General features: G+C 38.7%; 183 protein-coding genes and 3 tRNA genes (1 of these 186 cut by a window edge). 143 read left to right on the top strand and 43 right to left on the bottom strand.

The features are described from left to right. The 4 genes from SK086_RS09885 to pafA form a co-directional block, all read left to right on the top strand. Positions 1 to 3414: T9SS type B sorting domain-containing protein (locus SK086_RS09885; protein ID WP_324691332.1), on the top strand; the 3414-nt coding region annotated here is incomplete at its 5' end. A 26-nt stretch (positions 3415 to 3440) separates the two neighbouring features. Continuing rightward, positions 3441 to 4388, top strand: a complete 948-nt coding sequence (locus SK086_RS09890) for a PorP/SprF family type IX secretion system membrane protein (RefSeq protein ID WP_324691335.1) — start codon at positions 3441 to 3443, stop codon at positions 4386 to 4388. Positions 4389 to 4398: 10 nt separating this feature from the next. After that, positions 4399 to 6282 carry an OmpA family protein gene (locus SK086_RS09895; protein ID WP_324691337.1) on the top strand — a complete coding sequence of 628 codons (1884 nt, stop codon included), beginning with the start codon at positions 4399 to 4401 and terminating at the stop codon, positions 6280 to 6282. 391 nt (positions 6283 to 6673) lie between these two features. Then, on the top strand, positions 6674 to 8284 hold the full coding sequence (gene pafA / locus SK086_RS09900) for an alkaline phosphatase PafA (RefSeq protein ID WP_324691340.1): 1611 nt from the start codon (positions 6674 to 6676) through the stop codon (positions 8282 to 8284). Positions 8285 to 8329: 45 nt separating this feature from the next. On the opposite strand, the gene lysA is transcribed toward pafA, so the two are convergent. Then, positions 8330 to 9535, bottom strand: a complete 1206-nt coding sequence (gene lysA, locus SK086_RS09905; protein ID WP_290876496.1) for a diaminopimelate decarboxylase — start codon at positions 9533 to 9535, stop codon at positions 8330 to 8332. Between the two features lie 335 nt (positions 9536 to 9870). On the opposite strand from lysA, the gene sucC reads away from it, so the two are divergent. The 14 genes from sucC to ctlX all read left to right on the top strand — a co-directional run bounded on the left by sucC (position 9871) and on the right by ctlX (position 30004). Continuing rightward, complete coding sequence (gene sucC, locus SK086_RS09910; RefSeq protein WP_290877433.1) at positions 9871 to 11064, top strand: ADP-forming succinate--CoA ligase subunit beta; 1194 nt, start codon at positions 9871 to 9873, stop codon at positions 11062 to 11064. Between the two features lie 149 nt (positions 11065 to 11213). After that, complete coding sequence (locus SK086_RS09915; RefSeq protein ID WP_324691344.1) at positions 11214 to 13175, top strand: tetratricopeptide repeat-containing sensor histidine kinase; 1962 nt, start codon at positions 11214 to 11216, stop codon at positions 13173 to 13175. Then, on the top strand, positions 13172 to 13930 hold the full coding sequence (locus SK086_RS09920; RefSeq protein ID WP_290877430.1) for a LytR/AlgR family response regulator transcription factor: 759 nt from the start codon (positions 13172 to 13174) through the stop codon (positions 13928 to 13930). The genes SK086_RS09915 and SK086_RS09920 overlap by 4 nt, the downstream gene beginning before the upstream one ends. A 109-nt stretch (positions 13931 to 14039) precedes the next feature. Further along, complete coding sequence (locus SK086_RS09925) at positions 14040 to 16625, top strand: DUF7619 domain-containing protein (protein ID WP_324691349.1); 2586 nt, start codon at positions 14040 to 14042, stop codon at positions 16623 to 16625. A gap of 182 nt (positions 16626 to 16807) precedes the next feature. Continuing rightward, complete coding sequence (locus SK086_RS09930) at positions 16808 to 18091, top strand: citrate synthase (protein ID WP_290877530.1); 1284 nt, start codon at positions 16808 to 16810, stop codon at positions 18089 to 18091. Positions 18092 to 18150: 59 nt separating this feature from the next. Next, positions 18151 to 19248 (top strand): acyltransferase family protein, encoded by a 1098-nt coding sequence (locus tag SK086_RS09935; protein ID WP_324691352.1) that lies wholly within the window; start codon positions 18151 to 18153, stop codon positions 19246 to 19248. A 256-nt stretch (positions 19249 to 19504) separates the two neighbouring features. Then, a complete protein-coding gene (locus SK086_RS09940; RefSeq protein ID WP_324691353.1) occupies positions 19505 to 20578 on the top strand; it encodes a DegT/DnrJ/EryC1/StrS family aminotransferase in 1074 nt (357 codons plus the stop codon). Continuing rightward, complete coding sequence (locus SK086_RS09945; RefSeq protein WP_324691356.1) at positions 20575 to 21228, top strand: acetyltransferase; 654 nt, start codon at positions 20575 to 20577, stop codon at positions 21226 to 21228. Before SK086_RS09940 ends, SK086_RS09945 begins: the two co-directional genes overlap by 4 nt. 2 nt (positions 21229 to 21230) lie before the next feature. After that, positions 21231 to 22157, top strand: coding sequence for a glycosyltransferase family 2 protein (locus SK086_RS09950; protein WP_324691358.1), 927 nt, complete (start codon positions 21231 to 21233; stop codon positions 22155 to 22157). Continuing rightward, positions 22141 to 23415: a hypothetical protein gene (locus SK086_RS09955; RefSeq protein WP_324691361.1), complete on the top strand. Its 1275-nt coding sequence runs from the start codon at positions 22141 to 22143 to the stop codon at positions 23413 to 23415. Before SK086_RS09950 ends, SK086_RS09955 begins: the two co-directional genes overlap by 17 nt. A 342-nt stretch (positions 23416 to 23757) precedes the next feature. Continuing rightward, the gene (locus tag SK086_RS09960; protein ID WP_324691364.1) at positions 23758 to 26034 is read left to right on the top strand and encodes a beta strand repeat-containing protein; all 2277 of its coding nucleotides are present in this window, start codon (positions 23758 to 23760) and stop codon (positions 26032 to 26034) included. A 2-nt stretch (positions 26035 to 26036) separates the two neighbouring features. Further along, entirely contained in the window at positions 26037 to 28004 is a 1968-nt protein-coding gene (locus tag SK086_RS09965; protein WP_324691367.1) for a T9SS type A sorting domain-containing protein, read from the top strand. A gap of 80 nt (positions 28005 to 28084) precedes the next feature. Further along, positions 28085 to 28999 carry a dimethylarginine dimethylaminohydrolase family protein gene (locus SK086_RS09970; protein ID WP_324691370.1) on the top strand — a complete coding sequence of 305 codons (915 nt, stop codon included), beginning with the start codon at positions 28085 to 28087 and terminating at the stop codon, positions 28997 to 28999. Between the two features lie 69 nt (positions 29000 to 29068). Further along, positions 29069 to 30004 (top strand): citrulline utilization hydrolase CtlX, encoded by a 936-nt coding sequence (ctlX, locus tag SK086_RS09975; RefSeq protein WP_324691372.1) that lies wholly within the window; start codon positions 29069 to 29071, stop codon positions 30002 to 30004. A gap of 77 nt (positions 30005 to 30081) precedes the next feature. Here ctlX and SK086_RS09980 read toward each other — a convergent pair whose 3' ends face one another. Then, on the bottom strand, positions 30082 to 30696 hold the full coding sequence (locus tag SK086_RS09980; RefSeq protein ID WP_324691374.1) for a chromophore lyase CpcT/CpeT: 615 nt from the start codon (positions 30694 to 30696) through the stop codon (positions 30082 to 30084). A 10-nt stretch (positions 30697 to 30706) separates the two neighbouring features. Beyond that, positions 30707 to 31342, bottom strand: coding sequence for a MarC family NAAT transporter (locus tag SK086_RS09985; RefSeq protein WP_290875115.1), 636 nt, complete (start codon positions 31340 to 31342; stop codon positions 30707 to 30709). Positions 31343 to 31427: 85 nt separating this feature from the next. Between SK086_RS09985 and SK086_RS09990 the strand changes: the two genes are divergently transcribed. Further along, positions 31428 to 31793 carry a CoA-binding protein gene (locus SK086_RS09990; RefSeq protein WP_324691378.1) on the top strand — a complete coding sequence of 122 codons (366 nt, stop codon included), beginning with the start codon at positions 31428 to 31430 and terminating at the stop codon, positions 31791 to 31793. A gap of 240 nt (positions 31794 to 32033) precedes the next feature. Here the strand turns inward: SK086_RS09990 and SK086_RS09995 are convergent, their stop codons facing one another. After that, the gene (locus SK086_RS09995; RefSeq protein WP_324691380.1) at positions 32034 to 33530 is read right to left on the bottom strand and encodes a sodium:solute symporter; all 1497 of its coding nucleotides are present in this window, start codon (positions 33528 to 33530) and stop codon (positions 32034 to 32036) included. Between the two features lie 177 nt (positions 33531 to 33707). Here SK086_RS09995 and recR point away from each other — a divergent pair, with 177 nt between their 5' ends. The 7 genes from recR to rfbB all read left to right on the top strand — a co-directional run bounded on the left by recR (position 33708) and on the right by rfbB (position 42540). Next, positions 33708 to 34328 (top strand): recombination mediator RecR, encoded by a 621-nt coding sequence (gene recR / locus SK086_RS10000; protein ID WP_324691383.1) that lies wholly within the window; start codon positions 33708 to 33710, stop codon positions 34326 to 34328. A 76-nt stretch (positions 34329 to 34404) separates the two neighbouring features. Further along, entirely contained in the window at positions 34405 to 35199 is a 795-nt protein-coding gene (locus SK086_RS10005; RefSeq protein WP_324691386.1) for a polysaccharide biosynthesis/export family protein, read from the top strand. A gap of 11 nt (positions 35200 to 35210) precedes the next feature. Beyond that, positions 35211 to 37673, top strand: coding sequence for a polysaccharide biosynthesis tyrosine autokinase (locus SK086_RS10010; RefSeq protein WP_324691388.1), 2463 nt, complete (start codon positions 35211 to 35213; stop codon positions 37671 to 37673). A gap of 3 nt (positions 37674 to 37676) precedes the next feature. Continuing rightward, complete coding sequence (locus SK086_RS10015) at positions 37677 to 38663, top strand: SDR family oxidoreductase (protein ID WP_324691390.1); 987 nt, start codon at positions 37677 to 37679, stop codon at positions 38661 to 38663. Positions 38664 to 38676: 13 nt separating this feature from the next. Then, the gene (locus SK086_RS10020; RefSeq protein ID WP_324691393.1) at positions 38677 to 40068 is read left to right on the top strand and encodes a UDP-glucose 6-dehydrogenase; all 1392 of its coding nucleotides are present in this window, start codon (positions 38677 to 38679) and stop codon (positions 40066 to 40068) included. 54 nt (positions 40069 to 40122) lie between these two features. After that, a complete protein-coding gene (locus tag SK086_RS10025; RefSeq protein ID WP_324691396.1) occupies positions 40123 to 41400 on the top strand; it encodes a nucleotide sugar dehydrogenase in 1278 nt (425 codons plus the stop codon). A 93-nt stretch (positions 41401 to 41493) separates the two neighbouring features. Then, positions 41494 to 42540: a dTDP-glucose 4,6-dehydratase gene (rfbB, locus tag SK086_RS10030; protein ID WP_324691399.1), complete on the top strand. Its 1047-nt coding sequence runs from the start codon at positions 41494 to 41496 to the stop codon at positions 42538 to 42540. Between the two features lie 27 nt (positions 42541 to 42567). Here rfbB and SK086_RS10035 read toward each other — a convergent pair whose 3' ends face one another. Next, the gene (locus SK086_RS10035; protein ID WP_324691402.1) at positions 42568 to 43320 is read right to left on the bottom strand and encodes a hypothetical protein; all 753 of its coding nucleotides are present in this window, start codon (positions 43318 to 43320) and stop codon (positions 42568 to 42570) included. Between the two features lie 343 nt (positions 43321 to 43663). Between SK086_RS10035 and SK086_RS10040 the strand changes: the two genes are divergently transcribed. The 41 genes from SK086_RS10040 to SK086_RS10240 all read left to right on the top strand — a co-directional run bounded on the left by SK086_RS10040 (position 43664) and on the right by SK086_RS10240 (position 115410). Then, positions 43664 to 46990, top strand: coding sequence for a T9SS type A sorting domain-containing protein (locus SK086_RS10040; protein WP_324691404.1), 3327 nt, complete (start codon positions 43664 to 43666; stop codon positions 46988 to 46990). A 379-nt stretch (positions 46991 to 47369) separates the two neighbouring features. After that, positions 47370 to 52214 (top strand): T9SS type A sorting domain-containing protein, encoded by a 4845-nt coding sequence (locus SK086_RS10045; RefSeq protein WP_324691406.1) that lies wholly within the window; start codon positions 47370 to 47372, stop codon positions 52212 to 52214. A 480-nt stretch (positions 52215 to 52694) separates the two neighbouring features. Then, positions 52695 to 58595: a fibronectin type III domain-containing protein gene (locus SK086_RS10050; RefSeq protein ID WP_324691409.1), complete on the top strand. Its 5901-nt coding sequence runs from the start codon at positions 52695 to 52697 to the stop codon at positions 58593 to 58595. A 766-nt stretch (positions 58596 to 59361) separates the two neighbouring features. Beyond that, complete coding sequence (locus SK086_RS10055; protein WP_324691412.1) at positions 59362 to 75084, top strand: beta strand repeat-containing protein; 15723 nt, start codon at positions 59362 to 59364, stop codon at positions 75082 to 75084. Positions 75085 to 75100: 16 nt separating this feature from the next. Further along, positions 75101 to 77755 (top strand): T9SS type A sorting domain-containing protein, encoded by a 2655-nt coding sequence (locus SK086_RS10060; RefSeq protein ID WP_324691415.1) that lies wholly within the window; start codon positions 75101 to 75103, stop codon positions 77753 to 77755. Between the two features lie 502 nt (positions 77756 to 78257). Beyond that, positions 78258 to 79271 carry a UDP-N-acetylglucosamine 4,6-dehydratase (inverting) gene (gene pseB / locus SK086_RS10065; protein WP_324691417.1) on the top strand — a complete coding sequence of 338 codons (1014 nt, stop codon included), beginning with the start codon at positions 78258 to 78260 and terminating at the stop codon, positions 79269 to 79271. Further along, positions 79268 to 80452, top strand: a complete 1185-nt coding sequence (pseC, locus tag SK086_RS10070) for a UDP-4-amino-4,6-dideoxy-N-acetyl-beta-L-altrosamine transaminase (protein WP_324691420.1) — start codon at positions 79268 to 79270, stop codon at positions 80450 to 80452. Before pseB ends, pseC begins: the two co-directional genes overlap by 4 nt. Then, positions 80452 to 81255 carry a hypothetical protein gene (locus tag SK086_RS10075; RefSeq protein ID WP_295333307.1) on the top strand — a complete coding sequence of 268 codons (804 nt, stop codon included), beginning with the start codon at positions 80452 to 80454 and terminating at the stop codon, positions 81253 to 81255. Before pseC ends, SK086_RS10075 begins: the two co-directional genes overlap by 1 nt. A gap of 8 nt (positions 81256 to 81263) precedes the next feature. After that, positions 81264 to 82127 carry an aldo/keto reductase gene (locus tag SK086_RS10080; RefSeq protein WP_295333305.1) on the top strand — a complete coding sequence of 288 codons (864 nt, stop codon included), beginning with the start codon at positions 81264 to 81266 and terminating at the stop codon, positions 82125 to 82127. Then, the gene (locus SK086_RS10085; protein ID WP_324691428.1) at positions 82121 to 82891 is read left to right on the top strand and encodes a glycosyltransferase family protein; all 771 of its coding nucleotides are present in this window, start codon (positions 82121 to 82123) and stop codon (positions 82889 to 82891) included. Before SK086_RS10080 ends, SK086_RS10085 begins: the two co-directional genes overlap by 7 nt. Continuing rightward, positions 82884 to 84197 carry an aminotransferase class III-fold pyridoxal phosphate-dependent enzyme gene (locus SK086_RS10090; protein ID WP_324691430.1) on the top strand — a complete coding sequence of 438 codons (1314 nt, stop codon included), beginning with the start codon at positions 82884 to 82886 and terminating at the stop codon, positions 84195 to 84197. Before SK086_RS10085 ends, SK086_RS10090 begins: the two co-directional genes overlap by 8 nt. A gap of 4 nt (positions 84198 to 84201) precedes the next feature. Beyond that, positions 84202 to 85194, top strand: coding sequence for a GNAT family N-acetyltransferase (locus tag SK086_RS10095; RefSeq protein WP_324691434.1), 993 nt, complete (start codon positions 84202 to 84204; stop codon positions 85192 to 85194). Next, the gene (gene pseI, locus SK086_RS10100; RefSeq protein ID WP_324691437.1) at positions 85191 to 86249 is read left to right on the top strand and encodes a pseudaminic acid synthase; all 1059 of its coding nucleotides are present in this window, start codon (positions 85191 to 85193) and stop codon (positions 86247 to 86249) included. Before SK086_RS10095 ends, pseI begins: the two co-directional genes overlap by 4 nt. After that, positions 86236 to 87264, top strand: a complete 1029-nt coding sequence (locus SK086_RS10105; RefSeq protein ID WP_324691439.1) for a polysialyltransferase family glycosyltransferase — start codon at positions 86236 to 86238, stop codon at positions 87262 to 87264. The genes pseI and SK086_RS10105 overlap by 14 nt, the downstream gene beginning before the upstream one ends. Beyond that, a complete protein-coding gene (locus tag SK086_RS10110; protein WP_324691441.1) occupies positions 87265 to 88557 on the top strand; it encodes a lipopolysaccharide biosynthesis protein in 1293 nt (430 codons plus the stop codon). 13 nt (positions 88558 to 88570) lie between these two features. Next, complete coding sequence (locus SK086_RS10115) at positions 88571 to 89806, top strand: EpsG family protein (protein WP_324691442.1); 1236 nt, start codon at positions 88571 to 88573, stop codon at positions 89804 to 89806. Between the two features lie 18 nt (positions 89807 to 89824). Then, positions 89825 to 90943 (top strand): hypothetical protein, encoded by a 1119-nt coding sequence (locus SK086_RS10120; RefSeq protein WP_324691443.1) that lies wholly within the window; start codon positions 89825 to 89827, stop codon positions 90941 to 90943. After that, positions 90940 to 92094 carry a CapA family protein gene (locus SK086_RS10125; protein WP_324691444.1) on the top strand — a complete coding sequence of 385 codons (1155 nt, stop codon included), beginning with the start codon at positions 90940 to 90942 and terminating at the stop codon, positions 92092 to 92094. The genes SK086_RS10120 and SK086_RS10125 overlap by 4 nt, the downstream gene beginning before the upstream one ends. 3 nt (positions 92095 to 92097) lie before the next feature. Further along, positions 92098 to 93129, top strand: a complete 1032-nt coding sequence (locus tag SK086_RS10130) for an ATP-grasp domain-containing protein (protein ID WP_324691445.1) — start codon at positions 92098 to 92100, stop codon at positions 93127 to 93129. Next, entirely contained in the window at positions 93126 to 94193 is a 1068-nt protein-coding gene (locus SK086_RS10135; RefSeq protein ID WP_324691446.1) for a glycosyltransferase, read from the top strand. The genes SK086_RS10130 and SK086_RS10135 overlap by 4 nt, the downstream gene beginning before the upstream one ends. 121 nt (positions 94194 to 94314) lie before the next feature. Beyond that, on the top strand, positions 94315 to 95160 hold the full coding sequence (locus tag SK086_RS10140; protein WP_324691448.1) for a hypothetical protein: 846 nt from the start codon (positions 94315 to 94317) through the stop codon (positions 95158 to 95160). A gap of 6 nt (positions 95161 to 95166) precedes the next feature. Then, positions 95167 to 96474: a nucleotide sugar dehydrogenase gene (locus SK086_RS10145; RefSeq protein ID WP_324691450.1), complete on the top strand. Its 1308-nt coding sequence runs from the start codon at positions 95167 to 95169 to the stop codon at positions 96472 to 96474. Positions 96475 to 96507: 33 nt separating this feature from the next. Continuing rightward, positions 96508 to 97626: a polysaccharide (de)acetylase gene (locus SK086_RS10150; RefSeq protein WP_324691452.1), complete on the top strand. Its 1119-nt coding sequence runs from the start codon at positions 96508 to 96510 to the stop codon at positions 97624 to 97626. After that, positions 97623 to 98762: a glycosyltransferase family 4 protein gene (locus tag SK086_RS10155; RefSeq protein ID WP_324691453.1), complete on the top strand. Its 1140-nt coding sequence runs from the start codon at positions 97623 to 97625 to the stop codon at positions 98760 to 98762. The genes SK086_RS10150 and SK086_RS10155 overlap by 4 nt, the downstream gene beginning before the upstream one ends. A 6-nt stretch (positions 98763 to 98768) precedes the next feature. Next, positions 98769 to 99074, top strand: a complete 306-nt coding sequence (locus SK086_RS10160; RefSeq protein ID WP_324691454.1) for a hypothetical protein — start codon at positions 98769 to 98771, stop codon at positions 99072 to 99074. Positions 99075 to 99150: 76 nt separating this feature from the next. Further along, on the top strand, positions 99151 to 100488 hold the full coding sequence (locus SK086_RS10165; protein ID WP_324691456.1) for an MBOAT family O-acyltransferase: 1338 nt from the start codon (positions 99151 to 99153) through the stop codon (positions 100486 to 100488). Positions 100489 to 100520: 32 nt separating this feature from the next. Next, positions 100521 to 101411, top strand: a complete 891-nt coding sequence (locus SK086_RS10170; protein ID WP_324691458.1) for a hypothetical protein — start codon at positions 100521 to 100523, stop codon at positions 101409 to 101411. Between the two features lie 109 nt (positions 101412 to 101520). After that, complete coding sequence (locus SK086_RS10175) at positions 101521 to 101748, top strand: acyl carrier protein (RefSeq protein WP_324691459.1); 228 nt, start codon at positions 101521 to 101523, stop codon at positions 101746 to 101748. Between the two features lie 30 nt (positions 101749 to 101778). Further along, on the top strand, positions 101779 to 102522 hold the full coding sequence (locus tag SK086_RS10180; protein WP_324691461.1) for an SDR family NAD(P)-dependent oxidoreductase: 744 nt from the start codon (positions 101779 to 101781) through the stop codon (positions 102520 to 102522). Positions 102523 to 102525: 3 nt separating this feature from the next. Next, positions 102526 to 103158 (top strand): NeuD/PglB/VioB family sugar acetyltransferase, encoded by a 633-nt coding sequence (locus SK086_RS10185; protein ID WP_324691464.1) that lies wholly within the window; start codon positions 102526 to 102528, stop codon positions 103156 to 103158. A 2-nt stretch (positions 103159 to 103160) separates the two neighbouring features. Continuing rightward, positions 103161 to 104144, top strand: a complete 984-nt coding sequence (locus SK086_RS10190; RefSeq protein ID WP_324691465.1) for a 3-oxoacyl-ACP synthase III family protein — start codon at positions 103161 to 103163, stop codon at positions 104142 to 104144. 1 nt (position 104145) lies between these two features. Continuing rightward, the gene (locus SK086_RS10195) at positions 104146 to 105219 is read left to right on the top strand and encodes a 3-oxoacyl-ACP synthase III family protein (RefSeq protein WP_324691467.1); all 1074 of its coding nucleotides are present in this window, start codon (positions 104146 to 104148) and stop codon (positions 105217 to 105219) included. 94 nt (positions 105220 to 105313) lie between these two features. Then, a complete protein-coding gene (locus tag SK086_RS10200) occupies positions 105314 to 105553 on the top strand; it encodes an acyl carrier protein (RefSeq protein ID WP_324691469.1) in 240 nt (79 codons plus the stop codon). A gap of 10 nt (positions 105554 to 105563) precedes the next feature. Further along, a complete protein-coding gene (locus tag SK086_RS10205) occupies positions 105564 to 106316 on the top strand; it encodes an SDR family NAD(P)-dependent oxidoreductase (protein WP_324691472.1) in 753 nt (250 codons plus the stop codon). Positions 106317 to 106327: 11 nt separating this feature from the next. Then, on the top strand, positions 106328 to 107719 hold the full coding sequence (locus SK086_RS10210) for an AMP-binding protein (RefSeq protein ID WP_324691474.1): 1392 nt from the start codon (positions 106328 to 106330) through the stop codon (positions 107717 to 107719). Positions 107720 to 107748: 29 nt separating this feature from the next. After that, a complete protein-coding gene (locus SK086_RS10215; RefSeq protein WP_324691476.1) occupies positions 107749 to 108369 on the top strand; it encodes an MBL fold metallo-hydrolase in 621 nt (206 codons plus the stop codon). A gap of 39 nt (positions 108370 to 108408) precedes the next feature. After that, positions 108409 to 109020 carry a sugar transferase gene (locus SK086_RS10220; protein ID WP_324691477.1) on the top strand — a complete coding sequence of 204 codons (612 nt, stop codon included), beginning with the start codon at positions 108409 to 108411 and terminating at the stop codon, positions 109018 to 109020. Between the two features lie 10 nt (positions 109021 to 109030). Continuing rightward, complete coding sequence (locus SK086_RS10225; protein ID WP_324691478.1) at positions 109031 to 110167, top strand: DegT/DnrJ/EryC1/StrS family aminotransferase; 1137 nt, start codon at positions 109031 to 109033, stop codon at positions 110165 to 110167. A gap of 40 nt (positions 110168 to 110207) precedes the next feature. Further along, on the top strand, positions 110208 to 112169 hold the full coding sequence (locus tag SK086_RS10230) for a polysaccharide biosynthesis protein (protein ID WP_324691480.1): 1962 nt from the start codon (positions 110208 to 110210) through the stop codon (positions 112167 to 112169). 53 nt (positions 112170 to 112222) lie between these two features. Then, entirely contained in the window at positions 112223 to 112993 is a 771-nt protein-coding gene (locus SK086_RS10235) for a polysaccharide biosynthesis/export family protein (RefSeq protein ID WP_324691481.1), read from the top strand. Between the two features lie 5 nt (positions 112994 to 112998). Beyond that, the gene (locus tag SK086_RS10240; protein ID WP_324691482.1) at positions 112999 to 115410 is read left to right on the top strand and encodes a GumC family protein; all 2412 of its coding nucleotides are present in this window, start codon (positions 112999 to 113001) and stop codon (positions 115408 to 115410) included. Here SK086_RS10240 and SK086_RS10245 read toward each other — a convergent pair. Next, complete coding sequence (locus SK086_RS10245) at positions 115396 to 116130, bottom strand: tyrosine-protein phosphatase (RefSeq protein ID WP_324691483.1); 735 nt, start codon at positions 116128 to 116130, stop codon at positions 115396 to 115398. The genes SK086_RS10240 and SK086_RS10245 overlap by 15 nt on opposite strands. A gap of 155 nt (positions 116131 to 116285) precedes the next feature. Here SK086_RS10245 and SK086_RS10250 point away from each other — a divergent pair, with 155 nt between their 5' ends. The 24 genes from SK086_RS10250 (at position 116286) to SK086_RS10365 (ending at position 141263) form a co-directional block, all read left to right on the top strand. After that, a complete protein-coding gene (locus tag SK086_RS10250; protein WP_324691484.1) occupies positions 116286 to 117143 on the top strand; it encodes an ABC transporter permease in 858 nt (285 codons plus the stop codon). Next, positions 117143 to 118402, top strand: coding sequence for an ABC transporter ATP-binding protein (locus SK086_RS10255; RefSeq protein WP_324691486.1), 1260 nt, complete (start codon positions 117143 to 117145; stop codon positions 118400 to 118402). The genes SK086_RS10250 and SK086_RS10255 overlap by 1 nt, the downstream gene beginning before the upstream one ends. Positions 118403 to 118405: 3 nt before the next feature. Next, a complete protein-coding gene (locus SK086_RS10260; protein WP_324691488.1) occupies positions 118406 to 119125 on the top strand; it encodes a hypothetical protein in 720 nt (239 codons plus the stop codon). Between the two features lie 3 nt (positions 119126 to 119128). Next, on the top strand, positions 119129 to 120088 hold the full coding sequence (locus SK086_RS10265; RefSeq protein WP_324691489.1) for a glycosyltransferase family 2 protein: 960 nt from the start codon (positions 119129 to 119131) through the stop codon (positions 120086 to 120088). 1 nt (position 120089) lies between these two features. Next, positions 120090 to 121016, top strand: a complete 927-nt coding sequence (locus SK086_RS10270; RefSeq protein ID WP_324691491.1) for a glycosyltransferase family 2 protein — start codon at positions 120090 to 120092, stop codon at positions 121014 to 121016. Continuing rightward, positions 121016 to 122251, top strand: coding sequence for a glycosyltransferase family protein (locus SK086_RS10275; protein ID WP_324691492.1), 1236 nt, complete (start codon positions 121016 to 121018; stop codon positions 122249 to 122251). Before SK086_RS10270 ends, SK086_RS10275 begins: the two co-directional genes overlap by 1 nt. Next, a complete protein-coding gene (locus tag SK086_RS10280; RefSeq protein WP_324691495.1) occupies positions 122251 to 123153 on the top strand; it encodes a glycosyltransferase family 2 protein in 903 nt (300 codons plus the stop codon). The genes SK086_RS10275 and SK086_RS10280 overlap by 1 nt, the downstream gene beginning before the upstream one ends. A 31-nt stretch (positions 123154 to 123184) precedes the next feature. After that, positions 123185 to 124192, top strand: coding sequence for an N-acetylneuraminate synthase family protein (locus SK086_RS10285; RefSeq protein ID WP_324691497.1), 1008 nt, complete (start codon positions 123185 to 123187; stop codon positions 124190 to 124192). After that, the gene (gene neuC / locus SK086_RS10290; protein ID WP_324691499.1) at positions 124189 to 125349 is read left to right on the top strand and encodes a UDP-N-acetylglucosamine 2-epimerase; all 1161 of its coding nucleotides are present in this window, start codon (positions 124189 to 124191) and stop codon (positions 125347 to 125349) included. Before SK086_RS10285 ends, neuC begins: the two co-directional genes overlap by 4 nt. Before the next feature lie 4 nt (positions 125350 to 125353). After that, positions 125354 to 125983, top strand: coding sequence for a class I SAM-dependent methyltransferase (locus tag SK086_RS10295; protein WP_324691501.1), 630 nt, complete (start codon positions 125354 to 125356; stop codon positions 125981 to 125983). A 1-nt stretch (position 125984) separates the two neighbouring features. After that, positions 125985 to 126680: an acylneuraminate cytidylyltransferase family protein gene (locus SK086_RS10300; RefSeq protein WP_324691503.1), complete on the top strand. Its 696-nt coding sequence runs from the start codon at positions 125985 to 125987 to the stop codon at positions 126678 to 126680. Further along, complete coding sequence (locus SK086_RS10305) at positions 126613 to 127548, top strand: FkbM family methyltransferase (protein ID WP_324691505.1); 936 nt, start codon at positions 126613 to 126615, stop codon at positions 127546 to 127548. Before SK086_RS10300 ends, SK086_RS10305 begins: the two co-directional genes overlap by 68 nt. 86 nt (positions 127549 to 127634) lie before the next feature. After that, a complete protein-coding gene (locus SK086_RS10310; protein WP_324691507.1) occupies positions 127635 to 128558 on the top strand; it encodes a polysaccharide deacetylase family protein in 924 nt (307 codons plus the stop codon). Next, positions 128558 to 129400: a GNAT family N-acetyltransferase gene (locus tag SK086_RS10315; protein ID WP_324691509.1), complete on the top strand. Its 843-nt coding sequence runs from the start codon at positions 128558 to 128560 to the stop codon at positions 129398 to 129400. The genes SK086_RS10310 and SK086_RS10315 overlap by 1 nt, the downstream gene beginning before the upstream one ends. Next, on the top strand, positions 129400 to 130809 hold the full coding sequence (locus SK086_RS10320) for a glycosyltransferase family protein (RefSeq protein WP_324691510.1): 1410 nt from the start codon (positions 129400 to 129402) through the stop codon (positions 130807 to 130809). Before SK086_RS10315 ends, SK086_RS10320 begins: the two co-directional genes overlap by 1 nt. Continuing rightward, entirely contained in the window at positions 130803 to 131354 is a 552-nt protein-coding gene (locus SK086_RS10325) for a serine O-acetyltransferase (protein WP_324691511.1), read from the top strand. Before SK086_RS10320 ends, SK086_RS10325 begins: the two co-directional genes overlap by 7 nt. Positions 131355 to 131367: 13 nt before the next feature. Beyond that, entirely contained in the window at positions 131368 to 132519 is a 1152-nt protein-coding gene (locus tag SK086_RS10330) for a glycosyltransferase family 4 protein (RefSeq protein WP_324691513.1), read from the top strand. 230 nt (positions 132520 to 132749) lie between these two features. Further along, complete coding sequence (locus SK086_RS10335) at positions 132750 to 134294, top strand: glycosyltransferase family 2 protein (protein WP_324691515.1); 1545 nt, start codon at positions 132750 to 132752, stop codon at positions 134292 to 134294. Position 134295: 1 nt separating this feature from the next. Further along, positions 134296 to 135297, top strand: coding sequence for a glycosyltransferase family 2 protein (locus SK086_RS10340; protein ID WP_324691516.1), 1002 nt, complete (start codon positions 134296 to 134298; stop codon positions 135295 to 135297). Between the two features lie 5 nt (positions 135298 to 135302). Further along, a complete protein-coding gene (locus SK086_RS10345; protein WP_324691518.1) occupies positions 135303 to 136421 on the top strand; it encodes a glycosyltransferase in 1119 nt (372 codons plus the stop codon). Beyond that, positions 136418 to 137491 carry a glycosyltransferase gene (locus tag SK086_RS10350; protein ID WP_324691520.1) on the top strand — a complete coding sequence of 358 codons (1074 nt, stop codon included), beginning with the start codon at positions 136418 to 136420 and terminating at the stop codon, positions 137489 to 137491. The genes SK086_RS10345 and SK086_RS10350 overlap by 4 nt, the downstream gene beginning before the upstream one ends. Before the next feature lies 1 nt (position 137492). After that, positions 137493 to 138836 carry an O-antigen ligase family protein gene (locus tag SK086_RS10355; RefSeq protein WP_324691521.1) on the top strand — a complete coding sequence of 448 codons (1344 nt, stop codon included), beginning with the start codon at positions 137493 to 137495 and terminating at the stop codon, positions 138834 to 138836. Beyond that, on the top strand, positions 138811 to 139821 hold the full coding sequence (locus tag SK086_RS10360; protein WP_324691523.1) for a glycosyltransferase family 4 protein: 1011 nt from the start codon (positions 138811 to 138813) through the stop codon (positions 139819 to 139821). Before SK086_RS10355 ends, SK086_RS10360 begins: the two co-directional genes overlap by 26 nt. Before the next feature lie 47 nt (positions 139822 to 139868). Then, on the top strand, positions 139869 to 141263 hold the full coding sequence (locus SK086_RS10365) for an exopolysaccharide biosynthesis polyprenyl glycosylphosphotransferase (protein ID WP_324691527.1): 1395 nt from the start codon (positions 139869 to 139871) through the stop codon (positions 141261 to 141263). Here the strand turns inward: SK086_RS10365 and SK086_RS10370 are convergent. Continuing rightward, positions 141243 to 142364, bottom strand: coding sequence for a lipoprotein N-acyltransferase Lnb domain-containing protein (locus tag SK086_RS10370; protein ID WP_324691529.1), 1122 nt, complete (start codon positions 142362 to 142364; stop codon positions 141243 to 141245). The genes SK086_RS10365 and SK086_RS10370 overlap by 21 nt on opposite strands. 6 nt (positions 142365 to 142370) lie before the next feature. Continuing rightward, positions 142371 to 143438, bottom strand: a complete 1068-nt coding sequence (locus tag SK086_RS10375) for a putative type IX sorting system protein PorV2 (protein WP_456151911.1) — start codon at positions 143436 to 143438, stop codon at positions 142371 to 142373. A gap of 109 nt (positions 143439 to 143547) precedes the next feature. Here SK086_RS10375 and SK086_RS10380 point away from each other — a divergent pair, with 109 nt between their 5' ends. Continuing rightward, the gene (locus SK086_RS10380; protein WP_324691532.1) at positions 143548 to 144309 is read left to right on the top strand and encodes a CDP-alcohol phosphatidyltransferase family protein; all 762 of its coding nucleotides are present in this window, start codon (positions 143548 to 143550) and stop codon (positions 144307 to 144309) included. 9 nt (positions 144310 to 144318) lie between these two features. Here SK086_RS10380 and SK086_RS10385 read toward each other — a convergent pair whose 3' ends face one another. From SK086_RS10385 to SK086_RS10405, 5 genes are all read right to left on the bottom strand, one after another. After that, positions 144319 to 144546: a hypothetical protein gene (locus SK086_RS10385; RefSeq protein WP_324691534.1), complete on the bottom strand. Its 228-nt coding sequence runs from the start codon at positions 144544 to 144546 to the stop codon at positions 144319 to 144321. Positions 144547 to 144563: 17 nt separating this feature from the next. After that, positions 144564 to 145304 carry an LPS export ABC transporter ATP-binding protein gene (lptB, locus tag SK086_RS10390; protein WP_324691536.1) on the bottom strand — a complete coding sequence of 247 codons (741 nt, stop codon included), beginning with the start codon at positions 145302 to 145304 and terminating at the stop codon, positions 144564 to 144566. A 124-nt stretch (positions 145305 to 145428) separates the two neighbouring features. After that, on the bottom strand, positions 145429 to 145779 hold the full coding sequence (locus SK086_RS10395; RefSeq protein WP_290876648.1) for a carboxymuconolactone decarboxylase family protein: 351 nt from the start codon (positions 145777 to 145779) through the stop codon (positions 145429 to 145431). Continuing rightward, a complete protein-coding gene (gene tatC / locus SK086_RS10400) occupies positions 145772 to 146593 on the bottom strand; it encodes a twin-arginine translocase subunit TatC (protein WP_290876647.1) in 822 nt (273 codons plus the stop codon). The genes SK086_RS10395 and tatC overlap by 8 nt, the downstream gene beginning before the upstream one ends. Then, positions 146593 to 147558 (bottom strand): KpsF/GutQ family sugar-phosphate isomerase, encoded by a 966-nt coding sequence (locus tag SK086_RS10405; RefSeq protein WP_324691537.1) that lies wholly within the window; start codon positions 147556 to 147558, stop codon positions 146593 to 146595. Before SK086_RS10405 ends, tatC begins: the two co-directional genes overlap by 1 nt. Before the next feature lie 86 nt (positions 147559 to 147644). Here SK086_RS10405 and recQ point away from each other — a divergent pair, with 86 nt between their 5' ends. Further along, a complete protein-coding gene (gene recQ / locus SK086_RS10410) occupies positions 147645 to 149840 on the top strand; it encodes a DNA helicase RecQ (RefSeq protein WP_324691538.1) in 2196 nt (731 codons plus the stop codon). A 27-nt stretch (positions 149841 to 149867) separates the two neighbouring features. Here the strand turns inward: recQ and SK086_RS10415 are convergent, their stop codons facing one another. Further along, a complete protein-coding gene (locus tag SK086_RS10415; RefSeq protein WP_324691540.1) occupies positions 149868 to 150107 on the bottom strand; it encodes a hypothetical protein in 240 nt (79 codons plus the stop codon). A 58-nt stretch (positions 150108 to 150165) separates the two neighbouring features. On the opposite strand from SK086_RS10415, the gene SK086_RS10420 reads away from it, so the two are divergent. The 6 genes from SK086_RS10420 (at position 150166) to SK086_RS10445 (ending at position 158009) form a co-directional block, all read left to right on the top strand. Next, positions 150166 to 151218, top strand: coding sequence for a DUF2891 domain-containing protein (locus SK086_RS10420; RefSeq protein WP_290876643.1), 1053 nt, complete (start codon positions 150166 to 150168; stop codon positions 151216 to 151218). 33 nt (positions 151219 to 151251) lie between these two features. Beyond that, positions 151252 to 152814, top strand: coding sequence for an NAD(P)/FAD-dependent oxidoreductase (locus tag SK086_RS10425; protein WP_324691543.1), 1563 nt, complete (start codon positions 151252 to 151254; stop codon positions 152812 to 152814). Between the two features lie 83 nt (positions 152815 to 152897). Further along, on the top strand, positions 152898 to 154220 hold the full coding sequence (locus SK086_RS10430) for a hypothetical protein (protein ID WP_324691545.1): 1323 nt from the start codon (positions 152898 to 152900) through the stop codon (positions 154218 to 154220). A 74-nt stretch (positions 154221 to 154294) separates the two neighbouring features. Then, on the top strand, positions 154295 to 154819 hold the full coding sequence (locus SK086_RS10435; RefSeq protein WP_290874726.1) for a sigma-70 family RNA polymerase sigma factor: 525 nt from the start codon (positions 154295 to 154297) through the stop codon (positions 154817 to 154819). An 8-nt stretch (positions 154820 to 154827) separates the two neighbouring features. After that, positions 154828 to 155730 (top strand): FecR family protein, encoded by a 903-nt coding sequence (locus SK086_RS10440; RefSeq protein ID WP_324691547.1) that lies wholly within the window; start codon positions 154828 to 154830, stop codon positions 155728 to 155730. After that, positions 155727 to 158009 (top strand): TonB-dependent receptor plug domain-containing protein, encoded by a 2283-nt coding sequence (locus SK086_RS10445; protein ID WP_324691549.1) that lies wholly within the window; start codon positions 155727 to 155729, stop codon positions 158007 to 158009. The genes SK086_RS10440 and SK086_RS10445 overlap by 4 nt, the downstream gene beginning before the upstream one ends. A gap of 75 nt (positions 158010 to 158084) precedes the next feature. Here SK086_RS10445 and SK086_RS10450 read toward each other — a convergent pair whose 3' ends face one another. Continuing rightward, on the bottom strand, positions 158085 to 159176 hold the full coding sequence (locus tag SK086_RS10450) for a bifunctional methionine sulfoxide reductase B/A protein (protein ID WP_407652325.1): 1092 nt from the start codon (positions 159174 to 159176) through the stop codon (positions 158085 to 158087). Positions 159177 to 159337: 161 nt separating this feature from the next. Here SK086_RS10450 and idi point away from each other — a divergent pair, with 161 nt between their 5' ends. The 13 genes from idi (at position 159338) to SK086_RS10515 (ending at position 168378) form a co-directional block, all read left to right on the top strand. Continuing rightward, positions 159338 to 159865 carry an isopentenyl-diphosphate Delta-isomerase gene (gene idi, locus SK086_RS10455; RefSeq protein ID WP_290874717.1) on the top strand — a complete coding sequence of 176 codons (528 nt, stop codon included), beginning with the start codon at positions 159338 to 159340 and terminating at the stop codon, positions 159863 to 159865. Positions 159866 to 159939: 74 nt separating this feature from the next. Further along, the gene (locus SK086_RS10460; protein WP_324691552.1) at positions 159940 to 160347 is read left to right on the top strand and encodes a 6-pyruvoyl trahydropterin synthase family protein; all 408 of its coding nucleotides are present in this window, start codon (positions 159940 to 159942) and stop codon (positions 160345 to 160347) included. A gap of 2 nt (positions 160348 to 160349) precedes the next feature. Next, positions 160350 to 160799 (top strand): peroxiredoxin, encoded by a 450-nt coding sequence (locus SK086_RS10465; protein ID WP_324691553.1) that lies wholly within the window; start codon positions 160350 to 160352, stop codon positions 160797 to 160799. Positions 160800 to 160819: 20 nt separating this feature from the next. After that, on the top strand, positions 160820 to 161782 hold the full coding sequence (locus SK086_RS10470) for a type I phosphomannose isomerase catalytic subunit (protein ID WP_290874732.1): 963 nt from the start codon (positions 160820 to 160822) through the stop codon (positions 161780 to 161782). A gap of 54 nt (positions 161783 to 161836) precedes the next feature. Next, entirely contained in the window at positions 161837 to 162103 is a 267-nt protein-coding gene (locus SK086_RS10475) for a hypothetical protein (RefSeq protein WP_290874707.1), read from the top strand. Positions 162104 to 162171: 68 nt separating this feature from the next. Further along, positions 162172 to 162245: transfer RNA gene (locus SK086_RS10480), tRNA-Thr, on the top strand. A 106-nt stretch (positions 162246 to 162351) separates the two neighbouring features. After that, a complete protein-coding gene (locus SK086_RS10485; RefSeq protein ID WP_324691555.1) occupies positions 162352 to 163272 on the top strand; it encodes an EamA family transporter in 921 nt (306 codons plus the stop codon). A 103-nt stretch (positions 163273 to 163375) separates the two neighbouring features. Beyond that, a complete protein-coding gene (locus tag SK086_RS10490) occupies positions 163376 to 163978 on the top strand; it encodes an alpha-ketoglutarate-dependent dioxygenase AlkB family protein (protein WP_324691557.1) in 603 nt (200 codons plus the stop codon). Positions 163979 to 164014: 36 nt separating this feature from the next. Continuing rightward, entirely contained in the window at positions 164015 to 164845 is an 831-nt protein-coding gene (locus SK086_RS10495; RefSeq protein ID WP_324691558.1) for a sterol desaturase family protein, read from the top strand. Positions 164846 to 164941: 96 nt separating this feature from the next. Beyond that, positions 164942 to 165217 carry a TIGR03643 family protein gene (locus SK086_RS10500; protein WP_290874695.1) on the top strand — a complete coding sequence of 92 codons (276 nt, stop codon included), beginning with the start codon at positions 164942 to 164944 and terminating at the stop codon, positions 165215 to 165217. A gap of 54 nt (positions 165218 to 165271) precedes the next feature. Further along, the gene (locus SK086_RS10505) at positions 165272 to 165553 is read left to right on the top strand and encodes a TIGR03643 family protein (RefSeq protein ID WP_290874691.1); all 282 of its coding nucleotides are present in this window, start codon (positions 165272 to 165274) and stop codon (positions 165551 to 165553) included. A 94-nt stretch (positions 165554 to 165647) separates the two neighbouring features. Continuing rightward, the gene (locus SK086_RS10510; RefSeq protein WP_324691559.1) at positions 165648 to 167513 is read left to right on the top strand and encodes a M61 family metallopeptidase; all 1866 of its coding nucleotides are present in this window, start codon (positions 165648 to 165650) and stop codon (positions 167511 to 167513) included. A 151-nt stretch (positions 167514 to 167664) separates the two neighbouring features. Beyond that, a complete protein-coding gene (locus tag SK086_RS10515; protein ID WP_324691560.1) occupies positions 167665 to 168378 on the top strand; it encodes a DUF4369 domain-containing protein in 714 nt (237 codons plus the stop codon). Between the two features lie 2 nt (positions 168379 to 168380). Here SK086_RS10515 and SK086_RS10520 read toward each other — a convergent pair whose 3' ends face one another. Then, positions 168381 to 172403, bottom strand: coding sequence for a DUF7948 domain-containing protein (locus SK086_RS10520; protein ID WP_324691561.1), 4023 nt, complete (start codon positions 172401 to 172403; stop codon positions 168381 to 168383). 132 nt (positions 172404 to 172535) lie between these two features. Here SK086_RS10520 and SK086_RS10525 point away from each other — a divergent pair, with 132 nt between their 5' ends. The 6 genes from SK086_RS10525 (at position 172536) to SK086_RS10550 (ending at position 177920) form a co-directional block, all read left to right on the top strand. After that, on the top strand, positions 172536 to 174713 hold the full coding sequence (locus SK086_RS10525) for a B12-binding domain-containing radical SAM protein (protein ID WP_324691564.1): 2178 nt from the start codon (positions 172536 to 172538) through the stop codon (positions 174711 to 174713). Positions 174714 to 174885: 172 nt separating this feature from the next. Then, the gene (locus SK086_RS10530) at positions 174886 to 175281 is read left to right on the top strand and encodes an OB-fold protein (protein ID WP_290874678.1); all 396 of its coding nucleotides are present in this window, start codon (positions 174886 to 174888) and stop codon (positions 175279 to 175281) included. Between the two features lie 6 nt (positions 175282 to 175287). Next, positions 175288 to 176157, top strand: a complete 870-nt coding sequence (locus SK086_RS10535; RefSeq protein WP_324691565.1) for a DUF5777 family beta-barrel protein — start codon at positions 175288 to 175290, stop codon at positions 176155 to 176157. 2 nt (positions 176158 to 176159) lie between these two features. Beyond that, positions 176160 to 176501 carry a c-type cytochrome gene (locus tag SK086_RS10540; RefSeq protein ID WP_324691567.1) on the top strand — a complete coding sequence of 114 codons (342 nt, stop codon included), beginning with the start codon at positions 176160 to 176162 and terminating at the stop codon, positions 176499 to 176501. 11 nt (positions 176502 to 176512) lie between these two features. After that, complete coding sequence (locus SK086_RS10545) at positions 176513 to 177046, top strand: YceI family protein (protein ID WP_324691568.1); 534 nt, start codon at positions 176513 to 176515, stop codon at positions 177044 to 177046. 10 nt (positions 177047 to 177056) lie between these two features. Next, entirely contained in the window at positions 177057 to 177920 is an 864-nt protein-coding gene (locus SK086_RS10550) for a T9SS type A sorting domain-containing protein (RefSeq protein ID WP_290874666.1), read from the top strand. Positions 177921 to 177966: 46 nt separating this feature from the next. On the opposite strand, the gene SK086_RS10555 is transcribed toward SK086_RS10550, so the two are convergent. Continuing rightward, positions 177967 to 179016 (bottom strand): FAD:protein FMN transferase, encoded by a 1050-nt coding sequence (locus SK086_RS10555; protein ID WP_324691571.1) that lies wholly within the window; start codon positions 179014 to 179016, stop codon positions 177967 to 177969. A gap of 147 nt (positions 179017 to 179163) precedes the next feature. Between SK086_RS10555 and SK086_RS10560 the strand changes: the two genes are divergently transcribed. After that, the gene (locus SK086_RS10560; RefSeq protein ID WP_324691573.1) at positions 179164 to 181269 is read left to right on the top strand and encodes an ATP-binding protein; all 2106 of its coding nucleotides are present in this window, start codon (positions 179164 to 179166) and stop codon (positions 181267 to 181269) included. After that, complete coding sequence (locus tag SK086_RS10565) at positions 181266 to 182138, top strand: hypothetical protein (RefSeq protein ID WP_324691575.1); 873 nt, start codon at positions 181266 to 181268, stop codon at positions 182136 to 182138. The genes SK086_RS10560 and SK086_RS10565 overlap by 4 nt, the downstream gene beginning before the upstream one ends. On the opposite strand, the gene rimO is transcribed toward SK086_RS10565, so the two are convergent. The 3 genes from rimO to SK086_RS10580 all read right to left on the bottom strand — a co-directional run bounded on the left by rimO (position 182135) and on the right by SK086_RS10580 (position 186027). Beyond that, positions 182135 to 183436: a 30S ribosomal protein S12 methylthiotransferase RimO gene (rimO, locus tag SK086_RS10570; protein ID WP_324691577.1), complete on the bottom strand. Its 1302-nt coding sequence runs from the start codon at positions 183434 to 183436 to the stop codon at positions 182135 to 182137. The genes SK086_RS10565 and rimO overlap by 4 nt on opposite strands. A gap of 119 nt (positions 183437 to 183555) precedes the next feature. Further along, positions 183556 to 185067, bottom strand: coding sequence for an OmpP1/FadL family transporter (locus tag SK086_RS10575; RefSeq protein WP_324691578.1), 1512 nt, complete (start codon positions 185065 to 185067; stop codon positions 183556 to 183558). A gap of 66 nt (positions 185068 to 185133) precedes the next feature. After that, positions 185134 to 186027, bottom strand: a complete 894-nt coding sequence (locus tag SK086_RS10580) for a hypothetical protein (RefSeq protein ID WP_324691579.1) — start codon at positions 186025 to 186027, stop codon at positions 185134 to 185136. 100 nt (positions 186028 to 186127) lie between these two features. Between SK086_RS10580 and proS the strand changes: the two genes are divergently transcribed. The 4 genes from proS (at position 186128) to rpsT (ending at position 188260) form a co-directional block, all read left to right on the top strand. Further along, positions 186128 to 187606 (top strand): proline--tRNA ligase, encoded by a 1479-nt coding sequence (gene proS, locus SK086_RS10585; RefSeq protein ID WP_324691580.1) that lies wholly within the window; start codon positions 186128 to 186130, stop codon positions 187604 to 187606. A gap of 82 nt (positions 187607 to 187688) precedes the next feature. After that, a tRNA-Glu gene (locus SK086_RS10590) sits at positions 187689 to 187760 on the top strand. 22 nt (positions 187761 to 187782) lie between these two features. Continuing rightward, positions 187783 to 187854 (top strand) — tRNA-Glu (locus SK086_RS10595). 154 nt (positions 187855 to 188008) lie between these two features. Next, positions 188009 to 188260: a 30S ribosomal protein S20 gene (gene rpsT / locus SK086_RS10600; protein ID WP_290876256.1), complete on the top strand. Its 252-nt coding sequence runs from the start codon at positions 188009 to 188011 to the stop codon at positions 188258 to 188260. A 46-nt stretch (positions 188261 to 188306) separates the two neighbouring features. On the opposite strand, the gene SK086_RS10605 is transcribed toward rpsT, so the two are convergent. Together SK086_RS10605 and SK086_RS10610 are read right to left on the bottom strand one after the other, a co-directional pair. Next, positions 188307 to 188717 (bottom strand): response regulator, encoded by a 411-nt coding sequence (locus SK086_RS10605; protein WP_324691582.1) that lies wholly within the window; start codon positions 188715 to 188717, stop codon positions 188307 to 188309. A 9-nt stretch (positions 188718 to 188726) separates the two neighbouring features. Beyond that, a complete protein-coding gene (locus SK086_RS10610) occupies positions 188727 to 190442 on the bottom strand; it encodes a PAS domain-containing sensor histidine kinase (protein ID WP_324691583.1) in 1716 nt (571 codons plus the stop codon). A 162-nt stretch (positions 190443 to 190604) separates the two neighbouring features. Between SK086_RS10610 and typA the strand changes: the two genes are divergently transcribed. Further along, entirely contained in the window at positions 190605 to 192401 is a 1797-nt protein-coding gene (typA, locus tag SK086_RS10615) for a translational GTPase TypA (RefSeq protein ID WP_290875470.1), read from the top strand. 226 nt (positions 192402 to 192627) lie between these two features. On the opposite strand, the gene SK086_RS10620 is transcribed toward typA, so the two are convergent. From SK086_RS10620 to SK086_RS10665, 10 genes are all read right to left on the bottom strand, one after another. Next, positions 192628 to 193545, bottom strand: coding sequence for an alpha/beta hydrolase (locus SK086_RS10620; protein ID WP_324691584.1), 918 nt, complete (start codon positions 193543 to 193545; stop codon positions 192628 to 192630). Positions 193546 to 193548: 3 nt separating this feature from the next. Continuing rightward, positions 193549 to 198645, bottom strand: a complete 5097-nt coding sequence (locus SK086_RS10625; protein WP_324691585.1) for a T9SS type B sorting domain-containing protein — start codon at positions 198643 to 198645, stop codon at positions 193549 to 193551. Positions 198646 to 198772: 127 nt separating this feature from the next. Then, complete coding sequence (locus tag SK086_RS10630) at positions 198773 to 199606, bottom strand: ABC transporter permease (RefSeq protein ID WP_290875476.1); 834 nt, start codon at positions 199604 to 199606, stop codon at positions 198773 to 198775. 10 nt (positions 199607 to 199616) lie between these two features. After that, a complete protein-coding gene (locus tag SK086_RS10635; protein WP_290875478.1) occupies positions 199617 to 200510 on the bottom strand; it encodes an ABC transporter ATP-binding protein in 894 nt (297 codons plus the stop codon). Positions 200511 to 200557: 47 nt separating this feature from the next. Further along, the gene (locus SK086_RS10640; RefSeq protein WP_290875481.1) at positions 200558 to 200824 is read right to left on the bottom strand and encodes a hypothetical protein; all 267 of its coding nucleotides are present in this window, start codon (positions 200822 to 200824) and stop codon (positions 200558 to 200560) included. 156 nt (positions 200825 to 200980) lie between these two features. Beyond that, positions 200981 to 202822, bottom strand: a complete 1842-nt coding sequence (locus tag SK086_RS10645; protein ID WP_290875483.1) for a hypothetical protein — start codon at positions 202820 to 202822, stop codon at positions 200981 to 200983. A 101-nt stretch (positions 202823 to 202923) separates the two neighbouring features. After that, positions 202924 to 203982, bottom strand: a complete 1059-nt coding sequence (locus tag SK086_RS10650) for a nucleoid-associated protein (protein WP_290875485.1) — start codon at positions 203980 to 203982, stop codon at positions 202924 to 202926. Positions 203983 to 204033: 51 nt separating this feature from the next. Further along, the gene (locus SK086_RS10655; protein WP_324691587.1) at positions 204034 to 204384 is read right to left on the bottom strand and encodes a four helix bundle protein; all 351 of its coding nucleotides are present in this window, start codon (positions 204382 to 204384) and stop codon (positions 204034 to 204036) included. Positions 204385 to 204454: 70 nt separating this feature from the next. Next, positions 204455 to 204991, bottom strand: coding sequence for an IS1096 element passenger TnpR family protein (locus tag SK086_RS10660; RefSeq protein WP_324691588.1), 537 nt, complete (start codon positions 204989 to 204991; stop codon positions 204455 to 204457). A 119-nt stretch (positions 204992 to 205110) separates the two neighbouring features. Further along, complete coding sequence (locus SK086_RS10665; protein WP_324691589.1) at positions 205111 to 205506, bottom strand: hypothetical protein; 396 nt, start codon at positions 205504 to 205506, stop codon at positions 205111 to 205113. A 168-nt stretch (positions 205507 to 205674) separates the two neighbouring features. Here SK086_RS10665 and SK086_RS10670 point away from each other — a divergent pair, with 168 nt between their 5' ends. The 7 genes from SK086_RS10670 to SK086_RS10700 all read left to right on the top strand — a co-directional run bounded on the left by SK086_RS10670 (position 205675) and on the right by SK086_RS10700 (position 211879). Further along, entirely contained in the window at positions 205675 to 207828 is a 2154-nt protein-coding gene (locus SK086_RS10670; RefSeq protein WP_324691590.1) for a TonB-dependent receptor, read from the top strand. Positions 207829 to 208047: 219 nt separating this feature from the next. Continuing rightward, positions 208048 to 208668 (top strand): tetratricopeptide repeat protein, encoded by a 621-nt coding sequence (locus SK086_RS10675; RefSeq protein WP_324691591.1) that lies wholly within the window; start codon positions 208048 to 208050, stop codon positions 208666 to 208668. Between the two features lie 89 nt (positions 208669 to 208757). Next, positions 208758 to 210095 carry a 2TM domain-containing protein gene (locus tag SK086_RS10680; protein ID WP_324691592.1) on the top strand — a complete coding sequence of 446 codons (1338 nt, stop codon included), beginning with the start codon at positions 208758 to 208760 and terminating at the stop codon, positions 210093 to 210095. Next, a complete protein-coding gene (locus SK086_RS10685; protein WP_324691593.1) occupies positions 210086 to 210412 on the top strand; it encodes a 2TM domain-containing protein in 327 nt (108 codons plus the stop codon). Before SK086_RS10680 ends, SK086_RS10685 begins: the two co-directional genes overlap by 10 nt. A 2-nt stretch (positions 210413 to 210414) precedes the next feature. Next, entirely contained in the window at positions 210415 to 210714 is a 300-nt protein-coding gene (locus tag SK086_RS10690) for a 2TM domain-containing protein (RefSeq protein WP_324691594.1), read from the top strand. A gap of 2 nt (positions 210715 to 210716) precedes the next feature. Then, positions 210717 to 211025, top strand: coding sequence for a 2TM domain-containing protein (locus SK086_RS10695; protein WP_324691595.1), 309 nt, complete (start codon positions 210717 to 210719; stop codon positions 211023 to 211025). 98 nt (positions 211026 to 211123) lie between these two features. Continuing rightward, positions 211124 to 211879, top strand: coding sequence for a LytR/AlgR family response regulator transcription factor (locus SK086_RS10700; protein ID WP_324691596.1), 756 nt, complete (start codon positions 211124 to 211126; stop codon positions 211877 to 211879). Positions 211880 to 211886: 7 nt separating this feature from the next. On the opposite strand, the gene SK086_RS10705 is transcribed toward SK086_RS10700, so the two are convergent. Then, positions 211887 to 212747, bottom strand: coding sequence for an OmpA family protein (locus tag SK086_RS10705; RefSeq protein ID WP_324691597.1), 861 nt, complete (start codon positions 212745 to 212747; stop codon positions 211887 to 211889). 127 nt (positions 212748 to 212874) lie between these two features. Here SK086_RS10705 and SK086_RS10710 point away from each other — a divergent pair, with 127 nt between their 5' ends. Continuing rightward, positions 212875 to 213378 (top strand): TlpA family protein disulfide reductase, encoded by a 504-nt coding sequence (locus tag SK086_RS10710; RefSeq protein WP_324691598.1) that lies wholly within the window; start codon positions 212875 to 212877, stop codon positions 213376 to 213378. A 10-nt stretch (positions 213379 to 213388) separates the two neighbouring features. Next, on the top strand, positions 213389 to 213994 hold the full coding sequence (locus SK086_RS10715; RefSeq protein WP_324691599.1) for a thioredoxin family protein: 606 nt from the start codon (positions 213389 to 213391) through the stop codon (positions 213992 to 213994). A 31-nt stretch (positions 213995 to 214025) separates the two neighbouring features. Here SK086_RS10715 and SK086_RS10720 read toward each other — a convergent pair whose 3' ends face one another. From SK086_RS10720 to SK086_RS10750, 7 genes are all read right to left on the bottom strand, one after another. Continuing rightward, a complete protein-coding gene (locus SK086_RS10720) occupies positions 214026 to 214796 on the bottom strand; it encodes a CDP-alcohol phosphatidyltransferase family protein (RefSeq protein WP_324691600.1) in 771 nt (256 codons plus the stop codon). A 48-nt stretch (positions 214797 to 214844) separates the two neighbouring features. Continuing rightward, positions 214845 to 215864 (bottom strand): COX15/CtaA family protein, encoded by a 1020-nt coding sequence (locus tag SK086_RS10725; protein WP_324691601.1) that lies wholly within the window; start codon positions 215862 to 215864, stop codon positions 214845 to 214847. A gap of 129 nt (positions 215865 to 215993) precedes the next feature. Then, entirely contained in the window at positions 215994 to 217412 is a 1419-nt protein-coding gene (locus SK086_RS10730) for a CCA tRNA nucleotidyltransferase (RefSeq protein ID WP_324691602.1), read from the bottom strand. A gap of 96 nt (positions 217413 to 217508) precedes the next feature. After that, complete coding sequence (locus SK086_RS10735; RefSeq protein WP_324691604.1) at positions 217509 to 218078, bottom strand: L-threonylcarbamoyladenylate synthase; 570 nt, start codon at positions 218076 to 218078, stop codon at positions 217509 to 217511. Beyond that, on the bottom strand, positions 218078 to 219121 hold the full coding sequence (locus SK086_RS10740; RefSeq protein WP_324691605.1) for a CDP-glycerol glycerophosphotransferase family protein: 1044 nt from the start codon (positions 219119 to 219121) through the stop codon (positions 218078 to 218080). Before SK086_RS10740 ends, SK086_RS10735 begins: the two co-directional genes overlap by 1 nt. Then, positions 219121 to 219807 (bottom strand): phosphocholine cytidylyltransferase family protein, encoded by a 687-nt coding sequence (locus SK086_RS10745; RefSeq protein ID WP_324691606.1) that lies wholly within the window; start codon positions 219805 to 219807, stop codon positions 219121 to 219123. Before SK086_RS10745 ends, SK086_RS10740 begins: the two co-directional genes overlap by 1 nt. A gap of 3 nt (positions 219808 to 219810) precedes the next feature. Then, entirely contained in the window at positions 219811 to 220659 is an 849-nt protein-coding gene (locus SK086_RS10750; RefSeq protein ID WP_324691607.1) for a glycosyltransferase, read from the bottom strand. Positions 220660 to 220798: 139 nt separating this feature from the next. On the opposite strand from SK086_RS10750, the gene SK086_RS10755 reads away from it, so the two are divergent. From SK086_RS10755 to SK086_RS10765, 3 genes are read left to right on the top strand one after another with little or no spacing between them, the layout of a single operon-like run. Further along, positions 220799 to 221617 (top strand): glycosyltransferase family 2 protein, encoded by an 819-nt coding sequence (locus SK086_RS10755; protein WP_324691609.1) that lies wholly within the window; start codon positions 220799 to 220801, stop codon positions 221615 to 221617. A 26-nt stretch (positions 221618 to 221643) separates the two neighbouring features. Beyond that, complete coding sequence (locus tag SK086_RS10760) at positions 221644 to 222462, top strand: glycosyltransferase family 2 protein (protein WP_324691611.1); 819 nt, start codon at positions 221644 to 221646, stop codon at positions 222460 to 222462. A 3-nt stretch (positions 222463 to 222465) separates the two neighbouring features. Continuing rightward, entirely contained in the window at positions 222466 to 223416 is a 951-nt protein-coding gene (locus SK086_RS10765; RefSeq protein ID WP_324691612.1) for an NAD-dependent epimerase/dehydratase family protein, read from the top strand. Here SK086_RS10765 and SK086_RS10770 read toward each other — a convergent pair. Together SK086_RS10770 and SK086_RS10775 are read right to left on the bottom strand one after the other, a co-directional pair. After that, positions 223400 to 224449, bottom strand: coding sequence for a glycosyltransferase family 9 protein (locus SK086_RS10770; RefSeq protein WP_324691613.1), 1050 nt, complete (start codon positions 224447 to 224449; stop codon positions 223400 to 223402). The two genes, SK086_RS10765 and SK086_RS10770, sit on opposite strands and share 17 nt — an antisense overlap. Before the next feature lie 67 nt (positions 224450 to 224516). Continuing rightward, positions 224517 to 225332 carry a 2,3,4,5-tetrahydropyridine-2,6-dicarboxylate N-succinyltransferase gene (locus SK086_RS10775; RefSeq protein WP_324691614.1) on the bottom strand — a complete coding sequence of 272 codons (816 nt, stop codon included), beginning with the start codon at positions 225330 to 225332 and terminating at the stop codon, positions 224517 to 224519. 173 nt (positions 225333 to 225505) lie between these two features. Between SK086_RS10775 and SK086_RS10780 the strand changes: the two genes are divergently transcribed. From SK086_RS10780 to SK086_RS10805, 6 genes are all read left to right on the top strand, one after another. Beyond that, complete coding sequence (locus tag SK086_RS10780; protein WP_324691615.1) at positions 225506 to 226414, top strand: copper resistance protein NlpE N-terminal domain-containing protein; 909 nt, start codon at positions 225506 to 225508, stop codon at positions 226412 to 226414. A gap of 6 nt (positions 226415 to 226420) precedes the next feature. Further along, on the top strand, positions 226421 to 226837 hold the full coding sequence (gene ruvX, locus SK086_RS10785; RefSeq protein WP_290875524.1) for a Holliday junction resolvase RuvX: 417 nt from the start codon (positions 226421 to 226423) through the stop codon (positions 226835 to 226837). 83 nt (positions 226838 to 226920) lie between these two features. Further along, a complete protein-coding gene (gene def / locus SK086_RS10790; RefSeq protein WP_290875522.1) occupies positions 226921 to 227508 on the top strand; it encodes a peptide deformylase in 588 nt (195 codons plus the stop codon). Positions 227509 to 227622: 114 nt separating this feature from the next. Further along, a complete protein-coding gene (locus SK086_RS10795; protein ID WP_324691616.1) occupies positions 227623 to 228114 on the top strand; it encodes a DUF5606 family protein in 492 nt (163 codons plus the stop codon). A 180-nt stretch (positions 228115 to 228294) separates the two neighbouring features. Beyond that, complete coding sequence (gene mazG, locus SK086_RS10800; protein ID WP_324691618.1) at positions 228295 to 229068, top strand: nucleoside triphosphate pyrophosphohydrolase; 774 nt, start codon at positions 228295 to 228297, stop codon at positions 229066 to 229068. Between the two features lie 94 nt (positions 229069 to 229162). Beyond that, positions 229163 to 230608 (top strand): APC family permease, encoded by a 1446-nt coding sequence (locus SK086_RS10805; RefSeq protein WP_324691619.1) that lies wholly within the window; start codon positions 229163 to 229165, stop codon positions 230606 to 230608. Positions 230609 to 230645: 37 nt separating this feature from the next. On the opposite strand, the gene SK086_RS10810 is transcribed toward SK086_RS10805, so the two are convergent. Next, a protein-coding gene (locus SK086_RS10810; protein ID WP_324691621.1) for a peptidylprolyl isomerase crosses the window boundary here: on the bottom strand, positions 230646 to 230686 show its 3' end. The gene runs 1207 nt beyond the window's last position; only the last 41 of its 1248 coding nucleotides appear in the window; its start codon lies off the right edge, out of view; its stop codon occupies positions 230646 to 230648.

Below are 230686 nucleotides of genomic sequence, written 5' to 3' on the forward strand. Positions count from 1 at the left end.
CTGACCATAGTTCAACCGCCAATTCCCGGTAACAATGCATCCGTTACACTTTGTGTTTTGAGTCCGTCAGTTAATTTATTTACGTTGTTAGGTCCAACAGCCCAAACAGGCGGAACATGGTCACCAGCTTTAACTAGTGGGACAGGAGTGTTTAATCCTGCGGTTGATCCTTCAGGGACTTATACTTATACATTAAATGGTACAGCACCATGTACTAATGTTAGTGCCAATGTACAAGTTGTTGTTAATCCGGTGCCGGATGCAGGAAATAATGGCGTTTTAGCTATTTGTTCAAACCAAAGTCCGGTAGATTTATTCGCCTCACTAACCGGGACACCGCAATCGGGTGGAACATGGTCGCCACCATTAAATAGCGGAACGGGAATATTTAATCCGGCTGTTGATTTATCCGGAGTTTATACTTATACCGTTAGTGGTGTTTCACCTTGTGTTGATGATACAGCTACGGTTTCGGTAACAGTTACTCAAGGTCCGGAAGCCGGAACAGACAATACAATAACACTTTGTGTTGACAGTCCTTCTCAGGATTTAGCATTGTTGTTGGGGGTTAACTCTCAACCTGGCGGTGTTTGGTCGCCTGCTTTGACCAGTGGAACCGGTGTATTTAATCCGGCTGTTGATGCGGCAGGAGCTTACACTTATACATTGTCGGGAACGCAACCTTGTGATAACGATAGCGCCATCATAACTGTTATCGTTAATCCTATTCCTAATGCAGGAGATAATAGTAGTATTGCTTTCTGTGAAAACAATCCTCCTCAAGATTTGTTTACTTTACTTGGTGCAAATGCTCAGTCAGGCGGAACTTGGTCACCGGCATTAGCCAGTGGCACAGGAGTTTTCAATCCGGCTGTTGATTTGGCAGGTACTTACATTTATACAGTAGGCGGAGGTTTATGTAGTAGTGATACAGCAACGGTGTCAGTTTCTGTAAGTCAAGCGCCTAATTCTGGTGGAGTAGGGCAAGTACTGAATGTTTGTGAAAGTACCACAGCTATTGATTTAGCAACCGGATTAGACGGTACCCAAGACACTGGCGTTTGGAATGACGATGATACTACAGGAGCGCTCACAGGAGCCATTTTCAATCCTACTATTGTTGGTGTTGGAACTTATCATTTTACTTATACAGTAACTGGAAATGCTCCTTGTGCTAATGCTTTTTCAACGGTAACGGTAATTGTGCATCCGTCACCAATCGCAGGAACTGATGGTGTATTGACAGTTTGTTCAACAGATGGTTCTCAAGATTTATTTGGATTGTTAGGTTCAACAGCCCAAACCGGAGGGACGTGGTCGCCTGTATTAGCCAGTGGGACAGGAGTGTTTAATCCGGCTGTTGATACACAAGGCGTTTATACTTATACAGTTTCTACTGCTTTTTGTGCATCGGTTTCTGCAAACATAAATGTTACCGTGAATCCAGCTGCCAATTCCGGAGGTGTGGGGCAAACAATAACAACTTGTGTCAACATAACGTCATTAGACTTAACAACGGGCTTAGATGGGACTCAAGGTACAGGAACTTGGACTGACAACAACAGTACAGGTGCTTTAACCGGTAATGTGTTTAATCCATCTACAGCAGGAGTTGGAACCTATACTTTTACCTATACAGTAATAGGTACAGCACCATGTTCTAATGCAGCGTCTACTGTAACTGTTGTCGTAAATTCGGTGCCGAATGCCGGTGCATTTAGCGGAGCAGTGACACTGTGTTCAAGTGTCGGTGTTTTAGATTTAGCCTCTTTACTAAATGGAGAAGATACCGGTGGTGTTTGGACAGATGCTACATCGCAAACTGTCATATCACCAATATCCATTGTGAGTTTTGCTGCCGGAACTTATTCTTACACGTATACGGTGACTAACACTTGTTCTACAGATACTGAAAACGTACAGTTTACGATTTTACCTAATCCGCAAATGGCCAGTTTCAATATTTCGACTTCACCTGCTTGTTTAGGGTCTGATGTAGTGGTGAATTTGAATGGAATGACAGATGGAACTTATACTTTAACCTATGACTTAATCGGTGCAAATACTGCTGCAGGTCAAACCGCTACTGTAACCATAACCGGTGGTGTAGGAAGTTTTACTATTCCGGCGTCTCTGTTGCCTAATATCGGAACTACAGTTGCCAATTTCACGACCATTTTAAATACAGCGACCAACTGTTCTATAACCTTGATAGGAGTAGCGACTCAAATACTGGTTCGACCTTTGGCCGACATTGATACCACAAACTTGAGTTCAACAGCAGTTTGTTATGGCACCGATGTAGTAGTTGCTATTTCCGGAGCTACTAACTTACCGGACGGAGTATATCAGTTCAATTATTCTATTCCGGGGACCAATCCGACTTCTAACAACTCGGGCAATGTTACCATAACCGGTGGGGCAGGACAGTTTACTGTTCCGGCAACTATTTTTGGTTCAGCCGGAAATTACACCATGACTATTTTCGGAATAATTGCCACTGCCGGTTGTACCAACACTACTGAGAGTGCTTCAGTATCTTTAGTAATTAATGCGTTGCCAAGTTTGCAAAATGCAACAGTTACGGTACAAGATACTTGTGCCAATTTTGACAGTTTGGTTACCATTTCAGGAGCCAGCAACTTAGCTGATGGTGATTATACTTTAACCTATCAACTTTCAGGGGCTAATACAGCTACGACGACGATTACCGTCACTATTAGTGGTGGTAACGGTAGTTTCAGTATACCAGCATCGGAATTGGTAAATAACGGAACAACTACGTTAACAATCGACCAACTCGATTCGGTAACCACTACTTGCGGTGTCACCGGAACTATTATTCCTCCAATTGATTTCAATGTTACGCAGTTGGGTACACCGCAACTCATCCAAGATGGTAATCTTTTCTGTGAAGATGACAGTCCAACCATTGCCAATCTATCAGGTAATTTAGTTGGATTCCCAACGGTAATTTGGTACAATGCACCAACGGGAGGAACGGCTTATAGTGCTACTGATTTATTAGTTCATGCTACTACTTACTATGCGGCTTTAACCACAGCAAGTGGTTGTGAAGGAGCAGTTCGATTGGAAGTTACGGTTGATTTGACCGTATGCGACGACATCCTGATTCCGGATGGTTATTCGCCTAACAACGATGGTATCAATGATACTTTTGAAATTGAAAACTTGGCGACCATCTATCCGAATTTCAAATTAGAAGTCTACAACAGATATGGTAACCTGATTTACACCGGAAACAGAAATACGCCAAATTGGGACGGAACCACTACAGTTAGCGGTTTGAACTTAGGCAATAACATATTGCCAAACGGGGTTTATTTCTATATACTCTATTTTAATGACGGTGTTCGAAAACCGGTTCAAGGAAGAGTTTATCTAAACAGATAATGAAGATGCGTACAACTAAACTATATATGATTCGATACTGCTTTGTAAGCTTGCTTTTGGCATTGTGCTCTTCCAAAATGGCAGCCCAGCAAGATCCGCAATTCACCCATTACATGTACAATATGAGTGTCATCAATCCGGCTTATGCTACCGAAGATAAAGACATCATCAAAATGGGAGGCATCTATCGTGCCCAATGGGTTGGTATTGAAGGCGCGCCCACTACCCAGTCTTTTTTCGTGCACAAACCGGTTTCTAAAAAAGTAGAATTAGGCTTGTCTGTCGTACACGATGAAATTGGCAATGTAGTGAACGAGAGTAACATCTTTGCCGATATCGCTTATGTCTTGTCTTTGTCGGAAAGCACTCGATTGTCTTTCGGGGTGAAAGCAGGTGTAACGCTATTCAGTACTAATTTCAACGGATTCCAATACACTGATCCACTTCCGGATCCGGCTTTTCAGAACAACTTGAGCCAAACCTTTCCTAACATTGGTGCCGGAACATATTTGTTTGGGGATAACTACTATTTAGGCTTTTCAACGCCCAATTTATTAACTACCAAACACCTCGAAAATACTAACGGTATCACAACTAGCGGCGTGGAAGCGGTTCACTATTTCTTAACCGGGGGTTATGTCTTTACTTTTAACGGTAACGACAATTTTAAAGTGAAGCCGGCTTTTATGGCCAAAGGAGTCGCTGGAGCACCGCTTTCGGTTGATTTAACCACCAACGTACTAATTAACAACAAGTTTGAAGCCGGTATTGGCTATCGCTTAGATGATTCGGTAAGCGGATTAGCCAGTTTTTATGTAACGCCAACGCTTAGAATTGGTTATTCTTACGATTATACGCTTACTAATTTGAGAAACTTCAATAATGGTTCACATGAGGTTTTTGTGTTGTTTGATCTCGATTTAGGTCGAATGTCATCCGGAAAAGGATATGATAAATCACCAAGATTCTTCTAAAACGGATACTATGAAAAAAGTCATTTACCTATTATTTATTTTTTGCAGTATCACCACTCTTTTTGCCCAAAAGAAAGTCAGTGCCAAACAAGCCCATGCCTTGTTCAATCGCAAAGCGTATATCAAGGCTGCTGCTGCCTACGAACAATTACCGCAATCCCGTGAAGTGTTGCAAAACTTGGGAGATTGCTATTATTACAACTTTCAAATGGACAACGCAGTTCGAGCCTACGGGCAGTTGTTTTTTACTTTTAAAGACAGCGTAAAGAAAGACGTTTATTTCCGTTATGCCAACGCACTTAAAGGTGCCAAAGATTTTGATAAAGGCGACGCCATCATGTCGGAGTATCTCGGCTATGAGCAAAATACGCCTAAGTTCATGAAGAATGCTACTCGAAATATTCCCGACAGTTACAAACTCGAAATGATGTCGAAGAACAAAACCAACGGCGATTTCGGTATTGCTTTCTACGGCGAAAAAGTGACTTTTGCGTCACTTCGAAATGCCGAAGGCGACCAATCTTACAATTGGAACGATCGGCCTTATCTGGATTTGTTTATGGCGACTGTAAACGATAAAGGCCAATTGGTGCAAATAGAACCTTTTCCGGAAAGCATCAATACCAAAAAGCACGAAAGCAATGCTACATTCAGTGCCGATGGCAAAATCATGTACTTCAATCGCACCGGAGAAAAACAGGTCGAAGTCAACAACGAAAAAGTAGCCACTGTAAAAATTTACAAAGCCGAATTTGTTGACGGTAAATGGACTAATGTTAAAATGTGCTCATTCTCCAGCGATGAATATTCGGTACAACATCCTTTCTTAACCAAAGACGGCAAAAAATTATACTTCGCCAGCGATATGAAAGGTACCATTGGTTCGATGGATCTTTTTGTAGTCGATGTTTTAGAAGATGGCACTTACAGTCAGCCTCGAAATTTAGGCGAAACCATCAACACCATTCACCGTGAACAATTCCCTTTTGTAACCGAAGACGGAACGCTGTACTTTGCTTCCGATGGCCATCAGGGTAATGGGAATCTTGATATTTTTATGAGCTATAAACTCTCGGAAACAGAATTCGACAAACCACTCAATCTCGGGTCTACCATCAATAGTGAGATGGACGACTTCAATTATATCCTTGATGAAGTCAACAACAAAGGTTATTTTGCTTCTAACCGAACCGGAGACGACAATTTGTACACCTTTATTCGTGAAGATAACAAACTGCAATATTTGGTTGAAGGTGAAGTGCGCGATTTGAAATCACTGGAACTTTTACCGGGCGCAACGGTAAAATTGTTCAATGACAAAGGCGAGTTGTTGGAAGAAGTTGTAGTAGGGAAAGACGGCGATTTTACCTTTAACACCGAGCCAAATAAGAAATACAAAATCATGGCTTTCAAGGATTTTTATATTCCTGCCGAAGCCGAGTTTGATACCAGTCAGAAAGGTAAAGTTTATCTCGATTTACAAATGAAAGTCGAGTCCTATTACGACGCCGAAGACATCATCAACAAAAAAGATGACGGTACGGTATTGATTGAACTCGAAAATATTTACTTCGATTTAGACAAATGGAATATCAAGCCGCAAGCTGCACAAGTTTTGGATGTGTTGGTTGGCTTGTTGAAAAAATACCCATACATGGAAATTCAAATCGGTTCACATACCGATTCCAGAGCTTCGGAAATATACAACCTAAGATTATCCAACCGAAGAGCTGCATCTGCCTTAGAATATTTGGTGCAAAACGGTATTGAAAGACGTCGCTTGAAATCGGTAGGTTACGGCGAAAGCAAGCCGCTGATCATTTGTCCGAAAAACGATTGTACCGAAGCCGAACACGCCACCAATCGTAGGTGTACATTTATGATTCTGAAATAAAGTTAGTTGTTTTAATGTTGTTTTTAAAATTGGGAATTTGCCAAATGCACGCTTTAACGAGTGTGCATTTGTTTTTTTCAGGCTTCCTTCTATACAAACTTTATTAATCTTTAGACTCTAAAATTATTGTAGCAATATTTTTGTAACAATTTATTTTGCTACATTTTTTTTGCTACAACTTTTTCACGCAAAGTTTTTTAGGGATTTTTTTAAAATTCTGTAACTTAATTCAAGAAAAGTTCAATTTATATTGGAGTAAAAACAGAAAACAGGAGTGACGGTCAAACCAAAAGTTCTAGTGATGGACAACGCTGAGTTATAACTTTAGATTAACACTAATAGTGGTTAGGATTGGGATGTAATTCCTATTTTTGTCATTCAATTTTATATCATGAAGAAAGTACTTTCACTCCTTTTTGTTGTTGTCGTTACCCATTTGTATGCCCAGCAAAAACCCAAATTAGTGGTCGGTATTGTTATCGATCAAATGAAAACCGAATACCTCTATCGTTTTCAAAACGACTTCTCTGAAAATGGTTTCAAGCGATTAATGAAAGACGGTTATACCTTCTACAATATGCATTACAACTATATGCCAACTTATACTGCGCCCGGTCATGCTTCCATTTACACGGGTACAACACCGGCTTTGCATGGTATAGTGAGCAACGAATGGTTCCATCGTACCTTAAAAAAAGAGGTTTATTGTACCGATGACGACAGTGTTTCTACTTTAGTTCCCGGGACTGAAAAAGAAGGCAAGATGTCGCCTAAAAACCTACAAGCCACTACGATTACCGACGAATTAAAATTGGCTACCAACTTCAAAGGCAAAGTCATCGGGATGAGTATCAAAGATCGTGGTGCCATTCTTCCGGCCGGCCATTTTGCCGATTGGGCATTTTGGTATACCAAAACCGGTGAATTTATTTCGAGTTCTTTCTACGGAAAAACGCTGCCGAATTGGGTAACCGAATTCAACCAAGAAAAACAATATTTACCATACATCAATAGCGGTTGGAATTTGCTGAAGTCAGTTGAAACTTACAACGAAAGTTTGGCAGACAACAACAATTACGAAGGCAAACTCTACAAAAAGCTACCGGTTTTTCCCTATAATTTAAAAGAAATGTACGATAGCAACGATGCCGGTGTGTTGCGCGTAACGCCTTTTGGGAATGATGTGTTGGCCAATTTGGCCAAGCGCGCCATCGAGAAAGAAGCATTAGGTCAAGATGAGATTACGGATTTTTTAGCGGTGAGTTTTTCTTCTACCGATTATATCGGTCATACTTTCGGACCGCGTTCTATAGAAATTCAGGATACCTATTTGCGCTTGGATTTGACTATAGCCGATTTTTTGAATTATTTGGATAAAACGGTTGGGAAAGGCAACTACTTGGTTTTCCTCACTGCCGATCATGCTTGTGCCGAAAATTCCACCCATTTAAAAGAACACAAATACCAAGTAGACAATATTAGTTATAAAGAGGTTACTAAAGATTTAATTGCGTTTTCCGAGCAAACTTTCGGTGTGAATTTGTTGTTGAAATACGATAGCTATAATGTGCATTTCGACAAAGACATCATCAAAAGCAAAGGTTTAGATTTGGCCAAAGTGAAGCAAAGCTTTAAAGATTTCCTTTATACCAAAAACTATGTAAAGCGCGTGTACACCGAAGAAGAGATCTTGACTTCAGGTGCCAATGACATGCTATTAAGTTTTGTATTTAAAGGATACGATCCAACGCAAAACGGCGATTTGTATTTTGTATACAAACCCGGCTATGTAGAATATTCTGCAACCGGTGCAACACATGGTTCTCCGTATGCTTATGATACCAATGTGCCTTTAATTTTTTACGGCTGGAATATCAAAAGCGGCGAATCTTACAACAAAAAAGTAATCACCCAAATTGCGCCAACCTTGTCTAAAAAACTCAAAATAACCTTGCCTAATGCCACGGAAAGTGAAGTGCTGGAGGAAGTGTTAGGGAAATAAAAGAACAAAAAATAAAAACCCCGAATTAATATTCGGGGTTTTCTTTTATACTTCAACCATAATTTGGTTTTGCAATAAATCTTCAAAAGTTTCTCTTTGTCGGATCAGATGACCTTTGCCGTTTTTCCACAACACTTCGGCCGGTTTGAAACGCGAGTTGTAGTTGGAAGCCATCGAGAAACAGTAAGCGCCCGCATTTCTGAAACACAAAGTGTCACCTTCGTGAATTTCAGCTATGCGACGGTTACTGGCAAACGTATCGGTCTCACAAATATAACCAACCACGGTATAAAAACGTTCTTTGCCTTTTGGATTGGAAATGTTTTCTATGCTGTGTTGCGACCCGTAAAACATCGGGCGGATTAAATGGTTGAATCCGCTGTCTATTCCGGCAAAAACTGTCGATGTGGTTTGTTTGATTACATTCACAGTCGCCAAAAAGTAACCGGCTTCGCTTACCAAAAACTTGCCCGGTTCAAAGGCTAGAGTGAGTTCACGACCGTATTCTTTTTCAAAGGCCAAAAAGCGTTTGGTTAATTTTTTACCTAATTCTTCGATATCGGTTTCGATATCGCCTTTTTTGTAAGGTACTTTAAATCCGGAACCGAAATCTAAGAAGTCTAATTGTTGGAATTGTTTCGCGGCATCGAACAAAATTTCAGCGGCGTACAAAAACACTTCAATGTCCAAAATATCAGAACCGGTGTGCATGTGAATCCCGTTGATGTGCATCTTAGTGTTTTCTACAATGCGCAAAATATGTGGAATTTGGTAAATGGAAATCCCGAATTTACTATCGATGTGTCCCACCGAAATATTCTCATTGCCGCCGGCCATAACGTGCGGATTGATGCGGATGCAAACCGGAACAGTTGGGTATTTGGTGCCGAAATGTTCTAAAACCGATAAGTTATCAATATTAATTTGAACGCCTAGTTTTGCTACGGCTTCTATTTCTTCAAAAGAAACACCATTAGGGGTAAAGATGATTTTGTCAGGTGTAAAACCGGCATGCAGTCCTAACTGTACTTCTTGTAAGGAAACGGTGTCCAATCCCGAACCCAAGTTCTTCAAAAGTTTCAAAACAGAAATATTAGACAAGGCCTTCATAGCATAGTTGATGCGAAGCTTCTCCACCTTGGCAAAAGCATTCGTCAAACGTTTGTACTGAAATTCGATTTTTTCAGCGTCATACACATACAAAGGATTCCCGAATTCTTGGGAAAGGGCTACTAAATCTGTTGTTTGTATCATAGAATTTTAAATTTGTGCAAAACTAAGTCGCATGACGCGCAAATCCAAAGAAAAACGCCACGTTAACAACTCTTTAAGTCATTTGACGGTCAGATTTTAATCGTATTACCTCGGAATATCAAATCGTTTAAGTTGAATAAAGTGGGATGAATGTATTGGAAAACGATACTATAGCAGGATTAGTTAAAACTTGTACTAAAGTAGAATTGTTTTTTTGCGAATTAAATGTACTAAATTGATATACATTTCTTTTTGGTTTGAGACTAATTAATTACTTTTGTCACACATTTGCCGAATTCATTTTCGGCATTGCAACACAAAAAATCTTCATTATGAACATTCACGAATATCAAGGAAAAGAAATTTTAGCCAGTTACGGAGTAAGAGTACAACGCGGCATTGTGGCTAACAGCCCGGTTGAAGCGGTAGCAGCTGCTAAACAGTTAACGGCAGAAACCGGAACAGGATGGCACGTTGTTAAAGCGCAAATCCATGCCGGAGGAAGAGGAAAAGGCGGCGGCGTAAAGTTGGCCAAAAACTTGCAACAAGTGGAGGAGTTATCTGAGCAAATCATCGGGATGATGTTGAAAACACCTCAAACACCACCGGAAGGGAAAAAAGTACACAAAGTATTAATTGCTGAAGATGTTTACTATCCGGGAGAAAGTGAAACTCAAGAGTTCTACATGTCGGTTTTATTGAACAGAGCCAAAGGAAGAAACATGATTATGTATTCAACCGAAGGCGGAATGGATATTGAAGAAGTAGCCGAGCATACGCCACACTTAATCTTTACTGAAGAAATAGATCCTGCTGTAGGATTGCAAGGTTTCCAAGCCAGAAGAATTGCTTTCAATTTAGGGCTTTCCGGAAATGCGTTCAAAGAAATGGTGAAGTTCGTTGAGTCTTTGTACAACGCTTACATTGGTTCAGATGCTTCTATGTTTGAAATCAATCCGGTTTTAAAAACATCCGATAACAAAATTATGGCCGTTGATGCCAAAGTAAATATTGATGACAACGCTTTATACAGACAACCAAAATACGCTGACATGCGCGACATTCGTGAGGAAAATCCAATCGAAGTAGAAGCCAAAGAAGTTGGGTTGAACTACGTTGACCTTGACGGAACAGTTGGTTGTATGGTAAATGGTGCCGGATTGGCAATGGCTACTATGGACTTAATCAAATACGCAGGATTCGAACCGGCTAACTTCTTAGACGTTGGAGGAACTGCTGATGCGAAACGTGTGGAAACGGCTTTCCGTATCATTTTGAAAGATCCGAACGTAAAAGCTATTTTAATCAACATTTTTGGTGGTATCGTTCGTTGTGACCGTGTAGCTCAAGGTGTTGTTGATGCTTACAAAAATATGGGAGATGCGATTAAAGTGCCGATTATTGTTCGTTTACAAGGAACCAATGCAGAAATTGCTAAAGAATTAATCGACAATTCAGGAATGCCAATCTTATCTGCGGTACAATTCCAAGAAGCAGCCGACCAAGTTAAAGCCGCTTTATCATAATATTGTTTTAAACCAATATAGAGAATCCCGAGTTTTGGCTCGGGATTTTTTTTTGTCAAATTCTCAACTAAAGTTGGTAAATACTCATTTGCTGTTTTTCCCTCCGAATGGAAATCTTACATTTGTTATATAGCATTGACTTTATTATCATGAGAAAACTTTACCCTTTCATATTGGCTTTTTGGTGTACAGCCTATTTTTCGGTTGAAGCCCAAAATACCAAAGCTGACAGCTTGATAACAGTGCTTGGCAAAACCAAAAATGACATCGACAAAGCCCAGTTGCTCAATGCTATAGCCGATGCTTATAAGACTTCTGATCCCAAATCGATGAAGGTTTATGCCCAAAAAGCTTTCGATTTGGCTCAGAAAACAGACTACCAATTGGCCAAAGGGAATGCGTTGTTGAATTTAGGAAACGCTACTATTATCTTAGGTGACTATCCCAAAGCATTACGCTATTTTACCGATGCGCAGCATGTATTTGAAAATGCCGCTGCAGCTACTGATAAAGAGCAGCAAAAAGGTTTAGCCAAATCGTTGGGTAGTATTGGAATTGTCTTTTCGGAACAGAGCAATTATGCCAAAGCATTGCAGTATTATCTCAAATCGGTTACCATTTACGAGCAACTTCGCGACGAAGAAAAATGCGCCAAACTATACAATAATATCGGTATCGTTTATAAATCATTAGCCTCCGATTTTAAAGCCTTGGCCTATTTTGTCAAAGCACAAAAAATACAAGAGCAATTAGCCGATCCGAATATAGGCATTACGTACACCAACATTGCCAATACCTATTTAAAGCAAAACAATCCGGAGAAAGCTTTTGAATACTACACCAAAGCCAAATCGGCTTTAGACCAACACCCGAATCCACGTGCTTTGGGCGAATGGTTCAACAATGTCGGTTTGTATTTCAAATCGACCCAACAACCCGAAAAAGCTGTAGCGCACTGGAATAATGCCATTCAAACTTTTGAGAATATAGAAGATAAATTCGGGGTAGGCGATACGTATTTGTTGTTGGGACAATTGTATTTGGAACAAAACAAAGTGCAACAAGCTATTGCTTTTGCCGAAAAAGCTTCGGCGCTGGCTAAATCGATTAAAGTATTGGAGCAACAGGTGATTGCTGAAAAATTGTTGAGTGACATTTATGCTAAACAAAACAATTCGGTTCAAGCCTTGTTGCACTTTAAAGCGTACAGCATCGCTAAAGACAGTTTGACCAATGAAGAAAACATCCGCCGAACGGTAGAAGAAGAAATGGCATTCGATTTTGAAAAACGCGAAGCCATCCATCAAAAAGAAATTGAAAAGCGCGATTTATTGTTGCAGGAAGAATCCAAACGCAATGTACTGCAACTGATATTTGCGGCGGTTTTCGGCTTGTTGCTTTTCGGTATTGCGTTTCTGATTTACAACAGAATTCAGTTGAAAAAGAATTTAACGTTGCAAAAAGAATTGGCCGAGTACGAACAAAAAGCCTTGCATTTGCAAATGAATCCGCATTTTGTGTTCAATTGTTTGGGATCGATATCGAGTTTTATCGTGCAAAACGGTACCGATTCGGCCATCAAATACTTGTCGAAATTCTCCAAATTAATGCGGTTGACCTTAGAGTATTCAAAAGAATCTCTGATTCCCATCGACAAAGAAATTGAGAGTTTGCAAAACTATTTGGAACTTGAGCAATTGCGGTTCAATAATAAGTTTACCTTTTCCATTTTCAAAAGTGATGCGATTGAAGACGATATGGCTATACCGCCGTTATTGTTACAACCTTTTGTGGAAAATGCCATTATTCACGGTGTCATTCCCAAAAAGGAAATAGGCAGTATTGCGGTTCGCTTTGTGTTGGAAAAAGACAGCTTGTTTTGTACCGTAGAAGACAATGGTATAGGGTTCAGCGAGTCAAAATCGCAAAAACAACATTCGGTAGTAGCGCACAAATCGATGGCGTTGGATATTACCAAGAAGCGTTTGGAAATGATAGAATCGACAACCAAACAGAAAACAGAGTTCACCATAGAAGAAGTTAAAAACAACAACGGAGAAACACAAGGCACTAAAGTGACTTTGCATTTGCCCATTCAATATATCAAATGATTACAGCCTTATTAATAGACGATGATAGCAATTTGAGAAACGGTATGAAAAGCTTGTTAGCTCGATATGCGCCTGAAATCCGCATTATAGGAGAAGCCGATAGTGTTGAATCCGGCGTGAAAATCGTATTGCAAAATCAGCCGCAAGTAGTATTTCTCGACATTCATTTGGGCGACGGTTCCGGTTTTGATTTGCTGGAGGAAGTCAACCAACGCGGCAAACTCAATTCGCAAATCGTATTCATTACAGCGCACGAGCAATATGCCATTAAAGCATTTCGATTCAGTGCTTTGGATTTTTTGCTCAAACCCGTTGATCCGGAAGAATTGCAAAAAGTCATCGAAAAGCTACAGCAAGTCATTGACAAAAACGACAGCGTAGCGCACATTGATTTGTTGTTGGAGAACATTCGTAAGAAAGTCGATAATTTCAAGCGAATTGCTTTGTCGAATTCCGATGGGATTCATTTGTTTGAAGTGAGCGATATTATCCGTTGCGAAAGCGAAGACAATTACACCAAGTTTTACATCAAAAACAGCAAACCGATATTGATTTCCAAAACGTTGAAAGAATACGAAGAATTGTTAACCGAGCATGGATTTGAGCGGATTCACCAAAGTCATTTGATCAATTTGGCGTATTTGAAATCGTATATCAAAAAAGACGGCGGTTATGTAATCATGGCAGACAATGCGAATTTGCCGATTTCACAGCGAAAAAAGGAACGATTGCAGGAATTGCTGAAGACGTTGTAGCAAATTCTAATTCAAACTCAGTCGTTACTCATTTAACAAACAGTAACCAAAAACGAAGCGTACTTTTATAAAGTCAAACCAAAAAACAATCATAACGAATCTCTATATTATGAAAAAACTATACTTTTTATTGATTTTAATTTCAGGATTAGCCAGTGCGCAGATTATTAATTTTCCGGATGCGAATTTTAAAGCGAAGTTGTTAATGGCTAGTCCTGACAATCAAATAGCATATAGCACTAATGTCAATGGACATATAAAAATCGATTCAAATAATGATGGGGAAATACAAGTTAGCGAAGCCGCTCAAGTGACATATTTAGATGTACAGTTCTCTAACATAAATAGTGTTGTTGGAATTGAATTCTTTACTAATTTAATTCAATTTTACTGTACTAATAATAATTTAAGTACTATTGATGTGAGTAGTCTAGTGAATTTGAATTATCTCTACCTTAAAGAAAATAATTTAACCCAAATAGATGTTAGTGCTTTAGTGAATTTAAAAACGTTAGATTGCGAAGGCAATAATTTAACCTCTTTGGATATAAGTAGTTTAACCAACCTTGAAAATTTGTTTGTTAATTACAATCAGCTTACTACTATTACGTTCAATGCTTCCGGTGTTTTTAAAAAAATACACTGTATAGGTAATGTTTTGACTAGTCTTGATTTGAGTATGTTTCCCACTTTAATCGAAATTCATTGTAGTAATAATTTATTGACTAGTCTTAATGTTGCTAATTTGGTAAACCTTAAGACGTTATTTTGTGGTTACAATCAATTGACCTCTATTGATGTGAGTGATTTGATTGCGCTAACCTCTCTTCAATGTTTCAATAACCTGCTCACTTCTCTTGATTTGACGGGACTTACGTCTGTTCTTTATTTTGGGTGTCAAAACAATTTACTAACTACAATAGATTTCAGCTCTCTTAATTCTGTGAGAAATATTTCTTTGGGTAATGAAGGTTTTGGGACGGTTGATTTCAGTACATTGAACAATCCGGACTTAGTTGTTGGATTTGATTTTTGGGGAGGTAATCAAACCGTTTTAGATTTGAGTGTATTGCCTAATTTGTTAAAGACTAGTTATTATTACACTAGTTTGATAAATGTTGATATTTCGCAGAATCAATATGTTAATGAAGTTTTCTTTTCAAACAATTTTGATTTGACTTATGTAAATATGAAAAACGGAAATTTAAATTCCTCTTTTTTTTCTGCTTGCCCTTCGATGGAATTTGTTTGTACAGATGATGTTGAAACGGTTAATGTTCAAAATCAGTTAAATAATTATGGTTTGGCATCAGTAGTTTGTAATTCTTATTGTACTTTTGTACCTGGTGGCAATCACAATACCATCTCAGGAACTTTAACCTTAGATAGTAACAATAACGGTTGTGATGCAGCGGATGGGTTTAATCCTAATATCCGATTGAACATAGTGGATGGTCTTTCTTCGGGTTCAACATTTACTAATGCTGACGGACAATACACTTTTTATACATTGGCGGGTAATTTTACAGTAAGTCCGAATATCGAAAATCCGTCTTGGTTTACTATTTCTCCCAATAATGCTAATTTTAATTTTGCTAATACGAATAATAATAGTGCAACACAAAATTTCTGTATTACACCTAACGGTATTCATCCTGATTTGGAAATTGTTGTTGCTCCTGTAATTCCGTCGCGTCCAGGTTTTGAGGCAGTTTACAAAATTGTTTATCGCAACAAAGGAAACCAAACCTTGTCACAAGCTTACGGGATTAACTTTTTCTATAATGACAACCTGATGGATTTGGTGTCCACCAGTATAGTGCCAACTTCTTTAGTTAGCGGAGGCATTTCTTGGGATTATGCCAACTTACAGCCTTTTGAAAGTCGGGAAATTTTAGTGGCTTTCAATATTAATGCCCCTACAGCAGCCAATCCGGTGAATATTAATGATGTATTGACATTTACAGCTTCCATCTTGCCGCAGGCAGGCGATGAGAATACTAGTGATAATTTGTATGTGTATAATGAAGTCGTGGTTGGTTCTTATGATCCGAATGATATTACGTGTTTGGAAGGTGATGTTGTTTCGCCGGCAGAAATAGGGGATTACCTGCATTACATGATTCGTTTTGAAAATACCGGAACAGCGGAAGCGGAAAACATAGTGGTTCGAACTGAAGTCAATCCGGCAGATTTTGATATCAATTCTTTGCAACTTTTAAATACTTCTCATCCTGTAAACGCTAAAATTACAGGCAATGTAGTGGAGTTTATTTTTCAGAATATTTTATTAGAATCAGGCGGTCACGGAAACGTATTACTAAAGGTAAAATCGAAAGATACTTTACAACAAGGCGATAACGTTAACAAAAGAGCCAACATTTATTTTGATTACAATTATCCGGTAGCTACTAACGAGGCCGAAACTATTTTCCAAGCCTTGAGTAATCCCGATTTTGAACAAGACCAATCAATCTCGGTTTATCCTAACCCAACAAAAGACAAAGTCAATGTTTCGGGCGATTTTACTTTGCAAACGGTGCAATTGTATGATGTACAAGGCAGATTATTGCAAATCCAATTGGCCAATGACAATCAAACCATTATAGATATCTCAGTGCACAGTAACGGTGTGTATTTTATAAAAGTAACCTCGGACAAGGGAATTAAAGTTGGGAAAATAGTTAAAGAATAAGTTCGGGTTTTATAATTGTGGTAAAGGCATACAGTTTTGTATGCCTTTTTTTTTGTATATCATTTTTGCAAAATTTATCAAATAATTAACGAAAACGTTGCCGTAATTCTTTTTTATTTCGTTTGTATTTCCCTAATTTTGTTAAAATATTAATTTATCAGACCTAATTCCCATATTATATCATGTCTAAAACAGCTATATTAGAACTTGATGGCCAAAAATATGAGTTTCCTGTAATCGTAGGAAGTGAAAATGAAGCCGCCATCGACATTGAAAAACTACGTGCCTTAACCGGTGCTATCACCTTAGATCCGGGGTATAAAAATTCAGGATCATGTCAGAGTGAAATTACTTTTTTGGATGGAGAGGAAGGCATTCTTCGTTACCGTGGTTATGCTATTGAAGACCTAGCTGAAAAAGGCAATTTCTTGGAAGTTTCTTATTTAGTTATCTTTGGTGAGTTGCCTACAAAAGCCCAATTAGAGCAGTTTGAAAACGACATCAGAAAATATACTTTGGTCAACGAAGAGATGAAAAACATCATCGACGGTTTCCCTAAAACAGCTCATCCTATGGGCGTTTTATCTTCGTTAACCAGCGCCTTGACCGCTTTTAACCCAAAAGTAGTTAATGTAGAAAACGAAAAAGAAATGTATGAAGCCGTATGCAAAACCATGGGTAAATTCTTGGTGATTGCTACTTGGACATATCGTAAAATGATGGGTTATCCGTTAAACTACTACGATAACACTAAAGGCTATGTTGAAAACTTCATGCGTTTGATGTTTGAATTGCCAACCGGACCTTACCAAATCAATCCGGTAGTCATTGATGCTTTAGACAAACTATTCATCCTTCATGCCGATCACGAGCAAAACTGCTCTACGTCAACTGTAAGAATTGTGGGTTCGTCTCATGCCGGTTTGTTTGCTTCTATCTCTGCGGGAGTTTCAGCTCTTTGGGGTCCATTACACGGAGGTGCCAACCAAGCGGTGTTAGAAATGTTGGAAGCTATTCAAAAAGATGGTGGCGATGCCGATAAATATTTAGCCAAAGCTAAAGATAAAGATGATCCGTTCCGCTTAATGGGCTTCGGTCACCGTGTGTACAAGAACTTCGACCCAAGAGCTAAAATCATTAAAAAAGCAGCCGATGAGGTATTGAATACTTTAGGGGTGAATGATCCTATTCTTGACATCGCCAAAAAATTGGAAGCTGCTGCTTTAGTAGATGATTATTTTGTATCCAGAAAATTATATCCTAACGTAGATTTCTATTCCGGTATTATTTACCGTGCCTTAGGTATTCCAACCGAAATGTTTACGGTTATGTTCGCCATCGGACGTTTACCGGGTTGGATTGCCCAATGGAAAGAAATGCGTATCAACAAAGAACCTATCGGAAGACCAAGACAAGTATACACCGGTTATCCGTTAAGAGATTTTGTTCCAATGGATAAAAGATAACAAGATTTTGCATACTTTTAAAACTTCCCGAGAGGGAAGTTTTTTTTTAATCTTAATTCATGGATGTAACCCAAAACAAAAGACTACAACAGCTTGATTTTTTAAGAGGTATTGCCATTTTATTGGTTTTGCTGCGACACAAAAAATTATTTTCATTCACCGTAACTATGGGTTGGATAGGTGTAGATTTGTTTTTTGTGTTAAGCGGTTTTTTGGTGTCCGGACTTTTATTTAAAGAGTATCTGAGATTCGGGAACATCAAGCCCGGATTGTTTCTGATTCGTCGCGGATACAAAATTTATCCGATTTATTACCTTACTTATTTTATATATGTCATTCCCTTTCTAATTAAAGGCAATTTGGAATTAGACAGGGTTGTAGCCGATTTGTTTTTCTTTCAAAACTATTACAACGGTTGGGGCTACACTTATGCGGCCAGTTGGTCTCTTGCCGTTGAAGAGCATTTTTATTTTGGATTAGCCCTACTTTTGTGGATTCTTGTTACCAGTAAGTATAAGGATAAATTAATGGCTAATTTAGCTGCTGTTTTGATAGGTTTGATGTTGCTGGTGTTAGCTGTCAGAGTAGTGACTGTTTGGTCTAATGATGCATCAAGTGTTCACAATATAACCTCTTCGCATTTGAGAATAGATTCTCTATTAATGGGCGTTTTGGTGTCTTATTTTTATTATTTCAAGTTGGACAAACTTAAGTCAATATTCTTTCAGAATACTCGTCTTTTATTTTGTCTATCCTTTTGCTTGCTCTCATTTACGCCATTCATTAAAATTGAACATTCGCTTTTTATTCAAACGTTAGGGTTTGTATTCCTTTATATAGCGTTTGCTATCATTTTAGTTTTTTTTTTATTGAAAGAAGGAATAGTATCACAGCTGAATGCTACTTTTACCAAACCAGTTGTAAATTTGGTTTCTAAGATAGGCTACTGTTCCTATTCCATTTATGTAATACATACAGCTGTAAATTATATTTTCAGAACGGGAATAACTATTTATCTTGGGATAAATGTTCATCCGATAATTATTTTTTTTAGTACTTCAATAGTAAGTGTAATTTTAGGAATAATGATGACGAACACTATTGAGGCTTATTTTTTGAAATTAAGGGATAAGCGATTTCCATCGAGAAGGGAATAATTTTTTTTGATTTGTCTGGTATCGCATTCCTCAATAGTCTTTTTCCAAGAGCTATTGGTTATTGTTAATCCCAAAGACCTGGTTACTATTGAAGGGATTGAATAAGTCTGCTTTCAATTCCTCTAAAGTCAAAGTCAAAAGGTTTCTCTTTTTTCATTTTAACATCAGTAAAGGATAAAAGAAGTATTTCGCCTTTTTTCTTTTGAATTTTTACACAATATATTCGTTTATTTGTGAAGCTTTTAGTGAAACCAACATGATCAACGTTACCAAAACCTTTTTTCCGCCCATCGAAGAATACCAAGCTCAACTGCAAAGGGTTTGGCAAAACGAATGGCTTACCAATCGCGGTGCCTTGGTTTTGGAGTTGGAAGAAAAACTAAAAGCCTATCTTCAAGTCAATTCGATTTTAATAACCAACAACGGAACCATTCCGTTGCAAATTGCTTTGAAATTGTTGGGGAAAGGCGGCGAAATCATTACCACGCCGTTCAGTTATGTGGCTACGACAGCTTCCATACTTTGGGAAAATTGTACGCCGATTTTTGTCGACATTCATCCCGACTTTTTAACGATAGATGAGACGCAAATTGAAGCTGCCATTACACCTAAAACTTCAGCCATTTTGGCGACTCACGTTTTTGGTAATCCTTGTAATATTGAATTGATTGAGCGCATAGCTCACCAACACGGATTGAAAGTTATTTATGATGCCGCGCATTGTTTTGGTGTTTCTTACCAAGGCCAATCGGTTTTTGAATACGGCGATGTGAGCACTTGTAGTTTTCACGCAACCAAATTGTTTCATACCGGAGAAGGCGGTGCTGTTTTTTGTAACGACGAAAAATTAATGCACCAAATCTATTACAGTCATAATTTCGGTCACGACGGTCCGATGGCTTTCCATGGGTTAGGGATTAACGGAAAGATATCGGAATTGCAAGCTGCAATGGGTTTGGCTGTTTTACCGCATTTGGAGCGCATTATTGCGGCTCGTAAAGAAGTGGTCGGTTTTTATCTGAATACATTGAATTTCGAAGTCTTGACCACCATGAAGTTGCGCGAAAATACCCATTGGAATTACAGTTATTTTCCGGTGATTTTTGAAACCGAAGCCCAACTCTTGCGCGTGCAAAAGGCTTTAAACGATCACGAAATTTTCCCACGTCGTTATTTCTATCCTTCGCTCAATAAAGTGGGTTATATCAAAGATACCGCTATGCCGATTTCCGAAAGCATCGCCCAAACTATTTTATGTTTGCCGTTATCACACGCTTTGGAGCCGGATGATGTAGCGCAGATTGTCAACTTAATTAATGCTAACTTATGATTGTCATTGGAGCCAAAGGTTTTGCCAAAGAAGTTTTGGAGGTTTTGCAGCAATGCAACCAAACCGAAAACTTGGCGTTTTATGACGATGTAAATGAAATAGGGGAAAAGCTATACGAAACATTCCCGATTTTGAAAAATGAAGCACAAGTAACGCAATTTTTTAAAGCATACGGCAATCAATTTACCATTGGTATAGGCAATTCGTTGTTGCGCTACAAACTTTACAAAAAGTTCACTAATTTGGGAGGCGAGATGATTTCTATGATCAGTCCGCTAGCCCAAATCAGTAGTTATGAAGTAACTATTGGTGCCGGAAGCAATATATTAATGAATGCGGTTTTTTCGAATAGTGTTACCATTGGCAAAGGTTGTTTGGTTTATTACAACGCCATGATAACGCATGATTGTGTGGTGGGTGATTTTGTAGAAATTTCTCCGGGAGCCACTTTACTCGGGCGATCTACTGTAGGTTCATTTTCCAGGATAGGTGCTAATGCTACCATCTTACCCGATGTTAAGATTGGAAAGAATGTAACTATCGGAGCCGGTGCTGTAGTTACTAAAGATATACCGGATAATTCCATAGCTTATGGAATTCCTGCAATAGTGATGAAAACTGTCGAACCTTTTAATGAAAATATGCAATGAAGTTGTCTTTTGTAATACCGGTTTTTCGCAACGAAGGTTCTATTACACCAACTTATGAAAAGATTACCGGGTTGATGCACAAACTGTCACTCGATTACGAGTTTGTTTTTGTAAATGATGGTTCCGATGATAATTCCATGCAAGAGTTGACCGCTTTACACGAAAACGACTCAAAAGTTAAAGTCCTTTCGTTTTCTCGAAACTTTGGTCAAGTACCTGCTATTATTGCGGGGATGAAAGAAGTGACCGGAGCCGCCGCAGTAAGTATGTCGGCCGATTTACAAGAGCCTATCGAGTTAATCGAAAATATGATTTCCAAATGGCAATCCGGCAACGAAATTGTCATTGGGCATCGGGTAGACCGTGAAGATAGTTTTATCGCCAACAAAGCTTCTGCCGTATTTTACAGTTTGATGAAATATGTCAACCCAAAAATGCCTAAAGGTGGTTTTGACTTTTTATTGATAGACCAAAAAGCCATAGCTGTTTTCAACCAGATTGACGAGAGAAATCGCTTTTTCCAAGGTGATATTTTGTGGTTGGGCTTTAGTGTGGCTTTTATACCATATAGTCGTTTAAAAAGAACCATTGGGAAATCGCAATGGACTTTATCTAAGAAACTCAAGTATTTTATCGATGGCTTGTTAAATACTTCATACATTCCCATCCGATTGATGTCGCTTTTAGGGATTATCATTTCTTTCTTTGGTTTTCTGTATGCCATTGTTATTGCTTACAATCGCTTCATCAACAATACACCTTTTGAAGGTTGGGCGCCCATTATGATTTTAATTCTGATTATTGGCGGTTTGATTATGTTGATGTTGGGTATCATAGGCGAATATGTATGGCGAACCTATGACGAAACCAGAAAACGACCGCTTTACATTATTAAAGACAAATTGGCCAAGGATGAAACGACTAATTGATTTTACCATAAAAAATCCGGTATTGATTACCGCATTGCTGTGTGTAGTATTTTATTTTCTGCCGTTCAAGCCCAAGCCTTTCGGTGATGGGCAGTTCCATACCGGAACCCAACAATTAATTGAATTTATAGCCAACGGTTTTCAGGGTAATATCAATATCGACAAAGGCTTTTTGACCCTTTTTTGTTATTTGATTCCTTACGCTATTGTTTATGCTTTTCACGATGACCGCTTGTTTTTTTTGAGTGGCGTTATCTTCAGTTGTATTTTTGTTTGTTTGTCGGTTTTCTATTTGTTCAAAGCATTTACCATTTTACATTTTACCGATAAAGCTAAACTTTACGTCATAGTGCTTATGTCGCTTTTTCCGATACATATTTATTATGCTATGGGCATTATCGGTGAAGCGTTCGGTTTTTTCGCGTCTAGTATGCTGATTTACTTTTGGGCTAAGCATTATGCCGGTGTAGCTCAAAAAGCGGATTATTTTCGTTTGGCTTTGAGTTTGGTTTTATTATATGGTATTAAACCGAATATGTTGCCTTTTGTTTTTGTCATGACACTCTACGTTTTGATACTTAAACTACCCAAAGCGAGCAAGGTATATTTTGCTATGGGTATGGCTTTGGTACCGATATTTATATTAGTAGAACGCAGTTTGGACAATTCCAATTTCGAGTTCAAAAACAGGGTTTTTCGACAACAGCTTCTTTGGTCACGCTATGAATTACGTGATGAGCCGTTGAATTGGATGCCGCAACATGGGCAAGACAAATTTGCTTCTAATGACTATCTCAATAATTTAAAGAAAAGAAGAGAACTCGATTCCATTTGTACAGCTAATAAATACGACAAAACGGCTTATTATGTACAATGGGTTAAAAACGATATATTGACTAATCCGGGTTTAACCTTGCGCCAATATTCGCTCAAGTTTTTCCAAGCCCAAAGTTTTATCATCTCGCCCTTAATGAAGTCTGACAACAGCAAAACGATAAAATACGGGATGCACATTTATATCAATCTGATTAATTACATTTTAGTCATCGTAGGTCTTTTGGCCATGGTTATTTTACTGCGAAGAAAAGAATACCAATTGTTCCTTCCGTTTTTATTTTTCTGGGGTTGGGGATTGTTGTATGTCTTTGTTTTTCATTCAGAACAGCGTTATATGTTCCCGCTCAGACCGGTTTTACTATTTTTATTGGCTTATTGGATTTCGACTCGAAATCACTCACAAAGGCAAGCTTTACTTTAACCTGAATTCATCCATCATTATACTTCTGTATTAGCATCCTTACAAAGGATGCTTTTTTGCTTTTTGTAGCGTATAAGAATATTATTTCTTTTTCATATTTATTGATTTACAGTTGTTTATTGTTTTAATTTAAAAAAGTAAGAAAAATAAATGTATAAAATATAAAAAAGTGTATTTCATCGAATAAATATGTTTTTTATGGATTTTTTCAAAACATAACTACTATATTTGAATGTGTTAAAGAAAGCAAATTTTAAGATGATTTCTTTGACCAAGCCCAGCCAGAAAAATCATGAACAAATGAGTGTCAATTAATTTTCTAATGCCCCAAATCTTTTTGTTATGAAAATGAAAAATTACTTCTTTTACACAGCACTACTTGTTTTAGGAACCATTGCTCGAGGTAATGGTCAAGTTGATAATACTTTTTCAGGTGATAATGCCGGTGGTAATAATACCGGTAGTTTTAACACTGCTTTCGGTAAGAATGCTTTGTCGGACAACTCAAGCAATAGTAATAGTGCTTTTGGTAATGATGTATTGAAAATTTCTCAAGGCGGATTCAATTGCGCTTACGGAAACGAAGCAATGCGATTTAATACTACCGGAACTTTAAATGGTGCTTACGGTACTCGTAGTTTGTTCAGGAATACTACAGGTTCTGCCAACATTGCGGTTGGTCACAGGGCTTTAGAGGCTAACACTACCGGAAACAACAATACTGCCGTTGGGTATTCTTCTTTACTATTTAATGTGGGAGATGATAATATTGCCATCGGAGCATTGACACCAAGAAATTTGTTAACCGGAAACGCTAATATCTTCATTGGAACGGAAACCGCTATCAACTTAAAAAACGGAAATTTTAACGTGTTTTTGGGTAGAGTGCGTCTGAATAATGCTTTTTCTTCAGACAGATTAGCCGGATTCAATACAGATAAAACTATTATCCTTGCCGACGGTAACGGTAATCAGCGTTTGTTTATTCATAGCAACGGAAATACCGGATTGGGATTGGGAAATAACATTATTCCTGCCAACAGATTAGATGTAAATGGAGGTGTAGTCATCGGAAGAAATTTTGTACCAAGATACAATACCTTAGATACCAATCCAATCATAGCACCTTTAAACGGAATGTTGGTTGAAGGAAGTGTCGGAATCGGAACTTCGGCTCCGGGCAATAAAGTCGAAATCAAACACGGCAGAAACGGATTCTCAGGGTTGCGTTTTACCAATTTAACCAGCAACTTCAATCCTACATCTTCTTTAGTGACTAACAAGTTTTTAACAGTAAACGAAAATGGAGATGTGGTTTTACAAAACTTACCTGGTGCTACAGGAAGCAATGTAATGTCTTCCAGTGCTAATATTATGACTACTAATGTTAATAATATTCTGGCTTCAGCACCTATCGTTAATTCAATTTCTAACACTATTAATACAAGTAACCAGTTGATTACAACGGTAAACGGAGTAGCCAGTGCTCCGGTAAATTTACCGCCACGTGTTACTCAAACTTTATCACAATCAGGAAATGTAATTACCCTTTCTAACGGCGGCGGTTCATTCACCTTGCCTACCTTTACCGATACAGATACTGATGCACAGTCATTAGCTTTAAGCGGTAACGTTTTGTCTATTTCAAACGGGAATAGTGTTACTTTGCCAACTTTCACCGATACGGATACCGACGCGCAATCATTGGCCTTGAGCGGAAATGTATTGTCAATCTCCAATGGAAACAGTGTGACTTTACCGGCTCAATCGCCGCAAACCTTATCACAATCCGGAAATGTAGTGACACTTTCTAACGGTGGCGGTTCTTTCACATTGCCTAGCTTAACAGATACTGATGCACAATCATTAACCTTGACAGGAAATGTATTGTCAATCTCTAACGGAAACAGTGTTACTTTACCACCGCATACGCCTCAAACCTTATCACAATCAGGAAATACCATCACGTTGTCTAACGGCGGAGGCTCTTTCAACTTGCCAACCACTAGTGTAGTAGCCGGAACCAATGTAACGGTAACCGGAACCGGAACTACAGCTAATCCTTTTACTGTAAGTGCCAACGATACCAGTCTTTACGCTAACAACGGAATCATCAATCAAGCGACAACCGTAAGCGGAAACAGAGTAGTAGATATGAACAACAGCAATATCTGGTTCAGCACTGCGAACAGTACTTCAAATGGTAAAATGTATTTAGGGTCAACTGCGGTTTATCCGAATGCTACAGGAAATTACCGATTGTTTGTTGAAGGTGGTATCTTAACTGAAAAAGTAAAAGTGGCTTTAAGAAGCTCAGCCAATTGGGCGGATTATGTGTTTGCTAACGACTATAAGCTTATGCCGTTAAACGAAGTGGAAGCCTTTGTAAAAACCAACAAACATTTGCCGGGAATTGACTCTGCGGAGCAATTAGCCAAAGACGGAATAGATGTAGCGCAAATGCAATCCAAACAAATGGAGAAAATTGAAGAACTTACTTTATACATCATCGACCAAGATAAAAAAATAGCCGAGCAAGCCAAAGCCTTAGAGAAAAACTCGAAAGAATTAGAAGCTTTGAAATTGCAAATTCAAGCCTTGATTGATAAAACGAAATAGTTATGGTTAAGATCTGTAAAATAGCGTTTATCAGTGTCTTGCTGCTGTGTTCGGGGAAGGCTTCTGCCCAGCTCGATCAGTATCTGGCTGATGAAAATCGAAGAATCGAAGAATCGAATCAAATCGAAAAAGAAATCGTGAGTTTCATCAATGACAACTTTAAAAACTATCGTTTGTCTAAAGAAATCACCAACGAAGTGATCCAACACTTGCGTGAAGAAGAGGAATTCTCAGACGAGGAATTGCAAAGAGCAATAGCCAATGCCAAAATTTACGAACTGAGAAAGTTGTTTTTTGTTCAAAATCCGGATAAAAAAGAATTTTACATCGCCAAAAAACCATCACCAACCATCATGCAAACTTGTGTGAACGGCGACTTCGAAAACAACACTGCCGGTTATACTTTTTGGTCTGATGCGTATCCGCAACCGGATTCGGGCGAAGCTTTCTTTCTCTCTTGTGCCACACCAACCACTCCAACAGCTTCCAATATGGTTACGCCAACGACCAACAACTTCGGCTCTACGATTACTTTAATCGACAGCGGAAGTCCGGGTTACCAAATGTTCGATCCAACTTTGGCCGGATTAGGGGTTAATGTGCCAACCTTAAACGGAAATGGTGTTTCTAAATGTATCAAGTTGAATAATGCCGGCGGATTTGGTTCTTCGGATATCACCACCATGTCGCGTACTTTCACGTCTATTGATCAGCCTACCATCGATTTCAATTTTTCATTGATAATGGACAACAAACCGGCTCACGGTCAACCTATTCAGCCGTTTTTCAGAGTCAGAGTTTACGACCAAAATAACAATATAGTGGATGAGATTTGTATCATTGCTAATCCCGACAACTGTTTGTTTAACCGATTAATCGTAAACAATAACCGTCGCGTTTTATATACCGGTTGGATTTGTGCCCGTTTGAATGTAGGTGAAATTCTAAACCAACCCGGAAGAATTGAATTCACCATCAGCGACTGTCAACCTTCTGCGCATTTCGGAACGGTTTATATTGATAATATTTGTGGTCTGACTTGTGCTGTGCCGCAATTGGGAGCCTTAAATACCAACCCGACAGAAATAAACTGTCCGGATATGAGCGGTACTACACCAATTGAAGTTTGCGGAACTTACCAACCACCGGTTAATGCCACTTTAAACACTATGTCGCTTAACATCATGCAAAACGGCGTAGTAGTATCAACTATTGCTGCTCCATCGCAACTTACGTCAAGCACGTTTTGTTTTACTGTGCCGCCAAGTCAATTCGGCGTAGCGCCAAGCGGTGATTTTGAGTTTGAAGTAAATGCCACTTTTAACGTAGTTTGTCCGGCCGGAACTTTTGTATACGATATCTCAGACAGTTCCGCTAATGTTGGACCTGATGTAACATTCAATAACTGTTGTCAGCCCACATTAACCTTAGTTTCGCCTGCCGATGACCACAACAATTTAGCGACTCCGGCAGTGAAAGAAAGAGAGCGCTCCGATTGGATTAAAGCGGCCAATATTGTTTCGGTAGGGGATAATGTTACCGGTAACGGTGTAGTGTATCATGCAACCAACTATGTAGAACTCAATCCGGGTTTTGAAGCGGTTTCGGGTTCGCAATTCGCAGCTTATCCTGAAGGTTGTACCGATAATTTTGTGTACAAACAGGCTGAGGTAAAAGAAGCTAAAACCATAGTTTCGGCTTATGATACTAATGTGAATTTAGTCAAATTGGCCTACGGTTTTGCTATAATTCCGAATCCGTCCAGCAGCACCATCGAAATTGTGATGAAAGACGCTCAATTTAATAAAGTCAATATTACTTCCATAGATGGTAAAGTAGTCTTAGATCGTCCTATCGAACTCACCGACAAAACCCGTTTGGATGTCAGTGGTTATGCCAATGGTGTGTACATTATCAACATTACCTCTGAAGACGGTCGAATCCACACCGAGAAACTCATCAAGAATTAGTAAATTGTCCAAATACTTTTAAACAAAGCTTCTCCTAACCGAGAAGCTTTGTTATATTTGTCCATTACCAAAACTAATTTATGTTAGCCTTAAATGTAAAAAATGAAACTTCCCGACTCAGGGCAGTGGTGCTGGGTTCGGCCGAAAATAACGGTCCGACGCCTTCCGCCGAAGAAGCTTATGATCCAAAATCCTTAGAGCATATCTTGGCAGGGACTTATCCCGTAGAAGCTGATATGGTGAAAGAAATGGAAGCGTTTAACCAAGTGTTTCAAAAATATGATGTGCAGGTTTTTCGACCGAAAATGATTGAAAACTACAACCAAATCTTTACAAGAGATATCGGTTTTGTAATCGACGACGTGTTCATCAAAGCCAATATTTTGCCCGACAGAGAACGAGAACTCGATGCCATCCAATACGTTATCGACCAAATCGATCCGAAAAAAGTGGTTCGTCCACCTGAAGAAGTCCATATAGAAGGCGGAGATGTAATGTTGTGGAACGATTATATCTTTATAGGAACGTACAAAGGTTCCGACTACAAAGACTACATTACGGCCCGAACCAATATGCAGGGCGTGAATTACATCAAAGCATTATTTCCACATAAAAAAGTCAAAGAATTTGATTTGGTGAAATCAAAACTCGAAGCCCGAGATAATGCCTTGCACTTAGATTGTTGCTTCCAACCGGTTGGCAAAAACAAAGGTATCATCTACAAAAGTGGTTTCCGTGAGGAATCAGATTATGTTTTCTTGGTGAAATTATTCGGTAAAGAGAACTTATTCCATATCACTCGCGACGAAATGTACCACATGAATTCCAATGTGTTTTCTATCGATGAAAACGTAGTGGTTTCGGAACGCAACTTTACCCGACTCAACCAATGGCTGCGTAAAAACGATTTTATAGTAGAAGAAATTCCATACGCCGAAATTGCCAAACAAGAAGGTTTATTAAGATGCTCAACTTTACCGTTGATTAGAGATTAAAAATAGGTTTCAAGTTTTAAGTTGACCAACCCGAAACTCGAAACTTTGAAACTTTAAAACAAAACAAAAATGAAACAAACAACCAACGCCATACTCATGATTCGCCCGGTGGCGTTTCGTATGAACGAACAAACAGCGGTAAATAATTATTACCAAAAAGTACTCGATGGTTTATTGCCGGAAACCGTAAACGCTAAAGCCCAAGCCGAATTTGATGCTTTTGTGGCCAAATTGCGAAAAGCCGGTATACAGGTTATTGTAGTAGAAGACACTGTAGAACCCAATACACCCGACAGTATTTTCCCGAACAACTGGATTTCCTTTCACGAAAACGGCGATGTAGTCTTGTATCCGATGTTTGCCGAAAACCGCCGTGCCGAACGCCGAGAAGATATTTTGGACATCTTGGAAGATGAAGGTTTTGTGATTAACGAAATTATGGACTATACGTCGGCCGAAGAAGACAATGTGTTCCTCGAAGGTACCGGAAGTTTGTTGTTAGACCGCGAAAACGGAAAAGCCTACTGTGCGCTTTCGCCTCGTGCTGATGAAGAATTGATGATTGAATTTTGCGAAGATTTCGAATTCACACCCGTAATTTTTGAAGCCTTTCAAACCGTAAACGGCGAGCGAAAGCAAATTTATCACACCAATGTTATGCTGACTTTAGGCGATACTTTCGCGGTAATTTGTGCCGACTGTATCGACGACAAAAAAGAACGCAAAATGGTGTTAGACAGCCTGCGAGGTGACGATAAAGAAGTTGTTTTAATTACCGAAGAGCAAGTCAATAATTTTGCCGGAAATATGTTAGAAGTCAAAGGTAAAGATGATAAAAGGTATTTGGTAATGAGCGAGTCGGCCTATAAAAGCCTAACCAAAAAACAATTGGCCCAATTGGAAGCCCATGTAGAAATCATCCATTCCAGTTTAGATACTATCGAAGCTTGTGGCGGCGGTAGCGCGCGTTGTATGATGGCTGAAATTTTCCTGCCGAAAAACTAAGCTAACCTTAAAAACAGCAAATCCCAAATTCCGTTTAACAATTGCGGAATTTGGGATTTTTTTTGAGAGGTAATCCCCTATATTTTAATGAATTCGTAACCACCTTTGGTAGCGCCCCAAACTTGTTTCCCGTCTTTGTCAAAACCTTGATCCCAAGAATGAATTGTGTTTTCGGTAACGGTAACTTTAGAATTGGCCCAACTGGCACCGCGCAGTTCACTCGGACAGGTTTTATCACCGGTAGCACCTTCAAAACGATTTTTTCCGGTGCGCTTTAAAACTACTTCACAACCCGATTTTAATTCGATGTCAGCTTCGGTCAATTGGTCATATACTTCCGGAGTCGCCCATTTGCCAATCCATGCTTTTTCGTCTTTCAAGGTATAAATTTCACTGATAAATTCGTTGCCCCTTTGCGATACTTTGTAAATCCTAACCCGATAAGGTTTGTCTTGCTTGTCGAAAATGGCTTGTTCAACAAACAAATAATTCCCTTTAGATTTCCATATCGGAGTCATTCTTAATGATATGTTGTAATAATCCTTATCTGCCAATGCTTGTTTTTCCGAAGAATAATGGCCTTGCATAATGCTGACCAATTCTTTCAATTCCGTGCTATCGGACTGGTTTTGGCTGGTTTTACAACCCACAGTAAGCAAAACCGCTACAAGTAATACAATGGTTTTTTTCATGGTAATAAAATTATATTCCTCTAATGATACTCAAAACCGCACTGATAATGTATTGAATACCAATGGCTACGGTTAAAAAGCCTACGATTCGGGAAATTGCTACAATGCCCGAAGCACCAAGGTATTTGGCCAAATAATGAGCGCTTCTCAAAATCAAAAAAATCAACAATGATACGATAACAATCGAGAAGACTGAAGACAAAATTTCAGGCGTAGAATGATGGTCTTGGTTAAAAGCAATCAACAACGAAATCGAGCCCGGACCGGCCAACATCGGCATAGCCAATGGTGTCAACGAAATGGAGCTTCGGTGTTGCAAATCTTCTTCCACTTCTTTGCTGATACCTTTTCGTTTTTTCGGATTGGCATTAAGCAAACCAAATCCGGAGCTGGCAATCAAAATCCCGCCGGCAATGCGCAAGGCCGAAATGGTAATGCCGAAGAAACGCAACACGTATTCTCCCACAAAAAAGGAAATCAATAAAATAATACAAACGTTAACAGCGGTCATCAGCGACACTCGAGAGCGTTCGGCTTTCTCATAATCTTGGGTCAAACCCACAAAAAACGGAATAACGCCTATCGGGTTCAATACCGAAAATAAAGCACCCAACAACACAAAAAAAGTATTCAAAAAAATTTCCATGACTATAATGTTTGTATCGCCACAAAGATAGATAAAGAATCAAAGTGCGTGTTAATTTAAAAACATTATTCCTTAAATTTACCCAATGAAAAACAAGAAAACACTGGTGCTTGGTGCCAGTACCAATCCGGAGCGCTACGCTTATAAAGCCATTGAAAAACTGACTGAAAAAGGACATGCTGTTCTGGCCATCGGACAAAAAACCGGTGAAGTGGCCGGTGTAAAAATCCACACTAAAACTATTCCTTTGAAGAATATCGATACCGTAACGTTGTACCTCAATCCGTTACGCCAGCGTGACTATTACAACTACATCATCGAGACTAAACCCAAGCGCGTCATCTTCAATCCCGGAACAGAGAATCCCGAGTTTTACCAATTGCTACAAAGTAACGGTATTAAAATAGAAGTAGCTTGTACATTGGTTTTGTTGGCTACCAATCAGTATTAGTAAATGTCATTCCGAGCGTAGTCGAGGGATAGTAACGCTATGATTGAAACGAATAGGAGAAGCGGCACGAGTGAAATGAATTGGCGAAGCAATGGTTCGGGCTCCTTTGTAATCCGTATTCCTGCTTTCCGTTGCAATCTTTTTTGTTAAACGATTTGTCATTTCGACGTAGGAGAAATCTCAACAAAAAAGGATTTCCCCCGAAGCTTCGGGACAATCAGGGCTAAATAGATTTCCATTTTAGTATCGGGTATTTTCCGTCGCCGGTTTGCTAATCAGCCACAATCCGATAAATGTAATCAAACCATTCACGATAATCAGCTCGTTATCCAACACATAATTGCCCAGCAATTCTGCTGAGTATTTGCTGATAAAGAAACAAATGGCCGGTGCTGCTATACAAACTATCGGCACTAATTTGTCGTGTACCGTTTTGGTTTTAACAAACAAGCCAAAGGCATACAAGCCTAACAACGGACCATAAGTATAAGACGCAATTTTAAAAATCATTTTCACCACCGAGGCATCGTTCACTGCATTAAAGAAAACAATCACCAAAAACATCAAAAACGAAAAGCCCAAATGCACCAAATGACGCGTTCTAACCACATTGGATTTGTTTTGGTTTTCGGCTTTGTCCATACCTAAAAAGTCCACACAAAACGAAGTCGTTAAAGCCGTTAAGGCGCTGTCGGTTGTGGCAAAAGTTGCTGCAGTCAAGCCCAGCAAAAAAACTACCGCCGGTACTATCGTTAAATGATGGAAAGCAATTTCAGGGAACAATAAATCGGTGCGCGCCACACCATCAACCATCGGAACCGCAATACCGTTTTTCTCGGCATACAAGTACAACAAGGCACCAACGCTCAAAAAGAAAATATTAATCAGCACAAAAATACCGGTGAAAGTAAACATGTTTTTTTGGGCTTCGCCTATGTTTTTACAGCTGAGGTTTTTCTGCATTAAATCCTGGTCCAAACCAACCATCGCAATTGTGACAAAGATGCCGCCAAGTACTTGTTTCCAGAAATAATTGCCTTTCAAATAATCTTCGAAAAAGAAAATTTTAGAATAGTTGCTTTCTTTTACGGTTTCAAAAGCTTGCAGCAGCGATAAATCTAAACTTTGACAAATAAAAATAATCGTCAAAAACACCGATGACACTAAGAAAAACGTTTGTAGCGTATCGGTAATGATAATCGTTTTTAATCCGCCGCGGTAGGTGTATGCGAAGATTAACCCTAAAGAAATCAGTACAGTAAGCGCAAACGGCACGTCAAAGGCATCAAAGACGTAGCGTTGCAAGACAATCACTACCAAATACAATCGGAAAGCCGAACCAATAGTGCGACTGATTAAAAAGATAGAAGCTGCGGTTTTATAACTCACAGTGCCTAAGCGCTGTTCGATATAGCCGTAAATCGAAGTCAGGTTCATGCGGTAATACAAAGGCAGCAAAACCTTGGCAATGATTAAAAAACCAATGGCATTGCCCAGCACAAATTGAAAGTATTTGAACTGCAAATCGGGATTGCCAACTTCACCCGGAACCGAGATAAAAGTCACCCCGGACAGTGCGGTGCCAATCATACCGAAAGCCACTAAATACCATTTGGAGTTTTTATTAGCTTTGAAAAAAGTATCGTTGTCGGCACTTTTTTTACTAACTAAATTAGAAACCAAAAGCAGTATTCCGAAGTAGATGATAATGATAATCAATATAGTGGTTGGTGTCATAAGTTTGGTTTTACAGTGAGCCAAAATACAAAATTAATGTAACAATTGGTTAATGGAATACTACAGCAATGTTAATAATTCAAAGCCAAAAAGTTACATTGATTCATCACTCTATTAATTCATTCGCTACATTGAATTATCGCTACATTAATTCATTAAAATAACTACTTTTGTCACATGGAATTTTCGTCAAAACTTTTAGAAAGAGCCGTCAACGAAATGGCGCAATTGCCCGGAATAGGGAAGCGTACTGCTTTACGGTTGGTATTGCATTTGCTGAAACAACCGACAGAGCAAACCCAGTTTCTGACACAAGCCTTAACGGCTATGCGTGAGGAAATTAAGCTTTGTAAATCGTGTCACAACATCTCAGATTTGGAAGTCTGCGAAATTTGCAGTAATCCTTCCCGAAACCACAAAATCATCTGTGTTGTTGAAGATGTTCGCGACGTAATGGCCATCGAAAATACCAACCAATTCAAAGGAATTTATCACGTTTTGGGTGGCAAGATTTCCCCAATTGACGGTATTGGCCCCAGTCAGTTAACTATCAGTTCGTTAGTGGAAAAAGTCAGATCCGGTCAAGTTGAGGAGTTGATCTTTGCTTTAAGTTCAACTATGGAAGGCGATACCACCAATTTTTACATCTTCAAACAAGTCAAAGATTTTGAGGTAAGAATCTCTGCTATTGCCCGTGGAATAGCCGTTGGCGACGAGTTAGAGTACGCCGATGAAGTTACCTTGGGACGCAGCATTTTACATAGGATTCCGTTCGAAAATTCGCTAAAAAATATATAGCAAAATAAAATAGGCTACATTTTTTGTATTTAGATTTGAAAAACTATCTTTGTTTGCAATTTTTTTTATCAAGGTAATGAACAGAATCACCCTATATATTCTCTTATTATTCAGTTTCTTTTTTACTTCTTGTATCCCTTCTAAAGACTTAATTTATCTGCAGGAAAAAAATAAAAGTACTGCCAGTCAGCCGGTTGAACCGGTTGCATTTAAACCTTACAGGTTACAAATCAACGACATCTTAAACATTAAAATTAAGGCGATTGATCCCGAACTGGTAGAGATTTTTAATGCATCGGCACAATCGCAATCAGCTGCCGCAGGAAACGAGTTGAGTAACTATTTTAATGGCTATTCGGTAGATGACCATGGAAACATAAGACTGCCGATTTTAGGGGAAGTGAATGTTTTAGGTCGAACCACAGAAGAAGTCACTGCTATTATTGAAGGGCGATTGTTGAAAGAATATTTCAATAAACAAGCCGGAGTTTTTGCAGTCGTGAAGTTAGCCGGATTTCGTTATACCATTAATGGAGAAGTGAATACTCCGGGTACTAAAGTGTTGTATCAGGACCGTGTAAATTTGATGGAAGCCGTTGCCAATGCAGGTGATATCACAATTACAGGTGATCGTAAACATGTAAAAGTCATCAGAAGAACCACCACCGGTAACGAAACATTTTCAGTAGATTTAACCGATAACAATGCTTTTAATTCTCCTGCGTTTAACTTACAGCCTAATGATTATATTTTAGTCAATCCGGTAAAACAAAAAACTTGGGGTACCGGTAAGACAGGTATTGAATCTTTATCTACAATCATCACTGTTTTATCATTGGCTACCACGACTTTCTTATTACTTAAAAATTAAATGCTTAATACATGCTGGATATAAAGGATTTTTCTTTTTTCGAAAAACAAAATAGCTTTGATTTTAAGAGTTTTCTAATCAAGATTGTAAGTTATTGGAAATGGTTTTTGGTTTCTTTTGTTATCACTTTCTCTATTGCGCATCAGGTTAACATTAGAAAACAAAAAATATATGGAATAGGAACTACTATTGCTGTTAAAGAAGAAAACAATCCTTTTTTTACCTCCACTACCAGTTTAGTTTTTAATTGGGGCGGTACTTCTGATAAGGTTCAAATGATTTCTACTACTTTAAAGTCGAGATCCCATAACGAATTAGTGGTTGATGAGTTGCAATTTTACACGGATTATTTGGTTAAAACCGACTATTATTTAAAGGATGTTTATGGTCAAGTGCCGTTCAAAATAACTGTTGACAAAACAAAAGGGCAATTGCTTGAGCAATTTATTAAGGTAAAGTTGATTTCATCGGATACTTATCAAGTTGCTGTTTCATTTCCCTCGAATACTGCTAACCTGATAAATTATTCCGAGAATTCTATTGCTAATGTTCCAATTTTTGAAACCGAAGTGGTTAAAAAATTTAGGGTAGGGCAAGAAGTTAATCTTCCTTTTTTAAATTGGAAATTAGTTTTGACCAAGTCGCCCAAGGATTATATAGGTAAAGAAATTTTGATAAGGTTTAATGGTTTCGATGAAACGGTTAATACCTATAAAGGATTAGAGGTGGAAATAGATTCAAGGGCGGGTTCTATCATTCGTTTAGGCATGCAAGGCACTAACAAAGAACGAATGGTAGATTATCTTAATGCCACAGTGCTAAAGTTGATTGAAAAGCAATTGGAGCAAAAAAATAAGTTTGCAGACAATACCATTGCCTTTATTGATAAGACCTTGATGCGAATGGAGGGAGAACTCAAGGATTCCGGCGAGGATTTGAAAGATTTTAGTCGTAACAACAATATCCTTGATATAGAGGATAAAGGAGCCAATTTTAAAGAGTTATTGACCAGTAACGATATCAAAAAGGAAGAGGTTGAACGCAAGTTAGCCTACTTGTACTCTTTGAAAAATTATTTGAACGGTAGTGTTGATTTTTCAAAATTACCTGCGCCAACAGTAGCTGGTATCGAAGACCCTAACATTGTGAGTAACGTGGCTAAGTTAATAGCTTTGTCTATTGATAGGTCGAATATGGTTTATTCGGCCAAGGGAAATATTTTTTATGAGCGTATCGATAATGAAATCCAGTCGGTAAAAAAGGTTTTACTTGAAAATGCGAATTCCTTAAAGAATGCTTTACAGTATGATCTAAAACAGGTAGACTTGAAAATTGGACAGTTGGAAAGCGAGGTTAAAAAGCTTCCCGAAACCAATCAAGTCTATTTGAACATATCCCGTAAATATGATTTGAATAATAATATATACAACGCCTATTTGCAAAAACGAAGTGAAGCTTCCATAGTAAAGGCAGCCAATTTGTCTGATATTCAGTTTATTGATCCGGCCAAAGATGTCGGCGGCGGATTGTTAGGGCCAAAAACAGCGGTCAACTATGTGTTGGCGTTTTTTATCGGTTTTTTTATACCTTTGGTTATAGTGTTCTTTATCTTCTTCATCAGTAACTCAATTCAAAATATTGATGATATTTCGTCAATTACTCAAATTCCGATAATAGGTATAGTAGGAGTAAAGCATACTGAATCTAATTTGTCTGTTTTTGAGCGACCGAAATCGGCACTGTCGGAGTCATTCCGTGCGATTCGTTCATCGTTACAGTTTTTATACAAAAAGCAAAGTTCGGAAGGCGCCAAAACGCTAATGTTGACTTCCTCTGTGAGTGGTGAAGGAAAAACTTTCTGCTCTTTAAATATTGCCACAGTTTTTGCATTGAGTGAGAAGAAAACAATCATCTTGGGACTTGATTTGCGTAAACCTAAAATTTTTGACGATTTTAATATTTACAACGATGTTGGGGTCGTAAATTATCTCATAGGTCAGAAAACATTAGAGGAAGTAATTCAAAAAACACATATTCCGTATTTAGATGTTGTCACTTCCGGACCAATTCCGCCAAATCCCTCCGAGTTGATTTTAGGTGAAACGATGAAAGAGATGATTGAAACCTTAAAAAAAGAGTATGACTATATTATACTTGATACACCTCCGGTAGGTTTGGTCTCTGATGCCTTGGAATTAGCGCAATACAGCGATGTTACGCTATACATTGTAAGACAAAATTTCACTAAGAAAGAAATGTTGACCTTGCTGAACAACCGAACCAAGCGAGGGGAATTAAACAACATCAGTATCGTTTTTAACGGTTACGAAAATAAAGCCAAATATGGTACCGGATATGGTTACGGATATGGTTATGGCTATGGTTATGGCTATGGTTATTCTAATGGCTATCATGAAGATGACGAGCCTAGAGGATTTTTAGCCAAGTTGAAATATAAATTATTCAAGAAATAAAATATGAGTGCAGTATCTAAATCGGTTTTGATTACCGGAGGTGCCGGTTTTATCGGTTCTAATCTTTGTGAGTACTTTTTGCAAAAAGGGTATCGCGTGACCTGTTTGGATAATTTTGCTACGGGACATCGCTATAATATTGCCCCTTTTTTGAGTAATGATAATTTTACTTTGCTGGAAGGAGATATCAGAGATTTAGCGACTTGCAATAAAGCAGTTGCCGGAGTTGATTACGTATTACACCAAGCCGCTCTAGGTTCGGTGCCGCGTTCTATTAATGATCCTATTACCAGCAATGAGGTAAATGTAAGTGGCTTTTTGAATATGTTGGTTGCTTCAAGAGATGCCGGTGTGAAACGCTTTGTGTATGCTGCCAGCTCTTCCACCTATGGGGATTCGGAAAGTTTGCCTAAAGTAGAAGAGACTATTGGGAAACCGCTTTCGCCTTACGCCATCACCAAATATGTTAACGAGTTATACGCTGATATTTTTGCTAAAACTTATGGTTTGGAAACTATTGGCTTGCGATATTTTAATGTTTTCGGAAGAAGACAAGATCCTAACGGTGCTTATGCTGCGGTAATTCCGAAGTTTGTATTGCAATTGGTGAAGCATGAAAGCCCAATTATCAATGGCGATGGCAATTACTCTCGAGATTTCACTTATATCGATAACGTGATTCAAATGAATGAATTGGCGATGACAACGGAAAATACTGAGGCCTTGAACACGGTGTACAATACCGCTTTCGGCGACAGAACGACTTTAAATGATATGGTGCATTATTTAAAAGAATACTTATCGGAATTTGATCCGACCATTGCTGATGTTGCTGTGGTTCACGGGCCAAACCGACTAGGCGATATACCGCACTCTTTGGCCAGTATTGATAAAGCCCGAAAATTACTGAATTACCAACCCGAGTTTTCCTTTCAACAAGGCTTAAAAGCTGCTGTTGCTTGGTATTGGGAAAATTTAAAAAAAGAATAAATTACAGTTGAGAATGAAAATAACTAACATTTGTTGTATTGGAGCCGGATACGTGGGAGGTCCGACTATGGCTGTTATAGCCGAAAAATGTCCGCATATTAAAGTGACCGTAGTGGATTTAAATGAAGCCAGAATTGCGGCTTGGAATGATGACGATATCAATAATATTCCGATATACGAACCGGGACTGAATGAAATTGTGGGGAAAGCCAGAGGTAAGAATCTTTTCTTTTCAACCAACGTTGATAAAGCCATAGATGAAGCGGAGTTAATTTTTATTTCCGTGAATACACCAACCAAAACATATGGTACCGGAAAAGGTATGGCAGCTGATTTAAAACATATAGAATTGTGTGCTCGTCAAATTGCAAAGGTGGCTAAAAACGATAAAATCATCGTAGAAAAATCAACCTTGCCGGTGCGTACAGCCGAAGCTTTGAAAAGCATTTTAGACAATACCGGTAATGGTGTTAAATTTCAAATTCTATCTAATCCTGAATTCTTAGCCGAAGGAACTGCAGTACAGGATTTGTTGAGCCCGGATCGAGTTTTAATAGGAGGTGAAACTACTCCTGAAGGACAAAATGCCATAGAAGCTTTAGTAGATGTTTATGCGAATTGGGTGCCGAGAGAGCGCATTTTAAAAACCAATGTATGGTCGTCTGAGTTGTCAAAACTTACGGCTAATGCCTTTTTAGCACAGCGTGTTTCTTCTATCAATGCCATTTCTGAATTGTGTGAAAAAACAGAGGCTAACGTAAACGAAGTGGCCAAAGCCATCGGAATGGACAGCCGTATCGGTTCGAAATTCCTAAAAGCGTCTGTTGGTTTCGGAGGATCATGTTTCCAAAAAGACATTCTCAATTTGGTTTATATTTCCAAAGCTTTCGGCTTGAACGAAGTGGCCGATTATTGGGAACAAGTCATTATTATGAATGACCATCAAAAAAGACGTTTCTCTAAAAATATAGTGCAAACACTTTACAATACCGTTTCGGGTAAAAAGATTACTTTCTTGGGTTGGGCTTTCAAAAAAGATACCAATGATACTCGTGAATCGGCCGCAATTTATGTTGCCGACGATTTGATTAATGAGCAAGCGCGTATAGCCCTTTTTGATCCTAAAGTAGAACAAAAACAAGTGTTGTCCGATTTGAATTATTTGGATACCCGTCAACCGGAAGAAAATGCCAACAGTATTACGACTTTCCAAAATCCGTATGAAGCTTGTGCCGATGCGCATGCCATTGCGATTTTAACCGAATGGGATGAGTTTAAAACCTACGATTGGCAAAAAATTTACGACAGCATGTTGAAACCGGCTTTTGTATTTGACGGCAGAAATTTGTTGGATGCTGAAAAAATGAGAGCCATCGGTTTTGTATATCAATCTATAGGTTCTTAAGTCAGTGTCTTTGTCACCATCATAATAGCGTTAAATCAGTTAATTTTTTTTTTCATGAATACCAAAATTGCAGTTATAGGATTAGGATATGTTGGGTTACCATTGGCCAGACTATTTGCTACCAAATATCCGGTTGTGGGGTTTGATATTAATCAAAATCGCATCACCGAATTGAATTCGGGGATGGATGCCACATTGGAAGTAACTGAAGACTTGCTCAAACAAGTCCTAGTCACACAACCTTCTGACGCTAATGGACTGTACTGCAGTTGCGCTTTAGAGGATATTCGAAATAGTAACATCTATATTGTTACAGTACCGACTCCGGTAGACAAAAACAACCGACCTGATTTAACCCCTTTGTACAAATCGAGCGAAACCGTTGGCAAAGTATTGAAAAAGGGAGATATCGTTATTTATGAATCAACCGTTTATCCCGGTGTAACTGAGGAAGAATGTATCCCGGTGTTGGAACGCGTGAGCGGTTTAAAATTCAACATTGACTTTTTTGCAGGCTATTCTCCGGAGCGTATTAATCCGGGCGATAAAGAACATACTGTTGAAAAGATCCTGAAAGTAACTTCGGGTTCTACACCTGAAATCGGTCAGAGAGTCAACGAACTATACCAATCGGTAATTACCGCCGGAACGCATTTGGCGCCTTCCATCAAGGTGGCCGAAGCGGCTAAAGTGATTGAGAATTCCCAACGAGATATTAATATTGCTTTTGTTAACGAATTGGCTAAGATTTTTAATTTATTGGAAATTGATACACATGCCGTTTTGGAAGCCGCGGGAACCAAATGGAACTTTTTGCCTTTCAAACCCGGATTGGTAGGCGGACATTGTATAGGGGTTGATCCTTATTATTTAGCGCAAAAAGCCCAAGAAAAGGGCTATCATCCGGAGATTATTTTGGCCGGAAGAAGACTTAACGACAGTATGGGTGAGTATGTAGCTTCGCAAGTGGTGAAGTTGATGATCAAAAAAGGCATCACCATCAACCAAGCCAAATTGCTGATGATGGGTATCACGTTTAAAGAAAATTGTCCGGATGTTCGCAATACCAAAATTGTCGATGTGGTTCACGCCTTGGAAGATTACGGTATAGCAGTAACCATATTTGACCCTTGGGCCAAACCGGAAGAAGTAAAACACGAATACGGATTAACAACAGTTAATGCGTTACCTGACAGTGCTTTTGATGCCATTGTTTTGGGCGTAGCGCACAAAGAATTTGCTGACATCGACTTTACCTTACTTAAAACAGCCAACAGTGTTATTTTTGATGTGAAAGGTGTTTTGAAAGCCACTGCTGATGCCCGACTTTAGGCTGTTGTAAAGTTTTAGGAAAGGCTTTGCTATAGCGGCTTTGCCATACCAACTTCGAGCTTAGGCTCATTATGTCCTTTTAATTTGATTAGCATGAAAAAGATTTTAATTACAGGTGGTGCAGGATTTATCGGTTCTCATGTGGTGAGACGATTTGTGCAAAACTACCCTGACTATCATATTTATAATTTAGACGCCTTGACTTATGCCGGTAATTTGGAAAATATTACCGATATTGAGCAATGCGATAATTATACTTTTATCAAAGGAGATATAGTGGATGCTGAATTTATCCAAAGTCTATTCCAACAACACCAATTTGACGGCGTCATTCATTTGGCGGCTGAATCGCATGTAGATCGATCTATTACTGATCCGTTGGCTTTTGTAAGAACCAATGTTATCGGAACGATGAACTTGTTGAACGCGGCCAAAACCATCTGGAAAGACAATGCCGATGGCAAGCGATTTTACCACGTAAGTACCGATGAGGTTTACGGTACTTTAGGCGCTACCGGTTTGTTTACCGAAACAACACCTTACGACCCGAATTCTCCTTACTCGGCTTCAAAAGCGAGTTCCGACCATTTTGTTCGCGCTTACGGAGAAACCTATGGTTTGCCTTACGTGATTACCAACTGTTCTAACAATTACGGTCCTAATCATTTTCCGGAAAAATTGATTCCGCTTTTTATTAACAATATCATCAATAACAAACCTTTGCCGGTGTACGGTGACGGTAAATACACCCGTGACTGGCTTTTTGTAAAAGACCATGCGGTGGCCATTGATTTGGTTTTTCACCAAGGTAAAAATCACGAAACCTATAATATTGGCGGTTTTAACGAATGGCAAAATATCGACCTTGTGAAGTTGCTGTGCGCCAAAATGGATGAGAAATTAGGCAGAACTCCGGGAACTTCCGCACAATTGATTACTTACGTTAAAGATCGTCCGGGTCACGATTTACGTTATGCCATAGACGCCACCAAAATCAATAGAGAATTGGGTTGGCAACCATCGGTGACTTTTGAAGAAGGTTTATCCCAAACCATAGATTGGTATCTGGCCAATGAAGACTGGCTGAAAAATGTCACTTCCGGAGCTTATACTAAGTATTATGAACAGCAGTATTCCTAAACGTACATTATTGGTTGCGGTACCTTGTTAAACAACACCAATAATCGTGGTTGTGTTGTAGCTTCTTTTAAGCTCTTTTGTTTTTCCTCTGATTTTTGAAGAAAAACCAATAAACAAATAGGTTAATTGCAAATGATGGCCTGCCGGTTTTTTAGTTTCCAGCTTTATTTGGTTTACGTTATCTTCTTTTAAAATGATAATCTCTTCGCTGTATTCGGTAGTGAACAGGTTGTTTGTGTAGTCCCAATGTGCTCTGCCAATGGCCAAATGCAGTTGGTTTGCCGCTTCCGGCCAATCGATGTTGGTTAAAGGGTTAAAGTTTTCAATGGTGAAAGTTGCAGTGCTATCATTCCAATTCCATTTTGTTTTTAGTACTTTGTGCAACGGTCGGAGACTGTTGCCTTCAAAACCGATGGGGTAGGTTTTAGCTTCATTGGATTGGATGCCGTTTTCAAAAGTTCTTTCTCCGTGTGGGTTGACTTTATCTTCAGCAATGATTTCGAACATTAGCTTGTTGGCGCGACCTGCAAAGCTGCCGTCTTTCGCTCGGTTGAAAAAAGGATAAGCCATAGCGCGAAACGTTTTGGCTTTGTCAATAGCCCTGCTGAATTCTCGACTGTGTTTCTTTACTTTGTCGAATACAGGGTTACTTTGAAATGTTTCTTTGCTCACTCCGGTTTTGCCTTTTTCACGCACCCGATTTTGACCTTGTTGGTCTATGTAAAAAGTTAAATCGTCTAAGGAGCCAACAATTTTAAACGGTGCAATTACTTTTGCCATGGCTTTTATGTTAAAAATTTACTTACAAATATAGCTTTTTTCTAATAGGTTTTACTGTTCTCGATTCCGGATATTGGTTTTGTTGGCTGTGGAATTGGTATTGTTGAGATAAGAATTTTAGCGGCTTATTTTTTTTGAAATCGCATTTTGTTAACTTAAAATCAATAATTTATTAACACGAAAACGTTTTCGTTTGCTAATTGGCGTTTTGGCTTTTGACAAGCCGACTATTATTTTATAGTTTTAACTTCCCAAATTTCACCTTTTACATTAAACTGCTACCGGCTTTTACAGTTGGGGTTATGGTATTGTTTTTTTACAGTAATTAATTAAAAAATTATTTATGAAAAGAATTTTACTTTTTTTACTTGTTTTAGTCGGACTAACCTCCTCAGCTCAAACTTACCAAACATGGAGGTCAGAGGCTACCGACAACAGTTGGCAAACCAATGGCAACTGGTGGAATTTTCCCAATGGAAGTGCGATTGTATTCGGACAGCAAGAATGGGATAATAATCACTTCACATCACAGCAGTCAAATGCTGATGTGAACACTTGGCGATTTTTATTCAAAGCCGGTGCCAATCAGGCCCACACTTTTTCAGGGAACAAGATTCGCTTTTTTGATTTTGGAGGTCAAAATCCTACTATTACGAATATCTCAACGGCCACACACACTATTGGTAATAACATAGAGGGTGACGGCGATGTAGCAGATCCTTTGGAGATTTATGCCTATGACGGTAATTTGAATTTTACGGGAGCCATCAATAACATGGGATCTTGGTTGGATTTTTACGGTAATGCCGGTAGAAATGTAAGTTTGTCAGGTTCTATTTCAGGTAGTGCCGGATTGGCTGTTAAAAACAATATTACGGTAACCTTATCCGGTCCGGCCAATAGTTACACCGGTGTTACCACGGTAGAAGCGGGTACGTTGGTGGTTCAAAAAGGTGGGCACTCTGCTAGTATTACTACCGGTGCAATAGCTTTTACTTTTGCCAGTCCGAATCAAGCTGCCGGGGTGTATGATTTTTTACCCGGACAATTAGGTGGTAGTACTGCACGTACTTTAACCAGTAATTTGGCTGCCGGAAAAACCATTAGCTTTAATTATGCTACAGGCGATGTTACCATATGTGATACTTTAACTATTACTGCTGCTTCGATAGCTTCTAACAATATTGTTAATCCTTCTTTTGCCAAGTCGGGTGATGTTATATCTTTGAGTTTTACTACTTCTGAGGCTGCTTCTGTTACCCCAACCGTAACCATTAATGGTACGAATGCCAGTGTTACAGGAAGTGGTACTTCATGGGTTGCTACCCTTTCGGCTACCGGTTTATCAAATGGGTTGGTAACCTTTTTAATCTCATATCAGAATGCTTTGGGTTGTACCGGTAGCAGAAATACCGTTACTAACAGTTCTTCGGTAACTGTAGATACTGTTGTTCCTACTTTTAACTCGGTTACGATCTCTTCTAACAATGTTAACAACTCTGCTACTGCTGTAGTTGGAGATGTTGTTACTTTAAGTTTTACTACTTCCGAAGTTTTGTCGGCCGCGCCTACTGTTACTCTAAACGGTGTTTCGGCGAGTGTAACGGGTAGTGGAACCACTTGGTCGGCTACTACTACGATTACCAATTGTTCCGGTGCTTCAGTTCCTTTTTCCATAGCGGTAAGCGACAGGGCCGGAAATTCCGCCAGCAGAACTACTACCACTAATTCGTCACAAGTTGTTGTTAGTGGTGTAACCACTAACGGTAGTGTAACCACTTCTATTTGTCAAGGCGATACTTATGTTTGGCCTGCTAACGGACAAACCTACACTACGGCACAAACCGGTTTAACTCATACGGTAGGGTGCAACACTGCTACATTGAATTTAACGGTAACACCAACTGTTACCCCGGGTGTATCATTAACGAGCAGCGATGCTGATAATACCTTTGCTTATGGTACAGGTGTTACCTTTGCCGCTTCGGCATCAAACTTAAGTGGTGGTACTGCTACTTATACTTTTACCGTTAACGGTCAAACAGTACAAAGTGGTTCATCGAATACTTACACCAGCAGTACATTGGCTAACGGGAATCAAGTACGCGCGAGCATCAGTATCTCAGGTGGTAGCTGTTTAACGGCTACTACTGCTAACAGTAATGTAATTACCAATACGGTAACAGGTGCTTATTTGACCAATATTACTAACTTCTGTGGATTGACTATGCCTGCTATTGATTCTAGAATCAAGTGTTCGGTACCAAGTGGAGTAGTAGGTACTTTGGGTTACCGATTCAGAGTAACTAATTTGACTACTAATGCTACTGCTACAGTGGATAGCAATATTGCTAATTTCAATTTAACGATGACCAACATTTATGCGTTTGGTACTTCGTTCAGCGTTCAAGCAGCTGCAGTTGTAAACGGTGTTTTACAACCATACAGTACACCTTGTACTATAACCACTCCAAGTTTACCAACCAACCAATTGGTGGCTACTTCTTGTGGACAGACTTTAGATGCTTTGAATACACGTATTTTTGCCTCTACAGTTGTGGGTGCTCAAAATTACCGATGGAGAGTAGCTTTGAGTACAGCTCCAACTACTTACTATGTGTTGACTACCAATTCTTCGAGTTTCCGTTTGACCAATGTGCCTAACTTACCGGTGTCCTTTGGGGCAACTTACTTGGTGGCAGTACAGTCTGATATTTTGGTTAACGGTATCGCTACTACTACAGCTTATGGAAATGTTTGTTCGGTTAGTACACCAACGGTAAGTTCTGTTAGTATTTCAGCCAATCAGTGTGGTCAAACTTTGGCCGGTATCACCGATAGAATTTTCATCAATTCTGTTCCGAATGCGGTTAATTACACTTACCGTGTTAGAAAAGTTGGTACACCTACCAACTATACTTTGACTACCACCGCTACAAGCTTCCGTTTGACTAGTTTTGCGGGCTTGTCGTTAACTTTCGACTCACAGTATGCAGTGGCAGTTGCAGCTACTATAGTGATTGATGGTGTTACTTTTGAAGGTTCTTTTGGTCCGGAGTGTACTATCAGCACACCTGCTTATCCAACAGTTGGTTTACAAGAGTCTCAGTGTAGTAATGGTGATCCTGAAAATCCGGGAGCTTACCAAGTTACATCTGCCTCTGAGTTGATTTATTGTGAGTTTGTATCGGGAGCCAGTTACCAATTTATCTTGCAAAAATTGGTTGATGGCACGCCACAAGGTACACCGATTACTTTAGATCGTTTGGGTAACTTCTTTAACTTGAACATGATTCATGGATTAGAGCCGGGTACTGAGTACTTGGTGTCTGTTAAGTTGTTCTACTATGGCGAAGGGCCACAAGGGAAAGACTGTGTGATTAAAACACCAAATGCTACAGCTCCTGCCCGAGTTGCGGCTAAAGAGTTTGCAGCCACAGCTTATCCTAACCCGTTTGAGAACAACTTCTTGATCAATTTGACTACTTCGAGCCAAGCGCCTGTAAGCTTAAAAGTTTACGATATGTTGGGCAGATTGATGACTACTTACGAAAGTAAAGCCAATGACTTGAATACGTTAGCTATTGGGGATCAATACCCAAGCGGTGTTTACAACGTAGTGCTTACTCAAGGCGACGAAGTGAGAACTTTGAGAGTAGTGAAACGATAGGTTTTATTTGTTAATTACGAATTACGAATTGTTAATTACGAATTAGGATTTACGAGTTCGTATAGTTTAGATAATAATCCCTGTCTCTGCAAAGAGGCGGGGATTTTTTTGTTTTGCTCCGATTTGACAGTTTTGCCTTGGCAGTGTTTGGCGGTATTGTTTCTTTAGTGTTAATAACGCATAAATCTCTTGGTTTGAGAATGTTAATTTTTTCTTAAATTTCCTATTGTATTTTCTTTAAAAGAAGATTTTGCTCGACGAACTACATTATAATATCGACCAAAGCAATGTTGTGGTAGGGTTAACGTTTAGTTAATATTTTTTTCTTTTGAAAGCGCCATTTATTAGGTAGTTTTGTAACAGTTATTAAACTTTTTATATGAAAACTACATTACTTACAAAGAAGCCTTCGTGGCTTAAATTTTTAAGTTTGGCTTGTTTACTGCTGGTTTTGCCGGTAGTGAGTTTTGGACAAGTTACGATGACTACTACAGGTAGTTATTCGCAGGACTTTAACACTTTGCCAAGTACAGGAACACCTACTTGGGCTAACAATTCTACACTTGCTAATTGGTACGCTGCAGGATTTACAACTTTTTCAGTTGGAACGGGATCGGCTAATTCGGGAGCGCTTTATAGCTTTGGAGTTGCCGGTGTCAATGCTTTGTCAGACAGAGCTTTGGGAGGTGTAGGGTCCGGATCTGCAAATCCTGCTTATGGTGTAGTGTTGCGCAATACTTCTGGTGGTACTATAACCGATATCAAAGTAACTTACACCGGAGAGCAATGGAGAAATGGTGGTGTAACAGCGACTCAACCATTGTCGTTTTATTATGCAGTGAGTGCTTCTGCTATTACCTCTGTTACTGCCGGAGCTTCAGGATATACGGCGGTACCGGCATTGAATTTTACCAGTAAAGTAGGGACTACAACAGCTGCTGCTTTGGATGGTAATGCAGCAGCCAATAGGACTGTTATAAGTAATGTATCTATTCCTAGTTTGTCTTTGCCTAATAACAGTTACATTATTTTAAAGTGGGATGATATTAATGATTCCGGAAATGACCATGGTTTGGGTATAGATGATGTTACTATCTCATGGACAGTAACGCCAAGTGTTGTAGCTCCAACTGTAACCAATACTGCAGCTGCCGATATTACCACTAACTCGGCTACTTTAGCCGGAAATGTTACGGCTACCGGTGGTGCTGCGATTACTGCTACCGGTTCGGTTTATGCTTTAACCAGTGTAGATAATACACCTACTATAGGAGAGGCTAATGTGACTAACTTGGCTACTTCAACTCCGGGTTCCGGAACCGGAACTTTTTCCAATGCAACCGGTACCGGTTTAGCGGTTAATACCCAGTACAGTTATAACGCTTATGCTACTAATAGTATAGGTACTTCTTATGGTACAGTGGCTACTTTTTATACTTTAGCCGTTACGCCTGATGCTCCGGTGGTTGGTTCGCCAACTACTTCGAGTTTGACTGTTATTTTGGATACTAGTGATGCAAACCCTTCGGGTACGGAATATGCCATACAAGAAGCCGGTGGTGCATATGTGCAAGCCAATGGCTCTTTAGGGGTTTCCCCGGTTTGGCGAAATGAAACCGCTTGGGGAACTATTACGGTAACCGGTTTGTCTTCGGCTACTCAATACACTTTCCAGGTTAAAGCGCGAAACGGCAATGCTGTTGAAACTTTATTCGGAGCTTCTGCTTCCGCTACTACTAATGCTAACAGTTCACCTACAATTGAGGCAGATACTTTAACCGATTTTGGTGCTTTGTGTTTAAACACCAGTGCAACCAATAGTTTTGGATTTATCGGTTATAACTTAACCACTGCCGATGTTACTGTGGGTCCTTTGGCAGGCTATACTTTTTCAACCAGTTTGAACGGTACTTACACCGCTTCTTTGAGTTTTACTCCGGATGTTAACGGTGAGATGGCTGAGACGGTTTACGTTAAATTTACGCCAACCGCTGTTGGCAGTTACAATGGTTTAATTACTATTACCGGTGGTGGTGTTTCGACTGCGGTAAATGTGTCGGCCAGCGGTTCCGGGATTAATACTCCTGTAACAGCGATTACCGGTGCCAGCGCTTCAGTTACGGCTACAACTGCTGTTTTGAACGGTTCGTTTACAGCCGGATGTTCTACGGTTACAGCCTCGGGAATTGAATACAGTGTGAATAATGATTTTAGTGCCTCTGCTACGGTTGCTTTTGGGGGTACGGTTTCCTCTTTATCACCTAATACCACTTACTATTTCAGAGCTTTTGCCACTGATGCTACCGGTACGGTAAATGGTAACAGTGCTAACTTTACTACAGCAAACCTTTCAGGTGCGGATGCTACAGCGGCTACTAATGTTGGTACAGGCGCTTTCACAGCGAATTGGGTTGCCGTTCCGGGGGCTACCGGTTACCGATTGGATGTGGGAACTTCATCAGATTTCTCAGGTCCCGTAACAGTTTTGGCTAACTGGTCATTCCCTAACAATCCGGATGATAATGTTGTAGATGTTGCTGAATCAGGGAATGCGAACAAAACTTTGACTACTCAAGGTGGGGTTAGTGGAACTATTGCTTATGCTCCTGTTCAATCGAGTACTACCAGTGCTGCCTCTGTAAGTGGTTGGGATGGTGGTAACAATACTAAGTTTTGGCAAATTGATATTGCTACATTGGGTTACAGCAATTTAAAACTATCTTCGGCTCAACGTTCTTCTAATACAGGGCCAAAAGATTTTAAAGTACAATATAAAATAGGTTCCGGTAGCTGGACTGATGTGCCGGGTGCCACTGTTACAGTAGCCAATAACTGGACTACAGGTGCGTTAAGTGATGTTGCTTTGCCTGCGGCTTGTAACAATCAAGCATCTGTTCTTATCCGTTGGATTATGACTTCCAATTTACAGGTTAGTACAGGAAACGTTGCTTCAACAGGAACCAGCGGTATTGATAATATTTTGGTTAATGGACAGGCAGAAGCTTTTGTATCCGGCTATCAAAATTTAAGTGTAGGTAATGTTACTTCTTACCCTGTTTCCGGTTTGACCTCTAATACTACTTACTATTACAGAGTTCGTGCTACCAGTGCTAACAGTACTTCGGCCAATTCTGATGTTATCAGTGTAACTACTGAGGCTATATTGGCTACGTTCGATGCTGTTACTCAAGCTGCTTTTGATTGTAATGCTACTTCTTTTGCGCTTAGCGGGTTAACTCCGGGAGCGAATACTATTTATTATACTTTAAATGGTACACCAAGTTCGACTTTTGTTTTTGCGGATAGCAATGGAGAGGCTACTTTAGATTTGCCTTTAACCAATGTTAATAACGGACAAACTTTAGCCATCACTGCTGTTGAATTGTTCAATACGCCTGCTTCTAATGTAACTGTAGCGCCAAGCGCAAGCAGTTCCATTGCTGTTGTTGTAACACCAACTGTTACCCCGGGTGTATCATTAACGAGCAGCGATGCTGATAATACCTTTGCGTATGGTACGGGTGTTACCTTTACCGCTTCGGCATCAAACTTAAGTGGTGGTACTGCTACTTATACTTTTACCGTTAACGGTCAAACAGTACAAAGTGGTTCATCGAATACTTACACCAGTAGTACATTGGCTAACGGGAATCAAGTACGTGTTAGCATCAGTATTGCAGGCGGAAGCTGTTTGACTGCTACTACCGCTAACAGTAATGTAATTACCAATACGGTAACAGGCGCTTATTTGACCAATATTACTAACTTCTGTGGATTGACTATGCCTGCTATTGATTCAAGAATCAAGTGTTCGGTGCCAAGTGGTGTAGTAGGTACTTTAGGTTACCGATTCAGAGTAACTAATTTGACTACTAATGCTACGGCTACAGTGGATAGCAATATTGCTAATTTCAATTTAACGATGACCAACATTTATGCGTTTGGTACTTCGTTCAGCGTTCAAGCAGCTGCAGTTGTAAACGGTGTTTTACAACCATACAGTACACCTTGTACTATAACCACTCCAAGTTTACCAACCAACCAATTGGTGGCTACTTCTTGTGGACAGACTTTAGATGCTTTGAATACACGTATTTTTGCCTCTACAGTTGTGGGTGCTCAAAATTACCGATGGAGAGTAGCTTTGAGTACAGCTCCAACTACTTACTATGTGTTGACTACCAATTCTTCGAGTTTCCGTTTGACCAATGTGCCTAACTTACCGGTGTCCTTTGGGGCAACTTACTTGGTGGCAGTACAGTCTGATATTTTGGTTAACGGTATCGCTACTACTACAGCTTATGGAAATGTTTGTTCGGTTAGTACACCAACGGTAAGTTCTGTTAGTATCTCAGCCAATCAGTGTGGTCAAACTTTATTTAACATCACCGATAGAATATTTATCAACTCAGTTCCGAATGCGGTTAATTACACTTACCGTGTTAGAAAAGTTGGTACACCTACCAACTATACTTTGACTACCACCGCCACAAGCTTCCGTTTGACTAGTTTTGCGGGCTTGTCGTTAACTTTTGACTCACAGTATGCAGTGGCAGTTGCAGCTACTATAGTGATTGACGGAGTTACCTTTGAAGGTTCTTTTGGTCCGGAGTGTACTATCAGTACACCTGCTTATCCAACTGTTGGATTACAAGAGTCTCAATGTAGTAATGGTGATCCAGAAAATCCGGGAGCTTACCAAGTTACTTCTGCTTCTGAGTTGATTTATTGTGAGTTTGTATCGGGAGCTACTTACCAGTTTATCTTGCAAAAATTGGTTAACGGTACACCACAAGGAACACCGGTTACTTTGGATCGTTTGGGTAACTTCTTTAACTTGAACATGATTCATGGATTAGAGCCGGGTACTGAGTACTTGGTGTCTGTTAAATTGTTCTACTATGGTGAAGGGCCACAAGGTAAAGACTGTGTGATTAAAACACCAAATGCTACAGCTCCTGCTCGAGTAGCGGCTAAAGAATTTGCAGCGACAGCTTATCCTAACCCGTTTGAGAACAACTTCTTGATCAATTTGACCACTTCGAGCCAAGCGCCTGTAAGCTTAAAAGTTTACGATATGTTGGGCAGATTGATGACTACTTACGAAAGTAAAGCCAATGACTTGAGTACGTTAGCAATCGGGGATCAATACCCAAGCGGTGTTTACAACGTAGTGCTTACTCAAGGCGACGAAGTGAGAACTTTGAGAGTAATGAAACGATAGGTTTTATTTGTTAATTACGAATTACGAATTGTTAATTACGAATTAGGAATTACGAATTCGTATAGTTTAGATAATAATCCCTGTCTCTGCAAAGAGGCGGGGATTTTTTGTGTAGTATGGCAGTCTAGGGAAGGTGATTGTACTTTTTAGATTTGGGTGGTGTAGGGGTGTTTTTTTTACAACTTTCTTTTGATTTTTTGGTAAGTAAGATTTTTCTAAAGCTTTTAACGTGTTTTATTAAATTATTAATTTAAGTTTAACTTTATTATTAAAAAAAGTGTATTTTTATTGCCCAAATTGCGTTCATTTAGGCGATTAGAAAAACTGTTTTACTGCTCTATCACTGCTGTTAGTGAGTGTGGTGTTACAGTCTTCTTTTTTTAGCCTTAACGTTTTGTCGAATTAAAAGATTTTGTGGCTGGCCGAGCGTAATGTTTTGACAGTCTCTTTTTATATCTGTTTATTATTAGTTATACTATTATGAAGAAAAAACTACAAATTTTTGCCCTGAATTTGTTTTTCTGTTTACCAGCCCCATCGTTTCGTTGGGCATTTGCTTTAGTAGCGTTGTTGGGTTTGAGTGGGATAAATCCTGTCCAAGCACAGTGTATAGGTCCTTACCAAGAGTATCAAAGTTTTGGGACGTTTGACAAAGCTGGTCTTACTGCTAATGGTTGGGCTTTTAGTGGTATTTCTACAGCAGCACCATTACCAATAAATGTTAATGCAAGATCTGGTGGCTCTTGTTTAAATATGGGGAATACAATTGGTAATTGGGCAATTTTGCCTACAATTGCCAATCCGGGTATTTTTCAGTTTTATTGTAGAGATGCTACATTGACAAACAGAGATTCGGAATTCATCGTACAGTGGTCAAGTGACAATTTTACTACCATAGCCGGTACCTTTACAGGTCAAACGGTTTCTAATACCTACAAGGGGTTCTCTATTGATTTGACCGGTTTTACTAATATTAAGATTAGGTTTACATATAATGCCGCTGTTGGTACAGCTACAGGAACTCCAGCTTTATTTATAGATGATATCTCATGGATCTCTACTAATGTATCTCAAAATAAAATAGTGGTGCCTGCCCAAACAGGCGATGGCACTCCGGCAAATTGTAGCGGTGGAACCATTACCATGGCTACCGGAGATATTTATACTTTATACGATAATGGCGGGCAGTATGACCGTTACAATAACTCGCAAAACCATAGAGTCACTTTTAAACCGGATGCAGCGGCATTGGCTGCCGGTGACAGGGTTCGTTTTCTTATCGAAAGTTTTGCCGGAGCAGTAACTGAGGTTGTTGATGTTTTTGACAGCAGTACCACTTTTGACGCCACTACAAATATTTTCAGCTTTACCAGTACAGCTACGACCCCAAATACAACACCCAATTTATCTTATGTTTCTACCAGATCCGCTGATGGGTCTTTGACTTTTCAGTTTGCTTCTGATGGAGCGACAGTGGCCGGAGGTTTTAAGGTAACGGTAGATATGGTGCGTTGTCCGGTGCCTACCGGGGTGACGGCTGCTCCCACAAGCGGTACTACTGCCAATGTGAGCTGGACGGCTACAAGTGCAGCTAATTATGATGTATATTACAATACTACCGGGGTGTTGCCTAATGGGTTTATCACACCCATCCACAGTAATGTTTCGGGAACAACACAAGCGCTTAGTGGTTTAACAGCTGGTTCTACCTATTATGTATGGGTGCGTTCGCGTTGTGCCAGTAGTCCGGATAGTTATAGTCCGTGGTCATCGGTAGTCAGTTTTGCTACGGTAGATTGTACGGGTTTTACCGTTACCACTCAGCCCTCTGCTACCACACAAAACTTGTGTTTGAATGCCACGGCTACTGCTTTGACGGTGGCGGTAAGTGGCGGTTCGGGTTACAGTTACCAATGGTACAGCAATACAACAGCTTCTACTACTGGTGGTACTTTATTAACTGGGGCTAATGCCAGTTCTTACACTCCGGCTACTACGGCTGCGGGTACCTTATATTATTATTGTGAGATTAGCAGTGCTGTTCCGGCTTGTACTGTTACCAGTGCGGTTTCGGGAGCAGTGCTTGTGAGTTCCGGACCTAGTGTTGTGCCAACAGCCAATGCGGCTACGGGTGTTGCTTCTAACGCCTTTACGGCTAATTGGACAGCAGTAGCCGGTGCTACGAGTTATGCTTTAGACGTTTCTACCGTGAACACTTTTGCCAGTTTTGTGAATACTTACAACAATTTAAATGTAGGTAATGTGACTACTTTAGTGGTAAACGGTTTGACTCCGGGTACTACTTATTATTATAGGGTAAGAGCAGTGAATACTTGTGGGGCTACTGTTAGCTCGGGTACTATTACCGCAACCACTACAGCGGTTACTTATTGCACGCCAAGCGGAGCTGGTTTTACACAAGATCCTCAAGGAATTACCAACGTAACCATGGGTACGATTAATAATACAACCGCCATAGAAACCAACAACTATGGTAACTATACTGCCCAAAGCACCAATGTTTTTGTTGGGGCTACTTTGCCTTTTAGCGTAACCTTGAGAACGGGTTTCGGTTACAGTGTGAATGTTTGGGTAGATTGGAACAACGATGGCGATTTTATCGATGCCGACGAATTGGTGTACCAAGGGGAATCGGGTAGTGCTATCCCTACTACTTTATCCGGTAGTTTTCCGGTGCCTTTGTTAAATTCTAATGGTGTTAGTACTGTGGGTACTCACAGGGTGCGTGTAGGCGGTATCGATTTTGGTCCGTTTACCGATCCGTGTAGAAACGGAAATTACCAAGCTTTTGAAGATTATACTTTAAATGTACTTACGGTACCGCCTTGTACTATATCTACTCCTTCCGCATTGACAGTAGTGAACGTTGCGGCTACTTCTGCGAGTTTGGTTTGGTCTGATTCGGCCATGACCCCGAACACTGTATATAATTATTGGGTTAGTACAACTAATACACCGCCACCGGCTGATGGTTCTAATCCTGTAGGCATGGGCAGTGTAACCGGCGCTTTGACGGCTACAGTAACCGGCTTAACTTTGGGTCAGACCTATTATTTCTGGGTACGTGTAAAGTGTGATGCTACAACTTATAGTGCTTGGATAGGTTCGGGTACTTTTACCACAGTGAATTTGGATGTGGTGAACATGACCAATGGTTCTATTACAACCTGTAATGCCAAATTTTATGATGCCGGAGGTTTTTCGGCTGCCTATGCCAATGACGAAGTTTATATCTATACTTTTACTCCGGCCTCCGGAAACAATTTAAAGGTAGTGTTCAATAGTTTCTCTACAGAACCGGGCTTCGACTTTTTATCAATTTATGATGGTCCTACAACGGCTTCTCCTTTGATAGGTACTTTTAGTGGTACTCAAATTGCAGCAGGTCAGGTCTTTTATTCCAGTGCTGCCAACGGAGGGAGTTTAACTTTCCGATTTACCTCAGACCCATCACTAACCTCTACCGGATGGGATGCTAACATTACTTGTGTGAGCGTACCAACGGTAACCGGTTTTTTACCGACCTTTGCTTGTGCCGGTGCTACGCCAACAATTACCATTAGCGGAACTAATTTTACCGGGGTCAGCTCGGTAACCTTTAATGGGGTTTCGGCAGCCTATACTTTTATTAATGCTACCACTATTACGGCTACTTTGCCAGCGGGAGCTACTACTGGTGTTGTTAGGGTAACTACCCCGCAAGCCAGCGGAAGCAGTACCAGTGTGTTTACGGTGAGACCAATACCGGCTACTCCGGTAGCTAGTGCTGATGTGGTCATTTGTAATGGTTCGAGTACCAATTTGAATTTGACAGCAACGCCTTTGACCGGATCGTTGTCTACTACCACAGCGGGAGGTAACAGTTGTACGGGAGGAAATATGTTTAACATAGTTACCGGTGCCGGTCCAATCACCATTACCAGTTTTGATGTAGTGCCTGAGAGTTCGGGTGTGCAAAGCGTTAATGTGTATTACAGAACCGGAACTTATGTGGGTAACGAGACTAATTCGGGTGCTTGGACATTATTGGGAACTTACAGTATTAATGGTGTTTCCAGGTCACCGATTAATATGCCTGTAGCTAATTTGAGTTTATTGGCTTCTACTACTTATGGTATTTATATCAACTTTAATGCGGCTTATACGAATTTGACAACCACTTATTCTAATCCAGATTTGACTATCAATACGGGAGCAGGATTGTGCGGTCAGTTTAGTGGCTTAGTGAACGACAGAACTTTTAATGGGGCTGTTTACTACCAGTTGAATGCACCATTAACCTATACTTGGTCGCCTGCTACCGGTTTGAGTAGTACTACTATTGCTAACCCGGTTGCTTCGCCAACCAGTACACAAACTTACAGTGTTACTACTACCTTTAACGGATGTACTTCGGCTGCGGATACTGTGGTGGTTACGGTAAATCCTAAACCAACCGTTTCTATCCCGACAGCAGGAGGGAATGTTTGTGCCAATTCGGTTATACCGGTTTCGTCTACCGGAGTAGCCAGTACTTTTACTTGGACCTCTAGCGTTGCTAATACCTTATTTACCGATGCTACGGGTACTACGCCATATGTTGCCGGCACTAATGCTGCTTCTCTTTATGTTAAAACCCCAACTACGGCTACACTTACTGTTACGGCCACTAATGTGCCTAGTGGTTGTAGTGAGGTTGCCACTGTTACTTTTACCGTATCGACTAAAACTTACAATGTAGGTTTCTGGACACCGGGTGGACCACCATTAAACAACGGTACTGAGAATTTGGTATTTAATTCGGGTACTTACACTTCTGCGGGTAATTTATCTGCTTGTAGTTGTTCGGTTACGGGTGCTACCGTTACTATGGCTAGTGGTCATACGCTTTCATTGGTGAACGGTTTGACTGTGTCTTCCGGGTCGATGACTTTTGAAAGTGGTGCCAGTTTGTTGCAAACTAATCCTGTTGCTAATACGGGTAACATTACTTATAAACGAGATTCCACCCCTTGTTTCCGATACGATTATACTTATTGGTCGAGTCCGGTGGCTTCCCAAACTTTGATAGGTTTGTCGCCAGGTACGAGCTCTACCGGTTTTTTTGATTACAATCCTGCTACCTCTTCATGGCAACAATCTAACAATACCTTAACGATGAATTTGGGTAAAGGTTATTTGATTAGAGTACCGAGTAGTTTTCCGGTTTCTCCGGCTTTACCGCAAAATTTCACCGCTCGATTTACTGGTGTTCCAAATAACGGTACGCTACCGTTGACTATAGTGCATAATGCACCAGCGGCTTTGAACTTGATTGGGAATCCTTATCCGAGTGCTATTAATGCGGTGAGTTTGGTAACCGATCCGGGCTTTAATGTGAACGGTAATTTCTTAGGAGGTACTATTTATTTATGGTCACACAACACCAATTTTAACTTGGCTACCAATCAATATGAATATAACGATTATGCTATATGGAATATTTTGGGAGGTGTGAATACTTATTATAATGGGACGTTGGGTGCGGGGAATACCAATGCGCCAAACGGTAATATTGCTGCAGGCCAAGGTTTCTTTATCAAAACGGTGGCTAGTGGTACAGCTTATTTTAGAAACAGTATGCGTACCGGTGGTACTACCAATACCAATAATAATTTTTACCGAAGTGCTTCAACCGCTTCTTCTGTGGATGATGATCCTACGGCGGCTTATGAGAAACACAGAATTTGGTTGGATATCAGTAATAATGGTAATGGTTACAAACAGTTGTTGTTGGGTTATATCCAAGATGGTACTGATGGTTTGGATCGTTTGTTTGATGGTGAAATGGTAGACAATGGTAATACAATTGTTCTCTACACTAAAGTTGACGATGTTAAGTTGAGTATACAAGGAAGAGGATTGACTTTTACGCCTAATGATACCTTTGCTTTAGGTTATAAAGCTACCGTTGCCGACACTTATAAAATTAATTTGTCCGATTTTGATGGCTTGTTCTTGAATCAGGACATTTACTTAGAGGACAAATTATTGAATGTAGTACATAATTTGAAAGAAGGGTATTATACTTTCAGCAGTAATGTCGGAACCTTTGAAGACCGTTTTGTGTTGCGTTTCAGTGGTCAGGCTTTAGGTGTTCCTACTTTTAACGAGGAGAGTGTAGTGGTTTATAAAAATGCTCAAGGCTTGCACATAGCCACCGGCTTAACTCCAATGGAAACGGTTACGGTTTATGATGTGGCCGGTAGACTATTGGCTTCAAAAATGTCTATCAATGATGTGACCACCAGTTTTGTTTCTTTACCTGCTACGCAGCAAGTGTTGTTGGTAAAAGTGACTTCAGAGAGTGGTAAAACGGTAACCAAAAAATTGGTTTATTAATGCTTCCTGTAAGAATATTTAATTGGTAGTATTAGCCTTTTTAAGGGTTGTTTTCTACTCATCAAAAGAAGCTCTCAATACAATTGAGAGCTTCTTTTTTGTTTCACTTTCCATTTTTTTAGATTTAGGTAGGAGTGTTGGCTTTCCTTTGGGTGGTATTTGCTGTTTTTGGTTGGTATTTTGTTTAATTCCTTCATTTTATAGTGGTTGTAATTTTGTGTGGCTTGCGCTGCCTTCATAAGAAAAATAGCCTTATAAGCGTTGGATTACAACCTTGTGCTTTTCGTCGGATTTTGATGTTTTTTATCGATTATGTAAATTTTTTCTAAAATCATAACTGATTATCTTTCTATATTAACAGTCTGTTAACTTTTTGTAAATAACCGAAATGCCACAATTTTACGATTTTTTTACATTAAAGCTGTTTTCAATTTATTGCCCAATTTTCCCCGATAATAACACTTTTATTAGTGGGAATAACAACCGAAAAGCATCCGTAAACGTTGCTTTTTTTCTTGTCTTAATGGGTTTTTTGAGTCATACTGCTTTGGCTATATGGAACAGTTTTTCCACTTTCTTTTTCAAGGGACAAAGTCACTTCGTCAGTGGTTATCTGAGGCGTTTGCTATTGCGCGCTATTGGTAGCGGCGGTGGCGGTCATGGCAACCTACTCTGTCAATTATATGATACAAAATCAAACTAAAAATATATGATAATGCAAATGCTTATCAATAAAGAGAATTATTTCTAACCCAATTTTTTAATAATGAACAACAATTACGATTCGTGGTACAGTAGCTCAGGAGCTACGTGTATTAAAGCATGGCGAAAGAGAGTGGCATTGCTACTGTTTTTTGTTATGTTTGGTGTTTTTGGTGTGAATGCTCAGGTTACCACTAACGGAGGGTCAGGCTTAGCGGCCACCTATCCGAGTTTGTCTGCAGCAGTCACGGCCTTAAATGCTGCCACCATTTCCTCGCCAGTGGTGATTACCCTGAGCGGAAATGAGACGGCGCCAGCAGGTGGTTACAACATCACCGCAACAGGTACGTCTACTAATACCATTACTATCCAGGGTAGTTCGAGCACGATTACGGCTCCAACTCCTCAGGCTTCCGGTATTTTAGTGGATGCTATCTTTAAGATCACCGGAGGTGATTGGATAACCATTCAAAACTTCACGATGTTGGAGAATGCCAGTAACACTACAACTGCTGCAGGCACCAACAACATGACAGAGTTTGGGGTTGCTTTGTTTTATGCTACCGCAACCAACGGTGCGCAAAACTGTACTATTCAAAATAATACTATTACTTTGAATAGAACTTACCAAAATACGTTTGGTATTTACAGTAACTCAACGCATACTGCAACTGTAGTTACTACATTGGCTACCGCTACCGGTACAGGTGGGGGTAATAGTGGTTTGAAAATTTATGGGAATGCCATAAGCAATGTGAATTTGGGTATAGTAGTAGTAGGTCCAACTGCTATTGCTGATGCTAATACAGGTATTGATATTGGAGGTTCCTCTTCCGGTACCGGTAATACTATCACAAATTTCGGTACTACGGGAACTTTTTCCGGTTATGTCACCGTTTCAGGTACCGTAAACGGAATCTTGGTTCGTAACTCTAATGGGTTTAATGTGTCTTACAATAGTATTACATCTTCCAATGGTGGTGTCACTTCGGGAACTTTAAATGGTATTCAAATACAAGCGGCTTCTAATGCGCCAACAGCTACATTTACTAATACTATTAATAATAATACGTTATCTCTGACAAGTGGTGTGCTTACAGGTGCTATTAATGGTATAAATATGCCGTCAGGTTCAGCTAGTGCAACAAGCACGCTGAATATTAATAATAATAATTTTACTGCAGCGGGTTATTCGGCTGCTGCATCTGGTACAATTACTTTTATTACAGCCTTAAGTGTAAATAAATTTAATACCGTTAATGGGAATACTTTTACTAACATTACTTCCAACACAACGGGAAGTGTGACTTTTGTTTCTCATGCCATCCTTGTTCCCTCGGGTGGTTCAATGAGTTTTAGTAATAACTCTATTGTAACTGCTTTTAATAAAACGGGTGCCGGAGGTACTGTAACAGTTTTTTCAACATCAGCAAGTTCTACAGCTACTGTTACTTCAACCTTTAATGGTAATAATTTTTCTAATATTACTTTAACAGGTGCTACTGCTTTTAATGGTTTACTAGTTCAAGATGGTGTAGCTGCAGGTGGGCCTGTTGCAAGTATACAAAACAATGTCTTCAACAATATTACTACTGGTGCAGGTGCTATTAGTGTAATGTATTCAGGATGGCAGTCGGCTGGTTCTGTAACAACTGGAAATACAATCACAAATATTACAAATGCCAGTTCAATAATTGCTTTGGGCGTTACAGGGAGTACTAGTACAACTATGAATGTGTATGGTAATACCATAGGTAATATTAGTTCTACTGGTGCTGCTACTGTTATTGGTATTGACTTGGCTTCAGGTAATCTGACAAATTTATACCGTAATAAGATTTATGGTTTAACAGCGAATAACGCTGCGGGTATTGTTAATGGTATTCGAATTGCGGGAGGAGTCAATAATAATGTTTATAATAATATTATTGGCGGATTGTCTGCACCTATAACTTCATCAACATCTGATGCTATTAGAGGTATAAATATTACTTCTACTGCTACTCTTGCAACAAATAAGGTGTATTATAACACTATATACCTGAATGCTACTTCTACCGGAACCAATTTTGGTTCTTCGGGGATTTTCCATACTTATAATGCCACGGCAACTACTGCTACTTTGGACTTAAGAAATAATATTATTGTTAACGCATCGGGTGCCAATGGTACGGGATTGGCTGTTGCATTCAGAAGAAGTGCTTCTACTGATTTGAACAACTATGCCAGCACCTCTAACAATAACTTGTTCTTTGGTACTAGTGGTGTATATAATAATGGTACAACGACTTATGCTTTTGGTCCATTCCAAACTTTGGTTGGAACAAGAGAAACCGCTTCCAAATCGCAAAATCCAACGTTTGCCAGTACTACCGGAGCTAATGCCAACTATTTGAACTTTGCCAACGGCGCCATTAACTTGGCCGGAGGTAATGCTCAGGTAATCGCCGGCTATACTACAGATTACAGTGGTGCTACCAGAGATGCTAGTGCACCGGATATGGGAGCTTATGAGTTTGCTCAAGGGACCATTTCGACTCCTACCATTACCGGGTTTACTACGCCTTTCAGTCCGTCGGCGCCCATTTTCTTGTGTGCTGCAGGAGGTTCTGTAGTAACCATTACAGGTACCGGTTTGGATACTGTTAGTTCGGTATTGTTTAATGGTCCTTCAGGGGTAACTTTGGTTGGGACTATTACGGGTCAAACGGCTACCAGTTTAACAGTTACTTCGCCTGCGGGTGTGGTTGATGGTATTATACGAGTGACTAATCCGGCAGGTTCTGCTGATTCAAGTTCTTCGTTTACCACCGCTGATGCACCAACGGTTGGGGTTAGTTCTGCCGTAACGATATGTTCCGGAAGCAGTACTACTTTAACCGCTACGGGCGCTAACACTTATGCTTGGTCACCAAGTACCGGTTTGTCAGCTAGTACCGGGGCCAGTGTTACTGCTAACCCAACGACAAATACTACTTATACCGTAACCGGTACTAGTACTGCCGGGTGTACCGCTACTAATACTGTTGCTGTTACTGTTAGTCCGGTTGCCAGTGCTATTACCATCACTAAAAATCCAGCTATCGCTTGTTTGGGTGGTACTACTACCTTGACTGCCACCGGGGGAACTGTTCCAGTTAATATTCCAAGTTATGCATTTAATGCATCAGCCGGAACCTATACCCCAATAACCGGAACCAATGTTGGGACGGGCGCTATTGGAGATGACGTTGGAGTAGGTAACTTGCCAATTGGATTTACTTTCCCTTACCGAGGTCAAACTCATACAGTTTTTTCAGTATCCTCAAACGGTTTAATTATAGTAGGAGATACTACTGTAGGTGTAACGGGTTATTCAGGTAATGCTTTGTCTTCTACAGCAAATGCAATAGCTCCATTGTGGGATGATAACAATACTACCGGAGGTAGTGTAATTTACACTACAACAGGTACCGCGCCAAACAGAATACTTACTGTTCAATGGACCGGTATGCACGTAGCCGGTTCAGGAAGTGCTACCAACCCTACTATAGATATGCAAGTGTTGTTGTATGAAAACGGAAACATTCAATTTGTTTATGGTTCACAAAGCGCCGCTTTGTCATCGCCAACTTGTTCTATTGGTATTTCTGGAACAGCCAGTACAAATTTTATAAGTGTTACTCCGCTGTCGCCTATTACGACATCAACTTCATCTACAAGTACAGAGAATACAGGTGTTAATACTAATAACTTATTGTCCGGTACAACATTCACTTTCACCAGACCTGCACAGCCAGCGTTTTCATGGTCGCCATCAACTGATTTGTTTACCGATGCGGCTGCAACTGTACCTTATGCCGGACAGAATGTTACTGTGGTTTATTCTAAATCGACTGTTGAACGTACCTATACCGCTACTTCTACTTTAGGTAGCTGTCCTATAAGTTCAACTGTAACTGTTACTCCTAATGCTTTACCAACCATAGCTACTAGTGGCAATGCTTCTATTTGTGCAGGTGGTGCCGGTGCCAGTTTGACTGCCACCGGAGGTGTTTCTTATACTTGGTCACCGGCTACAGGTTTGTCTGCTGCTAATGTGGCTAATCCTACGGCTACTCCTAGTACTACTACTACTTATACCGTAACCGGAACAGATGCTAACGGATGTCAAAATACGGCTACCTCAGTAGTCACTGTAAATACTCCAGTTGCTATTACTGTTCAACCGGCCAATCAAACGGCTTTAGAGGACGGTAATGCTTCCTTTAGTGTTACAGCTACCGGTACCGGTTTGACTTATCAGTGGCAATCTTTTGATGGTACTAATTGGAATGATATATCAGGTGAAACGGCGGCTACTTATGCTATCGCTACTGCACCGTCCACCTTAAATGGTACACAATATAGAGTAATAGTGTCAGGAACCGCACCTTGTGCTCCTGTTACTTCTAGTGCTGCTACTTTAACTGTGAGTACAGTTTCTTTCACGCAGCAACCTGCTAACCAAACTATTTGTAGTAATGCTACAGCCACTTTTGCGGTTACCGCAACAGGAGCTGTGACTTCTTATTTATGGGAGTACTCTACTAACGGTACGGATTGGTTTACTGCACCGGGTGATGCTACAGGTAGTAGCTTGGTATTGTCGGGGATTAATTCTTCGTTATCAGGATACTTGTTCCGTTGTAAATTAAACGGTGGGGTCCTTACTTCTAATACGGCTACTTTAACCGTTTATGATGCTGTTGTAATTGGTACTCAACCTTCAAGTCAAGTGGTTTGTTCTAATGCTGCTTCGGTAGTATTTACCAGTGCCGCTACGGGATCGGGTGTTGCTTATCAATGGCAAGTAAGTACTAATTCAGGCGCTTCATGGAATAATATTTCAGGGGCTACACTAGCTACTTACACTATCAATACTCCGGGTGTTGCTTTAAACGGCAACCAATACCGTGTGGTTGTGAGTGGTACTGCTCCTTGTAGTCCGGTTACTTCCAGTGCAGCTGCTTTAACTGTTACTGATGTGGCTGTGGCTGCCAGTTCCACTTCGGTTTGTATAGGTCAATCAGTTACTTTATCTGCTACTTATACAGGTGTTCCAAACACCACTAGTTCTTCTTGGGTGTGTGCTACTACAGGTAGTGGTGCTACTGCCGCTATTTCCGGAGACTCTGCTGTAGTTACGCCTACTGCTGCGGGAACTTATGTTTATACATTCACTACTAATGGCGATTGTTCTTTCACCAGAACAGTTACAGTTACTGTAAATCCGCTACCTATAATTTCTGCCGTTACGGCTACACCAGCTGTAGTTTGTAGTGATGCTAACATTAGCTTAGCAGCAGCAAGTGTTGCTATTGCAAATGGAACTGTTGCTTTAGGGGCAGGAGCTTCTACTAGTTCTTCTTCTGGATCTTCAATGTTCCCTGGTAGTTATGGAGGTGCTAAAACACAATTCATAATCAGAGCATCAGAGTTAACTGCTCTAGGTTTAACTGCAGGAAACATTACTTCATTAGCATTTGAAGCTACAACAGCATTTAATGGATATGAAGGATTTGCATTGAATATTGGTCAGACTGCTGCAACTACAGCTTCAATGCCAATGATTACAACAGGTTTAACTCAAGTTTATTCTGGTTCAGGGACTAATGGTGCTTACGCAACCACAGTTGGTGTAAACACATTAACTTTTTCTACTCCTTTTAATTGGGATGGAACTTCTAATATCGTTTTATCATTCTGTTGGGCTAAGAACCCTACGGCTACCTCAACAACAAGTACTACTGTAAAAACTGATGCTCCAGGATTTACATGTACTGTATATGGATTAAAAGATAGTACGATAGCTTCCACTATGTGTCCATTTTCTGCAGCTGCAGATTTTGGAACATCTGGTACGGGAACGAGTAGACCTAAATTTACATTTGCAGGTGTTAAAGCTACTAATTTAGCTTCTACTTACACTTGGTCATGGAATACTACTCCTGCGGTTGCTACTGCTACCGGTACTACTTCTGTGACTAATACCAGTGGCACTGCTACTTCAAGAACGTTTACCGCTACTGCAACTTCTGCAGCGGGTTGTGTGAACAGTTTGACTACAAGTGCGGTGACTGTTAATACTACTATACCTGCTCCAACAGGAACAGACAGTACTCAATGTGGTACGGGTACACCTACTTGTTCTGTTGCAGGAACCGGTACACCTGGTAATACTTTCCGTTGGTATACTGTTGCTACAGGAGGTACAGCTATTTCGGGTCAAACCGGTAGTACTTTAGTGTCACCATTTACGGTTGCCGCTACTACTACTTTGTATGTGTCTGAGGTTAGTGCAGATGGTTTGTGTGAAAGTCCAAGAACTGCTGTTATTGTAACAGTAACATCGCCTTTTGCCTTTGCTCTTTCTGCTTCAACTGCTACTAACTGTAGTGGTGCTGCGAGTTTGACTCCGGTAACCATTGCTACTAATGGTGGTTATGATACTTATTCTTGGTCTAATTCTGCCACCGTTTCAGGCAATGAAACTACCGGATGGACTTTTAGCCCAACGACTACTACCACTTATACGTTGACTGCTACAGGAGGTGGTTGTTCTACTACCGCTACTGTAGTTGTAACGCCAACTGCCTTACCGGTAGTTAATGCTACTGTTGCTCCTTCTTCAATTTGTGTTGGTGCTTCATCTACTTTAACTGCTACAACTAATGTTATTGGAGCCGGAAATGTAGCTTTAGGAGCTGGTGCTAGTACTAGTGCTACTGCCGGAGGTTCTATGTTCCCTGGTACTTATGGTGGTGCTAAAACGCAATACATAATAAGAGCTTCAGAATTAACCGCTGCCGGTTTACTTGCAGGAAATATCACATCTCTTGCGTTTGAAGCGACTACAGCATTTAATGGCTATGAAGGGTTTGCTCTAAACATTGGACATACTACTGCAACAGCAGCTGCCATGCCAATGATAACGACTGGATTAACACAAGTGTTTTCAGGTTCCGGTACTAACGGAGCTTATGCTACAACAATCGGTGTTAATACATTGACTTTTTCTACTCCTTTTAACTGGGACGGAACTTCTAATATCGTTTTGTCTTTCTGTTGGGCTAAAAACCCTACAGCTACATCAACAACTTCAACTACTGTTAGAACAGATAATCCAGGGTTTACATGTACTGTTTATGGACTTAAAGATAGTACTATAGCTTCTACAATGTGTCCATTTTCAGCAGCAGTTGATTTTGGCACCTCCGGTACAGGAACCAGTAGACCTAAATTTACTTTTGCAGGTCAAACAACTATTCAAGGTCCTGGTACCTTAGCTTACACTTGGAATGATCCATCCAGCACTACTGGTAATGTTTTAACCGTTTCTCCTACTAGTACTACTGCTTACACTGTTTCGGCTTACAATAGTGTAACCGGATGTACCGGTACAGCTACTACTACGGTAACTGTTTTCACACCGCCAACAGCACCAACAGTAACTAATGCTACCCAGTGTGGTGCCAGAGTTCCTTTAGTGTCTGTAGCGGATACTAATGGTTATACTACACCAACCTTTAAGTGGTACGCTGATGAAACGACTACTACGGCTTTACAAAACAGTACATCTACAACTTACACTTCGAGCGTAAGTGCTACGACTACTTTTTATGTATCTGTTGTTAGTCCGGGAGGTTGCGAGAGCCCAAGAGCTGCTGTAACTACTACGGTTATTGCTCCGGCTACTTTATCTGTTTCACCTGCTGTAACAGTTTGTACCGGTAACAGTACAACTTTAACTGCTTCGGGTGCGGTTTCCTATACATGGACCCCGGGTGCTACCCTAGATGCTACAAGTGGTGCCAGTGTAGTTGCTACCCCAACAGCTACAACAACCTACTCAGTAACGGGAGTTGACGCCAATGGTTGTACAACTGCTGCTGCTACTGTTGTAGTGACCGTAGCTCCTTATCCTACCGCTGTTACTATTACCCAAGGTGCTGCTTCAGTTTGTACTAATGGCGTAATGTCATTAACGGCAACTGGAGGAACTATTGGTGGTTCAGGAACACTTTCAATTACTCCAACGACTACTGAATTTGAAGGAGTTTACAGATATGGTTATGGTGCAGGTGATTTCAGACATCAATTGTTATTCACAAAATCAGAGTTGAATGCTCTTGGTCTTACAACAGGTGGAAATATCACATCTATTGCATTTAATGTTTCTTCAGTAGGTAGTGGTTCATCTAACAACTATACTATTAGTTTAGCTAATACTAGTGCCACAGCACTTACATCGACATTCTTGACAGGAACGTTTACCCAAGTATATACTGCTGCGACTTATACTGCTGTATCGGGTACAAACTTACATACTTTTACAACTCCATTCGCTTGGGATGGTAGCTCAAATGTTGTAGTAAATATTTGTTATACAGTTGCTACAATTGGAACAACTTCTACATTATCCGCTACTACACCAGCAGCATTATCAAATGTAAATTTAAAAGGTTCGAGTGGGGCATGTACTGCAACGAGTGGTGGAACGACATATGCTAACAGACCCTCTGTTGTGTTCACATATACGACTTCAGTACCAACTCCTATGACTTGGTCTCCAAGTGATGATTTATATACTGATGCTAGTTCAACTATTGCCTATACTGGCGGTAATGCTAGTGTGGTTTATACAAAACCTTCTACAGAAAGAGTATATACTGCTACTGCAGCTAATGGCGCTTGTACCACTACTGCCACTACTACAGTAACTCCAGTAGCTTTACCGGTATTTACTGTAACTGATGATGTTACTATCTGTAAAGGTCAGTCGGTTACTTTAGAAGTTACCGGTTCAGGTCAAACTTATGTTTGGTCTACTTCGGCTACGACGGCTTCGATTTCTGTAAGTCCATTAGCTACTACTACTTATACAGTTACTGCTACGGATACTACTACAGGATGTCAATCGACACAAGAAGTTGTAGTTACGGTAACTGATCCGGGTGCTATTAACCCAATTGGAACGACTGTTTCTCATATTGCTATCCCAGGAAGTAGTAAAGTTTTCACGGTGGCTACACAAGCCGGACCGGTATATACTTACCAATGGCAGTTGAATGATGGTTCAGGATGGGTTGATTTGTCAGAAGACGCTACTTATTCTAATGTTACTACTGCTAACTTGACTGTGTCTAACATTGATGAAACCATGACCGGTTATCAATACCAATGTATCGTTACCGGTGATGCGCCTTGTGCTCCGTTAACGCCAATAGTTGCTACCTTAACGGTTGATAATACCGGTATTGGGCAACAACCTCAGAGTGTAACGGTTTGTGCTCCTAACAGTACTTCATTCAGTATTGCTACTACAGGAGACGAGCCTTATGGAATAGAGTGGCAAGTGAGTTCAGACAATGGTGTGAACTATGAAAGTTTAGTTGATGGCTTTGATGCTGTTACCGGTTTAACATTTACCGGTGTTGATCAATTAACATTAGAAGTTTCCGGAATAGCTGTAGCTAATAATGGTTTGAAATTCAGATGTTTGATTAACTTCTATTTGCCTAGTGATGGTGCCACACTTACTGTGAAAGCTCCGGTAGTTGCTTCAAATCCGGCCAACCAAACCGTTTGTGCAACAGGAGGTACAGCTACTTTCTCGACTACAGCTACCGGTTCAGATTTGACCTATGCTTGGGAAGTGAGTACTAATAATGGTGCTTCATGGAGTGCTTACACAGGAACAGGAGCAACAACGGCTTCGATTTCTATTGTGAATCCAGCTTTAAGTGCTGATGGTACTCAATATAGAGTAGTGGTTTCAGGTAATGCTGTTTGTACATCGGTAACAACTGATGCAGCTACATTATTTATTAATAACCCTACTATCACCGGACAGCCTGCTAACGCCTCTATCTTGAGAGGTAATGCAGCTACTTTTACAGTAGTACCAAGTGCGGCTACTTCGTATCAATGGCAACGTTCAACTACCTTGAACGGTACTTATACCAATGTGACTGATGCTACACCAGCAGGTATTACTTATACCGGTGCTGATAGTGCTACTTTGACTGTTACCACTTCAGCTGCTACTGCTTTGGGAAGCGCTAACTTCTACCGTTGTGTGGTAACCAATAATGGTTGTTCAGTGACTTCAACCGGAGGTCAATTAACCGTAATTTTCTATTGTACTCCAGCACCATCTTCTGTTGACGGAATCGGTATTACCAATGTTACTATGGGTGATATCAACAACACTACCGGTGCTGAGGTTGGAAATTATGGTGATTTCACTGCTCAAAGTACAACAGCAGAAAGATTGTCTACCGTTAATTTTGCTATTACTTATGCTACCGGATATGCTTATGGTACTAAAATTTGGATCGACTTTAATGATGATGCTGATTTTAATGATGCCGGTGAGCAGGTTTATTATGGATTATCGGCTAGTGATAACCCAACCACTTTATCAGGTAGTTTCTCTATTCCATTAACTGCTCCACTAGGGGCTCACAGAATGAGAATAGGTGGTTCTGATACTGATGCCGGGGTGGATCCTTGCTATGCAGGTACTTGGGCTACATTTGAGGATTATACTATTAACATCAACCCAGCACCATCTTGTTCAGGAACACCTGTAGCCGGTACTGCTTCGGCGCCTACTTCTTCTCTATGTTTAGGAGGTGTTGGAACTACTATAACTTTAAGTGGTTATACAAGTGGTGTTGTTGGTATTACATTCCAATGGTATTCTTCTACTAATGGTGTTGATTTTGCTCCTATTTCAGGAGAAACTTCAGCTACTTTATCTACGGGTAGTATTTCAGCTGATGCTTATTACAACTGCGTAGTAACTTGTTCAGAAAGCGGATTAACGGCTACTTCTAATACAGTTGCTTTAACTGTTTTCAATCCAATTGTTACGGATTCAACTCCGGCAGGAAGATGTGGAACCGGTACTGTAACTTTAGGAGCTACCGCCAATGAAGGTTCAACTATCAACTGGTATGCTGCTGCAACCGGAGGTGCTGTTTTAGGAACAGGAACCAGTTTTACTACACCAAGTATTTCTGCTACGACTACTTACTATGCTGAAGCTAGTACTGCTTCAGGTTTGAGAAGTCAAACCGGATTGGGTAATACCTCTGTGCCAACTTCAACCGGTGCTTCTTCAGAGAGAGGAATTGTGTTTACAGCGACAAACAATGGAACCATTGTATCAGCTCAATACTATTCGCCTACTTTGAATGTTACCAACAATGTTGTAGTTAGATTGGTAGATAATACTACAGGAACACAAGTTGGTTCTTCTGTAAACTTATCTATACCACAAGGCGGAACAGCCGGGTTCTATACTATGAACCTTAATTTGCCGGTTACTTCGGGTACGACTTACCGTTTGTTAGCTTCTTTCTCGCAAAGTGTTAACAGAATTAGTACCGGAGCAAATTATGCTACTGCTGCCTTTAACAATTTGGGCACTTTAGGTACTATAACCAGTGGTTATGATTCCGCTATTTCAACAAGTTCTTATAATTATTTCCACAATATAGCTGCTGTTTCAGTAGGTTGTGCTTCAGCCAGAACTGCTGTAGTTGCTACTGTAGATGCTTTACCGGCAGCTACTATTTCTTATGCAGGTTCTCCTTACTGTAGTACAGCTACAACTGCTACGGTAACCTTTACCGGTACTACCGGAGGAACTTATTCTTCTACAGCGGGCTTATCAATTGATCCTTCTACAGGAGCTATTGATGTTGCGGCTAGTACACCAGGTACTTATACCGTAACTTATACTATGTTGCCAACTACTTATTGTACTGCTCAAACGGCTACTACAACTGTAGTTATTAATCAAGCACTTACTTCAGCATTTGCTTATGATTTTGCTACATATTGTACTAATCAAGGTACTGCAACTCCTACTATAACAGGATCAGCAGGTACCTTCACAGCCAGTCCGGCAGGATTAAGTATCAACGCTACTACCGGAGCTATTACTTTAGCTTCTTCTGCTGCGGGTACTTATACGGTTACAAATACTGTGACTGTTGCTGGGTGTCCTAATAGTGTTTCTACTTTTGAAGTTACTATTAACAATGCTGTAGCTATTACTTCTCAACCAGCTAGTGTTTCTCAGTTACCTGGTGATAATACTTCATTTACAGTTGCTGCTACCGGTACCGGTTTAACTTACCAATGGGAAGTTAACAGTGGTTCAGGTTGGTCAGCGTTGTCAGGAGAAACTGCAGCTACTTTGAGTTTGACTGCTGTAACTGCTGAGATGAACGGTTACCAATATCGAGTTGTTGTTTCCGGTGCTGTTGCTTGTACTTCGGTTACAAGTTCAGTTGCTACTTTAACCGTTAGCACTGCTGCTATTGCTACAAATCCGGTAAACTTTACCGCTTGTAGTGCCGGCGCTAATACTGCAACTTTTGCTGTAACTACCACAGGTATTGTTGATACTTATCAGTGGCAAGTGAGCACCAACAATGGTGTTGACTGGACCAATATTACCAATGGTGGTATTTATGCTGATGCTGATACGGCTACGTTGTCTTTATCAGGATTGACTTTATCGGATAACAACAAACAATTCCGTTGTGTACTCAATGGTGTGGTGAATTCAAATGGGGCTACTTTATTTGTTAAAGAAGCTGTTGCCATCACTACACAGCCATCAAGCGCTACAGGATGTTCAGCTGGTTCAGCAACATTCACAGTGGCTGCTACCGGTGACGGTTTGGCTTACCAATGGCAAGTGAGCACTAATAGTGGTGCTTCATGGAGTAATGTTGCTTCAGCTACTTCGGCTACTTTGACTTTAAACAGTTTGACAGCCGATATGAACGGTAATCAATACCAAGTGATAGTTTCTGGTGCTGCTCCTTGTAGTGCTGTAACTTCTACTGCGGTTACCTTAACTGTAAATACTGCTGTTGCAATTGGTACTCAACCGGCTAATACTACAGTATGTAATGCGGCTAATGCTACCTTTACTGTAACTGCTACCGGAACTTCTTTGGGTTACCAATGGGAAGTAAACACCGGTTCAGGTTGGAGTGCTTTAACTGGTGAAACCAATGCATCGTTAACTGTTGCTGCTGTTACTACAGCCATGAGCGGTTACCAATATCGCGTTGTGGTTTCGGGTGCTGCACCTTGTGGGTCAGTTACTTCTAATGTTGCTACCTTAACAGTTAGCCAGCCAGTTGCTCCAATTGTTTCGTCATCTAATTTAGATGTATGTGCAGGTGTTCCTCAGTTATTGACAGTAACTAATACTAGTTCAACTATCATAACTTCAGGTACAGGTACTTCATCAACAACCGGAAGCTCTTCAGTAGGGGCTTTAAGTCCAAACCCAATGCAATCATACTATGGTGGTACAAGACAACAAACGTTGTATACTGCTGCTGAGTTGACTGCTTTAGGTATTACGAATGGTGCAATACTAAGCTCCGTAGCGATTAACTTAAGTGCTGTAGAAACGAGAACTCTTCAAAACTTTACTGTTAAAATGAAGAATACTTCGACCACTAACTTTGCTACTTCTACATTCGAAACCGGAACAACTACTGTAAGAAATGCAGCGAGTTATCAACCGGTGGTAGGATGGAATACTTTGGCTTTAGATAGTAACTTTACTTACACCGGAGGAAGTTTGATAGTAGAATTTACATTCTCTAACAATGACAATGGAGGTTTAGGTACTAATGTGGCGACTTATAATACTACAACTAATACAGCAACTTTATACTATAGATCTGATGGTGAGTCTGCTGCTACAGTTGCTGCTGCTACAACTGCTACTTATGCGCAAACTCGAAGAAACAATATGCAATTTGGTGTGTTGAATAATTTGACAACTTGGTCACCAACTACAGGATTGTTTACTGATGCTGCGGGTACAGTTGCGTATACCGGAGGAGTAGCTACATCTGTTTATGTTAAAACAAATACTTCAGCTTCATACACAGTAACTAATACTAGCAGTTTAGGATGTACTAATTCTTCTGTTGTTGCCGTGAATGTTTTAACACCGTCTACCTTGAGTTCTATCACCCAGCCAAGTGTTACTTGTTCAGGTTCACAAACTACGTTTGCTTTAAGCGGTTTGTTGCCTAACAGTACTTCTACAGTTGGTTACACTATTAACGGTACTGCTCAAACAGCTATCACCGGAGTAGTGGCAGACGCTTCAGGTAATGCTACCTTTACAGTGGCTTTACCGGCGGTTAACAATGGTAGAACATTAGCGATCACTTCGTTAACCAGAACCGATTTGACGCCAAATTGTACTACAGCTATTACGGCTAATAATACGGTAGTTATTTCAGTTCAGCCTTTGGTAACTTACTATGCTGATGCTGATGGTGATGGATTTGGTAACAATGCTGTTACTCAAATTACTTGTACCGGAGCTCCTGTAGGTTATGTTACGAACAATACCGATTGTGACGATACTGATAACACTAAAAATGCTACTTATCCGTTCTATGCGGATAACGATGGTGATGGATTTGGTACCGGAACAGCCGTTCAATTGTGTGCTGTAAATGCTACCACACCTCCGACAGGTTATTCAGTTAACAACACCGATTGTGACGATAACGATAACACTAAAAACGCTACATATCCGTTCTATGCGGATACAGACGGTGATGGATTTGGAGCAGGAACAGCCGTTCAATTGTGTGCTGTAAACGCTACTACACCACCAGTTGGTTATGTTGTTAACAATACTGACTGTGCGCCAAACGACGGAACACGTTCTCAGTCTTACAGTTTCTATGTGGATGCTGACGGCGATGGTTACGGAGCCGGAAGTTTGGTAAGTGTTTGTGCGGTTGATGCCGTTACACCTCCAACAGGATACGCTTTGAATAATACCGATTGTGATGATGCTAATGTAGCATTGTTTACTACTTATTCATTCTATGCTGATACTGACGGTGACGGTTACGGAGCCGGAAGCTTGGTAAGTGTGTGTGCTTTAGATGCTACTACACCGCCTGCAGGTTACTCTTTAGATAATAAAGATTGTGCGCCAACAGATGCGACTAAGTGGAGAAGTACTTTATTGTACATTGACAACGATGGAGACGGTTATGACAACGGAAACGAGAATGTATGTTGGGGCGCAACTGTTCCAACAGGTTATTCAGCCACTACATTAGGTAATGATTGTGATGATACTAATCCATTGCGCAATCTTACTAATCCATGTGAAACCGTTGTAACTGTTAAAATGTTTATTGAAGGTTACTATGATGCGGATGCTCAAGCCATGAGACCGGTAATGATGAACCAAGGTGTTGGCAGCAGTGCTACCGATGTGGATACAGTAACTATTGAGTTGCGTGATGCCACTACTTATGAGTTGGTTGCTTCAGCTTCGGCTATGCTCCAAACTAACGGTAATGCTGTAGCTACGTTTACTACTGCGCCTAGCGGTTCATTCTACATTGTTGTGAAGCATAGAAATTCCCTTGAGACTTGGAGTGCAAATCCTGTAGCTGTTGGAGCTTCTCCATCAACTTATGATTTCACTACTGCTGCTTCTCAAGCTTATGGTGATAACATGAAAATGTTAGCAGAAGGCGTTTATGGTTTCTATTCTGGAGATATTAACCAAGATGGATTTGTTGAAGCATCTGACTTCCCATTCTTATTCAATGATATTGATAACTTCGTTGAGGGGTATCATCCAACCGATTTGAATGGAGATGGATTTGTTGAAGCTTCTGATTTCCCATTCTTGTTTAATAACATTGATGCCTTTATAGAATTGTTACGTCCGTATTAATCAAATAAATTTAAAAATGAAAAAAACAATAAAAAATTCAGTATTGAAGTTTGGATTGGTCCTTTTCCTGATGATGCTCAGCATCTCAGGAAGGGCGCAATCGTACACCATGAGTATGTCGGCGACCGCCTTGACCGACAGGACCATGGATGTTACTTTGAGAGTTACAGCTAATACTAACCAAAGATTTGGGGGGTATTCTGCAGGAATTAATTTTAGTACCTCCATTATTAATGGAGGTACCATTTCTGCCGCTTATGTGGCAAATTCAAAGAGTCCTGAATTGACCAACATGGTTATTCCCACCCCCGGAGTGGCAACGGCGGGTCATGTTCGTATTTCTTTGCAAGCATTGTCAGGTGCTAATGGTGTTGACATGGCGCAAGGGACTACATTGATTTTAGGGACATACAGAATTACGAATACTGTTGCATGGACAACTAGTGGAAATGCTTCACTTTGGTTGCAAAATGTTGTTGCTACGGGAAGAACCAATTCAGCTGTTAATGGTTATCCTTTTGGGGCTACTTCTCCAGCAGCGACTTACACAACTACCGCACCAACAGCCGGTGCTTTAGCTTTGGGTTATACTTCAGCGAGTCCGTTGTCATTGGTGTTAAACGCACCTTCTTGTCCTACGGCTGTTGCTGCCAGCAACTTAGTAGCTGAGTCACCTTGTGTGGGTTCTGCTAACGGAAGTGCTTTGATTACCTTAATAGGTGCGCCTAACAATAGTGCTGCTATTACTTATAAAGTTGATAATGGAGCGGATCAAAACGCTACTCTATCAGGAGGTGCTTTCACGGTATCCGGTTTGAGTGCCGGAAGTCACACCGTAACGGTTACTTATCCGACTTGTGGTGCTTTGACTACTTCATCGTTTACCATCGGAGCCGGTACTGCTTTAGTTACCCCAGGCGTATCATTAACGAGCAGCGATGCTGATAATACCTTTGCTTATGGTACAGGTGTTACCTTTGCCGCTTCGGCATCAAACTTAAGTGGTGGTACTGCTACTTATACTTTTACCGTTAACGGTCAAACAGTACAAAGTGGTTCATCGAATACTTACACCAGTAGTACATTGGCTAACGGGAATCAAGTACGCGCGAGCATCAGTATCTCAGGTGGTAGCTGTTTAACGGCTACTACTGCTAACAGTAATGTAATTACCAATACGGTAACAGGTGCTTATTTGACCAATATTACTAACTTCTGTGGATTGACTATGCCTGCTATTGATTCTAGAATCAAGTGTTCGGTACCAAGTGGAGTAGTAGGTACTTTGGGTTACCGATTCAGAGTAACTAATTTGACTACTAATGCTACTGCTACAGTGGATAGCAATATTGCTAATTTCAATTTAACGATGACCAACATTTATGCGTTTGGTACTTCGTTCAGCGTTCAAGCAGCTGCAGTTGTAAACGGTGTTTTACAACCATACAGTACACCTTGTACTATAACCACTCCAAGTTTACCAACCAACCAATTGGTGGCTACTTCTTGTGGACAGACTTTAGATGCTTTGAATACACGTATTTTTGCCTCTACGGTTGTGGGTGCTCAAAATTACCGATGGAGAGTAGCTTTGAGTACAGCTCCAACTACTTACTATGTGTTGACTACCAATTCTTCGAGTTTCCGTTTGACCAATGTGCCTAACTTACCGGTATCCTTTGGGGCAACTTACTTGGTGGCAGTACAGTCTGATATTTTGGTTAACGGTATCGCTACTACTACAGCTTATGGAAATGTTTGTTCGGTTAGTACACCAACGGTAAGTTCTGTTAGTATTTCAGCCAATCAGTGTGGTCAAACTTTGGCCGGTATCACCGATAGAATTTTCATCAATTCTGTTCCGAATGCGGTTAATTACACTTACCGTGTTAGAAAAGTTGGTACACCTACCAACTATACTTTGACTACCACCGCTACAAGTTTCCGTTTGACTAGTTTTGCGGGCTTGTCGTTAACTTTCGACTCACAGTATGCAGTGGCAGTTGCAGCTACTATAGTGATTGATGGTGTTACTTTTGAAGGTTCTTTTGGTCCGGAGTGTACTATCAGCACACCTGCTTATCCAACAGTTGGTTTACAAGAGTCTCAATGTAGTAATGGTGATCCTGAAAATCCGGGAGCTTACCAAGTTACATCTGCTTCTGAGTTGATTTATTGTGAGTTTGTATCGGGAGCTACTTACCAGTTTATCTTGCAAAAATTGGTTGATGGTACGCCACAAGGAACACCGATTACTTTAGATCGTTTGGGTAACTTCTTTAACTTGAACATGATTCATGGATTAGAGCCGGGTACTGAGTACTTGGTGTCTGTTAAATTGTTCTACTATGGTGAAGGGCCACAAGGTAAAGACTGTGTGATTAAAACACCAAATGCAACAACTGCTACCCGAGTAGCGGCTAAAGAGTTTACAGCGACAGCTTATCCTAACCCGTTTGAGAACAACTTCTTGATAGATTTGACTACTTCGAGCCAAGCGCCTGTAAGCTTAAAAGTTTACGATATGTTGGGCAGATTGATGACTACTTACGAAAGTAAAGCCAATGACTTGAGTACGTTAGCTATCGGGGATCAATACCCAAGCGGTGTTTACAACGTAGTGCTTACTCAAGGCGACGAAGTGAGAACTTTGAGAGTAGTGAAACGATAGGTTTTATTTGTTAATTACGAATTACGAATTACGAATTGTTAATTACGAATTAGGAATTACGAGTTCGTATAGTTTAGATAATAATCCCTGTCTCTGCAAAGAGGCAGGGATTTTTCTTGGTATAACTATTCGTTATTTGGTTGCTTTGTTTCGGTGAAGTGAATTTTTATTGTGATAGGCTGTTTTTTATTGTCGATAATAGGTTTTTGTTTAGTGTTTTATTGTGCAAATTCTGCCGGGTTTGTTATTATTTATTTTTTTTGGCCCATCTGATTGAAAAACGGGAGTTAACGTTATATTTTCATTATTAATGGTTACTTATTTGGGGTATTTAGTAGGCTGCCATTCATTTTTTTTTATCTTTGTAAATGTTAATATTTTTAACACTTTATTATTGAGAAGCAATTAATTCAACATGAAATGATTTTGGCTTTGTATACAGTTTTACTTTGTTCTCCAAACACTACAACTATTTATAATCTATATTAACCTTACATTACCAATGTTTTTAAAAGATAAAACTTTATTGATTACCGGAGGAACCGGATCGCTTGGAAAAGCACTTACGGCACACATACTCAACACTCATCCTGAGGTCAAAAAATTAATTATTTACTCTAGGGATGAGCAAAAGCAATTTGAGATGGCTCAAGATTATCCTACGAGCCGTTACCCACAAATTCGATTTTTTATTGGAGATGTGAGAGATCGTGAGAGGTTACTTCGTGCTTTTAAGGAAGTAGATTATGTAATTCATGCTGCGGCGATGAAGCACGTTCCTATTGCGGAATATAATCCGGATGAATGTGTAAAAACCAATATAGGTGGCGCAGAAAATGTAATTCATGCCTCATTAGAAACTAAGGTAGAGCGAGTTGTGGCTTTGTCAACAGATAAGGCTTGTGCTCCAATTAATTTATATGGTGCGACCAAACTTACTTCAGATAAATTATTTGTAGCGGCTAACAATATAAAAGGACATAATCCCATCCGTTTTTCTGTAGTTCGTTATGGCAATGTGATGGGGTCTAACGGTTCTGTAATTCCCTTTTTTATCAAGAAACGAAAAGAAGGTGTTTTGCCTATTACCGATCCTGAAATGACCCGTTTTAACATATCGTTGCAAGGAGGGGTTGATATGGTTATGCATGCTTTGGAGCATGCTTGGGGCGGTGAGCTTTTTGTGCCTAAAATTCCATCATACAGAATTTTAGATGTAGCAGAAGCTATTGGGCCTGAATGTAAAAAAGAGATTATCGGCATCAGACCCGGTGAAAAAGTACATGAAGAGATGATTACCGCTTCCGACTCTTTTTATACCTATGATTTAGGGAAATATTATGCTATTTTACCTTCAAGGCCTAATTGGTCATTGGATAATTTCACTACTACGTTCAAGGCTGTAAAAGTACCGGTTGGCTTTACCTATAATTCGGGAGAAAACACGGAATGGGAAACCATTGAAACCATGAGACAGCTCATTAAAGAACACGTTGATGAGAGTTTTACACTATGAGAAAAGCTATACCTTACGGAAGACAAAACATTACTGCCGAAGATTTAGCTGCGGTAGTTGCCACTTTACAGTCAGATTATTTAACCCAAGGACCGAAGATTGCCGAGTTTGAAAATGCTTTTGCCCAATATATAGGAAGTAAGTATGCGGTGGCCGTAGCTAATGGTACTGCAGCTTTGCATTTGTGTACTTTGGCTCTAGAGGTTAAACCCGGGCAAAAAGTTATTACAACGCCCATTACCTTTGCTGCTTCAGCCAATTGTGTTCGCTATTGTGGTGGAGAAGTTGTTTTTGCTGATATTGATCCGGAGACCTATCTTTTAGATTACAATGCTGTGGCGGCCTTACTAGAGGCTGCTCCCATGGGAACCTATCAAGGGATTATACCGGTAGATTTTGCAGGAAGAGCAGTTGATCTTGAGAAATTCAAGGCTTTGGCCCAACAATATGACCTTTGGATTATTGAGGACTCATGTCATTCACCCGGAGGCTATTTTACGGATTCAACCGGAACGGTACAAAATTGCGGTAACGGAAATTTTGCGGATTTAGCCATTTTTTCTTTTCATCCTGTTAAGCACATAGCTTCGGGTGAGGGAGGGATGGTTACTACCAACGATGAAAAGTTGTACCAAAAACTGTTACAATTAAGAACTCACGGTATCGTTAAATCGGAAGATTTATATACCAATACTATTGCATTTGCCGGAGGCGAAAACAATTATCCTGCGTGGTATATGGAAATGCAGGATTTAGGCTTTAATTACAGATTAACCGATTTTCAAGCTGCACTTGGTTTAAGCCAGTTGAAAAGAGCGGATGAGGGTATAGTCAGACGTCGGGCAATAGCCCAGCGATATGCTGATGCTTTTAAGGGGAAATCTTTCTTGAAAGGACAGTCGGGTGTAGTTGAAGGCCATGCTTATCATTTGTATGTATTGGAAACAGACGATCGATTGGGCTTGTATAATTACTTGAGAACACAAAATATTTTTGCTCAAATTCACTATATTCCTTGTCATTTAATGCCTTATTACAGGCAATTTGGTTGGGCAGCAGGCGATATGCCTAATGCGGAACGCTATTATAAGCATTGTATCAGTTTGCCTATGTATCCAACACTGACTGATGAAGAACAGCAGTTTGTAATTGATGAGGTTGTAAATTATTTTAACTCATAATGAAAAGGATAGCTGTTTTCGGTGCGTGCAGGGAAGGACTGGAGGTTTACAGAAGTCTATACGCTTCTTCGATTATCAGTCATGAAGCCGTTGTGTTTGACTTTCTCGACAATGATAGTCGATTGCGTGGAACCACCTATGAAGGTATTCCTGTTTACAGTCCGTATGATGCGGATTTGTTTGTTTATGACACAATAGTGATAGGAATTATAGCTTTTGAACGTGTACAAGAGCAGTTGGTTTCTTTAGGCGTTTCGACAGGAAAAATTAAACGATATTACTCAGAGGCCTACTTTAGTGACAAAGCTCGCAGTGTAGGGATGGCTAAGATTGGAAAATATTCCTATTTTAAACCCAGCACTATTTTATACAATGTAGAGATTGGCAATTATTGTCATATTGGAGCTGATTGCAGGTTGGGTTTGATAGGACACGATGTTAGCCAGTTGACCACTTATCCTTTTGGTTACCAGTTTGGTAAAAATAAAGAAGATTACGATTGCTCTAAAGACAGTACTTCCGACACTAAGAAAATGAATGTACTTACGATAGGTCATGATGTTTATATAGGTGAAGGCGTAACTATTATGTCGGGAATCGAAATTGGTATAGGTGCTGTTATCGGTAGTAAATCGGTGGTGACCAAAGATGTTCCTCCTTTTACCGTATTTGCAGGAACTCCTGCCAAAATGATAGCTGAAAGGCTCACACTAGCACAGCGCAATGCTTTGTTGGACAGTCAATGGTGGGAGCATGATAAAGAGGCTGCGGCCTCTATTTTAGAAGCTATTGCCCATTCTTAGTTTGCCTAATGAAAGAGAAGTTAATTTTAGGAACAGTACAGTTTGGTCTTGATTATGGGATCAACAATACTCAAGGTTTGCCCAACGAGTCTTCTGTAATTGCCCTATTAAAAGAAGCCTACGGTTACGGTATCACTGAGCTCGATACAGCAGCTGCTTATGGCGTTGCGGAACATAGAATAGGGCTTTATCATGAAGCCAATCCGGAGGATGCGTTTTTAGTTAATACAAAGTTCAGTAAGGATGTTGCGGTAGATTGGTTTGCTTCTTTGAAGGCCAGTATACAAGCCATGAAGGTTGAGGCTGTGCATACTGTAATGTTTCATTCTTTTGAAGCTTACCAACAAAATAAAGCCATTTTATCTGAAATTTATGCACAGGGTTATCCCCGATATTTTAAAAAAATAGGGGTATCGGTTTATACCAACGAAGAATTAGAAGCATTGCTTTCTGATGATTTGATATCGGTTGTACAATTGCCTTTTAATATGTTGGATAATGCCAACCTGAGAGCCACCATGCTGATGGCCTTAAAGGATTCCGGAAAGGAAATTCACACCCGTTCTTGCTTTTTACAAGGATTGTTTTTTAAAGACAGTAATGCTTTACCGGAAAAGCTTGAGCCTTTGCGTTTTTATTTGGATGAAATCAAAAGCATTGCCAATGATAACAAACTTGACATCGGCCATTTGGCCTTGCAATATTGTTTGACCAAACCCTATATAGATAAAGTTTTAATAGGTGTTGAAAGTATGGAGCAGTTGAACTTAAATTTACAGTGGAGCAGTGTTGTCATAAAAGCTGAAGCTTTATTGGCCATTGACCAAATTAATGTAGCAACTATAGAATTATTAAACCCTTCAAAATGGTAGCACCCAAAGTAATATTGGTTACCCAAGCCAGAATAGGAAGCAGCAGGTTTCCGGAAAAGGTATTGCAAAAATTAGGCGATGACACTTTGCTTGGGGTTCATTTGAAAAGATTAAAAAAATCGGTCTTGGCCCAAAAAATTATGGTGGCCACGACTCTAGAGCCCAAATCGAAACAAATAGCTGCTATAGCTAACCAAGCCGGAGTCTCTTTTTACCATGGTTCTACGGAAGATGTTTTAGACAGGTTTTATAAAGCTGTAGTTGACTATCAACCTGATTATGTAGTAAGGGTTACTTCGGATTGTCCGCTAATTGATGCTAGTTTGATCGATGCAGTAATTGAAATGACTATAACGAACAAACTCGATTATGGAGCTAATGTTTTAGTTGAGCATTTTCCTGACGGTCAAGATGTAGAGGTTTTTACTTTTGCCGCTTTGGAGCAGGCTTGGCGTGAAGCTACATTATTGTCAGACAGGGAACATGTGACGCCATACCTTAGAAAAAATGCGGATGTTAATGGCGGAACCCTATTCAAGGCTATGAATTTTGCGGCTCCTGATAATTATAATAAAGTTAGAATGACAGTAGACGAACCTTCCGATTTGGCCACCGTTGCGCTATTGATAGCGCAGTTGGGAACTGACAAGGATTGGAAAACGTATACCGACTATATTTTAGCACACCAAGATGCTTTAAGCAACCAAAGCATCACCAGAAATGAAGGTTATTTAAAATCATTAAATCAAGATACCCATGAATAACAGAACCGGACAAAAATTGTATGAGAAGGCAAAATCACTCATTCCCGGCGGTACCATGCTTTTATCCAAAAGACCGGAAATGTTTTTACCGGATAATTGGCCCAGTTATTTTTCAAAGTCGAAAGGCAATAAAGTTTGGGACTTAGACGGTAATCAGTTTACTGACATGTCTATTATGGGCATAGGTACGAATACCCTAGGTTACGGTCATGACGAAGTTGATGCAGCAGTAATGCAAACGATAAAGAACGGCAATATGAGTACTTTGAACTGTCCGGAGGAAGTGTATTTGGCTGAAAAGCTAGTAGCCATGAATCCTTGGGCTGATATGGTACGTTTTGCCAGAAGCGGCGGTGAAGCTAACGCTATTGCCATTAGAATTGCGCGTGCGGCATCCGGCAAAGACAATGTAGCCATTTGTGGTTATCACGGTTGGCATGATTGGTATTTGTCTACCAATCACAACAGTGGTGATGGTCTTTCAGGACATTTATTGCCCGGTTTAGAACCGGCCGGTGTGCCTAAAAATTTAAAAAATTCGGTGTTCCCTTTTCACTACAACAATATTGAAGAGTTAGAGCAAATTGTGGACACTCAAGATATAGGTGTAATCAAGATGGAAGTGGTTCGGAATTTTGGTCCGGAAGATAACTTTTTACAAAAAGTTCGCGATTTGGCAACTCAAAAAAATATAGTGTTGATTTTTGATGAATGTACTTCCGGTTTCCGGGAAACATTTGGCGGGATTTATAAAAAATATGGAGTTGAGCCGGATATGGCTATGTATGGTAAAACTATCGGTAACGGTTATGCTTTAACCGCAGTAGTGGGTAAGCGTTCGGTGATGGAAGCGGCACAAAAAACCTTTATCAGCAGTACTTTTTGGACAGAGCGCATAGGGCCTACTGCCGCCTTGAAAACACTAGAGGTGATGGAACGCATCCAATCATGGGACATTATTACTGAAAAAGGGAAACAAATGCAGCAAGGTTGGCAAAAACTGGCCGACGCTCATCAGTTGTCTATTACCATTTCAGGTATACCGTCCTTAACAACTTATGCCTTTAACAGCGATGATGCTTTGCTGTTCAAAACTTTTATTACGCAGGAAATGCTGAAGAAAGGATTTTTGGCCAGTACTAATTTTTATGCTTCCATTGCGCATGAAGATGTAGATTTTGCCCAGTATTTTGAAGCTTTGGATTCGGTTTACCATCAAATCAAAGCGCATCAGAACAGCGATGTTGACCTTCATACACTTTTAGAGGGACCTATTTGTCATTCCGGATTTAAGCGATTAAATTAAACACATGCAATATAAAGTTTTAGCGCAACAAGAGTTTGCTCATGCCCACTACAAAATTGTCCCCATTCGCTATGAGGACAGGATTGCTATTATGCAATGGCGCAATGAACAAATTTACCATTTGCGACAACAAAAACCATTAACCCTTGCAGATCAGGAGAATTATTTTACAAATGTCGTTTCGGGTTTGTTTGAACAGGAACAACCGAATCAAATTTTATTTTCTTATCTCGAGAATGATCAATGTATAGGGTATGGCGGTTTGGTGCATATTAACTGGAATGATCAGCATGCTGAAATTTCATTTATTATGGATACAGCCCTTGAGCAGGAAGCTTTTAGTGAGCATTGGACTATTTACCTCTCTCTCATTGAAAAAGTGGCTTTTGGAGCACTAAAACTGCACAAGATTTTTACTTATGCCTTTGATGTGAGACCTCATTTATATCCCGTGCTTGAGGCCGCGGGGTTTAAAAAGGAAGCGGTTTTAAAAGACCATTGCTTTTTTAACAATCAATTTAAAAACGTTATTATTCATGCTAAGTATCAAACTGCGTTTGAGCTCAGGAGGGCAGTTCCTGCTGATGTAGATGTAACTTTTAATTGGGCTACTGATGCCGTAGTGCGGAGGTATGCTTTGTCTCAAAATGCCATAGCATTTGATGATCATAAGGCATGGTTTGCTTCAAAAATTTCAAACGAGCAGGTTTTTTATTACTTGGCGTTTGTTGATCATGAACCCATAGGATCTATCCGATTTGATGTATTAGCCGACGAGGTTGTTATTAGTTATTTAATCGATCCTAAGCATCATGGAAAAGGATGGGGAAAGAAAATTTTAGAAGAAGGTATGATTCAGTTTGATAGCGATGCCCACACCGCTCCCGTGGTAGGGATTGTAAAAACAGACAATGTAGCCTCGCTTAAAATTTTCAGGGATTTGCATTTTAGAGAAGAAAGAATTGACGATAATACCGTAAAATTTACACGTAGATGAAAATAAAACATTTTGATATCCATAAGCATTCTAACGTTTTTATTATAGCCGAACTTTCCGCCAACCACAATGGAAGTTTAGCGGTTGCTTTGGAAACGGTTAGAGCCGCTAAAAGAGCCGGTGCCGATTGTATCAAACTGCAAACGTATACCGCTGATACCATAACTATAGATTCTAAAAAGGAAGATTTTTTGATTAAAGGTACTCTGTGGGAAGGAAGAAATTTATATGATCTTTACCAAGAAGCGTTTACGCCTTGGGAATGGCATCAGGCCATTTTTGAGGAAGCCGAAAGGAATGGATTGGTTTGTTTTTCTTCCCCTTTTGACAAAACTGCGGTAGATTTTTTAGAATCGTTACAGGCTCCGGCCTACAAAATTGCTTCCTTTGAAATTACGGATATTCCTTTGATAGAGTACACGGCTTCTAAAGGGAAACCAATTATTATTTCCACAGGTATCGCTACTATGGAGGATATTGAAATGGCCTTAGCCGCTTGCCGAAGAGTGGGGAATAATGACATTGCTTTATTGAAATGTACGTCAAGTTATCCGGCCCCAATAGATGAAGCTAATATGGTGATGGTAAAGGATTTTGAGGAGCGATTTGGTGTTATAGCCGGTTTGTCTGATCATACTATGGGCGCCACCGTTCCGGTAGTAGCCACCTGTTTCGGGGCTAAAATTATTGAAAAGCATTTTATTTTAGACCGAACTATCGGAGGACCAGATGCTTCTTTTTCGATGAATGAACAAGAGTTTACCGATATGGTAAAATCGGTAAGAGAAGCTGAGAAGGCTATGGGCGTAGTTGATTATGAATTGACCGAAAAACAAGCCAAAGGAAAGGATTTCTCTCGATCGTTGTATGTGGTTAAGGATATAAAAAAAGGTGAGGTAATTACCGAAGACCATGTTAAAAGTATCAGACCCGGTTTCGGATTACATCCTAAATACTACCACACTATACTGGGTCAAAAGGTTAATTGTGACTTGGAGAAGGGAACCAGAATGCAATTGGACTTTATAACCAATTCTATTAATGACGAAAAGTAATAAACACATGGAAACCAAAAAGACCAATGTTTTTTTAGTAAGAACACAATATCATGTGTTGATGGCTGTAAATACTATTTTTAGTCAATACCGTGATTACCACAATATCATTTACTACCTCAAGGGTCGAATCAGCAACGATTTTAAAAGCAATGAACCGTTTATTGAATTCCGGGAATTGGAACGAAATAAATTTGGTAATACCGATTTTGTAGGTGTTATCAAGGCTTTCAAACCAGAGCGTTTTTTCTTTTTCCAAGAAAACTGTTCCGAAACTTTGTTTTTACTGACTAAGCTTTCCAAAACAGGGATTACAATTTCATTGTTGCAAGACGGTACGAAACCTTACCACCATTACAAAAAGAAGCGTCTTTTGTATTGTATCCTACGAGATACGCTTAACGATTACAAAGAAATGTTTAAGCGAAAACAAGTAGCTTGGATTGGTTTTCACAACAATTACAAGTATGCTTTTTCTAAAGAAGTTGACGAAGTTTGGTTAACTTATCCTGAAAAATACAACAACAGGACTAAAAAGAAATTAGTGCAACTGCCTTATTACAGTGAGGAATCTATTGCCTTTTCCAACCACTTATTCCATTTTAAAATTGATTTTGATGTTGATTCCATCCTTTATTTGGGACAAGCTTGGAAACGGATTTATTGGGAAAGAGAAAAAGAAATTTTTGACTATTTATTAGCCAAATTCCCTGATAAAAAAATCATCTACAAGGCCCATCCTAATTCGGAACAAGGGCAGTTGGATTTGTACAACAGTTATCCGAATATTAGGGTGATTAAAGACAAAATACCGGCAGAATTGTATGTGTTGATCATGAAAAATACTATCATTTTGAGTGCTGCTTCTACTTCAATGTTTGCCTACAATGACAGCTGTAAGTATTATTACACCTATAAACTTTATAATTTCGGCAATATTTTTACACAAATAGATATAGGAAATCCTACCTCGCATATAGTGAATATTGACGATTTGAACGAAATTGTATTTTAAATGTTAAAAAGACTATATCATAAATTCCAATCTAATGATTTGCTCAAGACCGGCTCGTATTACAGCTTGTCGAGCACCGTTAATAGTTTTGCCAAAATGTTTGTAGGCATCGTAATTATGAGGTGGTTGAATCCTTATGAGTTGGGGTTGTGGAATGCTGTATCTATTTTTTTAGCTTATATTCCTTTTTTTCAATTGGGTATACAGAATGGTTTATCTATTGAGTTGCCTATTTTAATGGGAAACAATGATGCCGACTACAAAAAGTATATAGCATCGGCCCGATGGTACTCGTATTTTATTTCCATTTTATTTATGGTTGGCGGGTTGATGGCAACGCTAGCTTCGCTTTTTTTTGCGGATAGTTTTGAACTTACGCTGGGTATAGGCACTATTTGCATTATTGCGGCGAGTACTTCGCTAACCTTACATTTGATATCCACTTTTCGGACCTCTAAATCTTTTGATAAGTTAACCAAAATATACATTATTGAAAGTATTACCACTTTATTGGCTACTTATTTGGTATATCAATATCACTATTATGGTATTTTGCTGTTTAATATTTTGATAGTGGTACAACACACTGTACTCTTATATATTTATTCTCCTTACAAAGACATTAAACCGGAATACTCTAAAACCTTTTTACAAAAGCTCCTAAAAAGAGGGATGGTTATTATGTTGTTTTATCAGTTAAGGGTCTTGGCTCAAAGTTTTCCCAGATGGATTATATTGGCTTTGGGAGGCGTATTGCAGTTGGGGTTGTTTTCTCCGGCGATGGCTTTGAAAACAATGATGAATTTATTGCCCAGTCAAATCAACCAATTTTTGCAACCCCAAATGGGATTTAAATACGGTAAGGATGGAAAAGCCTCATTGCTTTGGCCGCATATCAACAAAATGATTTGGATTTATCCTTTGATATGTTTGCCTGTTACCATAGGGGTAATATTGTTTATGCCCTATGTAGTGACTACTTTTTTTCCGAAGTATACGGCCTCAATACTTTCCATTCAAATCATGTCGGTAGCCTTTATTTTTTCCAGTTATGCTACCACTCATAATATTTTATACACGCTCAAGGCCTATAAGGAAGCTTATGTTTTTTTATTTTTTGAATTGATAGGTTATGCTGCTTTTCCTTTTTTATGCTACTTTACTTTTGAAACCGATGTTTTAAGTAGTATTTCAATAGGAATTCTTATCAATTACATCTTTTTATATTTGTTTAATTATTTTTTGTTGAAGCAGGTACTTTTTGCTGATAAATACAACACTAAAATCACTTAATGATAAGAAAATCATGAATCGCAGCATTATTCCTAAATTACTTTTTGTTTTTATATGGCCATTTCCCGCTATGGTGAGTGTGTTTAAAGACTTGAAGTCGAAATATTTGTTGCTTTTTTTCATGCTGTTTGCAGTATTTGTTGGGATTAACTTTTTAGAGGGACCCAATTCTGATATGTACCGGTATGTTACTTCGGCTGTTTATTACAGGGATAACTCGTTTGTAGAAATTTTTTTAGAAAAGGACTTTTTTTATCCTTTGGTTTCAAAGTTGATAACCCTTATTTCCACTAATTTTTACTTTATAACGATTTGTTTTACCGCTATTTACTATTTTATATTTTACAAGTGTATCAAAGTAATAGCTGACAATGCTGATCCGGCTTACCAGACTTATTTGCCTTGGTTTTATGTTTTGGCTTTGTACACCGTTTTACCGTTTACTGTAGTTACTGCTTTCCGTTTCAACTCGGCGGTGTTGTTCTTTTGTTGGTGTTTGCTCGAGTATACGTTGAATAAAAAACGAAATTTTCTTTACCTTATTTTGTTAACCCCCTTTATTCACTTTTCGTTTTTGTTTTATACCGTTTTGCCCTTTGTTTTTTTATTGATCAAAAACTTAAAAAAGCGCGTGAATTTGACCCTATTGATATTTGGACTATCGGTAGTGTATTCTAATACCAATTTATCAGGTTTTGTAGATACCTTTTCCAAACAGTATTTAACGGATAGTATCTCTACCCAAGTTGACGCTTACGCCTCTGAAGAAGGTCAGGAAAGCAATAGTAAAAGATATGCAAAAGCAGAAAAAGAAGGCTCTGCCAAGAGGGCAATCAATAGGGGAATCATCACTTATTCTCGCCAGATTTTAATGTTTAGTTTGTTGTTTTTTATCCTTAAAAGGAGAAGATTTCTCATGCAGCATAAGTTTTATGAAGACCTTATGATTATGGCATTGCTTTCCTATTCCTTAACTAATTTTGCATCGTCAGTGCTTCATGGTAATCGCTTTTTTTCGGTCAGTAACTTCTATTTTTACTTTGTATTGTTTTATCTTTTGACAACGGTTAAATTTTCATATGCCCAAAACAAAAAATTTTATCACGAAAACAAAAGACTGTTTCATTTTATAAGTCTTTTGATAGTGTTGAATTTCTTCAATTTTACTTATATGGCTAAAATTGTTTTTAATTTACCCAATCTGTTTTTTGGTAATTGGCTCACGTCTTATTTTATTATAAACGGTTAATCTTAACAAAGTACAACCATGGTTGAAAACATTAAAAACATACTACTCAATGCAAAGGGATTTCGTTCGAAGCGAAAGATATTGGTTATTGAGTCGGACGATTGGGGTTCTGTAAGGATGCCTTCCGTTCAGGCATACAATGCTCTTTTAGCAGCCGGGATAAGGGTAGATCAATGTGGTTATAATCGGTTTGACAGTTTGGAAAATACCGATGATTTGACTGCGCTTTATGAATGTTTGTCGGCAGTAAAAGACCAAAACGGCAACTCGCCCGTAATTACCGCCAACACCATAGTAGCCAACCCGGATTATGAGATTATCAGGGCCGCTAAATTTGAACGTTATGCCTATGAAACAGTTACGGAAACGTATCAAAAATACCAAGGTTCCACACAAACCCTAGACATTATTAAGCAGGGAATGGCTGCGAAAATGTATTTTCCTCAATTGCACGGTAGAGAACATGTTTTTATTAAAAATTGGATGCGCGCTCTTGAAAGCGGTGATGAAGTGACCCGATTGGCCTTTGATAATCAGGTTTATGGGTTGAGTACCACTATAGTCAACGCTAAAAGGAAAAGTTTTTTAACCGCACTTGACCTCGATAATTTTGCTGATATTAAAACGCATGAAGTTATACTAAAGGAAGCCCAAGAGCTCTTTCAGGGGGCTTTCGGATTTAAGTCTACTTCATTTATAGCCGCTAATTATACTTGGCATCCGTTGCATGAAGCCTTATTGCATAAAATAGGTGTTGATACCCTACAGGGCAGTAGGGCTCAAAAAGTGCCCGGTGATTATGAGGGGTATAAAACCATTAAACACTATATGGGAGATTCTAATAGCCTTGGTCAAGTTTATCTGATAAGAAATGCCGGTTTTGAGCCTTCAACCAGACCGAATGTAGATTGGCAAGCTAAGATTACCAAAGAAGTACAAGCCGCTTTTTTAGTGGGGGCTCCAGTAGTTTTATCCACACATCGAGTAAATTTCATGGGCGGTTTAGAGGAGCAAAACAGGACTCAGAATTTGCAATTATTCGGTCGTATCCTCACCGATTTGGTAAAGCGCTATCCGGATATAGAATTTATGAATACAGTACAATTGGCTAACCACATAAGAGCATCAAAGAAATGAGTTATGATATTTTAGTTTGCGGCGATTTTTATGTTGGCCCCCACGCCGGCGGAAGGCTTGAGCCTTTGGTTGAGCGCAGAGAGTATGCTACCTTATTTGGGGAACTTTACCCGGATTTGCAGCAGTCGGCATTAACCATAGTTAATTTAGAGGCACCTGTAATTACTTCCGGTCAACCAACGTCTAAGACGGGTCCGGTTATTTCAATGAAGCCCATTGTTTTAGGAGCTTTGCAAAATGCAGGGGTGAATTTGGTAACCTTAGCCAATAACCACATTATGGACTATGGCGTTGCGGGATTTGAGGAAACTTTGACACGATTAGAGCAGTCTGATATAGCTTTTGTGGGTGCCGGAAAAACCAAGGCTGTCCGAAAGCAACCTTATATAAAAGAAATTAAGTCTAAAAAAATAGCCATCCTTAATGTTTGTGAGCATGAATGGATTACGGATGCCAAAAGTGAGGCTGGTGCTAATGGGGTTGATATTATTGACCACTTTACTCAAATTCAAGAGTTGCGGGATTCGGTCGATTTTATTTTGGTGATCTATCACGGCGGAAACGAATACCATCCGTTGCCTACGCCGGAAATGAAAAAGATTTTCAGGTTTTTTATCGATGCCGGTGCATCTGCTGTAGTTGGTCACCACACCCACACTTTCAGTGGGTATGAGTTGTACAAGGACCGCCCTATTTTTTACAGTTTAGGTAACTTTATTTTTGATAGTAACAAGAAGGCCAAGGGCGAAAATTGGCATACCGGTATGGCTGTTGGATTTACCATAGCAGAAGCGGCAATGCGTTTTGAGGTGATTCCTTTTTCCCAACACGAAGCCACCTTAGGTTTGACTAAATTAGAATCGAACCGACTTAAAAAATTTGAAAACACTATACAACATTATAATGCCATTATTGCTAATGATGAGCGCTTACAAGAGGAATATGTTGGGTTTGCCCAAAAAATGGGATTACAGTATTTGTCCTTTATAAATCCCTATGAAGGCAAGTTGAGTTCACTTTATAAAAAAGGTTTGTTGCCCTCTGTTTTTAGTAAAAATAAATTGTTGTTGTTGTTGAATTTGGTTCGTTGTGAATCCCACAAACAGTTGTTAACAATAGTGTTACAAGACGCAATTAAAAATAAAAGATAGCCCATGAGAATAGCTATACACGATACACCCGGCTCATTTTCCTCAAAATGGATTGCATATTGTCAGGAAAAAAATATCGACTACGGCCTTGTAAATTGCTATGATTCTGATATAATGGAACAGATGAAATCGTTTGATGTACTGTTATGGCATCACCAGCAGTCGCATCCTACCGATTATTTTATGGCTAAAAAATTGCTGGAAGCTTTGGAGTTTTGCGGTAAACTTGTGTTTCCAAACCACAACACCGGCTGGCACTTTGACGATAAAGTAGCGCAAAAATACCTTTTCGAAGGCTTGGATATTGCTACGCCACAAAATCATGTTTTTTACGATTTGAAAACACTTAGAAAGTTTGCCAAAACATGTTCTTATCCTATAGTATGGAAGCTAAAAGGCGGATCCGGGAGTAGGAATGTGAAATTGGTTAGGAGCGAATCCGAATTGATTAGTATTGGGAAACGCATGTTTGGCTCAGGGATAAGAGAATATGATGCCATAGATGGCATAAAAGAAGCCGTAAGGAGATACAAACTAGGGAAAAAGAAGCTTATTGATATCCTTAAAGCTATCGTCCATTTGGTTTACCCTGTGAAATATGAGCGTATGAGCGGTAAGGCTTGGGGTTATGTGTATTTGCAAGAGTTTATTCCCAATAACGATTCAGATTATCGCGTTATTGTAATCAAAGATAAAGCCTTTGCTATTAAACGGTATACCAGACCTAATGATTTTAGGGCCAGTGGTAGTGGTTATATAGAATACCAAAAAGAAAACTTCGATGACGAATTGCTGAGGGCTTCTTTTGCGATAGCCGATAAAGTTAAAACACAATGTGTGGCTTTTGATTTTGTATATAAAAATGAAAAGCCCTTATTGGTTGAAATGAGCTATGGTTACCGAAAAGAAGGGTACTACGATTGTGAAGGCTATTGGGACAGTAACCTAAATTGGTATCCCGGAACTTTTAATCCTTATGAATGGATTATTGAAGATTTGAAGGATGCGTTTTTAAACCAAAATCAAAACACTTGAAAGCAGTAATTTTAGTTTCTCCCAAATTAGGAATAGGAGGTATACAGCGTGCTATGACGAACTTAGCCAATTGGTTGTCCAATAATGGCTATCAGGTGACTTTTATTTCGTGTAAAAAAGAGGCCTTGTTTTATGATTTAGATCCTAAAGTAACCCTTGTAGTTCCACCCAAAGCGCATCCCGGTAAAGGAGGTAATTTGGTTTTTTATTATTGGTTTATTATACGGTTTTTAAGACAGCAATTTAAAGCTATACCTGCTCAAAACGTTATTTCTTTCGGCGACAGTTTTAATCCTCTTGTATTGATTGCAGCTTTGGGTTTGGGTAAGAAAGTGCATGTTTCAGACAGGACAAGTCCGGATTACAAGTTTAAATGGCACGTGAAATGGCTGAAGTTGCTTACCTACCGATGGTCGCATACCTTTATTGCGCAAACTTCGCGGGCAGCCAAATGGAATGAGAAAAAGTTTAACAATAAACTTAAAATAGTGGTTATTCCTAATCAGGTTCGTGAGGTAGTTCAGGATGTAGAAGCTACAAAAGAAGCGGTCGTTTTGTATGTAGGTCGATTTGCATGGGAAAAGAATCCTGCTGCATTGATTAAAGCTTTTGCTAAGCTTCAGCAAAGAAAAGATTGGAAATTGGTTATGTTAGGCGATGGACCACAGTTGGATGAGATGAAACAATTAAGCCAAACACTAGGTGTGGCAACGCAAGTTGAGTTTAAGGGTCAAGTGAAGGAAGTTGACTACTATTTTTCAAGGGCTTCCGTTTATGTGTTGCCTTCTGTTTTAGAGGGTTTTCCCAATGCATTGTGTGAAGCAATGGCCTTTGGTTTGCCATGTCTGACATCTTCAAAGATTCCTTATGCCGATTTAGGACAGCATGAGGAAGATTTTTTAATAGCTGACCCTGATGATATTGATGATTTTAGCCAAATGCTTCAACGATTGTTAAATGATGAAGCTTTGCGGCTTTTTTTGGGTAACAACGCCAAAAAGATTAACGAACGCTTATCTTTGGAAAAAATTGGACAACTTTTCGAATCCATTATGCAACACTAAAAATAACTAACCACAAATGAATTTTTTATATAAAGTATTTTTTTTCATCCCCAACTTTAAAAGTTTGGGATTTTTAGGAAAGGTTATCAATAAAGCGGTTTCCAAGGGGTTCTATTTTATAATGAATAAAACCGTTCCTAAATATTACGCTGACACCCAATCAGACAGTAAGTACGCTTTAAACAACAACAAAAGAGATTTTGAACTCATAGTAACCCTAACCACAATTCCTTCAAGGATAGACAATATTTGGATAACCTTGGAAAGTATTTTTCGTCAGTCTTACAAGCCTGATAGAATTATGCTTTGGTTGTCTGATGAAGAATTTAACGGTATTGTTTTGCCTAATAGTTTATTACAACTCAAAGCCAGAGGTTTGGAAATTAATTATTGCGAAAATTTACGTTCTCACAATAAATACTATCACACCGTTGTTAATAACCCGAATGCCACTATTATAACCGTTGACGACGATATTATTTACACTGAGAATATGATTGCCAATTTGATGCAAATGCATACTGAGTTTCCGGGTGCTGTGTGTTCGAATATGACCCATTTGGTGACCTATCAAGACGGTAAATTGGTGCCTTATGTAAAGTGGAAGCCCACTTACAAGAAGATACTTAAACCCACTCATCGATTAATTCAGTTAGGGGTGTGCGGTGTACTTTACCCGCCTAAGGTTTTGCCGGAAGTTTGTTTTGACAAGGCACTCATTAGGGAGTTGAGTTATGGTTCGGACGATGTATGGCTCAATACCATGTGTTTGATTAATAACACTCCGATTGTTACCAACAAAACATTCAACAAGTACTTCTTAACCATTAGCGGATCCCAAAAAGTATCGTTGTTAGCTATTAATTCTTTTCAAGGCAGAAAAGACAAGATATTGGAAGCGGTTCACCGGTATTTCAAAATTACAGAACAAGATTTTAATAAGGAAGTAAAAATAAATACAAAATAGTAAGTTATGAAGATTGCAATCTTTGGTTTAGGTTATGTTGGCTGTGTTTCTGCAGGCTGTTTGTCGCAAAAAGGACACACCATCTATGGCGTTGATGTAGATACCAATAAAGTAAATTTAGTGAATTCCGGTAAGGCTACCATTATTGAAGACGGATTAGACGAGTTGATAGCTGAAGGCGTAAAAATTGGTAATATTACGGCTACAACTGATGCCGAATGGGCTGTTTTAAATTCGGATGTTGGGATTATTTGTGTTGGAACTCCTAACACTGCCAACGGTCATTTGAACATGGAATACATCACTAAAATTTCTGAACAAATTGCCGTTGCTCTCAAAAAGAAAGAGGAGTTCTACACCATTACCATTCGCAGTACAGTAATGCCCGGTACTAACTTGGAAATTTGTAACTTAATATCTTCGATTTCAAATAAAGAGAATGATAAAGGGTTTGCAGTAGTATCAAATCCCGAATTCCTGAGAGAAGGAAATGCCATAGTGGACTTTTTTAATCCTCCTTACACCGTAGTGGGATCAACCTCTCCTAAGGGAATTGAAAAAACCAAAGAGATGTTTTCATTTCTTGACGCACCGGTAAAAGTAGTTGGTGTTGAGGTTGCGGAAATGATTAAATTTTTAAACAACTCTTTCCATGCCTTAAAAGTAGCTTTTGCCAATGAAATTGGGAGGCTTTGTAAATCCCTTAATGTAGATAGTCACGAGTTAATGGATCTTTTTATCGGCGATACGCAACTCAATATTTCACATCGCTACTTAAAACCCGGACTTTCCTATGGTGGTTCTTGTTTGCCAAAAGATTTGAGAGCTCTCAACATCTTAGCACACGATAAATATGTCTCTATTCCTGTTTTGAAATCAGTGGCGCAAAGTAACATTACCCACAACAATTATATTTTCGACTTGATTAGTGCCAAAAAAGTACATAAAATTGGTATAGTTGGATTGTCATTCAAAGAAAATACCGATGATTTGAGATTCAGTCCGAGTTTAGAATTGTGCGAGAATTTAGTTGGTAAAGGCTATGCCATTAAGATATACGATCAAAATATAAACCTCTCAAGATTAGTGGGTAAGAATAAAGATTTTCTCTTCAGTCATTTGCCTCATATTAATGTGTTGTTGATTAATGAGGTGGACGACTTTTTACAAGACTGTGATTTGATTGTTTTTGCCCAAAGAAGCAATCATGTATTGGAACAGTTGGATCGCATTAAGAAGGATACCATAATATTAGATCTTGTTAATATCGATAAGCTTAAGGCATTCGAGAATTATGAAGGTTTGTGTTGGTAATTAATCCGGTTTTATAATCAGAATTACTTCGATATGATAAATGTACTAAGAAAATCTTATGTGAATTTCAGGGGTTGGAGTACCAAGCGTAAGTTATTGCTCATAGAGTCTGACGACTGGGGTAGTATTCGAATGCCAAACCGAGAAGTTTACAACCTTTTGTTGTCTAAAGGGTTACCGGTAGACCGTTCAAGATATTCCAAGTTTGATACTTTGGAATCACAAACAGATTTGGAACGATTGTTTGAAACGCTTGCGAAAGTTAAAGATAAAAACGGTAATGCTGCCAGCCTTACTGCTAACTATTTGGTAGCGAATCCTGATTTTGAAAAAATTAAGCAAGATGATTTTAAAAATTATCATTACGAAGATGTATTTCAAACTTACGGGCGCTATGGTGATGCGGCAACCATAAAAAAGCTTATTGTTGCCGGTACGAAAGAGAATGTTTTTTATCCTCAATTTCACGGTAGAGAACACCTTCATCCGCTAAGATGGCTGTTTTCGGTAAATCACTGTCCTAATGAACGATTGTGTTTTGATCATTTTGCTATCCCGGGAGTTCCTTTGCAGTGTGCTCCTGAGACCACCAAAAAGTTTTTGGCCACATATGATTACTACAATCTTGAAGAAAAACAATTTAACGAAGAAGCCTTGGTTGATGGGTTGAAAATGTTTGAACAAATTTTCGGTTATCCGTCAAAAACATTTATTGCACCTCAATCAGTGAGAGGAGAACATTTAGATGGGATTTTGCATAAGCATGGGGTTTTATACCATCAAAACGGACAACAATTATTACCTTCCTTAGAAGACAAGAACAATTCGGCAGTTAATAAATATTGGGGTTATAAAAATGACTTCGGGATGTTGTACTGGAGGCGAAATGTGACTTTTGAACCTAGCAAAAACCCTAATTTTGATAGTGTTTCATCGGCTTTGAGCGAAATAAAAAATGCTTTTCTGTTTGGAAAGCCTGCTGTGATTAATAGTCACAGGGTCAATTTTATAGGTTCGATTTCAGAGGCCAACCAAGCAGATTCTCTTGGTAAGTTGGAGCAGTTGTTGACTAAAGTAGTTCAAATTTGGCCTGATGTTGAGTTTGTGAACAGTCAACAACTAGGTGAATATATGACAAATACCCGGAAATGAATAAAAAACTAATAGTTGGCATAACGGCGCCCGGAAGCGTGATTTTAATTGCAGGGCAATTGCGATACTTTAAAGATTTGGGCTACCAAACCTATTTAATGGCACCCAATCATGAGAGGGTAGTTGATTATTGTCGTAACGAAGGCTGTGTTCATTTACCGGTAGATTTAGAACGAGAGATTTCACTGCTGAAAGACCTTAAAGCACTGTATCAAGTGATCAGACACTTGCGAAAAGTGAAACCTGATGTGGTGAATTTCGGGACGCCTAAAGTGAGTCTTTTGGGTATGATTGCTGCTAAGTTGCTTGGCGTAAAAAACAGGATTTACACTTGTAGGGGTTTTCGATTTGAACACGAAACCGGCATGAAGAAAGCCATTTTAGTTGGTATGGAAAAAATTACCGCTCGTTTTGCTCACAAAATCATTTGTATTAGTAATTCGGTCAGAGAATTGGGTCTTGACAACGGTATTTTTTCGGCCGCACAATCTTTGGTAATTCACAAAGGCAGCAGTAACGGAATTGATCTTGAACGATTCAATCCCAATCAAATAAATGCGGCCGATAGTGCTGATTTGAGAAAGCAGCTCGGCAACGATGAGTCCCATTTTGTTTTTGGTTTTGTTGGTAGGCTAATCGATCGCAAAGGCATTAAAGAACTTTATGAGGCCTTTGCCAATTTGTATCGGGATAATGATAAGCTAAAATTATTGATTGTTGGCCCCGTAGAGGAGAGTCAGATTAGCGACTTAAGTTTGATTAGCAACATGCAACAGCATCCCGGAATTTTGTTGGTTGGTACTCAAAGTAATGTGCCTTTGTACCTTTCGGTTATGGATGTGTTTTGTTTACCCGCTTGGTGGGAAGGATTCGGTAATGTTTCTGTTCAAGCCGCAGCCATGGGTTTACCGGTGATTGCAACCGATGTTACCGGCAGTAAAGATGCTGTTTCCAAGGACTATAACGGCTTGTTGGTTATGCCTAAATCGGTTTCTGCACTTCAAAATGCTATGTACTTACTCTACCAAAATGAAGAAAAACGACAAGAGTTAGGACGCAATGGCGTTGTTTGGGCTACAAATTTTGACAGTAAAATGATATGGAACGAAATGGATGCGTTGTATAAATTAAAATAATGGCCAATGTTTCAATTAGTTAAAAGATTATTTGATATCCTTTTCAACACCTTTGTTTTAGGAATGGTCATAATTGTTTTATTGCCGGTTGTTGTGTTGGTTTATATCCAAACCTTTTTTTTGGAATTGCTTACCCCAAGCCTTAACACTTATTCTATTTATAAAACAGCTACCCAAATAGGACAGTTTTTTAAAGAAATTAAATTTATTGTTTTATACCACGCCGGAGAAGCTTTAATGTTAATTAGAGATAGATTAGAATTAGAAATTAAAAATGTGTTGTACCTAAATAAAGCTCAAAATGCTCTTTAATTCACTTGATTTTTTACTTTTTTTCCCAATAGTTTGTCTGCTATTTTTCGGATTGCCGCAAAAATTCAGATGGTTAATGCTTTTAGTAGCCAGTTGCTATTTTTATATGTATTTTATTCCAATATACATTTTAATTTTAGCCGGGACTATAGTAATAGATTATTTTGCAGGTATACTTATTGAGCAAAATCATGGGAAAAGGCGGCGTTTTTATCTTATTGTGAGTTTGTTTGCCAACATCATGGTTTTGGCAGTTTTTAAATATTACAATTTCTTTATTGAAAATATAGAGACCTTGTTAACGGCCTTGGGCAGTACAACACGACTTCCTTATCTCTCCATACTATTGCCTGTTGGTTTGTCTTTCCATACTTTCCAAGCCATGAGTTACACTATTGAAGTTTACAGAGGCAAACAGAAAGCAGAAAAGCACTTTGGTATTTATGCTTTGTATGTGATGTTTTTTCCTCAACTTGTAGCAGGTCCGATAGAAAGACCGCAAAACGTTCTGCATCAATTTCACGAACACAAAGTCTTTACTTATGCTAATTTGATCAAAGGATTGAAGTTAGTTATATGGGGGTTTTTTATGAAGGTTGTTGTGGCAGATCGATTGGCTATATATGTAAACGCAGCCTACAATAACGTAGACAATCACAATGGAACTACACTCTTGTTGGCTACAACATTTTTCTCATTTCAGATATACTGTGACTTTGCCGGTTATTCTTCTATAGCCATAGGTACAGCCAGGATCATGGGTTTTGACTTGATGACTAATTTTAACAGACCTTACTTTGCCAGAACTATTTCTGAGTTTTGGAAACGATGGCATATTTCGCTCAGTACTTGGTTTAGAGATTATCTCTATTTGCCTTTGGGCGGGAACAAAGTATCCAAATACCGTTGGTATTTTAATTTGTTTGTTGTTTTTTTGATTAGCGGGATATGGCATGGAGCCAATTGGACGTTCGTTATTTGGGGTGCCTTAAATGGCTTTTACTTAGTGATGGCTATAGTGAGCCAAACCTTTAGGGATCGTATCAATAATGCTTTGGGACTAACCAGAAACAGAACTTTTTTTACAGCTTTACAAATCATTACAACTTTCATTTTAAGCTCGTTTGCATGGATATTTTTCAGAGCAAATACAGTAGATGAAGCATTTTTAATTGTGGAAAAGATAACCACATCTTTGTCCGGAAATTTGTTTGTAAAATGGGATGTATTCTTTGCGGTTTTCATAGGACTTATCGTTTTACTGTTGAAAGAGTTTAGAGATGAGTTTTTATCCAATAAGTTGTCGTTTTTAAAAAAATACAATTTGAGTTTAGTGTTTTATGCAGTAATCGTTTCACTTATTCTTTTGATGGGTGTATTTGATGAGGGGCAATTTATTTATTTCCAATTTTAATTAGTATGGGTAAGCCAAAACATATAGCAATTTTGAAGAAAGGACTGATGTTCTTATTGTTGATTGTTCTGATAGATTTGCTCTCGGGTTTTGTTTTTGATGCTATGTATGCCAATTCAAAATCAGGGGTAGCTTATCAGGAAAATCAAGTTTTTAACAAAACAAAAGACAGCATACTTATTTTTGGGTCTTCCAGAGCAGCCTTTCATTATCGGCCCGATTTAATAACCGAGCAAACCGGCTTGAGCTGTTATAATGTAGGTAGAGAAGGTATGGGTATTTATTTTCACTATGCCGCTCTTTTGGCTACTCTTGAAAGATACCAACCGAAAATAATTGTTTTAGATTTAGACTTCAGAGATGTGTACAATAGAGGCGGAAGCTTTGGAGAAGATGTGTTTAGTGATTTGGCGCCTTTTTACGGCAAAATCAATGCTGAGTTTGACTCTTATATTTGCAGGAATTGGTATGATCCGTTGCTTTATCAATCTAATTTGATTAAATACAATAAAAAGTTTTTTAATATCCTGACGGCTAATATTGTTAAAAACAACGACAATTTTAAAGGTTATATTCCTTTAAAAGGGACTTGGGACGGTAAGGATAAAGTGCTTAAAGGGGATACATTTACACTTAGCCCTGAGTTGATTAATACGGTACATCGTTTTATTGCCAAGGCTCAATCTCACCATATTGAAGTTATATTGGTTGTTTCCCCTTCCTTTAAAAAAATCAAACCGGAATTTTTTAATATTGCCAATCAAATCGCCAATAAGCATAACGTTAAGCTATTAAATTACTTTGATAGTAAAGATTTTATCACCAATAAATCTCTTTTTCACGATTCTGAGCATCTTAATGAGGAGGGTGCGGTTTTATTTTCCCGTCAAGTTGCCTCACAAATTATTCCTGAAAAGAGATAATATGACGACGTTTGGTATTATTTTAAGAATATTGAGCTAATTTTTATTTTCGTTTTTTACCTTTGACTATCACATACTGTTAATAAGCCTTAACTAAATAAATTTAACCATGGAAAAAGAACTTTTTGAACAACTCGAAGATATTTTAGAATTGGCCCCGGGAACGGTGACACTTACAGCTGCGTTCCGAGATTATGAAAACTGGGATTCGATGGCGAATCTCTCGGTAATAGCCATGTTAGATGATTCTTTTGGGGTTCACATAGCCTCTCAAGATTTTAAAAACCTAATAACAGTGGGTGATTTGGTGGCAGAGATTGCTAAAAGAACTGCCTAGACACTCTCGTAATTTAACCAACCTACTACCATGGATCCGCTATTTGGACTGGAACACAAAAATATATTAGTTACCGGTGCCTCCTCCGGTATTGGTCGTGCTGTAGCGGAAATGCTTGCCAATCAGGGCGCCACTGTAATGATTACCGCCAGAAATGAAGAACGATTGGAAGCGGTTTTGCAGTCATTGCCAAACGATGGGCACCATTTTTTTTGCGCCGATTTAACAATGGATGAGGAAGTTAAGAAATTGGCTGCCGAAATGCCGCTTCTTGATGGTATTGTTCTCAATGCCGGTATGGTTAAAACGGTTCCGGTTCAGTTTGTTAAAAGGGAGGATTTAGATTACATGTTCAATTTGATGTTGCACAGTTCTATCTTATTGGTCCAACAACTGTTGAAAAATAAAAAACTAAAACCCGGTGCTTCTGTTTGTTTTATTTCCTCAGTAGCTTCTCAAAAAATTACCATAGGAAATGCCATTTACAGTGCCGCCAAAGGCGCATTGAATTCTTTTACCAAGTCTTTGGCGTTAGAATTGGCCCCGAAACAAATCAGGGTCAATGCCATTTTACCCGGGATGGTGCAAACTGCAATTTTGGATTCCGGCGCAGTGTCGGATGAGCAATTGCAAATTCATTTAAAAAATTATCCTTTAGGCCGATTTGGTCAACCGCAAGATATAGCCGGTTTAACTGTTTATTTGATGGCCGATGTTTCACAATGGATGACCGGAAGTCTGATTGTTTTGGACGGCGGCTATACACTAAAATAATTTATGAAAAACTTAGTAATTATCGGAGCAAGTGGTTTTGCCAGAGAAATGTATGATTTGGCCATGACTTGTTATGGTTCGGAACCTGATTTCAGGATCAAAGGTTTTTTGAGCGATAATCCTTCAACGATTGAATCCATGGGATATCCGCCGGTATTGAATACTGTAACCGACTATGTGCCTGAAGATAATGATGTTTTCTTTTGTGCTATAGGTAATTTGTACCATCGCAGAAAAACTGTGGAGCTTATTTTGTCTAAAGGGGGGCAGTTTATAAATCTAATTCATCCAACCGCCATTATTTCACCTAGTGTGAAATTAGGAATTGGTGTAGGGATAAAAGCTTACTGTGTACTAGCCAGTGATGTAACCGTAGAAGATTTTACTTTTTTACAAAGTTCCGTTATTATGGGGCATGATGTACATGTTGGGCGGTTTTGTCAAGTAAATTCTTTTGCTTTTTTTGCGGGTTATGTTCGTGTGCACGACATGGTATCGGTTAATGCCGGTGTCCGAATCATACAAAATGTAGTGGTGGAAGAAGAGTCTGTAGTGGGCATTGGCAGCGTTGTTTTGAATCGCGTTAAAAAAAATACCACAGTCTTTGGAAATCCAGCTAAACGAATAATATTATAACGATGTCATTTGCTTCTTTTCACAATATCAGTATTTCAGGAATAGCTACCGCAGTTCCTACCCAAAAGCACGCAGTTGAGGGGCAAACAGCCTCCGATTTGGGTTTTGCTGCTGCCGAAAAACTTCTGGAAGAAAAAATAACCAACAGAAGTGAGTTGGGTTTTATAGTGTTTTTAACCAAAACTCCTGACTATCGCAGCCCGGCATCAGCTATTGTCTTGCAACATCGTTTGCAATTGCCAATTGATTGCTTGGCCTATGACGTGAATTTGGGTGCTTTGGGCTTTGTTGCCGGAATACAATTGGGCTGTTCTTTGATTAACGGTTTGAATACCCGCAAAGGATTAATAGTGATAGGGGATACCAATAGTAAGCAACTGGAAGACCAACATCCTTTATTGGCCCATTTTGGAGATGGTGCTACCGCTATACTTTTAGAGCAAGCAGCTTCATCAACCATTAATTTGGCAACGTTTTCACAAGGTGAAGGTTATCAGTCCTATTTGTTGCCCGGAGGAGGATTCAGGACTAATGAAAGGCGCAAAGCTTATAATTTATCCGGATTGCCAACCGCAAGTGAAGACCATCGTTTGCGTTATGATCAGGAACAGTTGTTTCGTTTTTTTTCAGCTAAAATACCAACCGACTTGAAAGAGTTTCTAGCTAAGATATCATGTACTACCACCTCTTTTGATAAAGTAGCTTTTCACTATGCTGCGCCGGATTTTATTTCCGCCATTGTTAGTGAAGCCGGTTTTGATGAGGAAGATATTTGTGTAGGTTCCGATGTCCATACTGATGTTTCAGGAGCTACTATACCATTACTTTTAAACTCTGCTGATGAAGGGAAAAGGGTTTTGGGAATTGCCTACGGAGAAGGTTTCTCATGGGGATTCATTGATTTTTATTTAAACGAAAATACTGTTTTGCCTTTAATTAAAACCGATGTGTATTACACGGAAGGTTTTGTAACTCACGAAATTTAGCATGCTAATTGGATCATTTCAACATATTAAAGTAGCCGGATTGTCGGTAGCTGTACCCACAGAAAAAGTGGCAGTTGATACTTTTTCCGATATATTCGGTACAGAGAACATTGAAAAGTTCAAAGAGATGACAGGAGTGCAATCGGTGTCCAGGGCTAAGCCCAATCAAACGGCCTCCGATTTAGGCTATGAAGCCGCTGTTGATGTTTTTGAAAAATCCAAGGTATCCAAAAGTGATATCGGTTTTTTAATTTTTGTTACTCAAAAACCCGATTACAGAGTGCCTTCAACGGCATTTGTACTGCACAAACGCCTTCAATTGCCCGAATATTGTTTGTGTTTTGATTTGAATTTAGCTTGTTCGGGATTTATTTTCGGTTTGCAAACTATTTTGTCTTTATTGGACAATTCCGAGTCTAAGGCGGCGTTGCTCATCACCGGAGACACTTCTGTTAAAACTTTATCACCACACGACAGAACGATGGTGATGCTTTTTGGCGATAGCGGCTCGGCTACTTTATTAGAAAAGACTAAAGATGTGGCTCCTGTTCATTTGGGTTTTAGAACCGATGGGCATCGTTTTAAAAGTATCATTACACCGGCCGGAGCTTACCGCAATCGCAATTTGCCTCATGACAGAGTAGCTTGGAGCGATGGTATTTTGCGTTCCGATTATGATACCCATATGAAAGGCATGGATGTTTTTGGTTTTTCTATCACTGATGTGCCGCAATTGATGAAAGATTTTATGGCCTCTAGGGAGACTACAACAGAAGACTATGATTTCTTTGTATTGCATCAGGCCAATAATTATATTTTAAAACAGCTTTCCAGAAAGTTGAAAATACCCGTTGAGAAGATACCGGTTTCTTTAGACCGATTTGGAAACAACAGTAGCAATTCTATTCCATTGGTTTTGGCGGATCATTTTGGTGGAAAACATCTCGGTAATCTCCACATTTTTATATGTGGTTTCGGAGCAGGTTTGTCGTTGGCTTGTGGTGATTTGGTTATTGATACTGCTGTGGTTAATCCACTGCTGGAAACCGATTTCTGTTATTTGGATTCTTATTGAATTTTGAATAAAAGAGGTTTGTTTTATAGGCCAAAACGGCTTACTTTTACACCATAAAAAAAAATATTATTTAGCATAATACCATAGAAAAAAAATGAGTGTTTCAGAAAAATACAATTCCGTTTTTATATCCGTTTTTAATGTTGAAGCGTCCGTTTTGGGACATGATTTTACTTCTGATACTGTAGATAATTGGGATTCTATTACCCAATTGAGTTTGGTTACTGCGATGGAAGATACCTTTGATATTATGCTGGATCCGGAAGATATCTTGAATTTTAAATCCTATTTAGCGGGTAAAGATATAGTAGCCAAGTATGGCGTAACCTTTTAATGATTAATTCATGAGTACCCGATTGCTTGAAGGAAAGATTTGTTTAGTTACCGGTGCCAACAGAGGTATAGGTAATGCAATAGCGGAAAGATATGCCGAGGAAGGTGCTGTCGTTTTTGCCAATGCCAGAAATGAAGGCTCCTTGGATGTTTGGGCCAAGCAATGTTCAGAAAAATACCATACCTCGGTTATTCCGCTTTATTTTGATATTACTGATGCTGCGGCGTCTAAAGCGGCACTTCTTAAAATAAAATCTGATTTCGGCAGAATTGACGTATTGGTAAACAATGCCGGCATGGTGACCTATGAGTTGTTGCCTATGATTGATTTTGAAAAACTCAGAGCCATGTTTGAGGTTAACGTAATTGCGATGATTCAATTGGTACAATTGGCTTCCAGAATTATGACACGTCAAAAAAGCGGTTCCATTATAAATATGTCAAGTGTGGTAGGTGTACAGGGTGTAAAAGGACAATTAGGCTATTCCGCTACAAAAGGAGCAGTAATTTCAATTACAAAATCGGCCGCCAAAGAATTGATTGAACACAACATTCGTGTTAATGCCATCGCCCCAGGGATGGTTGGTACGGAGCGCTTTACCGCAGTATTTGAAGAAAAATTCAAAGATAAAATCGCCAATATCGGAATAGGAAGATTAGCCGAACCCAATGAGATTGCCAATGTATGTGTTTTTTTAGCTTCCGATTTATCGACCTATGTAACCGGTCAGGTTATTGGCGTTGATGGCTCTGCTTCATTTTAATACCTATCACTATGCTTCTTCAAGCAGCATTTATCAAAGACAATAGCACTGCATTAATTGATGTTGAAGGCAATACCTTGTCTTACAAAGATTTATTTGATTTTTCGAAACTGTTCTACAGTCAGATCAACAAACGTACATTGATTTTTATTTTCTCCGAGAATACTCTGGGTTCTGTTGCCGGTTATGTAGCGGCTTTGGAAACCAAGATAGTTCCACTGTTGCTAAATACTGGTACCGAAGAAACACTGAGAGAAGCACTCATTTTAAAGTACCAACCCGAGTATTTTTGGCTGCCTGAAAGCATGACCTCTGAATTTGATGGCGAAGTAATTTTCAAAGCCTATGGTTATGTTTTGTTAAAAACAGGATTGAATGCGCCTTTACTTTATGAGGATTTGTCCCTTTTGTTGCCTACTTCAGGCTCTACCGGTAGCCCAAAATTGGTTAGACACAGTTATAACAACATACTTGCCAATGCACGAAATGTGGGTAAAGTGTTCGAAATTACTTCGAGCGACAGAGCCTTGGCCATGTTGCCGATGTACTACACCATGGGATTGTCTGTAATTACAAGCTATTTGTATGGAGGTGCTACCGTATTGTTATTTAACGGTAGCTTGACTGATGCTGTTTTTTGGAAGTTCCTTAAAACACAACAAGCCACTATTTTAACTGGCGTTCCGTATAGTTTTGAAATATTGTCTAAGCTGCGGTTTACCCGGATGGATTTGCCCGATTTGAAAATAATTACACAAGGAGGTGGTAAGTTGAATCCAACTTTATTTAACGAGTTTGCTGATTATGCAACACGCACTGGCAAAAAGTTTATAGCTACTTACGGGCAGACCGAAGGAACCGCAAGGATGGCTTATTTGCCTGCGGAGTTTGCCCAATCTAAAGTTGGAAGTATTGGCAAAGCCATACCTGAGGGAAGACTTTATTTAGTAGATGAAAATGGTGAAGAAATTACCCAAGCTGATACCCCGGCGGAAATGGTTTACAGCGGTCCGAATGTGACTTTAGGCTATGCATTTTCCGGAGAAGATTTGAGTAAAAATGATGAGCGAAAAGGAGTTTTGCCCACCGGTGACATTGCTGTAACAGATGCAGACGGTTTTTTTTATATAGTTGGCAGAATAAGCAGGTTTTTAAAGCTTTATGGGCTTAGAATTGGTTTGGATGATATAGAGCAATTGATTCTTCAGACTTTTGGTGTTGAAACGGTTTGTACCGGCACCGATGAAAAAATGAAGATTTATATAACGAATCAAGAGATGATTGCGGTTATTACTGATTTTGTAATTCAGAAAACAGGGTTGTATCATCAGGCATTTGAAGTGCTTTTCATTCCGCAAATCCCCAGAAATGAGGTTGGCAAAGTAATTTATAATTTTGAATAGTTAATCGTCAGAATATAAATTAGTTTATTATGAAAGTACATCACTATGTAAACCCACACCGGCACTCTAATTCGTATGTTTTGGAATTAGCAGAGGGTATAGTGGTTTTAGTTGATCTTGGTGATTTTAATACAAAACCTTTTTTGGATTGGATGCAAAAGAATGGCAAACGGTTAAGTCATGTTATTTTGACCCATGAGCATGCGGATCATTGTTGCGGTGTTGATGCTTTAGGGGCTCAAGTTCCGTTTCAATTGATTTGTTCTGCCCGATGTGAAGCCAATATGCGGAATAGTCGTCAGAACTTTTCCTTTTATTTGGAAGAAATTCCCACTTTTGAAATAGACTATAAGAATGTACTAATTGTACAGCACCAAGAAGTCTTGACTATTGGGGGTTATGAATTTTACTTTACTGAGACACCGGGTCACAGTCCGGGAAGTATGTGTGTAAGGGTTGGAGACTATTTATTCACCGGTGATACTATTTTGAATGGCGTAAAATCACCTTTGAGCTTTCCCCATAGTAATCGCGAGGCATATCAGCTTTCTGTCCAAAACATAAAAGAGATTTTGACTATTGGTATGACTATATGTCCGGGACATGACAGTTCGTTTGAGTTTGAAGGTTTTGAAGAGCTCGCGGTTTAATTTTTTTAAATAATAATAATAATAAACTTTCAGCAAAATATGTATAGGAATCTAATAAAGCCTTTTTTTGATTTTGTATGCTCATTAATTGCATTGGTTTTGCTTTGTCCTATTCTTATTTTTTTTACGATATTGCTCTTTTGGGCTAATGGAGGGAAACCCTTTTTCTTTCAATCTCGTCCCGGTAAAAATGGTAAAATATTTAATATTGTAAAGTTCAAAACCATGAGCGATAAGAAGGATAATGATGGTAAATTACTACCGGATGCACAAAGATTAACAGCTATTGGAAGTTTTGTTAGAAAGACCTCAATAGATGAATTACCGCAATTGGTTAATGTTTTGAAAGGAGATATGAGTTTGGTAGGACCCAGACCCTTGCTTTCCAGTTATCTACACTTGTATGACGATTTTCAAAACCGCAGGCATGAAATTAAGCCCGGCATTACGGGTTGGGCACAAGTTAACGGCAGAAATGCCATTTCTTGGGATAAAAAATTTGAATATGATGTTTGGTACGTCGATCATATGTCGTTTCTTTTGGATTGTAAGATTTTAATAAAAACTGTCTTGAAAGTTTTTAAACGAGACGGAATCAATGCCGCAAATGCCGCAACAACTGAACCTTTTAACGGACACAGCAATAAATAATTTTAAAATTATGACACCAACTAAAATTTGGCTTTCTTCTCCACATATGGGCGGAAATGAACAGCAGTATGTAAAAGAAGCTTTTGAAACAAATTGGGTAGCCCCTTTAGGACCCAATGTGAATGGTTTCGAAAAAGATTTAGAACTTTTTTTGGATGATAATGTTCAAGTCGCTGCTTTGAGCTCCGGAACGGCTGCCATACATTTGGGGTTAATTTTGCTAGGTGTTGGGCAAGGTGATGAGGTTATTTGTCAGAGCTTTACTTTTTCTGCATCCGCCAATCCTATCTGCTATTTGGGTGCTACTCCTGTTTTTGTTGATAGCGAGCCTGATACGTGGAATATTTGTCCGATTGCTTTGGAGGAAGCTATACAGGACCGAATGGCAAAAGGTAAAAAACCTAAAGCTATCATTGGTGTACATCTTTACGGAATGCCATTTAAAGTTGATGAAATTAAAGCTGTTGCAGACCGTTACCAAATTCCTTTGCTCGAAGATAGTGCGGAAGCCCTAGGAAGCCATTACAAAGGTAAAAAGTGTGGTACTTTCGGTGTACTTTCAGTATTGTCTTTCAACGGAAACAAAATTATCACAACTTCCGGTGGCGGCGCTTTGGTAAGCCATTCCTCGGCTATGAAAGATAAGGCTGTTTTTCTCTCAACACAAGCTCGAGACAATGCTCCTCATTACCAGCATAGCGAGATTGGTTATAATTACCGGATGAGTAATATTTGTGCAGGAATAGGGCGAGGACAGATGGAAGTTTTAGAAGCACATGTCAATTTAAGAAGAGCCATGCATGATTTTTACACCCGATATTTTGCAGATAAAAAAGGGGTGACCCTTTTTAAAGAACCTAATGCTGATTTCTTTTCGAATCATTGGCTAACCAGCATTATTATTGATCCGACAATTGTAGGGAAAACCAGAGAAGAACTGAGATTGTTTTTAGAGCAGCACAACATAGAAACCAGGCCGCTTTGGAAGCCAATGCATTTACAACCTATTTTTGCCAAATTCCCGTATTACGGTGGTAATGTTGCTGAAAGTTTGTTTGAAAAAGGACTTTGTTTGCCTTCCGGTTCTAATTTAACAGCAATTGAAAGAGAAAGATTAGCGATTGCTATGGATGAATTTTTTTTGTAAATCTCTAATAAAATGTTAAAATTAGTTTAAATTTGAACCAATGAGCCTAAGACATATGAACAAAAACATTTTTAAAGAGTTAGAAATGAGCATATTTAACAAGAAGTTTCAAAACATAGGCTATTTGCCTCGTTGGATCATTTTTGCTATAGATGTTTTTATTGTTACTGTTGCGTGTGTTATCACAACCTACATTATTCATAGCCTTTCCGTAAAATTTCCTGCTTCATTGGATATGATTTCTTTCAATCTTATCATTGTATTGGTGAATGCGGTTTTTTTCATGATTTATAGAACTTACTCAGGTATCATAAGGCATTCTACATTTATTGATGGTATTAAGCTTTTAATCTCTGCAGCTTCTTCTTATTTTGTTTTGCTTTTTATAAACATAGGCTATTATGTGTTGACTAATAAAAAGCTCTTTTTGTCAACAGGTTTGTTTATCACCTTTGTAATTTCTTTTTTGCTTTTGTTTTTGTTTAGGATATTGGTGAAAAATATTTTTGAAAAATACTTGTCGAGCGATAACAATAAAAAATTGGTGAAAGCGGTAATATATGGTGCTGATGCTAATGCTATTTCTGTGGCCAACGCTTTAAGAACTGAAAAGCCTTCTCGTTTTAATTTGGTTGCGTTTATAGACAAGTACAAGCATACCAAAACGTCCAAGAGTATACTTGATTTACCTATTGTTAATCAATCAAAGAACATACATGTTATTTTGAGAAGTTTGGGAGCTGAGGCCTTGATTATTGCAGAAAAGAGTCTTACTAAGCAGGAAACAGTGGCCATAGTAGAGGAATGTTTAGAATACAATTTTAAGGTGTTCACGGTTCCTTTGATTACTGATTGGGAAGATCAAAAACAAATATCCAATCAACTCAAGAACTTCGATATTGAAGACTTGTTGCATCGGAAACCTATAGTTTTAGACAATCAATCAATTTCTGCTCAAATTGACGGTAAAACAGTATTGATTACCGGCGGCGCTGGCTCTATAGGCAGTGAAATTGTTCGACAAGTGATACACTTTTCACCCTTCAAGATTATTATTCTTGATCAGGCAGAGTCACCTTTACATAATTTAAGATTGGAAATAAATGAAATTGCGGGTAAAGTCAAAATCAGAACTGTGTTAGCCGATGTGAAAGATTTTGAAGCCATGGAATACGTTTTTCAAACCTATAAGCCAGACTATGTTTATCATGCTGCAGCATACAAACATGTGCCTTTAATGGAAGAAAATCCGGCACAAGCCATTTTAACTAATGTAGTTGGAACAAAAAACTTAGCAGATCTTTCTTGTCGTTACCAAGTAGAAAAGTTTGTCTTGATTTCTACGGATAAAGCTGTAAATCCGAGTAGTGTTATGGGAGCCAGTAAAAGGATAGCTGAAAAATATGTTCAGTCTCTTAATTTTTATGCCAAGAACAGCAACCCAAACAGCACTGCAAAATTTATTACTACAAGGTTTGGAAATGTTTTGGGTTCCAATGGTTCTATAGTGCCGTTGTTTACCAAGCAAATTCAGGAAGGTGGTCCTTTAACGATAACACATCCCGAGATTATTCGTTATTTTATGACCATACCGGAAGCCTGTCAACTTGTTTTGGAGGCTGGTGCCATGGGAAAAGGCGGTGAGATTTATATTTTTGATATGGGTGAGCCTGTTAAAATAATAGATTTGGCAAAAAAAATGATTCGTTTGGCCGGATTTGTGCCTGATAAAGAGATTAAGATTAAGATTATAGGGTTAAGGCCCGGAGAAAAGTTATACGAAGAATTGTTAAATGATACATCCAAGACTTTGCCTACACATAATGAAAAAATTATGATTGGTCAAGATAAATGTGATGATTTTGAGATGATTAATGTACTTGTTTCTGATTTAATTAAAATAGCTATGAAGTCGAGTAATGATGAAATTGTCGGGATGATGAAAAAGATCGTGCCTGAATTTAAAAGTATGAATTCGGTGTTTGAAACACTTGACCACTAGTTTTACCAGTTATCAATAACAAATATGTTATATTTACAACCAAATATTATACTATGAGTTTTAAGTTTTGCATCAAGTTTTTTTTAGTAACGGTCTTATTGACTATGGTTTCTTGTGCTTCAAGGAAAGATATCGTTTATCTTCAAAATGTTGAAACTGTAGGAAATCAAAGTGACGCGCTGAACTACGAACCCAAATTGCAGAATGACGATTTGTTGAGTATTATTGTGTCCGCTGATCAACCGGAACTTACGATACCTTTTAATATGCCTCAAATTCAAGGAAATTATCAAATTAATGAAAATCAAGACGGCATAAAAACGTATCTAATTGATGCTTATGGCTTTATAGAGTTTCCTGTTGTGGGCAAGATTAAACTAGCCGGTTTGAGTCGTTCTGAGGCTGTAACAAAGCTACAAACTGCTGTCAAAGAATACATTACAAATCCAACCATTAATCTCAGAATTTTGAATTATAAAGTTTCGGTTTTGGGAGAGGTGCTAAAGCCAGGTACCATTAAGATTAACAGTGAGCGAATTACACTTTTAGAAGCCATTAGTCAAGCTGGGGATTTAACCATTTACGGCAAAAGAGACAATATATTAGTGGTGCGAGAATCAAATGGTAAAATGACCTACAACAGGGTTGATATAACCAAAGCAGATTTTATTAATTCGCCGTTTTATTACCTTTCCCAAAACGATGTGGTAATGGTTGAGCCTAACAAAACAAGGGTAAATTCTTCGGCTGTCGGGCCTAATGTAACCACTGTAATTTCTGCCTTGTCATTATTAGGAACCATTTTAATTATTCTTACCCGATAAACTCTATGCAAGAACAATCTCCTTTACAGCATAATCACAACGACGAAAGTCTGGACATAAGAGAACAATTTGATAAGTATTTCAAATATTGGCCTTGGTTCATAGTTTCCATTATATTTTGTACGGTATTTAGTTTGTTGTATTTACGCTATACTGTTCCTCAGTATCAAGCCAGTGCTACTATTTTGGTTAAAGATGAAAAAAAGGGAGGTTTAGAATCGGAACTGTCTGCCTTTGCTGATTTAGGAATGATGAAGGGAATGAAAAGTAATGTTGATAATGAAATTGAAATCATCAAGTCGCGATCAATAATAAAATCAGCAGTAAAGAAGCTTAATTACAATGTAACCTACCATGCTGAAGGGACTGTAAAGCGAATTGAACTTTATGGCGATCGATTACCGATAGATGTTTCTTTTTTTGAATCGAATGATACTTTTTTTACAAAACCTCAGTCCTATAAGGTGAATTCTAAAACCGAGAACACCTTCGAATTAACCACTTCAGATGGTAAGCTGATTAATACTTTTCGATACGGTTCCACCATCAGATTAAAAAATTGTAAGATGGTTGTGCTTAAACGCATGTTGGACAATAATAAGGATCAGGAAGATTTTTCTATCACTGTTACTGTAAACAATCTGGACAATGTGGTTCAGAGTTATAAAAGTCGCCTTACCATTGCTCCATTGAATGAAAAATCAAGTGTGGTTGAGCTAACTTTAAATGACCCGGTTGCCAAGAAAGCTGAAGATTTGTTGAATACTATTATTGCTATTTACAACCAAGACGCTATTGATGATAAAAATTTCGTTTCTAAAAGCACCCAAAAATTTATTGATGATCGATTGGTATATATAACTAATGAGTTGGGCGATGTTGAAAAAGAGGGTGAGCGTTATATGACCTCAAACCGATTGACCAATATTGCTTCTGATGCGGATTTGTTTATCCAAAATTCCGTAGAGTTTGAAAGGGCATTAATTGAGACGGAGACCCAAATCAAAGTAGTTAATTCCATGTTGGATTATCTCAATAATTCCTCCAAAGAAGATATAATTCCCAGCAATTTAATTCCTTCGCCCAACAGCAATGTTACCAATAATAATGCTGCCGATTTGATCAATCAATACAATGGTTACATTATTGAACGCAACAGAATTGTCAACGGCGGCGGTACAGCTAAAAACAGTGTAGTTATCAATTTGAACAATAGAATTGATGACATGCGTAAAAGTGTTAAAGAAAGTCTGAATCGTTTAATAGCTTCTTTAAAGATTAAGCGTTCCGATTTACAAGCTCAAGACAATTTGATTAACGGTAAGATATCTGAAATACCAAAACAAACCCGAGAGCTCAACGTAATTGGAAGACAACAAAAAATAAAAGAGTCTTTGTATTTATACTTGCTCCAGAAAAGGGAAGAAGTTGGGATTTCATTGGCGGTAACTGCTCCTAAAGCCAAAATGATAGATGAAGCCAAGTCGAAAAATTCTCCAATTTTTCCCAATTCCAGTTTGGTGTTGTTGATTGGTTTAATGTCGGGTTTGTTGATTCCTTTTCTCATCATCTATCTTGTAGACTTATTAGATACCAAAATTAAAACCAGACAAGACATTGAAAACTACACTAGTATACCGTTTTTAGGTGATATTCCAAAATCGGATAGTGAGGGAGAAATTATCAATGCCAGCAGTCGTTCCAGTTCAGCCGAAGCAATCAGAATAGTAAGGACTAATTTAGAGTTTATGCTCAACTCGGTCCCGGAGGATAAAGCAAAAACCATTTTTGTTACTTCAACCATGCCAAAAGAGGGGAAGACCTTTGTGGCTATTAACTTGGCGAGTACAATCGCTCTAACCGGCAGAAAGGTGTTGTTGATTGGTTTGGATATCAGAAATCCTAAAATTGATAAATATCTAGACATTCCGGCGATGGGATTAACCAACTATATTGTTAAATCAGGTCAAAAAATAGAAGATTTCATAGTGAAATTAGAAGGTTTTGAGAGTTTGTATGTCTTGCCATCAGGAGTTATACCTCCAAATCCGGCCGATTTATTATTGAGTCCGAAAGTTGATGAGATGTTCGCCACTTTGAAGCAACAATTCGATTACATAGTGGTGGATACTGCTCCTATTAGTTTGGTTACCGATACTTTGTTGGTGGCCAAACATGCCGATGCTTTTGTATACATTGTAAGAGCCAATTATTTAGACAAGCGATTGTTAAAAATAGCCGATAGTTTTTACCAAGAGAAAAAGTTACCTAACATGTCTATTCTTCTCAACGATACGGTTTGGAGAAAAACTTATGGTTACGGCTATGGCTACGGCTATGGCTACGGCTATGGCTACGGTTATGGTGCTGACCTTGAGAAAAAATCTTGGAAAGACAGATTTTTAAAGAAAAAATAAATTGTTGTTAAAAGCCTTCTCTAACTCAGGAAGGCTTTTTATTTTAACCATATTATGCAATGCATCGAGGTGTTTTTGGTGGTGAATGTCGCTTCCAACAAAATCGTAAAAATTATCATGTAATAATTTTTCCGCCACCGTTTCAATGTTTTTTCCGTAGTAGCCTACAGTAGCAAGAAGATTCAGTTGAAAAAAACAACCAGAATTTTTGAGTTTGTGAAATTCCTTGTGATTTTTGTGGTAAAATAAATAGCGTTCAGGATGCGCTAAAATCGGTTTATAACCTGCCAATTGGATTTCAAATAAAATTTCAAATAGTTGGATTGGAGGGTTTAGATAAGACATTTCAACCAAAAGATAGTTGTTTTTTAAAGTCAGTAACTTTTCAGTTTCCAATCGTTTCAGAAAAAAAGAGTCTAACATGTACTCCGCACCTGCTTCAAAAGTATCGTAACAGTTTTTATGTTTTAACTCAAGTTTAGTGTCGCCTAATTTTTTAGTGATAACGGCTTCAGTATTGTCCCAAACATTGGTAAAAATATGAGGTGTGGTGATAAAATGATTTATCCCTAAACCATTCATTTGCGTCATTAAGCTTGCCGTTTCCTCCACTGATTTAGAACCGTCATCAATCCCCGGTAATAAATGGGAATGAATATCCACAAAATTCTTTGGAATTAAGTCTTTTAGTAATGGTTTTGTTTTGAAAATGGACAGCAAAGTGTGTTATTTAATTCTACAAATTTAGTCATTATTTCATTTTTTTTAGTGATTAAGGCAGAATAATCAAATTAATCATTTCATTGCTTTAAAAGGACTTTAGTAATTTATATATTTGCAACTTGCAGAATTTAAAACCACTTTAAACCGTATTCATGGAAAACGATGATCAGTCTCATGATTGGGATTTAGTAATCAAAGGTCGGACTTCTCTATTTGATGTTAAGTTCAGTGATTTATGGCACTATAGAGACTTGTTGGTTATGTTAGTCAAAAGAGACTTTGTTAGTTTTTACAAACAGACTGTTTTGGGGCCGCTTTGGTTTTTTATTCAGCCAATATTTACAACTCTTGTTTTTTCTCTTGTATTTGGTAAGTTAGCAGGTATAAGCACCGATGGACTTCCTCATTTTTTATTTTACCTTTCCGGTATAACCGCTTGGAGTTATTTTGCTGATTGTTTGACCAAAACAAGTACTGTTTTCAGAGATAACGCAAATATTTTCGGTAAGGTTTATTTCCCACGATTAATTATGCCATTGAGTATAGTGGTTAGTAATTTGGTTAGGTTTGGTGTGCAGTTCCTTATGTTTATTGTTGTAATGATTTATTTCAAGTTACAAGGGGCGCATTTTTCACCTACTTATGCTTTGTGCTTTTTTCCATTTCTACTCCTTTTGATGGCGTTTTTGGGGCTTGGGATAGGTTTGATTATTACTGCTATCACTACAAAGTATAAAGATTTGACTTTTTTAGTCACCTTTGGTGTACAGTTGTTAATGTATGCTACAACTGTAATTTATCCTTTGAGTGCTGCACCCGAAGTTTATAAAAAATACATACAGCTAAATCCTATGACCGGCATTATAGAAGCTTTCCGTTTTGCTTTTTTAGGGAAAGGCGAATTTACGATGTGGGGTATGGTTTATTCTACCACTTTTACAATCATAGTTCTATTTATTGGGATTGTAATTTTTAATAAAACAGAAAAAAATTTCGTTGATACAGTCTAATGAGTAGTCCGGTAATTAAAGTCGAAAACATTTCCAAGACCTATCAGTTGGGGAAAATCGGAACAGGCACGATATCGCGTGATATCGAACGTTTTTGGATTACCAAGGTTATGGGTAAAGATGATCCTTTTTTGAAGATTGGCGAAGTTAATGATAGAAGTGTTAAAGGCCAAAGCGATATTGTTTGGTCACTAAGGGATATCAATTTTGAAATTAATAAAGGGGATGCTGTCGGGATTATTGGTAAAAATGGTGCCGGAAAAAGCACGCTACTCAAACTCTTGTCCAGAGTTACAGGACCAACAACCGGAGAAATCAAAGTTAAAGGACGTATTGCCAGTTTGTTGGAAGTAGGTACCGGTTTTCATCCGGAACTCACCGGAAAAGAAAATATCTATCTCAACGGAGCCATATTAGGGATGCGCAAAAAAGAGATTACTCGAAAACTTGATGAGATTATTGATTTTTCCGGGGTAGAACGTTACATAGATACGCCTGTAAAAAGATACTCTTCGGGGATGTATGTCCGCTTGGCGTTTGCTGTAGCCGCACATTTGGAAAGTGAAATCCTTATTGTGGATGAGGTGTTGGCTGTTGGTGATGCCGAGTTTCAAAAGAAATGCCTTGGAAAAATGGGCGATATCAGTAAAGGACAAGGCAGAACGGTACTGTTTGTTTCTCATAATTTGGCCAGCGTTCAAAATTTATGTTCTAAAGGGATTATGCTGGAACACGGTATGGTAAAAGCGGTAGGCCCAATATCTGAAGTGGTTCGTACTTACTTATCAAACGCCCGAGCTGAAGATGTAGTGTTGGCCGATATTCAAAAAAGAAAAGGAAACGGTAAACTTCGTTTCATACACGGTTATGTTGGTTGCGAGGGTAGCGAGACTATTGAAACCTTTAAAAGTTTGACGCTAAAACTAGACTTTATTTTAGATCCTACAGTGCTTGTATCTCAAAGGCGAATTGATATTGGCATCAATAATTTTATGGGAGATAGAATTGCTTGGTTGTCTACCAGCAATATTCTTGAGACATTCAATATTGCTAACAATCAGATTACGTTTACTATAGAACATTTGCCTTTAGCCCCTGGAGATTACAGTTGCACAATTTATAGTGAGATTAATAATGAAGTAACCGACTGGTTGATAGAAGTGTTGCCCTTTACGGTTGCTGAAAAAGATTATTATGGTTCGGGAAAATTAGTTCCCAGAAATCAAGGGAACATTTTGTTAAATTACAAAGCTGAATAATTTATGTTAAAGCGTATCAAATCCGAGGTCATTGATAATAGGAACATGCACAAGACCAATGCTAATAAATTACAAGAAATTTATTGGGCCAATGTTTACCATGACAGTATCAGAGGACGTAAAGGATTCGAAACATTGGCACTAAATATTGGCAGATGGGCGGGGAGTTATCCTTTTTTTTATGTTTTAAATCGCATTCTATTTGATTATAAGCCTAACAACATAATTGAATTTGGTTTGGGTGAATCCACCAAATTTATTTCAACATTCATAGAACACCATCATCCTTCCCATCATTTTGTTATGGAACAAGATCAGCAATGGGTAGATCATTTTTCTGCCAATTTCAATTTGCATAAGCATGTGCAAATTGCTGTTTCACCCCTGCAACAAGAGGTTATACATGGTTGTGCTGTAAATGTATATACTGATATACATCGTTTTGTTTCCGGAAAATTTGATCTTTATATCGTTGACGGCCCTTACGGAAGCGAACATTTTTCACGGTATGATATTGTTAAATTAGCTGAGAGCTTTGAAGCTTCTGACGAGTTTATCATTATTTTAGATGACTATAACAGAAAAGGAGAACAAGATACTGCTAAAGCATTGATGGCGTTATTTACCCAAAAGAACATTCTAATTCACAAAGGCTTGTATCAAGGCGAGAAATCGGTTCTTATTTTGGCAACAGATAAGTATAAATATACAAAAACCTTATAGGTTATGAACCATCCGCTTATCTCGATTATTATCCCGACCTATAACAGAGAGCATGCTTTACCCAAGACCATTTCAAGTATAATAAGTCAGACGTATTTTAATTGGGAGTGTATAATAGTTGACGATGGCAGTACAGATGGGACAGCAATTCTTTGTAGCGATTGGATTGAAAACGATTCCAGAATACAATTTATCAAACGCGGTATTCCACCCAAAGGAGCTTCGCATTGCCGCAATATAGGATTGGCAGCAGCCAAAGGAGACTATGTCATTTTTTTAGATTCTGATGATATACTATTGCCCCATTGTTTAGAGCAAAGGCAGAGACTGTTATTTGATATTCCCGGAAAAAAGTTTTATGTCTTTTCCATGTATGTTGAACGTTCTCATGAGCGATTTTTGAAGGTGATTCCTTCTTCGCAGTCATATTTAGAAGATTTTCTGCGCTATAAAATTCATTGGGGTATTATGTGTGTCTTTTGGGAAAGAGCTTTTGTTACTACCTTGGGCGGCTTTCATATTAATTACCCTAGACTCAATGATCCTGAGCTTTGTATAAGAGCTATGCTAACTGCGGGTGATGATTTTTGCATTGCCAATGAACATCAGTATCCTCCGGACTCAGTTTACATACAGGGAGAAGTAAAAGACAAAGTATTGTTTTCTGAAAAATACAAAGAAGCATTACAGTTGTTTATACCGGACATGTTACAGGCATTAGAAAAGCATAACCAGCTTCACCTACAAAATAATTTGATTGCTTATTTGAGATTGTGGGTCAATCATTTTGCCAAGTTTGCTGATGCCGAAGCCAATGCTGCCATTTTTGACCTATTTCTAAAAAATAGATTGATAGGTAAAAAAATCTATTTCCAACTGAAATTTTACATAGTTTTGCTTTCCATAAACGGAACCCTTGCCGGTAAATTTCGCAAACTAATTTTCAATCAATTCCCAATATAACATGAGTTCTCAGGTTTCTATTATCATGGCCACTTACAATAGAGCGCACTTTATAGTGGAAACTTTGCAATCTATACAAAATCAAACGTTTAGTGATTTTGAATGTTTGATTATTGATGATGGTGGTACCGATAATACTCAGGATGTAATAGCACCAATTTTGGCTCATGACCATCGCTTTACATATCATAAAAGACCATCACAATACCATAAAGGTTTGCCGGGTTGTCGTAATTTTGGGATTGATTTAGCAAAAGGAAAGTACCTCATTTTTTTTGACGACGATGATATAGTGCATCCGCAAAATTTAGAATGTTGTGTGGCAGAGCTTAACCAACCTGAAGTGGCTTTTTGTCGTTACCAACGTGCTGCATTTGAGGGGGATTTTGATTATCAATTTGACTATTCTAAAACGTATACCAAATTCGCTGTTTACAGTAAGGATGTGGAAAAAATGCTGACTTATAAGCTTCCTTTCAATTCTTGCGCGGTCATGTGGCGTAAAAGTTGTTTTGAACAAAATCGCTTTGTTGAAACGCTCATGTTTGCCGAAGAATGGGAATTGTATTCCCGCATTTTAGCAAGCGGAGTGCAAGGCGTTTCCATCAATAAGACTTTATTTTTCGGTAGAAAACACTATAATTCCAATACCGGCGAATTCTCTCGCCGCAATGAAATGAGGATAGTTTCTAAAAAAGATGCTGTATTGTTGATAGTGGAGAATCTCAATAAGAAAAATATGTTAACGCCTACGCTCATGCGATTCTTTGTGCAAATGGCGTTGGGCTACAAAAAATATAACTTATTTTCCGAAATACTGTCTAAATTAGATTTATCGTTCGGGCGACAAATGTATTGGAGAATTTTATATACCTTTTTGCCCTTTAGATTGTCACTAATTCGATTAAGAAAGAAACTCACCAGCTAATGCGAATTCTCATCATATCTGAATCAATTAATGTTGAAGACAGCAGTGCTTCTAAAGGAAGAGTGGCGTTAATAACCAATCTTCACAAGGCGGGATATGTCTTAAAAGTGCTTCATTATTCGCACAAAGAGATCCAGCTTCCCGGCATTGATTGTACCTTAATCAAGGAGCAAAAATGGACTTTTTTTTACTTTTTGTCTCGCCTTATTCGTGTTTTTCAGCGTTATACTAAGCAATACATCAATCATCGGCTTGAAAGCTGGTTCGGATTTTCGTTTACGCATACCAACGATACAAGATCTATTGCTAAAGCCATCCGCAGTGCTCAAGATTTTGCGCCTGATTTAATCCTAACACTAAGCAAAGGCGGTAGTTTCAGGCCGCATCGTGCCATGTTGCAATTGCCGCAGTTACAATCGAAATGGATGGCTTACATTCACGATCCGTATCCTTTTCACTTTTATCCCAGACCATTTAATTATGTGGAACAAAGTTATCGACACAAAGAAGCCTTTATGCGACAAATTACAGAGAAAGCCCAATTTTTGTCTTTTCCGAGTTTGTTGCTGCAAGAATGGATGCAAAGTTACTTTCCGGCTGTTAAGGGTAAGAGTTGTGTGATTCCGCATCAAATTAAAACCGATACAGAATTACAGCCTACACCTTCTTTTTTTGTAGAGCATCAGTTTTCATTATTGCATGCCGGTAACTTACTTCAGCAACGAAATCCGGATTTTTTAATTCAAGGGTTCTTGCAATTTTTGGCTAACAACCCACAGGCAAAAGGCGAAGCCAAGTTGTACTTTGTGGGTAATTACAAAAAGCAAGAGTCTATTTTAAAACAATACCAAGATAATCCTGCCTTAGTGGTTAGCGATTATATTCCGTATAAAATAGTGCAGTCGCTGGAAAAGAAAGCAGCCGTCAACATCATATTGGAAGCCATATCCGAAATAAGTCCGTTTTTGCCCGGTAAGTTTCCCAATTGTGTGGTTTCTAATAAACCCATTTTAGTTCTTGGGCCATACTATAGTGAAGTGCGAAGATTATTGGGGAAAGATTATCCCTATTGGTCAGAGGCTAATGATGTAGCTGCTATCGAGGCTAACATTACCAAGCTTTATCGCCTTTGGAAAGAAAATCCGCAAGAACTGCCACTCAATCGCCCCGATTTGACCCATTATTGCGATGAAAAATCTTTAAAGAAAGTCTTAGATGGCTTGTCTATTGCTTGATGAAATTTGCCATTCACATTTCCACCAAAAACAGAAAAGATGATTTGCTTTTAACCTTAGCAACGGTTTATCCGTTATTGGAAAATCCTGCTGTAGAGTGTGTCGTTTTTGATGACGGTTCGGAGGACGGGACTGCCGAAGCGGTGAAAATAAAGTTTCCCGAAGTGCATCTTCTTCAAAATAAAACTTCCAAAGGTTATATTTATTGCCGCAATGTAATGCTAAACGAAACCCAAGCAGATGTTGCTGTTTCTTTAGATGATGATGCTCATTTTCTCTCTGATAACCCGCTGGAAATCATAGGCGAATATTTTAAAGAGAATCCAAAATGTGGTTTAATAGCCTTTCGAATTTATTGGAGTAAAACCGCGCCGGAAAGCACCAAGTCGAGCCAAGTACCTGAAGTGGTAAAAAGTTTTGTAGGTTGTGGGCATGCTTGGCGTATGGATGCTTGGCGAGACATCCCGTCGTATCCTGAATGGTTTGAATTTTACGGAGAGGAAAATTTTGCCTCATTACAATTGTTTAAAAACAGTTGGGAAATACAGTATATGCCTCAGGTTTTGGTGTGGCATCGCGTTGATTTAAAACAGCGAAAAAATGTGACTAAAGATTTTGCGCTTCGTTACCGCAGAGGATTGCGGGCCGGTTGGTTCAATATTTTTCTTTTTTATCCGCCGGGAAAAGCGTTGCGCTTCTTCTTGTATTCGGTTTGGAGGCAAATGAAGACCAAGATTTTACGCGGTCAGTTACAAGTTGTCTTTCCTGTTCTGGGAGCACTATGGGATTTGTTACGCTTAAGTCCGAATATCCTAAAAAACCGAACTGCTTTTACCCCCAAAGAGTTTGCTAATTATACCAAATTAAAAGAACCTAAAATTTATTGGAAACCGGAAAATTAGTTACTTTTACTTCCGTTTCAATTGTCTTTTGATGAAAAACAAACCCTATTTAATTGCCGAGATAGCCCAAGCCCATGATGGAAGTTTGGGGATTTTGTATTCCTACATTGATGCTGTGGCCCAAACCGGAGTACAAGCTATTAAATTTCAGCTGCACATAGCTGAGGCCGAGAGTAGTCCGTATGAACCTTTTAGGGTACATTTTTCCAAGGAAGATGCCACGCGTTTTGATTATTGGAAACGTATGGAATTTACTTTAGAGCAATGGAAAGGTATCAAAGCCCATTGTGATGCTGTTGGCTTAGATTTTATTTGTTCTCCTTTCAGTAATATGGCTGTAGATTGGCTCGAAGAAATTGGGGTAAAAATATACAAAGTCGGTTCCGGTGAAGTCAATAATTTTTTACTGCTTGAAAAAATTGCCCAGACCGGTAAACCTGTCATCATCTCTTCAGGGATGAGTAATTTTGAAGAACTTGATCAAACCGTAGCCTTTTTAAAAAATAAAAACGTAGCGTTTTCCATTTTACAATGTACCACCGCTTATCCGACAAAACCGGAACAGTACGGATTTGGTGTCATGCAAGAATTACGAGACCGTTATCAAGTGCCGGTTGGTTTTTCTGATCATTCTGCCAAAGTGAGTACCGGTATCGCTGCAGTGGCCCTAGGAGCATCGATATTGGAATTTCACGTGGTTTTTCATCGTGCTATGTTTGGCCCCGACGGCATCGCTTCATTAACCATAGAAGAGACCAAACAATTAGCAGAAGCTGTACATGAGATTCATGTGGCCCAAAACAGCATTGTTGATAAACATAACAATGAAGATTTCAGTGCCGTAAAGGCTATTTTTGAAAAATCATTGGCTGTTAATAAGCAACTGCCGGCAGGGCATGTATTGACCTTTGGTGATTTAGAGAGTAAAAAACCAAAGGGATACGGTATTGCTGCCTCCGACTTTCAAAAGGTGGTTGGCAGAACACTCAAAGTTGATTTGTTACAATGGGATTTTTTGAAGGAAGAAGATTTAGCATGAATAATAAAAGAAAAATAGCTGTAGTAGTAACAGCACGTCCATCTTATAGCCGTGTCAAAACAGTTCTGTCGGCTTTAAAAAAACATCCCGAATTAGAACTACAGCTAATTGTAGCCGCCTCTGCCTTGCTCGATCGTTATGGTAGTGCCGTAAATTATATAGAAAAAGACGGTTTTGAAATAGCGGCCAAAGTTTTTAATGTGTTGGAAGGCGAAAACTTAACCGCGGCTGCTAAAACTACCGGTATCGGAATATTAGAGTTGTCTACCGTTTTTGACAATCTTCGTCCGGATATAGTAGTTACTGTGGCCGACCGTTTTGAAACGATGGCAACAGCTATTTCAGCTTCTTACATGAACATTCCTTTGGCGCATATTCAAGGTGGGGAAGTAACCGGAAACATAGACGAAAAAGTGCGACATGCCATCACCAAATTAGCGGACTATCATTTTGTAGCCTCCGAAAATGCCAAGCAAAGGGTAATTCAGTTGGGAGAAAATCCTGAAATGATCTTCAATACCGGCTGTCCGTCGATAGATATTGCCCAAGTTGTTGCGCAAAAAACAGCACTCGATTTCAATCCGTACCAAAAATACGGTGGTGTTGGTTCAAAACCGGATTTATCTCAAGGCTATTTGGTGGTGATGCAACATCCTGTAACCAATGAATATCAGGATTCCCGCAACCATATTGAAGCAACGTTACGCGCCATTATGAAGATTAACCTGCCAACACTTTGGTTTTGGCCCAATGTTGATGCCGGAGCTGATGGTACGTCTACCGGAATTCGATCGTTTAGGGAAAAGTACAAAATGGAAAACGTACACTTTTTCAAAAATATGGAGGGTGACGATTTTTTAAATTTATTACACCACTCTAAAGGATTGATTGGAAATTCCAGTGTTGGAATCAGAGAATGTGCTTATTTAGGCGTTCCGGTAGTGAATATCGGTTCTCGCCAAAATCGCCGTGACCGAGGGAATAATGTGATTGACGTTTCCTATGACGAACAAGAAATTATTGAAGCGATTACTACTGTTTTAAAGGAACAAAAGCCTGATAGTTCACCAGTTTACGGTGGCGGAAATGCCGGAGAAAAAATAGCCGATTTATTAAAAGAATTGCCATTGCAATTTCATAAAACTATAACCTATTAGCAACATGACTGCAAATCAATTTGCCGAAAAGACCTATTTGAAGTTTTCAAAGATAGAAGGCAACCAACATATTGCCACGGAGTATGCCTTAAAATGTGCCTTAAGGCTAATCTGTGATTTTCGATTGAACAATGTGTTAGAAGTAGGTATTGGAATAGGTTGCATAGCCGATGCGGTACTTACTTATTCACCCCAAATTCATTACACGGCAACTGAAGCTAATGACTATTGTTTGAATGCAGTCAAAAAGAATGTGACGCAAATTGAAAGCGTAAAGTTGTATAGCGATTTGAATCAAATCCCTGAAAATACTTTTTTTGATTTTATCATTATTGATGGTTCAGATGATGCTTTAGCTCAAGTAAAGCGTATGTGTGGCCCTAAAACAATAGTTTTTATCGAAGGAGGTAGGGCTTTACAAGTGGCTTTTCTGAAGGAATTATTTCCGAAAGCTTTGCATGCTGAAATGGTATGCGACTATAAAAATCCGGATTGCGGTCCGTTTTCACCTCAAGTCTGGTGTGGAGGAGGTCAGTTGATTTTTCCTTATCCCGATTTTAAAATGAAGTGTTATTTTTTTAAAGAAAAATTAGCGACTTATCTCAAAAGAAAGAAAAGAAAATGGTATTCTTAATATGAAAATTTTAGCCATTATTCCGGCAAGAGGCGGTTCAAAAGGTGTGCCCAGAAAGAATATTAAACTGTTGGGCAATATTCCTTTGTTAGAATATACGATTAATGCAGCTAAGGCTTCGGTCGGACTTTCAGAAATTGTTGTCTCTACAGAAGATACAGAAATAGCCATAGCCGCTGAAGTTTGTGGTTATAAACCACCATTTATGCGTCCGGCTGAATTGTCTCAAGATGATACAGCTTCCATCGCGGTAGTGCAGCACGCTATCGATTTTTATGAGCGACAAGCGGTTTTTTTTGATGCGGTTTGTTTGCTGCAACCTACAACACCTTTCAGAGCTAAGGGTTTTATAGATCAAGCCATTCTTAAGTTCACAGCTTCTGGAGCAGACAGTTTGGTTAGTGTGTTGCCCATTCCCCACGAATATAACCCTCACTGGGCTTTTGAAGAAGACCAAAACGGGTTGCTGAAAGTGGCTACAGGAGAGCAAAATATTATACCAAGGCGACAAGAATTACCCAAAGCATTTCATCGTGATGGGTCGATTTATCTTGCCAAAACTTCGGTAGCTAAAGCAGGAAGTTTTTTTGGAAATTCTATTGCTTATATCGAAAGTGATCCTCTTTTGCATGTTAATATTGATACTATGCAGGATTGGGAAAAAGCGGAGCGTATGGTACATAAATTTAATGGATAACCTCATGCAGAAAATTTTGAATTTACATCGTTTGGATGCCGGTAGTAGAAAAAAAGTATTGCAATACTTTTTCAAAAGAGTTATTCGTTCAAAAACTACGGCTTCCGAAAGACTTATCAATGATTATTATGCTCACTTGATTCGTTATGGCGGTATACTGCAATCGGAAAGTGACCATTCTTTTGTGTCTCATTATCCAAAACTGGGCGTTACTTTAAAAACCAGAAAAAGGCCTTCCAGTGATTTAGAGGTTTTTAGCCAGATTTACAAGTATTTAGAATACGAACCTTTGGTAAAAATTTTTAAAGATAATTTTCCTGAAAGTCATTCTTTAAAAATTATTGATGCCGGGAGTAATATAGGATTGACTACTGTTTTTTTGTCAAAGTTTTTTCCGGATTCTGAATTTATAGCAGTAGAGCCGGATCCCGACAATTTTAATGTAATGTCAACCAATTTCGATTTGAACAAAATCAATACAGTGCAAAAAATCAAGGGAGGAGTTTGGAGTCGCAATTCATTTTTAAAAATTATCAAAGATTTTCGCGACAAAAAGCACTGGTCAATCAGGGTTGATGAGACTCAAGAGCCAACAGATTTGGAGGCTTTTGCTATAAACAGCCTTATTGAAAAGTATGGTTGGGATCAAATTGATATTCTTAAAATTGATATTGAAGGCTCAGAAAAAGAGTTGTTTACTGGGGAAAATAGCGATCTGAGTTTTTTAAAAATCACGAAATGTCTCGCCATAGAGATTCATGATGAGTTTGATTGCAGAGATGAAATTTACACCATACTGCATGAAAATGGCTTTAAGTTTATTAATTCCGGTGAACTGACAATAGCTGTCAATCAAACGCTGCTTTAGAAGCAACTTAATATTTCAAGCGCATTAAGTTTTACTCGCAGGAAAAACCAAAATACACCAAGAAATTATTCAATTGAAATTTTAATATGCTTACAGTTTGCAATTTTCATTACATCAGACGCGATTTTAATAAACCCTATCCCAGCATTTTTGGTGTAACTCCGGACGAGTTTGACTATCAAATTAAAGAGTTGAAAAAAATGGGTCGTTTTATTACTATTGATGAACTGACCACTGATATTGATACTGTTTTAGCAGACAAACGTCATCATTTGCTGGTAACATTTGATGATGGTTTAAAAGAGCAATTCGAGTTGGCTTTACCTATACTTGAACAACATCGTACGGAAGCTTTATTCTTTATCAATTCCATGAATTTTATAGACAATAAAGTTTCAATGGTACATAAAATTCATATGGTTCGTTCAGAGGTTAGTCCCAATGAAATTTTAAAAGAAATCAATAAAATTCCCAATTCTCAGCAAAACGAGTTAACCCCGGCCGAGTTTTCAAAAGCCGTAGCGCATTATCGTTATGATGACCAATCGACTGCCTGCCTGAAGTATCTGTTAAATTTTAAATTGCCAAAAAGTTCCTTGGACATAGTAATCAATGCCTTATTTCAACGTAATTTTGAGGAGGAGTCGGTAGCCGATACTCTTTACATGAGTAACGATCAGTTGCGTTATTTGGCAGAAAGGAATATGTTGGGTAACCATACGCATAGTCACTTTGCTTTAGGGCTTTTGCCTAAGCCTGAAATCGAAGAAGAAATTCTAAAAACAAAATCCTTTATCCAAAGTTTTAAAAAAAATGATAATTTAGCCATTAGTTACCCTTATGGAAGTGCGGAAGCCTGTGGATGGCCGGTTCCTGAAATGGCTAAACAAACGGGGCACAAAATAGGCTTTAGTATGGAAAGGGGTAGCAATGATATAACCGCTGATAAATTACTCCTAAAGCGATATAGTTCGAATGATTTGCCCGGCGGTAAAAACTATTCAAGTTAATGATAACAAGAGAAGCAACAATAGAGGATTGGGATGCACTTTTATACTTTTTTAAAAAAGTGTACAGGGCAAATCATCCTTTACACAATAAAGCGTTTTGGATTTGGCAATATGGCGACAAGCAATACGGTCGTTCCTTTATCTGCGTTAATGAAAAAGGGAACATTGTAGGGCATGTTGGTGCCAATTTTGGCGGCAATGTTGCTTGGATTATTAATGTTTACCTCGATGAAGAATGTAGGGGGAAAGGCATATTAGGTAAGCTATATGCTTTAGCCAGACAGTATTATCCATTGGCAGCAACAGCCGCCAACAAAGCAGGCTTAGGATTATATCAGAATATGCGTTGGATAAGGTATTATGATTTAGTTAGGTTTGTAAAAATCAATCCGAAGATAAGCAATCCAACCCTAGCTGAGGTTTGTGTTTCTACTACTATCGATACATCTCATTTATCGTACAATAAGACACATTATTTTCAGCAACCTGGATTAAAAGGGATTCAATTGCTAGAAGGTTCAACAGCTGTTAGTCAGCCTGAAGTATCCGGTTTGCGTATGGTTGATATCAACAACATACAAGAGGCTGCCCAAGAAGCTTGGGATTTGGGATTTAATTGGATAGATTATATCACTTCCTGGAACGATTTAAAAACAAGACAGCTCGAAAATTTAGGATGGCAAATTGATAGCCAAACAGTAGTGCCATGGCGTTTAAACCCTGTAGTAAAGGATTATTTTTGTAACATCTCCTTTCTTTCGGAAAATCCGTTAGATAATAATTTTATTGTTCACCGATCCTATTCAGATCACGGAAGAATAGGAAGTTTACCTATCGAATAATGGCAAAAAACAAAGTATTTTTATTATTGTTAGATGGGGTTGGATTGAGAAATTTTGCCTACTCTAATTTTATTGCAGAAGGAGAGAAAAAAAATAATGATGTTGTTTTTTGGAACAAGACACACTTTCCGGTTGAGAGTTTGGGTTTTAAAGAATTGAAAATTGAAAATCAAAAAATACATCCTGTAACCGATACCTTGAAAAAGGCCAAAAAAGATGTCAATCTCAATGTGTTTATCCAAAGAACCGGGGATAAAGTATATAATTCATACAAATTCAAGTTTTCTTACAAAACCTTAAATGCCGCAGTTAAAAGTATGCTGGCGAGATTGTTGATTTTTACTTTGTCCAGCGAGAGAGGATTGCAATTATTAGACAAGTACATCAATTATTTCGAAAGAAAAACAAAGTACTATACACATTGTCAAGCTGTTCTACAATCCGAAAAGCCAAGTGTAGTATTTTGCACTTCACAAAGACACGTTCAATCAATAGCACCATTGCTGGCGGCAAAAGATTTGGGAATACCTACGGTATCATTTATTTTTTCGTGGGATAATTTGCCTAAAGCAACCATGGTGGTTGAGACAGATTATTATTTGGTTTGGAGCGAACATATGAAAGCAGAGTTGTTGTATTATCATCCAAATATCAAAGAAAATCAGATACTGGTTACCGGTACACCTCAGTTTGAAATTCATTTTGAAAAGGAAAGTTTACTCTCAAGAGAAGCTTTTTTTGAAGCGCATGCTTTAGATAAAAATAAAAAATACATTTGTTTTTCCGGAGACGATGTCACAACTAGTCCCGATGATCCCAAATATCTTGAAGATTTAGCATTGGCGATTACAAGATTGAATAAAAAGAATCATAATTTGGGTATTGTCTTTAGGAGATGCCCGGTTGATTTTTCTTCTCGATATGATGCAGTATTGGCACGATACAAAGACATCATAGTTGCTATTGATCCTATTTGGAAGCCGTTTTCATCTCATTGGAATACAATTCTACCCACAAAAGAAGATGGCGTACTTTTCAGTAATATCGCAGAGCATTGTGAAATGGTTGTGAATTTAGGTTCTACAACACTTTTTGATTTTGTATCTCACAATAAACCATGCGGCTATTTCAGATACAATCAATTCGAGCAAAATAATCCCAAATGGGATATCTTCAGATGTTATAAATTTGTTCATTTTCGTTCAATGCATTCTGCTGAATCTGTAATTTGGTTAGACGGTCCGGCAGACATCGACAGTAAAATTGAAAACGTCATCAACAATCAGCACAACATCAATAACGACAGTGCGAAAAAGTGGTTTGAAAAGATTAACCAACATCCGGTTGATAAAGCTTCGGAACGCATCTGGGAAAGTATCGAAAAGATAACAAATGGAAGTTTATGTTAAAGAGTATTCTTTTAGCCGATTTTAAACGGTATAACCGCCACAGTTTGTCTATCAGAACGTTATGTAATGTTTTTGTTGTACAGCCTATTCCGGGTTTGAAGTACATGACGATTTTCAGATTGGTACAACATTACAGAACTCGAAACAGATTTTTATTTTATTTCTTTTTTTTGTGGCTAAGAAGACTCAAAGTCAAGTATGGCTTTGATATATCATACAGAACACAAATCGGAAAAGGGTTTTACATTGGTCATTTCGGGAATGTTGTAATTCACGGCGATAGTATAATAGGTGAGAATTGTAATATCTCTCAAGGAATTACAATCGGAGTTAGTAATTATGGAAAAAAGAAAGGAGTACCAACAATTGGTAATCGTGTTTTTTTGGGACCTAACGCTTGTGTTTTTGGTAATATTACTATAGGTGATAATGTAGTAATTGGGGCTAACTCGGTGGTGACAGACACTGTTCCTGCCGGGAAAACAGTACTGCCTTCCGGTGTTTCAATCATCGATAAGGATTTGTCGGAATATTATATTCAATAATGATTGATTTTTAATGAAGATAGCTTTTTTGACACCCGAATTTCCGCACCCTAAAATGGGAGCTTCCGGAGGAATTGGAACCAGTATTTTCAATTTGTCCAAAGGCTTAATGTCAATAGGGCATGAGGTTGTTTTGCTGGTTTATGGTCAGAAAGAAGACGAATATTTTACCGAGGAAGGTATTCATTACTATCGCATTAAGAATGTAAAGTTAAAAGGGTTTTCAAGGGTGCTGACCCAAAAAAAAATACAAAGAAAAATCAATTATTTGGTCAAAACCATAGGAATCGATGTAGTAGAAGCTCCAGATTGGACCGGAATAACAGCAGGCATAAGACCTGATTGCCCAGTGGTGGTACGATTGCATGGTTCGGACACTTATTTTTGTCATTTAGACAATAGACCCGTCAAGATGATTACTAAAACGAGAGAACGTTTGGCTTTAAAAAATGCCGATGGTTTGCTGTCAGTAAGCCAATATACAGCCAATGTAACCAAGGAACTGTTTTCCTTAAACAAGGATTTCACAATTATTCCGAATGGGATAGATTTGAATCATTTTAACGCTGATCTCTCCGGTACTACAGACCAAAATACAATTTTATACTTTGGGACTTTAATCAGAAAAAAAGGCTTGCTCGAATTGCCTTTAATTTTTAACCAAGTTTACAAAGAAAACCAGCAAGCAAAGTTAATTCTCATTGGGCGTGATACCTCTGATATACTTACCGGAAATCCATCGGTATGGTCTATGATGCAGCCTTTATTTAATCAAAAGGCTTTTCAAAACGTATCCTATTTGGGAAGTGTGTCATACGAAGATATGAAGGAGCACATTAGCCGGGCTTCTGTCTGTGTTTTTCCGACTTTCGCTGAAGCTTTGCCGGTTTCATGGATAGAATCAATGGCCGTTCAAAAGGCAGTTGTGGCTTCAAATATAGGTTGGGCTTCAGAAATTATCACGGATGGTCAAGATGGTTTTTTAGTTCATCCCCATGATCATCAAGTTTTCGCTCAAAAAATAGTCACACTCCTGAGTAATGAAAAGCTCAGAAATCAGTTTGGTGAGGCCGCCCGAAAGAAAGTTGAGCAAAAGTTTAGTCTTCAAGTTGTAGCAGCCCAGAGTGTAGATTATTACAAGCAATTACTTCCCAGAAAAGCGTAAAGCTACCGCTTAATATTCTACCTGAGCTATTTCAATGAAATGATAGCTTCTGTTATCCTTGAACCGGTTTTTAAGTTGGATAAGAGCGGAAAACAACAAAATGTATTTCGAATTATTTTATCGGGACTTGTATAATTCACTGCTTTATTATAAAAGTGTGAACAAGAATAGCTAAAGGGTAAATAGTAAGATACAAAATCGTTATTTTTGCTTTCCAAATAAAAAAACTAATGGGAGTTCAATTGAAGGAATACATTTCAAAATCGGGAGAAACAATTCTCTATATCGGCCATCCTAATCTGAGTTTTTTAGATGAATTGGCTGACGGATTTGGTGATGTTTGGCACAGCTCTTTAGACCAAGGATTTAAAAATATCTTTCCGGAAATAGTGTACCAAACAACAACTTTGTTCTGGTATGTGAGAGATTTAGAGCATCTTGACTTATGTGTCAATTGGCGAATCAATCCTCATCAGTTTGCTGTTAGAAAATCAGTTTGGGACACGCTGCAAGGTTTTGATGAAGATTTTCAAAATCCAATCATGCAAGCCTTAGATTTTGGCTATAATGTTTTAAGGAATAATGGCGGTGTTGTATTGTATGCAAAAGGGCTTTTTGACGCAGTTCAAGAGCAAAATCTTTCCATAACAACAAAAGATCGTTATGCCTTTTTTATTAAAAATTTTAAGATTGATCATTCCTTTTTTATGGTTTACCGAAAAGGATTATGGAATCTTAAAGAGTGGAATGCCTTGTTTTTTGCAAAGCGAAAGTACAAACAAAAAAAATCGGATGCATTAGTCACTGCCAGGCCTCTAAAAGAATTAGCAGGTTCTCCGACAGTAAGTTATATCATTCCAACTATGATGCGTCAGGACTATACTTTACAATTGCTGGCCGACTTACAAAATCAAACTTACCAACCCACTCAAGTGGTAGTGGTTGATGCTACACCCGAAGGACAAAGAGACGAAAGTTTATACAATCCCGCTAATTACAATTTTGAGTTGATTGTGCAATGGCAAACAACGAAAGGGAGTTGTAGGGCCCGAAACGAAGCTATTGACCTTTGTACCGGTGAGTTTATCGTTTTTGGAGATGATGACATCAGAATCCCTACAAATTTTATCGAAAATCATTTGAGATATTTGCAAACTTATAAAGCCGATGCCTGTAATGGTTTGGATATTAGGGCGGATCATCAGCAACAAACATTAGATGATTTGTATAAAAAATTAGACAACTACGGCAAATTCAGATACAAGTGCGGAGCTGCTCCTCATTTAAATAATGCCAATAATTGTGTAAAAAGAGAATTTGTTAACGCCATTGTGGGGAATGATATCAACTTTGACGGTGGTTATGGAGAAGATAACGATTTTGGTTTTTCATTAACCAAGATAGGAGTTGTGGTGCTCCAAAACCCTTTCTCTACCAATTTGCATTTAAAACCACCACAAGGAGGCTATCGCTTTTGGGGTAATCAGGCAAAGATTACCGGTAAAAAAAGAAAAAACCAACCTTGGGAATTAGATACTCCTGTGAAGCGAATTCGCCCGGTTCCGAGTCCTACTGTCATGTATCTTTTTCACAAACATTACGGCGAGAGCTTAGTGAATGAATACCGTCATAAGTATTTTTTCTTGTATTTATTTAAGGGACCTAAGTGGCGAATTCCCTTTAAAATTTTCAATTTACCTTACCGTTATTTACAGTTTAATAAATCGGTTTTTTATGCCAAGAAATTAATGGCTTTGGGAAAAAGAACAAAATAGTATGAAGTTCACTCTAATCATATGTACCTATATGCGCCCTAAACCATTGCTTCAATTGTTGCAATCGGTAGAAAAGCAAACTCTGTATCCCGATTGTATATTAATTGTTGATGGCTCAAGAGATGAACAGACCAAAGCCTTATTCGATCAATATTCTTTTCGAAATCTTCAATATTTCTTAGTTTCCGAAAATGACAGGGGATTGACCAAACAGCGCAATTATGGTGTTAAAAGAGTTGATGAGTCTACAGAGATTGTTTGTTTTTTAGATGACGACACTGTATTAGAAGTAACTTATTTTGAAGAGCTCATCAGTACGTATCACAAATATCCTGAGGCTTTAGGAGTGGGAGGTTACATTAACAATGAAGTAAACTGGACAAAAGTAGAAGACCATGATAAACCAACTATAAAGGAGTTCTTTTTTGATGGTTGGAAGCGGAAAGACGGAACCAGATTTGTGTTGCGAAAGCGATTAGGATTGGATTCAGATCAGTCTCCCGGGTTTTTGCCCGAGTTTTCAAACGGACGTAGTATTGGGTTTTTACCTCCTTCAGGTAAGATTTATGAGGTAGAACAATTGATGGGTGGTGTTTCATCATTTAAGAAGACGGTTTTCAACGAGTTTAATTTTTCAACTTTTTTTGAAGGTTATGGTTTATACGAAGATGCTGATTTCACCTTGAGAGTATCAAAAGTTGGAAAACTTTATATCAATACAAAAGCACAACTCGGACATTACCACAATCATTCCGGAAGACCAAATCAGTACCAGTATGGTAAAATGGTGGTGAGAAACGGATGGTATGTTTGGCGGGTAAAATTTCCAAAACCTTCCATCAAAGCCCGTTTGAAATGGAATGCGATAGTGTTATTGTTAACAGTTGTCAGATTCAGCAATATCTTTACTACTTCTAAGCGAAACGAAGCTGCTACTGAGTTTTTAGGGCGTATGGTGGGTTGGTTTGGGCTGCTGATCAGAAAACCCAAAATTCAAATTTAATTCAGATGACTTTTTGCATCATAACACACGTCATTCATGGCCGTGATAACGAACAATTTTTTGCCTATTCACCTTATGTGAAAGAAATGAATGTGTGGATTAAACATGTTGATAAAGTAATTATTGTTGCGCCACTCAAACATTTAGAAAAGAATAAAATTCACTTAGCTTATCGGCATCCCAACATAGAGTTTAGAGCAGTACCTGATTTTAATTTAAACGGCTTGAAAGCTACCCTAAGAAGTTTGTTTTTACTGCCTAAGTTGCTATGGATGATATATAGGGCAATGTCGGTTTCACAACACATTCATCTTCGTTGTCCCGGAAACATGGGGTTGCTGGGTTGTATTGTTCAACTTTTTTTTCCAAGTACAATCAAGACCGCCAAGTATGCAGGCAATTGGGATCCTCAATCGAAGCAACCCTTTTCTTATCGGCTTCAAAAAAGAATTTTAAGTCACCCTTTTTGGACCCGAAGAATGCAGGTGTTAGTCTATGGAGACTGGCCTAATAGCACCAAAAATATCAAGCCTTTCTTTACTGCCAGCTATTTTGAAAGTGATAAATCAGCAGTAACGCCGCGGAATCTTGAAAGTGCTGTAGATTTCCTTTTTGTAGGTACTTTGGCTCCCGGAAAACAACCAATTTATGCACTACAACTTATAGAAAAGTTGAAAGCTAAGGGATTTGATGTCAGACTTACTTTATACGGAGAAGGGGTAGAGCGATCGAACTTGGAGAAGTATATTGAGCAGAATCAATTGGATAGTTTTGTATTCTTAAAAGGAAATCAAGAGCAAAGTACCATTAAAGAGGCTTATCGGAATAGTCATTTTGTGATACTTCCATCTAAGAGCGAAGGTTGGCCCAAAGTTATTGCAGAAGGTATGTTTTGGGGTTGTTTACCGGTTTCAACCGCTGTTTCATGTGTGCCTTCGATGCTGAATTTTGGAAAAAGAGGGGTTTTATTAACCGGTGTAATTGAAGATGATATTAAAATGTTAATGACTGTTTTAAATGATAATGAAGAATACAGTAATAAAGTTTCAAAAGCTGTAAATTGGTCCCGTATATATACCTTAGATTTATTTGAGGCTGAAATTCAAAAGTTACTTGTTCCATGAGAATACTCCAAATAATTGATTCCCTCGATGTTGGTGGTGCCGAGAAAATGGCCGTTAATTATGCTAATTCTTTGGCTGAAAAGGTTGAATTTTCCGGTTTGATTACCACTCGCAAAGAAGGTTATTTAAAAGTGCAATTGCAACCTAATGTAGGCTATTTGTTTTTAAATAGAAAAAGAATGGTTGATGTATCAGCCATTTTAAAACTGAGACGTTATTGTAAAAGTAACAAGATAGCGTATTTACAGCCTCATGGTTTTTCTTACTTTACAGCATTGCTGTTAAAGTTGGTTTACCCCAAAGTAAAAATTGTTTGGCACGATCACTATGGCTTAAGCGAATTTTTAAGTAAGCGTAAGTTGTTGTTTTTGAAGTTGGCTTCATTTTTTTTTCATGGTATAATTGCCGTGAACTTTAACTTAAAAAAATGGGCCGTTAAACGATTGCATTGCCAAAACGTCATCTATTTGCCCAACTACACTACTATTGACAACAGTGTAAAAAAGGAAACAATCTTAAAAGGACATGAAGGTAAAAGGGTGCTTTGTTTGGCTAATTTGAGACATCAAAAGAATCACTTTATGTTGTTGGAGGTGGCCGAAAAAATGAAAAATATACACCCAGATTGGACATTCCATCTCGTAGGTAATGATTTGAATGATGAGTATTCAAGAAAAATTAAGCAAATAATTGAGGAAAAACATTTAACACAGAATGTGTTTATTTACGGAACCAAGAACGATACCTTACATATTATAGAGCAATCAGATATAACTGTTTTAACCTCAAATTCCGAGGGATTACCGGTAGCTCTAATTGAATACGGATTGTTAAGTAAGCCAACAATAACAACAAATGTTGGAGAAATACCATTGATAATAACCAATTCGGTAAACGGTTACGTGGTTCCCATTAAGGATTCCGAAGCTTTTTTTCAAAAGCTTTTAACCTTAGTTAATGATGAAGCGTTACGAATGAAAATGGGACAAAATTTAAATGCCACCATCAAAGAACAAAATTCTGAAGAGGCGGTTTTACAACAGTACATGAATTGGATAGTAAACTTGTAAGATGAATAGCGAAGAAAAAAAATACGCTTCTTTAATTCTGTTGCACATGGTGATAGGGATGGTTATTTTTTACATTCCCGCTTTGTCTAAATCTTTTGCTGCTTTAGTCTTTATTATAGGTCTTTTTTTAGTGGTTAAAAACCAAAATAAAAACCAAGAAGTTTTGCTGGTCTCCGGTTATATAGTGGGAAGTGAAATTCTATTCAGAATGTCCGGTGGGATTATTATCTATGAGTATGCTAAATACTGTATTACTTTTTTTATGATCTTAGGGATGTATTATAACGGCTTTTCCAAAAATGCTGTGCCCTATTGGGTGTTTTTGATTTTGTTAATACCCGGACTTTTAGTGGCAACCGAGACCTTAAATTTAACAACCGATTTGAGGAAAACCATTTCTTTTAATATTTCGGGGCCAATTTGTTTAGGTATTTGCTCCATCTATGCTTACAATAAACCATTGTCTATAAATAAACTAAATCAAATACTGTTGTTTACAAGCTTGCCTATAGTATCAATTACTGTTTATTTAATTTTATACACCCCTGATTTAAAAGAAGCATTAGTCCTTGGAACGGGTTCCAACTATTTTACTTCGGGTGGATTTGGGCCGAATCAGGTGGCTACTATTATGGGATTGGGAATGTTTATTTTCTTTTCCAGATTAATGTTGGAATCCAAAACTAAAGTACTGTTCATTATAAACATTCTTGTGACTTTTTTTGTCGTTTATCGAGGCTTGTTGACTTTTTCTCGTGGCGGAATGGTAACCGGGTTTATCATGATTGTTATCCTTTTGTATTACCTGTACAGGTCAACACAGCACCGAGGAAAAGCAAAATTAAACTACATTTTTGGTGTCATGGTATTGTTGTTTTTTGCGATTTGGAGTTATACCTCTACACAAACCGACGGATTAATTGAAAAGCGATACGCTAACCAAGATGCGAGTGGTAGAGTTAAGGAAAGTCAGTTAACCGGTAGGGAAGAAATTTTTGCCAACGAAATAAATTCGTTTATTAATAATCCTATTTTTGGGATTGGTGTGGCCAAAGGAGTTGAAGATAGGTTAAATTTAACGCAAGAGGTTGCCTTGTCTCACAGTGAAATATCCAGAATGATGGCAGAACACGGCATGTTTGGGATAGTAGCTTTGTTGGTTTTATTGTTTACTCCGATAGTTTTGTTTTTAGATAACCGCCAACATATTTTTTTATGGTGCTTTATAGTGTTTTGGCTTCTAACAATCAATCATGCTGCTATGCGAATTTCGGCGGCAGCTTTTATATACTCTCTGTCTTTATTTAAAGTATACATCAATGAAAAGAATCCTTTGCATAGGTAATAATTTAGTCAAGCATGGCAATACAGCCACTTCTATAGTGGTTATGGGTGAAATGTTTGAGCGTGAAGGATATGTGGTTTATTATGCCTCCTCAAAGCAGCATAAACTGCTCAGGATGATGGATATGATTTTAAAAACAATTCGCTATGGTAGCAAAGTAGACTATGTTTTAATTGATACTTACAGCACGGTGAATTTTTGGTATGCCTTAATCATATCCCAACTTTGTCGATTGATGAAGGTAAAATATATTCCGAAATTGCTTGGAGGGGATTTGCCTAATCGATTAAACAAAAGTCGGTTTTGGTGTGATCTGATTTTTAAAAACGCTTATCAAAATGTAGCGCCTTCGCCTTATTTGTTTACTGCTTTCAGTAAATTGGGCTACAAAAATTTGGTACTTATTCCGAATTCAATAGATTTAGGTAATTATTCCTTTCATAAAAAAAAGTTTGATGTGCCCAAGATACTATGGGTGCGTTCCTTTGCGCAATTGTATAATCCGGTTTTGGCTGTCAAGGTGCTTTTAGCCATTAAAAACAAATATCCAATGGCTCAACTTTGTATGGTTGGTCCTAAAAAGGATGAGAGTTACGAGTCAACAGTTGATTTTGCTACTCAAAATAATGTTGAGGTTACATTTACCGGTAAGCTTTCCAAAAAGGAATGGGCTGATTTGTCTCAGCGTTACAACTTATTCCTCAATACAACTCATTTTGATAACACTCCGGTGAGTGTCATTGAAGCCATGGCATTGGGCTTGCCAATAATTTCTACCAATGTGGGAGGTATTCCTTATCTCTTACAACATGAAAAGAACGCTCTTTTGGTTAATGACAATGATTTGGATGGTATGGTTGCACAAATTGAAAGATTGTTTTCGGAACCTCATTTGGCTAACAACATGGTGTCTAACGCACGAGATTTGGTTCAAGGTTTCGACTGGAATATCATTAGAAAACAGTGGTTTGATTTACTCCGATAGTTCGTTAATATTTATTAACTTGCACCGCTGAATCGGAAAATTTAAAAATGAAAAAACGAAAGGACATACACTTTGAGGTGTCTGAAAGAAAGGTCTTGTTGAGAATCTTCGACTTACTTTCTGTGCTTTGTTCTTTGTATTTTGTAGGAATTATTTTTCAGTTTGATTACTTTAATATCTCAGCCTCTAATTTTTATTGGACTATCGTATTAGGTCTTTATTTGCTTTTCTTCGGCTCTGTATTTGAGATGTACAATTTGCAGGTTGCCAGCAATCAGTTCCAGGTAATCAAAAGCATTATTATCAGTTCGTCAACCACCGTTTTGGCCTATCTGCTAACACCGCTTTATACCCCGGTTTTACCTTCAAATCGTTTGCAAATTTTAATCTTCTTCTTCGCCATTTTCGGAGCATTGTTTGTTTGGCGAATGGTTTACGTGCGCTTCTTTGCTTCGAACCGATTTGTAAAAAAGGTCATTTTAGTTTGTGATAAAGAGCAAGTCAAAGAATTGGTAGATGGTTTGGAAAATGCCGATCCGCATTACCGTGTTTTAGGCTTTGTCAATTCGGATAGTACCAATTTGTCCGATATCAATTTGCATAACCTCAAAAATATTGATATTAACGAGTTGGAAGTTTTTGTCAAACAAAATTCCGTTTCAGAGGTAGTTATCGCGTCTCAAAAAACTGACGGAATTACAGTGAATCTCTACAATCAGTTGATTCATTTGTTAGAGAACGGCTATATAATTCGAGAGTATACACAGGTGTATGAAACCATCACCCAACGTATTCCTGTGCAGTATGTTTCCCGAGATTTTTATCGGTATTTCCCATTTAGTCGCAGTAATCAAAACCATTTGTACCTTACGGTGGTTCGTTTCTTGGAAATTGTGATTGCTTTAATCGGATTAGGAGTAGGCCTAATTATCGTGCCTTTGGTGCTGATAGGGAATCTTTTCGGGAACAAAGGTAATTTGTTTTATACCCAAGAAAGAGTAGGGCAAAACGGGAAAGTTTTCCGAATCCTAAAATTTAGGACGATGATTAAAAACGCTGAAAAAGCGGGTGCCGTATTTGCAACATCCAATGATTCACGTGTGACGCCATTCGGTAGAATCATGAGAAAATCAAGAATAGACGAATTTCCTCAGTTTTACAATATCTTGAAAGGTGAAATGGCGGTAATCGGTCCAAGACCGGAACGTCCTATATTTGTTAATGAAATCGCCGAAGTGATGCCGTTTTACGAAACCCGGCACGTAATTAAACCCGGATTAACGGGTTGGGCTCAAGTCAATTATTCTTATGGCGAAACCATCGACGATAGCTTGATAAAACTGCAATACGACTTGTATTATATTAAACACCGAAGTTTGTTCCTCGACTTCAATATCTTGTTTAAAACCTTTAGTACGGTTTTATTTTACAGGGGACAATAATCTCAGAGGATTCACACCGATTATTTTTAGTAGCATATAAAGTGTTGACACGATAAACGGCAACATGATCGGTAAGTGCGGTTTATTAATCATGACAACCGTGTAAACCAGCAACAAAGCGATACTCACTAAACTTACTTTTTGCAAGCGGTTATTTTTTAGGAAAGGCAACAGTATAAACAAAGGCGAAAACAATAAAGCGTTGTAATTCCACAATACTTCCTGATGTTCAGAGTACAAGCCAACCAAACAAAGAAATAAGCCTAACAAACCGCAAATGAATAAATAGGTGAGGAATAACCAACGTTTGTTAAGCAATAACAATAGTGCCAAAAATGCGATAATGCAGTAAATGCTGTTGAAGAAAGAAAATTCTGCCTCCGCTTTCGGTGTTCCTGCTGCCAAAGTGTTTTTGCGAATTACCAACGAATTACCGTTGATTTTTGCTTGGTCTAAGCTGTGCAACAATTCTGTCGGCAAAAACAACTGCTCGGCTTTGGCATCAGTTTTAGCACCAAAAATGATATTGATGCCGAGTTTGTACCAAAAGTAATCTTCAAAATACGGATAAAGCAATTCGCGGTAAGTGATGGTTTTGTCATCTACTTTTTCCATTTTTTTGCCATCCAATACACCGCCTATTTTTTCGTTAACCATAGTGGTACAATTGCGGTCGATGAATTTATAAGTGTAATAGCGTTCAGAGCTGTAAAGAGCAGCACTTAATTCGTCTAGTAATTTTTGTTTGCTGGCAAGTGGTATATCGAGTGTTTGCTCTATTACTTCTCTGCCGTCGGTTTGGTATTCGTAGATGAATTCTTCCACCGAAGTCACACTCATAAAATACTGCAAATTGCCTTTCACAAACTTTAAGTAAAAGTTTTCAGTTCTGAAATCGAAAGTACCGTAGTTGAAAACCACATCGAGTTGGTTGGTTTCGTCCTTGATGCGAAGTGCTGTGTGCCCGAAAGTAGAGTACAATTGTTCTCCGCGACCACAAGTAAAAACACTGACTTCCGCTTTATCGGATAGTTTCGGACTTTGAGAAAAGGCAGTAACACTGAAGGCGAGTAGGAGTAAGAGCCCTATTTTTTGCAACATAAAATTTTATCTAAAAATACTCAAATCAACTTTAACCGAGAAAATATTGGAGTACAAAGCGGCACTTTGGTCGCCCAAATCGGTTAAGGCGTAATCTATTTGGATGCCTTTGTATTTGAAGCCTAAACCAATATTAGGTTGAAAATTCACCTTAGTAGAACCGTCCAATTGTTGTACGTTTTGAAAATTCCCCACGCCGGCACGCAGAAAAACCAAATCGGTATAGCCAAATTCAAAACCAACGGCGGGGTCAATACTCACAGCGTCTGAAGCAATTACATCGTTGGTTCGGGCAAATTGCATATTTAAGTTTACTGCTGCCAATAGTGTATAATCGTAATGAAATTCGAATTTTTTGGCGATACCCAATTGCGCTTTAGGCAATGTGATTTCGGTACTTTCCGGTAATTCCTGATTTTGTCCGGCAACGGCATCTTGAATGTCTTGGTATTTGTCTTCGTCGATGGCCCAAACGTTGTAAGTAGTGGTGATGTCGCGTAACATCAATCCGAAATGCCAATCGTTTCTGTCGAATTGCAAGCCAACATCAAAACCAAATCCCCAAGAATTCGCAAAATCGCCAATCACTCGTCGAATCACTTTCGCATTCACACCGTATTGAAAACCTTCGAGTTTCATTTGGCGGGCATAGGAAAAAGTTAAACCGTAATCGGCCGTTGAGAAAAGACTGATACGGTTGTAATCAATGTTACCTTCGCTATCGATTAATTGCGTGGTATTCAGGATATCATCGACTCCAAAGCGAATCAGGGAAACACCCCAAGCACTTCTGTCGTCTATTTTTTTAGCGTAAGCGGCATAATCGTATTGGGCAATATTGGCAAAATAACTGGCGTGCATTAAAGCGGCTTCACTGTCTTCAATTTTTAACAAACCGGCCGGATTCCAATAGCCTGAATTCACATCGCCCGTATAACCCGTTACGGCATTCGACATCCCCAAAGCTGCTGCATCTACACCGATATTCATGAACTCGTTGGAATATTTTCTAACGGCTTGACCATGAGTCGTCAGGCTGATGAATAACAACAGTATAGCAATTGTTTTTTTCAAGGCAATTTTTCTTTTTACAAATATCACATAAAAATCTTGAATATAAAACGCAGAAGTCTGCAACTTATTGTATTAAATTTGCAATTCTAAAAATTAACAAACGCTGTACATGAACCTTAAAGCTCAGATTCCCAACTTCTTTACGATGCTGAATTTATTTTGTGGTTGCGTTGCTTTGGTGTTTGTTGCCGATTTTGGATTTTATTGGGCTTTCGGTTTTGTTTGTTTGGGGATTTTCTTCGATTTTTTCGATGGTTTTTTTGCTCGAAAATTCAATGTAGCAGGACCTTTAGGAGTACAGTTGGATTCTTTAGCCGATATGGTGACTAGTGGTGTAGTTCCGGGTTATGTGATGTATAAGATGTTGGCAGAAGCCGAAGTCAATTCAAGATTCAATGCCAAATTGAATACTATAGAGACTTTACAGAATGAGATTTATGTGATACCTTTCTTAGGATTCCTCATTACTGTTGGTGCTTGTTACCGTTTGGCTAAATTTAATATTGATACGCGTCAATCAGATTCTTTCATAGGTTTGCCTACTCCGGCCAATGCGCTTTTTGTAGTAAGTTTGCCCTTGTTGTGGAACCCGGATGTTTGTCCGTATCAAGTTATAGATATATTAACCAATACCTGGTTTTTATTGTCGGTTACAGCAATTAGCGCTTTTGTAATGAATGCCGAGATTCCGTTATTCTCTTTGAAGATTAAAAACTTTAGCGTGGCCAAATATAAATTGCAGCTTTTCTTCGTGTTACTCTCGGTTTTGATGCTGGTATTCTTAAAGATATTGGCTGTGCCGTTGATTATACTGGTATATGTTTTACTTTCGATTTTCAATAATATAGTCAATAAAAAAGCTTCCAATTAGGAAGCTTTTTTATTGACTAAGCAAAATCGATAAAATTATTAATCCGAAAAACAGTAACATCCCAACAAAAAAAAGATATGACTTTTTGTGCGCAAAGTTTATGGTAGCGCCATAGTTAGGGTTAGGTTTATCTACCAGTAAGCGGTCATCTTCTTTGTTATAGTAAAATAGGCCCCATTTCCAATACTTTTTATTGGTACGCCATTCTTTCTGTGTTTCCTGACTTGGGTTTTTCACGATAATAAATTTTGAGATTAGAAGTGTAATTTCTTTTTGCGCAACTCGAAGTTTTGCCCGAGATATACTTTTCTTACCATTTCGTCTTCAGCTAATTCTTCGGGAACTCCGGCTTTTAAAATGCCGCCTTCAAACATCAAATAAGTTTTGTCGGTAATGGCTAAGGTTTCTTGTACGTTGTGGTCGGTAATTAAAATGCCGATATTTTTATTTTTCAGTTGGGCTACAATTCTTTGAATGTCTTCTACCGCTACCGGGTCAACTCCGGCAAAAGGCTCATCAAGTAAGATAAACTTAGGGTCGGTAGCTAAAGCACGGGCAATTTCAGTACGTCTTCTTTCTCCTCCGGACAACAAGTCGCCGCGATTGGTTCGGATGTGCTCCAAACTGAACTCGGCAATCAGGCTTTCCATTTTGGCAATTTGTTCTTCTTTTGAGAGTTTGGTCAATTGCAAAACACTGAGGATATTGTCTTCAATACTCAATTTTCTGAATACAGAAGCTTCTTGTGCCAAATAGCCAATGCCGTGTTGGGCGCGTTTGTACATCGGGAAATCAGTGATGTTCATGTCGTCCAAATAAATATTCCCCGAATTGGGTTTTACCAAACCAACAATCATATAAAAAGAAGTTGTTTTTCCAGCTCCGTTCGGACCCAAAAGCCCAACAATTTCTCCCTGATTTACTTCTACGGAGACGCCTTTTACCACGCTTCTGCCTTTGTAGGTTTTGACTAAATTTTCGGCTCTTAATTTCATTTTTTTGAGTGCCTAAGCGGCTAAGTTACTGAGTGACTATGTTTTTATAATTGCAAATAAACAAAATCCATTTGCTTGATTAATAGTTTTAACTTCAATTTAAATACCGAAGATTCACTACTCTTTATTGACCACTTTCTTCTAAAGCTTCCCAAAACTCGTAAGCTCTTCTCAAATGCGGGATTACGATAGTACCGCCTACTAGAGTGGCGATACCCATGGCTTCCATCATTTCTTCTTTGGAAACACCTTCTTTATAACTGGTTTCCAAATGGTATTTGATGCAATCGTCACAACGCAATACGGCTGAAGCGACTAAACCCAGTAGCTCTTTTGTTTTTACGTCTAAAGCACCTTCGGCATAAGCATTGGTGTCCAGATTAAATATTCGCTTTACAATTTTATTGTTGTCTGCCAATAACTTTTCGTTCATTTTAGAACGATAATCGTTAAATTCTTTTACTAAATCACTCATTTTCTTTTTCTTTTTCTTTTTTCGAGACAAATGCGGATATCAATATACTAGCTTCGTATAAAATCAATATCGGAATAGAAACAATAACCTGACTTGGAATATCCGGTGGTGTAACTATCGCTGCAACAATCAAAATGATTACTATGGCTGCTCTTCTGTATTTTCTAAGGAAATCCGGTGTAACTAGCCCTAATTTGGTTAGGAAATACACAAAAATCGGCAATTCAAATACCAAACCGCTAACAATCAACGAAGTTTTAATCATGCTGATGTAAGAGTCAACCGTGAACTGATTTACGACAGTCGGACTCACATTAAAAGTTGCAAAGAAATTGATGGTTAACGGTACTATAATAAAATAGCCAAAGAGTACTCCGATGAAAAACAATAGTGAAGAAATCACAATGAATAAACCGGCTTTTTTTCTTTCACTTTCATACAAGGCCGGGCGAATGAATTTCCAAATTTCCCATAAAATATAGGGAAAACCTAAAATAAATCCGGTCGTAATGAGTATCCAAAGATAGATGGAAAACTGTCCGCCTACTTCTGTGTTTTGGATGATAAAGGAGAATTCAGTAGCACAAGCGTACGAATCATCTACGCCAAAAAAACGGGTGACTTTACAGAAAAACTCGTAAGTCACAAAATTAGGATCTTGTGGCCCGAAAATAATCTCATTAAAGATGAAATCATCAATAAAATAGGAGGCACAAGCAATGGTAATAATTACAATGGTGCTTCTAACCAACATCCATCGGAATTCCTCTAAATGGTCGAGGAACGACATTTCTTTAAGCTCTTTATTCGCCATTATACGATGCCTTCTTTTAAAATATCGTGTAAATGAATCACACCTTTGTATTCGTCTTGGTCAATAACCACCAGTTGCGTAATGGAAAAATCCTCTAAAATATTCAAAGCATCGCTTACCAAATCGGTCGATTTGATTCTTTTCGGGTTTACCGTCATGATGTCTTTGGCAGTTAAGCCTGTAATGGTTTCGGTTTTATTGAGCATTCTTCGGATGTCACCATCAGTAATGATTCCGATTACTTTGTCATTTTCCACCACAGCCGTTACACCCAAACGCTTTTCGGAAATTTCCATAATCACCGTTTTGATGTTGGCCTCAGGTGTTACATGCGGTTTGTGTGTTGTGTCTAACATATCGCCAACCCTAAGCAACAATTTCTTGCCTAAAGCACCACCGGGATGGTATTTGGCAAAATCTTCTGCGGTAAATTGACGCATTTCCATCAAGCAAACGGCCAAGGCATCGCCCATCACCAATTGTGCTGTTGTGCTATTGGTAGGTGCTAAATTGTTTGGGCAAGCCTCGCTCTCCACATAAGTATTTAATACAAAATCGGCTTCTTTACCTAAAAATGAAGTTGTATTTCCGGTGATGGCGATGAGTTTGTTGCCAAATCTTTTCAACAATGGCACCAATACTTTGATCTCCGGACTGTTGCCGCTTTTGGAGATGCAAATCACTACATCGCCCGGTTGTACCATGCCCAAATCACCATGAATGGCTTCAGAAGCATGAAGAAACAAAGAAGGGGTTCCGGTAGAATTTAAAGTGGCTACTATTTTTTGCGCAATGATGGCACTTTTTCCGATTCCGGTGACTACTAATCGTCCCGAAGATTGGTAAATAATTTCTACAGCTTTAACAAAATCCTCTGTCAAAAAATCAACCAATCGTGAAATCGCTTCACTTTCAGCTAAAATGGTCTGTTGCGCAGAGGCTAAAATGGTTTCTTTTGAGATCAAAATTGTACGAATATAAAATTTGTGTGTGTAAAAGAAAGTCGTATCTTTATGTTTGCAAATTTATGTAAAAATACCATTAAAGCAGAATGAATTTAGACGAAATTGACATCCACGCAGCATTAAAAAAATATTTTGGTTTCAGCCAATTTAAAGGATTACAGGAAGAAGTCATAAAAAGTATTATTGCTAAGCAAAATACATTCGTTATCATGCCAACGGGCGGCGGGAAATCATTATGTTACCAACTGCCTGCTCTCATACAAGAAGGAACTGCCATCGTAGTTTCACCTTTAATTGCTTTGATGAAAAATCAGGTAGATGCCATTCGAAGTTTGTCTTCTGAAAACGGCATCGCCCATGTGTTGAATTCCTCTCTTACCAAAACCGAAATCAATCAGGTTAAAAAAGATATTACTTCCGGTATAACCAAATTGTTGTATGTCGCTCCCGAATCGTTGACCAAAGAGGAATACGTAGAGTTTTTACAAAGCGTTACTATCTCTTTCGTAGCCATCGATGAAGCGCATTGTATATCCGAATGGGGACATGATTTCCGACCGGAATACCGCAACTTGAGACAAATCATCAAGCAATTGGGCGATGTGCCGGTTATTGGTTTAACGGCAACGGCAACGCCAAAAGTGCAGGAAGACATTCTTAAAAATTTGGACATGACAGACGCCAAAACTTTCAAAGCGTCGTTCAACCGTCCGAATTTGTTTTATGAAGTACGCACCAAAACCAAAAATATTGAAGCGGATATCATCCGCTTTATCAAACAAAACAAAGGCAAGTCGGGGATTATTTATTGTTTGAGCCGCAAGAAGGTAGAAGAAATTGCCGAAGTGCTCCAAGTAAACGGTATTAGTGCCGTTCCGTATCACGCCGGATTAGACGCTAAAACCCGCGCCAAACACCAAGACATGTTCCTGATGGAAGATGTAGAAGTGGTGGTGGCGACTATTGCCTTCGGAATGGGAATCGACAAACCGGACGTTCGTTTTGTAATTCACCACGATATTCCGAAATCTCTTGAAAGTTACTACCAGGAAACCGGTCGTGCCGGACGTGATGGTGGCGAAGGTCATTGCTTGGCTTATTATTCCTATAAAGATGTAGAAAAACTCGAAAAGTTCATGTCGGGTAAACCGGTGGCCGAACAGGAAATTGGTTTTGCCTTGTTGCAAGAAGTGGTGGCCTATGCCGAAACTTCGATTTCCAGACGTAAATTTTTATTGCACTATTTCGGAGAAGAATTTGATAGTGAAACCGGTGAAGGCGCCGATATGGATGACAATGTCAGAAATCCGAAAACCAAAGTCGAAGCCAAAGATCAAGTCAAAATGTTGTTAGAAGTGGTGCGTGACACCAAGCATTTATACAAATCCAAAGAAGTGGTATTTACCCTAATCGGACGTGTAAATGCCACCATCAAAGCACACCGAACCGATACGCAGAAATTCTTCGGTTGCGGTGCTAACTACGATGAGCGTTATTGGATGGCCTTAATCCGACAAGTTTTGGTAGACGGATTGCTAACCAAAGACATCGAAACCTACGGTATTTTGAAAGTTTCTGAACGAGGTCAAGCATTCATTCAAAATCCAACTTCTTTCTTAATGTCGGAAGACCACGAATACAGTGAAAATGAAGACGAGGCCATAGTAACAGCCTCTAAATCGAGTGGCACAGCCGATGAAGCTTTAATGGCGATGCTCCGCGAATTGCGAAAAAAAGTGGCCAAAAAATTAGGTGTTCCTCCGTTTGTAGTTTTTCAAGATCCGTCTTTGGAAGACATGGCGCTGAAATACCCGATTAATATTGACGAATTGAGCAATGTGCACGGCGTAGGCGAAGGCAAAGCCAAAAAATATGGTAAAGATTTCGTAGAATTGATTGCCCGCTATGTAGAAGACAACGACATCATTCGCCCGGATGATTTGGTGGTAAAATCTACCGGAGCCAACTCGTCTAACAAATTATACATCATTCAAAACATTGACCGAAAACTGTCCTTGGAAGATATTGCCAAAGCCAAAGGAATGAATATGGATACCTTGCTCAAAGAGATGGAGCAAATTGTCTATTCCGGAACCAAACTCAATATCGACTATTGGATCAATGAGATTTTAGACGAAGAGCAACAAGAAGAAATTCACGATTATTTTATGGATTCTGAATCCGATAAAATTGAAGAAGCCCTCAAAGAATTCGATGGCGATTACGATATAGAAGAACTCCGATTGATGCGGATTAAATTCATCAGCGAAGTAGCGAATTAGAATAGAGAAGCCAAGGCTTCTCTTTTTTTATGGAATGTACAATTCGCCTCGGTGTGGTTTTAAAGCATCTCGCATCGGTATCATTTGCTCGTCATTCACTACAATAAAAGCAATAGCGTGCATTTCGTTTTTACTTTCAAACCCTGTAATGGTTATTGGTAATTTTTCGATAGCGATGTATTCTTTTAAATGAATTTCATGATGTTCCGCAGTTTTAGCCGCTGCCGGTCCGCGAAAATCCCAAATGAGTTTGATTAGTCTAGACATAAAAACGAAATTGTTCGGCAAAGTTAACTTTTTGCTACATTTGAAAAAAAGCAAATCCATGAAATATCTCCTTTATATATTACTTTGGGTCAGTGGTACAGTTGGAGCACAAGAATTAACACTCGAACAAGCCAATCATTTAGCATCTTTACCCTTAAAATGCCTGCAACAGGAATATCCCAACAAACTGGGACAAATGTTGTTGGACAGCACCGAAATACAATCGCCTAAAAAATTGCACCCAACTTTCTACGGTTGTTTCGATTGGCATTCATCGGTTCACGGTCATTGGAGTTTGGTGTTTTTGCTGAAGCGATTTCCAAATCTGGCGAATCGACAGACAATCATTCAAAAGCTTAAAACCAATTTGTCTAAAGCCAATATTCAGGTGGAAATTGATTATTTGAACAAAAAACACGAAAAATCGTTTGAGCGAATGTACGGTTGGACTTGGTTGCTCAAACTCCAATTGGAATTGGAAACTTCAGCCGAACCGTTTGCGCAGGAGTTGGCCCAAAATTTAAAACCCTTATCTGAAATTATAGTCGATAGATATATCGAGTTTTTACCTAAACTACTGTATCCTGTTAGGGTAGGTACACACACCAATACCGCTTTCGGATTGACCTTTGCTTGGGATTATGCAGTGCATTCTAAAAACCAACTATTCCAACAAGCCATCCGTGACAATGCAGTTCGAATGTTCGCTAAAGATGAAAATTGTCCTTTTACTTGGGAACCGAGCGGGACAGATTTCCTGTCGCCCTGTTTGGAAGAAATGGCTTTAATGCAACGGGTTTTACCGGAAGGCGACTTCCTGATTTGGCTTAAAAAGTTCGCTCCGCAACTCTTTTCCAAGAAGTTTTCTTGGGAAGTGGCTCGTGTTTCCGATCGAACCGATGGTCATTTGGTGCATCTTGACGGACTTAATTTTAGCCGTGCGTGGAATTTATACGGATTACTTCATCGCTATCCAAAGCAGTTTTCGCATTTGAAAGCATTGGCCGATTTTCACTTCAATTTTTCCCTGCCTGCAGTAGTCGACGGCAATTATGAAGGCGAGCATTGGTTGGCTTCGTTTGCCTTGCGCGCTTTTGAAGAAAAAAAGTAATTCGATTTGTTTACTTTTGCTGAAAATTAAATCATGCCACGCGAATTACTTTTTCAAGTCTCTCCCGAAACCGCCCACAATGAAGTTCTGCTTAAAGAACAAGTAGCCAAGTTGTTTCAAGTTGCCGTGAGCGACATTCAAAAAGTAGTGGTTGTAAAGCGTTCTATTGACGCCCGTCAAAAAGCCATTAAGTTCAATATCAAGGCGAATGTTTTTCTGAAAGGCGAGACCTATTCGGAATCTGCCATCGAACTGCCGGAGTATCCTAACGTCAGCAATGCTCAAGAAGTAATTGTAGTAGGCGCTGGACCGGCCGGATTATTTGCTGCCTTGCAATTGATAGAATCTGGTCTAAAACCAATAGTTATTGAACGAGGGAAAGATGTGCGTGGTCGCCGCCGTGATTTAAAAGCCATCAACCGCGACCATATTGTTAACGAAGATTCCAATTATTGTTTCGGAGAAGGTGGCGCCGGAACGTATTCCGATGGTAAATTGTACACGCGTTCTAAAAAGCGAGGCGATGTCGACCGAATTTTAAGGCTGTTAGTGGCTTTTGGAGCTACTCCTGATATTTTAGTCGAAGCGCATCCGCATATTGGTACCAACAAATTGCCACAGATTATTCAAGATATTCGAGAAAAAATCATCGAGTGTGGCGGACAAGTATTGTTCGAAACCCGCGTGAGTGATTTTGTTATCAAAAGCAATGAAATTCAGGGTGTTGTTACCCAAAACGGCGATACTATTTCGGCCAATAAAGTCATTTTAGCTACCGGACATTCCGCTCGTGATATTTTTGAATTGTTAGACCGAAAGAAAATCCTAATCGAAGCCAAACCTTTTGCCTTGGGCGTTCGCGCTGAACATCCGCAGGAGCTAATCGATAAAATCCAATACAGTTGTGATTTCAGAGGTGAGTATTTGCCTCCGGCGCCGTATTCGATAGTGAAGCAAGTCAACGGTCGCGGCATGTATTCGTTTTGTATGTGTCCGGGTGGTGTGATTGCGCCTTGTGCTACCAGTCCGGGTGAAGTGGTAACCAACGGTTGGTCGCCTTCCAAACGCGATCAAGCTACTGCTAATTCCGGCATAGTAGTCGAATTAAAATTAGAAGATTTTAAGCCTTTTGCCAAGTTCGGAGCGCTGGCCGGCATGGAATTCCAAAAAGCCATCGAGCAAAAAGCGTGGCATTTGGCAGGTCAAACCCAAAAAGTACCGGCGCAACGCATGGTCGATTTTACCCATAATAAATTGTCTTCCTCTATTCCTAAAACGTCTTATGTTCCGGGAACGACTTCGGTAGAACTTGGACAGGTATTTCCCGGTTTTTTAACCCAAATCATGCGTGAAGGTTTTGTACAGTTCGGCAAATCTATGCGCGGGTACATGACAAACGAGGCAATCCTGCACGCGCCAGAAAGTCGTACCTCTTCTCCGGTCAGAATTCCACGCGACCACGAAACCTTAGAGCATCTGCAAATCAAAGGCTTGTATCCTTGTGGTGAAGGTGCCGGTTTTGCAGGTGGTATCATTTCCGCAGCTATCGATGGCGAAAAATGTGCGCTTAAAATTGCCGAAAGTCTCCTAAAATAAATTAATTTTCATTTTTGTTTTAAAAAAGTAGGGTGGTGGCCTTTTGCGTTGTCTAACCTTAAAACACTAAATCATAAATCAAAATGAAAAAGCTAAAAATTTTACTCTTATTATTGACCGTTTCGGTAGCCGGTTTTTATTCTTGTTCCGATAACGATCCGGTAGAAAACGAGATTGTGACTTCCAAAAGTGTCGCTTTGCGTACTACTTTAAACGAAATTAAAAAAGCCAACAACATCAGTGGCAGAAATGCCAATACGCCGCAAGACCAGTTGTTCTGCTTTCAATTTGTTTATCCTTTGACTTTGTCTTATAACGATGGCACTGTGATTACAGTGGCTACCGAAGCAGGCTTGTTGGATATTTTAAGCGCAGAAACGGAGACTTTATTCATTACCGGTATCGCCTTTCCTTTTCAAGTGCAACAAGAAGGCGCGATTACTACCATTGACGACGAAGCTGAATTTTTCGCTTTGGTTGAGGGTTGCGGATTTAACACGATTAACGATGATGTATTGCAATTTGGTTGTTTCCAAATGATTTTTCCAATTTCTGTAATTAACAGTAACGGAGCCACTATAGTTGTAAATACTCAAGGAGAATTGGAATCGATGTTGATAGTTGGTGATGTAGTAGATTTGGTTTTCCCTTTTAATGTCACTCAAAATAATGAAGTTATTGAAGTCAACAGTTTGAATGAATTGTTTGATTTGTATGATGATTGCGATGGGAATTCAGGATCTTGTATTTGTACTGCCGATTACAATCCGGTTTGTGTGCAAACTGCAAATGGTATAGTAGAATATTCCAATATTTGTTTGGCAGAGTGTGATGGTTATACCCAAAATGATTTGGTTCCTTGTGCACCAACTTGCAATATCACCAATGTAATCGCTACGCCGGGAACTTGTAATACAGACGGTACTTATCCTTTGACCGTTGATTTTGATTATGCCAATACAGATTCTGCCTATTTTTCAGTGTACAACTCTTTAGGAGCTTGGGTTGGAACCTACCTTTTATCCGATTTACCGGTAACCATCCCGAGTTATCCGAGTCTAGGTTCAGCTTCAGATTATTTTGTAATCAGAATAGGAAATAATTTCGATTGTAATGCTTCACAACAATGGGCAGCACCGGTTTGTCAAACTTCGTCTGGCAACTTTGGGGATCAATTAGGGACTTGCTTTAATATTGCTTTCCCGGTACAAATTCAGTCGCAAGGTGCTTTGGTAACGGCCAATGACAACGGCACTGTTTTACAATACTATTTCCCGGCTCAATCTAATATTCCGGCTTTTGTATATCCGTTAACGCTCATATTTAATACACCAACCGGTCAGGTTTCTGTTGCTGTGGACAATCAAGCCGGCTTAGAAGCAGCTATAGCGGCTAATTGTAATTAATTGTATCTATAAATTGGGAAGAATATCAATTACGACACAACCTTAGTCCTAAGGTTGTGTCTGTATTGTAAGCTATGAAAAACGAAAATCAAAAAGCTACACTCTGTTCCGAGTCGGTATTCCGTTCGGTTTTTGACACTAATTTTAAAGTGTTGCGGAACTTTTTGGTTTATAAATTCAGAGGCGATATTGAAAGTGCTGAAGATATTGCCCAAAATGCCTTTGTTAAGCTTTGGGAAAATTGCGGGATATTGCAACCCGAGCAAGCCAAAAGCTTTTTGTACACTACAGCCATTCGATTGTCGTTGAATACCATCAAACACAACCAAGTGGTTACTAATTTTGAGTTGCAATTCCAAGCCAAATCAGCACACAAAGAGTCGCCTGAATTTTTGATGGAAGCCTCCGAATTGAAAGACCAATTGGAAAAAGCCATCAATGAGTTACCCGAAAAACAAAGAACAGTATTCTTGATGAATCGCTTCGATAACCAATCGTATACCGAAATTGCGGCTGCTTTGGATTTATCGGTAAAAGCAGTGGAAAAACGAATGCATCTGGCCTTGTTGTCATTGAGAAAAGTAGTCAAAAACGTTTGAAATTTAGTATGATGGAAGCGCAAAACGAAAAGTATTTATCCGATTGGTTGGCCAATAAAATTACCGATGAACAATTAAAACAATTGGTTTTGGCGGAGGATTTTGAGGCTTATCAAAAGATAAAAATCGCCCTTGACGGATTGGAAATTAAGCCGCCCGACACGGAGCAAAATTTCGAAGCCATTCGGCAAAAGTTAGCAGATAAAACGCCAACAAAGCCCAGAGTTGTTTCGCTTTGGCGTTATGTTTCAATCGCGGCAACGGTTTTGGCTTTTTTCGGATTGTATCATTTTTTTATCGCGCAAAATGACGTTATATCCGATTTTGGAAAATCCCGAGTGATTACTTTGGCTGATAATTCTAAAGTATCGTTAAATGCCAAATCAACTTTGTCTTACGGTAATTTATTTGCTTATCAAAGAACCTTGCAACTTCAAGGTGAAGCTTTTTTTGAAGTCGAAAAAGGCAGTCCGTTCACCGTTGAAACACCATTAGGAGAAGTATTGGTGTTAGGAACCAAATTTAATGTCGTGGCCATAGGCGATTTGTTTGAAGTCAAGTGTTACGAAGGTAAAGTGAAAGTGTCACACCTAAACCAATCGACCATTGTCACACCGGGCGAAAGTGTTCGTTTTTACAAAGGAACTTCGGAAAATTGGGCGGAAACCACAACGGCTAAACCGACTTGGATTTCCGGAGAATCGTCTTTTAAAAAGGTACCGATGCGTTATGTGATTACCCAATTTCAAAACCAATACAACGTGGCGGTCAAATATCCGAAACACATCGAGAATATCAAATTTACCGGCACTTTTACCCATAAAGATGCCAATGTGGCTTTGCAAAGTATATGTTTGCCATTACAATTAAAATGGAGTAAAAACAGCGAAACCATTATCCTTTCGGAATGAAGAAACTAATGTTGATGAGCTTCTTTTGGGGCTGGACATTGTGTTCTTGGTCACAGCAAAAGGAGTCGTTTTATTATACCAATACCCAACTTGCCCAAGTGCTTTCCGACATCGAGAAAGCATTTGCGGTTAAATATTCTTATGTGGATTTGTTGGTCACTGCTCAAAAGATTTCGGTGCCGAAAAGATTGTATTCCTTAGTCGAAATCAATTCCCAAATTGAACAACAAACGAACTTAAAAATCATCCGAATTAACGAACGGTTTTATTCGATTAGTCCGGCAGAAACAGTTGAGATGATTCCGTTAAAAGAAGTATTAGTGGAAGAGTTTTTAGCAAAAGGCATTAAGAAAACCAACCGGCATTATATTATTTCTCCTCAAAAAGTGCAAACACTGCCTGGGATTACCGATGCGGATGTTTTGCAATCGCTCCAACAATTACCGGGCGTTAAGAGTCCGAATGAAACTGCAACAGGTTTGTACATTCGAGGCGGAACAGCCGATCAAAATTTGATTTTGGTAGATGGTATTCGGTTGTACCATCCCGGACATTTGTTTGGAATGATTTCGAGCATCAATCCCAATGTGGAGCAAACCGTAAACTATTATAACAAAGCCGTTAGCCCGAAGTTTGGCGAACGTGTTTCCGGCATCATCGATATTCAATCGACCGATGCCATTTCGAAAAAAGTAAAAGCCAACGCGGGCATTAATGCGCTTAATGTTGATGCTTATCTGCAAATACCTTTGGTGAAAGACAAGTTAGGATTGCAACTTTCCGGTCGAAAATCGATAACTGAATGGTGGCAATCGCCTACGTTTGCACAGTTGGAGAACAAGGTTTTTCAAAATACTAATTTTCGGGAATTTGACAATCAAAACCAATTCAAGTTCCATGATTATTCGGCTAAACTCAACTTCAAGCCTACCGATAAAACAGCCATTTCCTTAACGACTTTGGTCATCAAAAACGATTTGGATTATCAAAATACCATTGAAATCGATAGCCTTAACAACCAACAAATGACGATCGAGAATTACGGCTTCAGCTTGAATTGGATTCAAAAGTACAGTCCGAAATTCACCCAAAAAACAACATTTTTCTATTCGTTATACAGCTTTGATTACCTCAGAAAGTTGGACTATTCAGTCGATAAATTTGAAGCTTTTAAGAAATTGAATCGGGTAGTGGATTCGGGTGCCGAAATCAATTTTGAATACCAATCAGACAGCAAGGCCAAAATCGAGTTCGGGTATCAAAGTTTTGGGAATGATATTTCGCATTTGTTTAACAGCTATAACCAAGACTTGGGCATCGTTCTAGGATTGAAACATTTGTACAATGTAACCCACGCAGGATTTGTACAGTTTCAGCAAAGTATCGGCAGTTGGCATTGGCAACCCGGTCTACGATACAATTATTACAGTCAGCTGAAAACGTCGAGTTTCGAACCCCGAATTTTAGTGCAAAAAAACCTCTCGGATGCTTTAATCTGGCAGGCGTCATATGAAAGTCGCAGTCAGATTTTGAGTCAGGTTCGCGAAGAAGCAGCCGGCGATTTGAGTTTGGAAAACTACGTTTGGGTGTTGTCTGATGATTCGGAGTATCCTTTGCAGCGAGCCAAACAGTATACCAGCGGAATTATTTTTAAAGAGAACAATTGGTTGTTAGATGTTGAAGCCTATTATAAGAATATAACCGGCATCACGTCCTTTACTTTGGGTTTTTTGGGACAAAACGACAATAACATCCAACAAGGGAAAGGGTTTACCAAAGGTGTTGATGTATTGTTGCAGAAGAGTTCGGCGACTTGGCGTGCTTGGTTGACCTATACGTATCAAGACTCGCAAAATCGTTTTGATTTGCTCAATGACAGTAGTTATTTTCCTTCTGGAGCAGATATTAGACATCATTTTACGATGGCTTTCAATAAAAAATGGAAGCGTTTTTTAGTTACGGCCGGTTGGTTTTGGCATAGCGGGAAGCCTTACAGTACTATCAATGAGGCTGGTGATGTCATTTCATATAATGCTAAACGTTTGCCCGATTACCATCGATTGGATGTTTCAGCAGTTTATCAGTTTCAAACGGCTAAGGGCAATCATTTTAAAATTGGAGTGTCAGTATACAATCTTTACAACCGACATTCATTACTCAGCAAAGAGTTAGAGCGTCAATATGCCAACCTATCCGATTTTTCCAATCCTCGCTATTTTGGACGCGAATATTATACTTTAGGGATTATGCCTAATCTGTTTCTCAGGTTTTCTTTTTAAGCGAATTTTTAAGGATATAGCTTTCTGACGATAAGCTATCTATAAAAAAAGCCTCTGGTTAGAGAGGCTTCTTAGCTAGTTATTCTTTTTCAATCGATTCTTAAAGACTTTTTCAAACTTCTCCAACTTCGGTTGAATAACCATTTGGCAATACGGTTGTTCTTGGTTATTTTGGTAATAATTTTGATGGTAGTCTTTGGCTTTGTAAAACGCTTTGAAAGGCTCCAAAGTAGTCACAATTTTATGGTTATAAACGTCTTTGTTTAACTCAGCTATGATACTTTGGGCCGCTTTCTTTTGTTCTTCGTTTTTGAAGAAAATTACAGAGCGGTATTGCGTGCCAACGTCTGCACCTTGGCGATTTAAAGTAGTTGGGTCGTGAACGGTAAAAAACACTTTGAAAATTTCGTCTAAATTGGTTTTCGATTTGTCGTAAGTGATTTCAACTACTTCTGCAGCGCCGGTAGTTCCGGTACAAACTTCTTCATAACTCGGATTTTCTACTTTGCCGCCTGAAAAACCTGATACTACTTTTTCTACGCCGTCGAGTTGTTCGTACACGGCTTCCACACACCAATAACAGCCGCCCCCCAAAACAATGGTGTCAGTGTTGCCTTTATCGGCAATGGCATCGGGAACAAAATCTAACGAAACAGCATTCATACAATATCTTTTGCCTGTTGGCGCCGGACCGTCATCAAACAAATGGCCTAAGTGACTGTCACATCGTCCGCAAAGCGCTTCAACACGTTGCATACCGTAGGAGTTGTCGTCTTTGAACCAAATACTTTTTTTGTTGTCTTGTTCAAAAAAACTCGGCCAACCACAACTGCTAACGAATTTTTGGTCGGATTTGAAAAGTTTCAAACCACAAGCTGCGCAGTAGTAAGTGCCTTTGGTTTCGCTTTTCCACATCGTACCGGTGAACGCTCTTTCGGTATCCGCTTGACGAGCTACCGCATACAGATCGGGTGGCAATACTTTGCGCCATTCTTCATCGGATAAAACCAATTTTGAAGTATCAGTATTCGAATAATAAGGGTTTTCAGGTTTTGAAATTACATTTTCCATAGCAGTATTTTTGGTTTTTGTAGCATTGTTTTGCGCGCAAGCATAAAAAGTAAACAGCGGCAATAAAATCAGGAAATTGACAATGGATTTTGACATAGCAATTGTTTTAAATCGAATACAAATTTACAGCTAAATACGAGTTGAAATGTCTGATAGATTACAAATTACATGGATTTAAGGAAAGTTTAACGGTTGTTCCAGCAGCAGAATTAGGGGCGCTGATTTTTTTTCGTACTTTTGAACGTTTAATAAAAACTATGACAGAAGAGAAAGTAATCTTGGTGAACGAACAAGATGAGCCGATAGGATTAATGAACAAATTAGAAGCGCACGAAAAAGCGGTATTGCATCGTGCCTTTTCCGTTTTTGTATTGAACAGCAAAAACGAAATCATGCTCCAACAGCGCGCACATCATAAATACCATTCGCCTTTGTTGTGGACCAATACTTGTTGTAGTCATCAACGTGATGGGGAAACCAATATTCAGGCCGGAACCCGTCGATTATATGAAGAAATGGGTTTTAAAACCGAGTTGAAAGAATTATTCCATTTTATCTACAAAGCACCTTTTGACAACGGTTTGACCGAGCATGAGCTTGATCATGTGATGATTGGGTATTACAATGAGGAACCGCAAATTAATCCCGAAGAAGTGGAAAGTTGGAAATGGATGTGTATAGAAGCAGTACGACAAGACATGATTCAAAATCCTGATATATACACCGTTTGGTTTAAAATTATCTTTGATGAGTTTTATCATTACCTCGAAGATCACAAGATTTAAGAATGAATAATCTTGAAGGCAGATATCAGAATCAATCAAAAATCAAAAATCGTTAATCAACAATCACAAATCTTATGAAAGTCACCGTTTCCCGCAAAGCTCATTTTAACGCTGCCCACCGATTGTATCGCAAAGATTGGTCGATGGAACAAAACGATGCTGTATTCGGAAAGTGCAATAATCCCAATTTTCACGGACACAATTACGAATTAATAGTTTCGGTTACGGGCGAGATTGATCCGGAAACCGGTTATGTGATTGATGTGAAGATTTTATCAGATTTGATTAAGGAACATATTGAAAATGCCTTTGACCATAAGAATTTGAACCTAGACGTTCCTGAGTTCGCCGAATTAAATCCAACCGCCGAAAACATAGTAGTGGTGATTTGGAACAAACTACGAAAGCATATCGATGCTGACAAAGACTTAGAAGTGGTTTTATACGAAACCCCAAGAAATTTTGTGACTTATAAAGGATAATCATGGCAATTAAAGTCGGCGATAAACTACCTCATTTTACGGCTCTAGACAGCGATGGAAATGCTTTTGATAGTAAGATGTATGACGGAAAATCATTAGTTATTTATTTTTATCCCAAAGACGATACGCGAGTTTGTACTGAACAAGCTTGTTCTTTCCGAGATCAATACGAAGACTTTAAGACTTTAGGAGCCGAAGTTATTGGTGTTAGTAGTGATTCTGTGAAGTCACATCAAAAGTTTGCTTCCCGTTATCGTTTGCCTTTTATATTATTGTCTGACAGCAATAAAAAACTCCGAAAACTATTTGGTGTCTCTAATGATTTATTAGGATTGCTACCCGGCAGAGTGACGTATGTGATCGATAAAAACGGTATTGTTCAGCTGGTGTTCAATAGTATGTCGGGTAAAATTCACATTCAAAAAGCCTTACAAATCCTCAAAACAATGTAAGTTTGTCAAAAATACCAAGTATGCTGTTTTATCCATTGCAATTTGAACCCATTCTAAAAGAGAGAATTTGGGGCGGAACCAAATTAAAAACGTTACTCAACAAACCCATAACCTCTGAAATTACCGGCGAAAGTTGGGAGATTTCTACTGTTGAAAACGATGTTAGTGTTGTAGCTAATGGTGCTTTTGCAGGCAAAACGCTCAATGAGTTAATTGATTTGTATCCTGCAGAAATTCTGGGGAATATAGTCTACGCCCGGTTTGGCAAGCAATTTCCGTTGTTGTTTAAATATTTAGACGCTCGCGAAGACTTATCTATTCAATTGCATCCGAATGATGAATTGGCCAAAAAACGTCACAATTCGTTCGGGAAAACAGAAATGTGGTATGTGATGCAAGCCGATGAGAATGCCCGATTGATAGTAGGGTTCAAAGAAAAATCTTCTCCGGTAGAGTATCTTTCACATCTGAACGATAAAACCTTACTCGATATTTTAGATACCAAAAAAGTGCAATCAGGCGATGTTTTTATGTTAGAAACCGGAACCATTCATGCCATCGGAGCCGGAATTGTCATAGCCGAAATTCAGCAAACCTCTGATATTACGTACCGCGTATACGATTTCGATCGCAAAGATGCCAACGGAAATACTCGTGAATTGCACGTAGACTTGGCTTTAGAAGCTTTGAATTATGACAAAATCGAAGCCCAGCGCTTTTATGATAAAAACGAAAATACATTCAATACAGTAGTAGATTGCCCGTATTTTACCACTGGCTTTATTCCGTTAAACGGATCAGCCGTTTTCTCTAAAACAAATGACTCTTTTAAGGTGTTGATGGCAGTGGAAGGTGATTTTAGTTTGTTGGTTAATGGTGAATCCTATCATTACAAAAAAGGAAGTACAGTATTACTTCCGGCGGTTATCACTGATTACCAGTTGGACGGACTAGCTTCTGTTTTGGAAATTTCCATTTCTTAGTTGCTGTTCTAAAGATTTGACGTATTTTTGTCGAAATTTTAAAATTACAAGAAAATGGCAAGTGTTAAGAATTTAAAGAAAGACATCAACTTTGTTTTAGGAGATATTATCGAAGCGGTATACATTTATGAAATGACAACCACCGGAAAACCTTCTGAACATACCAATGCTATCATAGACGAAGCCATCGCTTCTTTCGACGCTTTGATTACTAAAGTGAACGCTAAAAACGTAGAGAACAAAAAAGCACATTTTAAACAAATCAATGTCGATTTAGAACAAACTGCTAATCAATTGGTTGAAAAAATCAACGCTTTATAGCTATAAAAAAGTGCCAAAATATTTTGGAAATTAAAATTCAAAAAATATATTTGCACTCACATTGAGACGCCGGTGTAGCTCAGCTGGCTAGAGCAGCTGATTTGTAATCAGCAGGTCGTGGGTTCGAGTCCCTCTATCGGCTCAATAAGAAAACCATCACTAACAAGTGATGGTTTTTTGTTTTTATAATATCTCCTTTGAAAACCATTCCTATTTTCTATCTTTGTCGGCTTTTTAAAAAATAGATTATGTTTGGAAACAAAGTATTGAAAGGAGTTTTCTTAGTAGGTCTTGGGGCTACAAGTTATGGTATGTTGGCTACTTTTGTCAAATTGGCCTATGCTGATGTAAGTTCACAAGGATTACATTACACGCCTGCTGAAGTGATAACCGCCCAGTTTGTTATTGGAATACTCGTGATTTTAGGGATTACCCTGTTTCAGAAGAATAGAAAAGGCAATACTGCCGTAAAACCTTCAGTGGTTGATATCAAAAAGTTGTTGATTTTAGGGACATCTACCGGATTAACCAGTATTTTTTATTATTTGGCTGTTAAGTATATTCCGGTTTCAATAGGTATCGTTTTGTTAATGCAAACCGTTTGGATGGGTGTGGTTTTAGAAATGGTATTAGACAAAAAAAGACCTTCCAATATCAAAATTATTTCGGTATTTGTGGTACTGTTCGGTACCGCTTTGGCCACTAAATTATTTTCCGGGAACTTCGAACTTGACTGGCGAGGTATTGTACTCGGACTTTTAGCGGCGGCTTCGTTTACCACTACCATGTATGCGGCTAATAAAGTAGCAACATCAGTGTCGTCGGCAGAGCGTAGTTTGTATATGTTGTTGGGCGGCGCAGTAGTAGTTTTATTTTTTGCTTTACTTACACAACACACACCTTTCAACTTTGATATTTTCTACAAGTGGGGCATTTTGATAGCGCTCTTCGGTACGGTTATTCCACCTATGTTACTCAATGCCGGCTTTCCTTTAACCGGAATTGGTTTGGGTAGTATCGTTTCGGCTTTAGAGTTACCGGTTTCGGTGATGATGGCGTTTGTAATGCTGCATGAAACGGTTGTTTTTTCTCAATGGATTGGCATCGTTTTAATTATTTTAGCTATAGTCCTGATGAATGTCAATTGGCAAAAAAAGTTAAAAAGCTAAAGGTTTTGCATTCCATAAAGGAGTAATGTCTTAGAGGAGTATTGACTACTTATTATAAAGATAGAGGTGTTTTTTAAACTATTTTTCTCTTTATTTTTGTGAGATGAATTCACTTTTTCCAACTGAAAAAATCAGTTTCGAATTGCCCGATGCGGAAATCGAGTATTTTCCCGGTTTCTTTGACGCCGATAAAGCTGCAAAGCTTTTCAAGCAACTGCAAAGCGATATTCCTTGGCAGCAGGACGCCATCACGGTTTTTGGTAAAACCCATCCGCAACCCCGATTGACGGCACTTTTCGGTAATGAAGGCAAACCTTATTCTTATTCCAATATCGTAATGCAACCCCATCCGTGGAATCCGTTGTTGGTTTATATCAAAGACGAGATAGAAGCGATTTGCGGAACGCAGTTTACCACAGTTTTACTCAATTATTACCGAGACGGCAAAGACAGTAACGGTTGGCATGCCGACAACGAAAAGGAATTGGGCAGCAATCCGATCATTGCCTCAGTTAGTTTCGGAGCCGAACGCGCCTTTCATTTGCAACACAATACTATCAAAGAACAAAAACTTAAAATTACCTTAGAGCACGGCAGTTTGTTGTTGATGAAAGGAACAACGCAACATTTCTGGAAACATCAAATTCCGAAAACTGCCAAGGCTATCGGTCCGAGAATCAATCTCACTTTTCGGGTGATCAAATAATTCCGGATTTTGGTATATTTGATAAAAAATACCGATATGAACGAAATAATCGATTATTTTTCCACTATTCCTTCTGCGCATAGGGCTATGATTTTGGCCGGAGGCATTGCCTTGTTTTGGTTGATTGAAAGTGCATTGCCTTTTGTGAAATTCAGCTATAACAAATGGCAACACGCCGGGATTAATATCTTTTTTACCCTAACAACCATTGTCGTCAATTTTTGTCTGGCTTTTATTTTAATCCGAACCGCGCAATGGACCGTAGACCACAATTTCGGGTTGCTCAATTGGTTGCCCGAAATGAATCCATGGTTGTATGCCATAACAGGTTTATTATTGTTGGATTTAATCGGAGCTTACTTAGCGCATTTGGTGGAGCATAAAGTCAAGTTCTTGTGGCGTTTCCATCTCATTCACCACACCGATACTTGGATTGATACTACTACCGGTAACCGTCATCATCCCGGAGAAAGCGTCATTCGATTTGTATTTACGACCTTAGGGGTGTTGTTGGTTGGCAGTCCGATGTGGATGGTGTTCTTGTACCAAACTTTATCGGTAGTAGCGACGCAATTCACTCATGCCAATATTGCCTTGCCGAAGCGAATCGATAAAATAATGAGTTTCGTTTTGGTTTCTCCCGATATGCATAAAGTACACCATCATTACAAATTACCATATACAGACAGTAATTACGGCAATATTTTTTCGGTTTGGGACCGACTATTCGGCACTTTCAGTTACTTAGAGCGCGAGCAATTGGTTTACGGAGTCGACACTCATATGCAACCGAAAGAACACAACGATTTGAAAAATTTATTGGCTATTCCTTTTCAAAAATACCGTTCTCCTGAAGATAATGCTTAAAAAATAAGAGAGCAGAAAGCAACTAATTAATTTTTTTAGTAATATTGAAATACAATTAGTCAGTTGAAATCTATATCTATTAATGCTTTTACAGTAATGAAAAAAAGTAAGCTTGCAGAATTTGACAGCGAAATGATTGAAAGAGTTGTCAGTATGGCTCAAGAGGAACGCAAACCTTTTGAAGTGATTAAAGAGGAATTCGGATTAACCGAAAATGAGGTGACCGAGTTGATGCGGAAACGTTTGTCAAAAGACAATTTCGAACTTTGGAAGAAGAAAGCGGTTGGCAGCAAACCCAAACCTAAGCCAATTATTGATGATTTTGACGACGATTTAGACAGTAAATATTACATCAAAAATAAATTTGATTAAACTTTAACTCTTGTTGAACAAGAGTTTTTTTATTTAATGGCGATTTTTGTTACTATGAAATCCGCTACTTTCACGACAGAGCAAATAGACAGAATTATCGAAATGGCTTGGGAAGACAGAACGCCCTTTGAAGCCATCAAGTTTCAGTTTGGAATATCCGAACAAGAAACCATCGAAATCATGCGTCGTGAAATGAAACCCTCGAGTTTTAAACTATGGCGCGAGCGTGTGCAAGGCAGAAGTACTAAACATGCCAAATTGCGCGTTTCCGGAATTGACCGATTCAAATGTACCCTTCAAAGACAAATTACGCACAATAAAATTTCCAAGCGTTAATAGGCTTTTTAGTTAATCAAACCTAAAATGTTAAAATCAAGTGTAACTATTGTTTACATTTGGTGACTTATTCCAAAAAATAAATTTTCCCATCATGAAGAAATTAGTGTTGACGGCTGTTTTAGCCTTTTCCCTTTTCAGTTTTACGGTAGTTGCTCAAAAAAAGGCAGCGGCTTCTACTTTGCCTGTTAAAGTCGCCATCGATTTAAATCAAGTGAAAGACGACAAAGTAATGGTTACTATTACGCCGCCAACGATTACAACTCCCGAGGTGATTTTTCACATTCCTAAAACGGTTCCCGGAACTTATTCGGCAGACAATTACGGAAAGTTGATAGCCGATTTTAAAGCATTCGATAAAAGCGGAAAAGAATTAACCGTCACTAAAACCGATGACAATTCATGGCAAATTGCTAATGCCAAAACCTTGTCTAAAATTACGTATTGGGTAAATGATACTTATGATACAGAAACGGGAAGAGGTTTCGGTAAAGACGAAATTTTCTCTCCGGCCGGTACTAACATCGACGAAGGCAAAAACTTCATGTTGAACAACCACGGATTTGTGGGCTATTTTCAAGGAAAATTAGATGTGCCTTACAGCATGACGATTACGCATCCGGCTACACTTTTCGGCGCTACTTCTTTGGTGGATTCCAACAAAAGTGATACGGTTGATATTTTCAATGTAAGCCGATATTTCGATTTGACCGACAATCCGATCATGTATGCCAAACCGGATAACGTTACTATTACTGTTGACGGGATGGAGATTTTATTCAGCGTATACTCGCCCAATGGTGTGCATACGGCCAAATCACTTTTACCGGATTTAGAGAAAACCATGCGTGCTCAAAAAGCCTTTATGGGTGCTATCAACGACAATAAAAAGTACACCGTATTGTTGTATTTGTCTGATATGCAAAAAGCCGATGCCAAAGGTTTCGGAGCTTTAGAACACCATACTTCTACCACTGTGGTTTTCCCTGAAATGATGCCGGCCGCTGCTTTAGGTGAACAAATTAAAGATGTAGTGTCACACGAGTTTTTCCACATCGTAACACCACTTTGTATTCACTCTAAAGAGATTCACTATTTCGATTATAACGATCCTAAAATGTCAAAACATTTATGGATGTATGAAGGCGTTACGGAGTATTTTGCCAACTTATTCCAAGTCAACCAAGGTTTGATTGAGGCTGATGAATTTTACCAAAGAATGGTCGGCAAAATCAACAATGCTTCAACCTTAAACGACACCATGCCTTTCACTGAAATGAGTGCCAATGTGTTGGTTGCGCCTTACAAAGACCAATACTTGAACGTTTACGAAAAAGGAGCTTTGATTGGAATGTGTATCGACATCATTATCAGAGAAAAAAGCAACGGAACTCGAGGTATATTAGATTTGATGCAAAAATTATCTAAAGAATACGGTGCCCAAAAACCATTTGACGACGAAGAATTGTTTGCTAAAATCACACAGTTTACTTACCCGGAAGTTGGCCAATTTTTAGCCACTTATGTAGCCGGACCAACGCCTATTCCTTATGACGAGTATTTTGCTAAAGTAGGTGTGGCCAAAACTAAAGTAGCTGTGCCGATGAATCCTTTCTTGAAAGATCAATCTACGCCATACATTACAGTAGATGGAAAAACCAAAGAAATTATGGTGATTTCAAGTCCGGTTTTAAACGATTTTATGACGAACTTAGGTCTGAAAGGCGGAGATGTTATTTTGACCATCAATAATAAAAATTACAACTTAGACAATATCTACGATTTGATTATGGAGAGTCAGAATTGGAAAGCAGACGATGCCATTTCTGTAAAAATCAGAAGAGACGGCAAAGAGCAAACCATCAACGGTAAAGTGAAATTGTCTACGGAAGAAATCGAAGGCTATGGTTTTTCTGATGCTTCCAAAGAAGCATTGAACAAAGCTTGGTTGAAAGGATAACAAACCAATCTTTTAAAATTCAAATCCTCAATTTGTACATCAAATTGAGGATTTTTTTTAGTATTATTGCCAAAATTTAAAGCAATTGCTGTATTGTAATTGTAAGTCAATAACCAAATGTTTTTCAAGCATTTCACATTTAATATCAAACATGCAAAAAATACTTTTAACCTTATTCGCCTTAGTGGTTTTGGTTTCTTGTGCTGAAAAAAAATCAGATAAGAACTTTGTTTTGAACGGACACATCAAAGGCTTAAAAAGCGGTACTATCTATATTCAAAGAATCAAAGACACGGTTTTGGTTCCGATTGATACCATTAAGATTGATGGTGATGCTCATTTTGTGAGCGAATTTAATTTGGATTCGCCTGAAATGCTTTATTTGTTTTTAGACCGTGGTGTGACTAATTCATTAGACAATAACATTCCGTTTTTCGCCGAAAAAGGAGTGATGACTTTGGAAACTTCGTTGGATTTTTTCACTGCCGATGCTAAAATTACCGGTTCTAAAAACCAAGCGTTGTATGATGAGTATCGTAAAGTAATGTCGAGATACGTTGATCAGGATTTGAGTTTGATTGAGAAAAAGTTCAAGGCTTACAAAGCGTCCCAATTGGACGAAGTGGCTAAGCTGGACGAAGAGCAAAAAGGGATCATCAAACGAAAGTATTTATACACTACTAATTTTGCCGTAAACAATGGGGATTATGAAGTCGCACCTTACGTAGCTTTAGCGGAGATTTACGATATCAATTTGAAGTTTTTGGATACGATACAGAAGTCGATGTCTCCCAAAGTATCCAAATCGCTTTACGGTAAAAAATTAAACGATTACATCGCTGAACGCAAAAAGATAGGGAAATAATCTTATCGAATCATGGCAAAATGACCTTTGTGAATTCTGCCGTCATTTCGGATAACATAAAACCAATAATCATCGGAAGGCATTTGTCTTCCGTTGTTTTTTCCATCCCAAGCTTCATTGTTGTTCATTATTTTCAATAATTTACCGTATCGGTCGAAGATGCGTACTTCAAAATTGGGTTCATATTGAGAAAACTTAATGCGCCAGTCATCATTGTTTCCGTCTCCGTTAGGCGTGAAAAATTTCGGATAGTTGAGTAAAACTACTTGTTCGGTATCTTCACCGCAATTGTTTTTATCTCTAACCGTTACCAGGTAATTACCATTAGGCAAACCACTAAAGGTATTGCTTGTTTGGAAGTTAATGCCATCTATAGCATATTCATAATCGCCCAATCTTGATACATTTACAGTTATACTGTTTTCAACATCTGTCCAATCTATAGTATCAATTGAAGTGATTGTTGGGGCATTGGATAAGGTTACAGTAAAACTTTTTGAAGATGAGCATATTACTGATCCGTAATTTTTGGTAACCGTTACCGAATAATTTCCTGCTTGATTAATAGAAATAGAAGATGAGGTGGCGCCGGTAGACCAAGAGTAGCTGTTAAATCCTGTACCGGCATTGACCGTAATGTTGCTTCCTTCACAAAGGAAAACTTCATCGGTTATAGCAATAACAGGAACCGGTACTAGGTTTAATTGCAACGTAACAATTTGATGACAGCCGTTACTAGAATCAATGCGAACAAAGATTGTATTTAAACCCAAATTAATAGTATGATTTACATTGAATTGTTCTCCTGCGATTTGATTTTCAGCTCCGTTGAATGATTTGTAGTAGGTAAATGTATTTCCTGAACTATTAAGTAAATTGGAATCAAATTGAGATAAATCTACTAATTCAGTTCCGTCATTTCCTTCATCACAAATGGATGTGCTATAATTGTTAGCATTTAATGAAAAGATCAAATTAACGGTAATAGGAAGTCTGTTTACACTTTCACAACCATTATTGGTTTGGGTAGCATAATAAGTGTCACCGTCAACCAGCAATGTATTGGTAGCTAAGATTGATGTACTTGTGCTACTACTGTAAAAGTTAATGTTTGTTCCGTTTATTGTGAGATCATTCAGGGTTGGATTTTGTAGCGCACAAAATGATTGAGGGTTATTTCCGGTTGGGGCAACAGTGTTTTGTAAGTTGATTGTAACCGGAACTCTGGAACTTTCGCAACTGTTGGAAGTTTGTGAAGCGTAATAGGTAACACCGTCTTGTAGCAATGAGGTTGGGCTTAACAAATTCCCACCGTTTTGCGCATCATACCATTGAATGTTTTGTCCGGTAATTGTAATGTCGTTTAAAGTTGCATTTTGTTGGATACAGAAGGTTTGGGGGGAGATAACAGTAGGTAGTGCAACAGGACTAATAATAACTGTTTGGTTTTGAGTTTCAATATTTCCGTTTGCATCAGTATATGTCCAAACAAAATTGTAAGTTCCCGGTAAAGGATAATTTGTTGGATTTGTGGTTGTTCCGTTTATCACTCCGGAGCAATTATCGGTAGCTGTTGGCACAGGAATAATACTTGTGCAATCACCACTAATCGTGGGTAAACTACTTATATTAGGAATAGGCTTAGTTAAATCACCTACTACAACATCAATGGTTACGCTATTGTCACAACCATTTGTACCGGTAATTGTGCAAGTATATTGGCCTGAGTTTAGATTATTTGCATTTGTTATAATTGGGTTTTGTTGGTTTGATATAAATCCATTTGGTCCGATCCAATTATAGTTTGTTCCCCCAAACGCATTTAAAGTTAGATTTTCTCCTATACAAATTGGAGAATTAGAATTTGCATTAGAGACAGACAGACAGTCCAAAAATTTTACTAGATAGGTATCAGGATTTGAACCTAATGTTGTTTGATGAGCATTGTTAGTAGCTATACCAGTTGTACTTCCATTTGTATTTCCATAGAGGTAAATGTTATTACTGTTATCTATTTTCACATAGCCTAATTGTTCAGCCATATTTCCTCCATAATAAGTACCCCAAATCTTTTGACCTGTACTATTTAATTTAATTAAGTAGCACTTGTAATAGAAGTTTTTAGTTGGCATATAAGCGTCTGGGGTTGCTATGCCACTAGGGATGTTGGTGTCTCCTGAAAAATAGATTTCATGGTTGTTATTTGTATCGATAGCTCTAATTAATTCGAAAAAATAGGTTCCCCATTCTTTTTGTTGGGTTTGAATATTGAATTTTACTACGAATGTATTCTCTATACCGGTAACTTGAGAGCTACTAGGTACAGGTTGATAAGTATCTACATATGTCCCGGTTGTAGCTATAGTATTTTGATTCCAAGTTCTGCCAGTTAGATAAAGATAATTCCCGCGAATATTAGAAATCATTACATAGCTGCTATCACAAATATAAGTTCCCCAAATTCTCTGTCCATTGGTATCAAATTTTACTATCATCCCACCAGAGTCAGCATTACTTACTGTTTGATAAGCTCCCGATGTTGCGATGTTTGTTGTACTGTTCTGAGTGCCAACCGCATACAAAAAGCCGTCATCTGCAACAAAAATGTTAAAAAAACTGTCACTTCCTAATCCACCGTAGTAAGTTGACCAAATCCTATTTCCATTAGTGTCAAATTTAGAAACAAAAGCATCTTGAAAATTAGGATTAGAATTATTGTTGGATTGATGGCATCCGTTTGTTGCGAAAGTATTACCTGTACTATTAGTTTCTCCTGTTATATATATATTGTTAGATGAGTCAAAACAAATACTATTGAGACTCTCGTTATTATTACCACCATAATAAGTTCCCCATAATTTAAAACCAGAATTATCTAGTTTGATTAAGAAAGTATCATAATAATTGTTTTTTACACTTTGATAACATCCAATACTTGGGATATTTGGATTTGAGTTCAAAACTTCTCCATAAAGAAATATATTTCCCAATTTATCTAATTTGAAATTAGCTGCTCTGAAAGGATAGTAGGAACCCCAAATTCTGTTTCCATTTGGATCAAGTTTAACAATAAAACTTTCAGCATTGTTGTAATTAGATTGATAACTTCCAGCAGTAGCTATATTTGTTGAACTTCCGGTTCCTCCTCCTATGTATACATTATTATTTATATCTATATCTATGGAACCAGCAGTATCATAACCACTGCCTCCATAGTAAGTTCCCCAAAGCCGAACGGGGACAGGATCTATAATTATTGCATTTTCATTGATTGAGTTTAAATCATTGCTACTAAAGGTGAAGACATTTTTCTTGATTTTTTTATATTTTACATCGATTAGTTTTTTCTTTTGATCAATTTCTGTCCAACTCAAAGGTAAGCTTTCATCCATGTCGCCAAATCGAACAGATATTCTTATTTTATTGTCAATTAATTCAGTTCTAGCTCCATTGAATTCCAATTGAATGTCAGAAATTTTACCTCCGGGGTTAATAATAAAATTATACTCAACTGGTTTAGATTTATCATTGGGTATAAAGAAAATAACATCGATATTCGGATAAATATTTTTATACATTATTTTTTTGTAATGATAAACATTTAAAATTCCTGATGGGACAGTATTTACATTGTAATAATTGTAATAATCTACTGATTTATCCATAGGAATAAGAGTAGAATTGATATTGTATCCAAGAAAATTGATATCTATACGATGGTATTTTGTAGTGTAAGTATAGTTTTCTTGAACTTTTAATTTTTGAGATAAACAATTTTTTATTTCCTCAGTATTGTCGTTTCTAAATTCTTTTTTTGTTTCATATACATCATAAGAAAAACCATTTTGTCTTAATTGAACATTTAATCCATTGGTGTTTAAAAGATATTTTACAGTATTATTGGTTTTACCGTTTTGATCAATGATTTGTCCTTTGTTTTCAATAAATCCTAAAGAAGAATTTAAATTTTGAGAAAAACTTACTATTGAAAATAGCAGTAGGAAAGAAAGTAATATTTTTTTCATAAAAATGTAATGAATTTCAAAAATAGTAATATTGAAAAAAAATAAGAAATAAATTACCAAAAAATAAGTGTTTCACTATTTGATTTTTTATACAATAAAATATAAAGTAATTTTACGCCGCTATATCAATTCATGAAAGACCTCTTACTCATAACGCCACCGTTTACCCAACTCAATACGCCTTATCCGGCCACGGCTTATTTAAAAGGTTTTTTGAATACCAAAGGCATTTCAGCTTTTCAATCCGATTTAGGAATTGAGGTTATTGTTGCGATTTTTTCAAAAAAAGGGTTGACGGAACTTTTTCAAATTTGTAGCCCACCACAAACCTTCAATTCTGAAAGAATTTTTGCTTTACAAGCCGATTACATCCAAACTATAGAGGCAGTAATGGCTTTTCTGCAAGGCAAAAACCAAACGCTGGCCCGTCAAATTTGCAGTGGTAACTTTCTTCCGCAAGCTTCTAGATTCGAGCAGTTGGACGATATGGAATGGGCTTTCGGTTCGATGGGCATGCAAGACAAAGCCAAACATTTGGCCACTTTATACCTCGAAGATTTATCCGATTTTATCGTGGAATGTGTCGATGAAAATTTTGGATTCAGTCGCTACGCCGAACGTTTGGGCAGAAGCGCCAATTCTTTTGATGAGTTGTACGATTATCTTCAAAGTGAGCCGACTTACATCGACCAAATCACCATTCAAATTTTAGCCGAAAAACTCCACACGGTACAACCGAAATTGGTTTGTTTTTCCGTTCCGTTTCCCGGGAATTTGTATAGTGCTTTTCGTTGTGCCCAATATATAAAAAAGCATCATCCTAAAGTTAAAGTGGCCATGGGTGGCGGTTTTCCCAATACCGAATTGCGAGAGTTAAAAGATCATCGCGTTTTTGAATTCTTCGATTTTATCACTTTAGACGATGGCGAATTGCCTATAGAATTGCTGTATGCCAAGATTATAAATCCCGGTGCAGCCGAGTTTAAAAGAACTTTTCTTCTCGAGAATAATTCGGTGGTTTACTGTAACAATTCCTCAAAACCCGATTATAAACAAAGTCAAGTCGGCACCCCGGATTATTCCGATTTGTTGTTAGACCAATACATTTCGGTCATAGAAATTGCCAATCCGATGCACAGTTTATGGAGCGATGGTCGATGGAATAAGCTCACCATGGCACATGGTTGTTATTGGGGAAAATGTACTTTTTGTGATATTTCTTTGGATTATATTAAGGTTTACGAACCTATTGCGGCCAAACTTTTAGTTGACCGTATGGAAGAACTTGTAGCCCAAACCTCAGAAACGGGCTTTCATTTTGTAGACGAAGCGGCACCGCCGGCATTGATGCGGGAGTTGGCTTTAGAAATTCTTCGCCGAAAACTATCGGTGACTTGGTGGACCAATATTCGTTTTGAGAAAAGCTTTACACGAGATTTGTGTGAGTTGCTCAAGGCTTCCGGCTGTATCGCGGTTTCGGGTGGTTTAGAAGTGGCTTCCGACAGGCTATTGGAGTTAATCAAAAAAGGAGTTACCGTGGCACAAGTAGCCCAAGTTACCCGCAACTTTACGGAGAGTGGCATTATGGTCCATGCTTATTTGATGTATGGTTATCCAACCCAAACTGTTCAAGAAACGATTGATAGTTTGGAAATGGTTCGCCAGTTATTTGAAGCCGGGGTTTTACAATCCGGGTTTTGGCATCAGTTTGCTATGACAGCTCATAGTCCGGTTGGGATGGATCCTGATGCTTTTGGTGTAATTCCGCAAGTCAACGACATTACTTTTGCCCACAACGATATTCAGTTTAAAGATACAACCGGAATCAACCACGACAAGTTTAGCTTCGGACTCAAAAAATCTTTATTCAATTACATGCATGGCATTGGTTTGGATTATGATTTGCAAGAGTGGTTCGATTTTAAAATTCCAAGGACCAAAGTAGCCCCCAATTTTATTGAGGATTGTTTGAACAATGATGCCGAATTCAAAATCAAACCTTCTTCCAGAATTATATGGTTGGGCAACAATCCTGTGGTGTCAACCACTACTAAATCTAAAAAAGGAGTTACATGGGAGTTAATGCAATTGGTATTTCACGACAAAAATGATCAGTGCGAAATAGTCTTAGACCTGCAAAAAGGGGAATGGCTATTGGCACAATTTTGTTTATGGTCAGTTCACAGTGCTGCAAATACAACAATCGCTCAAGTGAAAGCCGACTTCGAAACTCAATTCGAAGATTTTGAACTTTTTTGGTTCTCTAAGTCTATGCTTAAATTGAAAGATTTTGGCTTAATAATGCTTTAAAATTATCCCTTTATCGTATTTTTTTACCTTTCTTTTCTTAATTCTGCTTTTTACGGGTAGGGTTGAAACTGAATACTCTGTTTAGCTATCAAATGCAGTCTGCAATTGTTAGCAAGAGTAAATCTTCTTCTTTGTCAGATTAAAAAGTTCAACAACTCTTAAATTAATTCTGATGAAAAGAAAGACGATGATTTTTTTGTTTTCCGTAGCCGTGTTACTGATAGCTTTTTTTGCGGTGCGGTATTATATTTTCTATGGCGGTAAAAGAGATATCCAGTCGGAAACTGCCGCTTTCACTGTAACTGCCAAAGACATCGCTGCTGAATTTGCAGCCGATGTAAACAATTCCAATAAAAAATATTTAGAAAAACCGGTGGTTATCACTGGTACAATTACTGCCGTAGAAGGCACTTCTGTTATTCTGGATCAATTAGTGAACTGCAATTTTTCTGATGTCAAACCATCATTTAAGGTTGGAGAAAGAGCAACTGTAAAAGGTCGCGTCGTGGGTTTTGATGATCTTTTGGGAGAAGTAAAAATGGATCAATGTAATCTAATAACCAATTAAATAAGAATGAAAGTGTTTAAAATTGCCCGCCTATTCTTGTTGCTTTTTGCCATTCATTCGGCGAATGCTCAAGATGATTTGATGAAGGAACTCGATTCGGTTCCTACGGAAAAAGTTCCCGCCTCTGCTGCTTTTAAAGGATTACAGATTTGCAACATGCAGTCGACTAAAATGACCGCCAAAAACGAATGGTATTTTTTGGTTTCGCACCGTTTCGGAGATTTGAAAGAAGGCATTAATAATTTCTTCGGTTTGGACAATGCCTTAACTCGAATTGGTGGTATTTACGGTGTGACCAATTGGATGTCATTGGGCGTGTCCAGACATACTTACAATAAGACTTTCGAACTTTCCGGTAAGTTAAGATTGGCCAACCAAATGGAAGGCGGTTTTCCTTTTACCATTGTTGGTTACACTACTATGGATATCAATTCTTCTAAGTTTGATGAAAACCTTTATCCTGATTTTAAAACGACTAACCGATTTGCTTACACTGCGCAGTTGTTGATTTCCTCAAAATTTTCAGAAGCATTTTCAATACAAATCACACCGATATTTGTGCACAAAAATTTATACGACATTCAGCCGGGTACCGAAGCCAAAGATCAGTTTTTAGTAGCGCTTGGCGGCCGATGTAAATTGTCTAAACGAATCAGTTTAAATCTGGAATATGCGGCCAGAACAAATCCTGTAGAGCAGAAGTATTATCACAATCCGCTCACTTTAGGGTTTGATATTGAAACTGGTGGTCACGTCTTTCAGTTGGTTTTCTCGAATTCACAACCGATGAATGATGTGGCTTATTTTACCAACACCACCGGAAAATGGAAAGGCGGCAGTGTTTATTTTGGATTTAACATGTATAGAGTATTTTAGGTATGAAAACGATAAGAGTATTTTTTTTGACAGCCGTAGTTGTAGTGTTAGGAGCTTGTGAATCCAACACCTACGAAGAAGTTTCAGGGTACACTGATACGCCCACTTATGAAGCGAATATTAAACGCATAATGACCGCGCACTGTACGTCTTGTCACAGTGTAAACGGTACCGAATCGGGTTCTCCTTTGGAAACCTATGATGATGTAGTAGCTTATGCCGAGTCAATTGCTTGTAAAATGGACGGACAAGAATGTGGTATCATGCCGCCTAGTGGCCGAATCCCGCAAGGACAAATAGATATGTTTAACCTTTGGATCGCCCAAGGGTATGTTCAACAATAATAGAATAGAAAATGAAAAGAGTTATTTTAATGTTATTGCTGTTGCTGACTTGTGCTGTTTTTTCTCAAAAAATGGTCACTCGTTCTGGCGAAATTAAGTTTGATGCTACTGTACCGGGAGCCTTGGAGGAAGTAATTGGAACCAATAAAACAGTTTCCGGAGTGTTTGATAAGGCTACAGGAGATATAGTGGTTCAAGCCATGGTTAAATCGTTTAAGTTTAAAGCGCCTTTGATGGAGGAACATTTTAACGAAAATTATATGGAGAGTGATAAGCTTCCCAAAGCTACTTTTAAAGGTAAAATTATCGGTTACAATGGAAAACCGGGTACTTTCGATGTGGAAGGCGATTTAACCATACACGGTGTATCCAATCCGATAAAAACCAAGATAACTTTAATAGGAGATGGAGATAAGCTTGTTTTATCGGGAACTTTTGTGGTAAAGTTGGCCGATTATAAAATTGATGTACCGGCGTTAGCCAAGAAGACTTTGGCCACAACAGCTAAGATTGTAATGAAATTACCTTTTGAAACTAAATCGTAAAAAAATAAAAATGAAAACAACACTCCGACACTTATTAATGGTAACTGTATTATGTTGTTTGGCGGAAATTGCTATTGCACAAACAGCCGGAACATTAACTTTTACCTACACCCAAAATACGCCAACCAGTCCTTCAGTAACCGGTGGCGGTAATGTATATGCAGTTTGGATTGAAACCGCTGCCGGCGCTTTTGTAAAAACCAAATGCCGTTATGTCTCTACTTCAACCGATGACCATTTGCCTTCATGGGCTGCTAAGTGCGGTTGTAGTAGTGTAACTGCTGTGGCAGCTCCTTCAACCACAGGATGTAACACCACTGATGCTTTAACGGGTACTACCAGAAAAGCCAATACAGTTCCTACGGCCTTTGGGGCAAAAACAGTAACTTGGGATGGCAAAAATGTGGTGGGTACAACCAACGGAACCACCGTTGCAGATGGCGTTTATAAAATTTGGGTGGAAAGCTCTTGGAACGACGGACCGAATAATATTCACAATGAATTGATAGGTTTTACCTTTACCAAAGGTCCTACAGAACAAACGCTAACACCAACAGGCGATGCCAATATTACCGGAGTTACCTTGCATTGGTTACCTTCAGCATTGTCGGTAGAAGATACTGCTGTTAGTCCGGTAGTAACCATTTATCCGGTTCCTTCTTCAGGTATTTTTAATATCGATTTGAAAAACCAAGTAGATACTATCCGAGTATTTGATTTGCTGGGAAAAACCCTGTATGAGCAACAGTTAAATCCGAATGATTTTAACGAATCTGTACAATTGGATTTGTCTCACCTTGCTGAGGGAAATTATGTAATCAGCCTTCAGAATGCTTATGGCGTTTCCAATTATGAAGTGATTCTCAATAGGTAAAACAATTTTACAATGAATAGAAGAAGCGCCTTTCGAGGTGCTTTTTTTATGGATTTACTTCTTCCAGTATTGCCGTTATTTTATCGGTTTTATACACTTGAAGTTGCCCTTTTGCATCAGAATAAACCAGATAAGCTTGCAGTTCCGGATGATTTTTTAAAAACACTTTGGCTTTTTCCAATCCCATCACCAAAACACCAGTAGCATAAGCATCAGACGAAATGCAATTGGACGCTATAATTGAAGCGCACAACAAATTGTTTTTGGTAGGATAACCCGTTTTAGGGTCTAAATGATGGGCATATTTCACTCCGTTTTCAATAAAGTATTGTCGGTTGTTCCCTGAAGTTGCAATAGCTGAATTGTAAAGCTTTATTATGGCTCTATTCGGGTTAGCATCTTCTTTATTGTCATAAGGTTCTTCGATACCGGCCTTCCAGTAATCTCCGTTGGGTTTTTTACCATTGGCAAATATTTCACCGCCAATTTCAACGATAAATGATAATATGCCTTTAGATTTTAAAAAATCGGAAATCACATCAACAGAATAACCCTGTGCAAAAGCATTAAAATCCAAGGCCACACGAGGATCTTTTTTTACAACGCGGTTCCCTTTTAATTCAATCAAGTTAAAACCTGTAAAGCGAAGAATACTGTCGATTTTTTCCGGCGCTATTTTTTGTTTTTTTCCGGGTCCAAAACCCCAAGCATTTACCAAAGGCAATACCGTAGGATCGAAAGCACCATTGGTGTTTTTCCAGACTTCCTTTGCCTTTTTAAAACAAGTTGTAAAGTATTGGTCTACTACAACGTTAGGTTGGTTGGTGTTGATTTTTGTGATGATGGAATTAGGGTTGTAAGTAGAAACAGAGAGATCAAAGTCTTTTAGAATGGTTTCTATTTCAGGTTGAAAATTGCGTTGTTCAGTATCAAAATAGCTAATGTGGTAAGTGGTGCCTTGGGTATAACCTTCTATTTTGATGAGATCAGATTGCGAAAAGCAAACGGTGTGCAGTAAAATCAATATCCCTGATAATTGGTTTTTTATTTTGTAAAGCTTTTTGTAAGGTTGCATTGTTCTTTTTACGTTAGGCATGATATTTTGGCTTTAGTTTTCAAGAGTTTAACAAGTTCAAGCCTTACTTCCCTAAAAAAAACTTTAATATTCTTTCAAGACAGCGAAGCTTTTTTGCAAAATTTTCAATACTTTTAAATCGTAATTATAAATCGGGAGCAATATAAAATGACAATAAAAAAGAATTTTCCCAAAATACTTTGGCTGATATTCTCCTCGAGCATCTTCTTCATTATTTTATACTTAGCATTATTCTATTACACCAAAAAGGCAGAGCAGCTTGTATACAAGGATTCTGTTGAGCATTTTGATAATGAAATTCACAAGTTACTCGATTTAGAGTCAAAGCCTATTTTGGTAGCCATAAATAATGATACCAATTGGGATGAGTTTGTCAATTTTATAAAAACCAAAGACCAAGTTTGGTTCAATCAAACGATAGGCAACGAATTGGAGATTTACGATGCCGAATATTTAGGCGCTTATGGTGCCGATAAAAATTTCATCATCAGAACACCAACACCCGCTATTAAAAGCCTTGACTTTATTCCCAAAACAGCTATGGATGCCGTGGATGATGAGGGGATAAAGAAATTCTATCTCAAGATTCCAGAGGGAATAGTAGAAGTAACCGGAGCCGCCATTCACCCTTCCGACGATCCGCTGAAAACCAAAACACCAACATCGGGTTACTTTTTTGTGGTTCGATTGATGGATAATCAGTTTGTAGAAAGTCTGCAGCACATTACCAATTCAAAGATACAATTAGCGGCTACGGATTATGTTTTAAAACCTGAAAAAAGCACCATACATTCCGTTTTTGATTTGAAGGATTCAGCAGGGAAAGTGATAGGCAAATTGGTTTTTCAAAGGGATTTTGAAGTGTATTTTGATTATACTACTCGTTTGTTGTATGTTATCATAATAGCGTTTTTTATAATATTACTGCTCAATCTGTATTATACCCGTAAGTTTGTTTATTATCCACTGTATTTAGTGCGCAGAGTCTTAGAAACCGGAAATAAAAAGGCCATTAGATTATTGAAAAGAACCAATGGTGAATTTAGTTACATCGGGAACTTATTCGAAGAGAATAATAATCAGAAAATGGAACTGATTACGGCCAAAATCCGAGCAGAAGAAAGTGATCGATTGAAATCAGCTTTCTTGGCTAATTTGTCTCATGAGATCCGAACGCCTATGAATGCCATCAATGGTTTTACTGATCTGATTCTGAATACCGATATCACCGAAACAGAGAAATTGGAATACTTAACCGTAATTGAAAAAAGCGGGAAAAATTTGGTTTCCATCATAGACGATTTGATTGAAATGTCTAAAATCGATTCGAATCAAATCATCCCTAACTATACTCAGGTGAACCTCGAATCTTGTATGAATGAATTGTACGAGACTGTAAAAGTGACGATACAAAATAAAGACATAGAATTTATTTTAATTAATAGTTCGTTACCGGCCGCTTTCAATATTGTTACCGACGATATCAAACTTAAGCAGGTGATTATCAATCTTTTGACCAATGCTATTAAGTTTACCGATAAAGGAATGGTGACTTTTGGTTATGAAATTGATGAACAAAATCAACTAATTCATTTTACTGTAAGAGATACCGGTTTGGGTATTGATGAGGTAGAACACAAAAATATTTTCGATCGTTTCAAAAGGGTAGACAGTGATGTTTCTATAAAAGTTGGTGGTTTAGGCTTGGGATTGGCCATATCAAAAGCTTACATAGAATTGCTTGGCGGAAGTATTACCTTAACTTCTAAAGTTGGGGAAGGTTCTACTTTTTATTTTTCCATACCATTGCAATATGCTAAAGTGGAGCAAATAACGGTTCGTCCGGTTAATGAGAGCGAAACCACTAAATCTGAACGCAAAGTTATTTTGATTGCCGAAGACGACAACATCAACTATTTGTTGTTTCAAAAAATGATGCAACATAAAAACTACGAAATTATAAGAGCCATTAACGGACAAGTTGCAGTGGAGTTGTGTTTGGGTAATCCCAATATTGATTTGGTATTGATGGATATAAAAATGCCTATTTTAGATGGTTTCCAAGCCATTGAACAAATCCAGCCTATACGTCCTAATCTCCCGATTATTGCCCAAACAGCTTATTCTTCCTCTGAAGACAAAGCTAAAATTGAAAAAGCCGGTTTTGCGGATTACATTACAAAGCCGCTCAACAGAGAGCGTTTGTTCGAATTGTTAGACTACTATTTAGATCCATCGAAAAAAACGCAATGAATTTCAAAGCCAAAGTACTGTTAACGGTTGCATGCTTGTTCTTAGTTCCAACTTTTTCCCAACAAAAAGAAACGGACAGCAGTACTGTGAAACAAGACAAAAGGCTTTACTTAAATCTGGATATTGCCAGTAGGTATTTATGGCGTGGACAATGTTGGGGTGGCGATTATATTGCGGTGCAGCCTACAGTTGAGTTTTCAATTGCACCCAAGTTGACACTCGGATTTTGGGCGACTACCAATTTTAAACGGGATTACTTTTATCCGGATGGTGTTTCGGCCTATAAAGGCTATCAAGAAATTGACTTTTACCTCTATTATCAGTTGACCGATTTTTTACAATTCCAGTTGTGGGATTATTATTGGCCGTCTGTAAGTAAAGTAGAAGGCGTGAATAACAACTACTTTAATTACGGACCGGATGGTTCGAAAACAGTAGATGCGATGGTGTACTTTGATTTTTCCGATGGCTATCGGTATCCGTTTAATGCAACGATAAGTACTTTAATTGCTGGGAATGACTTTCGGTATGACACCAACGGAGAAAATCCGAAGCGAAATTTCACTACCTACTTAGAGCTTGGGTATACTTTTTCTTTTTTTAAAAATTCATCGCAGAAATCCCTTCAAGATATAGAAGTGTCACCGGTAGTTGGTGCTGTACTGAACAATGAAGCAGCCTATTATACTTATGCTGACTACGATAAGGTTTCTTGGGTGAATTTAGGCGTGAGTACAACTAAAACCTTGTCTTTAGGTGGTGATATAAGTATGCCGATAACCTTGTCTTACACACACAACGGCGCTGTTAAAAACACCGAAATTTTTGGTAAAAACTTTGTGGTAGCTACGCTGAGTTTAAGTTATTAAGCCGGTTCGCCGTATAAGTCGAATTCTGTAGCGTCAATAATTTTGATTTGGGCAAATTCTCCTGTTTTTAAGTAGTATTTTGAGGCGTCAATCAACACTTCGTTATCCACATCAGGGCTGTCAAATTCGGTTCGTCCCACAAAATATTGCCCTTCTTTTCTATCAATTATACATTTGAAAGTCTGTCCGATTTTCTCCTGATTCAAATCCCAAGAGATCTGCGATTGTAAGTCCATAATTTCGGCCGCTCTGGCTTGTTTTACGTCTTCAGGTACATCATCCTCTAACAAATACGCATGGGTGTTTTCTTCGTGGGAATAGGTAAAACAACCCAATCTTTCAAATTTCATTTCCTGAACCCAATCACGCAGTGTTTGAAAATCTTCTTGTGTTTCACCCGGATAGCCCACAATTAGAGTAGTACGAATAGCCATACCGGGAACAGCAGCGCGAAAATCATGCAGCAATTGAGTGGTTTTGGCTTTAGTAGTACCGCGACGCATCGATTTCAAAATAGGATCGGCAATATGTTGCAGTGGAATATCTATATAATTGCAAATTTTAGGCTCTTTTTTCATCAGTTCCAATACATCCATCGGAAATCCTGTAGGGAAAGCGTAGTGCAAACGAATCCATTCAATGCCGTCAACTTTTACTAAGTTTTCCAACAACTCGGCTAAGTTTCTTTTTTTGTATAAATCCAAACCGTAATAAGTTAGGTCTTGGGCAATAAGGATTAATTCTTTTACACCGTTCTTAGCCAAACCTTGAGCTTCTTTTACCAATTTTTCAATCGGTTGTGAAACGTGTTTACCACGCATAATTGGAATGGCACAAAAACTACAAGGTCGGTCGCAACCTTCTGCAATTTTTAAATAAGCATAATTTTTGGGTGTCGTGGTCAAACGCTCGCCTAAAAGTTCGTGTTTGTAATCTGCGCCCAAAGCTTTAAGCAGTAAAGGCAATTCGGTTGTGCCGAAGTATTGATCCACGTTGGGAATTTCTTTCTCTAAATCCGGACGGTATCTTTCTGAAAGACATCCGGTTACAAAAACTTTATCAACTAAGCCTTTTTCTTTTTTATCGGCATATTCCAAAATCGTGTTTACCGATTCTGCTTTAGCATTGTCAATAAACCCGCAAGTGTTAATTACTACGATGTTCCCTTCTTGCTCATGAACCACTTCTTTGCCGTTAGCTTTGAGTTGGCCCATTAATACTTCGCTGTCGTAAGTATTTTTAGAACATCCGAGTGTAATTACATTGATTTTGTTTTTCTTTAATGACTTAGTTCTCATAGATTGAATTCCGATTATTGGGAGAGCGTGCAAAATTAAGCTTTTATTTCTAATTTGTTGGCGGAGTATCAATAAAAAAGCCACCCTGTTAGGATGGCTTAAGCTGTATTTGGTTATTCTTAGAAGTTCACAGAATAACTGAAAGTGATATTGTTGTTGTATCGACTTACTCTGGCCGGATCGGTCATGCCGGACGAAATTAACGCTTGGTTTCTGTTCCGATGGTCATAGGAATAGGCCAAATCAATTCGGCTTTCGCCAAAGTTATAACCAATACCGCCGCTATATCCGGTTAAATCACCAAAAGCTTGATCCACTTTATACGGACTTTCTTCAAAGCGATATCCGGCTCTCAAACTGACTTGTTTAATGCGGTATTCGCCACCAATTCTAACTTCAATGGCATTGTCTAAGGCATTACTCATGAAATTATTCAGGTCAGCAAATCCCGGATCGTTTTTCGGTTTGAATCGCAATGCACTGTAGTTTTTGGTGGAAACATCGGCACTGATTAATCCTTTTTTGCCAAATATGTAAGACAAACTTCCGGTCCATTTACCCGGAGTTTGAACGGTATAAGGTAAATAAACTACAGAATTTTGGTAGGAGAAAGGAAATTCTATCCCGTCTTGATTGTTTAGGCTTCGGGTACTAACTCCTTGTTGTAATTCGTCGGTTAAACGAAACCATGTTGGCGACTCGTAAGCTAATCCGACTCTGACACTTTCGATAGGCTTTACAATCGCTCCTAAATTAAAAGAGAAGCCGGAACCGGTAGTCCAAAGTCTGTTTTCAAATAGGATTTCAGAAATGGTAGAACCAGTATCATAAAGCGGATTGTTGTTTCTTTCGTATATAGAGAAGGTTTTGTCAATGTTTACAAAGTGGTAATTTAAGCTTCCACCAAGGAAAATTTTGTCTTTGTAAGCGGCCGAAAAGTTACCGGTCAATTTACCGTTGTATCCTGTTGTTAAGACTTGATTTTCTTGATAATAATTGCCTCCCGTAGGTATATTAGTGTAATAAGAAGTGTTGTTTGGTGTGTTGTTAGTGGCTTCAAAAATGTAAGTGTCATAACCTAAGAAAGCCTGTTGTTCGTAGAAATTCAATTGGTTGAAATTGAAATCGGTCAACACATTGGTCGGAATACCTTGAGCGATGTTTACAAAGTAGTTTCCGATTGAGTTGTTTGGATTAGTTCCTGCTGAGAAAACACTGTTATTCAAATTGTTAGCGTTTTCATAATTGATTCCTATCGCAATTTTATTCCAACCCGTTTTGCCACTTCCACTTTCTTTAAAGATGAAAACTGCTCCCAATTGATTGATGTCTAAAGTGTTGTCATTGTCATTGGTTGAGGTGCCGAAATAACGCGATTTGTTCTTGGCGTTATAAACAGATCCGGTTATGGTGGCGTAGTTGTTATTGAAAAAGATAGATCCCGCCGGATTTACATTGATTGCGGATAAATCTCCGCCTAAAGATCCGAAAGCGCCGCTCATGGCTCTGAATCGAGCGGTTCCGGTTAAGTTGTCAACAGCCAAGCGGATAGCGTCATCCGGAGTGGTTTCTTGTGCTTGTATAGAGGGAACAGCTATTCCCGCTAGTAATAGTAAAAAATACTTTTTCATAGTGCTTTGATTATAATCATAAAAAAGCCTATGCAATGTTAATTAAAAGCATAGGCGTTATTGTTGTTATCGTCTGCCGCCTCCCGAGGATCTGCCGCCTCCGTAGCTGCCTCCGCCTCCTGAAGATCTTCCACCGCCATAATTTGAACTTGGTGTGTAAGAACGTGATGGCGTAGATTGTGTTTGTGTTCTAACGCTGTTACGAGGTTGTGAACTGGAATTATTAATGTTAGTTCGGGTAGGAGCAGTGTTGGAATTTGTGCGAACCGGTGTTGTATTCGGTCTGGTATTAAAGTTACTGCTTCTAGGAGCATTAAAACTTCGGTTACTTCTAACGCCGTTAGATTGGTATCTGTTGTTGTATGAACTGTTTAAACGGTTGCCGTATGAGTAAGCAGTACCTCTTCTTCCGCCATTGTAATAGCTTCCCCAATGATTGTGTCCATAATAGCCACCCCAACCCGGGCCGTACCAATTGTTCCAAGAATTCCATCCCCAGCCAACATTCCAGCTCGGACCATACCAAGAATTCCATCCCCAACCCCATCCGGGACCATACCAGTTATTCCAACCCCATCCCCAATAACTTCCGTACCAGTAATTGTTCCAATAACCCCAACCCCAGTTGTTGTCATAAACATTTACAGTAACAGATTGTGCATTCTCTCCCCAGCCGCCATTGTTTCTGTCATAAGCTTGTCCATTGCTAACAGAATCGGTGCTAACATTGCTATAGTTGTCCACATCAGTAAATATCTCAGTATTGCTGAAGTATTCCTTGTATTTATTGCTTTCAGAATTGGTTGTGTTTTGGGTTTGCTTGTTTTCGGAACTACCGTAAATACCGTCATCGTAATAGGATGTGTTTTGGTAAGAACCACAAGAAGTAGCGGTAATTGTCAGTATTCCCAAAACAGAGAACAGCGACAATCTTTGGCTGAATAAATAATAAGTTTTCATATCTATAGCATTTTTATTGTTGGACTATACAAAAATAGTTAGTTTTGCCGAACTATTTAGTTAAAAAAAGTTAAACAATTTTTATGCCAAACTATTCATTATGAGTAAGAACTTAACAAAGAGAGCGGAGGACTATTCCAAATGGTATAACGAGCTGGTAGTTAAGGCTGATTTAGCCGAAAACTCCGGCGTTAGAGGCTGTATGGTGATTAAACCGTATGGTTATGCGATTTGGGAGAAGATGCAAGCAGAGTTGGATCGTATGTTCAAAGAAACGGGACACAGTAACGCTTATTTTCCTCTTTTTGTTCCCAAGAGTATGTTTGAGGCAGAAGAGAAAAATGCAGAAGGTTTTGCCAAAGAATGTGCTATTGTTACTCATTATCGCTTGAAAAATGACGAAACCCGTCCGGGAAAACTAATGGTTGATCCGAATGCTAAATTGGAAGAGGAATTGATAGTTCGTCCTACCAGTGAAGCTATTATTTGGTCGACTTATAAAAATTGGGTACAGTCTTACAGAGATTTACCATTGTTAATTAACCAATGGGCGAATGTCGTTCGTTGGGAGATGCGTACACGTTTGTTTCTGAGAACTGCGGAATTCTTATGGCAAGAAGGGCATACGGCACATGCTACTAAGGCTGAAGCTATAGAAGAGTCTGAAAAAATGATGCAAGTTTATGCAGATTTTGTAGAAAACTTTATGGCTATCCCGGTTATCAAAGGATTAAAAACCGAATCGGAACGTTTTGCCGGAGCAGAGGAGACGTATTGCATAGAAGCTTTAATGCAGGACGGGAAAGCATTGCAGGCCGGAACCTCTCACTTTTTAGGGCAAAATTTTGCGAAAGCTTTTGATGTGAAGTTTGCCAGCAAAGAAGGAAAGTTAGAGCATGTTTGGGGTACTTCTTGGGGTGTTTCTACACGATTAATGGGTGCTTTGGTGATGACGCATTCTGATGATAACGGATTGGTTTTACCGCCGAACCTCGCGCCAATTCAAGTGGTTATTGTGCCAATTTTTAAAACAGAAGAGCAATTTGAGGCAATCAAAGCCTTAGTGGATAGTTTGACGACATCACTCAAGCAATTGAACGTTACTGTTAAGTTTGATACCCGAGACACTTTGTCTCCGGGCTTTAAGTTTAATGAGTGGGAATTGAAGGGCGTACCGGTGCGAATTGCCATAGGTCCGAAAGATTTGGAAAACGGTACTTTTGAAGTGGCCAGACGCGACAACTTGACCAAAGAAGTGATTCCAAGTGAAGGCGCTGCAGCCTATATCTCTGAATTGCTTGCGAAAATCCAAAATGATTTATTCGGAAAAGCATTGTCTTTCAGAAACGAGCATATCACAGAGGTGAATTCTTTTGAAGAATTTAAAGAAGTATTAGAAAATAAAACCGGTTTCATTTCAGCACATTGGGATGGAACGCCGGAAACAGAAGAAAAAATCAAAGATTTGACCAAAGCTACCATACGTTGTATTCCTTTAGATAGAAAATTGGAAGAAGGGACTTGTATTTTTTCAGGAGGTAAATCTGTTGGTAGAGTGTTATTTGCGAAAGCGTACTAATAAAAATCAGAAAAAATATTGTTGCGCCCTTGCGGGATTAAAAAATAGTTGTATTTTTGCCACCGCAATTTTAAGCAAAGATGGCCCGTTCGTCTATCGGTTAGGACGCCAGGTTTTCATCCTGGTAAGAGGGGTTCGATTCCCCTACGGGCTACAATTTTTATCTTAGGCTTAATGGCCCGTTCGTCTATCGGTTAGGACGCCAGGTTTTCATCCTGGTAAGAGGGGTTCGATTCCCCTACGGGCTACAAAATTAGTTGTAAATTAGTTTTATAAAACAATTGTTTAGTGTCTCAAACGAATGTTTTATTAGTTAAAACCAAAGTGATTATTTATTAATTGTGGGAGGTTTTTCTTTTTTAACTAATAGTTTATAAATTATTACAATTAAATTAAAAAGAAATGGCAAATCATAAGTCCGCTTTAAAAAGAATCAGAAGCAACGAAAAGAAAAGAGTGTTGAACAGATACCAACACAAAACCACTCGTAATGCTATCAAAGCATTGAGATTGGCGACTGATAAGTCTGAAGCTTCTGCAAAATTGTCTGTTGTGATTTCAATGATCGACAAGTTAGCTAAAAAGAATATCATTCATGATAACAAAGCTTCTAACCTTAAATCTAAATTAACTAAGCATGTTGCTAAGATGTAATTAGATTTACAATATTATAAAAAAAGCACCCAATCGGGTGCTTTTTTTATTTCTTGTTGTGTGCTTTTTCTTTGAGTTCTTCAATCATTTCTTTGGTAATCGGTTTGGATAAAAAATCGACCACCATAGGGTAGTTTTTCGTTTTCTCTACATCTTGCGGATCTATGGTTGAAGATAAAACGATAAACTTGGCTCCCGGGAAGGTTTCGTTATAACCGCTTTTTAAATACTGGTCCAAAAATTCCCAGCCATTCATAATAGGCATGTTCAAGTCTAAAAAAGTCAAACTAGGATAAGATGGAGCAGGTTTTTTTGCTAATTCTTTAAAGAATAAGATAGCTTCCTCTCCGTTAGTGGCGGTTAATATTTCCTTGGCAAAATCAGCCCGCTGAATCACTTTTTTGCAAAGCATTAAAGTGATAACGTCATCATCTACGCAATAAATCTGTTCCAACATAATCAATCATTAATTGTTTTTAAATACAATGGTGAAAGTGGTTCCTTTTCCAACCGTACTTTCCACATTGATAGTGCCGCCCATAGCTTCGACTTGAGATTTTACCAAATACAAGCCTAAACCTTTACTGTCCGGGTGGTTGTGGAATCTTTGGTACAAACCAAAAATTTTATCTCGGTTTCTAACCAAATCAATACCCACACCATTGTCTTTGAAAGTTAAAACCAAATTATCACCTTCTACTTTAGAGGAAATGTTAACTTTTAACTGTCGGTTCTCCGAACGGTATTTAATTGCGTTAGTCAATAAATTTAAAAAAATACTTTCTAAATAGGACTTGTTGATGTTTAAAATCGAAACCTCTTCCAGATCTATTTTAAGTATGGGTTTGTGTAATCCTATCAAGAAACTCAGCTGATTGAAGACATTTTCAAAAATCTCTTTAATCAGTACTTTTTCTTTATGAATGGACGGATTATCTTTAATGATAACCACCTTAACCAAGTCGTTGATGGTTTCGTTTAAAAGGTGGGTCGATTTTGTGAATCCGGAAATAATCTCTTTCAATTCCGGATCTTCTATGTCCATATCTTCTACCAAGTTCAACAAACCGGTCAAATTTGATAATGGCGCTCTAAGGTTGTGCGAAGTAATGTAAGAGAACTGTTTTAAGTCCTTGTTGTTTTGTGTCAACTCCCGAATCAGTTGTTCCCGCTCTTTTTCTTTGTTCTTTTCTTCGGTCACATCTCTCTGAATCGAAATCCAGTGGGAATGTTCTCCGTCTTTATCTGTTACCGGAATCATGGAAAAGTTATTCCAAAATTCCTCGCCATTTTTCTTGTAATTAACGGTTTCTACAAAGCATTCTCTGTATTCTTGAATCGCTGTTTTTAACTTGTCAAATTCCAACATGTCCGATTTGGCTCCAATGAACATGATAGGCGACTTCCCAATTACTTCTTCTGCCGTATATCCGGTCATGTCAGTAAAAGCCGAGTTGACGAAGATGATATTCGGAATTACATTTTGAGAAGTGTCGATATCCGTAATCATGACGGCATCTTTGGTTTGCGTAATCACGGTTTCCAATAATCTCAAACGTTGCTCTTCTTCTTTTTGTTTGGTAACGTCCTGAATGGCTCCAATCATTCGGATGGGTTTGCCGTCTTTGTCTTTTACTAAAAATCCCCTATCGAAAACATATTTGTAACTCCCGTCAGCACATTGAAAACGGTATTCGTCTTGCCATTTTTCGGTTTTTTGCTCCAAAAAGGAATACAATTTAACCGACATCTTTAAGCTGTCTTCAGGGTGAATGCGTTCAAACCACCATTTCGATGTTTTGCCGACTTCTTCTTTCTTGTATCCGAAAACACCTTGAATTCCTTTATTCCACAAAAAACTGTCGTCCTCAATTTTCCAATCCCAAATCGTATCGCTGGTCGCTTTCGCTACTATATCGTATCGCTCATTGGATTCTAAAATTTCATTGTTGGTAATTTGAAGCTTTTCAAAAACAGATTTGTTGTTTTTTTCGTTGTGCAATAAGATGAATTTCAGAATGATGCCCGAAATTAAGATGAAAATAAAGTCTTTGATGTATAGATATAAGGAAGTGCTCTCAGTGTTTTTGGTATAATCTAAAAAAAATTGGTGGCCAACGAAAGCCACAAACATTAATATAAGGACGTAGATTAATGTAATTTTATTCGAATTATTTTTCATTACACCAAATATAAAGATTTTAGACCAAGTTTGAAAATTTGAGAGAAAACTTATCAAGGTTTTTATGAACTTTTGCTCTAATTTTAAGAAACAGTAAACTAATGCACTAATGGTTTTTTATCTGAAAATAAAGTGTACCTTTGCACCCACAAAAAAGCACACATGGAATCTATCAGAAACATTGCAATTATTGCGCACGTTGACCACGGTAAGACTACTTTGGTTGATAAAATTATGTACCACTGTCAACTCTTTCGCGAAAACGAAAACACGGGCGACTTAATCCTCGACAACAACGACTTAGAGCGTGAAAGAGGTATTACCATTACGTCTAAGAATGTTTCTGTAATGTACAAAGGCACTAAAATTAACATTATTGATACTCCGGGCCACGCCGATTTTGGTGGTGAAGTAGAGCGCGTATTGAACATGGCCGATGGCGTTTGTTTGTTAGTAGATGCCTTCGAAGGACCAATGCCGCAAACCCGTTTTGTATTGCAAAAAGCCATCGACTTAGGATTGAAACCTTGTGTGGTTATCAATAAAGTAGATAAAGAAAACTGTACACCGGAAGAAGTACACGAAAAAGTATTCGACCTAATGTTCGAATTAGGTGCCGAAGAATGGCAGTTGGATTTCCCAACTGTGTACGGTTCCGCCAAAAATAACTGGATGTCGGACCACTGGGAAAATGTTACTACTAACATCGAACCGCTTTTGGATATGGTGGTTGAACACGTACCGGCTCCTAAAGTGGCTGAAGGAACACCACAAATGCTTATTACTTCTTTAGACTTCTCTTCGTTCACCGGTCGTATCGCGATTGGTCGTTTGGAAAGAGGTGTTTTAAAAGAAGGAATGCCAATTTCTTTGGTAAAAAGAGATGGCAAAGTAATCAAATCAAGAATTAAAGAACTACACACTTTTGAAGGTTTGGGCCGTAAAAAAGTAGAAAGTGTAGTAGCCGGAGATATTTGTGCTATTGTTGGAATCGAAGGTTTTGAAATTGGTGATACTGTTGCCGATTTCGAAAATCCGGAAGCTTTACAAACTATCGCTATCGACGAGCCAACGATGAGCATGTTATTCACCATCAACGATTCACCTTTCTTTGGGAAAGAAGGCAAGTTTGTAACCTCTCGTCACATCAAAGATCGTTTGGCGAAAGAATTAGAGAAAAACTTAGCCCTTCGTGTAGCCGATACCGATTCTGCGGATAAATTCATGGTATTCGGTCGTGGTGTATTGCACTTGTCAGTGTTAATCGAAACCATGCGTCGTGAAGGTTACGAATTGCAAATCGGGCAACCGCAAGTAATCATCAAAGAAATTGACGGCGTAAAATGTGAACCTATCGAAGAATTAACTATCGACTTACCGGAACACGTTTCAGGAAGAGCCGTTGAGTTTGTATCAGTACGTAAAGGCGAAATGCTTTCTATGGAAGGAAAAGGCGAGCGCATGATTATCAAATTCAACATCCCGTCACGAGGTATCATCGGTTTGAGAAATCAATTGTTGACTGCTACTGCCGGAGAAGCCATCATGGCACACCGTTTCATTGGTTACGAACCATTCAAAGGAGAAATCGCAGGTCGTATCAACGGTTCGTTAATCTCTATGGAAAACGGAAAAGCGATTCCATATTCTATCAATAAATTACAAGATCGCGGTAAATTCTTTGTTGATCCGAATGAAGATATCTACGAAGGACAAGTGGTTGGAGAAAACTCACGTGGCGATGATATGACCATCAATATCACCAAAACCAAACAGTTAACCAACTTCCGTTCTGCCGGTGCCGACGATAAAAACAAAATCGTTCCGGCCATCAAGTTCTCTTTAGAAGAAGCTTTGGAATACATTCAAAAAGATGAATATGTTGAGGTAACACCTAAATCGTTGCGTTTGCGTAAAATCTATTTGAACGAAAATGACAGAAAACGTTTCAAAATGTAATTTTTGAAATCATTATAAAAGAGAAACCCATTCGTAACTGAATGGGTTTTTTATTTACTGCGTCAAATCACTTCGCTCGTGTGGAGCTATTTCCGGCTATCCGTTACAATCTTTTTGGGTTTTCTTCCTAAATCAAAGCAATTACAACCAATGTCAGACTGAGCTTGTCGAAGTCAAATAACAAAAGAAACCCAAAAAGGATTTCCACTGCTATCCGGGCTAGGGTTTATTTTCTCAGTAGAAATTCCATAGGAATATGAAGTCTTTCCGACCAAGCTTCTTCGGAATGGTTTTTTCCGGGGAAGAATAGTGTAGTCCAATGGGCAGCCGTAAATCCTTTTTCTGTCATCACAGCATCAGCTCTTTTTTGCAATGGCGGATACAAGGCATCTAAGGTTTGGTCGCCGTAGTCAAAATATATTCGGTGCGTTTTAGGATCAGGCAACTGCTTTCTCATGTACGCATAAAAAGCGTCCGGAATCGGATTATTTTCTACCGCAAAAATACCCGGCCAATGCGTCGAAATACAAGCCGCTGCTCCAAAAACTTGCGGATATTCACAAATCGCATACAAGGAAATCAAACCGCCCATACTGGAGCCGGCTATAAAGGTATTGTCTTTGTCCGGAGCAGTAGCAAATCTTTTGTCGATAAAGGGTTTTAATTCGGTTACCAAAAACTTTAAATACAAATCGGAGTAAGGTTTGAAAACTTCTTTGGTTCGACCGGCTTTTTGCAATTGCGCTGTAACAGTATCTTTTTGAACAGCCGTCAAACTTTCATATGGCTTTTGCGGAAAATATTCAGGATGTCTTTTAGCAGCTATATTCCAAATGCCTACTACTATGAATTTTTTTACTTTACCTTCCGCATTCAATTTACCGGCGACTTCGTCTACTTCCCAAGCTTGTTTGTTCCAAGTGGTATTGGCGTCAAATAGCATCTGACCATCGTGCATGTAAATTACCGCGTATTTTTCGGCAGTGTTGTAGCCTTTTGGTAGCCAGACATCGATGTTTCGTGCGTCTACAAAAGCCGACTTAAAGTTTTCAAAACGCTGTACAAAACCACTGGAGACTTTCAGTTCTTGCGCTTGAATCCAACTGTGGACAACTAATAACAAAAGACTAAAAGTGGTTTTCATGTTTTAGCGTTTTAAAGTAAAATGGCCTTTGGCGCTGCGTCCGTCTTCAAACTGAATGGAATACCAATAATCATCGGCAGGCATCTGGTGTCCGTTATAGGTGCCGTCCCAACCGATTTCAGTAGTGCTGAGTTGTTTTAGTAATTTACCATAGCGGTCGAAAATATAAATGGTAGAACGGTAGTTGTACAAAGCACTAACGCCTTTTACATTCCAATAATCGTGGAATCCGTCGCCGTTTGGTGTGAAGTATTTCGGAATTCCCAAAACCGGAACTACAATCGGACCTAAAGCACCACAGCCGTTTTTGTCACGGACATAAAGTGTGTGGAAACCAATTTGTACATTGGTAAAGAAGCCGGTATCGCGATACGGACCGCTTTCGTCATCCAAAGCATATTCGTAATCTCCGGAACCGTTCACGGTTACGGCAATCGAATTAATGTCTTGTAAGTCTTCTATAGCAATATTCTGAATAGAAGCAATTTCTGAACCGATTACGGTAATCACTCTCGTTTTGGTACAACCAAAACTGTTGCGAACTACCACGCTGTAAACGCCCGGTGTATTTACAGTCAACGTGTAGTTGATTCTCCCTGGCATAATTACGTTGTTTTCATACCATTGGTAAGTGTAAGCAGATGATGGTGTGTTGTCGATAATACCTGCATCCAGCAGTGCTTGGGTTGCCGGTAAACAAATAATAACTGTTTCTTCTTGGTCAATTTTTGGTGTCGGATTGACTACAAAAGGGATTACAGTTTGAGCTGTACAGCTTGTATTGGTAGGATTTTCTACTACCACAGTTACATTTTGCGTACCCGTTCTAAACGGATTCGGAAGTTGGTTGGGAACAGTGCTCGGAATCAATGCATTGTTTTCGTCATAGAAATACACATTCATGCCGGTTTGTGTGCCTAAAATTTGAGCCGTAATTCCCGAAGTGTCAAAATCATACAAACCATCTTGATTTAATGATTCAACTTCATCATCACAAACAGTCACTAAAGCAGGATTTACAGAAAAAGCTTGTGGTAAATCATCTACGATAAACTGTAATTGTACTTCGTCATAACAAGGTTGACCACCGGTTTGTGTAGTGTTGTTGCTTACTCTGATAGTGATTGTCTCCGAACCGTTTACAAAATACGGATTGGTAAAGGGTACAATCTGAGTGCCATCGGCTCGGTAGTATTTCACATTGACGCCGGTTTGTCCATTTGTAACTGTCGCTGCCAAGTTTGACGTATCAAACCCGAAAATGCCGTCTTGGTCATCGTCACAAGCTCTAATGAGGTTTGCAGCATTAACCGGATTGGCTACCGGTGTTGGTTCAACCACCACATCGAAAGTTTTAAAACCAAAACAAGAATTGTCTAAAGTACTGTCTACACGAACCCAAATAGTTTGCGTATTCGGGAAGCCGATATTTCTGTAGTTGGTAATGTCTGTTATGGCTAACGAGTTTCCTGCGGCATCCGTTTCAGCTAAGAAATCGGCCTCCGTTTTATAAAACTTGATGCTGACATTGGCAGGTAAAATCGCCGCTAAACTGTTTTGAATCGCTGTAAAGTTGAATGGTCCCGAGATACCGTCGTAGTCGTTATTTATCGCATCCAAATAGTCGTCACACAAATATTGGTTTGGAATAACAAAGCTGGGCGGAATTTGTGTAACCGAAACTACTATGTCAATTCGGGCCACTCGGTAACAGCCATTGTTGTTTTCTACCCTAACATAAACACTAGCGTTACCGGAAGTGTAGGCGATAGGATTGGTTATTTGTGCTGCAGTGATTTCGTTTTCAGCCGCATTAAGAGAAGTGAAATAGGTAAAGGTTTCATTTTGATAATTCGCCGAAATCACATCGTTTTTTTGCGTTAAGTTGAAGATGGAAATACCATCGGTATCATCATCACATTGTTTAAGTGTAATAGGCGTTGTAACTACAGGTAAAGCATAGGTGGTTAGTGTAGCCACATCAGAATACAATCCGCAACTATTACCGTTTTTATTCAGAAAAACGCGGTATTGATAGCCTACCATAGCCGGTGAAACATTCGAAACTGTAAGTGTTGCTGTAGTTGTTCCGCTGTATGTTGCATTGTTGGTCAAGTTTGTCCAAGTCAAGCCATTATCGGTAGACAGTTGCCATAAATAGCTATCTACTGCTACAGACGTTAGTGTAAATACAGCCGATTGTAATTCACAGGTAGTTACATCTTGCGGTTGTACCGAGATGGAAATAGGTGCTGAAATAGTGTAATTTCCATTGGGAACACCGTAGCCGCTTGCGCTTAATACTAAACCTTCTCCGGCCATGGTTACCGGTGTGTCACCAAGAATACCATCGCCGTTTTCGTCTGTAAATCCGGCTTCCGTAACATCAAAGCAACCGTCATCATCACTGTCTAATTCTATATAGTTGAAAATGCCATCGCCATCTGTATCTGATATAGTGTAATTGATTGTGCCACTATCCGGATTAGTTTCTAACGAATTGGCAATACCATTACTTCCAACCGGACTTGTGGTTATTCCACTGGTATTGTTGCTGTTACTCGGGCTTCCCGATTCGATGATGTCGAAAATCCCATCGTTATCGCTGTCCATATCCAAATAGTTAGGTACGCCGTCATTGTCTTTATCATCGGGTGTGATTCCTGTTCCAAAAATATCATCTATCCCGTCGCGATTTGCATCTACTCCGGATAATGCGGTGAAGTTAACACCTTGCGATTCTACATAATCAGGAATCGTATCATTATCACTGTCAAAATCGTTTTGGTCCGGTACGCCATCATTGTCAGTATCTTTAGGGACACAAGTTGCAATCAAACGCAAGGCAGCTCTACTGCTGTTGGAATCTACTAAATTAATGTTGGTAATTGTAATCGAATTGATTAAGTTTCCTTTGATGGAAAATGTGCCAGTACCAGGAGGTAAAGCAATGTTGTCATTCAAGCGGAATCGAATTTCAAAAGAAGAATATTGGGTAACACCACTTTCAAAAATGCCATCGTAATTGGTGTCAATTAGAATTTGGTCATTAGGATTTAATACGGTAAGTGTTTTGTTAATCGGGCATTTTATTCTGAACTCTGTTGACGCCGTAAAGTAATCACTACTAGCTGCTACTGTAGCATATTCTACAGACAAGCTGATTGGATTGTTAAAAGTTGCAATATAACTTACACTGTTGTTTTTTCCGGTGGCGGCTTCAGTAGCAAAGTTTCCTAAAGCATCACCAGTAATAGGAGTTGCCGACGGTGTTCCGGTACCTGTAAAACTTAAACTTCCAATAAACGGATTAATATAGTCTCCTACAAATACTGAACCCAAGGTAGTATTGGTTAGATTGACTCCCAAATCGCCATAAGATTCAGTACAGTTGGTAATCCCATCGTTATCGTTATCGACATCTACGTTGTTGATGATACCATCATTTTCATCATCAGTCGGACAAGAACTTACCGGGATTTCATTAGAATTGATCGGTAAGGTACAACTTGATATGGTAGCAGAAACATAGTAATATCCCGGGCCCAAGGCCGAAGGTGTATAACTGCTGTTGGTGGCACCGGCTATAGGATTGCCGTTAAAATACCACTGAAACGTGTCAAACGGACTCAATGTATTGACCGAAAGTACCGTATTGGGAATACAGCTTAATTGGTTAGGATCCAATTGCGTGAAAGAAACTTCGGGTTCAAAAGTAAATCCCGAGTAGTAACCCCCAAAAGTAGCAGCACCACTGGAACCGTAAGCAGCCAAATATAACTCTTGGGTTGAGAAAACAGAAACATTTCCACTTAGTCCGGTGATAACATAAGTTTCATAGTCAACATTCCCTTGAACTGCAGTCGGACCGTTTACGTTGGCGATAACGGATAAAGCGGCCAAAGAGTAAGGAGTGCCATCGATAACAAAACTCAGAGCAGCACCAACTTTGGTAACTATAGTCACTCTTCCGGTAAATTGACGAGAACCTACATAATCAATAGCAGGAATATTATCAATGATTCTTGGGGTTTGACAGCTCAATGGCGGTACAAAGAACAATTCCTGATTGCGCTGGTCGGTAGCACCGTTATCACCTATGCTTTGGTAAGCGAATACCTTTTGACTGGTTTGAACGTACAAATTGCCTGCGGCATCAAAATTAGAACCGTCTAACACCAAATAATCTCCGGCATTGATGGTGAAATTGGGTGTGGTTGCACCGGATAAAAACACTTCGGTATTGTCTGTATCGGCTACTAAGAGTACTGTTTCCACGGCATCTATACCGGTACTTTTTATAAAAATGTATTCTGTATTGCTAATTCTTTCCAGGGGAACTATTTGATCAAAGCCCAAGTCGAGATTTCCTTGTGCATTACTGCCTCCAAAGGAGCCACAATTTAGGGCAATGGGTTTGTCTGAAGTCACAAGCGCACCTATGAGTCCGGCACGATTCGGATCGTGTGGTCCTTGCACTGTCATTACATAACTTTCGCCACTGTTGAGTACAATACTGAAAGGTGCATCCCCGGTACCGCTGTTAACCGGTTGAATGCCTGTTCCAAAATCACTAAAGTTAATAGTGGTATTGTTCTCGGTGGCTAAGACTGAAATGAAGGTGGAATGAATGTCGAAATAGTTGGCGACTTGCAAATTCGTCAAAGCGCCTACTCTGAAATGCGTGCCCAAGGAAGCTTTTCCTTTAGAAACCAATTGCCCGGCTTGATTACCGCTACCGGCAGTTACCCTGGCCGACACATAAATCAAGTCATCGGCTTCTACGATGTATCCTTTGTTGGAAAAGGCAATGTTGGAAGAACTCGAATCAATATGCAACTGAGTGTCATTTCCGAAACCAACGTAATAGACATAAGGATTACTCCTGGAAACGATTCCGGTAATGGTGTTGCCGCCCAATTCTATAATTCTGAAATTGATAGGATTAACGTTGGGCGTAGAGATATATAAATATTGGTCTTCGGAAATTACAGAACTGGATCCGGATAAAGGTGGAATGTAATGTGTTTTACTAAATTGGGCGTAACAATTTGCCGAAAAAATAGCGATTACTAACCAAAAAAATAACTTCTTTTTCATTCGCTAAAATTAGGAAATAAAAAAGAAAACATAAAAAGAACCGGTCTATTTATGTTTTCTTTAAGAATTGATAATTTCAGCAAGACCAATCGGAGTTGGCCTGATTGTATGGTGATTGATGATTACCTTATAAATCGCGTTTTTCAATGATTTTGTAAGAAGCATAAATAAAGAGCGTAGCCCAAACCAAAACAATGACTACGGAAGTATAAGGTACATCATAATTTCTCAGGTCTTCTACTCCAAGTTGGCTTCCTATTGTTCTCACAGCATTTAATTTGGTAAAAGGTTGCGGAACCAAACTCCACATCGACATCAACGGAAAATAATCGTATATTTTATCGATCAATGCCGGGTTTCTAAAGTTATTGTAAGCAATGGCGTAAGATATCATTTCAAACATAAACCACATAAACAAAAAGCCTAAAGCAAAAGCAGACCGTTTGATTAGTACGCCTATGAATAAGCAAAAAGAAAAGAAACCTATCAATTTGATAAAGTAAGCAAACAGATAATCCATTTTTGAGAAAATGATACTCATTTCATCATACGAAGAAAAAACCAGCCCAAGAATTAGCGAAACAATAAAGACAAACAAAGTCGATACTGCCGCAAACGCTATAATGGTGTACACCTTTGAAATGATGAATTCTTTCTTGCTCATTCCATCAATCAAGTTTTGCTTCAAAGTACCATAACTATATTCGTTGGCCATCATCGAAACTATAATGACAGCTAAAAATATTTTCAGAAAGGCAGCAATAAACGTGTTAAAATGCCAAATGAACGGAAAATCGAAAATTCCTTGATCGGCTAATCGAATGTGAATTGGTCCTATGTCAAACTTGATGGAGGCAATAAAGGATAAAAATGTCAATAACAGAAAATAGGTAATCGTTAAGATTCTACTAGCCCTATTTTTCCAGATTTTTTGAAGTTCTATGGATAAAAGTCTTTTCATTACAGTAGTCTTATTGGGTTAGGGCTAAAAATTGCTCTTCTAAACTTAGCTTTTTCAATACCAAATGGTTTAAAATCAAGTTGTTTGCAAAGCAGTATTTGTTTAATGCCGAAGGTTCAACGTTTCTTTTAAAATAGGCGATTATTTTGCCTTCTGCTTCCGAAGCTTTATCAATATCAGGATGTTCGAGTAAGGTTTGTAAAAGTCTTTCCATATCCTCGGCTTGAAGTTCAAAATGACCTTCGTGCGCAATCATATCATCTACGGTTCCGTTATATAAAATTTCTCCGTAACGCAAAACCAGTACGTGACTACACACTTTTTCCACTTCGTCTAACAAATGGGATGCCAATAAAATGGTTGTGCCTTGCGAGGCGATGAGTTTAATGATGTCTCGAATTTGATGAATGCCCTGCGGATCCAAACCATTGGTAGGTTCGTCTAAGATTAGGATTTCGGGATCATTTAATAGGGCAGAGGCGATGGCTAAGCGCTGTTTCATCCCCAAAGAAAAGGTTTTGAATTTGCTGTTCTTGCGATCGCTGAGACCTACAACCTCCAATTTTTCTTCGATTTTTGAATAATTGATGCCTTTGATTTTACAAACCAACTCCAAGTTTTCTTTGGCAGTCATATACGGATAAAAGTTCGGGCGCTCAATAATAGCACCTACTTTTTTCAAGGCTTGGTGGGTTTCCAACGTTCCGTCGAACCAATGGTATTCGCCGGAGGTTTTGTTGACTACATTCAATACTATTCCTAAAGTGGTCGATTTACCACTGCCGTTTGGGCCGAGAATGCCATAAACATTGCCTTTTTGAATGTCGAGAGAAACGTCATTTACGGCATGGATTTTACCGTAACGTTTGTGCAGGTTTTTAATGGATAAGATAGTCGATTTCAATGGTCAGTTTTTTGATTTAAAAGTAGGACGAATGAAATCGGATTTTGTTACCGCTCTTTTTTATGAAAATAAAACCGACTCAGGAATTGTTTCTTCAAATTCAGATAAAAAAGGGTTTCATTAATTTCCTTGAGCTCTGTGGTGAGTACAATTTTATTACCGCGACTGTCATTAGTGGCTTGTGTCTTGCAAATCTTACACTCGTACTCGCTGAAATGAAGGTTAATTTTTTTGGTTTCCACATAGCGATGTCCTAGCAGTGTACAACGGTAGTGCTTTTTCTCCAGTCCGAATGTAGTGTTGTCGGTATTCATGGCATAAGATTTAATGTCTTGCACTTCGCTGAAAAACAGCTTGTTGCATTAGGTTAAACTTATGGTTTTACCGTTTAAAAGCAAAAAATAATCGATAAACTGCAGTCTTTCAGTTGCTTAAACGCGATAAAACTGACAAAAACTGACGTTTTTCTTTTATTTGTAAGGCACAATCACCGGTTGCCCAATTTGGAAATCCGGTAAGGCTAAGTCGTTGTTTTTAAATGAATTGGTTCGGTATAAATTCTCGCCTTCAAAAGGAATAGAAGGATAATAAGAGAAAGATATTTGAAAACTGTTGAACACCAAATAATCATTGTTAATCAATACACCTATGCTGAATTTGGAGTACAATCTGCTATCCAAAAATCGATTATTTTCATTGCCTAAAAAGGCAAATGTCATGTTGTAAAACGGACTGAAGTGAAACCCGTGCCAATTGCCTGGCGCGTAGGTTTGGGTTTGCAATGCCAGTGAAAATTTCCGAGTACCATTGATAAGCGGATTGTTAAAACCCACTATGCCATTATCGTCTGAAATGAGCAAACGGTCTTTGATAATAGGTGCTCGATGGTTACCAATTACTAATGTCGGCTTGACAAATTGACGCAGTCGCCAGTCGCCCATGTTCAGCAAATTGGTAAAGTAATTGCCTTCAATCCTGAAGGTTGTTTCTTCGGTACAGCCATTGTTGAAAAAACTGCCCCATTCGATATTGGTACTGAAATACCCAATGGAAAAATAATCGCCGTAAGCAAATCGACCGCCCAAATAGGTCCGTTGGATGTTGTTTTTTTCCTGAAAACCGCCCGTAATGGCATATACTTGTCCGTACGGAATGTCTTCAATAATCCCGAAGTTGAACAAAAACTTATCTTCAGCAAACTTTCGGGTGTTCAAACCTATCGTGGCCAAGTACAGTTTTTCGTTGGCAAAAAATTGCGTCGGATCATAAACCAGCTCAGGAGTTTGAAGGTATTTTACATTTTTAAATCCAATGGTCGTAACCAAATTAGTTGTTCTGAAATCTTCATTTTTACCTTTGAAGATTTTAAACGAATGACCAAGCCAATATTCTTGAGTATCTAATTTGAAATTCTGCTTGTTAAAAATGCCGCTGTTGTCAGGAAGGGAATCGATAAAAAAGCGTTTTTCAAAAAATGCTCCACCGGCCAATCGGGTTAAAGGGGAAAAAAACTGACGTTCAATTCGAGCGTTTTTGGTGGTGTAATTGTTGAGTGAATTTTCATAAGTGAGCGAAGCATTGATAAACGTATTCTTGATGTTGTTGATGGAATACTTCCCTAAATAGGCATCTCTTCCGGTATCGAAACGGCGGGTGTAATCATTTCTGAATTCGTGTCCCAATCCGAGAAAATTGCGTTCGGTGAGTTCAAAATTGCCTTGCGAACTCGACAATGTTCCGTTGGGAATTAAACTCCAAGTATCCAAAACCCGAATCGAAATATCTACTGAATCGCGACTACCCGGAATTTCAACGGGTTTGATAATAACGCTTCGGGTGTAACGTTGTCTACGAATCAAACGCTCCGATTCTTTGACAATCAATGAGTCTAATGGCTCATTTTTCTTGAAAAGCAATAAGTTGTGAATGGTCCAGTTCTTCGATTTTATGTGCAAACTGTTTCCGAATTTTTCAAAGCCTTTTTCCGGCTGGTCTTTGTAATTGTCTACACTATAACCAAACGGATCAAGGGTTTCTATGTTGATGTTTCTGATGATTTTACCTTCGTTTCGGTCGAATGATTTTTTGATTAAAAAACGCCTTCTTTTAGCGCCGCTGGTTGATTTTGTTTGGCGGTTTGATTTGAATAAAAGTTTGTAGATAAAGCGGTTAAACTTACTTTTTTGAGATAGATTTTCAATTTTTTTATACACTATAGTCGAATCGTTGCCACTGTGTACGTCTTTTTTCTGAGCTGTAGCAATACAACAGCACAGTAAAAGCAGAAGGAAAAGATAGGGCTTCGAAGTCATAGCTTACAGTAACGAAAGGGAAAGATATAAAATAAAACAGCGTTTAAAAAAAATCCCCAATTGTTTTAACAATTGAGGATGTTGTTTTTTAAGTATTCAAGTTAAGATTTTTGCTCTTTATTGAAATAAACCAAGTAGTAATACATTTGTTTTTCTTCGTCCCAGCCTTTTTCTACAAACTTTTCGGCACTTTCCGGATTGATAAAATCGAGTTTAATTTGAATGTTGGTATCCAAGTTAATCACGTTTTTAATCGATTTTCTAACATCGGTAACCGCGGCATTAGCGATAGGGAAATTGGTGATGTCTTCTATGCTGTATTTTTCACCTTTGTCTACTTTGTAGTTTTTGAACTCCGGAATCAAATCGGGATTGTCCAATACTTCATTCAAGAATTTGCTTTCTTCAAACTCATCGTTCTTGGCAAAGAAATTCACAGAACGGTTCATAAACATGACTTCTTCTTTTTTGTCTTCGGCCGGAAGAACCACATCTTTGGCAAAACCTTGGCAGAATTTCAAATATTTTTTGGTGTAGAAGTTTTCGTCTTGGAAAGCATCTACCGAAAGGAAATGCTCTAACCAATAACGCGCATCATAACGGTTGCTGTCAACGGTCAGGATTTTATAACCTTCTTCTTTTTTGTGGTTGAAAATTAAACAACCTTTGTCCAATTTATTCAGGTTGATGCCTTGTTGCAAAATCATTTCCAAAGTGCTGCCTTTTTCTTCAAATTGCATGAAATCGGTTTTGATTTCGCTTTTAAAAACGCCAATGGCATCTACCGTATTATTGTCGATAGAAACATTGGTCAAGTACGCCACATACACTTCTCCGTTCTTAATGTGCGGATGATTGGACTGCTCAAAAAGGTGTTTGGTGATTTTTTTAGAAACTTCGTGAGCGTCACTCGGATTCAGGAAAAGCTCCGTAGCCAAGTTAAACATGTCGTTGTATTCCAAATCAACATCATGGGCAAACTGAAAATAGTTTTCTTCCTTTTCGCGGAAAGGTTTAAAGAAATACTCTTTCAAAAGCGGCACGATTTCGTCGTTTAAACCATAAGGTTGTTCCGATAAAAAAATAGCTTCATTGCGGCTTTTGTTTCCAACTCGGTGGATGGATAACGATTCGATGTGGGCGTTGAATAGGTTGATCATTTTGGTTAAGGTTCTAAGGTGCTGAGTAGCTGAGTTACTGAGTAGCTGAGATTATTTTAATCTTTTGGAAAAGGAAATAATCATGGCCTCAAGTTCTCTGGTTTCCTCATATAAATTTTTAAATTCGTTTTCGTTTAGGTAATTGATGTTTTTTGCAATCTCAATTTGAGTTTGAAATTCAAATAAAGAACCAATGACAATTTTTATGAATCTTAGGTATTCTTTATTGCTATCTCTTCCATAACCTTCAGCAATATTACTAGGTAGTGAGATAGCGCTTCTTCTGATTTGAGATGTTAGACCAAATAATTCTTCTTTTGGGAATTTTTGAGTGATCTGATAGGTATTGGTTACTAAATTCATTGCTTTTTGCCAAATTAATAAGTCTCTGAAAGCTTTCATATTTTTAAGTTTTTTATTACATAAAAATAAGAAAAACTCAGCCACTTAGTAACTTAGCTACTCAGTCGCTCTAATTCCAATTCTCCTCAAATCCGTAATCTTCAAAGTTGTCGTCTCCGCCAAACATGTCTAAATCATCATCGTCTAAATCGTCTTCAAATTCGGAGTAGAAATCTTCGTTTTCAGCTTCAAATTCTTTTTCCGGTGCGGTATTGGGTAATTCTCCGTGAGAGAACAACAAAGCCGGATAAGTTTCGCTGCTTTCCGGTTCTTCGATGGCGGCTAATTCAACTAAGAAAGTCCACATGTTGATAAAATCGTACACATAAATAATCTTAGTTTGGTCAGCGCTCAAAAGTTGGTTTAACGGATAATCGCTCATGATTTTCATTTCACCCGGAACATCGCCCGAATCAAACATTGGAATTTCCTCTTCTTGATTCCATTGGTCGTCACAAGTGTAAAAAGACGCTACTTCCATGCCGTCAAAACCAAAGGCATTTACAATGGCGTTGTGTAAATCCTCTAAAGTGTCGTCTTCCTGTATGGCAATGTCTCTGAAAACATCTTCTTCGGCGTCGAGTATGGCTCTGAATTTATAAATCATAATCGTAATTTTTATAAGCGCACAAAGGTAAATTTAATTTGCAATATTTGATTTGTCGAATGCGAATTGTTGAAAACTATTTGCCCACAAAAAAACCGGTGCAATGACCGGTTTAGTGTTTATTTTTTCTCTTCTTTACAGAGGCCGACGATTTTGTGGAAAGTGTCGTGCAAGGCAGCCAGCGATTTTTTGATTTCGGCATCGCTTTGCTTTCTTTGCACCATATCGTTTACTTTTTTGGTTTCTTTTTTCAAGATCACTAACGATTCTATCAATTTCGGACTGCGGAATTCTTCTGGCATGTTTTCAACCGAAAGGGCTTCGGCTTTTTCTACTAAGAGTTCCGAATGCGTTTTTATCGGATCTAAATTTCCTTCTTCAGAGGCATGAAATGTTTTTGAAATAACTTCGTGATACGCTCTGATTTCAGGCCAACGCTCGGTTATCGTTTGTGCCGAGACTGAATTCAAGGCAAAGAATGCTGCAAAAGCAAACAGGGATTTGATAATTTTCATAGTTTAGTGGTTTTGGTACTGCAATTGTACTGAATTTTCTCGTGATATTTTGTTAAAGCTACTTTTTTTTGAACTTTAACAATTCATCCTTGAAAAATTACAATTCGGTTAATTTAAATTGGGCAGCGTTGGAATTTATTAGAAGTTTGTTGCATCAAAACATGAACAATGAAGACATTTTACACTTTCGTTTTACTGGTAGTAGCTTTTGCTACCCAAGCCCAACAAACTATCTCGGGAACGGTGCTGGATGAAAAGAATAAACCCATCGCCGGTGCGAACATTTTTATTGAAGGTACCTATGATGGTGCTTCATCTGATGACAATGGTCGTTTTACTTTTACTTCAACCGCTACAGGGAATCAGGTATTGGTGATTAGCTTCCTAACCTATGAAACTTTAAAGGTTACCATTGATGTAGCCAATGGTCAAAATAAAACGTTCAAACTCAAAGAAAGTGTCAATTCTTTAGATGCTGTTATCGTTACTGCCGGAACGTTTGATGCCGGTGAAAAAGCCAGAGTTTCGGTGTTGAAACCCTTGGATATAGTGACTACTGCCGGTGCAATGGGCGACATAGTTTCGGCTTTGCAAACTTTGCCCGGAACCCAAACCGTAGGTGAAGACGGCAGACTGTTCGTGCGTGGCGGGGAAGCCGATGAAACCCAAACGTTTGTGGACGGTATTCGGGTAGCCCAACCTTATGGCGCGACTACAGCGAATGTGCCGACTCGCGGACGATTTTCTCCTTTTTTATTCAGCGGTATGTCGTTTTCTACCGGAGGTTATTCGGCCGAATACGGCGAAGCTTTGTCGAGTGTGTTGTTATTGAATACCCAAGACGAAGCCACAGAAGAAAAAACAGATATTTCATTGATGACGGTAGGTTTGGGTTTGGCCAATACCCAAAAATGGGGCAACAACTCGTTGAGTTTTAATACGGCTTACATCAACTTAGAACCATACCAAAAAGTTTTTCCGCAACGCGCCGATTGGAATAAACCGTTTCAGTCGCTTTCAGGAGAAGCGGTTTACCGTCATAGTTTTGATTCGGGCATGTTCAAATTGTATGCGGCTTTTGAAGCTTCCCAATTCGATATCAACAGTGAAACTATCAATAGTCCCGATAAAATCAGAGTGGATTTGAACAATAACAATTTTTATCTTAATTCGTCCTACAAAGCCAATTTTGGTTCCCAATGGCAATTGTTCAGCGGATTGAGTTATGGGTATAGCGAAAATAAAATAGGTATCAGTTTGGATGACGTTGCCAACACAGAACACGCTTCACATTTGAAATTAAAATTGAAAAAATCGTTTTCCGATAGGGTAAAATTGTCTTTCGGAAGTGATTATTTCATCACCCGTTTCAATGAAGATTTCAAGGCTAATTCCGGTGGAAACTTCAATAGCGGTTATGATGCTAATATAGCCGCATTCTACGCTGAAACAGATATTTTCTTTTCTAAAAAGTTTGCAGTTAAATTGGGCGCACGTTTGTCTGACAACGATTTGCTGAGAGAAACTGTAATAGCACCGCGCGCTTCATTGGCTTATAAAATAGCTCAAAACGGTCAGTTCTCCTTTGCCTACGGTAGTTTTACCCAAGCACCGAGACAAGAATACTTAAAATATGCCGATTATTTGGAAAGCGAAAAAGCCCAGCATTACATTTTGAATTACCAATACAGCAAAGACCGCAGAACGTTTAGAGCGGAAGTATATTTAAAATCATACCAAGATTTGGTGAAGTTTGACACACCAACAGTTCAGTTTAATTCTGATTTCAGCAATTCCGGTTCCGGCTACGCTCAAGGATTAGATGTGTTTTGGAGAGATAACAAATCGGTTAAAAATCTGGAGTATTGGGTTTCCTATTCCTATATCGATACCCAAAGAAACTACCGCAACTTTACGGCCGAAGTAACGCCGAGTTTTGTGGCCAAGCACAGTTTAAGCGTAGTGTCAAAATGGTGGATTAACAAATTAAAATCGCAATTGAGTGTGACCAATTCTTTCACTACCGGAAGACCATTCAACAATCCGAACGAGTCTCAGTTCATGAACGGCAGCACCAAAGGTTACAATAACTTGAGTTTAGGTTGGGCTTATTTAATGACACAACAAAAGATTTTGTATTTTTCGGTATCGAATGTTTTAGGAACGGCTAATGTTTTTGGTTATGAATACGCCAATACACCCAATACGGATGGTGTTTACAACAGAAGAGCTATTCGCCCAACCGCAGATCAGTTTTTCTTTGTAGGCTTCTTTTGGACCATTAGTGAGAATAAGAAAGACAATCAGTTGAATAATTTATAAAGAGTAACTGAGTTGCTGAGTTGCTGAGTGACTGATAGCCTGAGTTAAAGCAAAAAACGCTTAGCTACTTAGTTACTCAGAAACTCAGGCTCTCCAAGAAAAACAGTTCATCCCCAAAAATCTACAATTCGGTTATTATAAATTTCACAACCAAATTAACCAAACTACTTTTGGAGTATAAAATAACTAGAGTTTTAATCATCTAAAAAATCAAGAATCATGACAAAAATTATTACCATTATCGCCCTTTTAGTAAGCTCCGTTTTATCGGCGCAAACACCCTACGAACAAGGAATGACTAAAGCCCTTGGTTTGTGGAGAGAAGGCAAATCTAAAGAAGCTTCCGATGTAATGGAACGCATCGCTTCCGCAGAAAAAAGCAACTGGTTACCCAATTATTATGTAGCCATGATTAACACAACAGAAGCTTTCAATCCGGCTAACAAAAGCAACGCTACTGCTTTACTTGAGAAAGCCCAACAAGCCCAAGATGCAGCTACAGTAATCAGTCCGAATAACGCAGAATTACTGGTGATGCAAGCTATGATTTACACGGCCATGATTGTGCAAGATCCTATGGTCAACGGGATGAAGTATTCGCCTAAAGTGATGGAGTTGTATACTAAAGCCAAAATCATTGCGCCGGAAAATCCCAGAGTAGTTTACTGTAAAGCCGAGTTTGAAATCAGCGGCGCCCAATGGACCGGTGCCGATGTGAAAAAATTATGCTTAGATTTGGAATCCGCCATTCCTTTATTTGAAAAATTCGTACCCGAATCACCTTTTCATCCAAAATGGGGATTAGACAGAGCCCAGCAAGCATTGAAAAATTGTAAATAAAGGTACTAAGTGGCTAAGGCACTAAGGTTCTAAGAAAATGAACTCAGTGCCTCAGCACCTTAGCGACTCAGCAACTAATGAAATAAGAAATGAAACGAATAATCAAAGAAATTCCCAGAGCTATCATCATTTCACTAACCATCTTTTTTGTGTTGGTTTTGATCCGATTGATTACCGGAAACAGCATCACCTTCAACTACGCTTTGCTGGTGAACTTTGGCTACACCATGTTGTACGGGATGACTTTATATTTGTCGAATGCGGTTGTTTTTATGTATTTAGACAAAGTGTTCCAAGCGGAACGATTCACCCCAAAACGCATTTTGATAGGGTTTGTTCTTTCGTTTTTGGTTTCGATAGTGGTGATTTTTTTACTCCGCATTTTTGAAGATGTATGGGTAGAAGGCATTCCGTTCAGTGTTTTTTTAAGTCAGGAACACATGGCGAATTATTTGGTTGCTATAGTCATTACTTTGATAGTAACTTTAGCTTTCCACGCCTTTTACTTTTACAAAGCTTATGCGGAAAATAAAGTCAAAGAACAAAAAGTTATAGCCGGAACTGCTTCAGCCCAGTTTGAAAGTTTGAAAAACCAAATCGATCCGCATTTTTTGTTCAACAGCTTGAATGTATTGAGTTCGTTAATTGAAGAAAATCCGGATAATGCGCAAAAGTTCACCACTTCTTTGTCTAAAATTTACCGTTATGTGTTGGAACAAAAAGATAAAGAATTGGTGTCGGTGGAAGAAGAATTGTCGTTTGCCAAAACGTATATGAATTTGCTCAAAATGCGTTTTGAAAACAGTATCAGCTATGAATTACCAACCGATTTTGACAATCCGGAAGCCAAAGTAGTACCGTTGTCGCTCCAACTTTTATTGGAAAATACCATCAAGCACAATGTAGTGAGTGAGCAAAAACCGCTACACATCAAGATTTATATTGAGAACAACTATTTAATCGTTGAAAATAATTTACAAAAGAAAGAAGTCTTGCAAGATCGAAAAGGCGTTGGGCTGCAGAACATCGTTAATCGTTACGGCTTGATTTCGGAAAGAAAGGTTTTAGTGGAACAAACCGAAACCGCTTTCAAGGTCAAAATTCCTATTTTAACCAAACAAATTGTCATCATGGAAACACAAAATATCTACAATGAAAATATGGCTTATGTTAGAGCCAAAGAGCGAGTGGAGAAACTCAAAGGATTTTACGGCAACTTAATTTCGTATTGTTTCGTTATCCCGATTTTAATTTTTATCAATCTTAAAACCAGTAATTTTCATTGGTTTTGGTTCCCGATGTTGGGTTGGGGAATGGGTTTAACCTTTCACGCGCTGGAAACGTTTGGTTATGGAAAATCCTGGGAAGAAAAGAAGATTCGTGAAATCTTAAACAAAGAAAACAATTCAAACAACAAATGGAGTTAGTTATGGAACCCTCGAACGAAATTTTGGAACAAATTGTCAAAGAGCGCGTACACAAGCTAAAACAATTTTACACGCACTTGTTTATTTACGTTATTGGTGTTGCGGTGTATGTGGCTAAGACTTATTTTGGCGTACCGCTCAACTTTTGGCCGATTCGTTTTATCAATGAATTTGTGATGGGATTGTGGACCTTCTTCTTGGTGATGCAAGCAATGCAGTTGTTTATAACACAAAAGGTATTGGGTTACCAATGGGAACAAAAACGCATTCAGAAAATCATGGAAAAGGAAAAAACCAAACAACAAAAATGGGAATAATCATGGAAACTACTAACGAATTTGAACGCTACCAAAAAGCGAAAAAACAAGTCGAAGACATCAAAGGTTTTTACGGTCATTTGGCTTCTTATGTTTTGGTAATGGGATTATTGATTTTTATCAACCTGCGCTATACACCACAATATTTATGGTTTGTTTGGTCGATGTTAGGCTGGGGAATTGGGTTGTTCTTTCACGCGATGAAAGTCTTTAATTGGTTCCCGTTTTTCAATAAAGAATGGGAAGAAAAAAAGATCAAGCAGTATATGGAAGAAGAAAAGAAAACCAATAAATTTGAATAATCATGGAACAATACGACGACATAAAATACCAAGAGGCCGCGAAAAGAGTCCAAAAAATAAAAGGATTTTACACGCATGCCGTAGTTTATTTGGTGATCAACACCGCCATCATTATTTCTCAGATTCAATTTAGCAGTAGTGACAATTGGAGTTTGGAACTTCGCCAATTTTCTACTGCCTTTTTCTGGGGTATCGGTTTAGCTGCGCACGGACTTTCCGTTTTTATGCCTACCATGATTTTAGGTAAAAACTGGGAAGACAAGAAAATCAGAGAATTAATGGAGAAAGAGAAAAACAATAAATGGGAATAATATAGTGACTGAGATACTGAGTGCCTAAGTTGCTGAGCAAATCAGCAAAATGAACTTAGCCCTTCAGGAACTCAGTCACTCAGTCACTCAAAATAAACATGAACATCATCATCATTGAAGACGAAAAGCCCGCTGCCCGATTGCTCCAACGCAAAGTGGAAAAACTCGGACTCACAGTCAATACATTGTTACATTCTGTAGAAGAATCGATAAATTGGTTCAACGCCAATGCGCATCCCGATTTGATATTCCTCGACATCCAACTGTCCGACGGATTGTCGTTTGAAATTTTTGAAAGAATCGACATCAAAAGTGCTGTTATTTTTACCACAGCATATGATGAATATGCCTTGCGCGCCTTCAAACTCAACAGTATCGATTATTTGTTAAAACCTATAGACGAAGACGATTTGGAGACCGCAGTGACCAAATTCAAAAATCAATTTCAAAAAAGTTTGGTCACCGGTTTAGATTTTGAAGCCATCAAAAAGATGTTGGTGAATCCAATCGACCGACAATACAAAAAACGCTTTACCATCAAAATGGGACAACAACTCAAGATGATTGCCATTGACGAAGTCGAATGTTTCTTCAGCGAAAATAAAGGCACGTATTTGCACACTGTAGACAATCGTGATTATTTGTTGGATTCGACTTTGGAACAACTCGAAACCGAACTCGATCCGGATGTATTTTACCGCGTTTCCCGTAAATTCATCATCCCGATGAAAGCCATTAAAGAAATTCAGTTGCACAGTAATTCACGCCTCAAAGTGATTTTACCGACCTACAAAGACGATGAAGTAATTGTGGCCAGAGAACGCGTGAACGATTTCAAAGAATGGTTGGGATAGGTTTTGGTTATTCTACTTTCAAAAACTCAACCCTTCTGTTTTTGGTTCTTCCTTCGTTGGTATCATTCGAGGCAATAGGTTGCGTGCTTCCAAATCCGTGATAAGAAAGCCGTTTGGCCTCAATACCTTGAGAGACTAGATAATCTAAAACCGCTTTGGCACGTTGTTCTGAAAGTATTTGGTTTTTGGCTTCTTCACCAATATTATCTGTATGACCTCTGATTTCTATTTGTACTGATTTGTTGGCTTGTAATTGTTTTACCAATTGGTTTAAGGTTTCAAAAGATTCTTGTAGTAAAACAGTTTTATTGGTTTCAAACAACACATTTTCAAGCACTATAACTTCTGCGGATTTATTGGCGCCAGGCAATCCGTAAATACAGCCAATATCAAAACCAGGTGAAGAGCCTTTGCTGTCTTTACCCACAACTTTAATGTATTTGACTTGATTTGTATAGCCAATCTTGGCTAAGTCAAGTTCATTTATACTTCCATTGCCGGCAACGCCTAAAAACTTATATTCGATATTGTCAGAGCTCACAAACACATCAGCATATTCGCCGGCACCACCAACTTCTTCAATAAAAATATCATTTTGATTAGGCGCATCAATAATATAATTGTTCGTAAAACCAACGATAACATAGCTGTCTTTGGGTAAACTTATATAACAATCATTTTTATAAAAAAGAGAATCCAAGGAAACAGAGTTTTTCTTTGATGGAACTTTTGAGCCGCCATAAAAAATATTTTTTGTTTTAGTGGTGCTATTGTACGAGTCAATGATTACATCGGGATACTCACTTTGGTTTTGAGATAATAAAAGTAAAGGTTGTAAAATAAACAAACATTGAAATAACTTAATCATAATGGTTTCGTATTTAATATTTTATAGTAAACGTAAGATTTTGATTATTATTATCTTTATGTTTTAACACAGTCGTAAAATTTTGTTAAGTAGTTTAAAATCTAAAAATGAACTCACTAAATTCGTTATGCATAAATTTTCTCAATTGAAGTTACTTTACAATTTCTTAATCTTTTTCATATTGGCCTTTACTCAAAATGTTTTGGCACAAATGACTGTTTACGAAAAGTTTGATGCCTTTGAAAAAGCGGTTCTCAAAGAAGATGGTAATACTTATGTAGTTAACTTTTGGGCTACTTGGTGTGCGCCTTGTATTAAAGAATTACCCTATTTTGAGCAATTGCATAAAGATAATCCCAAAGTGAAAGTCATTTTAGTCAGTTTGGACAGCCGAAAAGACTTAGAGAAAAAGCTTATACCATTTGTAGCAAAAAAGCAGTTAACCGCTGAGGTTATTTTGCTGAGTGATAAAGATTACAATGCTTGGTTGGACAAAATTGATGACTCTTGGTCGGGTGCAATTCCGGCCACGCTGATTATTAGTGGAAAAAGAAAGCTGTTTGCCGAGCGCGAATTCGAAAATTTTACTGAACTCAACAACTACGTAAACGCATTTATCAATCATAACTAAATTAGTCACTATGAAATTTTTACCCTTACTTATTTTGTTTTTCAGCTCCTTGTTTTTGGGAGAAACTACAGAGTCGAACGGTTACCAACCGGGCGATAAAGCCACCGATTTCAAATTAAAATCGGTTGACGGCAAAATGTACAGCATGGCCGATTACAAAGATGCCAAAGGATTTATTGTAGTGTTCACCTGCAATACTTGTCCGTTTGCCATCAAGTATGAAGACCGAATCAATGCGATTGCCAAAAAATACAAATCCAAAGGTTATGTCTTGTTGGCGATTAATCCGAATGATCCCGAAGCCCAACCGGCAGATACCTTCGAGTTGATGCAGGAAAAAGCCAAAGTAAAAGGATTTTTTTTCCCTTATTTGGTAGATGAAGGGCAGAAGATTTATCCACAATACGGCGCTACTAAAACGCCACATGTGTTTTTGTTGGACAAAAATTTAATTGTAAAATACATTGGTTCCATTGATGACAATTCTGATGATGCTTCGGCTGTAAAAGAGAAGTATTTGGAGAACGCTATTCGCGCCTTAGACAACGGAACCGAACCAAGTCCGGCCACAACCAAAGCCATAGGTTGTTCTATCAAAACAAAGAAAAAAGCATAAATGAAAAGTCCCGATATTGATTGGGACTTTTTTATTTAATATATCTTTTCCGAATCCAAATCAAGCCTAAGATAAGTGCTGTATAAAAGATAAAGAAAGGAACTATAAACTCAATCCAACCCAAAGGTAACATTACGGCTATAATCAGCAATTGAAATCCAAGACCATAAAGAGAAAGTACAGTCATAAACCAGTTGGGGAAAGTTTTTACTTTGTACGCATCTGCATCAAGTGCATGGATAATTTTGTCAAAAGTGCCGTAGACTATTTGGTAAATGCTAAACAATATATTGACCGACTTTTGGCTTTCACCCGGTAAAGCTCTGGGGGTTTTGTATTCGAATATTTTACTGGTACTATCTCCGCCAACTGATTTGTTTCGTAAAATCACATAATAATAGTTGTATAAAGTACCTTGCAATTGAATACTGATAAAAGCCAAAAGGGTAAACCAAATTGAGGTTGCCGATACATAACAAATGGCCATCAAAAATAGGAAGTTCAATACAATATCAAATACACTATCTAAATATCTTCCCGAATAGGAAGGTGTGTTTTTAAGACGCGCCAATTCACCGTCGGCAGCATCAATGCCCGATTTGAGCAGTATAAAAAATCCGGCCAGTAAGTAGTGATGTTCCAAAATGCAATAGATTGCAATCAATCCGGAAAGGCCAAAAAGTAAGGTAACATGAATAGGTGTGAAGCGAGAATCTTTTAATTGGTGGGCAAAAAATTTCCCAAAAGACCTTCCATAATCGGATAAATCTAAAAATTTATCTTGTGCAGCAAGTTTGGACATTTAAGTTCATAAACAAGGTAACTGTGACAATATAGTCGGATAAGCGTATTATTTTGAAAATCGGTGTAGTGTATAGGTCATCGCCGTTAATAAAAAGAAAGCTAACACCTGATGCGTCAAGCCCAACCAAAGAGGGACCGCATACAACAAGGTAAATACGCCCAAAGTAAATTGTACAAAAACCAAAAATACTAAAGCATTTAAGCCTTTTTGTTGTTGGAGACTAAGCGTGTGTTTTTTGCTCTTGAAATACAAAAATAAGATCAAACCTACTACCACGTAAGCCATAGTTCGGTGTACAAACTGCACGCCGCTTTTGCCTTCAGTGAAACGCAATAGCCAGCTGTCGTATTCTAATTGGATACTGTCGTGAAAAAACTGTCCGTCACTCATCAATGGCCAATGGTTGTGAATCAATCCGGCGTTTAATCCGGCCACAAAACCACCGTAAATGATTTGCACAATTAGAAAGAACATCGTAACTCGCGCTAATTTTTTGAGTGGTACAATCACTTCTTTTCGCTCCGGATAAATCAAATCCAATGCTACCCAAAGCGTATACGCAAAGGTGATAAAGGCAAAAGTCAAATGCAACGCTAAACGAAAATGACTCACATCCGGATTGTCTACCAAACCGCTTTTTACCATAAACCAGCCGAAAAAGCCTTGCAAAGCGCCCATTCCCAAAAGAATAAAGCATTTGTTTAAAGTGGCTTTGTCGATGCGTTTTGTGATTAAAAAGTACACAAAAGGAATGATGAAAACCAAACCGATGATTCGGCCGATAAAACGGTGGAACCATTCCCAAAAATAGATGAACTTGTAATCGTCTAACTGAAAATCGTTATGGATATTGATTTTTTGGTATTCCGGGAATTTCTTGTATTCTTCAAAGGCATGTACCCATTTTTCCTCACTCATAGGCGGGAAAGTATCGGTTACCAAATGCCAGTCGGTCATGGATAACCCCGAATTGGTTAAGCGTGTAATACCGCCAACCACCACCATAATAAACACTAAAACACAACCTGAAAGTAGCCAATAAATGACTGATTTGTCTTTTTTCATAGTTTAGAGTCGCTGAGTTACTAAGTCGCTGAGTAACTGAGTTGCAAATTTAAAATGCTTTTGTCCTTTTTCTACTTAAACAATTTATAATAATCTTTTAATTAATTTTCAAATTGTTACATTATCAAATTAGTTCACTTTTTTTAAACCCATTTTTTCCGCTTTGGTGACCACAAAATCATAAGCTGCTTGGTATTCGTTCGGGATTTCTCCCTCCAAAATGGCTTCTTTTACGGCTTCTTTTAAAACACCTATTTCGCGTGAGGGTTGTAAATTGAATAGCGCCATAATTTCTTCTCCCGAAATTGGCGGTTGGAAGTTACGAATGTGATCGCGCTCTTCCACTTCAATAATCTTGCGGCGAACGATGTCGAAATTGTTGTGGTATTTTTTAAACTTGGCCGGATTTTTTGTGGTGATATCGGCTTCGCATAATGTCATTAAGTTGTCTACATCTTCTCCGGCATCAAACACCAGTCGGCGAACTGCAGAATCGGTTACGATGTCTTCCGACAATACAATTGGTCGGGAACTCAGCATCACCATTTTTTGTACAAACTTCATTTTGTGGTTTAACGGCATATGCAATCGTTCAAAGATTCTTTTGACCATTTTACCACCCAAAAATTCGTGTCCGTGAAACGTCCAGCCTTGTTTTTTATTGAAGCGTTTGGTTGGTGCTTTACCAATGTCGTGTAACAATGCGGCCCAGCGCAACCAAACATCATCGGTATTCGGGCAAATATTATCAACCACTTCTAAGGTGTGGTAAAAGTTGTTTTTATGGGTATGTCCTTCGATTTCTTCTACATTGTTGAGCGCCGTTAGTTCGGGTAAAATAATTTCGAGTAATCCTGTTTTGTATAAATGTAAAAAACCAATCGACGGTTTCGGGGTTTCGAGAATTTTGTTCAATTCGTCTACTATGCGTTCGCCTGAAATGATTTTGATTCGGTCTTTATTATCGGCTATGGCTCGCAACGATTTTTCTTCGATGGTAAAATTCAGTTGTGTAGCAAAACGAATTGCTCTCATCATGCGCAACGGATCATCGGAATAGGTGATATTCGGTTCCAATGGCGTTTTGATGAGTTTGTTTTGTAAATCGGTCAAGCCGTTAAAAGGATCAACCAAATCGCCATAACTATTCGAGTTTAAAGAAAAAGCCAAAGCGTTAATTGTAAAGTCGCGTCGGTTTTGATCGTCTTCTAAAGTACCGGTTTCTACCAAGGGATTGCGACTGTTTTCAGCATAACTTTCTTTGCGCGCGCCTACAAATTCGATGTCAATTTCCTTGTAGCGCAACATGGCGGTACCGTAGTTTTTAAAGACCTGTACCTTGGGTTTGTTGGGTAACAATTCGGAGACTTTCAACGCTAAATCAATACCCGAACCAACCGCAACGATGTCGATGTCTTTTTTAAAATCGCGTTGCAGTAAAAAATCACGGACAAATCCGCCAATCACGTAGCTTTCCAAGTTCAGTTCTTGGCTTGCTTGTGCTATGATTTTAAATATTGGGTTGTGTAAAGCTTTAGTGTAATTCATTATTTGACTGTTGATTGCTGATTAACGATTGTCGATTTTTGATGTAATTGATAATTCTGCAATCTAAATTCGTTAATCTTCATTCTTAAATCACATTCACTTGCGAATAATCTTCACCTGACTGTCACTAGTTAACTTAATAATCGTTGACGGTTTATCGCAGGTTTTTTCGCGGTGCAAATTTACTACATAGTCTACACCGTTTATAATTTCAGGGCTGATTTCTTTAAAAGATTTTGGTGTAGGTTGTCCGGAAATATTGGCAGAAGTGGAAACCAATGGTTTTTTCATGCGTTCCATCAACTTAAAGCAGAACGGTTCTTTCACTATTCTGACGCCCAAGGTTTTGTCATCGGCAATAATATTAGCAGCCACATTTCTCGGATTATCTAGGATTAAAGTGGTAGGCTTTTCGGAAAAATCCAGGATTTGCCAAGCCACTTCCGGAATGTCTTTGAAAACGTTGTACATCATCTTTTCGCCATTCATCAACACTATCATACTTTTGGTTTCTTCACGTTGTTTTAAAGCGTAGATTTTTTTGACGGCTTCCTCATTTGTCGCATCACAACCTATTCCCCAAACCGTATCGGTAGGATAGAGGATGATGCCGCCGTTTTGGATGACTTCAAACGCTTTGTGTACTTCTTCGTTGGGATTGTTCATTAGCGATTTTTTATGTTGAAAATCTTAAGGGATTCGATCATTCGGTCAATACCCATTTTACGGTATTTCGGCACGCCTTTTTCAGCGATCATTTTTTCTACCGCTTCAATCATGCGCAATGATGATTTGCCATCGTGATAAGGATGGTAAGCCGCAATGACTTTTTCTCTTTGGTCTTTATAGGCGTCAATTGTCAAATTAGCTTCCACTTTTTCTGCCAAACCGCTGTATTCTTTAGCGTCGTCCCAAAGGATGTTTTCGGCTTTTGATTTGAATGTCAGCACCGGTTTATCTAACAAAATAAATTCGTATACCACCGACGAAGTATCGCTGATGAGCAAATCGCCAATGTAAATGAGTTTGCTGATATTCGGGTCTTTCGACATTACAATGTTGTCGTGTTTGGCTGCCAATTCGTGGTAAGCCGTCATCACTTCGGGCTTGGTTAAATCGTGGAATTTCACCACAATCAGATAATCTTTATTAGAAGCCAATTGTTCAAATTCAGCGACTAAAAAAGGCGCGCAATTCATACTCACATTGTGCGTAGGCGCAAGGACCAGTAGTTTTTTGGCCTGGTGTTTTTGGAGTAATTCGGCTTTTTCCGCTAAATAACTTTCCTTGTTTTTTTCGTAAACATCGAGTTTGCACCAGCCGGTTTCAATGACTTCAAAGTTTTGGTGTTTGGCTTTGATTTGGTTGAAGCGCTCAGTGAAATACGGGCCTTGTGTCAGGTAAACATCAAAGTAGCCTCTGACTTTAAAATGGGAGGCTTTTTCACCGGCCAAGCCATGAAATACTTGGGCTTTGTAACCTCTGATGTAAAAGGGCGAGTAATTTCCGGGAATGAAAAGACAGTCACTTTTAAATTTTCTCAATTCAGACATGCTGCTGATATGCGGCTCATTTTTAAAGGGAAACTTTGGTGCTAAGGCTTTGGTGGTAAACCAAACATAGTCGTATTGCTTTGCTTTCAACACATCGGCAATCGGTTCTAAAATACCGAAAGCATAAGCATGTTCGCAAAAAAGTACGGTTCTCATTATTTTTTCAGTAATTGATTGGCGTTGGCTAAATCTTCTTTGAAATCTACTTCAATGCAATCGTACTTTGAAATATCTATGGGTTTGATTTTTAAATTATCGCGTTGAATGGCCAATTCCAAACCTCTTTCAAAGTAATCGTTGTCGTCTACTTCTTCTAGACGATTGACAAACGATTGCAAATCGCCCGAACTGATAAAATTGATGCCGACTGCTTCGCCCAAACCGTTTTTAACTACTTTGGACAATTCATCAATGTAACCGTCGGTTAAGGTATATTTGACTTCTTCATCTGAAACTCGAGAGGTATTTACCGCTACGAAAGATTTATCTTCTTTGATGGTAGGCATTAGTTCGGACAACAATTTGGCATCAAAAACCACATCTCCGTTGAACCAAAGTACGGGTTCGTTTTTGAATTTTTTCAGGACTTTCAGCAAACTTTTCGAAGTATTGGTACAGTCAAATAACGGATTGTATACGTAAGCCACTTCATCAAAGCGTTCCATAATCAATTCCTTTTTAAAACCAACCACTATGAAAATGTCATTGATATCAAAATATTGAGTGATGTTGTCAATTTGTCTCTCCATAATGCTTTTACCGTCATCTAGTGTCGTAAGCGGTTTTGGAAACGGATTTCCGAGTCGGGAGCCAATGCCGGCCGCGAGAATTACAATTTTCATGTGTTATTTGATTTTATAAAGTCCTAATTTCTTTTTGATGAGTTTTAAATAGAAGCCAAAAGTAACATAAAGTTGGTTCTTACAACTCAACCAACGCCATTTTGATTGCGGAATCACCGTAGCAGCGATTTCGGCATTTTTTTCAGGAGAAAGAATGAAATCCTGACTCACTTTGTCCCAATTGATGTTGCCGTAGCCGTCAAACTCATTTACTTTGTTCTTTTCATGTATGTTGGACATCCACAATCTCGGATGCGATAAGTGAATGATATTTTTTTCTTTTTTCCACATATTGTGGTCGTAAAACCAAACCGTTTTAGCGTTGGCTGTTTTTTCAATCAAGCTCATGAACGGATTAAACAAATGCTCTTTTTTGCCTATCATAACCGGAGATAAGTTTAAAGTATAACCGGCCGTTACATCTACTGCTAAATGTTCTTGTTTGTCGAATTTTGATTGTATGGTTTCGATAAAATGCTTGCTGATGCTATCGTCGTTGTCAATGCGAGACGTAATCAGATACTCCGCTTTAACATGAGTAGTAATGTATTGGCGGATTGATTCAACCAACATCGGCATGCCATCGATGTAATGGGCTTCTATAAAAGGATGTGGTTGGAGTAATTCGGTGATTTGAGCACGGTGCTTTTCGGAAGTATCGGTATCAAAATACAACAGCCATTTGAAATTTTTGTTGGTTTGTGCCACTACCGAAGGCAAACAAAAGTCGGCAAAAAGCGCCATTCTTTCGTCCATCCATTGGTCATTCAGCAGCAATTCATTGTTTTTGGTGAACTTCCACTTGGGATTTTTCAGATTGAATCGGGTGATGAGGTAATGCTCAAAAATCATATTTTTTTTTCAAAAATAATCATTTTGTTTGAGTCTAAAAGCCAATTGGTTACTTTTACCGCTAGGATCATTCAAAAAAATTACCAAGAAAAGCCGAGGTTGTTCCTCGAAAAATCGTATTTTTCCCTTTTAATCGTAGATGAAATTATCAGTAATTATTACCACTTACAATTCGGAAGAATGGCTGCGCAAAGTGCTTTTGGGCTACACCGTGCAAACCGAAACCGATTTTGAAGTGGTCATCGCCGATGATGGTTCTACGTCCAAAACTGCCGAGATTATTGCGCAATTCCAGGGAAAATTTGCCTATCCGATTGTGCATGTTTGGCACGAAGATAAAGGGTTCCGAAAGTCGAGAATTTTGAACAAAGCTATTTTGCAATCGGGTGCCGATTATTTGCTTTTTACGGATGGAGATTGCATCCCGCGAAAGGATTTTGTTGCTGTTCATCTCAAGGAAAGAGAAACCGGTTTTTTCCTCTCCGGCGGCTATTTTAAGTTACCTATGGCTATCTCCGAATCGATTACAGACCAAGACATACTGAATCAAAAATGTTTTGAAATAGCTTGGCTTTTGAAAAAAGGCTTGAAAACCAATTTTAAGTTGTCAAAGCTTACCCACAATAAATATTTCGCGGCTTTTATGAATTGGATAACACCAACCAAACGCTCTTGGAACGGTCACAATTCTTCCGGATTCAAAGAAGATATTTTGGCGGTAAATGGTTTTAACGAGGCTATGGATTACGGCGGTATGGACCGCGAATTGGGAGAGCGCATGTTTAACAACGGTATGTTGTCTAAACAAATACGGTACAGTGCCATTTGCCTCCATTTGGATCACGCCCGAGGCTATGCCAATGCCGAAAAAATAAAGCACAATATGGCAATCCGACGCTACAATAAAAAGCATAAAGTAATCCGAATTGAGAATGGGATTGATAAATTGAAAATATAATTACCTTTGCAACATAATTACCCAATATGAAAATATCAGTTATTGTTAGTACTTACAATGCCGAAGAATGGTTAGAGAAAGTATTAATCGGCTACAGTGTTCAAACGTACAAAGACTTTGAATTGATTATTGCCGACGACGGTTCTCGACCTTCAACCAAGGAATTGATTGACAGTTATGCCCAAAATTATCCGGTTCCGGTACGTCATTTGTGGCACGAAGACCAAGGGTATCGCCGTCAGGAAATTTTAAATGTGGCGATCATGGAAGCAGCTCACGAGTACATTATTATGACTGACGGTGATTGTATTCCGCGAAAAGATTTTGTGGAAATTCACGCTAAATATGCCCAAAAAGGTAGATTTCTCTCCGGAGGCTATTGCAAATTATCGATGAAGTTGAGTAAGGAAATTGCCAAAGATGATATACTTTCCGGTAGATGTTTCGATTTGAAATGGCTGAAAAGCATCGACAAACTCAACCTGTCGAATGCCTTAAAAATTGGCGCAAATGATTTGTCGGCGAATATATTAGACTTTATTTCTCCTACTAATGCCTCATTCAACAATTGTAATTCTTCGGGTTTTCGCGAAGACATGATTGCCATTAACGGTTATGACGAGCGCATGAAATACGGCGGGCCGGATAGAGAATTCGGAGAGCGTTTGGAAAATAACGGCATCAAAGGAAAGCAAATCCGACACAAAGCCATCGTATTGCATTTGGATCATCCGCGTGGCTATAAAACACCGGAATCATTAGCGGCTAATTTGGCCATCCGCAAAGAAGTAAAAGACAAAAAAATAGTTTGGACGCCTTACGGTATAAAAAAAGACAACATTTAGTTCATGAGGATATTAGTCACCGGAGCAGCAGGTTTTATCGCCTCACATCTTTGTGAAAAACTACGCGATTTAGGTCATGAAGTAGTGGGATTGGATAATTTTAACGATTATTACAGTCCGGCTTTAAAACGTTTAAATGCTTCCGATTTGAAAGCCAAAGGCATTGACGTTATTGAAATTGATTTGAATGACAACTTGCAAACGGTTTTCAAAAATCCTTACGATTATATTTATCACTTAGCCGCGCAGCCCGGAATTTCAGCCGAAACTCCACTAAGCGATTATGTGACTAACAATATTTTTGCTACCCAAAACTTACTCGATGCGGTAGCCAAATACAATCCGAATTTAAAATCTTTTATCAATATAGCGACTTCTTCCGTGTACGGTTTGGTGGCTAATGTGGATGAAAATGTACCGGCGAAACCTATCTCTTTCTACGGCAGTACTAAGTTAGCAGCCGAGCAATTGGTCTTAGGGCAACAACGTTTGGGTAAGTTAAAGGCTTGTTCTATTCGTTTGTATTCTGTTTACGGACCTAGAGAACGTCCGGAGAAATTGTACACCAAACTCATAGAGAATTTGTATTCCGATAAACCTTTTCCGCTTTTCGAAGGCAGTGTTAAACACGAAAGAAGTTTTACTTATGTAGGTGACATCGTGGATGGCTTAGTGGCTATTATCGGGAAAGAAGAGGAAGTGAACGGTGAAATCATCAATTTGGGTACCGATGAAGTGCACACTACCCAAGAAGGCATCAACTTGGTGGAAGAAATTATGCATAAAAAGTTGATTGTCGATCACAAACCGGCGCGTAAAGGCGACCAAGAAAAAACCTCGGCGGTGATTGATAAAGCCAGAAAATTATTGGACTACGAACCGAAAGTAACGTTCAAAAAAGGGTTGGAACAACAAGTGCAATGGTATTTGGACAAGTTTACTTCGTCACTCTAAGCACAAACGCTTTTAATTTATCGGCATACAACTCCGGTTTCAATTTTTCGTACCATTCAAAAGCCAATGCTTTGTAGTTTTTGGCGTGCTTTTGGTACAATTCCGGATAGTAATCACTCAAATGTACGATATCGTAAAATCCGGTTTCTTCCTTGATATTCCATGAAGTTCGGTTAATCCAAGGCGCGTAGATGGTAAACGTAGGCACATTTAAAGCCTTGGCCATATTGGTAGCGCCGCCTTCATTGCCTATCAGCGCATCACATTGCGATTGTAGGGCGATAAAATCTCTTAAACCTTTGGCATAAAAATCCAAGTTGATTTTATGCTGAGTTGTTTCGGCACACAAATCATAAATGGCTTTCACCTCTTCCAATTGATTCGGCATATAATTGAAAAGCAATTGAACGTCTTTGGTATTTGTAATCAGGTCTAACGTTTCGGCCATGTATTTTGGTGGCAAACTTTTGTTTTTTCCGCTACCTAAAATACCAATCATAAAAATCGGTTTGGAAGTGTCGCAATTTTCTTTGATGGCAGCTTTAGCTTTCTCCTTTTCCTCTTCACGCAAATGAATCTGTGGATAAATCATTTCCACTTCTTTACCCAAAGCCGTTTTAGAAAGCGATAAACGATAGGCATTCGCTGTTGCATTGCAATCGGCATCAGGCACTACGGTTTTGGTATAGAAAAATTGTGTGTACCATTTGTAATGTCCGACGATGGTTTTGGCTCCCGTAAAATAAGCCGGTAAAATACTGTCCCATTTGCAATAAGCGTCAATAACGATGTCGTATTGCTCTTTTTTCAGGCTTTTACCAAAGCGATACAAGTTCAGAAATCCTTTGTGTTCCTGCGGTTCGAAGAAAAGGACTTTGTCTATAAACGGATTGTTATCAACCACAGGAAAAGTGTTTTTCTGAATCAGATAATGAACTTCGGCTCCGGGAAGATTTTTTTTTATCGTTTCACAAATGACCGTACTGGCCAACACATCGCCAATCATTTTGATTTGTATTACCAGTACTTTCATAAGGAATATTTGATATTAGATTTCAAATATTAGATTTAGGTTTAAAATCTAATATCTGCTATTTAAATTAAACAGCTACGTCGTATTCTCTTAACGCATTGTTCAGAGAGGTTTTTAAATCGGTGGAAGGTTTACGAGTGCCGATGATTAAGGCACACGGTACTTGGTAATCGCCCGCGGCAAATGATTTGGTATAACTACCCGGTATGACTACAGAACGCTCCGGCACATAGCCTTTGTATTCTTTCGGTTCCGAACCGGTCACGTCGATAATTTTAGTCGATGCGGTCAAACATACATTAGCACCCAAAACCGCTTCTTTGCCCACATGAACACCTTCCACTACTATACATCTGGAACCGATAAAAGCGCCATCTTCAATAATTACAGGAGCAGCTTGTAACGGTTCTAAAACACCGCCAATCCCAACACCTCCCGAAAGGTGAACATCTTTCCCGATTTGCGCGCAACTACCTACAGTAGCCCAAGTATCCACCATGGTTCCTTCATCTACATAAGCACCGATGTTCACGTAACTCGGCATCAAAATAACGCCTTTAGAAATGTAAGCGCCATAACGAGCGGTCGCTGGAGGTACTACGCGAATGCCTTTTTCGGCATAACCGGTTTTCAATAACATTTTGTCGTGGTATTCAAAAATTCCGGCTTCCCAAGTTTCCATTTTTTGGATAGGGAAATACATTACAACAGCTTTCTTTACCCATTCGTTAACTTGCCATCCGTTTGCGGTTGGTTCGGCAACGCGCAAGGTTCCGGCATCTAACATTGCAATGACTTCGCGTATGGCATTAGTAGTCGTTTCTTCTTGTAACAAAGCACGGTTGTCCCAAGCTTTTTCTATGGTATTTTGTAGTGTAGTCATGTTTACAAATTTAACTTTTTGATGATGGCCCAAAAGGCATGAGTGGCAAAGATAGTTTCATTTTTAGAAAGTTGCAACGCAATTCTTTAAATCAAAAAAATGTTAAAGTGTACTGTCAACAAATCAGATTAAGTAAGTTTGTTCTAACCTTAAAACCAATAAATATATTGTCCATGAGAAGTAATTCTTTGCTTTTAATTGCTTTATTTTCAATGTTTTTGAGCTGTCAAAAACAAGCAGAAAGTCAGCCTTCCGCCCAAGATTCGATAGCCAAAATGGATTCCCTTGTGAAAGAAGCGGCGCACCATGCCAGAAAATCGTTGGATTACATCGGAACCTATAAAGGTGTTTTGCCTTGTGCTGATTGTGAAGGATTGGAAACGGTACTATGCATCAATGAAAACAATACTTATAAACTACAAACCCGTTATTTGGGAAAAGGCGACAAAGTTTTTGAACAGAAAGGAACCTTTACTTGGGATGCCAATGGTGTTAAAATCATTTTAAACGGAATTGACAATGCTCCGAATCAGTATTTTGTGGGGGAAAATAAAATCACCCAATTAGACTTATCGGGTAAATTAATCACCGGTAAACTCGCTTTACAATACGTTTTGTCCAAACAAAGTAGCGAAGTTCAAACGGATGTAACAGACAATTCTAACGCTACTAAAGTCAATCTCAACAATCGTATGGAAGCCCAAACGATAATCAAAAAGGTAAATCCTGCAGTTGGAAAAGCAACATTGGCTGAAACCAAATGGCGATTGATGACCTTAAACGGTAAGATTGTCAAACAAAACGGAAGTAAAGATTATTTTATCAAGTTGAATTCCAAAGACGGAAGGTTTACGGCTTATGCCGGATGTAACAGCATTGCCGGCAGTTATGTAATGCCGTCTGCTTTTGGTTTGTCGTTTTCCAATGCGATTATGACGCGAATGGCTTGCCCGAATATGGAATTAGAATCACGCTTTGCTAAAATACTGGAGCAAACTGACCGATACAGCTTAAAAGACAATATTCTGAAATTCCAAAAAGGAAAGACAACGGTTTTGGCTACCTTTGAGCCGATAAATTAATTTCGAATGCCCAGAATTATAGCCATAGATTACGGAATTAAAAGAACCGGTATAGCGGTCACCGATGAATTACAAATCATAGCCTCAGGCTTAACTACAATTCCGTCGGATACAGCTATCGCCTTTTTAAAGGACTATTTCACCAAAGAATCGGTAACTAAAGTCTTGATTGGCGAACCCAAACAAATGAACGGTCAACCTTCTGAAAGTGCGCCAATCATTGAAAAGTTTGTAGCCGATTTTACCTTAGCTTTCCCGGGGATAAAAGTGGAAAGGGTAGACGAACGTTTTACCTCGAAAATGGCTTTTCAAACTATGATTGACAGCGGACTGTCAAAAAAACAACGCCAAAACAAAGCTTTGGTTGATGAAATTGCGGCTACGATTTTACTCCAAGATTATCTCTCGCGAAAAATGATATAATTTTGTTACTTTTGCTGCTTTAAATCAGAAAGCAGATTGTCATTTTTCATAATCTGAATTCCTTATTTCAAAATCCAAATCAAATGATTATTCCCATTTACGGATACGGTGAACCGGTTTTAAGACAAGTAGGCGCGGAAATTACGCCCGATTATCCCAACTTAAAAGAAATTATCGCTAATATGTATGACACGATGTACAATGCGTACGGTGTTGGATTGGCTGCGCCTCAAGTAGGTTTGGCTATCAGATTGTTCGTGATTGATACGGAGCCTTTCAGTGACAGCGACGATTTGTCGAAAGAAGAACAAGAGCAGTTAAAAACCTTCAAGCGTACTTTTATCAACGCCAAAATGTTGAAAGAAGAAGGTGAAGAATGGGGTTTTAACGAAGGTTGTTTGAGTATACCCGATGTGCGTGAAGATGTTTACCGTAACGAACGCATTACTTTAGAATATTTCGATGAAGATTTCAACAAGAAAACAGAAGTTTTTGACGGTTTAATTGCTCGCGTAATCCAACACGAATACGATCACATTGAAGGTGTTTTGTTTACCGATAAAATTTCGACCTTGAAAAAAACACTGATCAAAAAGAAGTTGCAAAACATCATGGAAGGCAAAGCCCGACCGGATTACAAGATGAAATTTGCCAATAAAAAAGGAAGATAATTGCTATAACAATAGCAATGGCAATAGGCAACAATAATTTGAAAAAATTAACAATTGCCATTGAACTTTGCCATTGAACTTTGATATATTTGTGCCCTAAATTAAATTAAGACAATGAACGTAGATAAAATTTTAGCTATTGCCGGAAAGCCGGGTTTATACGAATTGAAATTACAAACCCGTTCCGGATTTTTAGCAGAATCCCTATTAGACGGAAAGAAAATTACGGTTGGAATGCGAAGTAATGTTAGTTTACTTTCTGAGATTTCGATGTACACTTACAGCGAAGAAAAACCGTTAGCTGAAATCATGAGAGCGATTGCTGTGAAGGAAAATGAAGGTCCGGCACTTTCTCACAAAGAAGACAATGCTAAATTAATAGCCTATTTCAAAGAAATTTTACCGGATTACGATGAAGACCGCGTTTATGCTTCCGATATCAAGAAAGTATTAAATTGGTATAATATTCTTCAAGCCAAAGGTTTGGTTTCTAAAGAAGAGCCAAAAGTAGCCAACGCAGAAGCCATTAAGGAAGAAGTGGTGAAAGAAGTAAAGGAAGAAGCTAAAGCCAAAAAAGCACCTAAAAAAAACAAAAAAGAAGAATAGTTAATTACTTCTTCATAAATACAAATCCTATTGTTGTGTCCCAATGATAGGATTTTTTATTTTTACTCTACAAAATATTAAATATTAAATATTAAATATTAGATATTAAATATCTAAAATCTAATATCTAAAATCTAATATCTAAAATCTAAAATCTAATATCTAATATCTAATATCCAAATGAACACACGCCAACAACAACTCGATGCTTTCAACCGATTATTAGACATTATGGATGATTTGCGGGAAAAATGTCCGTGGGATAAAAAGCAAACCCTCGAGAGTTTACGCCATCTCACTATCGAAGAAACCTACGAATTGGGTGATGCGATTTTGGATAACGATTTGCCGGAAATCAAAAAAGAGTTGGGCGATTTGCTATTGCACATAGTGTTTTACGCCAAAATAGGTAGCGAAACCAACGACTTCGATATAGCCGATGTAGCCAATAGTATTTGTGATAAATTAATCGATCGTCATCCGCATATTTACGGTGATGTAGTGGTGGCTAACGAAGAAGAAGTGAAGCAAAACTGGGAAAAACTCAAACTCAAAGAAGGTAAAAAATCGGTTTTAGAAGGCGTGCCGAAAAGTTTACCGGCTTTGGTCAAAGCCAGCCGAATTCAAGACAAAGTAAAAGGCGTAGGCTTTGATTGGGAAGAACCGCATCAGGTTTGGGACAAAGTGCAGGAAGAGTTAAACGAACTGCAAGTTGAGGTAAACAATGGCGATCAAGATAAAATTGAAAGTGAGTTTGGTGATGTGTTGTTCTCTATGATCAATTACGCCCGATTTCTTAAAGTCAACCCAGAAGATGCTTTGGAACGCACCAATAAAAAATTTATCAAACGATTCATGTATTTGGAAAGCAAAGCCGCCGAGTTAGGAAAACCTCTAGTGGATATGACTTTGGCCGAGATGGACGTTTTTTGGGAAGAGGCGAAGAAGTTGTAGATTTGAGATAGCAGTTTTTTTGACTTTTGCCTTATCCCTTATCCCTTTCATCTATTTCACTATATTTGGAAAAACTAACCACTAAACCAACCTTATGTCAGAACAAAAAGAATTAAAACGCTCACTCGGGCTCATTGATGCCACTAGTATAGTTGCCGGTTCCATGATAGGATCCGGTATTTTTGTAGTAACCGTTTACATGGCGCGCGATCTAGGTTCCGCTGCCTGGATATTAATCACTTGGCTCATCACCGGTTTGCTGACCATGTCGGCAGCCTTAAGTTATGGCGAATTGGCGGGAATGATGCCAACCGCCGGCGGACAGTTTGTTTATATCCAACGCGCTTACGGAAAGTTGGCTTCTTTTCTCTACGGCTGGACCGTTTTTACAGTGATTCAAACCGGAGTAATTGCAGCCGTAGCGGTGACTTTTGCGAATTACACCGCGGTATTTTTTCCGGTATTGCAAGAAGAAATTTTTAGGATAGGCGATAGTTTTGTCTTTAAAAATAGTCAGGTTTTAGCGATGGCAAGCGTGGTATTGCTCACGTATATCAATACCAAAGGTGTTAAAAACGGAAAAGTCATTCAGTTGGTTTTCACCTCGGCCAAACTTATCGCACTATTTGCACTTATTGGTTTCGGATTGTATATAGGTTTCAGCACTGATACGTTTTCGAACAATTTCAACAACACTTGGGAAGCCAGTAAAACGGTTTTGGACGAAACTACCCAAACGGTTACAGTAACTAAGCTTACCGGTGTTGCCTTAGTTGGAGCCATAGGCGCAACGATTATCAACTCTTTATTCTCGAGCGATGCTTGGAATAATGTCACTTTCATTGCCGGAGAAATTAAAGATCCGAAGAAAAATATTCCGAGAAGTTTGTTTTTAGGAACGTTAATCGTAACTGTAATTTATATTTTAGCGAACATCGCTTATTTAGCCTTATTACCTTTAAACGGTGCGCCTGAAGGTTCGGTAGTGGAAAACGGAATTATGTTTGCTGCTCAAGATAGAGTAGGTGCGGCAGCGGCCAATATGATTATGGGCAATATAGGCGTTTTTGTGATGGCAGCTTTGATTATGGTGTCTACTTTTGGCTGTAACAGCGGTTTGGTTTTATCCGGCGGTCGTTTGTTTTATGCGATGGCGAAAGACAATTTGTTTTTCAAAAAAGCAGGCGAATTGAACAAGTTCGACGTACCGGAGAAAGCGCTTTGGTTCCAATGTATTTGGGCTTGTTTGTTATGTGTTTCAGGGAAGTATGGCGATTTGTTAACGTATGCGACTTTTGCCTCTTTATTGTTTTACATCCTTACCATTTACGGAATTTTTATCCTTAGAAAGAAAGAACCTAATGCTGAAAGACCATATAAAGCTTTCGGCTATCCGGTTATTCCGGCTTTGTATATATTGTTAACCGCAGCTATTTGCGTATCGTTATTAATTTATGATACGGTCAACACCGGTTTAGGATTGGTGATAGTAGCTTTAGGAATTCCGGTGTATTATTTGTTTATGCATAAAAAGGAATAAAAAAAAAGAGTCTCGATTTTGAGACTCTTTTTTTTTCTTATTTCGTTGGAATCGATTCAAACAATTCAATTTCAAAAA

It is taken from the genome of Flavobacterium cheonhonense (assembly GCF_035671315.1).
Classification (GTDB): domain Bacteria; phylum Bacteroidota; class Bacteroidia; order Flavobacteriales; family Flavobacteriaceae; genus Flavobacterium; species Flavobacterium cheonhonense.

Bases quoted from the DNA above. Each gene is read 5' to 3' on its own strand.
- SK086_RS10750 (WP_324691607.1), bottom strand. From the start codon at position 220,659: ATGATTTTTGAGCATTACCTCATCACCCGATTCAATCTGAAAAATCCC.
- SK086_RS10765 (WP_324691612.1), top strand. From the start codon at position 222,466: ATGAGGATATTAGTCACCGGAGCAGCAGGTTTTATCGCCTCACATCTT.
- SK086_RS10060 (WP_324691415.1), top strand. From the start codon at position 75,101: ATGAAAAAAACAATAAAAAATTCAGTATTGAAGTTTGGATTGGTCCTT.
- SK086_RS10180 (WP_324691461.1), top strand. From the start codon at position 101,779: ATGGATCCGCTATTTGGACTGGAACACAAAAATATATTAGTTACCGGT.
- SK086_RS10315 (WP_324691509.1), top strand. From the start codon at position 128,558: ATGATAACAAGAGAAGCAACAATAGAGGATTGGGATGCACTTTTATAC.
- SK086_RS10650 (WP_290875485.1), bottom strand. From the start codon at position 203,982: ATGATCAACCTATTCAACGCCCACATCGAATCGTTATCCATCCACCGA.
- SK086_RS10415 (WP_324691540.1), bottom strand. From the start codon at position 150,107: ATGTCTAGACTAATCAAACTCATTTGGGATTTTCGCGGACCGGCAGCG.
- SK086_RS10325 (WP_324691511.1), top strand. From the start codon at position 130,803: ATGTTAAAGAGTATTCTTTTAGCCGATTTTAAACGGTATAACCGCCAC.
- SK086_RS10775 (WP_324691614.1), bottom strand. From the start codon at position 225,332: ATGACTACACTACAAAATACCATAGAAAAAGCTTGGGACAACCGTGCT.
- SK086_RS10095 (WP_324691434.1), top strand. From the start codon at position 84,202: ATGCAATATAAAGTTTTAGCGCAACAAGAGTTTGCTCATGCCCACTAC.
- SK086_RS10300 (WP_324691503.1), top strand. From the start codon at position 125,985: ATGAAAATTTTAGCCATTATTCCGGCAAGAGGCGGTTCAAAAGGTGTG.
- SK086_RS10305 (WP_324691505.1), top strand. From the start codon at position 126,613: ATGTTAATATTGATACTATGCAGGATTGGGAAAAAGCGGAGCGTATGG.
- SK086_RS10425 (WP_324691543.1), top strand. From the start codon at position 151,252: ATGCCACGCGAATTACTTTTTCAAGTCTCTCCCGAAACCGCCCACAAT.
- SK086_RS10460 (WP_324691552.1), top strand. From the start codon at position 159,940: ATGAAAGTCACCGTTTCCCGCAAAGCTCATTTTAACGCTGCCCACCGA.
- SK086_RS10725 (WP_324691601.1), bottom strand. From the start codon at position 215,864: ATGAAAAAAGACAAATCAGTCATTTATTGGCTACTTTCAGGTTGTGTT.
- SK086_RS10275 (WP_324691492.1), top strand. From the start codon at position 121,016: ATGCGAATTCTCATCATATCTGAATCAATTAATGTTGAAGACAGCAGT.
- SK086_RS10565 (WP_324691575.1), top strand. From the start codon at position 181,266: ATGAATTTCAAAGCCAAAGTACTGTTAACGGTTGCATGCTTGTTCTTA.
- SK086_RS10530 (WP_290874678.1), top strand. From the start codon at position 174,886: ATGAAAAGAAAGACGATGATTTTTTTGTTTTCCGTAGCCGTGTTACTG.
- SK086_RS10270 (WP_324691491.1), top strand. From the start codon at position 120,090: ATGAGTTCTCAGGTTTCTATTATCATGGCCACTTACAATAGAGCGCAC.
- lptB (WP_324691536.1), bottom strand. From the start codon at position 145,304: ATGAAATTAAGAGCCGAAAATTTAGTCAAAACCTACAAAGGCAGAAGC.
- SK086_RS10040 (WP_324691404.1), top strand. From the start codon at position 43,664: ATGAAAAGAATTTTACTTTTTTTACTTGTTTTAGTCGGACTAACCTCC.
- SK086_RS10625 (WP_324691585.1), bottom strand. From the start codon at position 198,645: ATGAAAAAGAAGTTATTTTTTTGGTTAGTAATCGCTATTTTTTCGGCA.
- rpsT (WP_290876256.1), top strand. From the start codon at position 188,009: ATGGCAAATCATAAGTCCGCTTTAAAAAGAATCAGAAGCAACGAAAAG.
- SK086_RS10265 (WP_324691489.1), top strand. From the start codon at position 119,129: ATGAACCATCCGCTTATCTCGATTATTATCCCGACCTATAACAGAGAG.
- SK086_RS10535 (WP_324691565.1), top strand. From the start codon at position 175,288: ATGAAAGTGTTTAAAATTGCCCGCCTATTCTTGTTGCTTTTTGCCATT.
- SK086_RS10670 (WP_324691590.1), top strand. From the start codon at position 205,675: ATGAAGACATTTTACACTTTCGTTTTACTGGTAGTAGCTTTTGCTACC.
- SK086_RS10770 (WP_324691613.1), bottom strand. From the start codon at position 224,449: ATGAAAGTACTGGTAATACAAATCAAAATGATTGGCGATGTGTTGGCC.
- SK086_RS10190 (WP_324691465.1), top strand. From the start codon at position 103,161: ATGTCATTTGCTTCTTTTCACAATATCAGTATTTCAGGAATAGCTACC.
- SK086_RS09890 (WP_324691335.1), top strand. From the start codon at position 3,441: ATGATTCGATACTGCTTTGTAAGCTTGCTTTTGGCATTGTGCTCTTCC.
- pseC (WP_324691420.1), top strand. From the start codon at position 79,268: ATGAGAAAAGCTATACCTTACGGAAGACAAAACATTACTGCCGAAGAT.
- SK086_RS10580 (WP_324691579.1), bottom strand. From the start codon at position 186,027: ATGAAAACTTATTATTTATTCAGCCAAAGATTGTCGCTGTTCTCTGTT.
- SK086_RS10620 (WP_324691584.1), bottom strand. From the start codon at position 193,545: ATGAAAACCACTTTTAGTCTTTTGTTATTAGTTGTCCACAGTTGGATT.
- SK086_RS10130 (WP_324691445.1), top strand. From the start codon at position 92,098: ATGAGAATAGCTATACACGATACACCCGGCTCATTTTCCTCAAAATGG.
- SK086_RS10495 (WP_324691558.1), top strand. From the start codon at position 164,015: ATGAACGAAATAATCGATTATTTTTCCACTATTCCTTCTGCGCATAGG.
- proS (WP_324691580.1), top strand. From the start codon at position 186,128: ATGAGTAAGAACTTAACAAAGAGAGCGGAGGACTATTCCAAATGGTAT.
- SK086_RS10140 (WP_324691448.1), top strand. From the start codon at position 94,315: ATGAATAAAACCGTTCCTAAATATTACGCTGACACCCAATCAGACAGT.
- SK086_RS10005 (WP_324691386.1), top strand. From the start codon at position 34,405: ATGAACAGAATCACCCTATATATTCTCTTATTATTCAGTTTCTTTTTT.
- SK086_RS10575 (WP_324691578.1), bottom strand. From the start codon at position 185,067: ATGAAAAAGTATTTTTTACTATTACTAGCGGGAATAGCTGTTCCCTCT.
- SK086_RS10665 (WP_324691589.1), bottom strand. From the start codon at position 205,506: ATGAAAATTATCAAATCCCTGTTTGCTTTTGCAGCATTCTTTGCCTTG.
- pseI (WP_324691437.1), top strand. From the start codon at position 85,191: ATGAAAATAAAACATTTTGATATCCATAAGCATTCTAACGTTTTTATT.
- SK086_RS10805 (WP_324691619.1), top strand. From the start codon at position 229,163: ATGTCAGAACAAAAAGAATTAAAACGCTCACTCGGGCTCATTGATGCC.
- SK086_RS10120 (WP_324691443.1), top strand. From the start codon at position 89,825: ATGGTTGAAAACATTAAAAACATACTACTCAATGCAAAGGGATTTCGT.
- SK086_RS10655 (WP_324691587.1), bottom strand. From the start codon at position 204,384: ATGAAAGCTTTCAGAGACTTATTAATTTGGCAAAAAGCAATGAATTTA.
- SK086_RS09955 (WP_324691361.1), top strand. From the start codon at position 22,141: ATGAAACGACTAATTGATTTTACCATAAAAAATCCGGTATTGATTACC.
- SK086_RS10680 (WP_324691592.1), top strand. From the start codon at position 208,758: ATGAAACGAATAATCAAAGAAATTCCCAGAGCTATCATCATTTCACTA.
- ctlX (WP_324691372.1), top strand. From the start codon at position 29,069: ATGAAACAAACAACCAACGCCATACTCATGATTCGCCCGGTGGCGTTT.
- SK086_RS10335 (WP_324691515.1), top strand. From the start codon at position 132,750: ATGGGAGTTCAATTGAAGGAATACATTTCAAAATCGGGAGAAACAATT.
- SK086_RS10115 (WP_324691442.1), top strand. From the start codon at position 88,571: ATGAATCGCAGCATTATTCCTAAATTACTTTTTGTTTTTATATGGCCA.
- SK086_RS10155 (WP_324691453.1), top strand. From the start codon at position 97,623: ATGAATAAAAAACTAATAGTTGGCATAACGGCGCCCGGAAGCGTGATT.
- SK086_RS09965 (WP_324691367.1), top strand. From the start codon at position 26,037: ATGGTTAAGATCTGTAAAATAGCGTTTATCAGTGTCTTGCTGCTGTGT.
- SK086_RS10210 (WP_324691474.1), top strand. From the start codon at position 106,328: ATGCTTCTTCAAGCAGCATTTATCAAAGACAATAGCACTGCATTAATT.
- SK086_RS10125 (WP_324691444.1), top strand. From the start codon at position 90,940: ATGAGTTATGATATTTTAGTTTGCGGCGATTTTTATGTTGGCCCCCAC.
- pseB (WP_324691417.1), top strand. From the start codon at position 78,258: ATGTTTTTAAAAGATAAAACTTTATTGATTACCGGAGGAACCGGATCG.
- SK086_RS10760 (WP_324691611.1), top strand. From the start codon at position 221,644: ATGAAAATATCAGTTATTGTTAGTACTTACAATGCCGAAGAATGGTTA.
- SK086_RS10545 (WP_324691568.1), top strand. From the start codon at position 176,513: ATGAAAAGAGTTATTTTAATGTTATTGCTGTTGCTGACTTGTGCTGTT.
- SK086_RS10035 (WP_324691402.1), bottom strand. From the start codon at position 43,320: ATGGCAAAAGTAATTGCACCGTTTAAAATTGTTGGCTCCTTAGACGAT.
- ruvX (WP_290875524.1), top strand. From the start codon at position 226,421: ATGCCCAGAATTATAGCCATAGATTACGGAATTAAAAGAACCGGTATA.
- SK086_RS10520 (WP_324691561.1), bottom strand. From the start codon at position 172,403: ATGAAAAAAATATTACTTTCTTTCCTACTGCTATTTTCAATAGTAAGT.
- SK086_RS10160 (WP_324691454.1), top strand. From the start codon at position 98,769: ATGTTTCAATTAGTTAAAAGATTATTTGATATCCTTTTCAACACCTTT.
- SK086_RS09980 (WP_324691374.1), bottom strand. From the start codon at position 30,696: ATGAAAAAAACCATTGTATTACTTGTAGCGGTTTTGCTTACTGTGGGT.
- SK086_RS10740 (WP_324691605.1), bottom strand. From the start codon at position 219,121: ATGAGAACCGTACTTTTTTGCGAACATGCTTATGCTTTCGGTATTTTA.
- SK086_RS10685 (WP_324691593.1), top strand. From the start codon at position 210,086: ATGGAGTTAGTTATGGAACCCTCGAACGAAATTTTGGAACAAATTGTC.
- SK086_RS10330 (WP_324691513.1), top strand. From the start codon at position 131,368: ATGAAGATAGCTTTTTTGACACCCGAATTTCCGCACCCTAAAATGGGA.
- SK086_RS10690 (WP_324691594.1), top strand. From the start codon at position 210,415: ATGGAAACTACTAACGAATTTGAACGCTACCAAAAAGCGAAAAAACAA.
- SK086_RS10320 (WP_324691510.1), top strand. From the start codon at position 129,400: ATGGCAAAAAACAAAGTATTTTTATTATTGTTAGATGGGGTTGGATTG.
- recQ (WP_324691538.1), top strand. From the start codon at position 147,645: ATGAATTTAGACGAAATTGACATCCACGCAGCATTAAAAAAATATTTT.
- SK086_RS09970 (WP_324691370.1), top strand. From the start codon at position 28,085: ATGTTAGCCTTAAATGTAAAAAATGAAACTTCCCGACTCAGGGCAGTG.
- SK086_RS10735 (WP_324691604.1), bottom strand. From the start codon at position 218,078: ATGAACAATCCCAACGAAGAAGTACACAAAGCGTTTGAAGTCATCCAA.
- SK086_RS10345 (WP_324691518.1), top strand. From the start codon at position 135,303: ATGACTTTTTGCATCATAACACACGTCATTCATGGCCGTGATAACGAA.
- SK086_RS10080 (WP_295333305.1), top strand. From the start codon at position 81,264: ATGAAAGAGAAGTTAATTTTAGGAACAGTACAGTTTGGTCTTGATTAT.
- SK086_RS10610 (WP_324691583.1), bottom strand. From the start codon at position 190,442: ATGAAAAATAATTCGAATAAAATTACATTAATCTACGTCCTTATATTA.
- SK086_RS10605 (WP_324691582.1), bottom strand. From the start codon at position 188,717: ATGTTGGAACAGATTTATTGCGTAGATGATGACGTTATCACTTTAATG.
- SK086_RS10660 (WP_324691588.1), bottom strand. From the start codon at position 204,991: ATGATTTATAAATTCAGAGCCATACTCGACGCCGAAGAAGATGTTTTC.
- SK086_RS10110 (WP_324691441.1), top strand. From the start codon at position 87,265: ATGTTAAAAAGACTATATCATAAATTCCAATCTAATGATTTGCTCAAG.
- SK086_RS10730 (WP_324691602.1), bottom strand. From the start codon at position 217,412: ATGAATTACACTAAAGCTTTACACAACCCAATATTTAAAATCATAGCA.
- SK086_RS10105 (WP_324691439.1), top strand. From the start codon at position 86,236: ATGACGAAAAGTAATAAACACATGGAAACCAAAAAGACCAATGTTTTT.
- SK086_RS10490 (WP_324691557.1), top strand. From the start codon at position 163,376: ATGAATTCACTTTTTCCAACTGAAAAAATCAGTTTCGAATTGCCCGAT.
- SK086_RS10090 (WP_324691430.1), top strand. From the start codon at position 82,884: ATGAATAACAGAACCGGACAAAAATTGTATGAGAAGGCAAAATCACTC.
- SK086_RS10525 (WP_324691564.1), top strand. From the start codon at position 172,536: ATGAAAGACCTCTTACTCATAACGCCACCGTTTACCCAACTCAATACG.
- SK086_RS10285 (WP_324691497.1), top strand. From the start codon at position 123,185: ATGAAAAACAAACCCTATTTAATTGCCGAGATAGCCCAAGCCCATGAT.
- sucC (WP_290877433.1), top strand. From the start codon at position 9,871: ATGAACATTCACGAATATCAAGGAAAAGAAATTTTAGCCAGTTACGGA.
- SK086_RS10505 (WP_290874691.1), top strand. From the start codon at position 165,272: ATGAAATCCGCTACTTTCACGACAGAGCAAATAGACAGAATTATCGAA.
- SK086_RS10010 (WP_324691388.1), top strand. From the start codon at position 35,211: ATGCTGGATATAAAGGATTTTTCTTTTTTCGAAAAACAAAATAGCTTT.
- SK086_RS10165 (WP_324691456.1), top strand. From the start codon at position 99,151: ATGCTTTTAGTAGCCAGTTGCTATTTTTATATGTATTTTATTCCAATA.
- SK086_RS09930 (WP_290877530.1), top strand. From the start codon at position 16,808: ATGTCTAAAACAGCTATATTAGAACTTGATGGCCAAAAATATGAGTTT.
- SK086_RS10175 (WP_324691459.1), top strand. From the start codon at position 101,521: ATGGAAAAAGAACTTTTTGAACAACTCGAAGATATTTTAGAATTGGCC.
- SK086_RS09945 (WP_324691356.1), top strand. From the start codon at position 20,575: ATGATTGTCATTGGAGCCAAAGGTTTTGCCAAAGAAGTTTTGGAGGTT.
- recR (WP_324691383.1), top strand. From the start codon at position 33,708: ATGGAATTTTCGTCAAAACTTTTAGAAAGAGCCGTCAACGAAATGGCG.
- SK086_RS10185 (WP_324691464.1), top strand. From the start codon at position 102,526: ATGAAAAACTTAGTAATTATCGGAGCAAGTGGTTTTGCCAGAGAAATG.
- SK086_RS10540 (WP_324691567.1), top strand. From the start codon at position 176,160: ATGAAAACGATAAGAGTATTTTTTTTGACAGCCGTAGTTGTAGTGTTA.
- def (WP_290875522.1), top strand. From the start codon at position 226,921: ATGATTATTCCCATTTACGGATACGGTGAACCGGTTTTAAGACAAGTA.
- SK086_RS10015 (WP_324691390.1), top strand. From the start codon at position 37,677: ATGAGTGCAGTATCTAAATCGGTTTTGATTACCGGAGGTGCCGGTTTT.
- SK086_RS10550 (WP_290874666.1), top strand. From the start codon at position 177,057: ATGAAAACAACACTCCGACACTTATTAATGGTAACTGTATTATGTTGT.
- SK086_RS10230 (WP_324691480.1), top strand. From the start codon at position 110,208: ATGAGCCTAAGACATATGAACAAAAACATTTTTAAAGAGTTAGAAATG.
- SK086_RS10465 (WP_324691553.1), top strand. From the start codon at position 160,350: ATGGCAATTAAAGTCGGCGATAAACTACCTCATTTTACGGCTCTAGAC.
- SK086_RS09995 (WP_324691380.1), bottom strand. From the start codon at position 33,530: ATGACACCAACCACTATATTGATTATCATTATCATCTACTTCGGAATA.
- SK086_RS10250 (WP_324691484.1), top strand. From the start codon at position 116,286: ATGGAAAACGATGATCAGTCTCATGATTGGGATTTAGTAATCAAAGGT.
- SK086_RS10555 (WP_324691571.1), bottom strand. From the start codon at position 179,016: ATGCCTAACGTAAAAAGAACAATGCAACCTTACAAAAAGCTTTACAAA.
- SK086_RS10045 (WP_324691406.1), top strand. From the start codon at position 47,370: ATGAAAACTACATTACTTACAAAGAAGCCTTCGTGGCTTAAATTTTTA.
- SK086_RS10500 (WP_290874695.1), top strand. From the start codon at position 164,942: ATGAAAAAAAGTAAGCTTGCAGAATTTGACAGCGAAATGATTGAAAGA.
- SK086_RS09935 (WP_324691352.1), top strand. From the start codon at position 18,151: ATGGATGTAACCCAAAACAAAAGACTACAACAGCTTGATTTTTTAAGA.
- SK086_RS10720 (WP_324691600.1), bottom strand. From the start codon at position 214,796: ATGTCCAAACTTGCTGCACAAGATAAATTTTTAGATTTATCCGATTAT.
- idi (WP_290874717.1), top strand. From the start codon at position 159,338: ATGACAGAAGAGAAAGTAATCTTGGTGAACGAACAAGATGAGCCGATA.
- SK086_RS10225 (WP_324691478.1), top strand. From the start codon at position 109,031: ATGACACCAACTAAAATTTGGCTTTCTTCTCCACATATGGGCGGAAAT.
- SK086_RS10630 (WP_290875476.1), bottom strand. From the start codon at position 199,606: ATGAAAAGACTTTTATCCATAGAACTTCAAAAAATCTGGAAAAATAGG.
- SK086_RS10445 (WP_324691549.1), top strand. From the start codon at position 155,727: ATGAAGAAACTAATGTTGATGAGCTTCTTTTGGGGCTGGACATTGTGT.
- SK086_RS10295 (WP_324691501.1), top strand. From the start codon at position 125,354: ATGACTGCAAATCAATTTGCCGAAAAGACCTATTTGAAGTTTTCAAAG.
- SK086_RS10755 (WP_324691609.1), top strand. From the start codon at position 220,799: ATGAAATTATCAGTAATTATTACCACTTACAATTCGGAAGAATGGCTG.
- SK086_RS10420 (WP_290876643.1), top strand. From the start codon at position 150,166: ATGAAATATCTCCTTTATATATTACTTTGGGTCAGTGGTACAGTTGGA.
- SK086_RS10280 (WP_324691495.1), top strand. From the start codon at position 122,251: ATGAAATTTGCCATTCACATTTCCACCAAAAACAGAAAAGATGATTTG.
- SK086_RS10200 (WP_324691469.1), top strand. From the start codon at position 105,314: ATGAGTGTTTCAGAAAAATACAATTCCGTTTTTATATCCGTTTTTAAT.
- SK086_RS10255 (WP_324691486.1), top strand. From the start codon at position 117,143: ATGAGTAGTCCGGTAATTAAAGTCGAAAACATTTCCAAGACCTATCAG.
- SK086_RS10645 (WP_290875483.1), bottom strand. From the start codon at position 202,822: ATGACTTCGAAGCCCTATCTTTTCCTTCTGCTTTTACTGTGCTGTTGT.
- SK086_RS10370 (WP_324691529.1), bottom strand. From the start codon at position 142,364: ATGTTGCAAAAAATAGGGCTCTTACTCCTACTCGCCTTCAGTGTTACT.
- SK086_RS10510 (WP_324691559.1), top strand. From the start codon at position 165,648: ATGAAGAAATTAGTGTTGACGGCTGTTTTAGCCTTTTCCCTTTTCAGT.
- SK086_RS10470 (WP_290874732.1), top strand. From the start codon at position 160,820: ATGCTGTTTTATCCATTGCAATTTGAACCCATTCTAAAAGAGAGAATT.
- SK086_RS10150 (WP_324691452.1), top strand. From the start codon at position 96,508: ATGATAAATGTACTAAGAAAATCTTATGTGAATTTCAGGGGTTGGAGT.
- SK086_RS09895 (WP_324691337.1), top strand. From the start codon at position 4,399: ATGAAAAAAGTCATTTACCTATTATTTATTTTTTGCAGTATCACCACT.
- SK086_RS10240 (WP_324691482.1), top strand. From the start codon at position 112,999: ATGCAAGAACAATCTCCTTTACAGCATAATCACAACGACGAAAGTCTG.
- SK086_RS10355 (WP_324691521.1), top strand. From the start codon at position 137,493: ATGAATAGCGAAGAAAAAAAATACGCTTCTTTAATTCTGTTGCACATG.
- SK086_RS09990 (WP_324691378.1), top strand. From the start codon at position 31,428: ATGAAAAACAAGAAAACACTGGTGCTTGGTGCCAGTACCAATCCGGAG.
- SK086_RS10435 (WP_290874726.1), top strand. From the start codon at position 154,295: ATGAAAAACGAAAATCAAAAAGCTACACTCTGTTCCGAGTCGGTATTC.
- SK086_RS10475 (WP_290874707.1), top strand. From the start codon at position 161,837: ATGGCAAGTGTTAAGAATTTAAAGAAAGACATCAACTTTGTTTTAGGA.
- SK086_RS10340 (WP_324691516.1), top strand. From the start codon at position 134,296: ATGAAGTTCACTCTAATCATATGTACCTATATGCGCCCTAAACCATTG.
- SK086_RS10705 (WP_324691597.1), bottom strand. From the start codon at position 212,747: ATGATTAAGTTATTTCAATGTTTGTTTATTTTACAACCTTTACTTTTA.
- SK086_RS10025 (WP_324691396.1), top strand. From the start codon at position 40,123: ATGAATACCAAAATTGCAGTTATAGGATTAGGATATGTTGGGTTACCA.
- SK086_RS10220 (WP_324691477.1), top strand. From the start codon at position 108,409: ATGTATAGGAATCTAATAAAGCCTTTTTTTGATTTTGTATGCTCATTA.
- SK086_RS10745 (WP_324691606.1), bottom strand. From the start codon at position 219,807: ATGAAAATTGTAATTCTCGCGGCCGGCATTGGCTCCCGACTCGGAAAT.
- SK086_RS10515 (WP_324691560.1), top strand. From the start codon at position 167,665: ATGCAAAAAATACTTTTAACCTTATTCGCCTTAGTGGTTTTGGTTTCT.
- SK086_RS10485 (WP_324691555.1), top strand. From the start codon at position 162,352: ATGTTTGGAAACAAAGTATTGAAAGGAGTTTTCTTAGTAGGTCTTGGG.
- SK086_RS10365 (WP_324691527.1), top strand. From the start codon at position 139,869: ATGAAAAAACGAAAGGACATACACTTTGAGGTGTCTGAAAGAAAGGTC.
- SK086_RS10055 (WP_324691412.1), top strand. From the start codon at position 59,362: ATGAACAACAATTACGATTCGTGGTACAGTAGCTCAGGAGCTACGTGT.
- SK086_RS10710 (WP_324691598.1), top strand. From the start codon at position 212,875: ATGCATAAATTTTCTCAATTGAAGTTACTTTACAATTTCTTAATCTTT.
- SK086_RS09940 (WP_324691353.1), top strand. From the start codon at position 19,505: ATGATCAACGTTACCAAAACCTTTTTTCCGCCCATCGAAGAATACCAA.
- typA (WP_290875470.1), top strand. From the start codon at position 190,605: ATGGAATCTATCAGAAACATTGCAATTATTGCGCACGTTGACCACGGT.
- SK086_RS10430 (WP_324691545.1), top strand. From the start codon at position 152,898: ATGAAAAAGCTAAAAATTTTACTCTTATTATTGACCGTTTCGGTAGCC.
- rfbB (WP_324691399.1), top strand. From the start codon at position 41,494: ATGAAAAAGATTTTAATTACAGGTGGTGCAGGATTTATCGGTTCTCAT.
- SK086_RS10085 (WP_324691428.1), top strand. From the start codon at position 82,121: ATGGTAGCACCCAAAGTAATATTGGTTACCCAAGCCAGAATAGGAAGC.
- SK086_RS09915 (WP_324691344.1), top strand. From the start codon at position 11,214: ATGAGAAAACTTTACCCTTTCATATTGGCTTTTTGGTGTACAGCCTAT.
- SK086_RS10675 (WP_324691591.1), top strand. From the start codon at position 208,048: ATGACAAAAATTATTACCATTATCGCCCTTTTAGTAAGCTCCGTTTTA.
- SK086_RS10215 (WP_324691476.1), top strand. From the start codon at position 107,749: ATGAAAGTACATCACTATGTAAACCCACACCGGCACTCTAATTCGTAT.
- SK086_RS10310 (WP_324691507.1), top strand. From the start codon at position 127,635: ATGCTTACAGTTTGCAATTTTCATTACATCAGACGCGATTTTAATAAA.
- SK086_RS10075 (WP_295333307.1), top strand. From the start codon at position 80,452: ATGAAAAGGATAGCTGTTTTCGGTGCGTGCAGGGAAGGACTGGAGGTT.
- SK086_RS10440 (WP_324691547.1), top strand. From the start codon at position 154,828: ATGATGGAAGCGCAAAACGAAAAGTATTTATCCGATTGGTTGGCCAAT.
- tatC (WP_290876647.1), bottom strand. From the start codon at position 146,593: ATGGCGAATAAAGAGCTTAAAGAAATGTCGTTCCTCGACCATTTAGAG.
- SK086_RS10560 (WP_324691573.1), top strand. From the start codon at position 179,164: ATGACAATAAAAAAGAATTTTCCCAAAATACTTTGGCTGATATTCTCC.
- SK086_RS10145 (WP_324691450.1), top strand. From the start codon at position 95,167: ATGAAGATTGCAATCTTTGGTTTAGGTTATGTTGGCTGTGTTTCTGCA.
- SK086_RS10450 (WP_407652325.1), bottom strand. From the start codon at position 159,176: ATGTCAAAATCCATTGTCAATTTCCTGATTTTATTGCCGCTGTTTACT.
- SK086_RS10380 (WP_324691532.1), top strand. From the start codon at position 143,548: ATGAACCTTAAAGCTCAGATTCCCAACTTCTTTACGATGCTGAATTTA.
- SK086_RS10700 (WP_324691596.1), top strand. From the start codon at position 211,124: ATGAACATCATCATCATTGAAGACGAAAAGCCCGCTGCCCGATTGCTC.
- SK086_RS10235 (WP_324691481.1), top strand. From the start codon at position 112,223: ATGAGTTTTAAGTTTTGCATCAAGTTTTTTTTAGTAACGGTCTTATTG.
- SK086_RS10715 (WP_324691599.1), top strand. From the start codon at position 213,389: ATGAAATTTTTACCCTTACTTATTTTGTTTTTCAGCTCCTTGTTTTTG.
- SK086_RS10795 (WP_324691616.1), top strand. From the start codon at position 227,623: ATGAACGTAGATAAAATTTTAGCTATTGCCGGAAAGCCGGGTTTATAC.
- pafA (WP_324691340.1), top strand. From the start codon at position 6,674: ATGAAGAAAGTACTTTCACTCCTTTTTGTTGTTGTCGTTACCCATTTG.
- SK086_RS09960 (WP_324691364.1), top strand. From the start codon at position 23,758: ATGAAAATGAAAAATTACTTCTTTTACACAGCACTACTTGTTTTAGGA.
- SK086_RS10360 (WP_324691523.1), top strand. From the start codon at position 138,811: ATGAAAAGAATCCTTTGCATAGGTAATAATTTAGTCAAGCATGGCAAT.
- SK086_RS10350 (WP_324691520.1), top strand. From the start codon at position 136,418: ATGAGAATACTCCAAATAATTGATTCCCTCGATGTTGGTGGTGCCGAG.
- SK086_RS10195 (WP_324691467.1), top strand. From the start codon at position 104,146: ATGCTAATTGGATCATTTCAACATATTAAAGTAGCCGGATTGTCGGTA.
- SK086_RS09985 (WP_290875115.1), bottom strand. From the start codon at position 31,342: ATGGAAATTTTTTTGAATACTTTTTTTGTGTTGTTGGGTGCTTTATTT.
- SK086_RS09920 (WP_290877430.1), top strand. From the start codon at position 13,172: ATGATTACAGCCTTATTAATAGACGATGATAGCAATTTGAGAAACGGT.
- SK086_RS10050 (WP_324691409.1), top strand. From the start codon at position 52,695: ATGAAGAAAAAACTACAAATTTTTGCCCTGAATTTGTTTTTCTGTTTA.
- mazG (WP_324691618.1), top strand. From the start codon at position 228,295: ATGAACACACGCCAACAACAACTCGATGCTTTCAACCGATTATTAGAC.
- SK086_RS10780 (WP_324691615.1), top strand. From the start codon at position 225,506: ATGAGAAGTAATTCTTTGCTTTTAATTGCTTTATTTTCAATGTTTTTG.
- rimO (WP_324691577.1), bottom strand. From the start codon at position 183,436: ATGAGAACTAAGTCATTAAAGAAAAACAAAATCAATGTAATTACACTC.
- SK086_RS10640 (WP_290875481.1), bottom strand. From the start codon at position 200,824: ATGAATACCGACAACACTACATTCGGACTGGAGAAAAAGCACTACCGT.
- SK086_RS10020 (WP_324691393.1), top strand. From the start codon at position 38,677: ATGAAAATAACTAACATTTGTTGTATTGGAGCCGGATACGTGGGAGGT.
- SK086_RS10395 (WP_290876648.1), bottom strand. From the start codon at position 145,779: ATGAGTGATTTAGTAAAAGAATTTAACGATTATCGTTCTAAAATGAAC.
- SK086_RS10695 (WP_324691595.1), top strand. From the start codon at position 210,717: ATGGAACAATACGACGACATAAAATACCAAGAGGCCGCGAAAAGAGTC.
- SK086_RS10260 (WP_324691488.1), top strand. From the start codon at position 118,406: ATGTTAAAGCGTATCAAATCCGAGGTCATTGATAATAGGAACATGCAC.
- SK086_RS10205 (WP_324691472.1), top strand. From the start codon at position 105,564: ATGAGTACCCGATTGCTTGAAGGAAAGATTTGTTTAGTTACCGGTGCC.
- neuC (WP_324691499.1), top strand. From the start codon at position 124,189: ATGAATAATAAAAGAAAAATAGCTGTAGTAGTAACAGCACGTCCATCT.
- SK086_RS09925 (WP_324691349.1), top strand. From the start codon at position 14,040: ATGAAAAAACTATACTTTTTATTGATTTTAATTTCAGGATTAGCCAGT.